The 230,686-nt window shown below is 34.1% G+C and carries 199 protein-coding genes, 8 tRNA genes and 12 pseudogenes (2 of these 219 only partly in view); 130 read left to right on the top strand and 89 right to left on the bottom strand.

Annotation, left to right across the window (positions count from 1 at the left end):
- The 8 genes and pseudogenes from P8625_RS10835 to P8625_RS10800 all read left to right on the top strand — a co-directional run.
- Window positions 1–1,839, top strand: partial view of a hypothetical protein gene (locus P8625_RS10835; protein ID WP_279650475.1) — the 3' portion only. 15 nt of this gene lie to the left of the window's left edge; only the last 1,839 of its 1,854 coding nucleotides appear in the window; the start codon falls outside the window, past its left edge; its stop codon occupies window positions 1,837–1,839.
- Between the two features lie 29 nt (window positions 1,840–1,868).
- Window positions 1,869–2,021, top strand: coding sequence for a hypothetical protein (locus P8625_RS10830; RefSeq protein WP_279650474.1), 153 nt, complete (start codon window positions 1,869–1,871; stop codon window positions 2,019–2,021).
- 95 nt (window positions 2,022–2,116) lie between these two features.
- Window positions 2,117–3,448 carry a hypothetical protein gene (locus P8625_RS10825; RefSeq protein ID WP_279650473.1) on the top strand — a complete coding sequence of 444 codons (1,332 nt, stop codon included), beginning with the start codon at window positions 2,117–2,119 and terminating at the stop codon, window positions 3,446–3,448.
- Between the two features lie 7 nt (window positions 3,449–3,455).
- Window positions 3,456–3,599 carry a hypothetical protein gene (locus tag P8625_RS10820; RefSeq protein WP_279650472.1) on the top strand — a complete coding sequence of 48 codons (144 nt, stop codon included), beginning with the start codon at window positions 3,456–3,458 and terminating at the stop codon, window positions 3,597–3,599.
- 181 nt (window positions 3,600–3,780) lie between these two features.
- Window positions 3,781–4,434 carry a phage tail protein gene (locus P8625_RS10815; protein WP_279650471.1) on the top strand — a complete coding sequence of 218 codons (654 nt, stop codon included), beginning with the start codon at window positions 3,781–3,783 and terminating at the stop codon, window positions 4,432–4,434.
- Between the two features lie 29 nt (window positions 4,435–4,463).
- Window positions 4,464–5,612: a hypothetical protein gene (locus P8625_RS10810; protein WP_279650469.1), complete on the top strand. Its 1,149-nt coding sequence runs from the start codon at window positions 4,464–4,466 to the stop codon at window positions 5,610–5,612.
- Between the two features lie 197 nt (window positions 5,613–5,809).
- Window positions 5,810–6,409 carry a hypothetical protein gene (locus P8625_RS10805; protein WP_279650468.1) on the top strand — a complete coding sequence of 200 codons (600 nt, stop codon included), beginning with the start codon at window positions 5,810–5,812 and terminating at the stop codon, window positions 6,407–6,409.
- 205 nt (window positions 6,410–6,614) lie between these two features.
- Window positions 6,615–6,956 (top strand): annotated as a pseudogene (locus P8625_RS10800) (IS982 family transposase); the annotation flags it as partial.
- 52 nt (window positions 6,957–7,008) lie between these two features.
- Here the strand turns inward: P8625_RS10800 and P8625_RS10795 are convergent.
- Together P8625_RS10795 and brnQ are read right to left on the bottom strand one after the other, a co-directional pair.
- Window positions 7,009–7,902, bottom strand: coding sequence for an IS982 family transposase (locus tag P8625_RS10795; RefSeq protein WP_279650098.1), 894 nt, complete (start codon window positions 7,900–7,902; stop codon window positions 7,009–7,011).
- A gap of 345 nt (window positions 7,903–8,247) precedes the next feature.
- Window positions 8,248–9,549 (bottom strand): branched-chain amino acid transport system II carrier protein, encoded by a 1,302-nt coding sequence (gene brnQ / locus P8625_RS10790; RefSeq protein WP_279650466.1) that lies wholly within the window; start codon window positions 9,547–9,549, stop codon window positions 8,248–8,250.
- Window positions 9,550–9,588: 39 nt separating this feature from the next.
- Between brnQ and P8625_RS10785 the strand changes: the two genes are divergently transcribed.
- On the top strand, window positions 9,589–10,365 hold the full coding sequence (locus tag P8625_RS10785) for an alpha/beta fold hydrolase (RefSeq protein WP_279650465.1): 777 nt from the start codon (window positions 9,589–9,591) through the stop codon (window positions 10,363–10,365).
- 39 nt (window positions 10,366–10,404) lie between these two features.
- Window positions 10,405–11,058, top strand: coding sequence for a uracil phosphoribosyltransferase (gene upp / locus P8625_RS10780; protein WP_279650464.1), 654 nt, complete (start codon window positions 10,405–10,407; stop codon window positions 11,056–11,058).
- Here the strand turns inward: upp and P8625_RS10775 are convergent.
- Window positions 11,040–11,960, bottom strand: a complete 921-nt coding sequence (locus tag P8625_RS10775; protein WP_279650463.1) for a DUF6427 family protein — start codon at window positions 11,958–11,960, stop codon at window positions 11,040–11,042. The two genes, upp and P8625_RS10775, sit on opposite strands and share 19 nt — an antisense overlap.
- A gap of 42 nt (window positions 11,961–12,002) precedes the next feature.
- Here P8625_RS10775 and P8625_RS10770 point away from each other — a divergent pair, with 42 nt between their 5' ends.
- The 22 genes from P8625_RS10770 (at window position 12,003) to P8625_RS10665 (ending at window position 33,451) form a co-directional block, all read left to right on the top strand.
- The gene (locus P8625_RS10770) at window positions 12,003–12,224 is read left to right on the top strand and encodes a DUF6341 family protein (RefSeq protein WP_279650462.1); all 222 of its coding nucleotides are present in this window, start codon (window positions 12,003–12,005) and stop codon (window positions 12,222–12,224) included.
- A gap of 12 nt (window positions 12,225–12,236) precedes the next feature.
- Window positions 12,237–12,908 (top strand): tRNA (guanosine(46)-N7)-methyltransferase TrmB, encoded by a 672-nt coding sequence (gene trmB / locus P8625_RS10765; RefSeq protein ID WP_279650461.1) that lies wholly within the window; start codon window positions 12,237–12,239, stop codon window positions 12,906–12,908.
- 76 nt (window positions 12,909–12,984) lie between these two features.
- The gene (locus P8625_RS10760) at window positions 12,985–13,311 is read left to right on the top strand and encodes an MGMT family protein (protein ID WP_279650460.1); all 327 of its coding nucleotides are present in this window, start codon (window positions 12,985–12,987) and stop codon (window positions 13,309–13,311) included.
- A 236-nt stretch (window positions 13,312–13,547) separates the two neighbouring features.
- A complete protein-coding gene (locus P8625_RS10755) occupies window positions 13,548–14,675 on the top strand; it encodes an Mrp/NBP35 family ATP-binding protein (RefSeq protein WP_279650459.1) in 1,128 nt (375 codons plus the stop codon).
- Window positions 14,676–14,810: 135 nt separating this feature from the next.
- Window positions 14,811–15,047 (top strand): NifU family protein, encoded by a 237-nt coding sequence (locus tag P8625_RS10750; protein WP_279650458.1) that lies wholly within the window; start codon window positions 14,811–14,813, stop codon window positions 15,045–15,047.
- Window positions 15,048–15,238: 191 nt separating this feature from the next.
- The gene (locus P8625_RS10745; RefSeq protein WP_279650457.1) at window positions 15,239–16,294 is read left to right on the top strand and encodes an NAD(P)/FAD-dependent oxidoreductase; all 1,056 of its coding nucleotides are present in this window, start codon (window positions 15,239–15,241) and stop codon (window positions 16,292–16,294) included.
- Entirely contained in the window at window positions 16,294–16,683 is a 390-nt protein-coding gene (locus P8625_RS10740; protein WP_279650456.1) for a VOC family protein, read from the top strand. Before P8625_RS10745 ends, P8625_RS10740 begins: the two co-directional genes overlap by 1 nt.
- Window positions 16,680–17,255 carry a GrpB family protein gene (locus tag P8625_RS10735; RefSeq protein WP_279650455.1) on the top strand — a complete coding sequence of 192 codons (576 nt, stop codon included), beginning with the start codon at window positions 16,680–16,682 and terminating at the stop codon, window positions 17,253–17,255. The genes P8625_RS10740 and P8625_RS10735 overlap by 4 nt, the downstream gene beginning before the upstream one ends.
- Window positions 17,256–17,260: 5 nt before the next feature.
- Window positions 17,261–18,202: a sterol desaturase family protein gene (locus tag P8625_RS10730; protein WP_279650453.1), complete on the top strand. Its 942-nt coding sequence runs from the start codon at window positions 17,261–17,263 to the stop codon at window positions 18,200–18,202.
- A gap of 46 nt (window positions 18,203–18,248) precedes the next feature.
- Window positions 18,249–18,581, top strand: a complete 333-nt coding sequence (locus tag P8625_RS10725) for a 2Fe-2S iron-sulfur cluster-binding family protein (protein WP_279650452.1) — start codon at window positions 18,249–18,251, stop codon at window positions 18,579–18,581.
- Window positions 18,582–18,785: 204 nt separating this feature from the next.
- Window positions 18,786–19,943 carry a homogentisate 1,2-dioxygenase gene (locus P8625_RS10720; RefSeq protein WP_279650451.1) on the top strand — a complete coding sequence of 386 codons (1,158 nt, stop codon included), beginning with the start codon at window positions 18,786–18,788 and terminating at the stop codon, window positions 19,941–19,943.
- A gap of 49 nt (window positions 19,944–19,992) precedes the next feature.
- Window positions 19,993–20,343 (top strand): four helix bundle protein, encoded by a 351-nt coding sequence (locus tag P8625_RS10715; RefSeq protein WP_279652948.1) that lies wholly within the window; start codon window positions 19,993–19,995, stop codon window positions 20,341–20,343.
- A 48-nt stretch (window positions 20,344–20,391) separates the two neighbouring features.
- Window positions 20,392–21,552: a 4-hydroxyphenylpyruvate dioxygenase gene (hppD, locus tag P8625_RS10710; RefSeq protein WP_279650450.1), complete on the top strand. Its 1,161-nt coding sequence runs from the start codon at window positions 20,392–20,394 to the stop codon at window positions 21,550–21,552.
- A 77-nt stretch (window positions 21,553–21,629) separates the two neighbouring features.
- Window positions 21,630–22,547, top strand: a complete 918-nt coding sequence (locus tag P8625_RS10705) for a tryptophan 2,3-dioxygenase family protein (protein ID WP_279650448.1) — start codon at window positions 21,630–21,632, stop codon at window positions 22,545–22,547.
- A 101-nt stretch (window positions 22,548–22,648) separates the two neighbouring features.
- The gene (locus P8625_RS10700; protein WP_279650447.1) at window positions 22,649–23,425 is read left to right on the top strand and encodes a DUF3108 domain-containing protein; all 777 of its coding nucleotides are present in this window, start codon (window positions 22,649–22,651) and stop codon (window positions 23,423–23,425) included.
- A 93-nt stretch (window positions 23,426–23,518) separates the two neighbouring features.
- A complete protein-coding gene (locus P8625_RS10695; protein ID WP_279650446.1) occupies window positions 23,519–24,799 on the top strand; it encodes a peptidoglycan DD-metalloendopeptidase family protein in 1,281 nt (426 codons plus the stop codon).
- A 2-nt stretch (window positions 24,800–24,801) separates the two neighbouring features.
- Window positions 24,802–26,373, top strand: coding sequence for a glucose-6-phosphate isomerase (pgi, locus tag P8625_RS10690; RefSeq protein ID WP_279650445.1), 1,572 nt, complete (start codon window positions 24,802–24,804; stop codon window positions 26,371–26,373).
- Window positions 26,374–26,590: 217 nt separating this feature from the next.
- On the top strand, window positions 26,591–29,368 hold the full coding sequence (locus tag P8625_RS10685) for a TonB-dependent receptor (RefSeq protein WP_279650444.1): 2,778 nt from the start codon (window positions 26,591–26,593) through the stop codon (window positions 29,366–29,368).
- Window positions 29,369–29,470: 102 nt separating this feature from the next.
- Window positions 29,471–29,893, top strand: a complete 423-nt coding sequence (locus tag P8625_RS10680; protein ID WP_279652947.1) for a hypothetical protein — start codon at window positions 29,471–29,473, stop codon at window positions 29,891–29,893.
- Between the two features lie 134 nt (window positions 29,894–30,027).
- On the top strand, window positions 30,028–30,756 hold the full coding sequence (locus P8625_RS10675; protein WP_279650443.1) for a lysophospholipid acyltransferase family protein: 729 nt from the start codon (window positions 30,028–30,030) through the stop codon (window positions 30,754–30,756).
- Between the two features lie 42 nt (window positions 30,757–30,798).
- Window positions 30,799–31,779 (top strand): acyl-ACP desaturase, encoded by a 981-nt coding sequence (locus P8625_RS10670; RefSeq protein WP_279650442.1) that lies wholly within the window; start codon window positions 30,799–30,801, stop codon window positions 31,777–31,779.
- Between the two features lie 91 nt (window positions 31,780–31,870).
- Entirely contained in the window at window positions 31,871–33,451 is a 1,581-nt protein-coding gene (locus P8625_RS10665) for an NADP-dependent glyceraldehyde-3-phosphate dehydrogenase (RefSeq protein WP_279650441.1), read from the top strand.
- 89 nt (window positions 33,452–33,540) lie between these two features.
- Here the strand turns inward: P8625_RS10665 and P8625_RS10660 are convergent.
- Window positions 33,541–34,325 (bottom strand): annotated as a pseudogene (locus tag P8625_RS10660) (amidohydrolase).
- 121 nt (window positions 34,326–34,446) lie between these two features.
- Here P8625_RS10660 and P8625_RS10655 point away from each other — a divergent pair.
- Window positions 34,447–35,544, top strand: a complete 1,098-nt coding sequence (locus tag P8625_RS10655) for a hypothetical protein (protein WP_279650440.1) — start codon at window positions 34,447–34,449, stop codon at window positions 35,542–35,544.
- A 218-nt stretch (window positions 35,545–35,762) separates the two neighbouring features.
- On the top strand, window positions 35,763–37,202 hold the full coding sequence (locus P8625_RS10650; protein ID WP_279650439.1) for a PD-(D/E)XK nuclease family protein: 1,440 nt from the start codon (window positions 35,763–35,765) through the stop codon (window positions 37,200–37,202).
- A gap of 81 nt (window positions 37,203–37,283) precedes the next feature.
- Here P8625_RS10650 and P8625_RS10645 read toward each other — a convergent pair.
- Together P8625_RS10645 and polA are read right to left on the bottom strand one after the other, a co-directional pair.
- Window positions 37,284–37,357 (bottom strand) — tRNA-Ala (locus tag P8625_RS10645).
- A gap of 149 nt (window positions 37,358–37,506) precedes the next feature.
- On the bottom strand, window positions 37,507–40,362 hold the full coding sequence (gene polA, locus P8625_RS10640) for a DNA polymerase I (protein ID WP_279650438.1): 2,856 nt from the start codon (window positions 40,360–40,362) through the stop codon (window positions 37,507–37,509).
- A 212-nt stretch (window positions 40,363–40,574) separates the two neighbouring features.
- On the opposite strand from polA, the gene P8625_RS10635 reads away from it, so the two are divergent.
- Together P8625_RS10635 and P8625_RS10630 are read left to right on the top strand one after the other, a co-directional pair.
- Window positions 40,575–41,798, top strand: coding sequence for a metallophosphoesterase (locus P8625_RS10635; protein ID WP_279650437.1), 1,224 nt, complete (start codon window positions 40,575–40,577; stop codon window positions 41,796–41,798).
- 87 nt (window positions 41,799–41,885) lie between these two features.
- Window positions 41,886–42,179 (top strand): thioredoxin family protein, encoded by a 294-nt coding sequence (locus tag P8625_RS10630; RefSeq protein WP_279650435.1) that lies wholly within the window; start codon window positions 41,886–41,888, stop codon window positions 42,177–42,179.
- Here the strand turns inward: P8625_RS10630 and P8625_RS10625 are convergent.
- The 4 genes from P8625_RS10625 to P8625_RS10610 form a co-directional block, all read right to left on the bottom strand.
- Window positions 42,176–42,823 carry a polysaccharide deacetylase family protein gene (locus tag P8625_RS10625; protein ID WP_279650434.1) on the bottom strand — a complete coding sequence of 216 codons (648 nt, stop codon included), beginning with the start codon at window positions 42,821–42,823 and terminating at the stop codon, window positions 42,176–42,178. The two genes, P8625_RS10630 and P8625_RS10625, sit on opposite strands and share 4 nt — an antisense overlap.
- A 243-nt stretch (window positions 42,824–43,066) precedes the next feature.
- Window positions 43,067–43,537 (bottom strand): hypothetical protein, encoded by a 471-nt coding sequence (locus P8625_RS10620; RefSeq protein ID WP_279650433.1) that lies wholly within the window; start codon window positions 43,535–43,537, stop codon window positions 43,067–43,069.
- Window positions 43,538–43,547: 10 nt separating this feature from the next.
- Window positions 43,548–45,446, bottom strand: a complete 1,899-nt coding sequence (locus P8625_RS10615; RefSeq protein WP_279650432.1) for a hypothetical protein — start codon at window positions 45,444–45,446, stop codon at window positions 43,548–43,550.
- A gap of 491 nt (window positions 45,447–45,937) precedes the next feature.
- Entirely contained in the window at window positions 45,938–49,048 is a 3,111-nt protein-coding gene (locus tag P8625_RS10610; protein ID WP_279650431.1) for a DUF2723 domain-containing protein, read from the bottom strand.
- Between the two features lie 215 nt (window positions 49,049–49,263).
- Between P8625_RS10610 and P8625_RS10605 the strand changes: the two genes are divergently transcribed.
- Both P8625_RS10605 and P8625_RS10600 read left to right on the top strand, forming a co-directional pair.
- Window positions 49,264–49,334 (top strand) — tRNA-Gln (locus tag P8625_RS10605).
- A gap of 96 nt (window positions 49,335–49,430) precedes the next feature.
- A tRNA-Gln gene (locus P8625_RS10600) sits at window positions 49,431–49,501 on the top strand.
- A 564-nt stretch (window positions 49,502–50,065) separates the two neighbouring features.
- Here P8625_RS10600 and P8625_RS10595 read toward each other — a convergent pair.
- From P8625_RS10595 to P8625_RS10580, 3 genes are all read right to left on the bottom strand, one after another.
- The gene (locus tag P8625_RS10595) at window positions 50,066–50,566 is read right to left on the bottom strand and encodes a DUF3575 domain-containing protein (RefSeq protein WP_279650429.1); all 501 of its coding nucleotides are present in this window, start codon (window positions 50,564–50,566) and stop codon (window positions 50,066–50,068) included.
- 217 nt (window positions 50,567–50,783) lie between these two features.
- A complete protein-coding gene (gene feoB, locus P8625_RS10585) occupies window positions 50,784–52,889 on the bottom strand; it encodes a ferrous iron transport protein B (RefSeq protein WP_279650427.1) in 2,106 nt (701 codons plus the stop codon).
- Between the two features lie 3 nt (window positions 52,890–52,892).
- Window positions 52,893–53,117: a FeoA family protein gene (locus P8625_RS10580; protein ID WP_279650426.1), complete on the bottom strand. Its 225-nt coding sequence runs from the start codon at window positions 53,115–53,117 to the stop codon at window positions 52,893–52,895.
- A 120-nt stretch (window positions 53,118–53,237) separates the two neighbouring features.
- Here P8625_RS10580 and P8625_RS10575 point away from each other — a divergent pair, with 120 nt between their 5' ends.
- From P8625_RS10575 to P8625_RS10565, 3 genes are all read left to right on the top strand, one after another.
- On the top strand, window positions 53,238–54,389 hold the full coding sequence (locus P8625_RS10575) for a DNA polymerase III subunit (protein WP_279650425.1): 1,152 nt from the start codon (window positions 53,238–53,240) through the stop codon (window positions 54,387–54,389).
- A 198-nt stretch (window positions 54,390–54,587) separates the two neighbouring features.
- Window positions 54,588–56,000 (top strand): sensor histidine kinase, encoded by a 1,413-nt coding sequence (locus tag P8625_RS10570; protein ID WP_279650424.1) that lies wholly within the window; start codon window positions 54,588–54,590, stop codon window positions 55,998–56,000.
- 7 nt (window positions 56,001–56,007) lie between these two features.
- Window positions 56,008–56,790, top strand: coding sequence for an enoyl-CoA hydratase/isomerase family protein (locus P8625_RS10565; RefSeq protein WP_279650423.1), 783 nt, complete (start codon window positions 56,008–56,010; stop codon window positions 56,788–56,790).
- A gap of 187 nt (window positions 56,791–56,977) precedes the next feature.
- Here P8625_RS10565 and P8625_RS10560 read toward each other — a convergent pair whose 3' ends face one another.
- From P8625_RS10560 to P8625_RS10550, 3 genes are all read right to left on the bottom strand, one after another.
- The gene (locus tag P8625_RS10560; protein ID WP_279650422.1) at window positions 56,978–57,637 is read right to left on the bottom strand and encodes an HD domain-containing protein; all 660 of its coding nucleotides are present in this window, start codon (window positions 57,635–57,637) and stop codon (window positions 56,978–56,980) included.
- Window positions 57,638–57,699: 62 nt separating this feature from the next.
- Window positions 57,700–58,707: an aspartate-semialdehyde dehydrogenase gene (locus P8625_RS10555; protein WP_279650420.1), complete on the bottom strand. Its 1,008-nt coding sequence runs from the start codon at window positions 58,705–58,707 to the stop codon at window positions 57,700–57,702.
- A 115-nt stretch (window positions 58,708–58,822) separates the two neighbouring features.
- Entirely contained in the window at window positions 58,823–60,085 is a 1,263-nt protein-coding gene (locus tag P8625_RS10550) for an L-lactate MFS transporter (protein ID WP_279650419.1), read from the bottom strand.
- 309 nt (window positions 60,086–60,394) lie between these two features.
- Here P8625_RS10550 and trhO point away from each other — a divergent pair, with 309 nt between their 5' ends.
- The 3 genes and pseudogenes from trhO to P8625_RS10535 all read left to right on the top strand — a co-directional run bounded on the left by trhO (window position 60,395) and on the right by P8625_RS10535 (window position 62,907).
- Window positions 60,395–61,441 carry an oxygen-dependent tRNA uridine(34) hydroxylase TrhO gene (gene trhO / locus P8625_RS10545; protein ID WP_279650418.1) on the top strand — a complete coding sequence of 349 codons (1,047 nt, stop codon included), beginning with the start codon at window positions 60,395–60,397 and terminating at the stop codon, window positions 61,439–61,441.
- Window positions 61,429–62,677 (top strand): annotated as a pseudogene (locus P8625_RS10540) (peptidase U32 family protein). Before trhO ends, P8625_RS10540 begins: the two are co-directional and overlap by 13 nt.
- Entirely contained in the window at window positions 62,677–62,907 is a 231-nt protein-coding gene (locus P8625_RS10535; RefSeq protein WP_279650417.1) for a ferredoxin, read from the top strand. The pseudogene P8625_RS10540 and the gene P8625_RS10535 overlap by 1 nt, the downstream one beginning before the upstream one ends.
- Before the next feature lie 113 nt (window positions 62,908–63,020).
- On the opposite strand, the pseudogene P8625_RS10530 reads toward P8625_RS10535, so the two are convergent.
- Window positions 63,021–63,694: pseudogene (locus P8625_RS10530) on the bottom strand (IS982 family transposase); the annotation flags it as partial.
- A 746-nt stretch (window positions 63,695–64,440) separates the two neighbouring features.
- Here P8625_RS10530 and P8625_RS10525 point away from each other — a divergent pair.
- Complete coding sequence (locus P8625_RS10525) at window positions 64,441–64,875, top strand: TerB family tellurite resistance protein (protein ID WP_279650415.1); 435 nt, start codon at window positions 64,441–64,443, stop codon at window positions 64,873–64,875.
- Between the two features lie 53 nt (window positions 64,876–64,928).
- Entirely contained in the window at window positions 64,929–65,525 is a 597-nt protein-coding gene (locus tag P8625_RS10520; protein WP_279650414.1) for a hypothetical protein, read from the top strand.
- A 51-nt stretch (window positions 65,526–65,576) separates the two neighbouring features.
- Here P8625_RS10520 and gltX read toward each other — a convergent pair whose 3' ends face one another.
- The 5 genes from gltX to P8625_RS10495 form a co-directional block, all read right to left on the bottom strand.
- Complete coding sequence (gene gltX / locus P8625_RS10515) at window positions 65,577–67,160, bottom strand: glutamate--tRNA ligase (RefSeq protein WP_279650413.1); 1,584 nt, start codon at window positions 67,158–67,160, stop codon at window positions 65,577–65,579.
- Between the two features lie 350 nt (window positions 67,161–67,510).
- Complete coding sequence (locus tag P8625_RS10510; RefSeq protein WP_279650412.1) at window positions 67,511–68,356, bottom strand: hypothetical protein; 846 nt, start codon at window positions 68,354–68,356, stop codon at window positions 67,511–67,513.
- A 52-nt stretch (window positions 68,357–68,408) separates the two neighbouring features.
- Entirely contained in the window at window positions 68,409–69,677 is a 1,269-nt protein-coding gene (locus tag P8625_RS10505; RefSeq protein ID WP_279650411.1) for an MFS transporter, read from the bottom strand.
- A gap of 3 nt (window positions 69,678–69,680) precedes the next feature.
- The gene (locus P8625_RS10500; RefSeq protein ID WP_279650410.1) at window positions 69,681–70,340 is read right to left on the bottom strand and encodes a hypothetical protein; all 660 of its coding nucleotides are present in this window, start codon (window positions 70,338–70,340) and stop codon (window positions 69,681–69,683) included.
- 226 nt (window positions 70,341–70,566) lie between these two features.
- The gene (locus P8625_RS10495) at window positions 70,567–71,562 is read right to left on the bottom strand and encodes an NAD(P)H-dependent glycerol-3-phosphate dehydrogenase (RefSeq protein WP_279650409.1); all 996 of its coding nucleotides are present in this window, start codon (window positions 71,560–71,562) and stop codon (window positions 70,567–70,569) included.
- Window positions 71,563–71,749: 187 nt separating this feature from the next.
- On the opposite strand from P8625_RS10495, the gene dut reads away from it, so the two are divergent.
- Window positions 71,750–72,181, top strand: coding sequence for a dUTP diphosphatase (gene dut / locus P8625_RS10490; RefSeq protein ID WP_279650408.1), 432 nt, complete (start codon window positions 71,750–71,752; stop codon window positions 72,179–72,181).
- Window positions 72,182–72,648: 467 nt separating this feature from the next.
- On the opposite strand, the gene P8625_RS10485 is transcribed toward dut, so the two are convergent.
- From P8625_RS10485 to P8625_RS10475, 3 genes are all read right to left on the bottom strand, one after another.
- Entirely contained in the window at window positions 72,649–72,846 is a 198-nt protein-coding gene (locus P8625_RS10485) for a hypothetical protein (protein WP_279650406.1), read from the bottom strand.
- A 74-nt stretch (window positions 72,847–72,920) separates the two neighbouring features.
- On the bottom strand, window positions 72,921–73,637 hold the full coding sequence (locus tag P8625_RS10480) for a 3'-5' exonuclease (protein ID WP_279650405.1): 717 nt from the start codon (window positions 73,635–73,637) through the stop codon (window positions 72,921–72,923).
- On the bottom strand, window positions 73,627–75,390 hold the full coding sequence (locus tag P8625_RS10475; protein WP_279650403.1) for a DUF4153 domain-containing protein: 1,764 nt from the start codon (window positions 75,388–75,390) through the stop codon (window positions 73,627–73,629). Before P8625_RS10475 ends, P8625_RS10480 begins: the two co-directional genes overlap by 11 nt.
- 173 nt (window positions 75,391–75,563) lie before the next feature.
- Here P8625_RS10475 and P8625_RS10470 point away from each other — a divergent pair, with 173 nt between their 5' ends.
- Genes P8625_RS10470 through P8625_RS10465 form a run of 3 tightly spaced genes read left to right on the top strand, consistent with a single transcriptional unit; the run spans window position 75,564 to window position 77,363 of the window.
- Window positions 75,564–76,262, top strand: coding sequence for a response regulator transcription factor (locus P8625_RS10470; RefSeq protein ID WP_279650402.1), 699 nt, complete (start codon window positions 75,564–75,566; stop codon window positions 76,260–76,262).
- A gap of 55 nt (window positions 76,263–76,317) precedes the next feature.
- Window positions 76,318–76,605 (top strand): hypothetical protein, encoded by a 288-nt coding sequence (locus P8625_RS16250; protein WP_322790479.1) that lies wholly within the window; start codon window positions 76,318–76,320, stop codon window positions 76,603–76,605.
- Window positions 76,602–77,363, top strand: a complete 762-nt coding sequence (locus P8625_RS10465; RefSeq protein ID WP_322790478.1) for a sensor histidine kinase — start codon at window positions 76,602–76,604, stop codon at window positions 77,361–77,363. Before P8625_RS16250 ends, P8625_RS10465 begins: the two co-directional genes overlap by 4 nt.
- 35 nt (window positions 77,364–77,398) lie before the next feature.
- Here P8625_RS10465 and purD read toward each other — a convergent pair whose 3' ends face one another.
- The 7 genes and pseudogenes from purD to rnpA all read right to left on the bottom strand — a co-directional run bounded on the left by purD (window position 77,399) and on the right by rnpA (window position 87,891).
- On the bottom strand, window positions 77,399–78,673 hold the full coding sequence (gene purD, locus P8625_RS10460; protein ID WP_279650401.1) for a phosphoribosylamine--glycine ligase: 1,275 nt from the start codon (window positions 78,671–78,673) through the stop codon (window positions 77,399–77,401).
- Between the two features lie 237 nt (window positions 78,674–78,910).
- Window positions 78,911–80,338, bottom strand: a complete 1,428-nt coding sequence (gene bamD, locus P8625_RS10455) for an outer membrane protein assembly factor BamD (RefSeq protein WP_279650400.1) — start codon at window positions 80,336–80,338, stop codon at window positions 78,911–78,913.
- A 15-nt stretch (window positions 80,339–80,353) separates the two neighbouring features.
- Window positions 80,354–82,834, bottom strand: a complete 2,481-nt coding sequence (locus tag P8625_RS10450; protein ID WP_279650399.1) for a tetratricopeptide repeat protein — start codon at window positions 82,832–82,834, stop codon at window positions 80,354–80,356.
- Window positions 82,831–83,883: a hypothetical protein gene (locus P8625_RS10445; RefSeq protein WP_279650397.1), complete on the bottom strand. Its 1,053-nt coding sequence runs from the start codon at window positions 83,881–83,883 to the stop codon at window positions 82,831–82,833. The genes P8625_RS10450 and P8625_RS10445 overlap by 4 nt, the downstream gene beginning before the upstream one ends.
- 255 nt (window positions 83,884–84,138) lie before the next feature.
- Window positions 84,139–85,817, bottom strand: a pseudogene (locus tag P8625_RS10440) (DUF6909 family protein).
- A 40-nt stretch (window positions 85,818–85,857) separates the two neighbouring features.
- On the bottom strand, window positions 85,858–87,336 hold the full coding sequence (locus tag P8625_RS10435; RefSeq protein WP_279652946.1) for a S41 family peptidase: 1,479 nt from the start codon (window positions 87,334–87,336) through the stop codon (window positions 85,858–85,860).
- A gap of 135 nt (window positions 87,337–87,471) precedes the next feature.
- Window positions 87,472–87,891 (bottom strand): ribonuclease P protein component, encoded by a 420-nt coding sequence (rnpA, locus tag P8625_RS10430; protein WP_279650396.1) that lies wholly within the window; start codon window positions 87,889–87,891, stop codon window positions 87,472–87,474.
- Window positions 87,892–88,003: 112 nt separating this feature from the next.
- On the opposite strand from rnpA, the gene P8625_RS10425 reads away from it, so the two are divergent.
- The gene (locus P8625_RS10425) at window positions 88,004–89,182 is read left to right on the top strand and encodes an acyl-CoA dehydrogenase family protein (RefSeq protein ID WP_279650394.1); all 1,179 of its coding nucleotides are present in this window, start codon (window positions 88,004–88,006) and stop codon (window positions 89,180–89,182) included.
- Between the two features lie 922 nt (window positions 89,183–90,104).
- On the opposite strand, the gene P8625_RS10420 is transcribed toward P8625_RS10425, so the two are convergent.
- The 7 genes from P8625_RS10420 to P8625_RS10390 all read right to left on the bottom strand — a co-directional run bounded on the left by P8625_RS10420 (window position 90,105) and on the right by P8625_RS10390 (window position 96,972).
- The gene (locus P8625_RS10420) at window positions 90,105–91,139 is read right to left on the bottom strand and encodes an AI-2E family transporter (protein WP_279650393.1); all 1,035 of its coding nucleotides are present in this window, start codon (window positions 91,137–91,139) and stop codon (window positions 90,105–90,107) included.
- Window positions 91,140–91,238: 99 nt separating this feature from the next.
- Window positions 91,239–91,499 carry a M23 family metallopeptidase gene (locus P8625_RS10415; protein WP_279650392.1) on the bottom strand — a complete coding sequence of 87 codons (261 nt, stop codon included), beginning with the start codon at window positions 91,497–91,499 and terminating at the stop codon, window positions 91,239–91,241.
- Window positions 91,500–91,747: 248 nt separating this feature from the next.
- Window positions 91,748–92,458 carry a murein hydrolase activator EnvC family protein gene (locus P8625_RS10410; RefSeq protein ID WP_279650391.1) on the bottom strand — a complete coding sequence of 237 codons (711 nt, stop codon included), beginning with the start codon at window positions 92,456–92,458 and terminating at the stop codon, window positions 91,748–91,750.
- The gene (locus tag P8625_RS10405) at window positions 92,458–93,225 is read right to left on the bottom strand and encodes a DUF4292 domain-containing protein (protein ID WP_279650390.1); all 768 of its coding nucleotides are present in this window, start codon (window positions 93,223–93,225) and stop codon (window positions 92,458–92,460) included. The genes P8625_RS10410 and P8625_RS10405 overlap by 1 nt, the downstream gene beginning before the upstream one ends.
- A 24-nt stretch (window positions 93,226–93,249) precedes the next feature.
- Window positions 93,250–94,167, bottom strand: coding sequence for a tetratricopeptide repeat protein (locus P8625_RS10400; RefSeq protein ID WP_279650389.1), 918 nt, complete (start codon window positions 94,165–94,167; stop codon window positions 93,250–93,252).
- 70 nt (window positions 94,168–94,237) lie between these two features.
- Window positions 94,238–95,254 carry a sugar phosphate nucleotidyltransferase gene (locus tag P8625_RS10395; RefSeq protein ID WP_279650388.1) on the bottom strand — a complete coding sequence of 339 codons (1,017 nt, stop codon included), beginning with the start codon at window positions 95,252–95,254 and terminating at the stop codon, window positions 94,238–94,240.
- A gap of 56 nt (window positions 95,255–95,310) precedes the next feature.
- On the bottom strand, window positions 95,311–96,972 hold the full coding sequence (locus P8625_RS10390; protein WP_279650387.1) for an ABC transporter ATP-binding protein: 1,662 nt from the start codon (window positions 96,970–96,972) through the stop codon (window positions 95,311–95,313).
- A 318-nt stretch (window positions 96,973–97,290) separates the two neighbouring features.
- Between P8625_RS10390 and P8625_RS10385 the strand changes: the two genes are divergently transcribed.
- Together P8625_RS10385 and P8625_RS10380 are read left to right on the top strand one after the other, a co-directional pair.
- Window positions 97,291–99,999 carry a GEVED domain-containing protein gene (locus P8625_RS10385; RefSeq protein WP_279650385.1) on the top strand — a complete coding sequence of 903 codons (2,709 nt, stop codon included), beginning with the start codon at window positions 97,291–97,293 and terminating at the stop codon, window positions 99,997–99,999.
- A gap of 68 nt (window positions 100,000–100,067) precedes the next feature.
- Window positions 100,068–103,553 carry a M4 family metallopeptidase gene (locus P8625_RS10380; RefSeq protein ID WP_279650384.1) on the top strand — a complete coding sequence of 1,162 codons (3,486 nt, stop codon included), beginning with the start codon at window positions 100,068–100,070 and terminating at the stop codon, window positions 103,551–103,553.
- A 426-nt stretch (window positions 103,554–103,979) separates the two neighbouring features.
- Here the strand turns inward: P8625_RS10380 and P8625_RS10375 are convergent, their stop codons facing one another.
- Window positions 103,980–106,448, bottom strand: a complete 2,469-nt coding sequence (locus P8625_RS10375; RefSeq protein ID WP_279650383.1) for a family 16 glycosylhydrolase — start codon at window positions 106,446–106,448, stop codon at window positions 103,980–103,982.
- A 373-nt stretch (window positions 106,449–106,821) separates the two neighbouring features.
- Here P8625_RS10375 and P8625_RS10370 point away from each other — a divergent pair, with 373 nt between their 5' ends.
- Window positions 106,822–107,682: a DMT family transporter gene (locus P8625_RS10370; RefSeq protein ID WP_279650382.1), complete on the top strand. Its 861-nt coding sequence runs from the start codon at window positions 106,822–106,824 to the stop codon at window positions 107,680–107,682.
- On the opposite strand, the gene P8625_RS10365 is transcribed toward P8625_RS10370, so the two are convergent.
- Entirely contained in the window at window positions 107,679–108,767 is a 1,089-nt protein-coding gene (locus P8625_RS10365; RefSeq protein WP_279650380.1) for a hypothetical protein, read from the bottom strand. The two genes, P8625_RS10370 and P8625_RS10365, sit on opposite strands and share 4 nt — an antisense overlap.
- Before the next feature lie 78 nt (window positions 108,768–108,845).
- Between P8625_RS10365 and P8625_RS10360 the strand changes: the two genes are divergently transcribed.
- Entirely contained in the window at window positions 108,846–109,838 is a 993-nt protein-coding gene (locus P8625_RS10360) for an energy transducer TonB (protein WP_279650379.1), read from the top strand.
- Here P8625_RS10360 and dprA read toward each other — a convergent pair.
- On the bottom strand, window positions 109,835–110,932 hold the full coding sequence (dprA, locus tag P8625_RS10355) for a DNA-processing protein DprA (RefSeq protein ID WP_279650378.1): 1,098 nt from the start codon (window positions 110,930–110,932) through the stop codon (window positions 109,835–109,837). The two genes, P8625_RS10360 and dprA, sit on opposite strands and share 4 nt — an antisense overlap.
- Before the next feature lie 94 nt (window positions 110,933–111,026).
- Between dprA and P8625_RS10350 the strand changes: the two genes are divergently transcribed.
- The 4 genes and pseudogenes from P8625_RS10350 (at window position 111,027) to P8625_RS16385 (ending at window position 113,718) form a co-directional block, all read left to right on the top strand.
- Window positions 111,027–111,920 (top strand): HU domain-containing protein, encoded by an 894-nt coding sequence (locus P8625_RS10350; RefSeq protein ID WP_279650377.1) that lies wholly within the window; start codon window positions 111,027–111,029, stop codon window positions 111,918–111,920.
- Between the two features lie 59 nt (window positions 111,921–111,979).
- Window positions 111,980–112,492 (top strand): acyl-CoA thioesterase, encoded by a 513-nt coding sequence (locus tag P8625_RS10345; RefSeq protein ID WP_279650376.1) that lies wholly within the window; start codon window positions 111,980–111,982, stop codon window positions 112,490–112,492.
- A 333-nt stretch (window positions 112,493–112,825) separates the two neighbouring features.
- A pseudogene (locus tag P8625_RS10340) lies at window positions 112,826–113,556 on the top strand (IS982 family transposase); the annotation flags it as partial.
- 6 nt (window positions 113,557–113,562) lie between these two features.
- The gene (locus tag P8625_RS16385; protein WP_407704776.1) at window positions 113,563–113,718 is read left to right on the top strand and encodes a hypothetical protein; all 156 of its coding nucleotides are present in this window, start codon (window positions 113,563–113,565) and stop codon (window positions 113,716–113,718) included.
- A 149-nt stretch (window positions 113,719–113,867) separates the two neighbouring features.
- Here the strand turns inward: P8625_RS16385 and P8625_RS10335 are convergent, their stop codons facing one another.
- On the bottom strand, window positions 113,868–114,419 hold the full coding sequence (locus tag P8625_RS10335) for a hypothetical protein (protein ID WP_279650375.1): 552 nt from the start codon (window positions 114,417–114,419) through the stop codon (window positions 113,868–113,870).
- A gap of 481 nt (window positions 114,420–114,900) precedes the next feature.
- Here P8625_RS10335 and moaA point away from each other — a divergent pair, with 481 nt between their 5' ends.
- The 6 genes from moaA to radA all read left to right on the top strand — a co-directional run bounded on the left by moaA (window position 114,901) and on the right by radA (window position 120,786).
- Window positions 114,901–115,893, top strand: coding sequence for a GTP 3',8-cyclase MoaA (moaA, locus tag P8625_RS10330; protein WP_279650374.1), 993 nt, complete (start codon window positions 114,901–114,903; stop codon window positions 115,891–115,893).
- 131 nt (window positions 115,894–116,024) lie between these two features.
- Window positions 116,025–117,260 (top strand): molybdopterin molybdotransferase MoeA, encoded by a 1,236-nt coding sequence (locus P8625_RS10325; protein WP_279650373.1) that lies wholly within the window; start codon window positions 116,025–116,027, stop codon window positions 117,258–117,260.
- 37 nt (window positions 117,261–117,297) lie between these two features.
- A complete protein-coding gene (locus P8625_RS10320) occupies window positions 117,298–117,654 on the top strand; it encodes a four helix bundle protein (protein WP_279650372.1) in 357 nt (118 codons plus the stop codon).
- A gap of 40 nt (window positions 117,655–117,694) precedes the next feature.
- A complete protein-coding gene (moaC, locus tag P8625_RS10315) occupies window positions 117,695–118,171 on the top strand; it encodes a cyclic pyranopterin monophosphate synthase MoaC (RefSeq protein WP_279650371.1) in 477 nt (158 codons plus the stop codon).
- On the top strand, window positions 118,164–119,282 hold the full coding sequence (locus P8625_RS10310; protein ID WP_279650370.1) for an NTP transferase domain-containing protein: 1,119 nt from the start codon (window positions 118,164–118,166) through the stop codon (window positions 119,280–119,282). Before moaC ends, P8625_RS10310 begins: the two co-directional genes overlap by 8 nt.
- Before the next feature lie 142 nt (window positions 119,283–119,424).
- Window positions 119,425–120,786, top strand: coding sequence for a DNA repair protein RadA (radA, locus tag P8625_RS10305; RefSeq protein ID WP_279650369.1), 1,362 nt, complete (start codon window positions 119,425–119,427; stop codon window positions 120,784–120,786).
- A gap of 79 nt (window positions 120,787–120,865) precedes the next feature.
- On the opposite strand, the gene P8625_RS10300 is transcribed toward radA, so the two are convergent.
- Complete coding sequence (locus P8625_RS10300; RefSeq protein ID WP_279650368.1) at window positions 120,866–121,828, bottom strand: sodium-dependent bicarbonate transport family permease; 963 nt, start codon at window positions 121,826–121,828, stop codon at window positions 120,866–120,868.
- Window positions 121,829–121,967: 139 nt separating this feature from the next.
- Here P8625_RS10300 and P8625_RS10295 point away from each other — a divergent pair, with 139 nt between their 5' ends.
- Complete coding sequence (locus tag P8625_RS10295; RefSeq protein WP_322790477.1) at window positions 121,968–122,810, top strand: LysR family transcriptional regulator; 843 nt, start codon at window positions 121,968–121,970, stop codon at window positions 122,808–122,810.
- Window positions 122,811–122,908: 98 nt separating this feature from the next.
- On the opposite strand, the gene P8625_RS10290 is transcribed toward P8625_RS10295, so the two are convergent.
- Both P8625_RS10290 and P8625_RS10285 read right to left on the bottom strand, forming a co-directional pair.
- Complete coding sequence (locus tag P8625_RS10290; protein WP_279650367.1) at window positions 122,909–125,089, bottom strand: transglycosylase domain-containing protein; 2,181 nt, start codon at window positions 125,087–125,089, stop codon at window positions 122,909–122,911.
- An 86-nt stretch (window positions 125,090–125,175) separates the two neighbouring features.
- Window positions 125,176–125,394 (bottom strand): transposase, encoded by a 219-nt coding sequence (locus tag P8625_RS10285; RefSeq protein WP_279650366.1) that lies wholly within the window; start codon window positions 125,392–125,394, stop codon window positions 125,176–125,178.
- A gap of 404 nt (window positions 125,395–125,798) precedes the next feature.
- Between P8625_RS10285 and P8625_RS10280 the strand changes: the two genes are divergently transcribed.
- A complete protein-coding gene (locus P8625_RS10280; RefSeq protein ID WP_279650365.1) occupies window positions 125,799–126,281 on the top strand; it encodes a DUF4252 domain-containing protein in 483 nt (160 codons plus the stop codon).
- 131 nt (window positions 126,282–126,412) lie between these two features.
- On the opposite strand, the gene P8625_RS10275 is transcribed toward P8625_RS10280, so the two are convergent.
- Window positions 126,413–126,760 (bottom strand): arsenate reductase family protein, encoded by a 348-nt coding sequence (locus P8625_RS10275; protein ID WP_279650364.1) that lies wholly within the window; start codon window positions 126,758–126,760, stop codon window positions 126,413–126,415.
- Between the two features lie 63 nt (window positions 126,761–126,823).
- Here P8625_RS10275 and P8625_RS10270 point away from each other — a divergent pair, with 63 nt between their 5' ends.
- From P8625_RS10270 to P8625_RS16460, 7 genes and pseudogenes are all read left to right on the top strand, one after another.
- Window positions 126,824–127,279, top strand: a complete 456-nt coding sequence (locus tag P8625_RS10270) for a DinB family protein (RefSeq protein ID WP_279650363.1) — start codon at window positions 126,824–126,826, stop codon at window positions 127,277–127,279.
- Between the two features lie 5 nt (window positions 127,280–127,284).
- Complete coding sequence (locus P8625_RS10265; protein ID WP_279652945.1) at window positions 127,285–128,478, top strand: cystathionine gamma-synthase; 1,194 nt, start codon at window positions 127,285–127,287, stop codon at window positions 128,476–128,478.
- Window positions 128,479–128,858: 380 nt separating this feature from the next.
- Window positions 128,859–129,290: an IS200/IS605 family transposase gene (gene tnpA / locus P8625_RS10260; RefSeq protein ID WP_279650362.1), complete on the top strand. Its 432-nt coding sequence runs from the start codon at window positions 128,859–128,861 to the stop codon at window positions 129,288–129,290.
- A gap of 56 nt (window positions 129,291–129,346) precedes the next feature.
- Window positions 129,347–130,216 (top strand): annotated as a pseudogene (locus tag P8625_RS16380) (IS3 family transposase); the annotation flags it as partial.
- Window positions 130,217–131,059: 843 nt separating this feature from the next.
- Window positions 131,060–131,437 (top strand): ISAon1 family transposase N-terminal region protein, encoded by a 378-nt coding sequence (locus P8625_RS10250; protein WP_279650360.1) that lies wholly within the window; start codon window positions 131,060–131,062, stop codon window positions 131,435–131,437.
- Window positions 131,427–132,002: an ISAon1 family transposase gene (locus P8625_RS16465; protein ID WP_456129263.1), complete on the top strand. Its 576-nt coding sequence runs from the start codon at window positions 131,427–131,429 to the stop codon at window positions 132,000–132,002. The genes P8625_RS10250 and P8625_RS16465 overlap by 11 nt, the downstream gene beginning before the upstream one ends.
- Before the next feature lie 66 nt (window positions 132,003–132,068).
- A pseudogene (locus P8625_RS16460) lies at window positions 132,069–132,413 on the top strand (transposase); the annotation flags it as partial.
- A gap of 101 nt (window positions 132,414–132,514) precedes the next feature.
- Here P8625_RS16460 and P8625_RS10240 read toward each other — a convergent pair.
- From P8625_RS10240 to P8625_RS10230, 3 genes are all read right to left on the bottom strand, one after another.
- Window positions 132,515–132,600: transfer RNA gene (locus tag P8625_RS10240), tRNA-Leu, on the bottom strand.
- 60 nt (window positions 132,601–132,660) lie between these two features.
- Window positions 132,661–132,749, bottom strand: a tRNA-Leu gene (locus P8625_RS10235).
- Window positions 132,750–132,769: 20 nt separating this feature from the next.
- Window positions 132,770–132,844, bottom strand: a tRNA-Gly gene (locus P8625_RS10230).
- Between the two features lie 172 nt (window positions 132,845–133,016).
- Between P8625_RS10230 and cyoE the strand changes: the two genes are divergently transcribed.
- From cyoE to P8625_RS10185, 9 genes are all read left to right on the top strand, one after another.
- On the top strand, window positions 133,017–133,919 hold the full coding sequence (gene cyoE / locus P8625_RS10225; RefSeq protein ID WP_279652944.1) for a heme o synthase: 903 nt from the start codon (window positions 133,017–133,019) through the stop codon (window positions 133,917–133,919).
- The gene (locus P8625_RS10220) at window positions 133,919–134,503 is read left to right on the top strand and encodes a cytochrome c oxidase subunit 3 (protein ID WP_279650359.1); all 585 of its coding nucleotides are present in this window, start codon (window positions 133,919–133,921) and stop codon (window positions 134,501–134,503) included. Before cyoE ends, P8625_RS10220 begins: the two co-directional genes overlap by 1 nt.
- 56 nt (window positions 134,504–134,559) lie before the next feature.
- Complete coding sequence (locus P8625_RS10215; RefSeq protein ID WP_279650358.1) at window positions 134,560–135,543, top strand: cytochrome c oxidase subunit 3; 984 nt, start codon at window positions 134,560–134,562, stop codon at window positions 135,541–135,543.
- Between the two features lie 18 nt (window positions 135,544–135,561).
- A complete protein-coding gene (locus P8625_RS10210) occupies window positions 135,562–135,900 on the top strand; it encodes a cytochrome C oxidase subunit IV family protein (protein ID WP_279650357.1) in 339 nt (112 codons plus the stop codon).
- Window positions 135,901–135,963: 63 nt separating this feature from the next.
- Window positions 135,964–136,611 carry a hypothetical protein gene (locus P8625_RS10205; RefSeq protein ID WP_279650356.1) on the top strand — a complete coding sequence of 216 codons (648 nt, stop codon included), beginning with the start codon at window positions 135,964–135,966 and terminating at the stop codon, window positions 136,609–136,611.
- Window positions 136,612–136,624: 13 nt separating this feature from the next.
- On the top strand, window positions 136,625–137,272 hold the full coding sequence (locus tag P8625_RS10200; RefSeq protein WP_279650355.1) for an SCO family protein: 648 nt from the start codon (window positions 136,625–136,627) through the stop codon (window positions 137,270–137,272).
- Between the two features lie 33 nt (window positions 137,273–137,305).
- The gene (locus P8625_RS10195; RefSeq protein WP_279652943.1) at window positions 137,306–137,794 is read left to right on the top strand and encodes a DUF420 domain-containing protein; all 489 of its coding nucleotides are present in this window, start codon (window positions 137,306–137,308) and stop codon (window positions 137,792–137,794) included.
- Entirely contained in the window at window positions 137,787–138,011 is a 225-nt protein-coding gene (locus tag P8625_RS10190) for a hypothetical protein (RefSeq protein ID WP_279650354.1), read from the top strand. The genes P8625_RS10195 and P8625_RS10190 overlap by 8 nt, the downstream gene beginning before the upstream one ends.
- Window positions 138,012–138,182: 171 nt before the next feature.
- Entirely contained in the window at window positions 138,183–139,511 is a 1,329-nt protein-coding gene (locus P8625_RS10185) for a TolC family protein (RefSeq protein WP_279650353.1), read from the top strand.
- 461 nt (window positions 139,512–139,972) lie between these two features.
- On the opposite strand, the gene P8625_RS10180 is transcribed toward P8625_RS10185, so the two are convergent.
- Window positions 139,973–140,851, bottom strand: a complete 879-nt coding sequence (locus P8625_RS10180; protein WP_279650352.1) for a M12 family metallopeptidase — start codon at window positions 140,849–140,851, stop codon at window positions 139,973–139,975.
- Window positions 140,852–140,970: 119 nt separating this feature from the next.
- Here P8625_RS10180 and tsaB point away from each other — a divergent pair, with 119 nt between their 5' ends.
- Entirely contained in the window at window positions 140,971–141,639 is a 669-nt protein-coding gene (gene tsaB / locus P8625_RS10175) for a tRNA (adenosine(37)-N6)-threonylcarbamoyltransferase complex dimerization subunit type 1 TsaB (protein WP_279650351.1), read from the top strand.
- 2 nt (window positions 141,640–141,641) lie between these two features.
- Here tsaB and P8625_RS10170 read toward each other — a convergent pair whose 3' ends face one another.
- From P8625_RS10170 to P8625_RS10160, 3 genes are all read right to left on the bottom strand, one after another.
- Window positions 141,642–142,448 carry a mechanosensitive ion channel family protein gene (locus P8625_RS10170; RefSeq protein ID WP_279650350.1) on the bottom strand — a complete coding sequence of 269 codons (807 nt, stop codon included), beginning with the start codon at window positions 142,446–142,448 and terminating at the stop codon, window positions 141,642–141,644.
- 55 nt (window positions 142,449–142,503) lie between these two features.
- Complete coding sequence (locus tag P8625_RS10165) at window positions 142,504–142,857, bottom strand: DUF1304 domain-containing protein (RefSeq protein WP_279650349.1); 354 nt, start codon at window positions 142,855–142,857, stop codon at window positions 142,504–142,506.
- A 78-nt stretch (window positions 142,858–142,935) separates the two neighbouring features.
- Window positions 142,936–143,136 carry a dodecin family protein gene (locus tag P8625_RS10160; protein ID WP_279650348.1) on the bottom strand — a complete coding sequence of 67 codons (201 nt, stop codon included), beginning with the start codon at window positions 143,134–143,136 and terminating at the stop codon, window positions 142,936–142,938.
- A 175-nt stretch (window positions 143,137–143,311) separates the two neighbouring features.
- Between P8625_RS10160 and P8625_RS10155 the strand changes: the two genes are divergently transcribed.
- Entirely contained in the window at window positions 143,312–143,659 is a 348-nt protein-coding gene (locus P8625_RS10155; RefSeq protein WP_279650347.1) for a toxin-antitoxin system YwqK family antitoxin, read from the top strand.
- Between the two features lie 57 nt (window positions 143,660–143,716).
- On the opposite strand, the gene P8625_RS10150 is transcribed toward P8625_RS10155, so the two are convergent.
- Both P8625_RS10150 and purN read right to left on the bottom strand, forming a co-directional pair.
- On the bottom strand, window positions 143,717–144,355 hold the full coding sequence (locus tag P8625_RS10150; RefSeq protein ID WP_279650346.1) for a ribonuclease H family protein: 639 nt from the start codon (window positions 144,353–144,355) through the stop codon (window positions 143,717–143,719).
- Window positions 144,348–144,917 (bottom strand): phosphoribosylglycinamide formyltransferase, encoded by a 570-nt coding sequence (gene purN, locus P8625_RS10145; RefSeq protein WP_279650345.1) that lies wholly within the window; start codon window positions 144,915–144,917, stop codon window positions 144,348–144,350. Before purN ends, P8625_RS10150 begins: the two co-directional genes overlap by 8 nt.
- Window positions 144,918–145,097: 180 nt before the next feature.
- Here purN and P8625_RS10140 point away from each other — a divergent pair, with 180 nt between their 5' ends.
- From P8625_RS10140 to pyk, 5 genes are all read left to right on the top strand, one after another.
- The gene (locus P8625_RS10140) at window positions 145,098–145,334 is read left to right on the top strand and encodes an acyl carrier protein (protein WP_028891431.1); all 237 of its coding nucleotides are present in this window, start codon (window positions 145,098–145,100) and stop codon (window positions 145,332–145,334) included.
- Between the two features lie 6 nt (window positions 145,335–145,340).
- Complete coding sequence (fabF, locus tag P8625_RS10135; protein WP_279650344.1) at window positions 145,341–146,591, top strand: beta-ketoacyl-ACP synthase II; 1,251 nt, start codon at window positions 145,341–145,343, stop codon at window positions 146,589–146,591.
- A 6-nt stretch (window positions 146,592–146,597) separates the two neighbouring features.
- Window positions 146,598–147,335 (top strand): ribonuclease III, encoded by a 738-nt coding sequence (gene rnc / locus P8625_RS10130; RefSeq protein ID WP_279650343.1) that lies wholly within the window; start codon window positions 146,598–146,600, stop codon window positions 147,333–147,335.
- 81 nt (window positions 147,336–147,416) lie between these two features.
- On the top strand, window positions 147,417–147,887 hold the full coding sequence (locus P8625_RS10125; protein WP_279650342.1) for an IPExxxVDY family protein: 471 nt from the start codon (window positions 147,417–147,419) through the stop codon (window positions 147,885–147,887).
- A gap of 4 nt (window positions 147,888–147,891) precedes the next feature.
- Complete coding sequence (gene pyk, locus P8625_RS10120) at window positions 147,892–149,319, top strand: pyruvate kinase (protein WP_279650341.1); 1,428 nt, start codon at window positions 147,892–147,894, stop codon at window positions 149,317–149,319.
- Window positions 149,320–149,408: 89 nt separating this feature from the next.
- Here pyk and P8625_RS10115 read toward each other — a convergent pair whose 3' ends face one another.
- The 3 genes from P8625_RS10115 to P8625_RS10105 all read right to left on the bottom strand — a co-directional run bounded on the left by P8625_RS10115 (window position 149,409) and on the right by P8625_RS10105 (window position 155,928).
- Window positions 149,409–150,605, bottom strand: a complete 1,197-nt coding sequence (locus tag P8625_RS10115) for a multidrug transporter (RefSeq protein WP_279650340.1) — start codon at window positions 150,603–150,605, stop codon at window positions 149,409–149,411.
- A 41-nt stretch (window positions 150,606–150,646) separates the two neighbouring features.
- Window positions 150,647–153,463 carry a TonB-dependent receptor gene (locus P8625_RS10110; protein WP_279650339.1) on the bottom strand — a complete coding sequence of 939 codons (2,817 nt, stop codon included), beginning with the start codon at window positions 153,461–153,463 and terminating at the stop codon, window positions 150,647–150,649.
- A 134-nt stretch (window positions 153,464–153,597) separates the two neighbouring features.
- Window positions 153,598–155,928: a TonB-dependent receptor gene (locus P8625_RS10105; protein ID WP_279650338.1), complete on the bottom strand. Its 2,331-nt coding sequence runs from the start codon at window positions 155,926–155,928 to the stop codon at window positions 153,598–153,600.
- Window positions 155,929–156,058: 130 nt separating this feature from the next.
- On the opposite strand from P8625_RS10105, the gene P8625_RS10100 reads away from it, so the two are divergent.
- Genes P8625_RS10100 through P8625_RS10090 form a run of 3 tightly spaced genes read left to right on the top strand, consistent with a single transcriptional unit; the run spans window position 156,059 to window position 158,407 of the window.
- Complete coding sequence (locus P8625_RS10100) at window positions 156,059–156,718, top strand: metal-dependent transcriptional regulator (RefSeq protein ID WP_279650337.1); 660 nt, start codon at window positions 156,059–156,061, stop codon at window positions 156,716–156,718.
- A gap of 28 nt (window positions 156,719–156,746) precedes the next feature.
- Window positions 156,747–157,583 carry a ZIP family metal transporter gene (locus P8625_RS10095; RefSeq protein WP_279650336.1) on the top strand — a complete coding sequence of 279 codons (837 nt, stop codon included), beginning with the start codon at window positions 156,747–156,749 and terminating at the stop codon, window positions 157,581–157,583.
- A 38-nt stretch (window positions 157,584–157,621) separates the two neighbouring features.
- Complete coding sequence (locus tag P8625_RS10090; RefSeq protein ID WP_279650335.1) at window positions 157,622–158,407, top strand: class I SAM-dependent methyltransferase; 786 nt, start codon at window positions 157,622–157,624, stop codon at window positions 158,405–158,407.
- A 117-nt stretch (window positions 158,408–158,524) separates the two neighbouring features.
- Here P8625_RS10090 and P8625_RS10085 read toward each other — a convergent pair whose 3' ends face one another.
- Window positions 158,525–159,274, bottom strand: a complete 750-nt coding sequence (locus P8625_RS10085; protein ID WP_279650334.1) for a beta clamp domain-containing protein — start codon at window positions 159,272–159,274, stop codon at window positions 158,525–158,527.
- A 298-nt stretch (window positions 159,275–159,572) separates the two neighbouring features.
- Between P8625_RS10085 and P8625_RS10080 the strand changes: the two genes are divergently transcribed.
- The 8 genes and pseudogenes from P8625_RS10080 (at window position 159,573) to P8625_RS16370 (ending at window position 168,906) form a co-directional block, all read left to right on the top strand.
- Complete coding sequence (locus P8625_RS10080; RefSeq protein WP_279650333.1) at window positions 159,573–162,698, top strand: UvrD-helicase domain-containing protein; 3,126 nt, start codon at window positions 159,573–159,575, stop codon at window positions 162,696–162,698.
- Between the two features lie 46 nt (window positions 162,699–162,744).
- The gene (gene kbl / locus P8625_RS10075) at window positions 162,745–163,938 is read left to right on the top strand and encodes a glycine C-acetyltransferase (RefSeq protein ID WP_279650332.1); all 1,194 of its coding nucleotides are present in this window, start codon (window positions 162,745–162,747) and stop codon (window positions 163,936–163,938) included.
- 119 nt (window positions 163,939–164,057) lie between these two features.
- Window positions 164,058–165,443, top strand: a complete 1,386-nt coding sequence (locus tag P8625_RS10070; RefSeq protein WP_279650331.1) for an OmpA family protein — start codon at window positions 164,058–164,060, stop codon at window positions 165,441–165,443.
- Between the two features lie 186 nt (window positions 165,444–165,629).
- Window positions 165,630–167,141 carry a F0F1 ATP synthase subunit beta gene (gene atpD, locus P8625_RS10065; RefSeq protein WP_279650330.1) on the top strand — a complete coding sequence of 504 codons (1,512 nt, stop codon included), beginning with the start codon at window positions 165,630–165,632 and terminating at the stop codon, window positions 167,139–167,141.
- 45 nt (window positions 167,142–167,186) lie between these two features.
- A complete protein-coding gene (locus P8625_RS10060; RefSeq protein WP_279650329.1) occupies window positions 167,187–167,480 on the top strand; it encodes a F0F1 ATP synthase subunit epsilon in 294 nt (97 codons plus the stop codon).
- Window positions 167,481–167,575: 95 nt separating this feature from the next.
- On the top strand, window positions 167,576–167,857 hold the full coding sequence (locus P8625_RS10055; protein ID WP_279652942.1) for a Sec-independent protein translocase subunit TatA/TatB: 282 nt from the start codon (window positions 167,576–167,578) through the stop codon (window positions 167,855–167,857).
- Between the two features lie 498 nt (window positions 167,858–168,355).
- Window positions 168,356–168,744, top strand: a pseudogene (locus tag P8625_RS16375) (IS982 family transposase); the annotation flags it as partial.
- Between the two features lie 6 nt (window positions 168,745–168,750).
- Entirely contained in the window at window positions 168,751–168,906 is a 156-nt protein-coding gene (locus P8625_RS16370) for a hypothetical protein (protein WP_407704776.1), read from the top strand.
- Window positions 168,907–168,953: 47 nt separating this feature from the next.
- Here the strand turns inward: P8625_RS16370 and P8625_RS10045 are convergent, their stop codons facing one another.
- A complete protein-coding gene (locus P8625_RS10045) occupies window positions 168,954–170,813 on the bottom strand; it encodes an ABC-F family ATP-binding cassette domain-containing protein (protein ID WP_279650328.1) in 1,860 nt (619 codons plus the stop codon).
- Between the two features lie 691 nt (window positions 170,814–171,504).
- Here P8625_RS10045 and P8625_RS10040 point away from each other — a divergent pair.
- The 4 genes from P8625_RS10040 (at window position 171,505) to glpK (ending at window position 176,355) form a co-directional block, all read left to right on the top strand.
- A complete protein-coding gene (locus tag P8625_RS10040) occupies window positions 171,505–171,654 on the top strand; it encodes a hypothetical protein (RefSeq protein WP_279650327.1) in 150 nt (49 codons plus the stop codon).
- Window positions 171,655–171,799: 145 nt separating this feature from the next.
- Window positions 171,800–173,596 (top strand): tetratricopeptide repeat-containing sensor histidine kinase, encoded by a 1,797-nt coding sequence (locus P8625_RS10035; protein ID WP_279650326.1) that lies wholly within the window; start codon window positions 171,800–171,802, stop codon window positions 173,594–173,596.
- Window positions 173,565–174,242: a response regulator gene (locus P8625_RS10030; RefSeq protein WP_279650325.1), complete on the top strand. Its 678-nt coding sequence runs from the start codon at window positions 173,565–173,567 to the stop codon at window positions 174,240–174,242. Before P8625_RS10035 ends, P8625_RS10030 begins: the two co-directional genes overlap by 32 nt.
- A 628-nt stretch (window positions 174,243–174,870) precedes the next feature.
- The gene (gene glpK / locus P8625_RS10025; RefSeq protein WP_279650323.1) at window positions 174,871–176,355 is read left to right on the top strand and encodes a glycerol kinase GlpK; all 1,485 of its coding nucleotides are present in this window, start codon (window positions 174,871–174,873) and stop codon (window positions 176,353–176,355) included.
- A 31-nt stretch (window positions 176,356–176,386) separates the two neighbouring features.
- Here glpK and P8625_RS10020 read toward each other — a convergent pair whose 3' ends face one another.
- The 7 genes from P8625_RS10020 to P8625_RS09990 form a co-directional block, all read right to left on the bottom strand.
- Window positions 176,387–176,863, bottom strand: coding sequence for a biosynthetic peptidoglycan transglycosylase (locus tag P8625_RS10020; RefSeq protein ID WP_279650322.1), 477 nt, complete (start codon window positions 176,861–176,863; stop codon window positions 176,387–176,389).
- A 186-nt stretch (window positions 176,864–177,049) separates the two neighbouring features.
- Entirely contained in the window at window positions 177,050–177,847 is a 798-nt protein-coding gene (locus P8625_RS10015; protein ID WP_279650321.1) for a hypothetical protein, read from the bottom strand.
- Between the two features lie 3 nt (window positions 177,848–177,850).
- Window positions 177,851–178,030 (bottom strand): hypothetical protein, encoded by a 180-nt coding sequence (locus P8625_RS10010; RefSeq protein WP_279650320.1) that lies wholly within the window; start codon window positions 178,028–178,030, stop codon window positions 177,851–177,853.
- 83 nt (window positions 178,031–178,113) lie between these two features.
- Window positions 178,114–179,082: an arsenosugar biosynthesis arsenite methyltransferase ArsM gene (gene arsM / locus P8625_RS10005; protein ID WP_279650319.1), complete on the bottom strand. Its 969-nt coding sequence runs from the start codon at window positions 179,080–179,082 to the stop codon at window positions 178,114–178,116.
- Window positions 179,083–179,276: 194 nt separating this feature from the next.
- Window positions 179,277–180,095 (bottom strand): purine-nucleoside phosphorylase, encoded by an 819-nt coding sequence (locus P8625_RS10000; protein ID WP_279650318.1) that lies wholly within the window; start codon window positions 180,093–180,095, stop codon window positions 179,277–179,279.
- A 127-nt stretch (window positions 180,096–180,222) separates the two neighbouring features.
- On the bottom strand, window positions 180,223–180,843 hold the full coding sequence (locus tag P8625_RS09995; protein ID WP_279650317.1) for a TIGR04282 family arsenosugar biosynthesis glycosyltransferase: 621 nt from the start codon (window positions 180,841–180,843) through the stop codon (window positions 180,223–180,225).
- Window positions 180,836–181,348, bottom strand: a complete 513-nt coding sequence (locus P8625_RS09990) for a rhodanese-like domain-containing protein (RefSeq protein WP_279650316.1) — start codon at window positions 181,346–181,348, stop codon at window positions 180,836–180,838. Before P8625_RS09990 ends, P8625_RS09995 begins: the two co-directional genes overlap by 8 nt.
- 47 nt (window positions 181,349–181,395) lie before the next feature.
- Here P8625_RS09990 and P8625_RS09985 point away from each other — a divergent pair, with 47 nt between their 5' ends.
- The gene (locus tag P8625_RS09985; RefSeq protein WP_279650315.1) at window positions 181,396–181,545 is read left to right on the top strand and encodes a hypothetical protein; all 150 of its coding nucleotides are present in this window, start codon (window positions 181,396–181,398) and stop codon (window positions 181,543–181,545) included.
- Between the two features lie 64 nt (window positions 181,546–181,609).
- Here P8625_RS09985 and arsS read toward each other — a convergent pair whose 3' ends face one another.
- From arsS to P8625_RS09970, 3 genes are all read right to left on the bottom strand, one after another.
- Entirely contained in the window at window positions 181,610–182,665 is a 1,056-nt protein-coding gene (gene arsS / locus P8625_RS09980; RefSeq protein ID WP_279650314.1) for an arsenosugar biosynthesis radical SAM (seleno)protein ArsS, read from the bottom strand.
- A 114-nt stretch (window positions 182,666–182,779) separates the two neighbouring features.
- A complete protein-coding gene (locus P8625_RS09975) occupies window positions 182,780–183,115 on the bottom strand; it encodes an arsenosugar biosynthesis-associated peroxidase-like protein (protein WP_120185760.1) in 336 nt (111 codons plus the stop codon).
- A gap of 70 nt (window positions 183,116–183,185) precedes the next feature.
- Window positions 183,186–183,893: a DUF547 domain-containing protein gene (locus P8625_RS09970; RefSeq protein ID WP_279650313.1), complete on the bottom strand. Its 708-nt coding sequence runs from the start codon at window positions 183,891–183,893 to the stop codon at window positions 183,186–183,188.
- Between the two features lie 150 nt (window positions 183,894–184,043).
- Here P8625_RS09970 and P8625_RS09965 point away from each other — a divergent pair, with 150 nt between their 5' ends.
- Window positions 184,044–184,499, top strand: coding sequence for a hypothetical protein (locus P8625_RS09965; RefSeq protein ID WP_279650312.1), 456 nt, complete (start codon window positions 184,044–184,046; stop codon window positions 184,497–184,499).
- Between the two features lie 655 nt (window positions 184,500–185,154).
- Here the strand turns inward: P8625_RS09965 and P8625_RS09960 are convergent.
- Entirely contained in the window at window positions 185,155–187,827 is a 2,673-nt protein-coding gene (locus P8625_RS09960) for an AsmA-like C-terminal region-containing protein (RefSeq protein WP_279650311.1), read from the bottom strand.
- A gap of 121 nt (window positions 187,828–187,948) precedes the next feature.
- Between P8625_RS09960 and queG the strand changes: the two genes are divergently transcribed.
- Window positions 187,949–188,875 carry a tRNA epoxyqueuosine(34) reductase QueG gene (queG, locus tag P8625_RS09955; protein WP_279650310.1) on the top strand — a complete coding sequence of 309 codons (927 nt, stop codon included), beginning with the start codon at window positions 187,949–187,951 and terminating at the stop codon, window positions 188,873–188,875.
- Window positions 188,876–188,913: 38 nt separating this feature from the next.
- Here queG and P8625_RS09950 read toward each other — a convergent pair whose 3' ends face one another.
- Window positions 188,914–189,531: a PAS domain-containing protein gene (locus P8625_RS09950; protein WP_279650309.1), complete on the bottom strand. Its 618-nt coding sequence runs from the start codon at window positions 189,529–189,531 to the stop codon at window positions 188,914–188,916.
- A 139-nt stretch (window positions 189,532–189,670) separates the two neighbouring features.
- On the opposite strand from P8625_RS09950, the gene P8625_RS09945 reads away from it, so the two are divergent.
- The 9 genes and pseudogenes from P8625_RS09945 to P8625_RS09910 all read left to right on the top strand — a co-directional run bounded on the left by P8625_RS09945 (window position 189,671) and on the right by P8625_RS09910 (window position 203,845).
- A complete protein-coding gene (locus tag P8625_RS09945) occupies window positions 189,671–192,037 on the top strand; it encodes an NADP-dependent malic enzyme (protein WP_279650308.1) in 2,367 nt (788 codons plus the stop codon).
- Window positions 192,034–192,615 carry a Holliday junction branch migration protein RuvA gene (ruvA, locus tag P8625_RS09940; protein WP_279650307.1) on the top strand — a complete coding sequence of 194 codons (582 nt, stop codon included), beginning with the start codon at window positions 192,034–192,036 and terminating at the stop codon, window positions 192,613–192,615. Before P8625_RS09945 ends, ruvA begins: the two co-directional genes overlap by 4 nt.
- A 20-nt stretch (window positions 192,616–192,635) precedes the next feature.
- Window positions 192,636–199,760 (top strand): T9SS outer membrane translocon Sov/SprA, encoded by a 7,125-nt coding sequence (sov, locus tag P8625_RS09935; RefSeq protein ID WP_279650306.1) that lies wholly within the window; start codon window positions 192,636–192,638, stop codon window positions 199,758–199,760.
- Window positions 199,761–199,783: 23 nt separating this feature from the next.
- Window positions 199,784–200,164, top strand: coding sequence for a glycine cleavage system protein GcvH (gene gcvH / locus P8625_RS09930; RefSeq protein ID WP_279650305.1), 381 nt, complete (start codon window positions 199,784–199,786; stop codon window positions 200,162–200,164).
- Window positions 200,151–200,507 carry a VanZ family protein gene (locus P8625_RS09925; protein ID WP_279650304.1) on the top strand — a complete coding sequence of 119 codons (357 nt, stop codon included), beginning with the start codon at window positions 200,151–200,153 and terminating at the stop codon, window positions 200,505–200,507. The genes gcvH and P8625_RS09925 overlap by 14 nt, the downstream gene beginning before the upstream one ends.
- Before the next feature lie 63 nt (window positions 200,508–200,570).
- Window positions 200,571–201,293 (top strand): energy transducer TonB, encoded by a 723-nt coding sequence (locus P8625_RS09920; RefSeq protein WP_279650303.1) that lies wholly within the window; start codon window positions 200,571–200,573, stop codon window positions 201,291–201,293.
- A gap of 263 nt (window positions 201,294–201,556) precedes the next feature.
- Window positions 201,557–201,886 (top strand): annotated as a pseudogene (locus P8625_RS16455) (transposase); the annotation flags it as partial.
- Between the two features lie 2 nt (window positions 201,887–201,888).
- Window positions 201,889–202,692 (top strand): DUF2927 domain-containing protein, encoded by an 804-nt coding sequence (locus tag P8625_RS09915; protein ID WP_279650302.1) that lies wholly within the window; start codon window positions 201,889–201,891, stop codon window positions 202,690–202,692.
- Window positions 202,693–203,140: 448 nt separating this feature from the next.
- Window positions 203,141–203,845, top strand: a complete 705-nt coding sequence (locus P8625_RS09910; protein ID WP_279650301.1) for a DUF6794 domain-containing protein — start codon at window positions 203,141–203,143, stop codon at window positions 203,843–203,845.
- A 164-nt stretch (window positions 203,846–204,009) separates the two neighbouring features.
- Here P8625_RS09910 and odhB read toward each other — a convergent pair whose 3' ends face one another.
- Both odhB and P8625_RS09900 read right to left on the bottom strand, forming a co-directional pair.
- Window positions 204,010–205,221 carry a 2-oxoglutarate dehydrogenase complex dihydrolipoyllysine-residue succinyltransferase gene (gene odhB, locus P8625_RS09905; RefSeq protein ID WP_279650300.1) on the bottom strand — a complete coding sequence of 404 codons (1,212 nt, stop codon included), beginning with the start codon at window positions 205,219–205,221 and terminating at the stop codon, window positions 204,010–204,012.
- Between the two features lie 116 nt (window positions 205,222–205,337).
- Entirely contained in the window at window positions 205,338–208,064 is a 2,727-nt protein-coding gene (locus P8625_RS09900; protein ID WP_279650299.1) for a 2-oxoglutarate dehydrogenase E1 component, read from the bottom strand.
- Window positions 208,065–208,333: 269 nt separating this feature from the next.
- On the opposite strand from P8625_RS09900, the gene P8625_RS09895 reads away from it, so the two are divergent.
- The 7 genes from P8625_RS09895 (at window position 208,334) to bioA (ending at window position 213,101) form a co-directional block, all read left to right on the top strand.
- Window positions 208,334–208,407 (top strand) — tRNA-Asn (locus tag P8625_RS09895).
- A 61-nt stretch (window positions 208,408–208,468) separates the two neighbouring features.
- A tRNA-Asn gene (locus P8625_RS09890) sits at window positions 208,469–208,542 on the top strand.
- 45 nt (window positions 208,543–208,587) lie between these two features.
- The gene (locus P8625_RS09885; RefSeq protein ID WP_279650298.1) at window positions 208,588–209,724 is read left to right on the top strand and encodes an aminotransferase class I/II-fold pyridoxal phosphate-dependent enzyme; all 1,137 of its coding nucleotides are present in this window, start codon (window positions 208,588–208,590) and stop codon (window positions 209,722–209,724) included.
- On the top strand, window positions 209,724–210,104 hold the full coding sequence (locus P8625_RS09880; RefSeq protein ID WP_279650297.1) for a putative signal transducing protein: 381 nt from the start codon (window positions 209,724–209,726) through the stop codon (window positions 210,102–210,104). Before P8625_RS09885 ends, P8625_RS09880 begins: the two co-directional genes overlap by 1 nt.
- The gene (gene bioD, locus P8625_RS09875) at window positions 210,101–210,709 is read left to right on the top strand and encodes a dethiobiotin synthase (protein ID WP_279650296.1); all 609 of its coding nucleotides are present in this window, start codon (window positions 210,101–210,103) and stop codon (window positions 210,707–210,709) included. The genes P8625_RS09880 and bioD overlap by 4 nt, the downstream gene beginning before the upstream one ends.
- Window positions 210,710–211,858: a hypothetical protein gene (locus tag P8625_RS09870; protein WP_279650295.1), complete on the top strand. Its 1,149-nt coding sequence runs from the start codon at window positions 210,710–210,712 to the stop codon at window positions 211,856–211,858.
- Complete coding sequence (bioA, locus tag P8625_RS09865) at window positions 211,836–213,101, top strand: adenosylmethionine--8-amino-7-oxononanoate transaminase (protein WP_279650294.1); 1,266 nt, start codon at window positions 211,836–211,838, stop codon at window positions 213,099–213,101. Before P8625_RS09870 ends, bioA begins: the two co-directional genes overlap by 23 nt.
- Here the strand turns inward: bioA and P8625_RS09860 are convergent.
- Entirely contained in the window at window positions 213,087–213,524 is a 438-nt protein-coding gene (locus P8625_RS09860) for a cytochrome c oxidase assembly factor Coa1 family protein (RefSeq protein WP_279650293.1), read from the bottom strand. The two genes, bioA and P8625_RS09860, sit on opposite strands and share 15 nt — an antisense overlap.
- A gap of 439 nt (window positions 213,525–213,963) precedes the next feature.
- On the opposite strand from P8625_RS09860, the gene P8625_RS09855 reads away from it, so the two are divergent.
- A complete protein-coding gene (locus tag P8625_RS09855) occupies window positions 213,964–215,133 on the top strand; it encodes a beta-ketoacyl synthase N-terminal-like domain-containing protein (protein WP_279650292.1) in 1,170 nt (389 codons plus the stop codon).
- A gap of 99 nt (window positions 215,134–215,232) precedes the next feature.
- On the top strand, window positions 215,233–216,330 hold the full coding sequence (bioB, locus tag P8625_RS09850) for a biotin synthase BioB (RefSeq protein WP_279650291.1): 1,098 nt from the start codon (window positions 215,233–215,235) through the stop codon (window positions 216,328–216,330).
- Between the two features lie 122 nt (window positions 216,331–216,452).
- Here bioB and P8625_RS09845 read toward each other — a convergent pair whose 3' ends face one another.
- A complete protein-coding gene (locus P8625_RS09845) occupies window positions 216,453–217,034 on the bottom strand; it encodes a methyltransferase domain-containing protein (protein WP_322790476.1) in 582 nt (193 codons plus the stop codon).
- An 81-nt stretch (window positions 217,035–217,115) separates the two neighbouring features.
- Between P8625_RS09845 and P8625_RS09840 the strand changes: the two genes are divergently transcribed.
- On the top strand, window positions 217,116–217,991 hold the full coding sequence (locus P8625_RS09840; RefSeq protein ID WP_279650290.1) for a cupin-like domain-containing protein: 876 nt from the start codon (window positions 217,116–217,118) through the stop codon (window positions 217,989–217,991).
- A gap of 164 nt (window positions 217,992–218,155) precedes the next feature.
- On the opposite strand, the pseudogene P8625_RS09835 reads toward P8625_RS09840, so the two are convergent.
- Window positions 218,156–218,860: pseudogene (locus P8625_RS09835) on the bottom strand (IS3 family transposase); the annotation flags it as partial.
- A gap of 52 nt (window positions 218,861–218,912) precedes the next feature.
- Here P8625_RS09835 and P8625_RS16365 point away from each other — a divergent pair.
- Window positions 218,913–219,182, top strand: a complete 270-nt coding sequence (locus P8625_RS16365; protein ID WP_407704775.1) for a transposase — start codon at window positions 218,913–218,915, stop codon at window positions 219,180–219,182.
- Between the two features lie 109 nt (window positions 219,183–219,291).
- A pseudogene (locus P8625_RS09830) lies at window positions 219,292–220,047 on the top strand (IS3 family transposase); the annotation flags it as partial.
- 66 nt (window positions 220,048–220,113) lie between these two features.
- Here the strand turns inward: P8625_RS09830 and P8625_RS09825 are convergent.
- The 11 genes from P8625_RS09825 to P8625_RS09775 all read right to left on the bottom strand — a co-directional run bounded on the left by P8625_RS09825 (window position 220,114) and on the right by P8625_RS09775 (window position 230,299).
- On the bottom strand, window positions 220,114–220,827 hold the full coding sequence (locus P8625_RS09825) for a DUF547 domain-containing protein (protein WP_279650289.1): 714 nt from the start codon (window positions 220,825–220,827) through the stop codon (window positions 220,114–220,116).
- 122 nt (window positions 220,828–220,949) lie between these two features.
- A complete protein-coding gene (locus P8625_RS09820) occupies window positions 220,950–221,153 on the bottom strand; it encodes a hypothetical protein (protein WP_279650288.1) in 204 nt (67 codons plus the stop codon).
- 38 nt (window positions 221,154–221,191) lie between these two features.
- Window positions 221,192–222,505: a Fe-S cluster assembly protein SufD gene (gene sufD, locus P8625_RS09815; protein ID WP_279650287.1), complete on the bottom strand. Its 1,314-nt coding sequence runs from the start codon at window positions 222,503–222,505 to the stop codon at window positions 221,192–221,194.
- A gap of 96 nt (window positions 222,506–222,601) precedes the next feature.
- Window positions 222,602–223,354 (bottom strand): Fe-S cluster assembly ATPase SufC, encoded by a 753-nt coding sequence (gene sufC / locus P8625_RS09810; RefSeq protein ID WP_279650286.1) that lies wholly within the window; start codon window positions 223,352–223,354, stop codon window positions 222,602–222,604.
- Between the two features lie 89 nt (window positions 223,355–223,443).
- A complete protein-coding gene (sufB, locus tag P8625_RS09805; protein ID WP_279650285.1) occupies window positions 223,444–224,889 on the bottom strand; it encodes a Fe-S cluster assembly protein SufB in 1,446 nt (481 codons plus the stop codon).
- A 29-nt stretch (window positions 224,890–224,918) separates the two neighbouring features.
- Window positions 224,919–225,290 (bottom strand): four helix bundle protein, encoded by a 372-nt coding sequence (locus tag P8625_RS09800; RefSeq protein ID WP_279650284.1) that lies wholly within the window; start codon window positions 225,288–225,290, stop codon window positions 224,919–224,921.
- 53 nt (window positions 225,291–225,343) lie between these two features.
- Complete coding sequence (locus P8625_RS09795; protein ID WP_279650283.1) at window positions 225,344–225,673, bottom strand: HesB/IscA family protein; 330 nt, start codon at window positions 225,671–225,673, stop codon at window positions 225,344–225,346.
- Window positions 225,674–225,809: 136 nt separating this feature from the next.
- Window positions 225,810–226,874 (bottom strand): cytochrome-c peroxidase, encoded by a 1,065-nt coding sequence (locus P8625_RS09790; RefSeq protein WP_279650282.1) that lies wholly within the window; start codon window positions 226,872–226,874, stop codon window positions 225,810–225,812.
- Window positions 226,875–226,878: 4 nt separating this feature from the next.
- Entirely contained in the window at window positions 226,879–227,556 is a 678-nt protein-coding gene (locus tag P8625_RS09785; protein ID WP_322790520.1) for an MbnP family protein, read from the bottom strand.
- 76 nt (window positions 227,557–227,632) lie between these two features.
- The gene (locus tag P8625_RS09780; RefSeq protein WP_279650280.1) at window positions 227,633–228,961 is read right to left on the bottom strand and encodes a hypothetical protein; all 1,329 of its coding nucleotides are present in this window, start codon (window positions 228,959–228,961) and stop codon (window positions 227,633–227,635) included.
- Window positions 228,962–230,299 carry a choice-of-anchor B family protein gene (locus P8625_RS09775; protein ID WP_279650279.1) on the bottom strand — a complete coding sequence of 446 codons (1,338 nt, stop codon included), beginning with the start codon at window positions 230,297–230,299 and terminating at the stop codon, window positions 228,962–228,964. It lies immediately after the preceding gene.
- Between the two features lie 146 nt (window positions 230,300–230,445).
- Between P8625_RS09775 and thiL the strand changes: the two genes are divergently transcribed.
- Window positions 230,446–230,686: the 5' end (the start) of a thiamine-phosphate kinase gene (gene thiL, locus P8625_RS09770; protein ID WP_279650278.1), read on the top strand. It continues 809 nt past the right edge of the window; the window shows 241 of its 1,050 coding nt (coding positions 1–241); the start codon lies at window positions 230,446–230,448; the stop codon falls past the right edge of the window.

Raw genomic sequence — 230,686 nt, 5'->3', positions numbered from 1 at the left:
GAAACCTTAAAGCAATTTTTTGAAACAGGCGATAAGCCTACACAACAACAATATGCCGATTTAATCGACAGTTATGTCGATGCGCAACAACCCGCAGGAGAAGCCAATCGCCGATTTGTGATTGACGAGACAGGAACGGTAAATATAGCTTCAGAGCAGCAAGTCCCCGAATATACTTTATCACCCATTTCAGGAACGAATACGGTCGATTTATTAAAAGATGGCGTAAGCGTGTCACAAATTGACTTAACACCCTATTTAGACAATACGAATTTAGCACGATTGGTATCAGGAACAGTTGATGCCAATGGATTGGCGACATTTGTTCGTGAAGATAATTCAACTTTTACAGTAGATTTGAGTAATTTAAAGGATACGGTTCCTCAATACCAAGCGGGAACAAATATAACTATTGATAATACAGATCCTCAAAACCCAATAGTTAAAACATCAGATTCATTTGTGAATCAAGTACAAAGCATAGAAACTACTTTGAATAATAAATTAGATGTTAATGGGGGTGGTGATCAATTAACAAATGTAGATGCTGTAACTTTAAATGGAAAAAGTGATACTGATTTTTTAACAACTACGGGTGTACAAACTGTTTTTGGAAAAAAAACATTTAGTGTAGGTCAAGATTTCAACGGTGGTCTTGAAACTAGAAGAATAACATTTCAGCCGTCAACAACAACATCTATATCTTCTTCAAATGCGGGAATTGAATTAGATGTTAACAACAACTTCTTATTTTATACACCATTTAATATAAGTACAAACTTTGCTTTTAATAACAATAATTTAACTGCAAAAAGAACGTATGATTTACCTGATTCAGATGGAGAAATCTTATTAAAAAATATAGCGGATAATACTTATTTACCTATTGTCGGTAATACAGGAGGAATAGATATTACCGCTGGAGATTTTGTTACTATTAATAGTCAAGATAAAATTACTTTAAATGGGGTAGCAGGAGTTGAATTCACCAGTCCTGCTAATAACATCTTTACAGGCAATGTTATAGGAAATAGTAGTTTTTTTACTAAAAACATGGTTGTAGATCCTTTAGGTTCTAAGACAAATATAGCAGGATCTGTTTTTACTGTAAAAAAGCAAAGTACTGAGACTTCAACTAATGTTGCAGAGTTCATATCTGTAGATAGGCAAGCATCAGCCACACCAGGTAATACTAGTACAAATAGCTATGCTTTAGTAGCTCAAATCAAGAATAACTCTACAGTTGACGATGCCGGATTTACTGCTGCTAATTTAACAGGTAGTAGTTATAGTACTAATAATTATAACTTTTTATATGGGTCTTTGAATACAGCGACAGCTATAGGTACTGGAACTGGTAATTTCGTTGCAAGTACAGTAAATCGAAGTAAAATAACAGGTGCAGCAGTTGTCGACTATTTGAGAGGAAGTAGTTCAACAACTACTGTTGATAATGCTAGTGCTACCGTTAATTACATGCAAGGTTCTCATAATTCGCTAGTTTTTACTAACGGTACGGTAGGAGATGCTACTGTAAGCTATTTAGATATAGATAATGGAGCAGCTACTGTTACAGGAGATTTAGCATACATAAGAGCAGGAAATGATCCTTTACCTACTGTGTCAGGTAACGCTTATTTTATAAAGTCAGAGAGTGTACTTCCGTCAGAATTTTCAGGAAGCTTACAAACAACTCAATACAAGTTGTCTGCTTTAAATACAGCTCCCTCTTCTTCTTCTGATACAGGAACGGAAGGAGAAATTAGATACACCGCAGATTACATTTATGTATGTGTGGCAGCAAACACTTGGAAAAGAACAGCGTTATCTACCTGGTAAAATTTTGTAAAAAAATAAAAAACAAAACAATGGAAAAAATAAAAAAAGAACAAAAAGAAGCGATAACTTTTTTAATTAAATGTACAGAATATGCGCAAAGTAAAGGTGTTTTTAGCCTATTAGAAGCTCAAAACGCATTCAATTCCATAAACACACTACTTCCTTTGCTGGAAGAGAAATAGTGACAAACCAAAAAGTCTAGCCCCTAGCAAAAACAGTTTTTAGTGGCTCTTTTTTATCAAAAAAACAAATTTAATAACGATAAAAAAGAACAAAAATGAAACAAAACAAAGAAACCTTAAAGCAATTTTTTGAAACAGGCGATAAGCCTACACAACAACAATATGCCGATTTAATCGACAGTTATGTAGATGCCCAACAACCCGCAGGAGAAGCCAATCGCCGATTTGTGATTGATGAAACAGGAGCGGTAAGCGTAGCTTCAGAGCAGCAAGTTCCAACTTATCAAGCAGGAACTAATATTACAATTGATGAAACTGATCCAAATAACCCTATTATTAATGCTTCGGCTGCAGAATCTAATGATGTAAGTAATTTAGTGCCTTATGTAGGGGCGGTTAATGATTTAAACCTAGGTAACCATTATGTGAATTTAGGAAAAGAAGTTACTGTTGAGGGGAAAAATAAATCAAAAACCCTTTTAACATCTGATGAAGTTCCTTTTTTCAAATTAGGAACAGAGAGTTGGAATGGAGAGTCTTTTGTTCAAGATTATAACAGAAGTATAGGAATAGGTAGAGAAGCCTTGGATAATTACAAAGGAAGCGCAAACCTAGGTTTTGGAAGAAGAGCAGGGTATAACTTAGATGGTACAGGAAATTATATTTTAGGTATGAACGGAGGGGAAAACCTTAAAGGAAATTATAATCTTGCATTAGGCTATGAAGCCGCTAGAAATTTAAGTGGGCTTTATAACGTTCAGTTTGGAAATCAAACGGGATCAACAACCACAGGAAACCATAACATAGGAATTGGTTGGACTACTGCCTATAGTCTAATGGGAAATTATAATGTTGGTATAGGTAGTTATGCTGCAAATGCTTTATTAGGAGATTATAATACATTAATTGGTAGAGGAGCAATTGGCTATGAGACTCCGAGAGATTTAAGTAAGAAGTATATAGTAGAAGCTTCAGATATAGCTTCAAATGCAGAAATAACAATTTTAGAGCATGGTTTTCCCATAGGAAGTAGAAAAATGTTTTACTATGAAAAAGATTCAACGGATCCTACAAGTGAGACTTTAGTTAATATTGGTTGGAGAAATACTAATGCTTCTATTTGGGAGGTTATTGATGCGAATACACTAAAGTGTTTAACAGAGACCTATGTAGGAGATGCAGTTGGAAGACAGACTTTTACCGAGTTTTTACCTATTAACAATTCAACAGCAATAGGTAATGGAGCTAAATTAACTAAATCAAACCAAATGGTATTAGGTGATGATGATTTAGAAGAAGTAACAACAAAAGCAGAATATAAAAGTGTAGGTGCGGGTAAAGGTGTAGTATTAACAACTCCTGATGGGACAAAACAATATCGTATTAGTATTGATAACTCAGGGATCATTGTAACAACTTTAATTTAGGTATATAATGGATAAAGAACAAAAAGAAGCGATAACTTTTTTAATTAAATGTACAGAATATGCGCAAAGTAAAGGTGTTTTTAGCCTATTAGAAGCTCAAAACGCATTCAATTCCATAAACACACTACTTCCTTTGCTGGAAGAGAAATAGTGACAAACCAAAAAGTCTAGCCCCTAGCAAAAACAGTTTTTAGTGGCTCTTTTTTATCAAAAACAACTTGAAGTTGAATCACTCATATGATGTAGTTCTGAAACGAGTTTAGAACCTCATCAAAATCTATAGTGATTGCAACCAGTAAAAACAAATTTAATAACGATAAAAAAGAACAAAAATGAAACAAAACAAAGAAACCTTAAAAACATATTTTGAAACAGGAGACAAACCAACGGAAAGTCAGTTTATAGACTTAATAGACACCTTAAATACCCCTTTTATAGGGGAAATAAAAGCGGTAAGTTTTAACCTAGTACCAAAAGGTTGGGCAAAATGTGATGGGCAGTTACTTACGATAACAGAACATCAAGAGTTATTTAATTTAATAGGAAATAGCTACGGGGGAGATGGAGTATCAACCTTTGCGTTGCCAGACCTACGAGGAAGAGTGCCTTTGGGAGAAGGAAGTAACTCAGAATTATCAAACTACCCACTAGGTCAAAAAGGAGGAGAAGAAATAAATACCTTAACAGAAGAAGAGTTACCTCCACATAATCATTCAGCCTCTGGAACCATAAAAGCATCCAACACCAATGGTACTACAAATAACCCAGAAGGAAACTCTTTGGCTATTGGAATAGTACCCGTAAGCAGAACCTCTACTGAAGACGCTTATGTTTTTACGAACACTACTCCTAATATAGAAATGGCAACAAATGATGTAAGAATAACTATTAATGAAACAGGAAATGGACAGCCAATTAATAATATGCAACCCTACCTATCGGTAAATTATATTATCGCTTTGGAAGGAAGAATACCAACAATATAAAAACTTTAAAAACTAAATAAATTAAAGATATGAAACAAAACAAAGAAACCTTAAAGCAATTTTTTGAAACAGGCGATAAGCCTACACAACAACAATATGCCGATTTAATCGACAGTTATGTCGATGCGCAACAAGAAGCAGGAGAAGCCAATCGCCGATTTGTGATTGATGAAACAGGAGCGGTAAATGTAGCATCGGAGCAGCAAGCTCCTGAATATATGTTATCTGATGTGGTAAATAGTAAGCTATCTCTATTAAAAGATGGAGTTTCAGTTAAAGACGTAGACTTAATTACCTACACTCCTTCTGAAGTAGCTTTCTACAAATATTCAACAACAGATGATGTTAACAGTATAAATGGTATTCTAGCCACAACAAGTAATGATTTTTGGCAGATAAATCAAGTAACATTTAATAAGATCACACTAAATAATGTTGATACTGCTGATTTACACTCAAATGCTCATGCAGGACTATTGATAAGAATGATAAGTAAGTCAGATAATTTTACAAGCTATTTATTTTATTTAGAAAGCATAGATAGTAATACACCTTCAACAGTAACGTATAATGTTAAGCCTGTAAATCACTCTGGAAATTATACTTTTTCAGATAACACCAACTACGATGTTATTTTTGAAGTTGATTTGTATAAAAATGTAAGACCTGACTGGAATGAAGCAAATCCGAATAGCCCAGCATATATCACTTCAAAGCCGAATATTCCGCAGTATCAAGCAGGAACCAACATTACGATTGATACTACAGACCCTTTACAACCCATAATTAGTGCGAGTGGAGGGAGCATGTCAATAACAGAAGGAAGCTTTACACCCTCTTTTAATGTAAATGGTTCTTCTTTTAGCCCTTTTGATTGGGATGCTAATTATTATTCCGTAGGAGATAGGTTTTTTGTGGATATAAGGCTTTTAGAAGTAACCTCTAATGGCACCGCATCTAACGGGGAAATTGAAATCTCTTTAGATGATATAAACCCAGGAAGAGGAGCCAAATACACTGCGGTAGTCTCTGTATTTAATGGTAATAAACGGGAAAGTTATAATACTTATATGCCTTCAAGAGATAATATAATTTATCTAAAAGATGAAGTATTAGCTTCAGAAAACTTATACATTTCTGTTAATTATAGACAAGATATAAACCCTATTATAGCATAAAAAGTAGCGCTAGGATATCTTAAAAGTCTAACCACTAACATTCGTTTTTAGGGGTTCTTTTTCTATCAATTTTTAATGTTTCATGTCATTTCGACGAGGTAGTATCGAGCGGGTTGAGCGCAGCCGAAACCTAACTCCAAAAAACGCATCTCACCTTTTAACTGACAAACATTTTTCTAAACATTAAAAACAACAATATGAAATTTTTTAAAAATAACACCGATCGGTTGCTATTGGGAGTCGTTGTCGTGCTTTTGTTCATGAATCTTTTCAATAAAAGATACCAAAAAACAAGCCCACAACCCCCAAAAATAACCGTTGTTAAAGACACGGTTTGGCAAACCAAAATAGATACGTTTACCGTACAAACGGTAAAATATCAAAAAGTATATGTACACAAAAACGACCTCACTAAAGTGGTAAAAGACACCATTTTTATAAAAGACACGACCAATTATGTAGCCGCAAAAATATACCGAGATACGTTGAAAAATACCGATATAGAAATTTACAACTACGATTTGGTACAAGGAAAACTGCTAGACAGTCAGTTGTCGTACAAACTAAAAGTACCTCGAGAAATTACGATAACCAAAACCATTGAACACCCCAAAACCTATAGAAGTGGCTTGTATCTCTTTTCAGAAATAGGAGGCAATACACAAGGTTTTGACAACCTTAGTTTCGGATTGCAATACAACCGACAAGGAAGATGGTTTGCCAGTTACCGACTCAATATCAACCAATTCCGTCAGCCTACCCATAATGTGGGTGTTGGCTACCGATTGTTCAATTAAAAAAGAAATATGAAAAATGAAGGCAATCATAAACATAGACGACTTAATTAGCTACTTACAAGTTGGGAATTCAAATGGAAAGACCAACCAAGAAGTTTTAATTAACGTGAGTTCGGGATAAAAAAAGTTTCTTAATTATACGAAAAAAGCGAAAATTTAGTAAATTAAAGTACTGATTTTTAATTTTTTAACTAAATTTTCCGCTATGATTTCTGATTTTAAAATTACTGAATTTTTCTGTTCAATTGATGATTTTTGTACCGAAATTAATCAAGTTATTGATAAAAATGCTTTAGAAACCTGTTCAAAGATAGTTAGACGAAGAAAGTCTAAACTCACCGAAAGTGAAATAATCACAATTATGGTACTTTTCCATTTTAATAGTTTTAGGTGTTTTAAACACTTTTATATCGAATATGTTAGCAAACACTTGTCAAAAGAATTTCCAGATTTAGTTTCCTATAACCGATTTGTAGAATTGAAAAAGCGTTGTTCAGTGCCTATGATACTGTTTCTTCAAATGCACTGTTTAGGTCAATGGATTGGAAGAGGCTGAAAGTGACCTCCATATTTATTTTTTAACGTGAGTTCGGGATAGTTTACCCTATTCTTTGTAGGTTATCGATATTGATATTAGGTTTAGTTGGATAGAACGAATAAGCGATTAACCCTGCGACTAAATTTAAGATAAAATTATCGAAGCTTCTGTGTCTTGTGTGCTCTATTTGACATACGTTTTTCAAAATATCATTCACACTTTCAATAACAGCCCTTTTTCTAAGCATAATTTTATCATAGATATGCATAAGAGTATTTTTCATATTCTTTCTAATTTTTGTAACCAAATGTATTCCATCTACAAAAAGCTGTTCAAACAGTTCTTTACCTACATACCCTCTGTCGGCAAATATTTTTCCAAACACACGATTATGAAAGGCTTTATCTTTAAGTGGTTGTCTGTCATCTATATTACCTTGCGTAATTAAAAAGTCAACGATATCGCCCTTTTCATTGATAATAATATGAAGTTTAAAACCAAAGAACCACCCCATGGTTCCTTTCCCTTTTTTTGCGGTGTTTTTAAAAACTTTGTTCTGCTTTTCTCTTTTATAATGACATACTTTAATAGTGGTAGAATCTAAAAAGGAGATCCCTGTACATTGACCTAAACAGTGCATTTGAAGAAACAGTATCATAGGCACTGAACAACGCTTTTTCAATTCTACAAATCGGTTATAGGAAACTAAATCTGGAAATTCTTTTGACAAGTGTTTGCTAACATATTCGATATAAAAGTGTTTAAAACACCTAAAACCACTAAAATGGAAAAGCACCATAATTGTGATTATTTCACTTTGGGTGAGTTTAGGCTTTCTTCGTCTAACTATCTTTGAACAGGTTTCTAAAGCATTTTTATCAATAACTTGATTAATTTCGGCACAAAAATCATCAATTAAACAGAAAAATTCAGTAATTTTAAAATCAGAAATCATAGTGAAAAAATTAGTTATACAATTAAAAATCAGTACTTTAATTTACTAAATTTTTCGCTTTTTTTCGTGTAATTAAAAAACTTTTTTATCCCGAACTCACGTTACATTAGTAAAGCAGGTAGACTTTAAATAGATTAAAGTGTTGGTTTTTAGCTAAAATTATCTGCGATAAGTTTATGGAAAACCCATTTAAAAGTATGTAATAAGTCTTCTTTTAAATATTTTTGAGTTATTTGTACTTTCATAAGGATTTAAAAAAGAGAATCCATTTTTGAACGATATCACTAATTTTAAGAGCTTGTTTATTGATTTGGTTTACAAGTAATTATCCCATTTCTATAGCATTTAGCTATCGTTCAAGGGTGTAAGCCTGTCTTTTCTCTTTTGAATTACATTAGCTAGTATAAAACTTATAGCTGCAGGTAAAACCCAACCTAAATTTTTATCTGCTAACGGAAGATGAGTTTTTATATCTGTTAAAGAAGTATTATGAATAAAAAAGCCTAAAAAATCAGGAATACTAAATAGAAAAGTAACACCGATTACAATTTTAAAAACCAAAGGCGAGGCATATTTTACAGGAAACACATTCAACAAAATCAAAACAATAGTAATCGGATAAATAAACATCAAAGCAGGCAAAGCAATGTTTATAATGTGCCCTACATTTAATTGTCCCATGGCAACACCGAGTAAGCATCCTATAACAGCGGTAACAATAAATATTTTTTGAGAGTTATTACAAGCCCCTTTAAAATAATCGGCTGTTCCAGTAATAATTCCAACAGCAGTTGTAAAACAAGCCAAAGCGACCAAAACACTTAGAAAAACACTCCCAATATTTCCTAAAGTTTGATAACTCAACGAGTTTAGTATTGCTGTTCTAGTGGCGTTCTCACCAAAAGTAGCACTAAATAAAAAACCAATGTAAATAAGCCCCGTATAAATAATTAACAACCCCAAACCAGCAATAATTCCAGCCTTGATAATCACCTCTTTTTTCTCTTCAAAAGTTGAATTAGAATTAAAATTCATAGAAATAACCAACACACCACCTACAACAATAGAGGCAATCGCATCAAATGTTTGATATCCCTCCAATACACCATCAACAAAAGGATGTTGTAATGTCGTTGAATTTATTACGATTTCAGGAGCCGTAGAAATTCCCACGAAAATAATAGCTAATAGAATAACAATAATAAGAGGAGTTAAAAACTTACCTAGTATGGTTAAGACCTTTGAACGATTGATAACGAAAAGGAAAACAAGTCCGAAATAAATAGTACTGGTCAGCAAAGAACTACTCTGCTGAAAGTAAGGTGCGATTGCCATTTCATGAGTAACCGAAGCCGTTCTAGGCGCGGGCAAAGTAATACAAATAGCATATACTACAAAGCAATATATGAGACTAAAAGCAGGAGACACCTTTTTGCCAAAATCGTACATGGTTCCCTGTAATTTAGCATGTGCTAAAATTCCTATCATAGGAATAAAAACAGCCGTAATAAAAAAGCCAATAGTTACCCAAAACCACAAATCGCCCGCATTTTTACCCAAAAACGGGGGCAATATTAAATTTCCAGCGCCAAAAAACATTGAAAATAAAGCGAACCCGTTTATAAATATCTCCTTAGTTTTGTGCATTGCTTAACCAATTAGTAAGTGACGAATATACATTAAAAAATGATTGCAAAATTTAAGGAAACAACGGTTTTTTATACAGATACAGGCAAAGGAAGTTGTGTTGTGCTATTACATGGTTTTTTAGAAAATAGTAGTATGTGGACATCATTAACTAAAGAGATATCCAAAAGGAATCGTGTTGTTTGCATTGATTTATTGGGACATGGAAAAACAGGCTGTACAGGCTACATTCATACGATGGAAGAAATGGCAGAAGCGGTAAAAGCAGTGCTTAAAAAAGTAAAAATTCGTCGTGCTATTTTTATAGGGCATTCTATGGGAGGGTATGTTTCGCTAGCTTTTGCAAAAAAATATCCAAAAAATGTGAAGGGTATCTGCTTGATGAATTCTACTACTATGGCAGACAGTGAAGAACGAAAAAAGTTACGCAAAAGAGCCAATAACATGGCAAAAGAAAACTATGAGACATTAGTAACCATGTCTATTAGTAATTTGTTTGCTGAACACATGCGAACAAAACTTTCCAAAGAAATAGAAAAAGTACGAAAACAAGCTTTACAAACCCCTGTAAGAGGGTATATAGCAGCCAGTGAAGGAATGTGCTTGCGAAGCAATGAAGAAAAGCCCTTACAAACCATAGAAAAGCGGTTACTAATAACAGGAAAACAAGACCCTATATTAAATTATGATACAGTAGTAAAAGAAGCAAAAAGAACACACACACCTTTGGTCGAATTGCCTAACGGACACATGAGCCACCTAGAAGCCACAATAGAATTACATAAAGCATTAGCTAACTTTATAAAACCCCGATAAATTTCTGTTACTTTTGCAGAACAAAAAAAGAACACATTCATGAAAACGCACCATATAGCCAAACAAAATTCTATTCTTACTAAATTCCTAGCTGAACTCAGAGACGTTACAATTCAAAAAGATTCGATGCGTTTTCGTAGAAATATTGAGCGTATAGGCGAAGTTTTAGCGTATGAACTTAGTAAAGAATTAACCTACACCACTGAAGAAATAACCACACCCCTAGGAACGAAAAAAGCAACCTTGCCAAACAAAGATATTGTACTATGTTCAATTCTAAGAGCAGGATTACCCTTACATAACGGAATGTTAAACTATTTTGACGATGCCGAAAATGCCTTTATTTCAGCATATCGTCATCACCCCAATAACGATGAAGAATTTGAAATAGTAGTTGAATATTTTGCAGCCCCTTCAATTGATGGGAAAACACTATTGTTAGTAGACCCAATGCTGGCAACTGGTCGTTCGATGGTTGCCGTTTACCAAGGCATCAAAAAATACGGAACACCCAAAGAAATAATACTAGTATCTGTTATAGGCTCTGTTGAAGGCGTGGCCTATGTCGAAAAACATTTTCCAGAAAACACAAACTTATGGATTGCCGATATCGACGAAAAGTTAAACGACAGAGGATATATCGTTCCAGGGTTAGGAGATGCGGGTGATTTAGCTTACGGAATAAAATTGTAATATCTAAAACTTACTACAAAAGAAGTTATTAAAAACGCAATAAGTATAAGATTTATAAACCATTTTTTTTGAAAACTCTCAATTCCGTTTGCCAAAACAACAGAAACGGGAAAAAAGACATACATAAACTCAGTACCATTTTTATTTTCCACTAAAATTAAAATGAGTAGCGAAATAATAAGATTGGTAAGAATCAATATCCAGTTTCTTCTAAATTTATTCGATACAGAAAAGGCTTTAGGACTTTTTAAAAAGATAGAAGCAATTGAAAAGAACCCGATAAAAAGTATAGGAAATAAGTATTTATCGTTCGTGTAAAAACGTATATCTGGATAAAAATTCCAATTAAAAAGAGCGTAAAATTTCTCAACTTCATCATACCAAAAATAGTAAGTGAAGTACAAAAAAACAGGTCCAAAAACACCAATTAATGGAATTAATAACGTTTGATAGGTAAAACGTTGATGTAAAAATATTGAGGCGTAAAGCAACACGATTAGCAAAGAAGTATAAGGTTCTATTAAAAACGAGATTCCTAACCATAAACCTCCATCAAATAATTTATGAAGAACATTTTTAGGCGACTGTAAACTGTATACTTTTCTCAAAAAAAGTAAGATCGTTAAATTGGCAAAAAAAGTGTTGTTTGTGGCTATTGTATCCGGAAAAAATCCAAATAATAGCACAAAAAATAAGAAAGCAAACGAACTATCATAGGTCAATAAATTCTTTGTAAGAATAAAATTGTAAATAGAAAAAACAACCAAAAACCAACCCAACTCTTTTAAAAGGCTAAAAGACAATTCCCTAGAAAAAATATGTAAAACAAAATATCCTAAAAAAAGTACAAACAGCACAATAAAATTAATAGGCTTAGATTTACCGAAAAAATTGGCTAACATGGTTTCTTTTTATATTTTTGCAACTGTAAAGATACTTAAGATATGATAGCAGGCAATATTTTTAGATGGATTGGTAGTTTATTTACCGACTTTTTATTCTTACCTTTTGATTGGTTACGTTTAACAGTAGCGAAATCGCCAGGTGGTTGGTGGACTTCTAACACTATAAACTGGTTATTTTTAATAGTTTTATTAGTGTTATTCGCTTACTGGATGTGGCAATCATCTATTTTCTTAAAAGAAGGAACAGAAGATAGAGCCTAATTTCTACTAAATTTGGGAAGTAAAAATAAATTAAAGCGTTTCAAAGAAAATGAAACGTTTGCTAATGTTATTCAGCCTACACGAGAAGAAGTCATCAACAATTTTTCGTATCAAGGAAAATGGTACACCTTTTTTAAAAACGACAACCCCATAGTTTTAGAACTCGGCTGTGGTAAGGGTGAGTACACGATTGCTTTAGCTGAAAAGCACCCTGATAAAAACTTTATTGGAATCGATATTAAAGGAGCTCGTTTTTGGCGAGGAGCCAAAACTGCACTCGAAAACAACCTAAACAATGTTGCTTTTATCAGAACCCAAATTGAGTTGGTAGACCATATTTTTGCTGAAAATGAAGTCTCTGAAATTTGGATAACCTTTCCCGATCCTCAAATAAAATACAAACGCACCAAACATCGCATGACCAATACGGAGTTTTTAAAGAAATACCACCGTATTTTAAACTCAGAAGGAACCGTTAACCTAAAAACCGATAGTGAATTTATGCACGGGTATACCTTAGGCTTGTTACACGGAGAAGGTCACGAAATATTGCACGCCAACCACGATGTATATAAAAACGTATATAGTCCAGAAGAAGTAACAGGCACACAAACCTTCTACGAAAAACAATATTTAGAAATCGGAAAGCCGATTACGTATATAAAATTCAAACTTAATTACTAATCCTGTTTTTAGCAGGATTTTTTTTATGATTTTCTTAGGTCGATAGGTATTCGTTAAATGTCGTTATCTTTACATTATGACAAACAAAAACTTCTTCGAAAAAGTGTATGAAGTAGCACGATTAATTCCTTACGGAAGAGTAACCAGTTACGGAGCCATTGCCACGTATTTAGGAGCAGCACGTTCAGCAAGAATGGTAGGTTGGGCGATGAATAACTCTTCAGAAAAAGAAGTACCCGCACACCGAGTCGTAAATAGAAAAGGCTTGTTAACAGGAAAGCATCACTTTGAAGGAACCAATTTGATGCAACAATTATTAGAAAGCGAAGGAATCAAAGTAATTGATAATCAAATTCAAGATTTTGAAAAGGTATTTTGGAATCCGAGTGAAGAATTGCGCTAATTGTTCTTGCATTTTCAAAAGCCGATAAAAAACATTAAATTTTAGATGTCAGGAGTAATTTTCCGAAAGAAAATCATATCGAGAACTCATCTATAAAACCAACCTATCAGCCTATAAATATTCCCAATTTAAACACTTTATTTTCTGAGGGCTAAAACGTATCTTTGCAGTTAAGATTAAATAAAAATAAGCAAAAGAACATAGCATAGAGCATATTGCTTAAAGCATAGAGCCCAATGATAAAAAAACAAGATATATACAAAGCGTTAGAATCGATAACCGCACCCGGAGAAGGTAAAAGTTTAGTAGAAAACGAAAATATAACCAATGTCGTTACCTTTGGAGATGAGGTAATTGTAGATGTTACCATTGCCAATCCGTCATTACAAGCAAAAAAGAAGGTAGAAGTAGAGATAATGAAAGCCATTCACCAGCACGTTGACCAAAAAATCGATGTAAAAGTGAATGTGAAGGTAGAAGTTCAGCCAAAAGAAAAACCAAATCAAATTAGAGGTAAAGAAATTCCGAATATTCAAAATATTATTGCCATTGCCTCAGGTAAAGGAGGCGTAGGAAAATCTACCATTACCTCAAACATGGCAGTATCTCTAGCAAAAATGGGCTTCAAAGTAGGAGTGCTAGATGCCGATGTATACGGACCCTCGCAACACCTAATGTTTGATGTGGAAAAAGAAAAACCGTTAGCAGTCAACGTTAATGGACGTTCGAAAATGAAGCCGATTGAAAGCTATGGAGTCAAGTTATTGTCATTAGGATTTTTTACAGACCCAAACCAAGCAGTAATTTGGCGTGGACCAATGGCTTCCAAAGCATTAAACCAATTAATATTTGATGCCGATTGGGGCGAGTTAGACTTCTTACTAATCGACCTACCTCCAGGAACAGGAGATGTACACTTATCTATAGTACAAGCAGTACCCATTAACGGAGCAGTCGTCGTAAGTACACCACAAAACATTGCCTTAGCAGATGCTAAAAAAGGAGTAGCCATGTTTCAGCAAGAAAGCATTAACGTGCCCGTATTAGGTATCGTTGAAAATATGGCGTATTTTACACCAGTAGAACTCCCGAACAATAAATATTATATTTTCGGACAAGGAGGTGCTAAAAACTTAGCAGAAGATATTGAAACAAGTTTCTTAGGAGAAATACCCTTAGTACAGAGCATACGTGAAGCAGGAGATGTTGGGCATCCAGTAGCCTTACAAGAAAACACACCATTGGCAGAAGCCTTTACCGAGGTAACCAAAGAAATGGTTTCACAACTATTAAAAAGAAATGCAAACTTACCACCCACAGAAGTAGTACGAATTACTACCATGAGTGGTTGTAGCTCAAAATAAATCCACCTTTAAGGATGGAAAAGTGAGTATATGACATGGTTCATAAAATACCTAATGTGAATAAGAAATTATAAACGAAACTCAGATACCCTGTTTTGAGTTTCTCCTCAGAAGGGAGATTAAGAGGGGCTAGTTATGGCAACAGAAGATATAAGAAATAACGTAGAAAAAGCGTTGGAAGAAATCCGACCTTTTTTAGTAAGTGACGGGGGTAATATTAAGTTATTATCTATAGAAGACAGTACCGTAAAAGTACAATTAGAAGGAGCTTGTAGCGGTTGTTCAGTAAATCAAATGACCTTGAAAAACGGAGTAGAAGCAACCATTAAAAAATACGCACCCGAAATTACAGAAGTAATAAACGTAGCATAAATTAATAAAAATTAGATATTTAGCAAAAAAATATTTTAATTTTGGGCGTTCGGGCGTGCTTTCGTTACTCGCTTTCCAATTAAAAAATTGGAAGAGCTCAAACAAGCCACTCAATCACTAACGCATACATATTCCTGCTTTACTTTAAAAAGGCAGGAATTGTCAGTATAAAAAGACATAGTGTACTAACAATGATACAAACAGACATACTAATTATTGGAGCAGGACCCACAGGACTATTCACCGTTTTTGAAGCAGGATTATTAAAATTACGTTGTCATTTAATTGATGCTTTACCACAACCAGGAGGGCAATGTTCAGAAATTTATCCAAAGAAACCCATTTACGATATCCCTGCCTATCCAGAGATTTTAGCAGGCGATTTAACCGATAAATTACTAGAACAAATCAAACAATTTGAACCAGGTTTTACTTTAGGAGAACGTGCCGATACCATAGAAAAACAAGACGACGGAACCTTTATCGTAACTACCAATAAAGGAACCAAACACCAAGCACCTGTGGTGGCTATTGCAGGAGGTTTAGGAAGTTTTGAACCACGCAAACCACCCATTCCGAATATCGCCGACTTTGAAGATAAAGGGGTAGAATACATGATTAGAGAACCCGAAATGTATCGCGATAAAAATGTGGTCATTGCAGGCGGTGGAGACTCTGCCTTAGACTGGTCTATTTTCTTAACCGATGTAGCAAAATCAGTCACCCTAATTCATCGAAGAAACGAGTTTCGAGGAGCGTTAGACTCTGTTGATAAAGTACAAGAGCTAAAGAATGAAGGAAAACTAACCTTAATTACTCCAGCAGAAGTAACAGGAATTGTAGGCGATAGTAAAGTAGAAGGTGTAATCATTGAACAAAAAGACAAAGAACCATATACCTTACCGTGCGAGCATTTTATTCCGTTATTCGGACTCTCTCCAAAACTAGGACCGATTGCCAATTGGGGATTAGAAATTGAGAAAAATGCCATTAAAGTTAATAATGCCTTAGACTACCAAACCAATATCGAAGGAATTTATGCTATTGGAGATGTAAACACCTATCCAGGAAAATTAAAGTTAATTTTATGCGGATTCCACGAAGCGACGCTGATGTGTCAGAGTGCTTACAAACGCATTCATCCCGATAAAAAATATGTAATGAAGTACACCACGGTAGGCGGGGTTGATGGATTTGATGGAACGCGAAAAGAAGCACCAAAAGCAGTAGTTAAAGCGATTCAATAGTGAATTTAGATAGAACAGGCTTTATACTATACACCATAAAATATCAAGAATGTGTAGATTTTTATAAGAACATTCTTGAGCTACCTGTTTTATTTAAAGCAGAGAACCTAACTTGTTTTTCTTTTGGAAATGCCTATTTAATGATAGAATTAGATAAGGATTATCATGGAGAAAAAGAAAAGAACCAACAAAGGATACAAACGTGTTTAAGGATGAATGTTTCTCAAATAAGAGAATTATCCGATAAACTTATTTCAAAAGGAATTAAAGTAAATTATCAAGAACATTCTTGGGGAACAGTAGCTAAGTTTTTTGACCCAGACGGAAACCTTTGTGCTTTTAAGGATAGTGAAAAATTTGAAAAGCAAATTATTGGTTATAAAAAATGAAAAAAACACTGTACGATTTAACCAGAGAAGACTGGAACACCCTTTTCCCTATTGAATTATCGGAGCATAACCCCAACTGGAAATCTATTTTTGAAGCAGAAAAAGAACAAATTTTAGAGAACGTAGATAACGTATACCTCAATGAAATTGAACATTTTGGAAGTACCTCAATTCCGAATATCAAAGCAAAGAATTATATTGATTTGTTTATCGAGATTCCAAAAGAATTTTTGTTTGATAAAAAATTAATACAACAATTTGAAAAATTAGGCTATACTTTTTTTGAAGTGCCAGCTCGAGAAGATATAGAAGCCTATATGTCTTTTACCAAGGGATATCGTTTAGACGGTAGTAAAGAGCAAATTTTTCACATTCACATGTGCCCGAAAGACAATGAGATGTGTAAACAACTTACGTTTAGAGATTATTTAATTCAACATCCTAGCAGAGCCAAAGAGTACGAAACATTAAAAGTAGCATTGGCTTCAACATATAAAAATGACAGAGGCGCTTATGTTTTAGGGAAAACCAACTTTATAAAAGAAACCTTAGCTTTGTACCATAGTAAATAGAAATAGTGACGCTAACCCAATACATACAGCAGTTATCAGAAGACAAGCTATTGTACTTTGCCTTACCTGTTTTTTTTATTTCTATTTGGATAGAATACCGAATTGCGAAAGAAAAATACAACAGTAAAGATACCCGTGTATCCTTATTAATGATGGTATTTTCGGCAATGGTTGAATTCATTCCCAAAGTACTCGCTTTTATTGCTTTTTTCTATCTGTATGAAGTAAGCCCCTTAAAAGATATTGTACAACGTCAATGGTGGGCATGGATGTTGTTATTCCTCGCCGATGATTTTGCCTATTACTGGTTTCACCGCGCTAACCATGAAGTTCGTCTGTTTTGGGCAGGACATGTACCGCACCATTCTTCAGTATATATGAATTTAGGAACCGCACTGCGTCAAGGAGTAGGAGAACGTATTCATAAATTTTTATTTTGGATGTGGATTCCGTTATTAGGATTCGACCCCTTAATGTTATTTACCATGATGGGCATCAGTTTAATTTATCAGTTTTTTATACATACCGAATTGATTAATAAACTACCAAAACCTATCGAATTCATTTTCAATACACCCTCGCATCACCGAGTGCACCACGCCTCTAATATTCGATACTTAGATTGTAACCATGCAGGAATTCTCATTATTTGGGATCGTTTATTTGGCACCTTTTCCAAAGAATTAAAAGAAATAGAGAAACCTATATACGGGTTAACGGTTAATATTGAAACGTATAACCCTCTTAAGGTGGCTACCCATGAATACGCCGCTATTTGGAAAGACGTAAAAAGAGCCGATAGGTGGAGTGATAAACTCAACTACATATTTAACGCCCCAGGATGGTCGCACGATGGGGAAGATAAAAGAGCAAAAACTTTGAGGAAAAAGTTAAAGAGTAAAGAGTCGAAGGTAGAAAGGCTTAAGTTTTACAATAAAACGACTTAAAAAAACTTCCTAATACCCAACACCAAATACCTAACAACTAAAAAATATGAATCAAGATATTACCATAAAAATTACCGACCGTGACGGAGTAACACACGAAGTACAAGCACCAACAGATATGGCAATGAACTTAATGGAAGTAGTTCGTTCATACGAATTAGCCCCAGAAGGAACTATTGGTATTTGTGGTGGAATGGCTATGTGTGCATCATGCCAATGCTATGTTAAATCAGACCATGAATTACCAGAAAAAGGAGACGATGAAGAAGCAATGCTAGCAGAAGCATTTTATGTAGAAGACAATAGCAGGTTAGGATGTCAAATACAAATGACACCCGATTTAGAAGGCTTGGAGGTAGAATTAGCACCCGAAAGTTAATATAAAACAACACTTTTCTGTATATTTGTAGGGCAACAACTAAAGCGCTAGAAATGTATTGGTTAGATCTTTTATCTCATTTAAAATTTATGATAAAGCGCAACCCTGAGTAAGTGTTTTAATGTAACAGTTTGTCAACATACGCCAATGTATCAAATTACCTATTGTTACATTGTTACATTAATTCATTTAAAAATTAAAAAAATGCCTTTTTATCATAAACTTGGAAATATTCCACATAAACGACATATCCAGTTTCGTAAAGAAGACGGAAGCTTATATTACGAACAATTATTTGGTACCATTGGTTTTGACGGAATGTCTACCAATAGTTACCACGAATACAGGCCCACGATGGTCAAAGAAATTCGCAAGCAATATTCAGTTGCTCCTAAAATAGCCAAAGAAAATAATATTCAATCATACCGATTCAGAGGATTTCAAGTACCGCCAGAAAACGATTACTTAGAAAGTAGAAAGGTAGTACTTACCAATTCAGATTGTAATATCATACTATCTGCCCCAAAAGAATCGACTACAGACTATTTTTACAAAAATTCCGACGCAGATGAGGTGATTTTCATTCATAAAGGAACAGGAAAATTACGTACCATGTTGGGTAATTTAGACTTTAAATATGGAGATTATTTGGTCATACCTCGCGGAATCATTTACAAATTAGACTTCGATACAGAAGATAACCGGTTGTTTATTGTAGAATCGTATAGCCCAGTATACACGCCAAAAAGATATCGCAATTGGTTTGGTCAATTATTAGAACACTCACCGTTTTGTGAACGAGATATTCGCCGACCAGAAGAGCTAGAAACACATAATGAAAAAGGCGATTTTGTTATCAAATTAAAAAAACAAAATGAAATTATTGAAATGGTATATGCAACACATCCTTTCGATGTAGTTGGTTACGATGGGTATAACTATCCGTATGCTTTTTCAATTCACGATTTTGAACCCATAACAGGTCGTATACATCAACCGCCACCAGTACATCAAACATTCGAAACAGACACCTTTGTAATTTGTAGCTTCGTACCTCGTTTGTATGATTATCACCCAGAAGCGATACCAGCACCCTATAATCATAGTAATATTGATTCTGATGAAGTATTGTACTATGTAGACGGAGATTTTATGAGTAGAAACGATATCGACGCAGGGCATATTTCATTGCATCCAGCAGGAATTCCTCACGGACCACATCCAGGAGCTACAGAAAGAAGCATCGGAGAAAAGCTAACGGAAGAACTAGCAGTAATGGTAGATACTTTTAAACCGTTAAAGGTAACCGAAGAAGCGATGAAAATAGCCGATGAAGATTATTATAAATCGTGGCTTGAGTAATTTTAGAATAGAGAAAAAAGAGGAAAGAAAAGAGACTAATTCTCACGTTATGAAAAGACATAACTATAAAAACCTTAAAATATGGAATATTGGTATTGAAATAGTTGAAGATGTTTTTAAATTAATAGATAAATTTCCAAAGGAAGAAAAATTTGGATTAGTTTCTCAAATAAATAGATGTTCAGTTTCAATACCTAGTAATATAGCTGAAGGTTCTTCAAGAACAGATAAATCTTTTTCTCATTTTATTGATATCGCTCTAGGCTCATCATTTGAATTAGAAACGCAAATGATTATAGCATGTAAAAGAAATTATATAACACAACAAGAATTAACATTGATTGAAGAAAAGGTAGCAGAGTTTCAAAAAATGACAATGGGGTTTCAAAATAAACTCTAAATGTCTTGTTTCTCGTTTCTCTTTTCTCGTCTCTAAAAAAGAACAGAAATGTCAAAAGAAATAAAATCAGTAAACTACGGTTTAGAAAAAATATTTGAAGGAGCCCAAGACTTCTTACCACTCTTAGGAACAGATTATGTAGAGTTTTATGTAGGAAATGCCAAACAAGCAGCCCATTTTTATAAAACAGCTTTCGGTTTTCAGTCGTATGCCTATAAAGGACTTGAAACAGGGTCAAAAGATGAGGTAAGCTATGTGTTAAAACAAGATAAAATCAAACTAGTATTAACTACTCCATTAAACAGTACATCACCCATAAACGAGCATATTGTAAAACATGGTGATGGTGTAAAAGTAGTCGCACTTTGGGTAGAAGATGCCCGTGCAGCATGGAAAGAAACCACTGGTAGAGGAGCCAAATCATATATGGAACCTACATTGGAAAAAGATGAGCATGGCGAAGTGGTTCGTGCAGGAATTTATACCTACGGAGAAACCGTACACGTGTTTGTAGAACGCAAAAACTATAACGGAGTGTTCTTACCAGGTTTTCAAGAATGGAAATCAGATTACAACCCACCATCAGCAGGACTAAAATACATCGACCACATGGTAGGTAATGTAGGTTGGGGTCAAATGAACAAATGGGTACAATGGTACGAAGATGTAATGGGATTCGTTAACTTTTTATCGTTTGACGACAAACAAATTCACACAGAATACTCAGCACTAATGAGTAAAGTGATGAGCAACGGTAACGGACGTATCAAATTCCCAATCAACGAACCTGCTAAAGCAGCCAAGCGCTCACAAATTGAAGAATACTTAGATTTTTATGAAGGCGAAGGAGTACAACATATTGCTGTAGCTACCGACGATATCATCAAAACAGTAGCGCAATTAAAAGCAAATGGAGTAGAGTTTTTACCACCACCACCACAATCGTACTACGACATGATTCCTGAACGTTTGGGCGAGCACATGGAAATTATGAAAGAAGATATTTCGAAACTACAAGAACTGTCAATTTTAGTCGATGCAGATGAAGAAGGATACTTACTACAAATATTTACCAAACCAGTAGAAGATCGTCCAACATTATTCTTCGAGATTATTCAGCGAATGGGAGCTCGCGGATTTGGAGCAGGAAACTTCAAAGCATTGTTCGAGTCAATTGAAAGAGAACAACAATTACGAGGAACATTGTAACTAGAATTATAGAAAAAAGAGAAAAGAAAACAGGTGGTTTTGCTGTCTGTTTTCTTTTTTATAAAACAAACAACAACATGAGTAAAGAGGAAATATTAAAAGCAATAGAAGAAAAATACGACAAGCTAGGAGTTCCTGTTGAAGCAATGCTTGAAGGATTGCTTTGGAGCGAGCCCATAACCTATTGGGATTATATACAAACCGATGCGCTTTTAGGACTTCAAATACCCAGAACAACCTTGCCAGACGAAATGGTATTTATTATGTATCATCAAGTAAACGAGTTGTTGTTTAAAATGATATTATGGGAAATTGAGCAAGTAGCCAAACCCTCTGAAATAACAGCAGAAAAATTCTCAAAACACCTCATGCGTATCAGTCGCTATTTCGATATGTTGTGTAGTTCATTTACGGTAATGGGAGACGGAATGGATGTAGAACAATATCTAAAATTTAGAAACACCTTAACACCCGCAAGTGGTTTTCAAAGTGCCCAATATCGAAAAATTGAATTCGCTTCTACCGATTTAATTAACTTAATAGACGCTCGTTACCGAGATACTATCGATAGAAACTCATCGTTTAGAAATGCCTACGACCATTTATATTGGCAAGCAGCAGGGAAAAACTATACCACAGGTCAAAAAACAACACTTTTAAAGTTATTTGAAAAAAAATACATGGGCGATTTTATTGACTTTATGGAAGATTATAATGACTGCAACCTCTCTAAAAAATTCAAACAATTACCTAAAGAAATTCAAGAAAACGAACAACTAATCAAGGCGATGCGCCACTACGATTATACCGTAAACGTAAAATGGGTGATGGCTCATTACAATGCAGCAGGGAAATATTTAGGAGGAAGCGATGGAGATTTAGAAGCCACAGGAGGAAGTAACTGGAGAAAATATTTACATCCAAAATACCAAAGAAGAATTTTCTTTCCGTACTTATGGAGTGAAGAAGAATTAAAAAACTGGGGAACTTTTTAATTCCATAGAACCATAAACTAAAAGCTGTTTAATGAACTGTTAAACAGCTTTTTTAATTTTGGAACGGTAATTGTCAATCAATTTTTATAAGTTTGAATATTATGAGAAGAGAATATTTATTTTTTATATTATTAATCACTGTACAAACTTTTTTTGCACAAACGAATACCACAGCCTACAAAGCTGGAGAATGGTTACGATTTAACATGAGTTACAGTGGGTTTTTAAAAGCAGGAACCGCTGTTTTAGAGCTCAAAGAAAAAAAATTAGGCAATAAAAAAGTATTACATGCAGTAGGAACAGGAAAAACAACAGGAGTTATAAGCTGGTTTTTTAAAGTTGACGATAGGTATGAAAGTTATTTTGGAATAGACAAAGTAGAACCGTATTTGTTTAAGAGAAAAATAGACGAAGGTGGGCATAAGAAAAATCGCCAAATAACTTTCGATCATGAAAAAAATACAGCGTTTGTTCAAGACTTTCTTAAACAAAAAGACACCCTAATTTCGGTAAAATCTCCACAAGATATGATTTCTACATTTTATTTCTTAAGAAGTCATGATACTAAAAACATGAAAAAAGGAGAAGAAATTCAATTAGATATGTTTTTCGATAACAAAAGCTACCCCTTCAAACTACGATTTTTAGGATACGAAATTTTAAAAACAAAGTTTGGAAAAGTAAAAACACAAAAATTCAGACCCTTGGTGCAAGCAGGTAGAGTATTCAAAGCCCAAGAAAGTGTTACGATATGGATTTCAGCAGACGATAATAAAATACCAATTAAAATGAGAGCTTCACTAGCAGTGGGTTCGCTACGAGCCGAACTAGATGGCTACAAAGAGTTGGCAAATCCTTTTGAGGTGATAGTAGACTAAAAGTAAAAGGCTGTTTAAGAATTGTTAAAGTACAAGAAAAAAAACTATTTATTTGTATTTTTGCGAGCAAAATTAAACTTAAAACAGCTTTTTTTGAAAAAATTCATTCTTACATTTATTATTTTATGGTTTTTCTTTTCGTGTAAAGAAGAAAAGAAAGTCGTAGTGCAAGAACCAGTTACAATTGAAGAACCAGAGCCAGTTATAGCATACGGATTTAATTTAGATAACTACAAGGTAATTAACGACACCATTAAGAGTGGAGAAAGTTTTGGAGTTATTATGGATAGGCACCACGTTATGTATCCAAAGATTAACGAAATAGCCACCAAGATAAAAGATACGTTTGATGTAAGAAGAGTTCGCTCGGGTAGAGCATACACCATTTTAGCATCAAAAGACACCTTAGAGCAAGCACAAGTTTTTATATATAAACACAACAAGGTCGAAGCTACAATTATTGATTTTAAAGACTCTATAATTTCTGCATATAAACATAGACAAAAAATAAAGATTGTTGAAAGGGAAATAGCAGGTGAGATTAACGCTAACCTATCTGTAACTATGGATAGTCTTAGGTTACGACCAACACTTACCAATACCGTGGCAGATATTTATGCTTGGACGTTAGATTTTTATCGCTTGCAAAAAGGAGATACTTTTAAGCTGATTTTTGAAGAAAAATATATCAACGACACAACCTTTGTAGGATATGGTAAGATAAAAGCAGCTGTTTTTAACCACAATGGAGAAGATTTATATGCTTATAGATTTGTAGGCGATTCAATAAAAAAAATTCCTGAATATTACGATGAAAAAGGAAACATGCTTCGAAGAGCATTTTTAAAATCACCCATAAAATTTCAATACAGAATATCGTCTCGTTACAACTTAAGAAGGCGTATAAAATTATACGGTAATAGAGTAAGACCACATAAAGGAACCGATTTTGCCGCAAGATATGGCACCGAAATTATGTCTACAGCAAACGGTACCGTAATAGAATCGGCAAGAAAAGGAGGAAACGGAAATTATGTAAAGATAAAGCACAACGCTACTTACACAACGCAATACCTGCATATGAAAAGACGTAAGGTTCGAGTAGGAGATTATGTAAAACAAGGAGATGTTATCGGATGGGTAGGAATGACAGGAAATACTAGCGGACCACATGTTTGTTACCGTTTTTGGAAGTTTGGAAAACAGGTTGATCCATTTCGTGAAAAACTACCTTCAGCAGAACCTTTAGACCCCAAAATAAAACCAACATATTTAGAGTATATACAACCATTAAAAAGACAATTAGACGGCATACAGTTGCCACAACCAGAACCACTCTCATTTAAACAAAAAGAAATCTTAGCCACGAATTAATTATGCCACTTCAAAATATAAATCCAACAGAAACCAAAGCTTGGGAAAAGCTAGTAAAGCATTTCAATGAAGCAAAAGAGTATGAGTTAAAAGAACTGTTCCGTGCAGATAAAGACAGAGCAGATAAATTCTCTATTAACCTAGATGAATTATCTGTTGACTACTCAAAAAACAGAATCACTCAAGAAACGATAGATTTATTACACTCTTTAGCAGAAGAAGTAAATTTAAAAGATGCGATTGAAAAATATTTTTCAGGAGATAAAATCAATGTAACTGAAAATAGAGCCGTATTGCATACAGCCCTGAGAGATAGCTCAGATACCCCTGTTTTTGTAGATGGAAAAGATGTAAAGCCTAAAATTAAAACAGCTTTACGAAAAATGAAAACCTTTAGCAATAAGGTAAATTCTGGAAAGTGGAAAGGCTATACAGGCAAATCGATTACAGATGTTGTGAACATTGGTATCGGCGGTTCAGACCTAGGGCCCAATATGGTGGTAGAAGCACTTCAGTTTTACAAAAATAAACTAAACACCCATTTTGTTTCTAATGTTGATGGAGACCATGTTGCTGAGGTGTTAAAAAAAATAAACCCAGAAACTACCCTATTTGTTATCGTATCTAAAACCTTTACAACACAAGAAACATTGAGCAATGCCAATACGATTCGAGATTGGTTTTTAAAATCTGCTACAGTTTTTGATGTAGCCAAACACTTCGTAGCCGTATCAACAAACCTAAATGCAGTTGACAATTTTGGAATTGACAAAAAAAATGTGTTTCCTATGTGGGATTGGGTAGGTGGTCGATTTTCACTTTGGTCAACAGTCGGACTATCAATATGTTTAGCTTTAGGTTTTGATAATTTTAAAGAATTATTGAAAGGAGCAGAAAAAATGGATACTCATTTTAAAACTGCAGAATTCGACCAAAATATTCCAGTAATACTTGCCTTGATTAGTGTTTGGTACAATAATTTTTTCAAAGCAGAAACAGAAGCCATACTGCCTTACAGTCAGTATTTGGCGAACTTTCCAGCGTATTTACAACAAGCCATTATGGAAAGTAACGGAAAAAATGTAGACAGAAATGGAAATGAGGTTACTTACCAAACAGGAACGATAGTTTGGGGAAGCACTGGTACCAATATGCAACACGCATTCATGCAATTAATACACCATGGCACCAAATTAATTCCTGCAGATTTTATCGGATTTAAAAACTCTTTATACAAGCTAGAAGACCACCACAAAAAATTAATGGCAAATTACAAAGCTCAGATAGAAGCTTTGGCTTTCGGAAAAACAAAAGAAGCAGTACACCTAGATTTAAAAATTAACAATCAATTAGATAAAGTGGCAACTCTATTGCCCTACAAAGTCTTTGAAGGAAATCGTCCTAGCAACGCTATTTTATTCGACAAATTAACGCCTTTTACCTTAGGAATGCTCATTGCCGTTTATGAACACAAAATATTTACGCAAGGAGTTATTTGGAACATCTACTCGTATGATCAGTTTGGGGTAGAATTAGGAAAAGAATTAGCACAAAAAAATCTTGACAACGAATAATTTTTCATTAACGACACCTGTTTTAAATACTTTAACTTTTGGCTAGTTTTTGTTAACAACTATGTTGAAACATAATCTACTGACATTAAGTAGTTAACCATGTTTTTATTAAATTGTTGTGTCTTAATTTTTTGTTAAAACTTAACATTAATTTAATATTAGCCATAGGTAAAAGCAGGATATTTGCACCTGCATTTAATAACAATTAGATTAAAAAATGAAAACATTTAAAAATGTATTACTAGTAGCTTTGTTCTTTGCAGCGGCTACAGTTTTAGGTCAAACAAAACTTACGGGTAAAGTGGTTGACGAAATGGGAGAGCCATTACCAGGAGCGAACGTGGTAGTAAAAGGGACTAGCAACGGTGCGGCGACTGATTTTGATGGTAAATTTATGCTAAACGCCAGTACTGAATCTGGAGTTGTAGTAGTATCTTTTGTAGGATACTCGAACAAACAAGTTTCTTTTTCTGGAGCTTCTGATTTGGGTACTGTTCAATTAGAGCCTTCTAACGTGTTAGGAGAAGTAGTAATAAAAGGTTTAATTGATGTTGCCAAAGACAGACAAACTCCTGTGGCGGTCTCTACCATTAAAGCTGCCGAAATCCAAGAGAAATTAGGCTCACAAGAGTTTCCTGAGTTATTAAACAATACGCCTTCTGTATACGCAACAAAATCTGGAGGTGGATTTGGAGATGCTCGTATCAATATTCGTGGTTTTGATCAGAGAAACACAGCTGTGTTAATTAATGGAGTTCCAGTGAATGACATGGAAAATGGTCAGGTTTATTGGTCAAACTGGGCTGGTTTATCAGACGTTACTACTGCAATGCAAGTACAAAGAGGTTTAGGGTCTTCTAAATTAGCCATTTCTTCAGTAGGTGGTACAATTAATATTATTACAAAATCTACTGATAAGAAAGAAGGTGGATCTGCCTTAGTTTCTTTTGGTAACGATAATTATTTAAAAACTTTAGCAACCTATTCTACAGGGAAAAACGAAAATGGTTTCGCAGCGACATTCCTTTTTAGCAGAACTGCAGGAGATGGTTATGTTAATGGAACAGAGTTTGAGGCATATAATTATTTTGTTGGTCTAGGTTGGGAAATAAATGAAGATCATGATTTACAATTTATGTTAACAGGTGCACCTCAAGTCCACAACCAAAGAACAGGTAGTTTTTTCAATATGGCTACTTTAGGTGATTACTTAAAATATGGAACAAAGTATAATTATAATGATGGAACTCTTAATGGTGAAGAGTTTGGTTGGAGAAGAAATTTTTATCATAAGCCTGTTACTTCATTAAATTGGAATTGGGATATTAATGAAAACTCTACATTAACAACTTCTGCTTATGTCTCTTTCGGACGTGGTGGTGGAACAGGTGATATAGGGCGTTTAGGAGGAAATTTTGCTAGTTCAAGTAGATTTAGAGACCCTGCTAATGGTTTAGTAGAATATGATCAAATCGTAGCAGCTAACTCTGGACAAGGAGGAAACTTTAGTAGTGGTTATTCATACACAAACGTACCTGATTTTCAGACTGGAACATTTATAGTTAATGATGATGGACTATATAGCGGACCACCAAGACCATGGCAAGATCCTGCTGATAGATTAGACGGTGTAGAAAGAAGAAATGGATTTATCAGAAGAGCATCTGTTAACTCTCATAATTGGTACGGTTTATTATCTAATTTTAATACAGAGTTAAATGAAAATTTAACATTAGATTTTGGTATTGACTTACGTTCTTATACTGGGATACACTACAGAAGAATTGATAATTTATTAGGTGCAGATGGTTATCGTGATAATGATAATGTAAACCAACCATTTAACGTATTAACTACAGAGTACTCTTCTGATCTATCAAGCTTATGGAATGTGTTTAAGAGTACTGATGATGAAGAAAAAATAAACTATCACAATGATGGTAAGGTTCGTTGGTTAGGAGCTTTTACCCAATTAGAATATAAGAATGATGCTATTTCTGCATTTATTCAAGGAGCTTTATCAAACCAAGGGTTTAAGAGAATTGATTACTTTAATTATTTAGATTCAGATCCAGAACAAGAGACTGATTGGCAGAATATATTAGGAGGAAATATTAAAGGAGGAATCAACTGGAATATTGACGAAAATCATAATGTTTTTGCTAACGGTGGTTATTATTCTAAACAACCTTTCTTCGATGCTGTATTCTTAAACTTTGTAAATGATGTTAACGAAGATGTTGTAAACGAAAAAGTTGTAGGTGTAGAATTAGGTTACGGATATAGAACGAGTCGTTTCAGTGCTAATGTTAACTTATATAGAACAGAGTGGAGAGATCGTTTTGTAAGAATTGGTTATGAAACTGATTCAGAAGAAGGTACCGCGCAATTAAATGGAATTACTCAATTACACATGGGTGCTGAATTAGATTTTACTTATGATGTTACTGAAGACGTGAGGTTATTAGGTATGTTCTCTTATGGAGATTGGACTTATCAAGATAATATTACAGGTACTGCTTTTGATCAAGATCAAAATCAAATAGGTAATCCTATCGACTTGGATGTAAATAATGTTAGAGTTGGTGATTCACCTCAAACTACAGCTAGATTAGGTTTTGAAATTAAGCCTTGGAAAAATGTAAAGTTTGATCTAAATCAAAGATTTGTTGATAGACTATATTCTGCATTGGTAATTGAAGATGATTTAGATGATTCTGATGTAACAGAATTAAATCCAGCAATTAGATTACCAGGATATAGTTTAACAGATTTAGGTTTCTCTTATAAATTAAATCTTGATAAAGAAAAAGGACAAACTTTAAATTTCAGATTAAATGTTAACAACCTTTGGAATGAAGAGTATATTGCAGAATCAGCAACTAACTATGCTGTTGAGCCTGGAGATGATACTCATAGAGGAATTAATACTGATAATAAAGTTTTCTTTGGTTTCGGAAGAACTTGGAATTTCTCTTTAAGATATAATTTCTAGTATCACAGTTATAAATAAACTCAAAACCACCTCAAACGAGGTGGTTTTTTTATACAGAAAATTCAGTATTTTTACACGAATTAAAAAATGTATAAAATCATGATGAAAACGTTGCACTCTTATTGGGCATATATCGTATTGGCTGTATTAATTTATACTGTAGTAAATGCAATAATAGGATTAACTCAGAAAAAAGAATTTACACACAAAGAATTCCGCTTAGGGTTGTTTACCTTAATTACGGCTCATATTCAGTTATTAATCGGTTTAGGATGGTATTTTATGTCACCTTGGTACAAATCCTTAAAAACAAATGGGAGTGAAGTTATGAGCGAGCCAATGACTCGTTTGTTAGCCTTAGAGCATCCATTAACCATGATTATTGCGATTGTATTAATAACCATAGGATGGTCAAAACATAAAAAACAAGTAAAAAGTGAAGCGAAGTTTAAAACATTTGCCATTTTTTACGGACTAGCATTAGTACTAATTCTGACAAGAATTCCTTGGAGTACTTGGTTTTAAAATAAAATAATAGTCCCGCTTCTGCGGGATTTTCTATTTTTATCCAGTTAAAAAATTTATACCGAAATCCGTATTACGTACACCGATTTCGACGTATTTAAAATACTGAGCAAAAAACAAAACAACTAAATAGAATGAAGGCTTTAAGTTATATACTTTCATCAATCTTTGCATTGGTGTTTTTTTCTTTATTATTAATTTTTCATCCACTACAATGGTTAGGATTACACCTTTTTGGTCAAAAAGGGCATCAAAAAGTAGTCAATATCATGAATTGGTTTCTTATAAAATCATTATTAATTTTAGGAATTCGAGTTCAAGTTGAAAATAAACATCACTTACCAGAAAACACAACACTAATTTTCGTAGCAAACCATCAAAGTACCTTCGATATACCACCCATTATTTGGTATTTTAGAAAACACAACCCCAAGTTTGTATCTAAAAAAGAATTAGGAAAAGGAATTCCAAGCATATCATTCAATTTGAAACACGGCGGCGCAGCTTTAATTGATAGAAAAGATGCGAAACAAGCCCTGTCTGAACTAGCAAAGTTTGCCAAGAGAATCAACAAAAATAAATGGTCAGCAGCTATTTTTCCAGAAGGAACAAGAAGCAGAACAGGAAAACCGAAATCATTTTCTGTAAACGGACTTAAAATGATTGCGAAGTACAATCCTGAAGGATATGTAGTACCTTTGTCAATTAACAACTCTTGGAAAGTATTCAAATACGGAAAATTCCCGTTAGGACTTGGAAGTCCGATAAAAATTACGACTCATCAGCCAATAAAAGTTAATAGTTTACCATTTGATGAGCTAGTCGCTAAAACAGAAGCAGCTGTAAAATCTGCCATATATTAAACAAAAACAAACAAACAACAATAAATTAGAAACCCTTAAATTATGTCAATACAAAACATTAGAAAGGAAGTAATGCAAACGCTGGAAAAAAACATTGACAGTTTTGTAGACAAATTCTTAGTTCCCATCGAAAAAATTTGGCAACCAACCGACTTTTTACCCAACTCCCAACAAGATTCTTTTATAGACGAAGTACAAGAAATTCAAGAACTTTCTAAAGAACTCGATGATGATTTTTGGGTGGTTCTAGTAGGAGATACCATTACAGAAGAAGCACTGCCAACTTACGAATCTTGGTTATTAGATTTGGAGGGAATAAAGCAGAAACCAGACAATGGCTGGGCAAAATGGATTCGCGCTTGGACTGCTGAAGAAAATCGTCACGGAGATGTATTAAATAAATACTTATATCTTTCAGGAAGAGTAAACATGCGTGAGGTAGAAATATCTACCCAACATTTAATTGCTGACGGATTTGATATTGGTACGGCTACCGACCCCTATAAAAACTTTGTATATACCAGTTTTCAAGAGCTAGCAACCTATATTTCGCATTTGAATGTGGCAAAAATAGCGAAGAAAAAAGGACATAAAGCTTTGGCAAAAATGTCTCGTATTATTGCAGGAGACGAAATGCGTCATCACTTAGCATATACCGAGTTTGTAAAAGAAATTTTTAAAATAGATCCTAGTGAAATGATGTTGGCATTTCAATACATGATGAAACACAAAATAATTATGCCTGCCATGCATTTAAGAGAATCATTCGGTACTAAAGGAAGCTTGTTTAACGACTTCTCAACGGTAGCTCAAAGAATAGGGGTATATACAGGCTTTGACTATGTAGATATTTTGAAAAAATTAAATGAAACTTGGGAAATTGATAAGATTACCAATTTAACACCAGAAGCCGAAAAAGCACGTGATTTCTTACTGAAATTACCAGAAAGAATGTACCGAATTACCGAACGAATGGTAATACCCGATACCAAGTTCAATTTTAAATGGATGATTCCTGCGTAAAGGTTTCAGGGAGCGTCATTAAACGAGTACTGAGCGAAGTTGAAGCGACGTAAATGATATACATAAAACAGTAAACAAAATACAAATACTTATGAGTGAGATTCCAAAAAGCGCACAATTAGGTGAGCCAATACATCAAAGAGAATATTTAATTGATGGAATATTAAAAACATGGAAAGGAGCGACTACAGAAGTTATTTCAACCATTTCAAGCACGCCAGAGTATGCGCCTACCGTCTTAGGATCTATTCCAAGCATGGGAGAAAAAGAAGCCCTAGAAGCGATTAACTCTTCTCACAATGCTTTTAACAATGGACAGGGAGTGTGGCCAACCATGAAAGTGCAAGACCGTATTAAATGTATGGAAAACTTTGTACAGCAAATGAAGGAAACCAGAAGCGAAGTGGTAAAACTCTTAATGTGGGAAATTGGAAAAAATAAAGCCGACAGTGAAAAAGAGTTTGACAGAACGGTAGAATATATTTATGATACAATAGAAGAATATAAAGTGCTTAACCATGAAGGAGCACGCTTTACCAAAGTACAAGGCATCAATGCCATGATTAAACGCAGCCCTTTAGGCGTTGTACTATGTTTAGGTCCTTATAACTATCCGTTAAACGAAACGTTTGCCCTGTTAATTCCAGCGTTAATTATGGGAAATACCGTAGTGTTTAAACCTGCAAAGTTTGGTGTTCTGCTACTGTCTCCATTATTAAAAGCCTTTCATGCAGCCTTTCCGAAGGGAGTTATCAATATTTTATACGGAAGAGGAAGAGCTGTAGCAGCACCGATCATGAAATCAGGATTGGTAACCGTACTTTCTTTAATAGGAAACAGTAAATCGGCGATAGCGTTGCAAGATTTACATCCAAGTAAAAATAAACTCCGATTAATATTAGGATTGGAAGCCAAAAATCCGGCTATTATTTTACCAGATGCGAACATAGATTTAGCGGTTTCAGAATGCGTTTTAGGGTCGCTATCATTCAACGGACAGCGATGTACTGCCTTAAAAATTATGTATGTGCACGAATCGATAGCAGAAGAATTCAACAAAAAGTTTAGTGCTAAAGTAGATGCCCTGCCTTTTGGAAACCCATGGGATGAAAATGCCTTTTTAACACCCTTACCAGAACCTGACAAACCAGCGTATATACAAGGACTGATTGATGATGCACAAGCTAAAGGGGCAAACATTATTAATGAAAAAGGAGGAGAAAGAACCGAAAACTATATTTTTCCGGCAGTACTTTTTCCAGTAAATAAAAATATGCGTGTGTACCATGAAGAGCAATTTGGTCCAGTAGTACCTATTATGACGTTTAAAGACATACAAGAACCGTTAGACGATATGGCGGCTTCTGATTACGGGCAACAAGTGAGCCTCTTTGGAAAAGACATTCATACGGTAGCACCACTTATCGATGTATTAGTAAATTTGGTGTGTAGAGTTAATCTAAACAGCTTGTGCCAACGAGGACCAGATGTGTTTCCGTTCACAGGTAGAAAAGACTCTGCAGTAGGAACGTTAAGTATACACGATGCGCTACGCTCATTCTCAATACGAACTTTTGTAGCCGCAAAAGACAACAGCTATAACAACGAAATTTTACAAGAATTGTTAGATAGTAAAAAAAGTAATTTTATCAATACCGACTATATTTTATAGACCAACCGAAGGTTGGTTAGAAGATTAAAAAAAGCATTAAGAAATTAGTCTCTTAATGCTTTTTTTATGATCACTTCACCTATTCAATTCTACACGAACTCAAAACGATCTCTATCTGCTAAAAAGGAAAACTTAGTGCGTAAAGACTGCTGTTGTTCTTTATCTAAGGTAACAATAAGTGTCGCTGTATTACCACTATCACTTTTAGCCAAACAATTTCCTAAAGTGTCGTAACAAACGGTATTACCCGTATATTCATAGTTGTTGGCATCAAACCCCACTCTATTTACGCCTATTGCATAACTCATATTTTCAATAGCACGAGCTTTTAATAAGCTGTCCCAAGCTTCAATACGAGGTTTTGGCCAACTCGCTACGTAGAGTAACACATCGTAATTTTCGGTATTTCTAGCCCATACAGGAAAACGCAAATCATAACAAATAAGCGGACAAATTTTCCAGCCTTTATAATCAACCATAATTCTATCAGTTCCCGAAGAAAACACCTCATGCTCGCCTGCTAGGGTAAACGTATGCTTTTTATCATACGAATTAATTTTTCCTGAAGGATGCACAAACAACAAACGATTGTAAAAGTGATTGTTTTCACGAATGATAATACTTCCAGTAATCGCAGTCCCTTTTTTTGCGCTAGGTTTTGAAGCCATTGTACCGTTTCACCTTCCATGGTTTCAGCAACGGCAGCAGCATTCATGGTGAAACCCGTAGTAAACATTTCGGGCAATACAACTACATCAATATCCTCTGATAAAGCATTGATTTTTTCTTCAAATTGTTTTCTGTTTGCTGTCGGATTCTCCCAAACCAAATCCGATTGTATCAAAGCTACTTTTAAAGTATTGGTAGTGTTCATGAATTATACTGTTTGTAGTATCAAAAATAGGATAAAAATCGTACTTTCGGGTTAGGTTAAAGAACAAAAGATAAAAAGCAAACACCCTTTTACCTAGTACCTAAAACCTATTACTTACAACATGCAATCTTTTATTTCAGAAACGTTAGATACTATTTTACAACATACCAAGTCATTTGAAAATGTGGTGTTTGTATTGCCCTCTCAGAGAGCAGGCGTTTTTGTAAAAGAAACCTTTAAGCATAAAATTTCGTCAGGATTTTTACCAGAGATTGTCAATATTGGTGATTTTGTTGAAGGAATCGCTGAAATGAAAAAGATCGATGCGGTGCAACTCCTTTTCCATTTTTATACTATTTACAAAGAGCAAGAAGAAAATCCAGATACATTCGATGTGTTTTCGTCATGGGCATTTACCCTGTTGCAAGATTTTAATGAAATAGACCAGCATTTAATTAACACAAAAGATATTTTTGTGTATTTACGAGACATCCACCGGTTGCGTAAATGGTCGGTAAAAGGAGAATTCAAAGAAACAGAACTGATGAAAGATCATTTTTCTTTTATGGAAAAATTGAACAATTACTACGATGCCTTTTATCAGTTTTTAGTCGAAAATAATATCGGATATCAAGGAGTTTTATACCGAGAGGCAACCAAAAAAGTAGCAGATTATATTACTAAAAATCAGCAAAAAAACTATTTTTTTATAGGCTTTAATGCCTTAAATGCTGCAGAAGAATTACTGTTTGAAACATTTTTATTAAACGGAAATGCAGCAGCCTATTGGGATATTGACCGAACATTTTATGAAAGTAAACACCAAGCAGGAAGCTTTTTAAGAAAGTATACAACCCGATGGAAATACTACCAACAGCAGCCAATTCAAACAATTAAAGAGTACTTTTCAGAAAAAAAACATATCGAAGTCATAGGCGCTTCTAAAAACATAACACAGCTAAAATATGCAGGAGAAATTTTAGAAAAACTACCTAATTATCAAAATACAGCCTTGGTTTTGGCAGATGAAACCCTGTTGCCTGTTACCCTAAACTCGTTACCTAAAAGTGTAGACGCTATTAATATTACCATGGGATATCCGTTAAGAGATGTTCCCACCACAAGTTTAATCGCTGCTATTTTTCAGTTATTCATCAATCAAGAAAAGCTAGAAAAAAAGAAGACAACTTTTTTTACCATAAAGACGTCGTTCGGCTAGTAAAAGACGCTTCGATATACCGAGTATTACAAGTAGAGGAGCATACGAATCTTGCAGACACACTTTCAGAAGCCATTGCCAAAGAAAACAATACCTTTATCAGTCAGAAAAAAATTGATGTTTACCTCACGGCACTCGATAAAGAGATTAAAGAAAAAATAAGCCCTATTTTCAATCCGTTTGTATCAATTCATGAGTTTGTAAACAGAATTATTGAGTTGATAAACTTGCTTAAAGAGCATGCAAATGCCTTAGAAAAAGAATACCTATTCCGTTTTTATACAGCCTTCACTCAACTGCAAAACCTACACCATGAATTCGGATATGTACAAGATTTAAAAACCTTACATCAGTTTTTTAGGCAATTAATACAGTCGGAAAGTTTGTCTTTTCAAGGAGAACCGTTGCAAGGATTACAATTAATGGGAGTGTTAGAAACGCGGGTATTAGATTTTGAAAACGTCATTATTACTTCGGTAAATGAAGGTATTTTGCCAGGCAATCATCAACAAAACACCTTTATTCCGTTTGATGTAAAAACAGCCTTCGGACTCCCAACATACAGAGAAAAAGATGCGCTATTTTCGTATCACTTTTTTCGATTATTACAACGAGCAAAGAATATTTACATTTTGTACAATACCGAACATGACGTGTTTGGAAGTGGAGAAAAAAGTCGTTTTGTAACACAGTTAGAAATGATGCGAAACGATATTACCGAAACAGTAGTGAGTCCGAAAGTAGTAAGCATGCCCATTTTATTAAAAGAAATTCAAAAAGACCAAAACGTATTAATACGCTTACAAGAGTTGGCTGAAAAAGGAATTTCTCCATCAGCGATTACCAGCTACTTATACAATCCGATGGTGTTTTACAAGCAGAAAATTTTAAAAATTAATGAGTTAGAAGACGTAGAAGAAACCGTTGCAGCAAATACCATGGGAACGGTGGTACACGATACCTTAGAAGAGCTATACAAACCCTTTGAGGGAAAATTTTTGCAGGTAAAAGACATTGAAAAGATGCAGCAAAAAACAACCGAGTTGGTGACGTATTATTTTTCGAAACACTTTAAAAATGGAGATATTACTACAGGGAAAAACCGACTGATTTTTGAAGTTGCCAATCGTTTTGTAGAAAATTTTTTAAGTAAGGAGAAACACTTATTAAAAGATGAAAACAACCAACTAAAAATCATTGCCACAGAGCAAGAGTTGTCTTCAGAAATTAGAGTGGAAGGAATTGATTTTCCTGTAAAAATAAAAGGAATTGTCGACCGAATCGATGAACTCAATGGGGTGACCAGAATTATCGACTATAAAACAGGAAAAGTAGAAAGCACCCATTTAAAAGTACTCGATTTTGAGGCAATACGTGAGTTAAAATACCACAAGGCAATACAGGTGATGTTATACGCCTTTTTGTATACCCAACATACGCAGTTTCATTTTGAAAAACCTTTGGAGGCGGGAATTATTTCATTTAAAAACCTTAAAAGTGGCTTTTTGCAAATGAATTTTTCTTCCAATTATCGAACGCCAGACAACGCAATTACTCAAGAAAAGCTGGAGGATTTTATGACCGAAATCAAAGCAATAATACTAGAATTATACAACCCAGCGATCAATTTTGTAGAAGTAGCCAACTTACCGTATTAACGTGAGTTCGGGATATCATCTTGTTGATTTTAAACAGGTTATAAAAGCAGTTAAATTGTTATGCTATCTGAAAAAGAAAAGTGGAGCATATCGGAGTCGAACCGATGACCTTTTGACTGCCAGTCAAACGCTCTAGCCAACTGAGCTAATGCCCCATTTTTGAAGACTGCCAAGGTACTAAAATTTTATAAAAAAACATGCTTCAAATAAAAGTAAGCGAAATTTTTTATTGATCGTTTTATACCATACAGTTTATCTTAGTTATACCCCTCTATAGTTGCTAGTGGTAAAACGAATTCAAACTTTAATGCGCCTCTAACCAATTAGCACCCGTGTCAATTTCAACATCTAAAGGAACGCTCATTACAAACGCATTTTCCATTTCTTGCTTAATAATCGGTTTAATGATGTCTAATTCCTCTTTATGGGTGTCGAATACCAATTCGTCATGCACCTGTAGTAACATTTTTGATCGGAAGTTTTCTTGCTCAAAACGCTGGTAAATGTTTATCATGGCAAGCTTTATAATATCGGCGGCAGAGCCTTGTATTGGGGCGTTTACCGCATTTCTCTCCGCAGCACCACGCACAATTGCATTTCGAGAATTAATGTCTTTCAAATAACGACGACGGTGCAATACCGTTTCTACATAACCATGTTCACGAGCAAAATCTACCTGTTTAGACATATAATTTCGTAGCTTCGGGTAGGTTGCATAATAAGTATCAATTAACTCTTTGGCTTCTTTACGATTTAAATCCGTTTGATTGCTCAATCCGAAAGCAGAAACCCCATAGATAATTCCAAAGTTTACGGTTTTCGCATTGCTACGTTGCTCACGGGTAACTTCATCAATAGGCACATTGAATACTTTTGCTGCGGTAGAAGCGTGAATATCTTCTCCTTCTTGAAACGCTTTAATCATGGTCTCTTCTTCGCTTAAAGCAGCAATAATTCTCAATTCTATCTGGCTGTAATCGGCTGCTAGTAACACATAATTTTCGTCTCTAGGAATAAAAGCCTTCCGTACTTCTTGTCCACGTTTTGTACGAATTGGAATGTTTTGTAAGTTCGGATTGTTAGAGCTTAAACGTCCTGTAGCTGCCACCGCTTGGGCATATACGGTATGTACTCTTCCTGTTTTTGGGTTGATTTCATTAGGAAGCGCATCTACATAGGTGCTTTGTAACTTTTTATACTGACGGTATTCTAAAATATCGGCAACAATTTGATGGTCTTTCGCCAAATACGAAAGCACATCTTCCGCAGTAGAATATTGTCCAGTTTTCGTCTTTTTAGGCTTGTCAACTAACTTTAGTTTGTCGAATAGAATAGGGCCCAATTGTTTGGGTGAAGCAATATTAAACTCTTCACCAGCTTGTTCGTATATATTTTGTTCTAACTGTAAAATGTCTTTAGATAAGGCTTTTGAAAGGGTTTTTAAAAAGTCGGTATCTAAATTTATCCCCTCAATTTCCATGGCACTCAATACCGACACCAAAGGTGTTTCGACTTCGTTAAAGAGTTTGGTAACATTACCGCTTTCTAGCTCTTTTGAAAAATGTTCTTTTAACTGATACGTAACATCTGCATCTTCTACCGCATATTCGGTTTGTTCTGGCAATGCAACTTGTCGCATTGAAAGTTGATTTTTTCCTTTTTTACCAATGAGTTCTGTAATTGATACAGGTTGATAATTCAAATAGGTTTCAGCCAATACATCCATGTTATGGCGCATATCTGGATTTATTAAATAATGCGCAATCATGGTGTCAAACAATTTTCCTTTTACGGGCATGCCATAGTTAGATAGCACTTTGATGTCGTACTTTAAATTATGACCTATTTTTTCGATGGTTTCATTTTCAAAAAACGGACGAAATTCTTCTAAAATAGCAGTGGTTTCTTCTTGATTTTCAGGAAATGACACATAATAACCTTTACCTGCTTCCCAAGAAAAAGCGACTCCAATCAATTCAACTTCTAAGGCTTTTAATCCTGTAGTTTCTGTATCAAAACACACAGAAGTTTGTTGTAGTAATTTTTCTAACAACAATTTTCTTGATAGAGCGGTGTCTACTAATTGATAAAAATGATTGGTGTTTTCAATGGTTTTAAAGCCGTTGATATGGGTGTCATTAGCAGCAGTTCCGCTACCAGGAGTAGCAAACAAATCAAACTGACCTGAAGCATTTGTGCTTTGGCTACGCTCTGTACTCGCAGTTGATTTGTTTGAGTTGTTGTTTTGGTCGCTGGTAGTCGAAGCGACTTCACTAGTGGCGAATGTTTTTAAGAAATTCTCTGTTAAACGACGAAATTCTAATTCGGTAAAAATTTCTTTGGTGGCTTCGATATTAGGTTGTTCAAAAACCAATTTATCCAATTCTAGCTCTACAGGAACATCTAGCATAATGGTCGCTAGTTTTTTAGAAAGCAATCCTAATTCTTGATTGGCTGCTACCTTTTCTTTCATTTTTCCTTTAAGCTCATCAATATGCTCGAACAAGCCTTCCATACTTCCGTAGGTGGCAATAAATTTTTTCGCAGTTTTTTCACCAACACCGGGCAACCCAGGAATGTTATCAACAGAATCGCCCATCATTCCTAAAAAATCAATTACCTGCAAGGGGTTTTCTACGCCAAACTTCTCTTTTACTTCTTCAACACCCCATTTTTCGTACCCATTTCCCATACGAGGTGGGCGGTACATAAAAATATTATCAGACACCAATTGTGCAAAATCTTTATCAGGAGTTACCATGTAGGTTTGTAAGCCTTGTTTTTCAGCTTTTTTAGCAAGTGTACCAATAATATCATCGGCTTCATACCCTTCTTTTATAATCGCAGGAATATTCATCGCCTTTAATATTTTTTCGATATACGGAACGGCTAAACGAATGGCTTCTGGGGTTTCTTGTCGGTTGGCTTTATAAGCTTCAAACGCTTCTACACGATCTACACTACCCCCTTTATCAAAACACACGGCTAAATAATCGGGTTTTTCACGTTTAATAACATCTAGTAAAGAGTTGGTAAACCCCATAATTGCTGAAGTATCGAGCCCTTTAGAGTTAATGCGTGGGTTTTTAATAAACGCATAATATCCTCTAAAAATTAAAGCGTATGCGTCGAGTAAAAAAAGTCGTTTTTGATGTGCCATGCTATGTTTTAAGTCTGTTGAAAATAATCTATTGAAAGCGATTTTTTTACCAAAAAGCAGGTACGTGTTGCCAACAAATATTCTATCGGTAAAACTACGAAACTTTGCAGGATGTTGAAAATCAATTTTACAAATCGCAAGAAGATTGTTAAACTCTTCTAAAAATCAAATCGTTAAAATTTAAAAGAAGTAAATTTGCTAAAATTTTTAATATGCCACGTAGAGTCATCATTACTTTTGCCGTTATAGGTGTTTTACTAATAATCTCAGAATATTACACGTTTCAAGCGTTGAAGACAGCCACCAAAATTAAAGCGTTAAAATGGGTGGTGCTTTTTATTAGTTTGCTGATTTACGGACACTTTTTTTATACGGTTTCTTCAATGAATAGAGGTGACGGACAAACCGTTACGTTTCAATGGGCATTTGGTTGGTTGCTCATAGCTTTAGTACCTAAAATTGTTGTTATGCTATTGCTTTTTGGAGAAGATGTTGTGAGATGGGTACAACGATGGTTTTCTTTTTTTACTTCGGAAGTAAAGCCATTGACAGGGCGCAGGAAATTTTTATCGCAATTGGCGTTAGGAATAGCTGCCATTCCTTTGGCAAGTTTGTTATACGGAGTATTTAAAGGAAAGTTTAACTACAAGGTTATTAAATATCAATTAAAATTTAAAGATTTACCAGAAGCTTTCGACGGCGTTACGATATCGCATATTACCGATATTCATTCTGGAAGTTTTGATAATAAAGAGAAAATACAATACGGAGTTGATTTAATTAACGAGCAACAGTCGGATATCATCCTATTTACGGGAGATATCGTTAATAACTTTGCGTATGAAATGGACGATTGGATTCCGATGTTTTCTGAGTTAAAAGCGCCCATGGGAAAGTATTCAATACTCGGAAATCACGATTACGGCGATTATTCTGATTGGAAGACTCCCGAAGATAAGAAAGCCAATTTTCAAGGAATAAAAGATATTCATCCAAAAATAGGTTTTGAACTGTTGTTAAACGAGCATACGTATATTGAAAAAGACGGACAAAAAATAGCACTTATCGGAGTAGAAAACTGGGGGAAAGGGTTTAATCAAGCAGGCGATTTGGCACTAGCCTCTAAAGGAGTGCAGCAAGAGGATTTTAAAATTTTACTCAGTCACGACCCAAGTCATTGGGAATACAAGGTTAAAAAAGACGATTTTAATTACCAGCTTACGTTGAGTGGGCATACACATGGCTTGCAGTTTGGTATTGAAATTCCTGGTTGGATAAAGTGGAGCCCTGCAAAATATGTATACAAGCAATGGGCTGGACTTTATGAAGAGTTTGGTAGGTATGTGAATGTAAATAGAGGTTTCGGATACCACGCTTTCCCTGGTAGGGTAGGTATTTGGCCTGAAATTACTGTAATTGAACTAAAAAAAGCTTGATTTTCAGTATTTTTAAGCGTTTGATACTCATTACATAATAAAAAATTAGTAATTTTAGACACTTTACTGATAAAACTCATGCGAAAAATGACAAAGTTTGGTGAAATAATAAGTATTGACAAACCTGTATTGATCGATTTTTATGCAGATTGGAGCGAGGCTGAGCCTAGCCTAGATACGCTTCGTGATGTAGCGGCTGCTTTAGGAGATAAAGCCAAAGTAATTAAAATTGACATTAAAAAGAATGAAGTTCTTGCAGATGCTTTACGTGTGAAAGGGAATCCAACTTTTATGATTTATAAAAATGGTGAAATGAAATGGCGTCAAACGGGTGAGCAAGATGCGAACACGTTAATAGGTTTAGTGCAACAGTTTGTTTAAGTAATTGCTTTAAACTCATATCCTTGTTGCGAAAATTCTTTTAAAACTTTTGGTAGCACATAGTAAAGTTTTTCACTAGCTTTTATACTATCGTGAAAAACGACAATACTTCCGTTTGCTACATTTCTAAGCACGTTTTGCAAGCATTTTTCTTTTGATATATTGGTGTCGAAATCTGCCGATAATACATCCCACATTATAATTTGGTAGCCCTTTGCAAGAAGTTGCTTAGCTTGCTTTTTTTTGATTTTTCCGTAAGGAGGGCGGAATACTTTTTTTCTTGAGTTTGTTGAATTGTGTAATCGTTGTATTGTTTTTTCGGCCAACTCAACATTTTCTAGATAGTCCGTTTCATTGCTTTTCCATCCGTTTAAGTGATGAAATGTGTGGTTACCTACCGAATGCCCTTCATGAATAATTCTAGAGAAAACAGCCGAGTGTTTTTGAATGTTATCACCAATACAAAAAAAAGTAGCTTTTGCATTGAATTGCTGAAGTTGGTCGAGTACAAATTCGGTAACTTCAGGTATCGGGCCATCATCGAAAGTAAGGTATACTTCTTTTTGGGTGGTAAAAAAAGACCACGTATACTTAGCAAACAATTGTTTTAGCATACGTGGTGTTTTTACAAAATATAACCTCATTAAATTAAGGTTTAATGGTGTCGAGTTCTTGTGGCAACTCAGGTTCGTCTTCAGGCATTAAATGACTAAACAGTCGTGCATGAGTTAAATAATCTTCAAAAACTTTTTGCGGTATGTTTCGTCGTTTTTGTACATAAAAAGCACGGTTCTATGTCTGTGCTATTCTTCGCATAACAAAGCAAAGATAGAAGAAAGTAACCACATCTTAGATTCGATTTTCAACTACGATTTAGCAAAAAGTGTTTAGTTACAGTTTTCATTACAAGGTTGAGCATTTTCATAATCTTCTTGCGTTATCTTAAACAAATATTGCTCATTTCCTAAATTTTCATAATTACTATGCTTAAATAGATTTCTGTTAATTGGTTCTGAAAATGTATTGGTCATACTGTTAAAAACATTTGTATATATTTTTTCGTTGTTAAATATTACTTTTACAGAATCTGAGGAAAAAGCCAGCTTTGGATAATCTTCAGAATCATCAAATTCAATTGATAGTTCAACTTTATTAGTTATTTGCCCTCCATTACTTTCCAATGTCTTTGGTGAGTCATAATTTAAGGTTCCATTAGTTCTACTATAGAAGCTAATGTTTACTAAATAACCTGTTTCATTTTTGATTGTATAGTCTCGTCTATTCATATCGACCTCATTATCAGTGCATCCTAATACTGATAAAAAAGTAAGTAATATTCCTGTAGTTAATAATTTCATGAGTTTCATTTTATTCCCAATTATTAAAAAGTTCATCTACGTAGTTTTCAGTTGGATTATTACTTGTCTGAGCTTTTATATTGTCCCTCCAACCATGCCAGCTTGTTGCGCCACGAAGTGCGTTCTCTAGTTGATTAATTGTATACCCGCTTACACGGTCTAAAGGAAATAGTGAGCCATGTACACTTCTTTGGTTTATGTTGTCAATCATATCATAACCTAAAGAGGTGTAAAAGGGTTGTCGATAAGTTTCTAAGTTTTGTCTGTTTTCAAAATAATATTTATAGTTAGCTTGTCCAAACTTGTCTTTATATCGGCTATTCGCAAAAAGTATTTCAACAGTTGTAGCCCAAGTTTCTAAAGTTCTCACATCTCCAGGATGTGCGTTATTGAAAACCTCATCGGAAATGTAACCATCCCAAACAAGATTGTTATATGAGCTTCTGTCCACTGCCCAATGAGCAGCATGGGCGAGTTCGTGAATGGTAGTTCCAAATACCTGTTGGCTTTCTTCTCCCCATTTCTTTATATGTATTTGTGCTAATTGTATCCATCTTCTTTGGTGTACATGAGAAGAAGTTCCATTTTGTTCTCTGGCCGCAATTTTCATTTGTTTTCTCCAAGAGCCATTGGTTGGAGGTGAGGTAAGGCCAAATCGATTACCGTAGTAATACGTATGAGCAGCAGTATGTATAATACCATGATATTCGTCATCACCTCCTTTAATACTATGATTCCAAGAATTATCCGTCTTTGGTCCTCTAGTTTCTGCTTGAAATAAGGAACCGTTACGAATACTATAATGGTAACGCTCCCACTGTATCACATATCGTGCCTTTCCACGAACCGAGCCTGTTCTAAAGTTTCCATTGGCATCGGTAATTCCCTGCCTTATGGTAAACCACTGTCGCATCAGAACTTGAGCTCCCTCTAGAGGTATATATTTACCTTGAACAGTATTTGTGTTGTAGGTATATACTGCTCTTTTGCAGATATTATCATCAATTGGGGCGATTCTTACATACGGGTCTAAAGGGTCTGGATCAGGAGCTGGAGCAGGATCACCAGTATCACAATAGTAATATTCATAGTGACTAAATGTTTTGGTGGTTGTGGTTGAACTTCCTGCATTATCATCCCATATTTTCAGGTTGCCTGAAGGATACCATTTACTTCCAAAAATCCACCAGGTGTTGGTTAAATCACCTTCAGGCATTAACTCTTCCTCATTATCGGTTAAGGTATAGGCTTCCATGAGCAAATGGCGTAATAAATCTTCCCCATTGGCAATTTCCCCTTGCTTGGTATTTTCATCACCCGTAGTTCGAGCATAGCTTAAATTATCAAAAAAAGGATCTTCCTCGGGTATATATAGTTCCTCTAAAATTTCACTAGGAACGCCATCAGGTAAGGTTTGCCCAAGTACTATAGAAGTGTAGTAATCAGGTATGGAATCATTATCGGGTGTTCTGCTGTCTAAGTATTCGTCGGTAAACTCGTAGTCTAGAGGATAATCGAAAGCGTGAATGTTGGGATCTTCCTTTATCAATGCTTCTTGTTCGGCATTTTCAGGCCTTAAAAGCACATAATAATGGGTAGTACTAAGTTCGTAATTTATTACACCTTCCTCTAGTCTTTGAGCATTGTCACCCTTTACTTTGATTTGTTTGTCATACAATTTTTTTTTGATGTTCTCCCATGATTTTTTCATATTCTTTAAAGCATAGGGGTTTTTAAGTTTCTTTGCCCCTTTGGAATTAATTTCTTTTCTAAAAAGAATGCTTTTTGAAGCGGTAGCCTCCAAATTTTCTTCTGTATCTATAAAATCAATGTCTTTTTCACAGGACTGAAATAACATTCCAGTGAATAGTATTAAGGGTAATAGCCAATGGTAGTGTGTTTTTTTCATTGTGGTTGTTTTTAATTATAGAATAATTTTACATTTTTATATTCTCTCTATTTCCTACTTGCTTTTTCTTTTATTGAAACTTTAAATAGTTAATTTAAAGGTAAAATCGTTTTTTTGATTGTACAATACCCAGTTTCCCTATTTGTTTTTTTTTAGATAAGGGAAAACCCTTAGTTTTTTTAACATTTCTTTAACAAAAATATATCTAATCACTCATTAGGTAGCCTTAGAGATGATCTTGTTTGTTTGAAGTTATCATTGTGCGGCATATTATTCCTGTTATGATTTGATTTTGAAAAATGAATTCATTCGCTGTGATATATACTGGTATTATATGATAAAAATGGAAAGTCAAAATCGTATGAATTTAGAAACAGATAAATCATCAAAAGTGAGGTATATTTCTTTTTGAGTGGTAAAAAAAGACCACGTATACTTCAAACAATTGTTTTAGTATAAGTGGTGTTTTTACAAAATATAACCTAATTAAATTAAGGTTTGATAGTATCGAGTTCTTGTGGCAACTCAGGTTCGTCTTCAGGCATTAAATGACTAAACAGTTGCGCATGAGTTATGTAACCTTCAAAAAACTTCTTGCCATATTCTTGATCGGTATCGTATCGAGTAATTTGCTGAACTAAGTTTTCATACATGTACAAATTAGTTTCCAAATTATCGATAATTAAACCAATATCTTCAGGTTTAAAGGTACTGTAATACCTAAGTTTTTGCTGGAAAATATCAGCTAAGGTTTCCGCAGTTTGTCGAGCCTTATCAATATCACCGATACGATAATACAGTTCAGGATAGCCTAATGAAAAATTGTAATGGTCGAAATCTTTGATAGGCATTTTGTGTAACGATAAATCTAACACATCTTTCGCATTTACCGAATCTCCTTCTTGCAAGAACTCTTCAGACAAACGAATTAAATTATTACGTAACGAAATAGCATTGCGCTTACTTTGCTCATCTAAGTATATTTCACCATTATTAATGGTTTTCCAATCCCATTTTTTAACATTGTCATACATTTTTTCAGGGTCTATACGTCCCATGTCAAAAATAGTTCGTCCTTCAATTGGTGTTTTAATGGGAACTAATTTATAAGCCATTCCATCTAATTGCAAGTAATCTTTTAACCAGATGTATTCTTCATCAGCGTTAGCACCACCTGTAAAATAAATTGGACGTTTCCAGTCGAAATTATTTAAAATATCTAGCATTAAAATTCTAGCTTTCGATAACGCTCTATCGTCTACTGTAATGTCTATATAGTCTAGTATTTTATCTGCATCTTTCGGTGCTACCAATCCAGTTTTTAAGGCATTTTCTTTGTTAACAGGAATACGTATTTTATTAGTTGGATAGAACTTTTCTTTTGCACCGTCTCCTGCATCTAAATAGGTTGCGTCATTATCACTTGCTATCCATCGCATAAAATCTTTAATAGAAAGAATGGAATCTTTTAACTGCGGAATCGGATAGTAATATGCCATATCTAGTGTTCCGTATTTGTATTGGTCGTGTGTTAACTGCGACGGAATTGGCTCGGCATCGTACGTTTTCTTTTTCATTTGGTCGATATACCAATCTGTTTGAAAAAGACTGGTGTTTACAATCTTAATATCTCTACGAACACCTTCTACTTGTTGCATGTACCAAAGCGGGAAAGTATCGTTATCGCCAATGGTAAAAATAATGGCATTCGGATCGCAACTTTCTAAATAGGTTTGTGCGTTTAATTGTGCCAAGTAACGGTCTGATCTATCGTGGTCGTCCCAGTTTTGAAAGGCCATTAACGTAGGAACTGCTAGCAATGAAATGACAGAAACAGCAATAGCAACTATCTTTTTACTAGCGTATTTTTTAAAGTAATCATACAGTGCAAGCACTCCGAAACCAATCCAAATAGCAAACACATAAAACGAACCCACTACGGCATAATCACGTTCACGAGGCTCAAAAGGTTTAGGGTTGGTATAAAATATAATGGCGAGCCCTGTAAATAAAAAGAACAAGGTTAGTACATAAAAATTCTTTTTATCTCGATTAAGTTGGTACAATAAACCAATAAGACCCAAAATAAAGGGTAAAAAGAAGTACGTATTACGTCCTTTGTTGTTTTTAACATCATCGGGCAAGTTTTGTTGTGAGCCTAGAAAGAATTCATCAACTAAAGTGATACCACTTAACCAGTTTCCATTTTCATCCAACTGTCCTTGAATATCGTTTTGGCGACCAACAAAATTCCACATAAAATAACGCCCATACATATACCCGAATTGAAAATCAATCATAAACTTCATGTTTTCTAAAAAGGTTGGGCGTCTTTTACTACGTGCAGGAATACCCGCAATACTTTTGTATGCTTGTTCAGAGGCAGGATTTACCATACGAGGAATGAATCCTTTGTGTTTGCTTGAGTAATTAGGAAGTACATTTTTATATCTATTTACAATTACATACTTGCCATCTATTTTTTCGTACTTAGGTTTATCGTCTTTATATGGCTGCTCTGCATCTTGTTCTCGATCATAGGCTACAGAATAGTAATTGTCGTAAAAAATATTGGCATCGCCATATTGCTCACGGTTATAATAAGCTAATAATTCACGGGCACTTGATGGATTATTTTCATTGATAATCGTATCGGCATTGGCACGAATGGGTAGCATTAACCAAGATGAAAATCCAACCATAATAAATAATACAGAAAGCACCAACGTGTTTGCAGTAACCAAGTTCTTTTTACGGGTATATTTGAGTGCGTAAACAAACAATCCTATTAAAACAATGCCTGCAATAATGGTTCCTGAATTATAGGGCAATCCTACTTGATTGATAAAGAATAGCTCCGCAGCACTAAAGAATTTTAAAGTAAAAGGAAATAAAAATTTAAATACAAAAACTAGAACGAGTATTGAAATTAAGGTAGCTATGGCAGTTGTTTTTATTGTGATATTTTTATACGTTTTGAAAAAATACAGCATCACAATAGATGGAATAACCAAAAGTGATAAGATATGCACTCCAAAAGACAAACCAACCACAAAACTGATAAGTACCAACCATTTATCTCCTCTTGGAGTGTTCAATTCACTTTCCCAACGTAAACCTAACCAAAATAGTAAAGCCATTAAGAAAGAAGACATGGCATACACCTCTCCTTCTACCGCACTGAACCAAAAACTATCAGAAAAAGTATAGGCTAGGGCACCTACCAATCCGCTGCCTAGCACAGCGATGGCTTCGTTATTACCTAACTTTCCATTTTTTATAGCCATTTTTCTGGCTAAATTGGTAATGGTCCAAAACATAAAAAGGATGGTAAAAGCACTTGCTAACCCCGACATAAAGTTGACCATTTTTGCCAACTGGCTAGGGTCGCTCGTAAACATCGCAAAAAATGCACCTAGCATTTGAAATAAAGGAGCACCAGGAGGATGCCCGACCTCTAAGTTTACGGCAGTTGCGATGTATTCTCCACAATCCCATGAACTTACCGTAGGCTCAAGTGTTAGGGTATAGGTGATTAAGGCTATTGCAAACGAAACCCATCCTAAAATGATGTTCCACTTTTTATAGTTAAACTCAGTCATAGTTTTTTATCTAGATATAAAGTACGAATGTATTAATTCCTTATGATTTTTTATTGAAAACAAAAATATAATTTTGATATGATTTATAACGAAAGTGCTTTTGTAAAGTTCTGTTAAATGAAATTTTAGGTATTGAAAGCGGAGTGAATGAAAAAATGTATAAAAAATTTGTTGAAATAAAACTTTGTTTTATATTTGCACCCGCAATAAGCAATTGGCCCATGGTGTAATGGTAACACACCGGTTTTTGGTGCCGTTATTCAAGGTTCGAGTCCTTGTGGGCCAACAAAATCCTCACGAATTTCGTGAGGATTTTTTTATAAAAATTGTTTTTTTGATTTCTACATATAAAACTTTGTTTTTATATTTGCAGCATAGTCATTGGCCCATGGTGTAATGGTAACACACCGGTTTTTGGTGCCGTTATTCAAGGTTCGAGTCCTTGTGGGCCAACTAAAAAAGTCTTAACTAAACAGGTTAAGGCTTTTTTTGTGCTTATTATGAATCATTTCAAAAAGTTGTAGTTAGGCAACAATTTGTATTAATCTACATAAGGTAATTTCAAGATACCATAGCGTTAATTTTAAGATTTTACCTCTAAGACCCAATAGAGAATGTCATTTCTCGGACGACAGAGAGAAGTCTCATTCATATAAGTAACTCTTCAGAGTGAGATGTCTCATCACTCATACGTTATGCTATATACATGACACACTATTAATTTTTTAGCTCCTTCAAATTGATGTTTTATATCGAAGTTACGTTACTATAACTACGAAATTGAGTTTAGATGTAAAGAAAAAGTGCAATCACTGGAAAACGATACCTTAAAATCAGTGAAAACTGAGTTTTTGACACAACATATAATTATAAAAAGCAAATCGAAGACCTGTGTTAAACAAATCTTCGATTTTTTATCTTGAAATACATTGAATTAAGTTATTCTCTGAATACGTCTTTATAAATGTATTTTTCAATCTCTCATTTTGTTTGGAAACACCTCTTTTATTTGAGTTATTAAAAACGATATCCTAAATTTACACCGATTCTTGGCACAATTGAACGCGATTCTGAAGTGAACAGATTTCTTCCTAAACCAGCATAAACGTCAATAACAAAGCCTCCAGAAGACACATATTTTGAACCCACTGCTATACCTAAAGCTCCATCAGTATATTTTTTATAGGTATTAGTAGCCCCGTCAAGTTCAACTTCTCTTTCTCCTGTGTTGATTCCCATAAAAACTTCTCCAAAATGATTCCAATTACGATTGTTAGTAAAATAGTGACGAAAAAATGGAGTAAACATTTGTTGTTCGTTATATTTAAAGTCTGCCGTTCTTTTTTCAAAATTAAACAACGCTGAAACACCTATGGATGAACGCTCGGTTGTATAATACTCGTAAGAAAACTCTAAGGTTTTAAACGCTAAAGCGTCTAATAAATCTACTTTAACTTCTTGTTGCGCATGCACAAAAGAGCTGATAAAAACTACAACGACTAAAAGTACTTTTTTCATATAAAATTTTTTACTGATTATTTTTTCTTTATTTACAGAATATAAGACCACAAACATACGATTTTTGCGAAATGACACGAAAAATAGTTGTTGCTTTCTTATGAGGAGCAGTTACAATTAGTATTGCAATTTTTATCGCTCTTAGATTTAAATACAAATTTCTTGAGTAGGAATACTACTGCGAATATAACAACGATATAGGTTAGAATTTCTTGCATTAACTTAAAATTTGATAAGCCATAAAGGCAGATAAATAGGCTAAAACACCCATGCTTACTAATTGAATTAGAGGCCACTTCCAGCTTTTTGTTTCACGTTTTACAATGGCTAACGTTGCCATACATTGCATAGCAAAGGCATAGAATAGTAGCAACGATATTCCTGTTGCGAAATTAAATCGTTTTTCTCCTGTATCTGGATTGATTTCTGATGCCATTTTTTGTTTTATCGTTGAGGTGTTTTCCTCATCTGTTTCAACACTATAAATAGTTGCCAAGGTACCAATAAACACTTCTCTAGCTGCAAATGAACTGATGATTCCTATACCTATTTTCCAATCGTATCCCAAAGGCTTTACAGCGGGTTCTATTGCTTTTCCAGCAATTCCGATGTAGGAATTCTCCAATTTAGCAGAGGCTATTTTTTTGGATAATTCGGCTTCTGATAACTGTTGGTTTGTAGTGTTTTTAAGTACATTTTTCTCTGCGTTATCAAAAGATGACGGACCGTGTGATGCTAAAAACCATAGTATTATTGAAATGGCTAAAATGATTTTTCCTGCTCCAAAAACAAAGGCTTTTGTTTTTTCAATTACATCATACAATACATTTTTTATCGAAGGCAATTTATAGTTAGGCATTTCAACAATAAAAAACGAATTGCTTTTTATTTTGAGTGTTTTATGTAATATATATGCTGCCACAAATGCTGCTGCAAAACCTAATATATATAACGTTAACAGTGTTAGCCCTTGTAAGCTAAAAAAGCCTAACACCTTGGTATTGGGTATGGTTAATGCAATTAAAATTGCATACACAGGTAATCGTGCCGAACAGGTGGTAAATGGCGTTACTAAGATGGTAATTAATCGTTCTTTCCAGCTTGATATGGTTCGTGTAGCCATAATTGCAGGAATGGCACAAGCAGTCCCAGAAATTAAAGGGATAACACTTTTACCACTCATACCGAAACGACGCATAATTTTATCCATTAAAAACACCACCCTACTCATATATCCTGTTTCTTCTAATATGGCGATGAATAGAAATAAAATAGCAATCTGCGGAATAAAAATCACGACTCCTCCAATCCCTGGAATAACACCGTCGGTTAACAGGTCGGTAAACATTCCCGCAGGCAACTTCGCTTTGGTAAAATCGGCTATATTGGCAAAAAAACCGTCAATAACGTCCATTGGCGTAGCTGCCCAATCGAAAATAGATTGAAAAATCAGTAATAACAATCCGAAGAAAATAACATAGCCGAATATTTTATGAGTAAACACACGATCGAGTTTACTGCGTAAATCACTCGCTTTTGAAGCATCGACGTGATACGTCTTCTTTAAAATTGCATTGATTTTCTGATATCGGTATATGGTTTCTTTGTGTTGGTACTTTTTCTGTTTTGCTTCTTCGCCTTCAAAAAACTTCATTCTTTCTTTTTCTTCTGAAGAAAGTAACAGGGTGTGTTTTTTGGTAAGCATCATCCACAAACCATAGGTGGTAAAATCTTCTCCTACTTTAGCTAGTTTATTAAAATATGCGGGGTCTATTTTTTCTACTAACTCGTTAAAATTTGAGTGTACTTTTAAGCTTTTATAATTTGCTATGACACTTTTTAGATCGTCGATTCCCTCATTCGTTCTCGCCGACATTAGTATTACTTTCGTGTGTAGCTCTTTTTCTAAAGCAGGTATGTCTATAGAAATTCCTTTACGTTGTAATTGGTCTGCCATGTTTAAAGCTAACACGGTTGGAATTTCTAAATCTTGAATTTGAGAAAATAATAGTAAGTTTCGTTTTAAGTTTTCTATATCGGCAACGACCACAATTACATCTGGTGTTTCTTCTTTGTGTGCCGCCATTAAAGTTTTTAAAACAATACTTTCATCTAAAGAAGTAGGGTTGATGCTATAGGTGCCCGGTAAATCGGTGATAATAGCTCGTTTATCTTTAGAGAGTTTCGCTATACCCTGTTTTTTATCGACTGTAACCCCTGGGTAATTTCCAACTTTTTGGTTTAAACCTGTTAGTTGATTGAATAATGATGTTTTTCCTGTATTAGGGTTTCCTACCAATGCTACTCGAATACGATGACTCATCAATTATAATTTAAGAATTGAAATTTGACAAGCTGTTTCTTTTCGAATTGCTAAGTGACTGCCATTAACACAAATGTACATCGGGTCTTTTAAAGGAGCTATTTGAAGCAATTCTACCTCAGTTCCTGGTAAACAACCCATTTCTAATAATTTTAACGGAATTTTGTCTAAGCATTCTTCAGATATAATTCCTTTTTCTCCTATATGTAATGATGCAATTGTACTCAAAAACACGTATTTTAGGGTACAAATATACCAAACTAGAATCATTCTAAACAATATATCAATACAAATATCATTTATTTATAAGTAGGTTGTTCTCTTTGTTTCATGTCTTATATTTGTGGTATGACTTTCGACACAATTATTGGCCAAGAGCACATCAAAGAACACTTACAACAATCTGTTGAAAACAACAGAATTCCGCATGCACAATTATTTATTGGTAAAGAAGGTAGTGGAACTTTACCCATGGCAATTGCATATGCTCAATATGTGTTATGTTATTTTTCTAGTAGTCCAGAAGCGTGTGCTATAAAGTGTAATAAACTACAGCACCCAGACTTGCATTTTGCTTTTCCTGTTACCACAAACGATGCTGTAAAAAAGCATCCTGTTAGTGATTTATTTTTAGAAGATTGGCGCTCTTTTATCGAAGAACAGCCTTATGGAAGTTTGTTTAATTGGCTACAACATATTGGTGTTGAAAACAAACAAGGGCAAATAGGAGTTGACGAAGCCGAGGATATTGTAAAAAAACTACAATTAAAATCGTACGAAGGTGGTTTTAAAGTGATGATTATTTGGATGGCAGAAAAAATGAACACCGCTGCAGCCAACAAATTGTTAAAATTAATTGAAGAGCCCCCTAGTAAAACCATTTTTATTCTTGTTACAGAAAATGAAGAACAAATTATAAACACGATCAAATCAAGATGTCAAGCATTACACTTTCCTTCTTTAAGTGAAAGTGATATTGCTAATGCGTTGGTTTCACAAAAAAATAGTTCAGAAAACCAAGCCATTAACATCGCACATCAATCTGAAGGAAATTACAACAAAGCCCTACATCTTTTACATAACAATTCAAAAGACCTCATCTTCGAGCAATGGTTTATTACTTGGATTCGCGCTGCCTTTAAAGCCAAAGGGAATGCTGCTGTGATTCAAGATTTAATTAACTGGGCTGAAGAAATTTCTAAAACGGGACGAGAAACACAAAAACAATTTTTACAATATTGCTTACAGTTTTTCAGACAAGCACTACTGCTTAATTATGGTGCTCGAGACTTAGTGTTTTTAGAAACGAAATCTCAAAATTTTGAATTGGCTAAATTTGCTCCATTTGTGCATAGTGCCAATATCTTAGTCATTGAAAAAGAAGTAAGCGACGCACAATATCATATAGAAAGAAATGGAAATGCTAAAATTATTTTATTAGATTTATCTATCAAACTAACCCGACTTCTTCATACCAAAGAAGAAAAAGTACCTTCATAACTATGAAAATAGCATATATAATTACAGTATTGATTTTCGGAATGTTTTTTGTGGATTCTAAACAAGAAAAAAAGCATCAATAAAACTACTGTTAAAAAAACATTTGGTTGGAAATTGGGAAACAATAAATTTAAAAATTGAATTATAAAATTGCGCATTTTTAACAACATATCACTGCGAATTAGAATTTTCTTGTCAATGATTCTCTTAGTTTTATTGGCGTCTATTTTAATTTTAATCGTTACTATTTATCAATACGATGAACAAACTAAAGACTACAATATTGCTCGTTTTGAACGAAAAGAGTTTTCTACCAAACAAGACATTGAAATAGAATTAAAACGTAGAACTACGTATCCTGTAACTACAGAAAATCTAGCCAATATTTTTCAGGATAGAATTTACGATATTGCGTATGTTCATAAACTAACCATTTCGATATTCGACATGAATGGAAACTTATTAAAATCTTCCATTCCCTATAATTTCGACAAAAAAGAAGATAAAAACCTTAGCAAAGAAACCATAAGAGACTTAGCGAAAAACTCCAATCATAAAATTTTAAAGAGCAGGAGAGAAAATGGTGTTATTTATCAATCTTCATATACTTATTTAAACGATCCTCGTTTTAAACGAATTGGAATTTTAGAATTACAAATTGCTCAAGACAACGAAGAGCAAAAACACGAACTACGAGAGTTTATTTCTCGCCTATTATTGGTGTATTTACTAATGCTCATTGTTGCTATCATCTTAGCTTATTTTTTATCGAGTTATATTACTCGATCTATTAAAACTATTTCGCAAAAAATAAACGAAACACGCTTAAATAAACGAAACGAAAAAATTACACTAAACTCAGCAAGTTCAGAAATCAATTCATTAGTAGCCGCTTATAATAATATGATTGATCAATTAGAAGAAAGTGCTGTAAAATTAGCACAAAGCGAACGTGAGCAAGCTTGGAGAGAAATGGCAAAACAGGTGGCTCATGAAATTAAAAACCCACTAACTCCAATGCGCTTATCGGTACAAAGTTTTGAAAGGAGATTCAATCCAGAAGATCCAAAAATTAAAGAAAAAATGACCGAATATAGCGAAACACTCATTCAGCAAATTGATGTAATGAGTTCTATTGCTTCTGCTTTTTCTGATTTTGCAAAAATGCCAACTCAACGCCGTGAAAAATTAAATGTTATCGATGTGGTAAAGCATTCGTTAGATATTTTTACCGAAGATTACATTCGTTATTTTCCAGAAGAAAAAGAATTGTATGCTTACTTAGACAAAACGCAATTAATACGAATTGTTACTAACTTAGTTAAAAACTCGATTCAAGCAATTAAAGACACCGATAAAAATCCGAAAATTGAAGTTAGAGTTGCTTCCGAAGGAAACAATGTAAAAATTATCGTTTCCGACAATGGGAAAGGGATTAGTGACGAAAATAAAGAACTAATTTTCGAGCCTAAGTTCACTACAAAAACAAGCGGAATGGGCTTAGGACTCTCTATGATAAAAAATATAATTGAAGCGTATGACGGAACCATCTCTTTTACTTCTACAAAAGGATTTGGAACTGTTTTTACTGTAATTTTACCCAAAACATAAACATCGTATGAATTTTGAAAATATTTTAGTTGAACAAACTAACGGATTGGCAACCATTACCATTAACCGACCCAAAAAATTAAATGCTTTAAACAAAGCAACTATCGAAGAGCTTCACAATGCTTTTAAAGCTTTGGAAGAAGACACAACTATCAAGGTAATTATCATTACAGGAAGCGGAGAAAAAGCCTTCGTTGCTGGTGCTGATATTTCTGAATTTGCACATTTCTCTGTTGAAGAAGGAGGGTTGTTGGCCAAAAAAGGACAAGAAATCTTGTTTGATTTTGTTGAAAACTTATCAACCCCCGTTATCGCAGCAGTAAATGGTTTTGCTTTAGGAGGCGGATTAGAATTAGCCATGGCTTGTCATTTTAGAGTTGCTTCAGATAATGCTAAAATGGGCTTGCCTGAGGTTTCTTTAGGAGTTATTCCTGGCTATGGTGGTACTCAACGCTTACCTCAATTAGTGGGTAAAGGAAAAGCCATGGAGTTAATTATGACAGCAGGTATGATTTCTGCTGACGAAGCTAAAGAAGCGGGATTGGTAAACCATGTAACCTCACAAGAAGAATTAATGCCTTTAGCTGAAAAAATAGCTTCAAAAATTATGCGTAATTCTTCTGTAGCCATCAGCGCAGCTATTAAGGCCGTAAATGCTAATTTTAAAGATGGTGTGAATGGTTTTGAAAGTGAAATTACTGAGTTCGGAAATTGTTTTGGTACGGAAGATTTTAAAGAAGGAACGAATGCTTTTCTAGAAAAACGAAAACCTGATTTTCCTGGAAAGTAACAGTCCAGTTTTAGAAATATAATTCGCAAAAAAATAGCATCTAAATGAGAATTTTGGATGCTATCTTTTAAGTAAGGGGATTATATAATAATAAGGGGATTTTTGTCCTAATAACAAATATATATAAAATTAAATAATAACAAAATTTTGATGTTAATTTTTTGTAAAAAAATACACTATAGTTACTTTAATCATTCTTTTTTGCATTCCACTCATTATAAAACTGTTTTAAAAAACCTTCCATATAAGTGTGTCTCTGTTCAGCTATAGATTTTCCTGTTTGAGTATTCATCTTATCTTTTAACAACAACAGTTTCTCGTAAAAATGATTAATTGTTGGTGCTTTCGAATTTTTATACTCCTCTTTCGTCATCTTTAAATTCGGAGGAATCGCTGGATTGTATAGCTCACGATTTTTATAGCCCCCATAATTAAAACAACGAGCGATACCAATAGCTCCAATGGCATCCAATCGGTCTGCATCTTGAATAACTTCCAATTCAGCAGAAGTAAAATTTTGTTTAAAGTTTCCTCCTTTAAAAGAAATATTTGCAATAATGTTTTCTATATGAACAATAATATCTTCATCAACCTGTTGGTTCATTAAAAAAGCTCTTGCTTTTTGGGGTCCAACCGTTTCATCACCATCATAAAATTTACTATCGGCTATATCATGTAACAATGCTCCTAAAGAGACCACAAAAGCATCAACATTTTCATTTTTTGCTATTAACAACGCATTTTTATATACTCTTTCAACATGAAAAAAATCATGCCCTCCTTCTGCGCCTTTCAAGGTTTCTTTTACAAACTCAATCGTATTTTGTAGTATCTGTTTTTTATTCATACCCCAAAAATAAAAATCCTGCACTTACAAGCACAGGATTTTTAAAAGTATTGTTTACATGTTTAGGCAGTAACTGATGATGTAACTAAGTTATTAGCGATGAGGTATTCTGCTATCTGAATGGTATTGGTCGCTGCTCCTTTACGTAGGTTATCAGAAACAATCCACATATTTAACGTATTAGGTTGCGATTCGTCTCTTCTAATTCTACCTACAAAAACCTCATCTTTATTGTTGGCTAAAATAGGCATCGGGTATACATTATTTCGCACATCGTCTTGTACAATAACTCCTTCAGTATTATCTAACAATTCACGCACTTTTTCCAATTCAAAATCGTTTTCAAACTGAACGTTCACAGCTTCAGAGTGCCCTCCGGCTGTTGGAATTCTAACCGCCGTGGCTGTGACACTAAAAGAATCGTCTCCTAAAATCTTTTTAGGCTCTTTTACCAATTTCATTTCTTCTTTAGTGTATCCGTTTTCTAAAAACACATCACAATGCGGTAAGGCATTTCTTCCTATTTTATGCGGATATGCCATTTCTCCCTCGATTCCTGCCTCTTCATTGTCTAATTGACGAACCGCTTTAACACCGGTTCCTGAAACCGATTGGTAGGTTGAAACGACCACACGCTTCATTGTATATTCTTTGTGTAACGGAGCCAATGCCATTACCATTTGAATGGTAGAACAATTTGGGTTTGCTATAATTTTATCTTCACTCGTTAACACATCTCCATTAATTTCTGGAACTACTAACTTCTTTGTTGGATCCATTCTCCAAGCCGATGAATTATCGATTACTGTGGTTCCAACCGCCGCAAACTTCGGTGCCCATTCTAAAGAGGTGTCTCCACCAGCCGAAAACAAGGCAATATCTGGTTGCATCGCCACCGCAGTTTCTAAGCCAACCACCGAATAATTCTTTCCTTGAAATTCTATTTGATTTCCTACGGAACGCTCTGATGCAACAGGAATTAATTCTGTTACTGGAAAATTACGTTCTGCTAAAACTTTTAGCATCACATTGCCTACCATACCGGTAGCGCCTACAACTGCTACTTTCATTTCTTGAGTGTACTATTATTAAATACAAATATGCTAACAAAAATAATGTTAAGCATTATTTTTTTTAATATTTACCAAATTTTTTAGAATGTTTAATTTTTAACAATCTTGTTGATTAATTTGCTGCCGTATTCAAATTTTCCTTCTTTGTTTTTTGCGTTTTTAAAATCGATATTTTCATTAAAATAGCAACTATAAAAGCCAGTACAAATAATCCTGTAAAAATGAGCAGTGTGGTGTCTAGAGAGTTCGTTTCTTTTTTTACTACATCATAAATGGTTGGTCCTACCACTCCTGCAATAGCCCAGGCTGTAAGTACCATTCCATGAATTGCCCCTAGCTGTTTCGTTCCAAACAAATCGCTTAAAAAAGCTGGTAAAATGGCAAAGCCACCGCCATACATGGTTATGACACTAAACAGGAGGATAAGAAAAACGCTTTCGATTCCGGTTTTTGGTAAAAAATAAAATGCCAAAATTTGAAAACTAAAGAAGAAAATATACGTGTTCGCTCTTCCTAAATAATCGGATAATGAAGACCAAATAATTCTACCAAATCCGTTAAAAACACCTATCAATCCAACAATGGCAGCTGCCTGCATTGCCGTGTAGTTTAACTTTTCTTGCATCATTGGGCTGGCTGCTGAAATTACTGCGATACCACAAGCAATGTTAACAAACATCATAAACCATATATAGTAAAAACGTGGTGATGATAACGATTCGTTCGCCGTTACATTAGAAATATCTTCTTTAATTGTTTTACCGTTTGCTGAGTCATATCCTTCTGGCACGTATCCTTCTGGCGGTTTTTCCATATAGCTTGAAGAAGATACTATGAGTACCATGTAAACAATTCCTAACACATAAAAAGTGTTGGCGACACCTACCGTTTCAAAAAGTTTTGCCATTACAGGACCAAAAATAAGGGCAGAAAACCCAAAGCCCATTATTGCCATTCCTGTAGCCAGTCCTCTACGATCAGGAAACCATTTTACCAACGTGCTTACTGGGGTAATGTAACCTAAACCTAACCCAATTCCTCCAATTACACCATAAAATAAATAAAATAGCCACAGTGACTCTAGTTGTACTGCCAACCCAGAACCTAAAATACCAATTCCATAAAAAATACCTGCTGTAGTTCCACTAATTTTTGGTCCAACTTTTTCCACCCATTTTCCTAAAAAAGCAGCAGAAAATCCTAATAATAAAATAGCAATCTTAAAAGCCCACTTAATCACACTTCCATCTACATCGAAAATTTCTTTTACTGGGTTTGTTATTACAGAATATGCATAAACAGAACCTATTGAAATATGAATTCCAACTGCTGATAAGGCAATTAACCATCTATTTTTTAACTTTTGTTCACCCATACGTATGTGTTCTTTTATAAATTTTAATCGTTGCACAAAAATTTAGTGCTTTTTTAAATTTCTACCAAATAATCATCATCGCAATGAAACGGTTATTGGTAATAGCTGCAAAATTACCTTTTGATTTCTTACTATAACATGATAAAAGTTAGGCTTTGTTTTTTTATTAAAACACTCTCGTTACATCAATTGTTTTTTTTGAATTGTTCTTAAAGTTTTTACTCTACCCAGAGGTTGAGCGTCGAGAAACTCTTAAGATTAATTTATATACCTTTGCAAAAATTTTTGTTTAACTTAAAAAAGTATAGCATGCAACTGTACAACAAGTTAAGCGCAGAAGAGCGCGCTAAATTAATAGATGATGCGGGTAAAGACCGTATTACCATTTCATTCTATCAATACCATAAAATAGAAAATCCAACTTTATTTAGAAATAAACTATTTCTTGAATGGAACGAACTCGATGTTTTAGGAAGAACCTACGTTTCATACGAAGGAATTAACGCTCAAATATCTGTTCCTTCAGAAAATTTTTTAGCATTAAAAAAACAACTAGATAGCATTTCTTTTTTAAAGGGAATTCGCCTAAACGTAGCTATTGAACACGATAATAAATCTTTTTTAAAATTAAAAGTAAAGGTTCGTAACAAAATTGTTGCGGACGGATTAAATGACGATACTTTTGATGTGACCAACAAAGGAGTGCACTTAAGCGCAAAAGAGTTTAATGAAATGCTCGCAAATCCTGATACCATTTGTGTTGATATGCGCAACCATTACGAAAGTGAAATTGGGCATTTCGATGGGGCAATTACTCCAGATGTTGATACGTTTAGAGATTCGTTAGATCTTATTGAAGAAGATTTAAAAGACCATAAAGAAGATAAAAACTTATTAATGTATTGTACAGGTGGAATTCGATGCGAAAAAGCTTCTGCCTATTATAAACACAAAGGTTTTAAAAATGTTTTTCAACTTGAAGGAGGAATTATCGAATATACTCGCCAAGTACAATCAGAAGGCTTAGAAAATAAATTTTTAGGAAAAAATTTTGTGTTCGACCATCGAAGAGCTGAAAAGATTTCTGATGATGTGATTGCCAATTGTCATCAATGTGGAAAACCTTGCGATACGCATACCAATTGTGCCAACGAAGGATGTCATTTATTATTCATTCAGTGTGATGACTGTGCTGAAAAAATGGAAAATACTTGCTCTGCCGAATGCCAAGATATCATTCAATTACCTTACGAAAAACAAAAAGAATTGCGCAAAGGAAAGCATGCAAGCAATAAAATATTTAAAAAAGGAAGATCTGAAGTTTTAAAATATAAAAAATCACCATGCAACGAATAGAACTAATGGCTCCTGCTGGTAATTTTGAATCGTTACAAGCAGCTCTAGACAACGGATGTGATTCAGTATATTTTGGGGTAGAGCAATTAAATATGCGCGCTCGAGCATCTATCAATTTTACGTTAGATGATTTAGAGGAAATCTCTCGCAGGTGTGCTGAAAAAAATGTTCGTACGTATTTAACCTTAAATACCATTGTGTACGACCATGATTTATCGATTGTAAAAACCCTAATCAAAAGAGCTAAAGAAGCAAATATTACTGCTGTAATTGCTATGGATCAAGCGGTAATTTCTATGGCAAGAGCAGAGGGTATGGAAGTACATATTTCTACCCAAATTAACATTACCAACATCGAAACGGTTAAGTTCTACGCACTATTTGCCGATACGGTGGTATTGAGTAGAGAACTAAGTTTACGCCAGGTAAAAAAAATAACTGAGCAAATTGAGAAAGAAGAAATCAAAGGTCCTTCTGGTCGTTTGTTAGAAGTTGAAATTTTTGGTCACGGCGCTTTGTGTATGGCAGTTTCTGGAAAATGTTACATGAGTTTACACTCGCACAACTCCTCAGCAAATAGAGGCGCTTGCAAACAAAATTGTCGTAAAAAATATACGGTAATTGACCAAGAATCTGGTTTTGAAATGGAGTTAGACAATGAATACATCATGTCTCCAAAAGATTTATGTACCATCGATTTCTTAGATCAAGTTGCCGATGCAGGTATTAAAGTGTTGAAGATTGAAGGACGTGGGCGTGCTCCTGAATATGTGGCTAAAGTTATCAAATGTTATCGTGATGCTATTGATAGTTTATACAACGGAACATACGATAAAGAAAAAGTAATTAGCTGGATGCAAGAGTTGGAAAAAGTATACAATCGTGGTTTCTGGAATGGCTATTACTTGGGTCAGAAATTAGGAGAATGGAGCAAAGAACCGGGTTCTGCACGCTACTCAAAAGAAAGTATATTTAGGAAAAGGAATGCACTATTTTCCGAAAGCTGAGATTGGTGAATTTAAAATTGAAGCCTACGATTTAGCTGTGGGTGATACTATTTTAATTACAGGACCCACCACAGGTGCGCAAGAAATGGAATTAAAAAGTATGTTTGTAAACGACAAAGAGTCACAAACGGCTACCAAAGGCGATGAAGTTACCATGAAGTTAGACTTTAGAATTCGTCCGTCCGATAAACTATACAAAATTGTAAAAACCGAATTTGCGAAGAACTAATGGTGGTAATTACGCTACAAAGAAACAAATGTATTGGCTGTAATTATTGTGTAGAGCTGGCTCCAGCACAATTTCAAATGTCGAAAAAAGACGGGAAATCAGTTTTACTACATGCTACAGAAAAAAAAGGGTTCTTTACTATAAAATCACACGACGATAGCATTTTTGAAGCTTCTCATGAAGCCAAAAAGGCTTGTCCTGTTAAAATTATTGAAGTAAAACTACGTTAGTGTTCCATAAAGCTATCTTCATTTATGTTTACTCAAGAAACGTGATTTTAGATACAACACCAAATTGAATTTACTAAAAATCAATACAATGTTATGTCTGAGAGGCTTTGTTTTTTCATGTTCTTTCTTACCTTGGTGATGAGTTGAATTTCACCTTGAAAAATTAGTTCAGCTAAGGCTTTGGATGTGTCCACTTTATCACCAAAGAATTTTCCAATGACATTCTTTATTTTGGTTTTTATTATCTCAATGCTTCTACCATCTACATTACCTTTTGTAAGGTTAAAATCTATTTCCCTTTATCATTAATAATCAGATGAAGTTTAAAGCCAAAGAACCACCCCATGGTTCCCTTCCCTTTTTTTGCGGTGTTTTTAAAAACTTTGTTCTGCTTTTCTCTTTTATAATGACATACTTTAATAGTGGTAGAATCTAAAAAGGAGATCCCTGTACATTGACCTAAACAGTGCATTTGAAGAAACAGTATCATAGGCACTGAACAACGCTTTTTCAATTCAACAAATCGGTTATAGGAAACTAAATTTGGAAATTCTTTTGACAAGTGTTTGCTAACATATTCGATATAAAAGTGTTTAAAACACCTAAAACCACTAAAATGGAAAGGCACCATAATTGTGATTATTTCACTTTGGGTGAGTTTAGGCTTTCTTCGTCTAACTATCTTTGAACAGGTTTCTAAAGCATTTTTATCAATAACTTGATTAATTTCGGTACAAAAATCATCAATTAAACAGAAAAATTCAGTAATTTTAAAATCAGAAATCATAGTGAAAAATTTAGTTATACAATTAAAAATCAGTAATTTAATTTACTAAATTTTTCGCTTTTTTTCGTGTAATTAAAAAACTTTTTTATCCCGAACTCACGTTAAATAGGTAACATCATCGTTAGAAAGTATATTTTCAATAGAGCTTGGTTTGGTAAGTTCTTGTGAGTTTTGGTAGAGTTTTTCCCAAGCCTGAGCATTATGGATGTTATTCATTCGTTCGTTTTTATAGTTTTTATACGTAAAAATAAAGTATTATGAAGTTTTTTGTTTAAAAAAACTAAAGGAATTACGAAAGAGTGTTCGTTTATTGAAATTCATTTTTTAAAGCCGCATGCAATCTTTCGTATACTATATGTATTTCTCTTTTTTACCTTAAGTAATTCGATAATAACCTATCTCATAGCCTATATTTTCTCTATAAATTCTTTGATTACAACAAGAATCAATTTGTTGTTTTTTAGTTGTTTGCTTCGATTACCATGTTTGAAGTGCATTTTTGTGATCTGCTACTATTTGAAAACCTTTCCGTTCTCTATTAAACGAAAAAAATTGAATACGATAAAAACAAACTTAAAAGCACTATTTAAAATTACTATTTCTTATACAGCTTACTATAATTATAATAAAAAATAATACTTTATTTTTAACTAGAATTACTACCTTTCGACAGGTTATCATATAACTTTTAAAAAACGTCGTCTCTAAAGGAGTAAAACTTATTTTTTAATTATAAAATAAAAATTATGTCAATATCAGATTTATATTCAAGCGGAAAACACAAACAAGAGATTGGGCACTTTGCTAGTGTAGTAAAAATTGCCAAAATTGATGGAATTATCTCAGAAGGAGAACAAAAATCATTAGATAAAGCTGCTAAAAGATTGAACATTAGTGAAGAGGAATACAAGGAAATTTTAAAAAACCCTGAGAACTATCCTGTAAATCCTCCTATAGATTATGATGATCGCATCGAGCGCTTATATAGCCTAACTAAAATGATTTTTGCTGATGGAGTTGTAGACAAACATGAGGTGGCTATACTTCGTAAAATAGCTGTAGCTTTAAATTTCCCTACAGATAATGCTGAAAAAGTTTGTGATGAAGCTGTACATTTGATTTTAAACGGTAATGAATTAGATGATTTTACAGTAGCAATTAGAAAAGTAAATGCCGTGTAAATTTATACTAAAAACGAATAAAAACAGTTATTCCCCTTAAATACTTTCCCCCTATGAAGTACAATATTTTATTTATTGCGTTATTTACTTGCTTAACAACCTCTATTTTTTCTCAAAATTTGAATGACTCTTGGCAAATAGGAGTAGGCTTTGGAATCACAAAATTTAATCAAAGTGACGCCTCTTATATTGGCGATCAATACTTATTTCAAGTACCTACTTTGAGTTTAACAATGCCCATTGGAGAACGTTTTTCTTTAGATGGTGCCATGTCTTTTAATACTATTGAAGATGTTGGTTTTATTTCAAATTCCGTAAATTATTTTTCTATGGATGCATCTTTTCGTTATAATTTTGATGCGGTATTAAATAAATTAGCTCCGTATGTTTTTGTAGGAGGAAGTTTAGTAGATTCTGAACGAAAAATGACTCCAACTCTAAATATTGGTGGTGGTGGAATTTACTGGGTGAGCAATACTGTAGGAATTAATCCGCAATTGTATTACAAACATTCATTTGAAGGTTACGAAAGCATGCGCTCTCATATTCAAGGTACTTTAGGTATTGTATTTAAACTAAATTGGAACAATAGTGGTACTGGTGGTAATAACCCAAATGCAGCTAAACACTTAGGGGGCTGTATGCTTTAAACTATAGTATATTTAATAAGAAATCCGCTTAAAAAAGCGGATTTCTTATTGCTATGAAAGTTCTTGTATAGCGTTTTGTATTCTTGTTATGGTCGTTTCTTTGCCTATCATGGTCATAATTTCAAATAAATCAGGACCTGCTAATTTACCCACTAAGCTTAAACGAAGTGGTTGCATTACTTTACCAAACCCTATTTCTTTAGAGGCAATCCACCCTTTAATCTCTGTTTGTAGGTTTTCTATTGAAAAGTCTTCAATTTTTGAAATAACTTCGATTAACTCTTGCATTAACGAACCTGTTTCCGGCTTCCACTGCTTTTTAACTGCTTTCGCATCGTATGCTGATGGGTTTTTGAAGAAAAAGCTCGACAACTCCCAAAAATCGGCTACAAACGTTGCGCGTTCTTTAATTAAATCAACCACTTTTTCTACATATACGTCATTAAGAGGAGTGTTCGACGAAGTAATCTTTTTATTTGAAACAGATTGCTTCTCTTCGTTCGCAATGACAATTCCTTTTTCTTCTAAAATTGGTAAAAATAACGCAGTAAGTTCTTTATTTGATTTTTGTTGTAAGTATTGTTGATTGAACCATTTGGTTTTATCGGGACTAAACTTGGCTCCGGATTTACTTACACGAGATAAATCGAACGCTTTTACTAATTCTTCTAAACTAAAGATTTCTTGTTCTGTTCCAGGATTCCATCCTAACAATGCTAACATATTAATGAACGCATCAGCAAAATAACCATCCTCTCGGTATCCACGTGAAACATCGCCTGTTTGCTCGTTGGTATATGCTAATGGAAATACTGGAAATCCTAATTTATCACCATCACGCTTGCTTAATTTTCCTTTTCCTACAGGTTTTAAAATTAAGGGTAAGTGTGCAAACTTTGGTGCTTTCCAATTAAAAGCTCGATATAGTAACACATGGAGTGGAAGAGAGGGCAACCATTCTTCACCACGTATAACGTGTGAAATCTCCATTAAATGATCGTCGACAATATTGGCTAAATGATAGGTTGGCATTCCATCAGACTTAAACAATACTTTATCATCTAGGGTATTTGTCTCTACTTTAATTGTACCACGAATTTCATCTTGTAAAATCAAAGTTTCGTCTTGTGGTGTTTTAAAACGCACCACATATTTTTCGCCAGCTTTTATTTTTGCTGCAACTTCTTCTTTAGATAAAACTAAGGAGTTTACCAACCTTCCTTTTTCACGATTATGCCAGTTATAAATGAAGGTCTTTCCTTGTTCTTCATGATCTTTTCGATGTGCGTCTAGGTCTTCAGCAGTATCAAAAGCATAATATGCCCAGCCGTTTTCAATGAGCTGTTCTGCATATTTTTTATACAAGTCTTTACGTTCTGACTGACGATACGGTCCGAATTTTTCGTTTTTTTCTGGCCCTTCATCAAACGGAATATTACACCATGTTAACGAATCGATGATATATTGTTCAGCATTGGCCACATAACGTGTTTGGTCGGTATCTTCAATACGTAATACAAACGTTCCGTTGTGCTTTTTAGCAAACAAATAATTAAACAAAGCGGTTCTTACACCACCTATGTGTAACGGCCCTGTAGGACTCGGAGCAAAGCGTACTCTTACGTTTTCAGTCATTTTCTATGGATTTGAAAGCGCAAAGATAGGTGTCTATAAAGAGAAAAGAAAAAGGAGTGAAGAGAAAAAGAAAAAAAGCGAGTTTTACTCGCTTTTAAAGTATTTTATGAATTGTCTGGAACACAACCACAAACTCTATAATCATACTTATAACCTATATCGCAAGGTTTTAGAGGCTCACAGCCACTACCTTGGATTACTTTCTGTTCTTGTAGACTCAATATTGTACCTAAATTTGAAATTTTTTGTAACATCTTTAACGTTTTTAAAATTAGTACCAGCAATTTAGTTGAACTTTAAAAATTCATCGTTAATTTTTGCTTACAAAAAGTATGGGAAAACCTTACATTTTAAAATTTATGATACAATCCGAAACTTAAGGCTGGAGCTTTGGCAACATTTCTTCCTGACAATGCACCTCCGAAGCCGAGATTAACACCAAAATTATCCGTAAATTCTCCTATAAATTTGAATCCAAAAGCGGCATAACTCTGATCGTTTACATACAATGCTGTAGCCAAATTCTCTTGCGGTAAAACGACTTCTCCGTTTTTTAAAGAGGCAACACCGTCTAAAAATCCTGCAAGCCATAACCAATCTAATGCTTTGTAACCTACTTCACCTCCTAATTTATAATTAGAGCTATACCCATTGGTTCGAATATCAAAGCCTGTAAATGCTTGTATATACCATGAGTCAAAACCTCTTCCTGTTAAAAATAAGGGTGTGAATGTCCATGCATCGTAACCGCTTCGTATTCCTGAATTGCCTTTATACGTACTCGTGTTTGCTTCTACAGAAAGTTGTCCTGTAAGCAACCATGTATTCTTAGAGAAGTTATGTTTTACCCCTAATTGAATGTTTCCTAATAACGTTTCAGAAGCTTCATCAATGGTAAAAGAAGGAAAGATTGCTGACATATCTTGCGTAAAATCGCCTGTTTTTACCATTTTTAAAGGAATATTGGCAAATAGGGTTGTGTTGTTGGTTACACCGTATTCTGCGTATAGTTGCAATGTGTTGTCGGTTATTTCTCGTTGTGGCTCATAGTCTGGGTTACCAAAAATCTTATCATAGCTTCCAATGGTAGTGAATGATGCTTGAATATATGCTTCGTTTTTGCTTTTTGTCCACGGACTTTGAGAAAAAGCAGTAAGAGTACTTAAAAATAGTGCTGTTAAAACTAAGTGTTTCATGCTAAAAATGTTTTCCTACTTAGTTTGCAAAATCTTGCGTTCCTTACAAATATTATTCTTGTTTTTCGTGTTCTTCTAAATCTTTAGTTAAATCTAAGGTTCTTAATGTTGGATTGATGATTCCTGTGGTTACCACTGTAATTAAGGTCATGGTACCGCCAAAAACAACAGCAGTTACTGTTCCCATTAACTTGGCTGTAATACCACTTTCTAAAGCCCCTAATTCATTCGATGAACCCACAAACATTGAGTTTACCGAAGCTACTCTACCTCGCATATGGTCGGGTGTTTTTAGTTGTAAAATTGTTTGCCGAATAACCATCGATACTCCATCGGTAACACCACTAAAAAATAAAGCCGTTAAGGATACCCAAAATGTAGTAGATAAACCGAAAATAATAATACATATTCCAAAACCAAAAATAGCCGCCAAGAGTTTCATTCCAGCATTTTTACTTATAGGAATGTACGCCGTAACTAACATGGTTAAAAAAGCTCCTACAGCTGGTGCTGCTCTCAATACTCCAAAACCTTTTGCCCCAACTTCTAATATATCTTGAGCAAACACGGGTAATAGAGCGATGGCACCTCCAAATAATACCGAAATCATGTCTAACGTAATAGCTCCTAGAATTGCTTTTGTTTTAAATACAAAAGCAATGCCTTCTTTTAAACTCTTACCTATAGGTTCTCCTTTTTTATGGTTCATTATTGGTTTTTTCTTTATGAAGAAAACAAACAATAACGATACTACAACTAATATGAAAACGATATTTAAAGAAAGTGGAACTCCATAAAAAGCAATTGTAAAACCAGCAAAAGCAGGGCCTAATACGCTTGCTACTTGCCAAGTACTACTACTCCAAGTTGCTGCGTTTGGATATAGTTTTTTAGGGACTATAAGTGCAATTAATGAAAAAATAGTGGGTCCGAAAAACGAACGTAACAATCCTCCAAAAAATACTAAGGCATAAATAGAATATAAAACGACATTAGAACCCCAATCTTCAACAAATTCTGGTGTAGTTAAAAAATACAATCCAAAACTAATTAAAGAAAATAGGGCAATACACAGTGCTAATAGATTTCGTTTTTCTTTTTGATCTACAATATGTCCCGCAAACAGTGCCATAGAAAAAGCGGGCAAAAACTCAAAAGCCCCTATAAGTCCTAAATTCCAAGGATTTTTGGTTATTGAATACACCTCCCATTCAATAATAATGAATTGCATAGACCAAGCAAAAACCAATAAAAAGCGCACCAAAAGAAAAATATTAAACTCTTTGATTCTAAGCGAAGCGTAAGGGTCTTTTTTTGTCATAAATTAATTCAGTTTCAAGTCCATTAAAATGGAAAATGTTTCATTAACCTCCCTTTCTTTTACGACAATGGTCATTTCATGGGTGGTAGAAATTACCTCTTGCACTGCTATATTAGCCCACGCAAACTGCTTTAATATAAAGTAATAAATACCTGATTGATCTTGGTTTCCTTTTGGAAGTTTTATCGTAATAGAAGCCAAGTCGTTTACATTGTTAATCAGTTCTTCTTTCTTAAAAATTTCTTCAACAAAAGGTTGTAGGTTTTTACTGGTAACAATATTGGTTTCAAAAATACCTTGAGAAACCGTTAAAAAGTAATCTTTACTATCGGCCGACTTACTTAAAATTTTAGCTATTTCTTTTAGTAAAGACGTCGTATTTTTAAATGTAAAGTCGCATAAGTCTGATCGAACAATAACATCTCCCAAATTTAGTGCAAGACGCTTAATGTTTTTACGAACTCTCAATTCATTCGCTGGAGACAACCTATTAATAGCCATCATAACTGCCCCTACTTTTACATCTTTTTTTAATAGTTTAGAGACTTCAGGTAAAATTTCTCTAGCTAAAGATGATACGTTTATTAGCTTTTCATTCAAAGCCTCTTCTATAAAAGGAGTTTTTCTGATTGTAATTTCAACAGCTTCTTGAATTGTTTTCATACTTGTTTAATTTTAAACTAAAAAAGTTAAAAATACAACTTAAAGTGAAATTATACTATTTTTAAAAAAGTAATAATAATTTATAAAAAACTTTATTAATCAGATTTTTAGACTAAATTTGTTGCTATATGTTCTTGTAACAAGACCTATACACAACTCAATTTTAGAAGCGATTGATGGGGCTTCTTAATTTATTAAGAAGGATTATTTGTACAAATGCAAACAACTAATCTAATCTATTTGTTAACTTTAAAAACTCATCTTTCGCTTCTTTCTTGTCGTACAAAACGTTATATACAGCGTCGATTATTGGAGTTTTAGCTTTGTTTTTTTGATTGATTTTATACGCACTTTTTGTAGCATAATACCCTTCGGCGACCATACTCATTTCTAACATGGCAGATTTTACAGTATAGCCTTTTCCTATCATGTTTCCGAACATTCTGTTTCTACTAAATGTAGAATATCCAGTAACCAATAAATCACCTAAATAAGCAGAGTTATTGATATTGCGCTTCATTTTGTGCACTTTTTTTATAAAGCGTTTCATTTCTCGAATACCATTGCTCATTAACACTGCCTGAAAATTATCTCCATAGCCTAAACCATGTGCAATTCCCGCTGCAATTGCATAGATGTTTTTTAACATTGCTGCATATTCGGTGCCTACAATATCGTCAGAAATTTTAGTTTTAATATAACGCCCAGCAATAGCATTACTTAACTGCTTTGCTTTTGTCTCATCTTGACAAGCAATGGTTAAATACGATAACCGCTCCATAGCCACTTCTTCTGCATGACAAGGTCCTGATACTACTCCAATATTCTCATACGGAATATTATATTGCTTATGAAAATGCTCTCCCACAATTAATCCTGATTCGGGAACAATTCCTTTAATGGCTGAAAAAACTACTTTCTTTTCTATAGAAACTGTAAGTTTTTCTAATTCTGTGCTTAAAAAGGCAGATGGAATTGCAAAAATTAATACGTCGTAGTTTTCAACAATAGCATTAATATCGTCCGATAAGTCTAGTTGTTCTGGATGTAGTTCAGCAGAGCTTAAATAACTAGGGTTATGTTTGTTGCGTTTAATATGTTCAATAGCATATACACTACGCATATACCAACCAATCGTTTCTAGGTTTTCAGACAACATTTTAACAATGGCAGTAGCCCAACTTCCACCTCCTAAAACAGCTATTTTAATTTGATTGTTCATAAGTAGTATTTGTTTGCTGCAAAATTAATAAATCTATAAACGACTCTCTAAACTTAAAGCTTATTATATTTGAAAACTGAAAAGTCAACCGCCTCACAGTCTATTCAAGAGGTATTGAAATAAAACTATTTGAAAAATTTCGACACCTATGTCGTAGTATTTATAAGATCGCGTATTAAATAAAATTATGAAAGTACAACTAATTAATAAATCGAAACACCAAATACCTACTTATGAAACTGAAGGTTCTGCTGGGATGGATTTACGTGCTAATATTGAGGCTACTATTACCTTAAAACCTTTAGAAAGAGCCATTATAAAAACAGGATTATTTATTGCTCTTCCTGTTGGGTACGAAGCTCAGGTTCGTCCTCGTAGCGGGCTGGCAGCTAAAAAAGGAATTACCGTTTTAAACTCTCCTGGTACTATTGATGCAGATTATAGAGGTGAAATAGGTGTTATTTTAGTCAACTTATCGAACGATGATTTTATAGTTAATAACGGTGAGCGTATTGCCCAACTAGTCATTGCAAAACACGAACGTGTAGATTGGCAAGAAGTGAGTGTTTTGGACGAAACGGAACGTGGAGCTGGTGGATTTGGTAGTACGGGTGTGTAATGATGAACGAACCTAATTTGCAACCTTTACGAATTACTTCTGGGTGGACTGTAGAGTGAAACTTATTTTACGAAGTAAACCCTTCGGAAGAAACAATTGGCTCTTAATTTAACGAAAGTTGAAAACCCTCAAACAAGAAAAGTTATACTATGAGCTTACTTCAAAAAACAGGGTAGAAATCGTTAAAGAAATTGAACGCCTCGTAGTTCAAATACCTCCTTGCAGACCTTAGCAAGGTTTGCTAAAAAAGTGAGAGTTCGGGATATAATATCAAATTGAGTTTACAAAAATCAACATAATGCCATATCGATAGCGAGAAGTATGAATAATGAAACATCTCACTATGGGTCAGATTCCTCCCTATCGTTCGGAATGACGGTTTTTTCCTCTAGTCGAAACAACATTTTTAAATGAACTTTAGAGATAAAAATCGTAAAATCAACACAAATGATATCCCGAACTCAGGTTTAATAGCATATCAGTTCTTCTGGAATGCACACAGACTGTTGACAGCTAAATTCTCGAAAACAACCAGATCCGTCATCTTCTACGGTATAATCATAACAGTCATCAGCTTTTCGACAATTGTTAGGATAGCCACCGTTAATTGATTTTTGTGCTGCCTTACTTAAAACGCTCCAGTTTTTTAAACTACTTTTTTTCATAATTTACGTTTGTTTAGTTAACGAACTAAATATAAGCAATTTAATTCATTTTTAATGGTTTAAAAACCTTCTTTTTAAACTTTTACGATGTTTAATTCCTCAATCAAAGGCTTGTTTAAAAAACGCAGTAATAGTTGAGCTACGGTTACCGTATCGCGTTCACAATACTCAACAATACGAGGAAGGTTTTTTTCTTCATAATAAACTCTAGCAACTTCACTACCATCAATATCTTGTTTGGGTGATGGAATTCCTAAAATAGCGGTCAATAATTTTAAAGAAGTGTAATGTTTATAATCGCCAAACTTCCATAAGTCCATTGTATCTAAATGCGGAACTTCCCAAGGTTTTTTCCCGAATAAATTCAGCTTATTAGGGAGCTCAATTTGATTGATAATCATACGCCTTGCGATATATGGAAAGTCAAACTCTTTCCCATTATGGGCACATAACAAATGGTTGTTTTGGTTAAAATGCGTGTCTAATAATGTTTTAAAATCGGTTAGCAATATAGCTTCGTCATCATCAAAAAAAGAAGTAACACGTAGCTGGTCTTTACCGTCACGCTTTATAAAATACCCCACTGATATACAAATTATTTTTCCAAACTCTGCCCAAATACCTGCTCGGTGGTAAAACTCTTCGGCAGTAAACTCATCTTTACGTTGGTACTGTGTTTTTAGGGCATACAATTCTTGCATTTCCGGAGATAAATTAGCAAACAATGCTACTTCAGGAACCGTTTCGATATCTAAAAACAAGATGTTTTTTAGGTTGATTTTATTGAGCATCTTTTTCTTTAATTAATATATAAGCATTGATGTTAGACAAGTGTTTTTCTGTGTTACTACTAACTTTAGATAGTTCTATATTTTGAAAAACAAATTTTACATTTAGTGTTTCAAAACGATGTTTAATAGTGAGTAAACGAGGTGCGATGTCGTAATTTCTTTCTTGTCTTTTAAGTTTTTGAATCATTTCAGCGCAATTTATCTCTCCCATAAGAGTATCTTCTTTAAATACTTTAATAACGCTTGTTTGGTTACCTAAAGAAAAAGTATACCCATTTATGGTAGCTTTTGTTCGATAGTTATTAAGAACTATCTTTTTTAAAACATCAAAATCTTTAGTATTAATAGTTAAGTTTTCCTCATCAATACTATAGTAATTATCATCAACTTCATTGATATCGTCAGGCTTCTCAATTACTTTAATAGCCAAACTATCCATCAGCCTGTTTTGTAGTTGCCAGTGACTTTCAGTTTTAAACGTTGTTTTTGGGTTGTAGCCTACAATGGTTTCTATGGTATGTAATTCTTCTTTGTTGTTTAAGTACCTAACAATAGAACGTAATTGATTTTTCTTTTCGAAAGAGGTGGTAAAATTGTCGTTTTTAATATCAGTATATACCTTCTCAAACTGCTTTATTTGGCTTTTAGTCGATACAGAGAAAGCACCCCAAAAACCAAAAGAAATAAGTAAGGCAACAATGGTTAAACTCAAAGGAAATACTTTAATTTTCGTATGCTTGCTAAAAAGCATGTACAAACTCATGGCTAAAATCCAACACGCCAAAACGAGAACAAAATAGCGGTTTTCGGTAATGCCGTAATCGTTAATACGCCTGAAAATTGCTACAAAAAGTAAAAAAATTAAGGGTAGTAAAAGATAATAAAACCAAGGATAAAATTTTCGTATCGCACGTGAATCAATCTTTTTTTGAATAGGGTTGATAAGTATCTGAATAATAAAGCCTAGAAAAGACAAGGCAATGACCAAATACGAAACCCATCCTTTAGGCAAATTCCAAAGAATGACTATTTGTAAGCTGTAAGCATATAAAATGATGAGGTATAAAATGACTAACGGAATTAAGATATACTTTACCAATACTTCCAGCGCTTTGGTATAGTTAATAGTAAGTTGACTATAAATATCTTTAGGGAAATCAGAAAGATACACCCATGTATTCACAATTCCAATACAAACAACAAAAACCTGAAAAAAACGCTCTCCTTTAAAATCTACATTAAATAAGTGTTTTATGGCTAATAAGGCTAGTACAATTCCTAAGTATAAAATTAAAGAGAAAAACAAGCTTCTAACAATTGCAGTAAACGCATCTTTTAAATAATTAAAATAAGCATCCTTATTCCATTTAAAAATAAAAGGAGCTACCATTACGAACAAATGACCTGCTATAAAGTAAAGAATAAAACGAATAATAGCGTTTTGATGAATTTCTTCATCGTTAGCACCAATGCTTAAATAAAACAGCGCTAGAAATCCGAAAGTCAGTAAGAATATCCAAGATGTATCTTTTTCAAATTGCCGTACTAAAAAACGTGTAGCTATTAGCCAGCTAACTCCTAACACAAAAATTAGAATAATTTTACCATAAAAAGCATCGTCAAAAATATCTTTTTCAATAGCAAATAATGTAAAAAGTGTACCAACGATAGCCCAAGTAAGTGTTATAGGAAACCGCTTGAAAGTTGCTTTGGTGTTAGAAGTAATTTCTCCAAAAGAAGGTATAAATTTCATAGAAATCAATTTGTATAAAGATATAAAAACTATTAAATAATCAAAGTAATGTATTGAAGTATAACTTGTTTAAGCGAAAGTTTAGTGAATATTAAAAGAATGTTAAGTTAATTGTGTATAGAAAGGGTTTATTATTTTATGATTACTTTTGAATAAAACAATATAAAAAATTAATGAATACTAGCGATATTAAAATTTTACTAGTTGATGATGAACCCGATATCTTAGAAATTGTAGGATACAATTTAAAGTCAGAAGGATATCAGGTATTTACAGCAAATAATGGGGTGGAAGCTGTAAAAACAGCTAAAAAAGTAACTCCGCATTTAATTTTGTTAGACATTATGATGCCAGAAATGGACGGCATCGAAGCTTGTGAAAAAATTAGAAAAATCAAATCTCTAGAAGAGGTGTTGATTTCTTTTTTAACAGCAAGAGGTGAAGACTACTCACAAGTAGCAGGATTTGACGCTGGTGCAGACGATTACATTACCAAACCCATAAAACCAAAAGTATTGGTAAGCAAAGTAAAGTCATTATTACGCCGTTTAAAGACGGAAGAAAAGGCAGATACCACGACAAAAATTGGAGATATTGTAATTAATAGAGATGAATACGTTGTTTTTAAAGGAGAAGAAAAAATTTCTTTACCAAGAAAAGAGTTTGAACTTTTCTCTTTGCTAACCTCAAAACCAGGAAAAGTATTTAAAAGAGAAGTTATTTTAGATAGTGTTTGGGGCAATGAAGTGGTGGTAGGAGGAAGAACCATCGATGTGCACATACGCAAACTCCGTGAAAAAATAGGAGATCATTATTTTAAAACCGTGAAAGGAGTTGGTTATAAGTTTGTGCTAGATGAATCAGAAAAATAATTTTAGAACTCAAAATTAATAGGTAGATTGCTAACGGCAATCTATTTTTTTATCTATGAAAAAAATAAAAAAAACATACCGATACGCACTTTGGTCGGCATTATATTCTACCTTATTGTCTGTAGTGATAGCAGTGCTATCTTATTTACTTCTTTTAAACTCTTTGGGTTTGGGTGCAGTTATTGTATTTGGGGTAGCGATGTTTATAGTCTCGTTTTTAATAATTCAGTATAGGGCAGAACGCTTTATTTATCAACGTGTAAAGAAGATGTATGAAGACATTTCAATTTTAGACGTGAACGATTTAAAAAGAAAAAAGTTACAACCGATATTGAAGCATTGACAAAAAGTGTACAAGATTATGTAGAAGGAAAGAGTGAAGAAATAGCTAATTTAACGCAACGCGATTCGTTTCGTCGTGATTTTTTAGGAAATGTAGCGCACGAATTAAAAACACCGCTGTTTACCGTACAAGGATATATTTTAACGCTTCTTGAAGGAGCCGCCAATGATAAAGAAATTCGAGATAAATACTTAGAAAGAGCGAACAAAGGGGTAGAGCGATTAACCTCGATTGTTAAAGACTTAGATATGATTGGTAGGCTGGAAACAGAGGGTATGAAAATGAATATACAAACCTTTAATATTATAGAGCTTATTCAAAGTGTTTTTGACCTTTTTGAAATGAAGGCTAAAAAAAGAAATATTACTCTACGATTTAATCGTATTTATGAATTTCCTTATTTGGTAAAAGGAGATGTTGAAAGAATTGAACAAGTATTAATTAACCTTATTGTAAACTCTATTAAATACGGTAGGGTAGGCGGAGTAACAACAGTGAGTGTTGAACCGTATAATAAAAATAAGTTTATTGTTAAGATTAATGATAACGGAGAGGGAATTAAACAAGAACACCTTTCTCGTTTGTTTGAGCGTTTTTATCGTGTAGACCAAAGTCGTTCGAGAGAACAAGGAGGCTCTGGATTAGGGCTTTCAATCGTAAAACATATTATTGAAGCACACAACGAAACTATTTTGTTAAAGAGTGTACATGGTGAAGGTTCTGAGTTTTCATTTACGCTAGAAAAGGCAATGAAATAAAAGGAGTTGAAATTTCAACTCCTTTTAGGTAATTATTATATTAAATCGAAACCGATATCTTTTCTATAATTCATTTGATCGAAAGCTATTTTATCGATGTTTTTGTATGATTTTTCAAGAGCTTCTTCAATTGAATTTCCAAAAGAAGTAATCGCCATTACACGTCCGCCGCTCGTAACTACTTTACCTTCTTTTAACGTGGTTCCTGCATGAAAAACAATTGAATCTTCTACAGTATCAAAACCTGTAATTTCTTTTCCTTTTTCGTAAGCTTCAGGATATCCGCCAGAAACCAACATTACGGTTGTAGCTGTTTGCGGAGTAACCTCGTACGATTTATCTCCTAAAGTTTGTGTAGCAACCCCTTCAAACAAATCGACTAAATCAGATTGAATACGAGGTAATACCACTTCTGTTTCAGGGTCTCCCATACGAACGTTGTATTCGACTACGGATGGATTTCCGTTGTCATTCATCAATCCTATAAAAATAAATCCTCTGTAATCAATTCCGTCTTTTTGTAAGCCTTCAATTGTTGGTTTAACAATTAACTCTTCTACTTTTAATAGAAAATCATCGGTGGCAAAAGGAACAGGAGAAATAGCTCCCATACCGCCTGTATTAAGACCTGTGTCGCCTTCTCCAATACGTTTGTAATCTTTAGCTGAAGGTAATATTTTATAATTTTTTCCGTCAGTTAATACGAAAACAGATAGTTCAATTCCTTTTAAAAACTCTTCGATAACTACCGTTGATGAAGCCCTTCCAAATTTTTGATTGGAAAGCATTTCTTCTAATTCCGTTTTGGCTTCTTCTACATCACTCAAAATCAACACTCCTTTTCCAGCTGCCAATCCGTCTGCCTTTAACACATACGGAGGCTCTAATGTTTCTAAGAATTTTTTTCCTTCGGCTAAGGTTTCGACAGTAAAAGATTGATAGCGAGCCGTAGGAATATGGTGTTTTTCCATAAACTGCTTCGAAAAATCTTTACTTCCTTCTAACAAAGCTCCGTCTTTTTTAGGACCAATTACAGGGATGTTTTTTAACGCATCATCTGCTAAGAAAAAGTCATGAACTCCTTCAACCAAAGGTGCTTCAGGACCTACAACGACCATATTAATATCGTGCTGTAAAACGGTTTCTTTTACCTGCTTAAAATCTGTCGGATTCATCGCAATATTGGTTGCTACTGCATTGGTTCCTGCATTACCAGGAGCTACAAAAAGCTTGTTAATTTTACTGCTTTCTGAAAGTTTTTTAGCAAATGCGTGTTCTCTACCGCCCGACCCTAAAATTAGAATATTCATTGTTGTGTGTTGTTGTATTGTGAGTGCAAATATAAAATAAGAAAAAGAGGAGGGCTAAAAAAGATTGAAAATTCGTCATTGTAAGCCTTTCAGCGCTAGCTTATTTTAATTCTCGTCTTACGCAAGAAACCACTAAGAAACCTTATAGTTGTGTGTTAGTAACAATACCAACAAACAAAGGCTTGTAAGTTATTCTTACAAAGCCTTTATTAATTGGTAATTGTTTTAGAATTCTACTTAAAAACCGATTCCTATTTTATATAATAATTCATCACGAACATACACAACTCCTCCAATGAGGGTAGTGCTTCTTCCTAGTCGAATTTTAAGACCTGCCTCAGGGTAAAAAGCCATTTGCTCTTCTCCTGTAACTTTATAAAATAAGGTTTCATTATTTTCTTCTACAAATCGTTCTTGATAGTTTACACCTCCTCCTGCATAAATCCAAACGGGATAGGAAATAGGGTAGGAAAACCCTAAACTTAAACTTGCCACCCCAATTTTTTCATTTTCTGGAACTAATTCTTCTGGTATTTCATTTTCAGGTTCTGTAAACTCAATATCAAATACTTGTGGGGTTACTCTTAAATTAAAGTAAAAGCCTAGCTTATCTTTATTAAGCTTACCAGAGGTAATTCCGAAAGCTCCTTGTGATTCATAGGTAAAACCAAAATAACTCGAAGAACGTTGTTTAGATTTATTGGTTGCCCTTTTAAACCTAGACTTCGCCTTATCGATGTTTTCTCCGTTAGGGAATCGGTTAATATAGTTTTGATAATTACTGGCTGCCTGACTGTAGTACTTGTTATTAAATGATGATTCTGCTTTATCAAACATATAATTTTCAATCGCTTTATTAATTTGTGTAGCGTATTTACCGTTGGGATAATTTCTGATATAGTTTTCAAAATCTGTTAACTTCCCGCTTTTAGTAGCAGCATATGCATCTTCTTCTTTTCTTATAGTTAATTGATTTTTTATTTGTCTTCTATATTGTCCGTTCGGGTAATTTGACAAATAGTAATTTAAGGCACTTTGAGTACCTTCAGAAGAAGCCTTATCATAGGCTACATTGTCCCATCTAATTATTTGTTGCTTCGCCTCATTGGCGTGTATTCCATTAGGATATTTTGCAAGATAGGCTTCATAAGCTCTTGTATTGAAGCCATTTTTAGCCATATCCCACGCATTTTCGTCTTTTTGATTTGATAATAACAAGCGAACTTCTTCTCTATATTTTCCATAAGGAAAGCTATCTAAATACGATTGCATGGTCGTAACCGATTTGTTTCTTTTTGCAGTATTGTACAAATCTTGGTCTTCTTTTACCTTTACATCTACCTGTCTGTCTATCGTTACAATTTCTTGATATTCTACAAGTTTTTGGTCAGGATTTAAACCGTAATAGGTGTCAATTTCAGTATTTGCTCTATGCCAATCCTGAATTTTAGCTAGTGATTTGATAAGCATCGGTTGTATTCTGATATTGGTGCTGCCAAGTAATTCTTTTGTTTTACTTAATAAATTAGCAGCGTCTGCATAATTATTGCTTTGGTACGCTTGCCTAGCTTTTTTAAATTTTTGAAAAGCTTCTTTTTCGTTTTGCTGTGCAAATGAAAAAGAAATAGTTACTAAAAGAAGAATAGTAAATAGATAGTGTTTCATAATTTAAGTTTTAATTTAGTCAAATGGTGCTGATATAATGTATTTATGGTTTTTTGATCCTGAAAAGGGTTTGCTAAACTCTCCGTCGTTAATTATTATTTTAAGTGCTGTTCCTTTACCTTTTTTACGATATAGCCTCAATTCAATATAATTATCTCCTGGTTCGAAAACAGTGTTTATCGTGGTGCTTCTCCCTGGCCTGTTAAAAACATCTCCAACGTATTTATCATTTACATATAATTGATAGTAATCGTCTTGAACGCTATTATGGTCGACAACTGTTATTTTTACATTTTTTGATGTTACCGTACCTTCTCCGTCTAGTTCTGGAACGAAGTTTACACTCATGTCCTTGGTTTTTAAAGCCGTTTTACCTGCCTTATTGGCAACCAACATTAACTGTAGTTTGTTTATGCCTTTCTGTAATTTTATTTCTTTTGAAAACTTACCACTGTTATCTATTTTTGAAAAGAATACTTCTTTACCGTGAATTATTTTAATGGTTAAGTTTTTAAAATACCTTGGTAATTTACCTCTTAGTTGATATCTTGGTGTTAAACTAGATAATTTCGAGCTAATTTTTATAGGTTCTTTTAGGCTTTTATATTTTTTACGTTGTTCAGCTATTACCGGGCTTCGCTTGCTTATTGTAGCTCTATTTTTTAATACTTCTTTTTCCCTCTTAACATCTGAAACGGTCTTTGCATTATCGGGGGTATCCCAAAAGTCTGTACTTTCTGTTTTTTCATCATTTTCTGAAGTATTCCAAAAATCTTCTGCATCCATTTTTTCTTCCTTTGCCCTTTTTTCTAACACTTGAAACTCTTCGATTAATGCCATCATTTTTTCTTCGGGCCAAATGGTTTTTTTAATGCGAATAGAAGTACTGTAATTCTTATACTCTTCACTACCTATCTTAATCCAATTACTTGTTAAATAGGTGTGGCTTCTAAAAAAATTAATGTCGTTACTATACTCAAAAGCGTATTTTGGCCAAGCTACACTTGTTGAGAATTGTTTTGCATACTCGTTAACTTCTTCATACAAACCAAGGTTTCTAAAGTAGCTCCAATTCATACCGTTGGTATAGGTAAAAAGTTCGTCCCATTTAGGGCTTGCGGGTAACGACCATTCTACAACTTGTCCAGATTTACCAATAACCTCTGGTATAATTTTAATTGTTCCTTTATCTGCGATGTATTCATCACCATTTTTAAAGTATAAAATATCGCATTCTAGCTCTATGTAAAGCGGCTTTATAGCATTCCATCGAGCTAATAGGCTTGGGTATTTTTTAAAATCTGCAATATGAATAACTTTGTCTCTAAGTACAGAAACGTATTGTGGGTAACCTGTGTACAAGGCATCGTCCCATTCCCAATAAAATTTATATCTATGCGCTGGTTGACCAGATAGTGTCCAAATATCATAATCGACTTTAAACAATCCTATTAAGTTCGTTTCTTGAAAAGAGCTACCTGACTGACTCATTTTACTAAGAGTTCCTTTTCCCCATATAACTCCTGAGTGTTTTCGGCTATTTGCCGAGGATACTGCCTTTTCTTTCTCTTTTCTTTTGGCATTTTCAACTGCGGCATTTTTTTCTTTCTCTTTACGTTCTTTTTCCTTTTTCTCTGCTTCCTCTTTTAGTTTTTCATTGATCGTATTTAGCATACTTTTAGCTTCACTACTGTTAGGATTCATTTTTAGCGCTTTTTCATATGCTGCCTTTGCTGATTCGTAATCGCCATTGTTGTATAGTTCTTTTGCTTTATTAAGTTGTTTTTTTAATTCGAGCTTTTCTTTTTCTGCCTTTATTTTTTGGTTGATTTCTTTTAGTTTGTTTTTTGCGTGCTCATTGCTATAATCTATCTTCAATGCTGCTTCGTATAAGCTCTTTGCATTTTCGTAATCGCCCGAATTAAAGGCTTTATCTGCTTCGTTAATTTTACTTTTTAAAGATTTTCTTTTTTCTAGTTCTTTGATTTTTCCTTCAAGTTTATAGTCTCTACTAGATACTGTTAAAAAGCGAATATTTTTTAATGATAAGTTGGCAAGTTTTTCTTTGTAATCAGAGTCTTTAAGTCCGATAAGCTTAGTAATATGATATGTTTGTCCAAAACAACCTCCAAGCCAATCTATTACATTGGCTAATTTTGCCTCTCCTAGTCTGTAAGCATTGTTGTATAAATCGACTTTTAAATCGGTAAGTCCGCATTCAGGTCTATTAAAAGCTTCCGCACCTAATTCTGATACTGTATATCTTTTGCCTTTGTAAATATAGGCTTGCGAAGTAATGTTTTTGCTGTTTTTTGTGATGGTTACGTGTACCTCACCATAACAATTAATAAATTTCCATTTAAAAGGTATGTTCAATTCAAAACCATTATCTGCTGGGGTATATTTTAATGTTGCACTCTGAACTTCTTGAGAAAAACCATTGAATATACTGGTGATTAAAAAAGTAACGATGAGGAATAATTTGTAACTTTTCATTCTTTGATAGATAATAAAACTTCTGCGTTGTATTTAAAAGACTCGTGAAATTGAATCATTGCTTTTTTTCTACAATCGTCATTTTTAAGACTTGATTCAATGGTGAAGCCTTCCATTGCACTATTCATTTTTTTTAGTTCTTCTCCTAATTTTTTCTGACTGTATTTGATACTTCTTATGATTTTTTCTTGTTCTTCTGTCGGAACGGTCATTTTTTTTGAGTTTTCTGGAGTATTCCAAAAGTCTTCACTGGCTAATTCTTTGGTGTTATTTTTCTTTGAATCGTTTGTGTTAGAAGAATTGATAATACCTAGGTCGGTAAAGTGTTTTTCTAATACAAATACATGACCTCTTGCATTTTCATAGGCATTTTCATAGGCATTCATAGGAGTACCCATATCATCTGATTCTAGTAGCGAGGTAATTACACCAAAGGCTTTAGATGAAGTGATTTTAAAGAGTTTTGCTGCCGATTTACTGTACTTTGAAATAAATTTAGCGATGTCTTTATCAAAAAATCCTGCGGTAAAACTGGCTGTATCATACGTATCACTGGCAATCTCAGATGCTGTATAAACTCCTAGTTTATCCAGTAGTTCTGCACAGTTTTTGTCTTTCTTACTAACTTTTTCTAGTTCTTTAAGATAGGTTCCTATCCAACCTTTTGAAGCCTTCATTTCTATTTTGGCATTCGAACTTTCGTGCCAAAAATCCCAACTACTCGTTTTCTCCCAATACAAGGTGCTTCCAAACTCAATGTTTCTTTCCAAACCATCAACTGCGATGTCGAAACCTACCCAAACTGGCTTGGTTTGTCCTTTAAGTTTGGTTTTTGATTTGAACCTAAAAAAATAATGGTATCGATTATCCATATATTTTGCAGGTTTATGACTTCGTTCTAAAGACCATATTATGGTAATTGGGTTTCCGTATTTAGAATTGAATGTGTATTCTTCCCAATCTTTAATTACTTTCTTATTCTGACTTATTAAATAGGAAGGAAGCATTAGTGAAAAGAATAAAAGAAGTACTATTTTATTTTTTGTCATTTTTGTTTAAGTTTTTTAGACCAAACTTGTGAAGAGGTGGTTTTTAATAAAAAACAGAAAAGATTTGGGGGGGTATTTTTTTCTTAGATTTCTAAAATTTTAAACATAGTAAAAAAATGAGAAATAAGCAAGATTTTTTCATTACTACTAAGGAAGTGTAGCTAAAATAATCTCTTTGTGGTGAATTCAAAATATAAAAATCGCTTCTCCCGTTCCGAAACTTCGGAATCGGGATTGCAATAAAATACAGTTTCTCTAGAGAATTTGCTCTAGTATTTTTTGTGTAATGGCATAAGTAGGAGTTACTCCGCTCATTCCGAGTCCGCCAGAGGCAAGAGTAGCACCTGTTTCTAACGGATTATCAGAGGCATAATAGGCATAACGTACTTTTACATTTTCTGAAATATTTCCTCTAATTCTTGAGGCAGATTGAATGGCTTTTTGGTAGTGTGCGCCTTCCATTTCTAACCCAATCACATTCCAGGTTGAATCGTAGAAAAATTTTAATAAATCTTTGTTTTGTAAGGAAGTTCCTAACACTGTAATCATGGCACCATCGAAAACTTGAACACCAAAACCTTCTAAATCTTCTTTTGATAGTTCGTTTTTAAACGGATAATTATCAGCAGTACCTTCAAAAATGTGTGAAGAAGGAATCATAACGTCTCCTTTACCTCCTTCTAAAATACCCGCTTTTCCCATAATAGAAATCGACTGAACATCTAAATGAATTTTTTTCCTTTGATTTCGTAAGGCTTTAATAACTCATCCATTGTTTCAAAGGCTTGTTCGCCAAAGGCATAATCCATAACAATAATTACAGGTTCTTCTCCAACAGAATTAACTTTGTTAAACGAGTTTGTTTCAAAGTCAATTTCTTTTGTATCAATTACCTGAACATTGATATTGGTTCCAGAGGTATCTTTAATATATATCAATCCGTTTTCTGAAGCATAGTTTTTAACAGCAGATTGCAAAGTACCACTATTAGTATTACTTAGTACCTCAAAGAGTTGAAAGCCTTTGTGCTTTTTAGCTTCTTTTGGCAAGGCATTTTTTGCATAAATACTATTCATTACACTGTGCATATTTGCACTAATAATATGAATAGGGCGCTCTAGCAATTCGTTATCTAACAACACTTTTTTAATGTTATTAGCCCAAATTTCTCCATAACGGTGTTGTCCGATTTCTTCAATTAGAACAGAACTGAATTTAATAGAGCGTTTTTGGTCGTATAAGGCTTCGTTAATAGCCAATTTACCTAACCAATAAATTAAATGAAAAAAGCGATTTGGGTTTTCTTTTGTTGCAAACGTGTTATAAACATCGTATACCTCGTCGTACGTTCTTCCTAAAATATTACCAAGATGCACCACAATTACATCTTTTTGTTTATCGGTAAGAGTTTTATTATGCAGTACAACATCTTCTAGTTGTAACCACTCACGAATAAATTTTCCTTCATTATTAACAACCACACGGTCTTTAATTTTGTGTGATTCTATAAACAAAAAGGTAAGGTGTGTAAGAATATCGTAAATTTCAGAGCGACCTCTGGTAATTTCAATATTCATTTGGTCTTTGTCAATACGATAACAGTTTCTTCTTCTTTTAGGAGGAATAATTGCTTTGAAATTTGAGTTACGATACCCTTCGTCGGCAGTTAAATAAATGAATTGACATTCTTCAATTCCTTCAGGCAAACGTTCAATAACGTATACCAATCCGTTTAACTCTGTTTTATTTTCGGCAATAGACCCATAAATTTCTGGGCGTAAAGACAACAGTGATTTACGTAAAGTTTCGCCAGAAACTCCCATTGGTTTGTAAAAACCGCGACTAAATAAGTGTCGCATTGAAATGTATAAACGTTCAATAGCGTTGGTAGATTCTTGGGCTCTTGTGCGTTCTTTTAGGATAGGTTTTGACATATGTTTTTAAAGAGCAAATATACAAATTCTGTTAAAGAAGCTATTTTTTTAAAATACGGTTATACTTTTCAGAGTCATGTAACAGTTTAACGGCATTTTTTATGGTAATATCATTTTTAAATAAATGCTTGTACATTCCTTCTTTGTAGGTATAACGTTCTATAATTTCATTTTCAATTTCTTTTGATAAAACATCTTCATTCACAGCAATTTTAGCAACATTAGCTGCTTTTAATTGTTTAATAATTGCAGTGTATTCAGAAGTTATTTTGTGATTATCTTCTACAGCTTCGTAGGCTTTTTGAAAGAGTTTTTCTTCTTTAGATACAAAGGAGGTGTCTTTTTGAAGCAAGTAGTTTTTAAATTGATGAAAATCTTTCGATGTAAAAGTATAATTTTCTGTAGGTAAATTAGGGTTTTGATGCACAAAGTTGGTAACAAAATTAAAAATAGCTTTCGATTTTAGAAGCTCATCGGTTACTTCTGTTTTTTCAGAAAGGTTACTTTTTACATCAGGAGTAATTCCACCTCCGTCATATACCTTTCTTCCGTTTTGCGTCGTGAACTCATTTACAGTACCCTCTGAAAACTTAGGTACATTTCCTGTTTTTGGGTCTCTATTGGCATAATCTAATTCTTGAATACAACGTCCGCTAGGAGTATAGTATTTAGAAATGGTTATTTTCATTTGAGTTCCGTAGTTTAAATCGAAATAACGTTGTACCAATCCTTTTCCAAAAGAGCGTTCTCCCATGATTACTGCTCGGTCGTAATCTTGTAAGGCTCCTGAAACAATTTCTGAAGCAGATGCCGATCGACCATTGATTAGTACTACGATAGGAATTTCAGCATCTAAAGGCTCTCTATTGGTTTTATACGTTCTGCTATTTTTTTGAATTTTTCCACGGGTATCTACGACATTTAATCCTTTAGGAATAAATAAATTGGTAATATTAATGGCATCAAATAAAGAGCCCCCAGGATTATATCTTAAGTCAAACACTAGCTTTTTCATTCCTCTTTCTTTAAGGTCTTCAAAAGCTTTAACCACACCTTCGGTAGCTTTTTGACTTATAAATCGGGTTAAAACAATATACCCTGTTTCGGCATCAATCATATCGTAAAAAGGAACAGGATCTAAAATAACTTTATCAAGTTTTATAGATATGTTTTTTATTTTACCATTGCTTTCTACCTTTAAGGAAAGCTCTTTTCCTGGTACTCCTTTTAACATTTGCGAAAACTGATTTTTATCTAATTCAGCCAGTTTTTGTCCGTTTACATCGATAATAATATCACCTGCTTTTAAACCTGCTTTATCAGCAGAAAAACCTTTGTAAATTTCGGTAACTACAATTCCTTTTTTGGCATAAAACGTAGAGATTCCAATACCTCCGTATTCACCTTCACGACGAATACGCGCATCTTCAACATCTTGCTCGTTAAAAAAATTGGTGTAAGGGTCTAAGTTTTTTAATGTATTTTTAATTGCTTTGTCGGTTAAATCACCTGGGTTAATTTCATCAATATAATTAATGTTTAACTCTTTAAAAAGGTTGTTGTAAATTTCAATTTGTTTTGCAATCTCAAAAAAACGAGACTGAAAAGAAAAGAAAAGACAAATGAGTATGAGAGAGCCAAAAAAAGGAATTTTCTATTTTTCATTTGGAGTAACTTCTGTAATAAACTGTGTTAATAATTGCTGCATTTTATGCTCAATATCGGCATATTTCCATTCATTTCTTGCAAGATAAGAAATCATAAACACATACGGTTTATCTACACTCTTATAAACAGTATGTTTTTCTTTACGGTAGGTTTCGCGAAGTAATCGTTTTATACGGTTTCTATCTACCGCTTTCTTAAAATTACGTTTAGGTACAGATACTCCTACTTGCGCAGGAAATTTAGAGGTGTGTTCGGTTTGTATATACACCATTCTTAGCGGAAAAACTTTTATTACCTTTCCTTCCTCATATAGTCTTCCTATGAGTTTTCTGCTCTTTAAACGCTCTTCTTTTCCTAAAGTAAATCTCATCAGTACAAACATACGTAAACCTACACGAATAACCATTTTTTTAAGTATTTTTGAATACGTTCTTTTAAGAAACCACATAAAACAAATCGCAATTAATTTTACATTTCTCTTATACTATTTCGTAAAATTAATTTTAAAATACATATATATGAAGTCTGATTTATTTCAAGCACCAGATTATTACCAAGTAGATGATTTATTAACCGAAGAGCACAAACTTGTTCGCGATACTGCTCGTGAATGGGTTAAGAAAAATATATCTCCAATAATTGAAGAATATGCACAACGCGCAGAATTTCCGAAGGTATTGATTAGCGGATTGGCAGAGGTAGGAGCTTTTGGATCGTATATTCCTGAAGCGTATGGCGGAGCAGGGTTAGACCAAATTTCTTACGGGCTAATTATGCAAGAGTTAGAACGTGGTGATAGTGGTATTCGGTCGACTGCTTCGGTACAATCTTCATTGGTTATGGGGCCTATTTATCATTACGGAACTGAGGAGCAAAGACAAAAATACTTACCAAAATTGGCTTCAGGAGAATGGATGGGAAGTTTTGGACTCACAGAACCCAATCACGGTAGCAACCCCGGAGGAATGGAAACCAAGTTTAAAGACATGGGAGACCATTATTTGTTGAATGGGGCAAAGATGTGGATTTCGAACGCACCCATTTGCGACGTGGCAGTAGTATGGGCAAAAAATGAAGAAGGACGCATTCACGGTTTGATAGTAGAACGTGGTATGCAAGGTTTTTCTACACCAGAAACGCATAATAAATGGTCGTTAAGGGCATCGATAACGGGTGAGTTAATTTTTGATGATGTAAAAGTTCCAAAAGAAAATTTATTACCCAATAAATCAGGGTTAGGAGCACCTTTGTTATGCCTTGACTCTGCTCGATATGGTATTGCTTGGGGAGCCATAGGTGCTGCCATGGATTGTTACGATACAGCATTACGTTATGCGAAAGAACGTACCCAATTTGGAAAACCAATAGGGCAATTTCAGTTGCAACAAAAAAAGTTGGCTGAAATGATTACCGAAATTACAAAAGCACAGTTGTTAACGTGGCGATTAGGAGTCTTAAAAAATGAAGGTAGAGCAACCTCTGCTCAAATATCTATGGCAAAGCGAAACAATGTAGATATGGCATTGAAAATAGCACGTGAAGCTAGACAGGTATTAGGAGCGATGGGGATTTCTGGAGAGTATTCAATTATGAGACATGCCATGAATTTAGAAAGCGTAATTACTTACGAAGGCACACACGACGTTCATTTGTTAATTACAGGATTAGATATTACAGGTTTAAACGCATTCAAATAAAAGAAGAAGAAGCACTCGAATGTTAAACCACTAACACATTATTTAAAAGAGTGCTTCTTCAATCAACTATTATAACTAAAAACGTATTTACTCTTTTTTCTTGCCACCATTAACAAGAATTAAAAGAGTTACAACTAAACCTATACAAACCAAACCGAAAACAAGCATCATAATGGTTCCATTTGTCCAAGATACCATCGGCATATTTATAAATTGTATCATTTCTTCTTATACTTAACCACCTCAAAAATACAAGCATAGTTTAATGTAAAATATGATTTTTATCAGGCTTTAAAAGTAATAGAGAATTTAACGGATGTGAGTTCGGATTCGGGATTTTATTGTGCTGATTTTAAAGTTTTTACCTATAAAATTCATTTAAAAATATCATTCCGAACGACAGAGAGAAATTTCATCTATATAGGTATCCTTTCACAGTGAGATGTCTCATCAATCATACTTCAGGCTATCGACATGACATTGTGTTGATTTTTGGTAAATTCAATTTGATATTGTATCCTGAAATCAAATCACGTTAACGGGTAAAATAGGTGCTAAATGTTATTATTTTAACGTGAGTTCTAGATATTTTATCTGATTTTTTGTAGGCTTATCAATGTTGATGTTAGGTATGGTTGGATAGAAGGAATAAGCGATTAATCTCAACACAAAAATATCAAGTAAGCATAAATATTCAGCAATTTTTGAAATCAGTAATCAGAATATAAGTTTAAAAATCAGCACTTTAATGTGATTGATTTTATGTTTTTTTAGGTGAAATGGAATTTTCTTATCTTGAATTTACTGTTAACTACACTGTTGATGAACTTTTTTATGCTTTCATTTGATTACAGTTTTTTAGCCATAAACCAATCATTATTAGAGTAAGTTAAAAATTAAATAGTGTTAGCTAAAATTTTAGCTATATATCTTCTATATTGCCGTTTTCAGACAAGAAAATGGCAATGCTTTTTGTTTTTTCAAACTGAGAAAAGATAATAATCATAATTACAGTAATAGGTACTGATAGTATCATGCCTGTAATTCCCCATATTTCTCCCCAAACAGCTAACGATAAAATGGTAACCAGCGGACTCAAATTAAGTGATTTTCCGAAAACTCTTGGCTCTACCACATTTCCTACGATTACTTGAATTGACCCCACACCAATTAAAACCATTAAAAAAGGAGAGAACTCTCCAAACTGAATTAAAGAAAATATAGCTGGAAAAACAGTGGCTACCAATGAGCCAATGGTGGGAATATAGTTTAATAAAAAAATAAGAAATGCCCAAAATGCGGCACCGTCTACCCCAGCAAACAACAACACTAAATAACTTAATAAACCTGTTAATAAACTTACATAGGTTTTTAATCGCAAATAATTAGAGATGGATTTTTCTATTTTTTTTAAAATAGCTTGAACGCCTTGTGGATTCTTCTTAGCGCTCATAAATACCTTTTGCAATTTCTCTTTAAAACTACTTTCCTCTAAAAAGAGAAATAAGGCATAAATTATAATCATAAAAGTATCTCCTAACAAACCACTAATTCCGTTTGCTATATTGCCTAAAAACAACCCATAATCAAAATCTCCCACAATTGATTTCAACGATTTCATTACATCAATGTTGAAATAATCATTAATACGATTGATAATTGCTTCAATATTTGGCTCGTATTTAGAATACGAAGCAGTAAGATCGGAAATACTACTGGTTAAAATTTGAGAAACAAAACTAAACCCGAGCATAATAAGTGTAAAGACTAAAACATTACCCAACCAAGTAGGAATAAAACGTCTAGCTAAGGGTAGCCTGTATATTGTTTTTCGTATTTCTCGTGTTAGAAACCAAAAAATAATAGCAAAAACAAAAGGAATTAAAATACCCTTACCCACAACTAAGGCAGCAATAATAGCTACCGTTACAATGATAAAGTTTGATGCGTTTTTCATAAGTTACTCACTAAATGAGAGTTAAATATATCGACTTCTGTCGAAACTTTTTAAACATTTTTCTTTAAAAGCCTCGTATGATTGCTCAGAGGTAATTTATTATGAACGAATCCACTGCGCAGGATTCAATCGGTTCCTATTTTTATACAACATAAAACTAAGTTGTGTTTTACCCGTTACTTTATCAGTAAATACTTTTCCTAATATTTCGCCTGTTTTTACTACGTCGCCTTTTTTTACATATACTTCTTTAAGTTTGTTGTATGCAGAAATATAATCACCATGTTGTACCAATACCGATTTTCTTCCGTCAGAATGTAACTGAATAACCAGCACTTTCCCGTTAAAAATACTTTTCACACTAGTGTTGGCTTCGGTGGCAATGTATAAGCCGTGGCTATTAATACTAATTCCAGGAAAAGTAGGATGTGGCTGTACACCATACTTTCTAGTAATAATACCTTTAACAGGCCAAGGCAGTTTACCTTTATTTTGTTCAAAGTTAGCTAAAAGAACCTTTTCTTCAGCATTTAAAATAAAACCTGCACTACTTTTTTTACCAGTAGCTGTTTTTTTTCCTTTGTTTGCTTTTGCAATAGCATCGTTAATTAATTTATCAATTTTAGCAGCAATTCTTTTCTCTTCACGTTGTTTTTTCTGTAAATCTTTTTTATATTTTTTTCTTCTTTTTTTATTTTTGAAAGTAATTTCTCTTGGTCTTTCTTATCTCCTTCAATTTCTTTTTTATGATTTTTTTCATCGGAAAGCAAGGTTTCTTTCGATCTTTTTTGAGCAATTAACGAGTCGTTTAGTTTTTTAACAAGCGTTGTTTTAGTCATAATTTCTTCTCCTTGCTTTTTTCTATACTCTTTATACTGCTGCATGTATTTTAATCGCTTGTAGGCTTGATAAAAACTTTCAGAAGAAAGTAAAAACATTGTTTTACTCTGTTGAGATTTACTTTTATATGATTTTACAACCATGTCTCGGTAATCGTCTTTTAATTTTGATAGCTCATCGTTGTATTTTTTTAACTGTCGTTCGTTTGATTTAATTTCTTTTGAGAGCAACCGAGCTTCTAATTCAATGGTTTCGATTAAACGTTCTCGAACATTTATTTTTTGAATTAAATCTTTCAAATCATCTAAAGCACTACTCTTCTTTTTCTTTGTGTTAAACAAAAGAGTGTTTACCTGCTCTATTTCATTTTTAAGTTTCTTTCGTTTGTTTTCTAACTCTTTTCTAGTCTGAGAAAAAGAAGAAACCCCTAAGAAAAGGAGGGATAGGAAAGAAATATAAAAAACAGCATTTTTCATCATTATAGTTTAATTTCTTTATATCCTGTAGGAATGTTAAAATCTACATTTAGTTTGGTGTCAAACTCTACTGCACGAGTGGTTATATCAATATTGGTAAATTTCGTTTTTTCTGTAGCTTTTATCGTAATTTTTTCAGGAAAAAAAGCACCTTCCTTTTTATCATACTTTGGGTAGCTAATACTTAAAAGTTGGTCTTTTAGTGAGTTTACAACCAGTTGTTTGTCGAGTTTAAAATGGGTTGGATTTATATAAAAAAACAAGTCGAACAACTCAGGTTGTTTTTTTGGTGATAGTTGATAGGATGTTTGTTGAATTTGAACTTCTTGACGTTCAGATTTTATATCTACTAAAGCTTCTCCTAGCAACATACTTTGTAATTGATTAAAATTAATATCTGTTCCCAGCAGTTTTTTAAGCATTGAAAAATCACCATCGAAATAATTTTTCTTATACGGAGAGTAAAACTGTACTTTGGTAGGGGTAATTTTCGCTTTAAAAATAGAAATTATTTTAGTGCCTTTTAACCAAATAACCTCGTCTTTTTTTATTTTCATGCGTACAGAAAACCCTAAATTTTCTTTATTATCCTCGTAATTTACCTTTAAACGGGCATCTACCGTTTTCTTGTCAAAATTTGTTGCTACATGTTTTTTGGCTACTTTACGTGCAGAAAGCTCTTTAATATAGGTGCTTCCAGTAACATTTTTAGTAGCTTTACAAGAAACAAATACTAAAAGGAGTAAAATAAGTAAGTGGTTGTATTTCATAAAATTAGTACTAACGAAACGTATTTATTTTAAAAATTTTTCAGCTTTGTTTTTATACATAGTTGCCTTTTTTGTGTCACCTAATCCTTGATAAGCTTTCGACATTTCTAAATAAAATTTTGCTTCAATTTCATGGTCATCAATTACAAAATCAATGCCGTTTTGTAGCGTGTCTAAAGCTTTTTTATAAGCGTTATTATAGTTAAGTGCTTTTCCGTTCATTAGGTATGCGAAAGGTTGGGCAGGGAATAGGGTTATACCGTATTCACTATACTTTAATAAGTCGCTATCGCTTTCTGAAGCTAATTTAATTAATAGTGCTTTTAAGTTGTCAAATGATTTTTCTTTCTCAAAAAGTGATTTAGCGTCAAGGTTTTCAGAAAGTTTTTTGGGCTCTTCTATTGCTGTTTTTCTAGCATTTAATTTTTTTTCAATCGCACGAAGTCTACCATTCAATAGTTTTGCATCTTTTAGTTCTGCCAACACCTTTTGGGCTGCTTGCCTGTCGTTATTTTGAAGGTGTAAAAAAACCAACAATCGCTTTTTCTTAGGGTATACCGAAGCTATTTTTTCTTGTGTAAGAATGGCATCGTTAAAATTAGCCAGCTTTCTTAAAATTAAAACCTTGTGCTCTAGCATCCAAATATTGGTAGGGTCTTCTTCCAATGCTAAATCAATATAGGTTAAAGCCTCAGGGTTTCTACCTAGTTTTTCATAGTTTTTAGAAAGCTCAAATAATACCGATTTATTATTAGAAAATATTCGATTACACTGCTCTAAATGCTCTATCGCTTTTTTGTAGTTAAAAGTGGCTTTATCAGACAGTGCCTTAAAGAAAGATTGTTGAAATTCAATATTCTTGTTTTCAGCAATAGTAACCGCAGCAGGAATACTGTCTTGAGCATATAAGAAGAAAGAATAAAGAATAAAGAAAAAAGACACTAGCGATTTAAGAAAAAATCTCTTTTCTCTTTTCTCTATTCTCTCCTTTGTTTTCTCTTTTCTCGAGTTTTTATGTAAGCTCTGTATAATCACCTATACTCACGGATGTATAATTAGCATTGTATTTTGCATGATTACCAATCATAGCATTGTCTAAATTGGCATTTGAAATATGAACATTTGTTTGTATTAATGAGTTTGTAATGGTTGAATTTTCAACAACACTATTTTCACCAATAGAAACGAAAGGACCTATTGTAGTGTTTTTTAACACGACGTTTTTTCCAATATAACAGGGCTGAATAACTTCAGCATTCTCTAATACAACGTCATCAGACACTAAATTGTTGCCATCGGCTTGCTCAAAACCTAGCACTTGTTTGTTTGTATCTACGGTAGCGTCTTTTTTGCCACAATCCATCCAAGAATTCACTTTACCTGGTATGAATTTTGCTCCTTGTTGTTTCAAAGACTCTAACACATTAGTTAATTGATATTCTCCGTTTTCTTTTAAGTCATTATCAATTAAATATTGAATTTCTTCCTTTAATTTATCTCCGTCTTTGAAATAATAAATACCAATAATGGCTAAATCAGACACAAAGTCTTTAGGCTTTTCTATAAAATCAGTAATAAAACCATCGGTTACATTTACCACGCCAAAAGCACTAGGGTCTTCCACTTGTTTTACCCAAATAGCACCGTCTGCATTGGTGTCTAAAGTAAAATCGGCTTTAAATAATGTATCTGCATAAGCAACTACACAAGGCCCCGAAAGAGAGTCTTTAGCACAGTAAATCGCATGGGCTGTACCTAAGGCTTGTTCTTGAACGTATACAGAACCTTTCGCACCTAATTTTTCTGCAATTATTTTAAGTTTTTCTTCTGTATTAGCGGGAAAACCTTTTGCAAGTGGTCCTATAACAAATGCAATTTCTTCGATAGGTTCGTCAATTACAGAAGCAATATCTTCTACTAAGCGTTGTACGATGGGTTTGCCTCCTATTACAGTTAATGGCTTAGGCGTTGTGAGTGTATGTGGTCTTAAACGAGACCCAATTCCTGCCATTGGTACAATAATCTTCATAAGTTTGTTTTCGTTTTTAACGGTGCAATATACCATTAATAACGCAGTGAAAAAAGTTATAGTCCTTTGGGAATTGCTTCTATTAATGTTTGTGTATATTTTGTCTTTGGGTTTCGGTAAATCTCGTCAGCATCGGCTATTTCTTCTATCCTACCTTTGTTCATTACAACCAACTGATCTGCCATATACTTTACCACAGATAAGTCGTGTGAAATAAAAATATAGGTAAAATTAAACTCTTTTTTTAATTGATTTAATAAGTTTAATACTTGTGCTTGTACCGATACATCAAGTGCTGAAACCGATTCGTCGCAAATAATTAATTTTGGCTGTAATGCAATAGCACGAGCTATTCCTATACGTTGTCTTTGGCCTCCTGAAAATTCATGCGGATAACGGTTAAAGTGAGCCGCTTCTAAACCTACTTTTTCTAATAAATTGCACACATATTCTTTGCGCTCATTAGTAGAACTTAAAACACGGTGAACTTGCATTGGTTCTAAAATAGCATTTCCAACAGTAATTCTCGGGTTTAAAGAAGAAAAGGGGTCTTGAAAAATGATTTGAATTTCTTTTCGAAGCTTTTTAAAATCATTTTTTGAAAGTTTGGTAAGATCTTTTCCGTTGTATAAAATACTTCCAGAACTTGCCTTTTCTAGCTGTAAAATAACTCTACTTAAGGTCGTTTTTCCACAGCCACTCTCTCCTACTAGTCCTAATGTTTCCCCTTCATAAATTTTAAAAGACACATCGTTCACCGCCTTTACAAGCGTAGGTTTTGAAAACCAAGAAGCATTGCTAATAAAATTTTTATGCAAATTAATAATTTCTAACAACGGAGGTTTGCTATATATTTTTTGATGGAAAGCAGCACGTTCTTCATCTGTATACACAGTAGTATCAATTGTTTTGTTTACAAAATCGTGAACAGTAGGTAAAATTTTAAGGCGTTTTTTAGTGTTAGGCTTAGAGTTTATCAACGCTTTCGTGTAGTTTTTCTTCGGAAATAAAAATACATCGCGAGCTTTTCCTTGTTCAATAATTTTACCTTGATGCATTACGACTACAGTATCTGCTATTTCAGAAACCAATGCCAAATCGTGTGAAATAAAAATAATGCCCATTTCAAACTCTTGCTGTAACTCTTTTAATAAAGAAATGATTTCTTTTTGCACCGTTACGTCCAATGCAGTAGTAGGTTCATCGGCAATAAGTAGTTGAGGTTTGCAAGCAATTGCCATCGCTATCATTACCCGTTGTTTTTGTCCGCCACTTATTTGATGTGGGTAGGCATTATAAATAGCTTCAGGTCTAGGAAGTTTTACTTTTGAGAATAGAGAAAGAACCTCCACCTTAATTTCCTGTTCAGAAAGTTGAGTATGTTGTCGTAACATTTCAGCAACCTGAATGCCACAAGACATGGTAGGATTTAAAGAACTCATCGGTTCTTGAAAAATCATCGCTATTTGGTTTCCACGTATTTTTTGAAAATCTTGTTCGTTAAAAAGAAGCAAAGACTGTTTGTTAAAAAGAAGCTCTCCTTTTACTTTCGTATTTTTTGGAAGCAACCCTAAAATAGCCAACGAACTTACCGACTTTCCACTACCACTTTCACCTACAATTCCTAGTATTTGATTTTTCTGTAAACTAAAAGAGATTTGCTGAACAACTGGAGGAGTATTTTTAAACGATATTTCTAAATTTTTAACGTCAAGCATTTATCATAAATTTCAATAAAAATACAACTATTATCCTCATTTTCTTTATTGAAAAGAATACGTTAGTGTAATCGTTTGACAATAAGCACAAAAAAAATAATTTTCTTAACCCTTTATAATCCTAGTGTTTTAGTGGGTTTACGGGTTTCTGTTTTCTCAAAAAAAATAAAAACAGCCGATTACTTATGTAAAACATATAAAATTTTGTGTTTTTTTATATATTTGCCAAAGTTTTAACAAATAGTTAATGATTTTTATTTTTAAAAAATCATACAAGAAGCCCTAGTTTTTAATAAATAGAATTTAAATCCCTTCAGAATGAAAAACAAAATTACTCTAGCACTTTTGTGCTTTTCTTTGGTGTTTGCTGCCCAATCTCAGCAAAAAACTACTCAAGTAAAACGTAACTGTAACGTTACCGAACTTTTCAATGCTAAAGTTGCAAAAAATCCGAGTCTCGCTAAACACATGGAACAAATAGAGTTGTTCACGCAGCGAAAGATTGAGGAAATGTCGAATAAACAAGGTAAAATTTCGGGAGATATTTATCAAATTCCAGTAGTTGTTCATTTATTATATACAAATTCTACAAATAACATCAGTGTAGCACAAATTCAGTCACAAATTGATGTTTTGAATGAGGATTTCAGAAGAACAAATGCTGATGCTACGAACAAGTGGTCGCAAGCAGCAGACACAAAAATTGAGTTTTATTTAGCTCAGATCGACCCTAATGGAAATCCTACTACGGGTATTACAAGAAAGGCAGTAAGCAAATCTACTTGGCAAACCGACGATAGTATGAAAAAATCTTCTCAAGGAGGAGTTAATCCTTGGAATACTGCTGAATACTTAAATATGTGGATTGTAGACAATTTGATAAGTGGGACAAGAACTATTTTAGGATATGCACAATTTCCATGGGATACAGATGCATCTACAGACGGTGTAGTAATGGCAGATCAATACTTTGGTACCATAGGTACCGCTCAAGCTCCTTTTGATGGAGGTAGAACAACTACTCACGAAGTAGGTCACTATTTCGGATTACGCCACATTTGGGGCGATGGAGGTTGTGGTGTAGACGATTTTGTTTCGGATACCCCAGAATCGGATGCGCCAAACTATGGCTGTGCGACAGGACACATTTCTTGTGGGTCAGAAGATATGGTTCAAAACTACATGGATTATTCGGATGATTCTTGTATGAATTTATTTACGCTAGGTCAAAAAAACAGAATGCACACCTATTTAGAAACAGGGGGGGCAAGACGTTCATTAGCCCTGTCAGATAAAACGAGTGGAGCTACTTCATGTACAGCAACCGTACCTACAGGAGTAACTATTTCAGGTGTTACTTCTTCAGGAGCAACGGTATCTTGGACGGCAGTTTCAGGAGCTACTTATGACGTAAGATACCGTCAAACAGGAACCTCGACATGGGCAACTAGTGCGGTTTCTGGAACTTCAACATCTTTAAGTGGATTATCCGCTTCTACTCAATACGAAGTACAAGTACGTAGCAAATGTTCTGACGGAACAACATCGGCATACAGTACCTCTTCAAACTTTACAACACCAGCAGTAACTATTTCGTATTGTTCATCAAAAGGAAATAGTGTGGCAGATGAATATATTGGAAGAGTTCAATTAGGTACTATTAATAATAGTTCAGGTGGAGGAAATGGCTATACCGATTACACCAACATTTCAACAAATTTAGCCAAGTCGACTTCTCATACTATTACCATAACTCCCACATGGACAGGTACAGTATATAATGAAGGATATGGAGTTTGGATAGATTACAATCAAGATGGAGATTTTTCTGATGCAGGCGAAACAGTATGGACAAAATCACCCTCACAAACAACACCAGTAAGCACCTCATTCACCGTTCCATCAGGAGCTTTAGAAGGAGCCACAAGAATGCGAATCGTAATGAAGTACAATGCAACTCCTACAGCTTGTGAAGCTACTTTTTCGTATGGTGAAGTAGAAGATTATACTGTAGTAATTGGAGCTGGCACAGCAGATACTCAAGCACCGAGTGCTCCAACAAACTTAACAGCAGGTAACGTTACACAAACGACTTTAACTTTAAGCTGGTCGGCATCAACCGACAATGTAGGGGTAACAGGTTACGATGTTTATAGAGGAACTACCAAGATTGCAACAGTAACAGGAACCTCTGCTAGTGTAACAGGATTAGCCGCTAGTACCACGTATAGTTTCTCGGTACGAGCTAAAGATGCAGCAGGGAACGTTTCATCATCAAGTAATACAATTAACGTTACAACTTTGTCTAATACGGTATCCTACTGTGGTTCTCAAGGAAACAACTCATCGTATGAGTGGATTGATAATGTAGAGCTAGGAGGTATGACAAATGCAACAGGTGATAACGGTGGATATGCCGATTTTACTTCAAAAACAGCAACCTTATCTCAAGGAAGTTCAAATCAAATGATAGTAAGTGCAGGCTTTAGCAGTTCATCATACACAGAATATTGGGCAGTTTGGATAGACTTTAACCAAAACGGTACTTTCGAGAGTAGTGAAAAAGTAGTATCGGGCTCATCGTCAAGTGCCAATAACTTAACCGCTACAGTAAATGTTCCTTCAGGAGCAAGCTTAGGAACTACTAGAATGCGTGTTTCGATGAAGTATAACAGTGCACAAACTTCTTGTGAAGCCTTTTCGTATGGAGAAGTAGAAGACTATACCGTAAATATTGTTTCTGGTGCAAGAGAATACAATGCTGTTAGTTCAGGAGAACGATTAGGAAATGAAAGTAATTTAGACCTAATGGCATATCCAAATCCAGCAGTAGATTACTTACAAGTAAGACTAGCTTCTAAGACTGATAAGATGACCTATAAAATTGTAAATACGATTGGTAAAGTAGTAAAATATGGACGCTTAAACAACTCAAACATAAATGTTTCAGGTTTACAAACTGGAATGTATATTTTAGAAGTAAATGACGGACAAAAATTATTGACAACCAAAGTGTTTAAAAAATAAACCTTCTTAAAGCCTGAGTTCTTTCTCAGGCTTTTTTTTACTAAAATAATTAGCTAAACCCTTCAAGAATGAAACACAATTACATTAAAAAAGCATTTTTATTTACTTGTTTGTTTACAGGTGTTTATAGTATAAACGCTCAAGAAAACAGAGAGTTAAAACACATTGAGTTTAACGAGTCGTCAAAGGTTTCTTTACAAAAAGCCCCAGATCTTATTAAGAAAAGACTAAAGTTATTCAAAGACGATCGTTTGCATAAACTAACATCCACCAAAGATGATATCGGTTTTACCCATGAAAAATATCAGCAAAAATTCAAGGGAGTAAAAGTTGAATTTGCTACCTATACTGCGCACGCTAAAAATGGTGTTTTAAAAAGTATGAATGGTGAGTTTTATGATGTAGGAAAAGTAAATACAACTCCAAAACTATCAAAAGAGCAAGCATTTAAAAAGGCATTGTCTCATACAGGAGCTGAAAAGTATTTATGGGAATTTCCTGAAGCTGCTAAAGAAATGGATAACTACAAAAAACCAGAAGGAGAATTGCTAATTCTTCCAAAAGAAGTTATTGGAAAAAAAGAACCAAAATTGGCTTATAAATTCGACATTTTTGCTACAAAACCACTAAGCAGAGGATATTTATATATCGATGCCCATACAGGAGAAACTTTGTTTTACAATGCCATAATAAAGCACGCAGATAAATTTGGGCATGTTGGTAATATTACGAAGTATGCAAAGAAAAGTAACAAAGCTGAAGCTGCAACAGCATTTGTAACAGGAACAGCACAAACACGTTATAGTGGTACTAAATCTATTGAAACGGCGTTAAGTGGTGGGAGTTATATTTTGAGTGATGCAGGAAGAAAAGTGTACACTAGAGATGCTAAAAATCAATCACCAGGAGCTACTTACCCATACATATCAAACTACAATCAATTTACCGATAATGATAATAACTGGACAACTGCCGAGCACAGTGCCAATAAAGATAATGCGGCTTTAGATGCTCATTGGGGAGCCATGATGACTTACGACTATTTTTTACAAAAGCACAATCGTAATAGTTATGACGGGAATGGTGCTCAAATCAGAAGCTATGTACATGTAGATGTTAATTACGACAATGCTTTTTGGAATGGTTCTGTAATGTCTTATGGCGATGGTTCTTCTAACGGACAAGAAGGAAATGGATATTTTGACGCCTTAACTTCGATAGATGTAGCTGCACACGAAATAGGACACGCTGTTTGTTCAAATACCGCCAACTTAGCATACCAAAGAGAATCGGGTGCTTTAAATGAAGGATTTTCTGATATTTGGGGAGCTGCCGTAGAACACTTTGCAAAAGGAAACGGAAACGATTTAAACCCAAGCCTTTCTGTATGGTTAATAGGAGACGAAATAGACAGACGTACTGGTTCTGCAGCCTTACGTTCTATGAACGACCCAAAATCATTAGGTCAGCCAGATACCTATGGAGGAACGTACTGGAAGAACCCTAATTGTGGTACTCCAACCCGAACAAACGACTATTGTGGTGTACATACCAACTCTGGTGTTTTAAACAAGTGGTTTTACTTACTAACTGCAGGAGGTTCAGGAAGCAACGATGTTGGAGATAACTACAACGTAACAGGTATCGGAATGGCAAAAGCTGCTAAAATTGCTTACCGAACAGAAGCCAATTATTTATCAGCAAATGCAACATTTTCTGATGCTAGAGCAGGGGCTATTCAAGCAGCTACCGATTTATACGGGGCAAATTCTCAAGAAGTAATTTCAACTACCAATGCTTTTTATGCTGTTAACGTAGGAGAAGAATTTGTGCAAGCTTGTGCTTTAGCAGCACCAGGTAACTTGAGTGCATCTAATATCGGAGATAATGGATTTACAGTGTCTTGGAATGCTGTTTCAGGAGCCGCTTCTTACGACGTAACCGTAGCAGGAAATACGACCAATGTAACCAGCACATCTTTTAATGTTACTGGACTAATAAGTGGTACTCAGTACGCCGTTACTGTTGTAGCAAAATGTGCTACTGGAGGTACAGGTACTTCTGCAACATTAAATGTAACAACCACAGGAAACCCTCCTCTAAACTATTGTTCATCAAAAGGAAATAGTGTGGCAGATGAATATATTGGAAGAGTTCAATTAGGTACTATTAATAATAGTTCAGGTGCAGGAAATGGCTATACCGATTACACCAACATTTCAACAAATTTAGCTAAGTCGACTTCTCATACTATTACCATAACTCCAACATGGACAGGTACAGTATATAATGAAGGATATGGAGTTTGGATAGATTACAATCAAGATGGAGATTTTTCTGATGCAGGCGAAACAGTATGGACAAAATCACCTTCACAAACAACACCAGTAAGCACCTCATTCACCGTTCCGTCGGGTGCTTTAGAAGGAGCCACAAGAATGCGAATCGTAATGAAGTACAATGCAACTCCTACCGCTTGTGAAGCTACTTTTTCGTATGGTGAAGTAGAGGATTATACAGTGGTAATTGGAGCTGGCACAGCAGATACTCAAGCACCGAGTGCTCCAACAAACTTAACAGCAAGTAACGTTACACAAACGACTTTAACTTTAAGCTGGTCGGCATCAACCGACAATGTAGGGGTAACAGGTTACGATGTTTATAGAGGAACTACCAAGATTGCAACAGTAACAGGAACCTCTGCTAGTGTAACAGGATTAGCCGCTAGTACCACGTATAGTTTCTCGGTACGAGCTAAAGATGCAGCAGGGAACGTTTCATCATCAAGTAATACAATTAACGTTACAACTTTATCTAATACGGTATCCTACTGTGGTTCTCAAGGAAACAACTCATCGTATGAGTGGATTGATAATGTAGAGCTAGGAGGTATGACAAATGCAACAGGTGATAACGGTGGATATGCCGATTTTACTTCAAAAACAGCAACCTTATCTCAAGGAAGTTCAAATCAAATGATAGTAAGTGCAGACTTTAGCAGTACATCGTACACAGAATATTGGGCAGTTTGGATAGACTTTAACCAAAACGGTACTTTCGAGAGTAGTGAAAAAGTGGTGTCGGGTTCATCTTCAAGTGCTAATAACTTAACGGCTACAGTAAATGTTCCTTCAGGAGCAAGCTTAGGAACTACTAGAATGCGTGTTTCGATGAAGTACAACAGTGCACAAACTTCTTGTGAAGCCTTTTCGTATGGAGAAGTAGAAGACTATACCGTAAATATTGTTTCAAGTACTTCGGTAGCAGAAGGATTATACGGTTTTTCAGCTGGCACAGGAGGAGAAAGCTTAGGAAATGAAAATAGTATCAGTTTTATGGCGTATCCTAATCCAGTAGTAGATTACTTACAGGTAAAACTAGCATCTAAAGCAGACGATATAACGTATAAAATTATAAATACGATTGGTAGTGTAGTAAAACAAGGACGCTTAAACAACTCAAATATAAATGTTTCAGGTTTACAAACCGGAATGTATATTTTAGAAGTAAATGACGGACAAAAATTATTGACAACCAAAGTGTTTAAAAAATAATCACATGCAATGAATATTTGAAATTCGTTAATTAGAACAGACTGAATTTTAAGTTAAAAAGCAAATAATTCAGAGATAAAGTTAAGGCTCTTCTTAAAGAAGAGCCTTTTTTAGTAATTCAATCTAACATAAGATTGTAAATGAAACCTGATAATTCAGTATAGAAAAAATTCACTAGGAGTATAGCTAAATTTTCTTCTGATAACCTATGTCTTTGGGATTTCTTTTTTAAAATATTTCGCTATACATTACAATTACTTAATTTTTCAGAGTACTAGAGGGGAGCTTTTGAGTTCACAAAACATAAAAACCATTTTAAAAAATTAACATACAAAAACACCTTGTCTTTTATAGTAAATGCAAAGACAAGGCGTTTTAAAAGGATGTAGTTATTTAAGGTTCTCTAAAAATTTAAAATTACAGTACTTATTTTTTCACCATTTTATATTGTTTGAAAAGACCACTGTCTGTATATACATTAAGTATATAAATTCCTTTTTTCAAATACGAAACATTATATTCTTTAGTGCTTGTTACATTCTTCCAAGAAGTTATGATTTTACCACTCAAGCTTACGATTTCAAAAGAAAAAATAGCACGGTTATTCTCGGGTAATTGATAGGTAAAAGAAGTTGCCATAGGGTTAGGATAAGGGACGCTTTCAGTAGCTTGATTTAACAGCACTTCTTCAAGGTCATCTGTGTTACTTCCTGTTCTGGCAGATAAAGAGCAGATAGTTCCATCGTTTAACGGACTAAACGTTAAACCAGTGTATTGAGCATCAGATACACAAAATTGCACCGTTAAAGTTCCTTTGGCTGTTTGACTGGTTTGGAAATAAGCATTTCCGTTTCCATCGGTAGTCGCTTGTACTTGTTCGTTGAAAGTTCCCGAAAACTGTCCTGAAACCGTTGCATTCGATACTACTCCACCCAGATCATCTTTCAGGTTCACTGTAGCTGTTCCTATTTTTTGACCTTTTTGCGCACTTGCTTCACCAGTAACAATAGAAGCCACATAAAAAGTAGTTGCTGTTCCTGTTGTAGTCCCCGTAATGGTTATGGGTGTTGAGGTGGTCGTAAGGTTTTCATTATCGGTTGCTTTGGCGGTAATGGTATGTGTTCCTTGCGAAATATTCCAGCTAATGCTGTAGGGAGCCGTGGTATCTGAACCAATCAGCACATCGTTGTCGAAGAAAGAAACTTCAGCAATGCTTCCATCGATATCGTTTGCGTTAGCAGTTAAATCAATAGTACTTCCACTTGAAAAAGAAGCTCCGTCATTAGGACTCGTCATGCTTACGGTAGGGGCTTGGTTGACAGTGGTTCCTGTGTCGGCATTGTAACTGTCTAAATTGTCATAATAGTATACGTCTGAGGTAAAACTATTAGGATTCAACAGGATAATCATTTTAGTCAATGCTGAACCATCTGCACCAGGGTCGGGCGTGTCTAATAAAGAAAACTCAAGACGTTGCCATGCGTTTTGTTGCGTAATTTGAGCCACATAGCGACTATGCCTACCTACTGGATAATTGGTAGCAATGGCATCATTGGTTTCTAGTTGTATGATGATTTCTGTACCTACTGGGGCTTGGGTATATACATCTACATAAAACTTCTTTTCTTTGTTTAGGTACGGAGTTCCTGTGATTACGTTTGTAATGTCATACGTTATTAAATCGTACTGTTCTGTACTATTTCGTGTATACTTTCCACTCAAACTACTGGTATTAATTCCGTTTTGGGAGGGGTTGTTCGTTTCTAGTAAGTTTCCTGTAGCTGAGGTGAAACTTACTGCGGCCGGAGTATCAAAGTTTTCAAAAGAAAAATCTTTTACATACGGTGGTTCTACTTCTACAAAAATGCCTAACGATGTAGGTTCACATCCGTTATTAAAAGAAGCCGATACAACACCACTTTCTGAACCGAAGTCGATAACAACCGAAGCACTCCCTTGTCCACTTACTACGGTAGCACCCGTAGGAACAGTCCAGTTTACAGAAGTTCCAGGACTTAAATTGTTAAGGGTATAGGTAATTTGTGATGCTTGGTTTGATACCACATCGTTACCTGTTATGTGCGTTTTTACACCATCGTACACGCGTACATAGTCTACTTCCATAGTAGCAGGGAGCATACTATCGTTTACATTTCCTCCAAGGTTACCACCAACGGCAACATTGAGTAGCAAGTAAAAATCTTGATCAAAAGGCCATTGGTAAGGTGCCAGGTCTTCTGGTTTTTTTGTCGAATATAAAATTCCATCTACATACCATCTAATTTCACCAGGTTCCCATTCGATGGCAAACTCATGAAATTGATCTGGAAAAACTCCTTGTTTTAAGTCGAAAATGCTTCCTTGCGATTGATTGTTAGGATACAAATCTCCATAATGAATGTATCCATATACTTCCTTTTGACGAGAAGCAGTAAATTCCATGATATCAACTTCACCACTTTGTGGCCAAGAGCCGTAAACCTCATCAGTAGGAAGCATCCAAAATGCAGGCCATAAACCATCACCCACAGGGAGTTTTATAGAGGCTTCTATACGACCGTACGCAAAAGAAGCTTTTCCTTTGGTGTTAATTCTTCCTGAGGTATATCTTGATCCTCGTGTACGCTCTACTTTCGATGTAATTTTTAAGGTTCCATCACTTACAGTGATATTCGCTTCATTATACGATTGTAGTTCTCCGTTTCCCCAACCACAAATACCTTCGGCACAACCATCTCCGAGTTGCACATTCCATTTTGAGGCATCTAGTTGGGTACTGTTAAATTCGTCTTGCCAAATAATTGTAGGACATTGTGCTTGGGTCAAAGTCGTATTCCATACAAATCCTAAAAGAAAGAGCAGGGCTGTTCTTTTTATATAAAAATAAGTGTTCATAAATGGTTTGATTTATTGATTTGGTTTCAATATTAGCATAATTAACTGAAAGCCAATAATAATACACCTATACAAGACCTATACAACTATAAAAAAACAGCATTATAATAAACTAAAAAGATTGATTTGGGTAAAAGTTCGTACTTTCACGCAGGTTTGTTTCTTTTTTGTAGAACATTAATTTTTTAACAATGGCAACCATGTTTAAGAGTTCTAAGTGCCTCTACGAATTACATTTTTAAAGAATTTTGTGTCAGTGAGTCTTTTTTAGTGGAGGAAGATAAAAAGGAGCGTATAATGATCCCTATTTTGGCATCTTAGCCGCCTATACATATTTGTAACATAGTCTTTTAAAAACATAAGTACAACATAAATGCAAAACAACCATAATAAAAACCTCGCAGGTTTGGTATTGGCTACTTTTTTTATCAGTACCTCGGGAGTATTGGGTAGGTATATTGCTATGCCTTCGGAAGTTATTATATGGTTTCGATCGGTATTTGCGATGGTATTTTTATATGCATTCTGTCGATTTAAAAAAATTGACCTGACCATACAATCGAGAAGGCATTTGTTCCCATTTTTGATAAGTGGAATTTTTATGGGGGTGCATTGGATTACGTATTTCTATGCTTTAAAACTATCAAATGTGGCTATTGGCATGCTTTCTTTGTACACTTTTCCAGTAATGATTGCTTTTTTAGAACCTTTGTTTTTAAAAATAAAATTCAACCCAATTCACCTTGTTTTAGGTTTATTGGTTTTGCTAGGACTCTATATTTTAGCTCCTGACTTCGACGTTACAAGTACGCAGGTTCAGGGTATATTGTTTGGCTTGTTTTCGGCACTGTGTTATTCTATCAGGATTTTAATTTTAAAACAATATGTACAACAGTATAACGGAGTGATGCTCATGTTTTATCAAACAGTAATCATTACAGTGGTATTAGTTCCGGTTTTATTTTTTATGGATGTTTCAGGGTTTCAAGAGCAACTCCCATACCTATTACTTTTAGGGTTGTTAACTACCGCTATAGGGCATAGTTTAATGGTACACTCATTACAGTTTTTTTCAGCATCGACCGCAAGTATTATTAGTAGTATTCAACCAGTTTTCGGAATTATTTTAGCATATATTTTCTTAAAAGAAGTACCGACGTGGAATACTTTTGTTGGTGGAAGCTTGATTTTAGCAACGGTTGTTATTGAAAGTATTCGAAGTAGAAGATATTAATGTAGTTTTTGTTGTTGTTGAATAATGGTTTTCATACTTACGTCTTCGTAATTTCTACGAACAAAATTTAAGGCACTTTCCAAGACCTCTCCCATTCCGTCGCTATCTCTAAAATTAATATCACCCGTAAAATTAAAGATTTCAGCCTTTAGCTGTGCAATGTTTTTCGAAATAGAAATCGTGTCTGATTTCATGGCTTTTATCAAGCGACCTAAGCGAGCACGTGATCCTAAAATTCTCTTAGCCACAATCGAACGTTCTTCTAACTGGTATTGTTCGATAGAACTCGAGGTAAGCTTGTCTGCTACCAATTGCACCATCTTTAGGTTTTCCTTGAAAAACTGCGGATAATATACTTTAAACTTGCCTTCGTAACATTGTTGGTCGAAATCGATAGGACGTATTTTATACACCACATTCTCAAAATCGTGGGTAGGCACTACCACATAGTTATACGAACGCATATCGCCTAACAAACGAATCATACAACGCTCGTTAAATTTTACAAATTCTTTGGCTATCTGTGCCTTCTCTATGTCAATACAACTATCTAAGTATTCATTAATAAACACGTCGCCAGGAATTCCTGAAATATGCTCTTCTATTAGTGTATCTTCATATACCAAAAAGTTCAAATTATAAGGCGACAAAATATCTTCCAGCTCCAAACCATAAATACGAGAAGCATCGGTTTTTTTTACATAAAAATAGGTATAGTTGTCATTTAAAATATTTCGAACTTTTACTCGAAAAGGCTTAGAATTACCAAAAGTACAAAAGTCTACCGCATCGATATTTAGGTGTTGTATGCTAGCATTCGAGCCGTTAGAGTGTAAAATATTATATATCTGTTTAAGACTTAAATCTATTTCCTCTCGCTCAAACTCATTGTAATAAACACGAACCCACAAAGTATCGTTATCGTGTTTATCATACACCGATATAGCTCCTTGAAAACGTAACAAATCGTCATAAAAAATAGGAATTTGTATGGTTCTTTTATGCCTGTTCAAATAATTGGCGAGCTTTTTCTTAACAGGAAAAGCGGGTTTCTTTTGAGAAATGAGTTTGTTTTCTGAAGTCATTGAAAAACCTTTTTTCAAAGATACTTGAATTTATTTCTTTGGAATAATATTTGTTAATTCTAAACAAAACTATTTACTATGAAAAACTATAAACTTACCATTCCAAAACCTTGTCATGAAAATTGGGATGCAATGACGCCTAATGAGAAAGGAAAATTTTGTAGCTCCTGTTCAAAAACAGTAGTCGATTTTACTAAAAAATCAACCAAAGAAATTCAAGAATATTTAATAGCAAATAAAGAACAAAGAGTTTGCGGTCATTTTTACAGAAAGCAGCTTGATAGCATTGTAATTCAGTTACCAGAAACAATGTTTCATCAATCCTTAACTTTTCAAAAACTGTTTATAATATCCTTATTGTTTGCTATGGGAACAACCTTGTTTAGTTGCAAGACAGATTCAGGAAAAATTCAAAAGATAGAAAAGGTTGAAATAATTGACTCTATTGCAAAAACTGAAATAGGAATTGATATTTTAAAAAAGAATCACGATACTCTTATTCAGAAAAACAACTGTAAAGTTCCACCACTTTTAGCAACAACTGAGATAACTGTTATTGAAAATACTGGTAAAGTTTTAAAAAACCCCGTAGAACCTTTTGATATTGAAGAAGTAAATAAACTTCCTAAAAAGAAAGAAATAGAAGAAGCTATCCTATTACAACCAAAAGACAGTGTTCCTGAAGTTGTTATTGTTGGAGTCATTGTTGAAGGAGAAGCCGCCATGGAACCCATTGAACCGTATTCCTTTTTTCAAGTTGACAGTAAACCTAAATTCAAAAAAACTACTTCTGAATTTGAAGAAGAACTCAACAAATTTATTCGAGAGAGGTTTAGTAATGATTTGTTTAAAGATTTAGGAATAAAAAAAGGAAATACAAGAATGTATACACAATTTACAATCGACTCATTAGGGAATGTTTCTGATGTAAAAGTGAGGGCGGCACACCCTAAACTGAAAGAATGTATCAAAGAAATTATACATGAACTCCCTCAATTTATCCCTGCCAAAAAAGAAGGTAAAAATGTGAGTGTCAAATGCACATTACCAATTATTTTTGAAGTTGACTAAACTTCAAACATTTTTCCGGGTAAAGGTTTTATAACTCCTTTGAGTTCCATTTGCACTAAAATAGATGCCAATTGATAGGTAGGAAGATTGCATTTCAAGGCAATAACATCTAGCAATTGTTTACCATTTTGTTGTAAATAATCGTGAATTTTCTGTTCGTTATCATTCAAATCAACAAAAAGCTTGCTTTGAATGGGTATTGAAGCTCTCGGAAGATCCCAGTTGAGCATTGTTACAATATCTTCGGCAGAAGTTAACAAATGTGCCTGATTATTTTTAATGAGATTGTTACATCCTTTGCTATACACATCAGAAGCCCTACCGGGCAACGCAAACACATCGCGATGATACGAATTGGCAATATCGGCAGTAACTAACGAGCCTCCCTTTTTAGCAGATTCAATAATAATCGTAGCTTTTGAAAGTCCTGCCACGATACGATTCCGTTTTAAGAAATTTTCTCTTACAGGGGGTTCATCGTGCCAAAACTCGGTAATAAATCCGCCATTCTCATTGACTTGATGCATGTATTTTTTATGAGTTTTGGGATAAATTTCATCCAATCCGTGAGCCAAAACAGCAATGGTTTGTAGGTTGTTTTTTATAGCAGCTGTATGTGCACAAATATCTACCCCATAAGCAAATCCACTTACAATAATTGGATTGTGTTCTTTTAGGTCTTCAACAAGTTGATTGCAAAAATCACGACCATACGAACTCATGTTTCTAGTACCTACAATTGAAATTATTTTATCGTTGTTTAGTTGAATGTTTCCATCTTTAAAAAGCAAGATAGGCGCATCAATACAATGTTTTAAGTATTGCGGATAATCAGCATCTAAAAAATACGAAAAATCAAGGTTGTTTTGTTGAATATAGTTGAGTTCTTTTTCTGCCCTTTTCAAGTTGTCTTCATCAAAAAGATGTTGAGTAACATGAGTGCCAATTCCGTTAATTTTATGTAGGTTATTTCTCTTCTCTCGAAACACCTGCGTTACACTACCTGTAGCTGTAATTAGCTTTTTTGCTAAAACAGCTCCTATGTTTTTAGTGGCTTGTAGCCGTAACATGGCTAGCAATTTTTCTGAATTCATATAGCAATAATTTGACTATCAATATACAAAAAACGATTTATTAAAATTTACTTGGTTTATTAAATTTTAAATTTTAAAAACTATATTTGTAGTTATGAGATTAGCCGACTACATTAACGATTTATTATATAGATACGATTGCGTAATCGTTCCTAACTTTGGAGGATTTATAACGAATAAAATAGCTGCTAGTGTAAATACGACTACGCACACTTTTTATCCTCCCAAAAAACGACTTACGTTTAATGCGTATTTACAGCATAACGACGGATTATTGGCGAACTATATTGCTGCTACTAAAAACAGCTCTTTTGAAGAAGCAGTTGCTTTTATTACAGAAGAGGTTGCATTATGGAATGAAGAGTTAGCAACGACCACTATTCAAGTTGCTTCGGTAGGAAGTTTATCTTTAAATGAATCGAAAAAGTTAATTTTCGAACCCAATCCATCAAGTAACTTTTTAACGGATTCTTATGGGTTGGCTGAGGTTACCGTACCTGCTGTTGAAAGAGTGGAGCAAGAAAAAGTAGTTCCTATTTCAACAGAACAAGAAACGAAAACAATTCCGTTATACTTAAAAAGAGTTGCTGCTGCTGCAGTTTTTGTAGGTGTTGCTTATGTGGGATGGAACGGTATTCAAAATCAACAACAACAAGACGCATTAGCGAACCAAGAAGAGGCAGTTCAAAAGAAAATTCAATCGGCAACCTTTGTCATTGACAATCCGCTACCTACTATCAATTTAAACGTTCGTAAAGAGACAAAGAACTTTCATATTATTGCCGGGGCTTTTCAAGAAGTAAGTAACGCCAACAGCAAATTAGTAGCACTACAAGAAAAAGGATTTGAAGCTTCTATTGTTGGCAAAAACAACTTGGGATTAACACAGGTGGCTTTTGCAAGTTATACAACAAGAGAAGAAGCAAGAAAGGCGTTAGAAACGATTAAAGCTACAGCAAGCAAAGACGCTTGGTTGTTGGCTAAATAAACTACGATTCGTTTAGATAAATTTTTTTGTTGCCGTATCTTTGCGGCAAAATGTAATTGATGAGAGCAAAAAAGCCTAAAGAATCGTTAACGGTACTTACCGATTTAGTGTTACCTGGAGAAACCAATTATTTAGAAAATCTTTTTGGAGGAGAGCTATTAGCTCGTATGGATAGAGCTTGTAGTATTGCTGCACGCCGACATTCTAGAAGAATTGTGGTTACTGCTTCTGTAAACCATGTCGCTTTTACAAAATCGGTTCCTGTGGGAAGTGTTGTAACCTTAGAAGCGAAAGTATCACGTGCCTTTAAATCATCAATGGAAATTTATGTTGACGTTTGGATAGAAGACCGTCAATCGGGTGAAAAAACAAAAGTTAATGAAGGTATTTATACGTTTGTTGCCGTAGATGAAACAGGAAGACCTGTGCCAATTCCTCCAATTGAACCAGAAACAGAATTAGAAAAACAACGTTACGAAGCAGCCTTACGCAGAAAGCAATTGAGCTTGGTTTTAGCAGGTAAAATGGATCCTAGAGAAGCAATAGAGCTAAAATCTCTTTTTTTGGATTAAAAAAACTTACATTTCCTCTACATTTTTAGATTCTAGTCTTAACACAAGAGAATGGTAATAGTTTTCTTATCTCGATCTCCTTATAAATTCTTATTCTATAAAAAGGGTTAAATTTAAAAGCAGAAAAGGGTACACTATTCTGAGCTCTAAGCTTAAGCCTATAACTTGATGCAATCCTTTTCTGTTTTTATAGAATTTAAATAGAAATTCGGGGTTAAAAGCCTAATATTAACGTGAGTTCGGGATAAAAAAGTTTTTTAATTACACGAAAAAAAGCGAAAAATTTAGTAAATTAAAGTACTGATTTTTAATTGTATAACTAAATTTTCCACTATGATTTCTGATTTTAAAATTACTGAATTTTTCTGTTTAATTGATGATTTTTGTGCCGAAATTAATCAAGTTATTGATAAAAATGCTTTAGAAACCTGTTCAAAGATAGTTAGACGAAGAAAGCCTAAACTCACCCAAAGTGAAATAATCACAATTATGGTGCTTTTCCATTTTAGTGGTTTTAGGTGTTTTAAACACTTTTATATCGAATATGTTAGCAAACACTTGTCAAAAGAATTTCCAGATTTAGTTTCCTATAACCGATTTGTTGAATTGAAAAAGCGTTGTTCAGTGCCTATGATACTGTTTCTTCAAATGCACTGTTTAGGTCAATGTACAGGGATCTCCTTTTTAGATTCTACCACTATTAAAGTATGTCATTATAAAAGAGAAAAGCAGAACAAAGTTTTTAAAAACACCGCAAAAAAAGGGAAAGGAACCATGGGGTGGTTCTTTGGTTTTAAACTTCATATTATTATCAATGAAAAGGGCGATATCGTTGACTTTTTAATTACGCAAGGTAATATAGATGACAGGCAACCACTTAAAGATAAAGCCTTTCATAATCGTGTGTTCGGAAAAATATTTGCCGACAGAGGGTATGTAGGTAAAGAACTGTTTGAACAGCTTTTTGTAGATGGAATACATTTGGTTACAAAAATTAGAAAGAATATGAAAATACTCTTATGCATATCTATGATAAAATTATGCTTAGAAAAAGGGCTGTTATTGAAAGTGTGAATGATATTTTGAAAAACGTATGTCAAATAGAGCACACAAGACACAGAAGCTTCGATAATTTTATCTTAAATTTAGTCGCAGGGTTAATCGCTTATTCGTTTTATCCAACTAAACCTAATATCAATATCGATAACTTACAAAGAATAGGATAAACTATCCCGAACTCACGTTAATATTAAGGAGTTGAGTCCATTTTTAATCTATTTAAATTTTATACTAAAATTCTAGATAAAACCACAATTGGGTTTTAGTTTTTAACAAGACAAGCATTGAGGTTTTACTATTTTTTTTGCTAAAAAATTTAAAACTCGCAGAAATCCAACGTGAAATTTCCATTAATAGAGCTCCCTTTTTGTCCTTCAGCAATGATTTTACCAGTAATTGTATTGTCTTTAATTTCTATGATTTCCAGTGTACCGCAGGTAGCCAATTCTGCATCTGTATAATTGGTGTTCGTGTCTTTATCGTTAATAATTGCATTAAAATTTAAGGTATTTTCTAATGTACCCCCAATTTCAGCTGTATCAGAAAAAGTGATGGTTTGGGGTTTTAATTCCTTCAAACCAAATAGAATTTTAACTTCAATAAGTTCTTCATTAATGGGTTCAAAATCAGGAAAAAAACAAGATCCTCCTATGGGTTCTTGTATAAAAATTGCGCAATTATATTCTCCATTTGATAATTCTGTATACGTACCTCCTTTATTTATGTACTCGAATCCTTGTACATTGCCTTGCGCTTGTTGATTTACTACATCACCACAATTAGCCGAAGTAGTATCTTCATCCGAGCTACATGATAATACACTAGTTACTAAGATAAAACTTGCTATAATTCTCTTTACTGTTTTCATTATTTTTAATTTTTGGTTGATTTATGTATAATTTAATTTTTAATCTTCATTTCAAAATTTTAGCGATATTTCCGCATTGTCAATCTGCAAGTGTCGAGTTTCTTCAAGCAAAAAATTCAATATTTAGAACCCCCGCCCATAACTTCTTTATTTGAATTCAATTAGCATTCAACTATTAACTTCCAGTATATTTAAAATATCCATATAACGTCAAATAGAACTTTCAATGTACTCAAAAATTGATATGTTGAAATATATAATTAAGGAAGAAATCAATAGCAATTCTCTAACAAGCAACTTCCTTTTCTTTTCATGTTGCTAATATAAAACATTTTGTCGTTACTCTATACTAAAAAATAGCATGATCGTTTTTTTCCATGGCACCCCAAAAGACATTTCTTTCTTTCAAAGAATGATTTCCCTCTAAAAAACCATGATAAATGACAGAAAATACTACTGCATTAATCCGTACATTTGCGCTATGAGTAAACTCATTGATGCTTTTGGTAGACAAATTAGCTATGTTCGGTTAGCAGTAACCGACCGTTGTAACTTGCGTTGCCAGTATTGTATGCCCGCACAAGGGATTGACATTGTACCTCGCAAAGAGCTGCTTACCTACAAAGAAATGTACCGTATTGTTCGGGTGTTGACTGAATTAGGAGTCAACAAAGTCCGACTTACAGGTGGCGAACCTTTTGCCCGTAAAGATTTTATGTCGTTTTTAGAAATGCTGTCGTACAACGATTTACTTGACGCCATTAATATTACGACCAACGGAGCACTTGTTTCTAAACACATTAAAACGTTAGAAAAACTCAAAAAGGTAAAAACGATAAATTTAAGCATCGATAGTTTGCATGCCGATAAGTTTGCTAAAATTACCCGTCGTGATGTATTTCCCGAAGTGTACAAAACCTTTGAACTTTTAGAGAAGAGTTCGTTGAATCTAAAATTAAATGTGGTCGTGCAATCAGGTTTTAACACCGATGAAATTGTAGATTTTGTAGCCTTGACCAAAGAGAAAAATATTGCCGTTCGTTTTATTGAAGAAATGCCTTTTAACGGAAAAGGGCAGCGAAATACTGAAGAAGTATGGAATTATCAGAAAATTTTAAACGAAATACAGTCGAATTACACCATTGTACCATTAGCTTCAGAAAAATCTTCCACTTCTCGTAATTTTGCTTTGGAAGGTCATGTGGGAACCGTAGGAATAATTCCTGCTTTTACCCGTACTATATGCAACGATTGCAACCGAATTCGAGTTACCTCAACAGGAACGTTTAAAAACTGTTTGTTCGATGACGGTGTTTTTAATCTACGTGATTTTATTAGAAACGGCGCCAGTAATGAAGAGTTAAAAGCCTTGTTTTTATCACTGATTAAAGAAAAACCCGAAAATGGTTTTGTGGCAGAAGCCAACCGAAAACAAGGAAATGTTTCTGAAAGTATGAGTACCATCGGAGGGTGAGACAATGAGTTAATGAGACAATGATTTAATGAGATAATGAGGCAATGGGTTAATGGGGTTATGAGTTAGTGAGATAATTTAACAATATAACAATCAGACTTTTAAACGATTTAACAGTTACGCTTTAACATATGATTACTGTAAGAGAAGCCAAACAATTAATTTTAGAAAACACACAAGACTTCGGTGTTGAAGAAATTCCGTTTTTAGAATCGGTGGGAAGAATTTTGAAAGAAGATATCGTTGCCGATAGAGATTTTCCTCCCTTTAACCGAGTAGCCATGGATGGTATTGCGATAAACTACCGCTTTTTTGAATATGGTGTACGTGATTTTAAGATTGAAGGAATTCAGCCTGCGGGGGCACCTCAACAAACGCTTGACAATGCTGCCAACTGTTATGAAGTAATGACAGGCGCTGTATTACCTAACAATACCGATACCGTAATTCGCTATGAAGATGTTGCTATTAGTACGCTAGTAGCTACGCTTACTGTTGATGAAATTAAAGAAGGACAAAATATTCACCGTCAAGGTTCAGACAAAACCAAAGGAGAGGTTCTTATTAAAAAAAACACCATTATTTCTCCTGCGGAAATCGGCGTGTTGGCTACTGTTGGCAAAAGTACGGTGAAAGTTGCCAAACAACCCAAGGTAATGATTGTTTCTACAGGGGATGAATTGGTAGCTGTAGATGAAAATCCGTTAGACCATCAAATTAGAAGAAGTAATGTATATACGCTTGTTTCTTTATTGAATAACTTAAAAATTCCTGCAAAAACAGCGCATATCGCTGATGAAAAATCAGTTTTAAAAGATAAAATTGAATCTTACTTAAAAGAATATGACGTATTGCTATTCAGCGGTGCTGTAAGCAAAGGAAAATTCGATTTCTTACCTGAAGTGCTAGAGGAGTTAGGTGTAAAAAAACAGTTTCATAAAGTTGCTCAACGACCCGGAAAACCGTTTTGGTTTGGCATTACAGAAGATTTAAGTAACAATCATTCCGAAGATAAAACCAAAAAAAACGCAGTGGTGTTCGCTTTTCCTGGGAATCCTGTTTCAACCTTTGTAAACTGCTTGGTGTATTTTTATCCGTGGTATTATAACTCGGTAGGGGTACAACAAAAAGCACAAACAGCAGTACTCAAAGAAGAAATCACTTTTAAACCTAATCTAACTTGTTTTTTACAAGTAAAATTAACTTCTGAAAACGGACAATGGTTAGCAACACCCATAAAAGGAAATGGTTCTGGAGATTTGGCTAGTTTAACAGCAACTGATGGATTTATAGAACTCCCTAAAACTGAAGAAGTAGTATTTAAAAAAGGAAGTGTTTTTCCACTATTGATATATAGGAGTTTTTAATTATCAATGTTTAGTTTTAAATTCTTAATTTTAAGTTATGAAAAAGAGCCTTGTACAAGAAAAAAGTTTTCAGTTTTCACTTAAAATAATTACACTTTATAAAAAACTGTCTTCTGAAAACGAATACATAATTTCTAAACAGCTTCTAAGAAGTGGAACTTCAATTGGAGCCAATATAGAAGAGGCTTTAGGAGGGCAAAGTAAAAAAGACTTTATAGCTAAAATGTCTATCTCTTCAAAAGAAGCAAGAGAAACTAACTACTGGCTACGTTTATTAAAAGAAAGTGATTTAACAAATATTGATGTGACGGACATGCTTTCAGATATTCATGAATTGATTAGATTATTAACAGCAATTGTAAAAACCTCACAACAAAACCTAACTAAGAACTAAACACTAAACACTCAACATTAACAACTAAACACTAAACAAAGTGAGCAACTTTTCGCACATCAACGAGCAAAACCAACCTAAAATGGTTAATGTTTCTGATAAAAAAATCACCAAACGTACGGCTATTGCGAAAGCAACCATGTTTTTAGGTTCAGAAATTATCAGTCATTTTACGAACAGTGAGCTTATCACCAAAAAAGGACCTGTTTTTCAAACGGCCATTATTGCGGGGATTCAAGCTGTAAAAAAAACCTCAGATATCATACCGATGTGTCATCCTTTGTTAATCAACGGAGTAGCTATTGATATCAATATTATAGACAATGAGCATGTGGAGGTTTTTTGTGAGGTAACCATCGAAGGCAAAACAGGCGTAGAAATGGAAGCCCTTACAGGAGCATCTGCAACGTGCTTAACCATTTATGATATGTGTAAAGCTATCAGTCAAAAAATGATTATTAAAGAAGTAAAATTAGTAGAAAAAACAGGCGGAAAATCGGATATTAACAATGGATAAAAAACACACCAAACATACCAATCTAGTGAAAAAACACACGGATAATTTTGCTCCGAACGAAGTTGCTATTTTAGGAACAAAATGCGGAGTTATAGCCGACTTAGTGAACGACGTCTCAAAAAAATTATCACAGTATAACTTAGGGTATTTTGATGCTTCACACGCCAAAGATCTTCAGCAAAACACGTTGACTGAATACACCTTTCATCACGAAGGAAATTTACACATTAACACTACTTCTTCTATAAACAAATACGAACAACGTTTGCAGTTTTATAACCATGATTTGGTGTTTATTAACGGAAATCACTACCAAGGAGCTAAGCAAATACTGATTTTAGATGATGAAAAAGAAGCTTCTGTAAAAAAACGACTAGACCAATTGACTAACATTCAATTTGTGGTTAAATTGAGTGAAAACTCAAGATATTTTGATTGCTTGTTAGAACGCTTTCCAAACATAAAAAATAGTACTTCGTATACAATTAATGAAATTGATAAGATATCTAATCATATTCATCATCTTATTAAAGAAAACATTGCTCCAGTTAAAGGTTTGGTATTGATAGGCGGAAAAAGCACTCGAATGGGTACCGATAAATCGGAGTTAGATTATTTTGGAAAACCCCAAAAAGAACATGCGAAAGAATTATTAGAAAGCTGTTCTTTAGAAACGTATTATTCTGTTAGAGATTATTCGATTTCGCTCGAAACGACCCATGAAATTCCAGATACCTTTTTAAATTTAGGACCTTTTGGAGGCATTTGTACTGCTTTTCAAAAAGACCCGAATACCGCTTGGTTAGTCTTGGCGACCGATCTTCCTTTTGTAAATGAAGAACTTATTACATTATTGTTACAAAAAAGAAATCCGAGTAAGATTGCTACAGCCATTAAGGGAAGCAACAAAGATTTTCCCGAGCCTTTAATTGCCTTGTACGAACCTAAAGCCTACGGAAAATTATTGCAATACTTGGCACAAGGCTACTCATGCCCCAGAAAAATGCTCATTAATTCTGATGTTGAAATTGTTGAGGTTGAAGATGATTTGATTAGAAATATCAATACTCCTAAAGATTTTAAAGAAGCAAAAAGAGAACTCAACTCATAAAAAATAAAGGTTCTATACCAAGAAGATTTATTTTTTTGTTAACACAGCCTGCCATTTGGTGGGCTGTTTTTAATTGCTGATACCTAAACAAAACTTTGTAACTTTCCAACTTTTAAACTCTGTATACTTTCAAACTCAAAAAATGGCAAAAACCAAAACAACTTTTTTCTGTCAAAACTGTGGCGCACAACACGCACAGTGGGTAGGACAATGTGGCTCATGTAAACAATGGAATACGATTGTGGAAGAAGTCATTCAAAAAGAAGAAAAAAGGAACTGGAAATCACCATCGAACTCCCCAAAAAGAGTAGCAAAACCACTTAGAGTTGAAGAAATTCAACTGAATCCAGAAGAACGTTTTGGTACTCAAAATCAAGAATTAGATACCGTTTTAGGTGGTGGATTGGTCAAAGGAGCGGTGGTGTTGTTAGGTGGAGAACCAGGTATTGGTAAATCTACATTGTTATTACAAATTGCCTTACAAATTCCGCAGAAAGTATTGTACGTTTCTGGGGAAGAAAGTCAGTCGCAAATAAAAATGCGAGCAGAACGTTTGAATGGAACCAACTCCAACTGCTTAATTTTAACGGAGACCAATACCCAGCAGATTTTCAAAAATATTGAAGAAGTACAACCCGAGGTATTGGTAATTGATTCTATTCAAACCTTGCATACCAACACCATTGAAGCTTCGCCAGGAAGTATTTCACAAATACGAGAAACTTCCGCAGAATTGATAAAATTTGCCAAAGAAACTGCGACTCCTGTATTGTTAATCGGACATATTAATAAGGAAGGACATATTGCAGGTCCCAAGATTTTAGAACATATGGTCGATGTGGTATTGCAATTTGAAGGAGACCGAAATCATACCTATCGAATTCTACGTTCACAAAAAAACCGTTTTGGATCCACTGCCGAATTAGGAATCTACGAAATGTTATCGGACGGATTGCGAGAGGTCTCAAATCCTTCTGAAATATTAATCTCAAAAAAAGATGCCGATTTAAGCGGAACAGCCATTGCATCTACATTAGAAGGTATTCGTCCGTTAATGATTGAGATTCAGGCTTTGGTTTCAACAGCCGTCTACGGAACACCCCAACGAACCACCACAGGCTATAATCTAAAACGCCTACATATGATTTTAGCCGTACTAGAAAAACGAGCGGGATTCAAACTAGGAGCAAAAGATGTGTTTTTAAATGTTACAGGTGGAATTTATGTAGACGACCCTGCAATAGATTTAGCCGTGGTGGCAGCCATTTTATCGTCAAATCAAGATTTGGCAATTAGCCCCGATGTGTGTTTTGCTGCAGAGGTTGGTTTAGCGGGTGAGATTCGTCCTGTATCTAAAATAGACCAACGTATTACAGAAGCTGAAAAACTAGGCTATACAACCTTTGTAACATCAAAATATAATAAAATTACCAGTAAAAATCATTCGATAAAACTAATTTTAGTGAGTAAAATTGAAGAGGCTTTTGCTACACTATTCGCCTAGTTGTTACTGTAAAAAAGTATAACCACAATTATCAATTACGGTTATACAAAGCTTGGTTTAGCAATTTACTAAATTAACACTACAAATTTTGAATTATATACATATACAGTGGCATACCCAAAGTAATGTTAAAGGGAAACGTTATTGCTAAAGCCATGGGTAAATACAAACTAGGGTTTGCCTTGGGAGCTGCTATACGCATCGCTGCGGGTACGGCGATGTAAGATGCACTGGCTGCTAGTATGGCAAGTAAAAATCGATCTCCTACGGTGGTTAGAAAAAGACCCGATATTTTGGCAATCAACACCCCATTAATTATGGGTATTACAATGGCAAACAACAAGGCAAACCATCCTTTGTTGAGTAATGTTTTAATTTTTTTACCACTCGTAATTCCCATATCTAGCAAGAATACAGCTAAAAATCCTTTAAAGATATCGGTAGTAAAAGGCTTTATCCCTTCAGCTTGTGCATCACTAGCAATAAATCCAATTACTAAACTGCCTAAAATAAGGAGTACACTTCCGTTGGTTATGGCATGTTTAACAAGAGCAAACAATTCTTTACTAGAATGGTTACCATTAGAATATATGCGTATTAAAAGTACTCCAATAATAATGGAAGGAGCCTCCATCAAAGCCATGACAGCAACCATATGCCCTCCAAACTCAATTTGTTTCATTTCTAAAAAACTGACTGCAGTTACAAAAGTTACCGCACTAACCGAACCATAAGCGGCAGCTATGGCTCCTGAATTTTCTACATTGAATTTTAGGCGAAGTATGTAAAAAGTATATAAAGGAACTACAAGTGCTAGGACTAAACCAGCGATTACGGCATAGATAATATCTGCACTGTACACACTGTGTGCTAATTCTTGTCCGCCCTTAAAACCAATCGCGAGTAAGAGGTACAGTGAGATAAACTTAGAAGAGTTTTTCGGAATTTCGAGATCACTTTTTAATTGAGATGCCAAGATACCAAGTACAAAAAATAAGAGTGCAGGATTGGTAAGATTGTCAAATAATAAGTTTAAATCCATAAAATTAATTTAGTAAAGAATTATCTATACTTTTCACCATATAAAATATCATGGCTACAATATTTTTGCAGTGCAAATATGCAACGAGTTGTTCATATATTTTTATTTATATTTGTTATGTACAACATAAAAAGTGTTTATGAAATATACACTGCATCAACTTCAAGTATTTGTAGAAATTGTTAATAAAAGGAGTATTACCAGAGCTTCTGAATCTTTATTCCTTACGCAACCAGCGGTATCTATTCAATTAAAAAAATTTCAAGAACAATTTCCTATTCCGTTAACAGAAGTTGTGGGAAGAAAGTTGTACGTAACTGCTTTTGGAGAAGAAATAGCGCAAGCAGCACGAGTTATATTGGATGAGGTTGAGGCAATAGAGTACAAGACGAATCGTTACCAAGGAAAACTTGCAGGGAAACTTTCAATTGCAGTGGTTTCTACAGGAAAGTATGTAATGCCGTATTATCTTTCAGACTTTGTGAATGCACATCCTGGAATTGAGTTTTCAATTGACGTAACCAATAAGCTAAAAGTAGTAGAAGATTTAGAAGAAAATAAGGTAGATTTTGCCTTGGTTTCAGTATTGCCAGATCATCTTTCTTTAGAAAGATTACCGCTTATACAAAATAGTTTGTACTTAGTTGGAGGAACGGAAAGAGAACGAGAACGTAAAGGAGCAAAAGAACTCATATTTAAAGAACAACCGTTGCTTTATAGAGAACGAGGTTCAGCTACACGAAATTCTATGGAAGCTTTTATTCAGGGTAGAAATTTACCTGTGACTAAAAAAATAGAACTCACTTCTAACGAAGCATTAAAACAGGCAGTAATTGCAGGTTTAGGATATTCTATTATGCCCATGATTGGAATTAGAAACGCTGTAGAAAAAGGAGAAATTACAGTTATTCCCTATAAAGGGTTGCCAATAATGACACAATGGAATTTGGTATGGCTGAAAAAAAGAATTTATCTCCAGTAGCCAAAGCTTTTATAGAGAACTTAAAAATGAATAAAGAAAAAATTAAAGAAAAGTATTTTCATTGGGTAGATTAATGAAAATAGTAATTATAAATGATATTATTTCTTCTTCCCAAAAAGTCGATTGAAAAAGCCTTTAATTCCCTTTTCTCTATAAGGAGCGCAGTCGATTTTGGAAGAAATCTCTTCAGGAATGTCGAATGGAGTTAGGTATTGTTCATTTAATTCAGGGTTATTTTCAATCTCTTTAAGAATGTTTGCTACAATAGGTAATGCTAAAGAAGAACCTGAACCCTTTCCGCTCGTAAAATGGACATCGTTTTTGGAAGTTCCAACCCAAGTTCCAAGTACGATATTCGGAGTATATGCCATAAACCAAGCATTGGTATAATTTTGAGCAGTACCCGTTTTGCCTGCTAGCGGACTCTTAATGTTATAGGTGTTTCTGATACTATTTCCTGTTCCTTGTTCCACCGCTTGTTGTAAAATGGTCGTTAGGGTTTGCGTACTTTCTTTGGTAAATATTTGTTCAGCTTTTTGTGGGATTTCTTCATAAATAATGTTTCCTTCCTTATCGGTAATTTTCTGAATCATGTATACATCTTTCATTTCTCCTTTATTTGCAAATGCACCGTAGGCTCTAGTCGCTTCTAACAACGATACATCTAAGGTTCCTAAAGCAATTGAAGGAGCATCGTCTGTGATTTCTGGGAACTGCAATTTTTTACACGTGTCAATCAACCATTCTTTTTCTAGTTTAAAATACAAATTTACACTAGGAATGTTCATCGATTGAATCAAGGCATACCAGAGAGCAACTTTTTTATCGGGAGTGGAGCTGTGGTCGGCATTTTGTGGTTTCCAGTTTTCGTATTTGGGATATGTTTTTTCTTCATTTTCAAAATAATCACAAGGAGAAATGCCATTTTCTAAAGCCGTTGCATACAAAAATGGTTTAAAAGCTGAGGCTATCTGGCGGTGTGATAATACCATATCAAAAGGAAGCGTGTTAAAATTATTACCGCCCACCCAACTGATCACCGCTCCATTTTTCGGATTCGTAATCAAAACAGCGGCATTCAACATTTTATCATAATACCAAAGACTGTCAATTTTGTTACCAGTAATGGTTTTTGTGCTGTCCCAGTCGAACAGTTGCATAGTTCTCTTATGTTTATCGTTTTCTGTAAACTGTTTCTTATGTAACCATTTATTTTTTAACTTGTTCGATGCCAATTCCTTGTCTAATTGTTGTTGCTTGATGATAAGCTGTTTTTTTACAGCTTTTTCTGCAATTTGTTGCATATCGTAATTCAGCGTCGTATAAATTTTTAAACCATCGGTTTCTAAATTGTAATTACTGTTTGAAGTTTCATTAACAGTTTTTATAAGCTCCATGGCTTTTTTCTTTACCTGATAGGTAAAATAACCGGCTGTTGCATTTGAATTTAGGTTGTTGTAGTGAAGAACAATAGGAAGTTTTTGTAGACTGTTTGTATCTTCATTACTTAAATACGTTTCGCTATTCATCAGTTGAAGAACCGTATTGCGACGTTTTTTAGCATTCTCTGGATGCAATCTCGGATTGTAATAGGTATTGGCTTTTAACATTCCGACAAGTACTGCCGATTCTTCGATGTTTAGTTCGTTTACAGATTTGTTAAAAAACCGATTGGCGGCGGATTCTACGCCAAAAACATTTTCTCCAAAAGGCACTGAATTCAAATATAACAACAAGATTTCATCTTTACTGTACACCTTTTCTATGCGACTAGCAATGATGAGTTCTTTAATTTTATTAATAGGCAAACTTAAAAACCCATGATATTGCCTTCCGTAGAGGTTTTTAATCAATTGTTGGGTAATGGTACTTCCACCACCTCCAGATGCATCTTGTAATAACAAACTTCTAAAAAAAACCCGTGCATAGCTCTGGCCATCGTAACCGTTGTGAGAATAAAAACGTTTGTCTTCTGTAGCAATTAGCGCTTCTTTTAAATGAGTAGGAATTTGTGACAGTTTAACATTGGTTCTATTCTCAGCAAATAGTTTCCCAATAATCACCTCATCTGATGAATAGATTAATGAAGCCTCCTCACTGATGATGGATGTCAACTCTTCTTTATTGGGTAGTTTACCAAACACTTCAAAATACACTAAAGAAAATAAAAGTATTACTGAAACAACTCCAAAAAGAAGCAATATTACTATAGATTTCAATAAAAGACGTAAGGTCTTTTTCTCTTTAAGTTGTAATAGTTTTTCTTTTATTGTTTCCATCGTACTACAAAACGAAGGTTGGTCGGTAAAATTGTAAGAAAGGTTATAATGTTGTTAGGGTAGGTTTTTACTATCCAATTGCAAAGTTATTTTGTAAATATTTTGGTGTGATTTTTTAATGTAAATAACTTGATTTCGTCATTGACCGGTTTTGCAAGAACTCTTTTATCAGTACTATAGCATCTGCACCAGATATATTCTACATTTTTCATATTCTTTCTCGCTTTTACTCCTATACCATATTTAAATAGTAGTTCTAATAGTGCTTTAGAGATGTAATCTTTATCTCTAAAGAACCACTTCATAGTAGATTTTTTTCAGCGATACCCTTAAGGCATTATACTGTTTTTCTCGTTTGATTTGGCAAACCCGAAATAAGGCAGTATCTGATATGTTACCTTTTTTATTGCGCCTTTTTTGATATGTTACCTTTTTTATTGCGCCTTTTTTGATATGTTACCTTTTTTATTGCGCCTTTTTATAGATAAATCTTCCAAAATTAGACAATTTTCTATTTCTGCAGTAAACTTTTTGCGAAAATCGTCCAATTCTACAGAGAATTCAAAAACTCTATTTCCAAATGTAATTAGTGTTTAACCAACAGAAAAGTCAATATGAAACAATTTTTTACCCGTTATTCAGTTAATTTTAAGTTTTATGTTTGTAACAAAAAAAAATTGGTGTCGTCTTTATTTAAAACACTAGTATTATGAAACGAATTACAACCATCTTTTGCTTATTTTTTGTGTTAAGTTCTTTTGCTCAAAATGAAAATTTTAAAACATTTTATCAATCGAATAAAGATAAGGCAGAGGTCTCTTTAAATATCCCTAGTTTTTTTGCCAATATGTTTATTTCAGATGAAGATACTGATGAATTTGGGGTTTTCTTGAAGAAATCTAAAAATTATAAAATCATGGTCTTCAATAACAATACGACTTCAGTAGAACAAGACTTTAAAAAATTTGTACGAAGAAATCAATTAAAAACTTTAGTAAAAGTAAAGGATGGTAAAGAAAGAGTTACGGTATATTTTAGACAAACAAAAGACCGTATCAAAGAAATTATTGTCAACGTTCACGACAACAGTGACGAGTTGGTATTGTTAGGAATAAAAACCAACCTTACCATGGATGAATTATCAGCAATTGTAGAAGCATCTACAAAAAACAACAATGTTGCTGCCAATTAACAAATTATTTTATTAATTGAATATGCTATAGCGTAGTCGTGTTCCCTGAGCGTAGTCGAAGGGAAACACAAGAAAAGAAAATAGAATGTATCAAAAACTCCGATATTTTACAGTCGGAGTTGTATTGTTATTTAACTAATAAGTGCCTTTAAATTTTCTACTACTTTTTTACTGTTTCCGATAAAAATTTGGTCGCCAACGATAAAAACAGGGCGTTTTAAAAACGTATATTCATCTAAAATATAGTGTTTGTAATCAGTTTCTGTTAAATTTTGATTCTTTAAATCCATTTCTCGATATAGCTTAGCACGCTTGTTGAATAAGCTTTCGTAGCTATCTGTTAATGTACGCATTTCCTCTAATTGCGCCACGGTAATCGGATGGGTTTTTATTTCTTGCTTTTCAAATCCGTCAAGATTTACCTCTTTTAAAATTCTACGGCAGGTATCACAAGTTTGTAAAAAATAAACTTTCTTCATTGATGGAAATTTTATGGTGTTGGTTAAATAGGTATCTTTGAAGTAGCTAAAATAAGTAGAAAAATGAATACACAGTTTGAGGTTTTAAAAAAATCAAGAGACTTAGTTTTAAAAAGAATAGAAGGCTTATCACTCGAACAATTGCACGTCATTCCAGAAGGATTCAATAATAATATTGCTTGGAATGTTGCGCACTTGGTGGTTACACAACAACTATTACACTATGCCTTATCTGGATTGGATTGCTTAGTACCTGATGACTTAGTAGAAGGATACAGAAAAGGAACTTTTCCAACTAAAAAATTTACCGAAGAGGAATTTGAAGAAGTAAAAGAATTACTCATCGGATTACCCGATACTTTAGAGGAAGATTTTGAAGCAGGAATTTTTAAAGAATATCAAAAATACGAAACCAGTACAGGTTTTGTACTAGACTCTATTGAAAGTGCTATTGCCTTTAACAATTTACACGAAGGAATGCACTTAGGCATTATCATGAGCATGTGTAAATTGGTTTAAGTCTCATAAATGAATGTTGTTTTAAAAAAAGCAACAACAAAATGCAACAGATGAAGTTCAACACGAAAACCATACACGGAGGGCAACAACCAGAAGAAGCTACGGGCGCAGTAATGCCTCCGATATTTCAAACCTCCACCTATGCACAGTCTAGTCCAGGTGTTAACAAAGGATATGCGTATTCACGTGCAGCGAATCCAACACGTACAGCATTAGAAAATGCGTTTGCTGCTCTTGAAAATGGAACACACGGATTTGCCTTTTCATCAGGTTTATCAGCTATCGATTGTGTATTACGTACCTTGAACTCAGGTGACGAGATTATTGCAGGAGATGATATTTATGGAGGAACCTATCGCCTATTTACCCAATTGTTTGAAAAATACGGATTGACATTTCAGTATGTTGATATGAATGAAGTTGCGAAGGTAACTGATGCAGTTTCTGAAAACACCAAACTCATCTGGATAGAAACACCTACCAATCCGCTCATGAAAATTGCAGATATAGAGGAAATCACCAAAGCTGTAAAAAAGGCTAAGCCTGATGTTGTGGTGGCGGTTGATAATACCTTTGCGACACCCTATTTACAACGCCCGTTAGATCTAGGAGTTGATATTGTAATGCATTCGGCAACCAAATATTTAGGCGGGCATTCCGATTTGGTAATGGGAGCTTTGATAACCAAAAATGCGGAGTTAGCACAACAATTACATTTTATTCAGTTTGCTGCGGGTGCGATTGCAGGACCTATGGATTCGTTTTTAGCACTTCGTGGCGTAAAGACCTTGCATTTACGTATGCAGCGACATTGCGAAAACGGAAAAGCAGTTGCTGAATATTTAGTAAAGCATCCAAAAGTAGCAGAGGTGTTTTATCCAGGATTAGAGAGTCATCCAAATCATGAAATCGCCAAAAAGCAAATGGATGCTTTTGGAGGTATGGTTTCTTTTCGATTGAAAGATGAAAGCAAACAAGCGGCGTTGACTTTTTTAGAAAACACCAACATTTTTACCTTGGCTGAATCGCTAGGTGGAGTAGAAAGTTTGGTAAGCCACCCTGTAACGATGACTCACGCATCCATTCCAGAAAAAGAGCGTTTAAAAATAGGAATTACCGACTCATTAATCCGACTGAGTGTTGGCGTAGAAGATATTGAAGATTTATTGGACGATTTAGCGCAGGCTCTTTCAAAGTAGTTCATACCTAAATAATTGTGAGTTCGTGATGCCATAGCGTTGATTTTAATATTTTCATTGCTAAAACCCATTTAAAAGCGCCATTCCGAACGAATAGAGGAATCTCATGTTCGTAGTATTGATATCTCTCATCTCTTATACTTCTCGTTATCGACATGACACGCTATTAATTTTTAGGTAATTCAATTTGATATTTTATCGGGTCAATGACAATTTATGGGGATTGACTATTTTAGGAGTTTAAATAAGTTCAATACATATAGAATTATTAGGAGCTGTCCTCCCCCAAGATTTGATAGTTTATTGGTCTCAAAAATAGTTAAAACTATGCACTTTAGTGGATTTCGCTTTAGCTTCTAAAAATACTTACCTTTGTTTTTATGTCAGAACAAAGGGTAAATGGACACACGGTTTCTCGTTTAACCGTGCACATAGTTTGGAGCACGAAATACCGTTATTCAGTTTTACAAGGAGATATTCAGAAGGATTGTCGAAAAATTCTGATACAGATTTGCGATGCAGAAGGGATTAATATATTGAAAGGTGTTGTTAGCAAAGACCATGTTCATATGCACATAGAGTATTGCCCTTCCCAAAACATCAGCACTATAGTAAAAAAGTTAAAGGGTCGTAGTTCACGAAAGCTTCATGAAAAATTTCCAGAATTGAGGAAGCGTTATTGGGGCAGGCATTTTTGGGCAATAGGTTTTGGATGTTGGAGTACAGGTAATATCACCGATAAAATGGTAAATGAATATTTGGAGTATCATCGAAAATCTACAAATGATAATGACAATTTCATATTAGAGTGATTGCGTACAACCGACTTTAGTCGGGAAGAAACCTATGGCACTTTAGTCCATAGTGGTTTATTTTAGTAAATAAGGCATTATATTCGGTTGAGAAGATGTGTAAATGTGTGAAAGTAAGCAGGAATTCTTATTATAATTGGTTTTCTAATAAAGAGAATCTCAATGAGAAATTGGTGTATTTAAAAGAGCGAATTCAATATCTTTTTCAACAAAGTCGTTGTGCTTATAGTAGCACCCGAGTTCAAAAGAAATTACAATCAGAAGGCTTGGTTTATCGTATTTCCTACATTGGTAGATTAATGCGGCAAATGGGATTAAAAAGTATTTTAAAGCGGAAATTTGTTATAACTATCCAATCAAAACACGATAATCCAGTAGCTAAAAATATACTTAATAGAGATTTTACAAGTACTCAAATAGGTCCAAAATGGGTATTTGACATTACTTATATCCCATTAGGTCAACGTTAGAACTACTTAACAACCATTATCGATTTAGCAGATCATAAAGTAGTGGGTTGGACTTTGAGTGAAGATATGACCACAGAAAACACCGTGTATCCAACTTGGATTAAAGCTCGAAATACACGTGCTATTGAAAACAATCTTATTTTTAATTCCGATAAAGGAGTCCAATACACCTCTAATAAAATAGTTCGACTATTAAATATCAATACAAAAGTAATACAAAGTATGAGTAGAAAAGGTAATTGTTGGTATAATGCATTAGCAGAATCCTTTTTTAAAACTATTAAATATGAATACCTAAATCAATATCAATTTGAAAACCATCTACATCTTTATCAGTGTATCGAAAGATATATATTGTGGTATAATACAGAAAGAATACATTCAGCTTTAGGATATATGACTCCTTTGGAAATGGAAAGAAAATTAACAGAATATAAATATAAACAAGTGGCTTAGAAAAATTGTACCAAATTTAGTAGTCCATTGTGGATACATAAGATAATCTTCACAATGTGGCTTTTGTTTCCAACTATCAAATCCGCTTACTTGTTTCTTGTAATGCCGTTGTAAAGTCCGGGGATAAATACCATAATAACTTGCTATATTACTTATCTTATCTTATCGGGTCTCTACCTGTAGCTTTTAAAAAAAGCAGAAAGTTCTGCCGTTAATTTACAGCTTTCTGCAATGAATGAATAGTCATTTTTAACTTCTATCTTTTTAGTCTTCTTATCTCGCCAAAGTCTTGTCTTTATATGAAGATAAACTGCTTTACCGCATACAGGAAAGTCTTAAATTTGTTTACTGCTAACAAATCCTTTAGATTCATAATCAAGCTTTGAGTAAACTTGGGGTAGAATATTCTTCTCTTCTAAGTAGATGTAAAAAGCATCCCTTTTAACTGAAATATCTTCTAATTTTTCAAAGGATATAATATCAAAATAAACTAGCAAATCTTGGGGGAGGACAGATTCTAATAATTCTATATGTATTGAACTTATTTAAACTCCTAAAATAGTCAATCCTCATAAATTGTCGTTGACCCGAGACTTCGCTCAATGATTCGAAAAGAATCAAATCCTAAAAATGTTTTACGATTACAATCGCTAATTCATATAAAAGAAGGAATTTTCAAAAAATAATCGGATTTAGCAAGTCATCTAGGCTATAGTGTTCGGAGTATTGAGCTATGGTTAAAAGCTTATAAAGAAAAAGGTATTAAGGCTATACTACTTAGTTCAAAGCTTAGAAAAGCTAAAAATGGGTCAATCTCAAAAGTTGTGGGCGAATTGATATTTAATGTTGATTTTTGCAAAAAATAATTTAGATCCCTACATCGACCTACTGAAAGGTTTATTACCAGAAATACTAATTACACACTTTGATATTATAAAGCACCAAACCATTAATGATAGTCTTCATTTGTATTTTGAAGAGAAAAAAGGTATTCCTGAAGAATTTTCTAAGGATATGGTTATTTCTCATGGTTTTTATAAAGAAATTATAGTGGAGGATTTTCCATTGAGAGGCAAAACAGTATTACTTCATATCAAACGAAGAAGATGGCTTAATAAAACCACTCAAAAAGTGATTTATAGAGATTGGAATCTAGTAGCACATGGAACTCGTATGACTATTGAGTTTGCTGCTTTTTTAAAAGCAATTAATCAGTACTAAAGCCAATGGTTATCATACCATAGCTAGCTTTTATGGACTCAATGGCAAAAAGCTACAACGACAGTTTAAAGATTATTTAAGTGATTTTAAAAAATGGAAAGAAAAATCACAAGCTAAAGATTGGTTACTGTTTTCTGAAAATATAGGAAAGCAACTTTCCATTGATGAATTCGCTTTATCGAAAGGAGAGTTATATACCATTGGTACTAATAAGAAAGCAAAAGGTGAAGCAGGGAGTATTGTCGCTATCATTGCTGGAACTAAAACTGAACAAGTTATCGACAAGCTATTTAAAATTCCTAGTTCTAAACGAAATAAGGTAAAAGAAATCACCTTAGATATGGCTAATACAATCAAGCTAATTGTTAAAAAATGCTTTCCTAAAGCAACTCAAGTTACCGATAGGTTTCATGTACAAAAATTAGCCTTAGACGCTTTACAAGATATTCGTATAAAACATCGTTGGGAAGCTATAGATAAAGAAAATAACGATATAAGAGAGGCTAAAAACAAGAACAAAGTATATACCAATGAAACTTTTACTAATGGAGATACTTTAAAGTAATTATTAGCTAGAAGTCGTTATCTATTATACAAATCCAAAGCAGACTGGACTCAAAATCAGAAACAAAGAGCCAAAATATTATTTGAGAATTATCCAGATATTAAAAAAGCATATGGAATATGTCAAAAACTTAGGAATCTTTTTAACAACAAAACTATCTCTAAAGAAATAGCATATACAAAATTAGCCCATTGGTTTAAGGAAGTAGAAGAATCTGGATTTTAAGCTTTTAATATTGTAGCAAACTCGATATCTCTAAATTATCAATCTATACTGAATTATTTTGACAATAGAAATACAAACGCATTTGCAGGATCTTTTAATGCCAAAATAAAAGCCTTTAGAGCACAATTTAGAGGCTTCAGAAATGTAGAGTTCTTTCTTTACAGATTAATACAAATTTTCGCATAAACACAACTTTTAGGAATGATCCATGATCCGGTCTCTACACTATAATGTTTAAGAAAAGTTTAAAACAAAAAAAAACCTTAACAAAAAATGCTAAGGCTTTGTACTGAAGGCGGGACTTGAACCCGCACGGGCATTACGGCCCATTGGATTTTAAGTCCAACGTGTCTACCAATTCCACCACTTCAGCGTATGCTTTTTTAAATGACTATTGTTAAAATGAAACCTCACTCATACAAGTGAGGTTTCTTGGTACTGAAGGCGGGACTTGAACCCGCACGAGCATTACGGCTCATTGGATTTTAAGTCCAACGTGTCTACCAATTCCACCACTTCAGCATACTCTTTTAAAAAAAGGTTGGAGCGAAAGACGGGATTTGAACCCGCGACCCTCACCTTGGCAAGGTGATGCTCTACCCCTGAGCTACTTTCGCGTAGTCATTTTCTATGTTAATGAACGCACATTACTGCGAATGCGGGTGCAAATATAACATCATTTTTTGAATTACAAAGCGGTTTTTAACTTTTTTCGCTCTCAATTCCACTAAAAATATATGGTTGTTCAATAAGAATAAAATATCTTTGCAAAAATTTTTAAATAAAGAAGTGAATTCTGTTTCGTCGGTACATACTGAATCTTCCGTAAAATCAATCTATAAAGACTTTAAACAACTTACTAAAGTAGGGTTGTCAATTAGTGTAGTTTTTACTTCTATTACAGGGTATTTATTAGGAGCAGAAACGATAGACTATACAACCGTATTGCTGTTAGCCTTAGGAGGCTATTTAATGGTTGGAGCTTCCAATGCATTCAATCAAGTGATAGAAAAAGATATTGATGCCGTTATGCAACGAACCAAAAACCGACCGTTGCCATCAGGAAGAATGTCTACTACAACCGCTTTAATAATTGCCACTATTTTTACGATTGCAGGTATTGCTATTTTATATGTAATCAATCCGAAGTGTGCCTTATTTGGAGCGATTTCAATTTTTTTATACACGAGTGCTTACACGCCGTTAAAAGCAGTAACACCACTAGCCGTTTTTGTAGGAGCCATTCCAGGAGCCATTCCTTTTATGTTAGGATGGGTCGCAGCAACGGGAAAATTTGGGATAGAAGCAGGGTTTTTATTCATGATTCAGTTTTTTTGGCAATTCCCACACTTTTGGGCTATCGGGTGGTTACAGTTTGAAGAATACAACAAAGCAGGACTGCACATGCTTCCGATGGATAAAAAAGATAAAGGAGCGGTGGTGCAAATTATCTTTTATACCTGTATTATGATATTAATGTCGATTGCACCAGTACTTAAAGTAACAGGAGATTTATACATCTATCCCTTAACAGCAGTGATTATCTTTTTACTAGGGATGCTTATGTTGTATTATGCCATACAACTATATAAAACAGAAAAAAATACCGATGCTCGTAAATTAATGCTAATGAGTGTTTTTTATATTACAATTGTACCCATACTATATGTGGTAGATAAATTTTTACACTAATGAGTGAACAATCAATACAAAGAGAATTACAAGTAGCAAAACGCAAGTCGGCAAAACCCATGTTATGGGTTTCTATGATTAGTATGGTAATGTTTTTTGCAGGCTTAACCAGTGCTTATGTAGTAAGTATGAATCGTGAAGATTGGGTTACCTTCGATTTACCGCAAGCATTTTATGTGAGTACAGTATTAATCGTATTGAGTAGTGTTACGCTATTTTTATCACAAAAGCTGCTAAAAAAAGATAATATACAAGCGTCTTTTATTTTTTTACTACTAACTTTAGTGTTAGGTTTAGGCTTTGTATGGTATCAATACGTAGGTTTTAATGAGCTAAAAGCTATAGGTCTTTATTTTACAGGACCAGATAGTACCGTGTCAACATCCTTTATCATAGGAATAACATTTATGCACGTTTTACACCTAATTGCAGGGATTATAGTGCTTTTAGTCGTTATTTATAATCATTTTAAAAAGAAGTATTCATCAACCGATATGCTTGGGTTTGAACTCGGTGCAATCTTTTGGCACTTCGTTGATGTACTGTGGATTTATCTATTTTTCTTTTTCTATTTTATTAGATGATGAAAAATGCGTAATTTTGGCGCACTGATTTAACAAAAATTAACAATAAGATATTTATGGAAGCAAATATTGCTGTAAATTCTGACAACAAAGAAACCTGGAGCGGAGGTGGAGTAAGACCATTCGGCGCTAGTTATGGTAAAATGATGATGTGGTTTTTCATCGTATCAGATGCATTAACTTTTTCTGGCTTTTTAGCAGCGTACGGTTTAACGCGTTTTAAGTTTATCGATACTTGGCCAATTGCTGATGAAGTATTTACACACTTTCCGGGATTACATGGTGTTCATGCGCCAATGTATTATGTAGCATTAATGACATTTATTTTAATTGTATCATCGGTAACGATGGTGTTAGCAGTAGATGCAGGTCATAAAATGCAACAAAAAAAGGTAGCATGGTATATGTTTGCAACTATTATCTTCGGTATGATTTTCGTTGGATCACAAGCATGGGAGTGGAAAAACTTTATCAACGGTTCTTATGGGGCTGTTAAAACCACCGATAACCACATTTTACAATTCGTAAAAGACGGTCACCAAATTGCTTTGGCAGATTTTGTTCACAACGAAAGAAAAGACGAAAGAGTACAACATTCTAGAACCAACGGATTGTGGTTTGAAAGTGAACCTACTATTTCTACCTATTCTGTCGCACAGGTGCAAGAAGCGTTTAAAGCAGATCCATCGTTATTGATCAGAACAGAGCAGTTAAATCCAGAAACCAAGCAAAAAATAATTTTATCAAGAGAAGAAAGTTTAGCGCAATTAGCAAAAGCGAACATGGTAGTAGAAGGCGCAAACTTGCACGTAAATGAATACGGTAACCCAATTTTTGCAGATTTCTTTTTCTTTATTACAGGTTTCCACGGATTTCACGTATTTTCAGGAATTATTATCAATATCATTATATTTTTCAATGTAGTATTAGGTACCTATGAGCGTAGAGGACACTATGAAATGGTTGAAAAAGTAGGATTGTATTGGCACTTTGTAGATTTAGTTTGGGTATTTGTATTTACCTTTTTCTACTTGGTATAATTTATTAAAAAAGAAAAAATGGCACACGCACACGAATCAAATACAAAAAGAATCTGGATTGTTTTAGCAATCTTAACAGTAGTAACAACGGTAGAAGTTGCTTTAGGTATTATAAAACCAGCGTTCTTACACTTACACGGATGGGGTACCAGTTGGTTAAACTGGATATTTATTATCTTAACTATTGTAAAAGCCTATTACATTGCTTGGGCTTTCATGCACTTAGAAGGTGAGAAAAAATGGTTTAGACGTGCTATTGTTTGGACAGCAGTATTTCTAATCTGTTATTTGGTAACACTCGTATTAATTGAAGGTGATTACTTACACGATACATTAGCACCATTAGTAAAATGGTAATCAAATAAAACAAAATAAAAAGGTGGTGTTATAACCACCTTTTTTTATATAATTAATCATAAAATGAATAAAACAAAAAAATATATAGTGCTTATCGCACTTTTTATAGTACCACTATTGTTTTACATATTTTTATCTTTAGGAATCAATAACTTTGCGAAGCTACCAGCGCTTACTCAAAATGTGATAGATATAGCATCTGTTAGCAAGAAACATCAATTTGAAAATAAAATATCAATTGTAACGTTTATAGGAAGCAATATAAAAGAGTCAAAAGGAGAGCTATTTAATTTAAACGAAAAAATATACAAACCATTTTATGGGTTTAAAAACTATCAATTAATAGTCATAGCATCTAAAGATATAGAAGAAGACGTTCAAAAACTTGAAAAAGAAATAGGAGCCTATACAAATATGATAAAATGGAATTTTGTGTATGCAAACGATACAGAAATAAAAGTTTTGTACGATAGTTTCAAAACAAATGAACCGTTAGATAGTATGTTGCACTCATCAAAAGCGTTTATCATTGACAAGAAGTTGAACTTACGAGGACGCACCGATGACGAAGATAGCGCCGATGGCAAATTATTTGGGTACAATATGAAATCGGTAGCAGAACTCAAGAATAAGATGAAAGACGATGTGAAAGTAGTATTGGCAGAGTATCGTTTAGCACTAAAAAAGAACAATGCAGATAGAGAAATTTAAGATGTATTGAATTATGAAAAAACAAAACTATTCATATATAGGTATCTCATTCATTGTGTTGCTTTTCGGTATTTATGCAATCCCAAAGATTGTGGCACATTTTAAAACAGCAAATTTGCACAAATTTGAAAAAGTTCCAGCATTTGAATTTATTAATCAAAATGGTGAAACCATTACCAATAAAGATTACGAAGGAAAAGTATATGTGGTAGAATTCTTTTTTGCTACATGCCCAACAATTTGTCCGTTAATGAACGAACAAATGGTTATCCTTCAAAATGAATTTATGGGAAATCCTAACTTCGGAATTGCCTCGTTTTCAATTACTCCAGAAATAGATACACCAGCACAATTAAAAGAATATGCTAAAAAGCATGGTATTAACCATAAAAACTGGCATTTATTAACAGGAAAACCAGAAGATGTTGTATATGACTTATCGAATGAAGGCTTTAAATTATATGCAGGAAAAGGAGAAGTAAGTCATGGTGGATTTGAACATTCAGGCTTATTTGCTTTGGTCGATAAAGACGGATATATTCGCTCTCGTTACGATGAACACGGAAATCCAATAATGTATTATCGCGCTTTAGATGAACATAATTTCGGAAATCAAATCAGTGAGTTAAAAGAAGATATTAAGTTATTATTGAAAGAATAATATGAGTACAAAAGAAAAAAATATAAAAGGTTCATTACTATAGTTTCTATTGTAATACCCGTTGCTGTAGCCGCTTTATTCGGAATTAGAATTCCGAATGTAGAACCCTTATCTTTTTTACCACCCATTTATGCCAGTATAAACGCCTTAACAGCTGTACTATTAGTAGCATCTGTAGTAGCAATTAAAAACGGAAAAAGAAAGGCACACGAACAACTAAACACTACAGCCATTATTTGTTCTGCATTGTTCTTAGTTATGTATGTGGCGTATCACATGACTTCAGATTCTACTCCTTTCGGAGGAGAAGGAGTGTTGAGATATGTGTATTTCTTTATTTTAATAACACATATCTTATTATCAATTGTAATTATTCCATTGGTGTTAATTACGTTTATGAGAGCCCGCTTAGGAAATTTTCCTGAACACAAAAAAATAGCGAAAATAACATTCCCATTGTGGTTGTATGTTGCGGTAACAGGAGTGGTTGTATATATAATGATAGCACCGTATTATGTATAAAAAAAGTATTTTTTTAATCGTTTTGTTTTTTTCTTTAAAAGCATCCTCACAATGTGCGATGTGTAAAGCTGTGGTAGAAGGAGGAAATGAAACCATTGCAGAGGGAGTTAATAATGGAATTACCTATTTAATGGTGTTTCCCTATATATTAGTAGCCCTGCTTTTTTATTTTATTTACCGTCATAGAAAAAGCACAAAAAAGAGCATTGATAATTAACTATCTTTTTTTGTAACATATTTTGCCTAGAACCGTCATATAGTAGCAATCAACATAAACTATCGATGTTTTCGTAGCATTGAAGCTTGGTTGTCAGCTTTTTCTAATGTACAGAAAAATGCATGTATTAAAATATCAACTAACAACGTTTAAATAAAAAATATTGATCTTTTGAAAACTAAAATTGCATTATTTACAGCTATTTTTATGTCTTTGGCTGTATTTTCTCAAAAAAAATGGACACTTAAAGAGTGTGTAAATTACGCATTAAAAAATAATATAACTGTAAAGCAAAATCGCCTCAATATTGAGGTTGCTGAAGCAGATGTTAAGAGTAACAAGGCAAACTTTTTGCCTAGTTTAAGTGGGTCGACTAGTGGAAACCTATCTACAGGTTCAACATTCGATCCTGTATCTCAAAACAGAACTGAAAACACAACCCTGTTTGGAGGAGCAGTAGGGGTAAATGCTGGTTATACAATTTTTAATGGTTTTAGAAACTTGAATCAAAAAAGGCAAGCATTATTGGGAGTAGAAGGGAGTAAGTTAGATTTAGCTAAAGTAGAGAATGATATTTCATTAAATGTAGTTAACGAATACTTAAATGTATTGTTTGCGAAAGAAAACCTAGAAGTTGCTAGAGTACAAGCAGAAATAAGTAAAAAACAAATCAATAGAGCAAAAGCCCAATTTGAAGGAGGTGCCATTCCTAAAGGAGATTTGTTAAATGTAGAATCTACTGCGGCAAGTGATATACAAAATGTAGTGTTACAAGAAAATACATTGAGTATTGCTTTGTTAAGATTAAGTCAATTACTACAAATATCTTCTGAAGGATTTGACGTAGCTGCCATCGAAGTAGGTTCACCTTCGGCGGCATTATTATACGAAAACTCAAATATGGTATATGAAAAAGCCGTGTCTGCATGGCCAGAGATTGAAAAAGCGAAATTAGACATTCAAAATGCCAAACTAGAAGTTGAAATCGCTAAATCAGGATATTATCCCAGTATTGATGCCTCTTTAGGAGCAAACACCAATTATAGGTATTTTATAGATCCTTCTATTCCAACGGGTAAGCTTTTAGAACAGTTAGATGGAAATTTAGGTTTTAGTTTAGGGCTTAGAGTGAATATTCCAATCTTCAGTGGGTTTAGAAATGATGCCAATGTTGAACGATCTATAGTCAACAATTCAATTAGTGAATTGAGATTACAGAATCAAAAACTACAATTACAACAAGAAATCGAAAGAGCCTTTTTAGACGCAAAAGCTGCTGCTAAAACGTATGAGGCTGCACAAATATCTTTAGAAGCACAAAAAGAAGCCTTTAAAAACGCACAAGTTAGTTACGATTACGGGTCAATGACACAGTTCGATTTTGATCAGGTGCGTAATCGATTGGTAAATGCAGAAGGCGCTATGATTAGAGCTAAATACGATTATGTGTTTAAAACAAAAGTATTGAAATTTTACTACGGAGAATCTATCGTAGATTAAATTTGCAAAGAAATTTAATCGCAGGGCGACAGCTACAAGGGCTTAATTCCAGAGGCTTGTCTCTAAATTCTTCAACAATTTTTTTGCACACTTTCAGTTCGAGTGGTTTTTCTAACTTAAAGCAGCAGTTGCGAAACTTTTGGGTATCAAGAAACACGCTATCACTTCTCAATACAAAATTATTTTCATTCAACTAATTTTCTTAGAAGAGACACAATAGACCTAAATGCAAAATAAGAAACCATAAATCGTATAACTCCCTAGAGTGAGATGTCTCATCACTCATACTTCATGTTATCGACATCAAATTGTGTTGATTTTTAGTGAATTCAATTTGATATTGTATCCCGAACTCACGTTAATAAGTTTTTTTAGAGAGTAACTAAAAAGGCTGTCAAAAAAAATCTAACTATGATTTAGATTTTTTTGACAACCTTAATTTTTGTTAAAAAAACAAATGATTAGTTGGATGCAGGATACATTAGATTAATTCCCTGTATATCAGAAGGCGATAAACCATTTCTTTGAGAAGAAAATGTAGATCCATCTAGTTTTGTTATTGTTGGAAGTCCATTCGAAGAGAAGGCATTACTAGGGTACATCATTACTGATCCAAAATCTAATTCGCTTGTATAATCAGAAGCATTATACCCTCTATCTACAGCTCTTTCAAAATTAGATTCTACACCAGAGCTAATGTTTTCATAATGGATTACTATATGATTGTCACGATCTGCTCTACTGTGCTCGTGAAAAACACCCACTGCATGAGCTATTTCATGTATAGCGTTACCCGTACTACAGCCTGAGGCTAAGGTAATAGTTTGTTTACCACCGATCATACCAACGTTTGAAGAACAACCAAAACCTGGCACAAACTCTATATAATTGGTAGGGTTATTACTTCTTTTTCCTTTTTTAGGGTTAAATTCAATAAATGTTATATTGGTGTAAGCTTCCCAATGCGCTATAGCGTCATATACCCTGCGAGTATTTGATAATTTTCTATTAACGGTATAGTAAACGGTGTTGTTAGACCATCTTCTATTATTCAAAGCAACCGTTTTTGCGGCATAATTATCAGGAGAACTTTTAATTTGACTATCAGTTAAAATAATGTCTCCCTGATACACATTGTATCCATTAATTACTTCGTAAGAGATTTCTTGTCCATTTAGAAATCCTGTTTTTACAACTCCTTTAGCATCAGGAAAAGCAATTTCGTGCTTTGAAAGGTCCGCATTTGATGTAGGATTAGTTTCGAAATCGCTTTCGACATTACACGAGCTAACTAAAAATAAAATAGAAGCTGATAAACATAATTTGTTGATTTTTTTCATTGTTGTTTGTTTTGAAGGGTTAAAAAAAATTTGCAGCAAGTTAACATTAATAATAGTATAAAAACATTTTTTTAAAAAAACTTCACATAAAATGTATCTTTGTCAAAAAAAACATTGATTTGGTAGCAATCTTAAATATAGAAACAGCGACTAAAAATTGCTCGGTAAGTATCGCAAGCGATGGTGAAATTTTGGCAATACAAGAGCTAAACGATGGCAATTATTCGCATGCAGAAAAATTGCATCCGTTTATTCAACAAGTAATAAAAGAAGCTAAACTTTCTTTTGATGAAATAGATGCGATTGCGGTGAGTAAAGGTCCAGGTTCTTACACAGGATTGCGTATTGGAGTTTCTGCAGCAAAAGGACTCTGTTTTGCTTTAGGGAAGCCTTTAATTGCGGTAGAAACATTACAGTCTCTGGCATGTAAGGTGCATGTTGATGAAGGACTTATTGTGCCGATGCTCGATGCACGTCGTATGGAAGTATATGCAGCTGTTTATAACGCAAATTACGAACAGGTAAGAGAAATTAAAGCCGAAATTATCAATAATGACTCTTTTAAAGAGTACTTATCGCAAGGAAAAGTATATTTTATTGGAGATGGAACAGCGAAGTGTAAAGAAGTAATTACACATAAAAATGCAGTTTTTATTGATAGAGAGTTTCCTTCAGCAAAAGAAATGGCAAATAGAAGTTTTGATAAATACAAAAAAAACGACATCGAAGATGTCGCTTATTTTGAGCCTTTTTATTTAAAAGATTTTGTGGCTACGCCAGAAAAATAATATTAGCCTTCTTTATGAATCTCAACAGAGTGAGGATATGGAATTTCAATTCCAGCATTATCTAGAGCAATTTTAGTATTTTCAGTCACATCAAAGTAAACCGTCCAGTAATCCTCTGTGTTACACCATGGTCTTACTGCAAAATTTACCGAGCTATCAGCTAACTCAGATACATTAACCGTAGGGGCAGGATCTTGTAGTACCTTAGGGTGCGAAGTTAAAACATTCATTAAAACCTCTTTAGTTTGTTTAATATCAGCATCATAAGAAACGCCAAAAACCAAATCTACTCTACGTGTTCCTTCTGATGAGTAGTTAATAATGTTTCCGTTAGAAACTGCTCCATTAGGAATAATAATCTCCCTATTGGATAAACCAGTAAGTTTGGTAGTAAAAATCTCGATTTCTTTAACAACTCCTAATTCTCCTTGAGCTTCAATTAAATCACCTACCTTAAAAGGCTTAAACAACATAATTAATACACCTCCAGCGAAGTTAGCTAGAGAGCCTTGTAGCGCTAAACCAATTGCCAAACCAGCAGAAGCCAAGATAGCGGCAAAAGAAGTCGTTTCAACCCCTAGTTTTGCTATAACAGTAATAATTAAGAGAATTTTTAATGACCAATTCAATAAATTTAGTAAGAACTTCTGTAGTGTGGTATCGACCTCTCTTTTGGTCATCATTTTTCTAGTAGCTCTAATAATTAGGCTAATAATATAAGAACCTACAATGTAAATTAGAATCGCCATGATTGCTTTTGGAGCATAGGTAACCACTAGTTCTTGAAATTTTTCTAAATACTTGTCCATTTGTTATGGTAAAATTTAATTGTTAATGAATAATTTAGTTTGTAGTAGTTGGTTTTTATAAAACTAAGCTGACTATTCCTAACAAAGCAGGAATAGACTGTATGACAAAAATACGAGGTTTTTTTGTAGAATAGGCACCATAAACTCCAGCAATAAAAACACAAGCTAGAAAAAAAATAGCAACATCAATCTTTTGAGAAATGACAGACCAACAAAGACCCGCAGCAAGAAAACCATTGTATAAACCTTGATTTGCTGCTAGAACTTTTGTTTCTTCTGCAAAACTTTTAGATTTCAGTCCAAAAGTTTGTATTCCTTTAGGGCGAACCCATAAAAACATTTCTAAAATTAAAATATACAAATGAATTAGAGCGACCAATATTACTAGAATGTGTTGTAAGATAGTCATCAATTGAGAGTTTACAGATAAAAATTGCGGTTTTGATTGTTTTCAAAACCGCAAGTAATAGTTAGTATGTACAAAAAATTACTGTACTTCAAAAGTTACTTTTAGGTTTACTCTAAATTCTGTTACCTCATCGTCATTTACAACGACACTTTGTGATCTAACGAATGCAGATTTAATACCTTTTACCGATTTTGAAGCTTGTTTAACGGCTTTTTTTGTAGCATCTTCCCAGCTTTTATCTGAGTTTGCCATAATTTCAATAACTTTCATTACTGCCATAATAATTTTTTTTAAAATTAATAATTGTAAATATAAGGTTTTATAATGTCTTTCAAGAACTTAAATTGTCTTGAAAAAAGCTTTAATGTTAAATTAATGTTACGTAAATGTTTTTTGTGTGTAAAATTTTAATTATATTTGTGTTGGTCGACGTTAACTTTAAAAGATGTAAATTATGAAGAAATTAGTGATAGCTGCTTGTATTTTATCAGTATCGTTTTTACAAGCTCAAGACATGGAACCAAAATTTGAAAAGCAAGGTGACCTAGTGAAGGCTACATACTTTTATGCAGACGGAACTGTTAAAGAACAAGGATTCTTTAAAAACAAAAAGTTAACAGGTACTTGGACTTCTTTTGATAAAAAGGGGAATAAAGTGGCTATAGGTCATTACGAAGCAGGAAAAAAAGTAGGCAAGTGGTTTATGTGGAAAGAGGATGGATTGAAAGAAATAGACTTTGAGAACAGTACTATTGCAAGTGTACAAACTTGGAAAGAAGAAACTAAAATAGCAGTTAAGTAAGTTGACATTTTGTCATATATAGAGTATATAACCGAGTATATTTTTGTACTCGGTTTTTTATTTTCTTCCAAAATCGGCAGGAATTTCTCCCCAAGCCTTGGTTTCCCATTTTAATAAAGGATTTTTAAAAGAATTATTTTGTAACCAATTTTCAGCACGTTTTATCAAATCTAAAACATCTTTGTTAGAACTGTCAAAAGCAATATTTGTTTTGCACTGTTTCTTTTGCACCCAGCTCATGGCTATTTTAGAGTCTGAATAAATAGGGTAGGTGTCCATTTTTTTATTTTTCAACAAAGCTATTCCATGAACTAAGGCTAAAAACTCTCCGATGTTATTGGTGCCATTCTTAAACGGTCCCATTTTAAAGATTTCTTTCTTACTTTTTGTAAGAACACCTCTGTATTCCATCATTCCTGGGTTTCCAGCGCAAGCAGCATCAACAGCGATACTTTCTAGAATAGGGTAACCATATTTTGCTTTTTCTTCCGCAGAGAGATTTGCTTTCTTGGTATCTTTTCCTTTGTAGTGATTATAACTCTTTTGTAATGCTATTTCAGCTTCATTTTTGTCTGCAAATGCTTTGTATTGCGCTCCTGTAAAGCCATCAATTTGTTTTTTACAGGCTTCCCAAGATAAAAACACCCCTGTTCTTTTACCTTTCCAAACTACATAGTATTTCTTTTTTTTACTCATGTTGTAAAATAACTTCTTCAATTACCTTCGGAAAATGCTCGTATTCCAATTCATGAATTTTTTGAGCGATAGTTTCAGGAGTATCTTCAGAAGAAATAGCCGTTTTTGCTTGGAAAATAATAGCCCCTTCATCGTAATTCTCATTCACATAATGTATGGTAATGCCCGTTTCAGCTTCGTTATTAGCTTTCACCGCATTGTGCACATGCATTCCATACATTCCTTTTCCGCCATATTTTGGTAATAAAGCTGGATGAATATTGATGATTTTATTAGGGAAAGCAGCAACAATTTTAGAAGGAATACGCCACAAGAACCCTGCTAAAACTACAAAATCTGCTTCAGTTAGTAAGAAATTTAAAACAGTATCATCTTTTATAAAGCTCTCTTTATCAAAGAGTGATGCATCTACACCAAGCTTTTCGCAGCGGTCAAAAACTTTGGCACGCTGGTTGTTAGAAAGCACATGAGTAACCATCGCAGTTTTAGTCGATTGGAAGTATTTAATAATGTTTTCGGCATTGGTACCAGAACCCGAAGCAAAAATTACGATACGTTTCATGTTAAAACTTAGTTGTTTTGTTACTACAAAAAAAAGAATAATTATTAACAATGGTGGCGTTTAGAGCAAAATATTCAGGTATTTTTTTTATTTTAGACAGCACATTTTTAAGCAAAAGTTAGAATTAATAACTAAGATTTGTATTTTTGCCACGATTTTAAATTTTAAAACAAACAAATTATGTCAGACATTGCATCAAGAGTAAAAGCAATTATCGTAGACAAATTAGGAGTAGACGATAACGAAGTAACTAACGAAGCAAGCTTCACAAACGATTTAGGGGCAGATTCTTTAGATACGGTTGAGTTAATCATGGAATTCGAAAAAGAGTTCGATATTCAAATTCCAGACGATCAAGCAGAAAACATTGGTACTGTTGGTCAAGCGATTAGCTATATTGAAGACGCAAAAAAATAAGATTATATGCAATTAAAACGAGTTGTAGTAACTGGACTTGGCGCATTAACGCCAATAGGGAACAATAAAGAAGAGTATTGGAATGGCTTGGTTAACGGAGTTAGCGGAGCGGCACCCATAACGTATTTTGATGCTGCCAAGTTCAAAACTCGTTTCGCATGTGAGCTTAAGAATTTTAACGCGACCGATTTTATGAATAGAAAAGAGGCGCGTAAGATGGATAGATTTACACAGTACGCAATGGTTGCTTCTGATGAGGCAATTGCTGATGCCAAATTAAATCTAGATAACGTTGATAAGTTAAGAGTTGGCGTTATATGGGGAGCAGGTATTGGAGGTTTAGAAACATTTCAAGATGAGGTATTGAACTATGCCAAAGGAGATGGTACTCCAAAATTTAACCCGTTCTTCATTCCAAAAATGATTGCAGATATTGCGCCTGGGAATATTTCTATAAAAAATGGATTTATGGGGCCAAATTATACTACAGTATCTGCTTGTGCATCATCGGCGAATGCCATGATTGATGCTTTGAATTACATTAGACTTGGTCATTGTGATGTAATTGTAACAGGAGGTAGTGAAGCCGCTGTTACTATCGCTGGTATGGGTGGCTTTAATGCGATGCACGCTTTATCTACCAGAAATGACAGCCCAGAAACAGCTTCGAGACCTTTTGATGCTGAACGTGACGGGTTTGTTTTAGGAGAAGGGGCTGGTGCTATCATATTAGAAGAATATGAGCATGCCAAGGCTCGAGGAGCTAAAATTTATGCAGAAGTTATTGGTGGAGGATTATCTTCAGATGCTCACCACATGACAGCGCCTCACCCTGACGGAATAGGTGTGATAGCAGTAATGAAAAACTGCCTTGAAAATGCTGGAATAAAACCAGAAGATGTAGATCATATCAATACTCACGGTACATCAACACCACTAGGAGATGTTGCTGAACTAAAAGCAATCTCTGAAGTTTTTGGAGAGCATGCTAAAAATATCAATATCAACTCAACAAAGTCTATGACAGGACATTTGTTAGGTGCTGCAGGTGCGATTGAAGCAATTGCTTCACTGTTGGCGATGGAACACGGTATTGTTCCCCCAACTATTAATCATACCAATGTTGATGAAAATATCAATCCAGAGTTAAACTTAACGTTAAACAAAGCTCAAGAAAGAGAGATTAAAGTAGCCATGAGTAATACCTTTGGTTTTGGAGGTCATAATGCTTGTGTTGCTTTTAGAAAATTAGACTAGCCTTTTATGAATTTTCTACGTAGAATTGTTAAACCCCAAAATAAAGAGGATGAAAATTTCTACTACGAACTAAAAGAACTACTTAATTTCAAGCCAATTAAGTTATCTCTATACAAAAAAGCATTTACCCACAGATCTCTGAAATTGGTTGATAGTAAAGGAAATCCTGTAAACTATGAACGTCTAGAATTTCTCGGTGATGCCATACTCAGTACGGTAATAGCTTCGTATTTATATAAGAAAGTACCTGAAGGAGACGAAGGATACTTAACGCAAATGCGTTCTAAGGTTGTGAGCAGAGAGCATCTGAATACTTTAGGTAAAGATCTTGACTTGATTAAGTTTGTTAAGAGTAGTATTTCTAAAGAACATATTAGCAACAATATTCACGGAAATATTTTTGAAGCACTTGTAGGTGCTATTTACTTAGATAGAGGGTATAATTACTGTCATCAATTTATATACGAGCAGGTGATAATGCCTTATGTAGATATTGAGCAATTAGAAGGTAAAATATCAAGTTATAAAAGCTTTGTTATCGAATGGTGTCAGAAGAAAAAGAAGAAATATAAATTCGATTCTTACGAAGATTCAGGTAATCAATTAAAAAAACACTTTACTGTTCGTGTTAGTATTGATGGAAACATTATAGCGAAAGGAAGAGCAACATCAAAGAAAAAAGCAGAAGAGATTGCAGCAAAAAGAACCTACTATGCAATGCAAAAACAAATGCTTGAGCCTTAATTGAGAGAAAACGTTTTCGTAAAATTTACATTGAATTTTCTGTACATTCACTAATTTAGCAAAAACAAATAATTGTTTTTTATGCCAATTTATGAGGTGAATATAAATGAATTTTCTAATGATGATTACAAATTGATAGGAATTCATACTACTTTATATGAGTATAAATTAGCTTATCTATTAAACAAGCATTTACATATTAGGTTTAGTAGAGAAAATAATGATTTAGATTTCGTTCAAAAAAGTAGAAAGTCCTCTTATTCAGTGTATAAATACACAGACACTAAATTGTGTCGAGATTGGTTTTTGATATCAAATACGTTTAAATCTACTTTAGAAGTTGAATCGATAGGGCTGTTTAATCAAAGTGAATCCATTAGATATTTGATACCAGAAAAAAAGAAAGTTGATTTTTTGTTGAAATTAGAGGGAGATTTTGATTATAAATCGACTTTAGAAGCCATAGAATTAATCAACAAGATTCCACAAATAATAACCTCATATAAAATTGAGTTAAACACCTTAAAATCGAAAGATTTTTTAATTTTTTAAATATATGCCACATAACAAGAAAACAAAAATCGTAGCAACATTAGGTCCAGCAACAAGTACTAAAGAGGTTTTAGCAGAAATGGCTACAGCTGGTGTAAATGTTTTTAGAATTAACTTTTCACATGCAGATTATGAAATCGTAAAAGATCAAATACGTCAAATACGTGAAATAAATAAAGAAAAAGGCTACAATTTAGCAATACTAGCAGATTTGCAAGGTCCAAAGCTTAGAGTAGGTGTTATGCAAGAGGGGGTTGAATTAAAGGCTGGAGATACTTTTGTTTTTACAACAGAAAAATGTGAAGGTACCAAAGAAAAAGCTTATATGACTTATCAACGTTTTCCTAAAGACGTAAAAGTAGGCGAAAAGATTTTAGTTGATGATGGTAAGTTGTTGTTTGAAGTAATTTCAACAAATAAAGAGAATGAAGTAGTAACCAAAGTAGTAGTGGGAGGCGCTTTGAAGTCAAAGAAAGGAGTAAATCTTCCAAACACGAAAATTTCATTACCAGCCTTAACAGAAAAGGATAAAAAAGATGTTGTTTTTGCTTTAAAACAAGAAGTAGACTGGATTGCACTTTCATTTGTAAGAACACCAGAAGACCTTCGTATTTTACGAGATATCATCAAACAGAAATCTCGTTATAGAGTTCCGGTAATTGCAAAAATTGAAAAACCAGAAGCTGTTGAAAATATCGATGCATTAATTCCGTTTTGTGATGGACTCATGGTAGCGCGTGGCGATTTAGGTGTTGAGGTACCTATGCAAGATGTGCCTTTAATACAAAAAGGTTTGGTACTTAGGGCAAAGCAGGCAAGAATACCTGTAATCATTGCCACTCAGATGATGGAAACTATGATTACAAATCCTGTGCCTACTAGAGCAGAAGTAAATGATGTAGCCAACTCTATTATGGATGGTGCTGATGCAGTAATGCTTTCTGGAGAAACTTCGGTAGGAAAACACCCTGTTAAAGTGATTCAAAAGATGACAGAAATTATAGGAAGTGTTGAGTTTTCAGATTTAATAAAAGTGCCACACGAACCACCACATATTCGTACGAATAGATTCATTACAAAATCTATATGTCATCATGCAGCGTCAATGGCTGACGATATTAATGCTGCAGCGATAGCTACACTTACAAATAGTGGTTATACGGCTTTTCAAATATCAGCTTGGAGACCTAAATCGCATGTATTAGCTTTTTCGTCTGAGAAAAGAATTTTAGGGAAACTAAATTTATTATGGGGAGTTAGAGCTTATTTTTATGATAGAGAACTAAGTACCGATGATACCATTGAAGATATTAATGAAATAGCGAAAGAAAAAGGATATGTGAAAGCAGGAGATTTTGTCATAAATTTATCTTCAATGCCTGTAAAAGCAAAAGGAATGGTAAATACGCTTCGTGTTTCTCATATTGATTAATTAATACGTAGAAGACATACTCACTAACCTATATACAAATAGAAAAACCGAGCAATTTGCTCGGTTTTTTTGTTTGATAATATGAGTTTTTATTTTCTAGTCCATCCAGCTCCCCAAGTGGCATAGTCTGTACCAGTTGCAGTATCATTTTCAGTAACGAAGTCACTTTCAGCAAAAGCAACACCGGTATCATTTTTTACTTTCACAGTAATGTCGTCAAATTTAACATCGGTAGCTTTTAAGTCACCAGCAACCACACCGTTACCAGTAGGGTTATCTGTAGCATCACCATCAAGGTCAAATCCTTCAGCAAAACCTACTAACAAAACGTTGTTAAAAATACCTTGCGTACCCGCTCTTAAACGAATAGCTTCATTTCCAGTACCAGAGCCTAACCCTTCAATAGTTAAGTTAGTTACTGTTGGCTTAGAGAAAAATTTAGGGCTAGATAAGTTTCCTATATCAGTGTTGTAGCCATCAGCTTCAATTCCTTTGTCGTGGTCGGTACCGTGCATAACGTACGCATCTGTAATCGTACCAGAATACCCTTCGGTCCAGTCAATAGAATCATCTTCAGCATTAACAATAGATACATTACTTACATTTACAGTTCCTCCAAAGAATTCTATGCCGTCATCTTTTCCTTCAAACATTTGAATATACGCTACAGTAGTACCATTTCCAACTCCGTAGAAAGAAAATCCGTTATTTTCTGATTGTCCATCCGCTTTGCCTCCTGAGTATTCCACTCTCACATAACGTAAAACACCTGAATTGTCATCGGCAATGCTACCACCGTAAGGTAAGCTTGCAATTTCAGAAGTAGAAGTAGCATCTCCCCCAGTTACAGAGTTAATAGGCGCTTTACCTAATAAGATCAATCCACCCCAGTCACCTGCATTAGGAGTTGTAGCGTTCGAAGTAAAAATAATAGGTTGGCTAGAAGTTCCTTCTGCAATAATTTTTGCTCCTTGAGAAATAGCTAAATATACATCTGCACCAGTTGCTGCAGCTTTCACAACTGTACCAGCAGGAATTGTTAGTGTAGCTCCATCCTCAAAAATAACAGGTCCTGTAATCACATACGATTTAGAGGCATCTAATGTTACATCAGTAGTATAATTACCTGTTAATTCGACTGTTTGGTCGTTGTTAGTTCCTCCACCATTATTATTGTTGTTGGTTACACTATTATCATTAATAATAATATCAGCAGTATCATCATCTCCACACGAAGTGAATAAAGTAGCGGCTAAAGCTAATCCTAATAAAAAATTATGTTTCATTGTTTTAAGGTTTAATTGTATTTTTTTAGAGTTTATTATTGTTAAAATTTGTATTTAAGTCCTAAGCTAATATTCGTTCCTCTTTTGTATTCAGATAGGGTTACATCTCCAATAGAGGTGTTCTCTCGAACCCTTCTTATTGATGGGTCTAACAAGTTCTTGGCTTTTAAATCGATTTCCCAGTTTTCACCAAACTTATTTTTCCAAACAAAATCAACCGTAGGAACCCCTTTTTCGATAATATTTCCTAATTCACCAGCACCCAAGGCATCAATTCTGTCAGAGAAATACGAAAAGACTAAGGAAGTGATAGGTTTGTAGTTTTTAAACTGCGTAGGGGTATAATTCAAATTTGCATTGATTAAATAAGGTGAAGCTCCTTGTAGTTCATCACTATCTCTATTAAATGCGGTAGCGTACCCAGAAACTCCTTTGATTTCTTTTTTCAAGTCTTGCTCGGTATGCATATAGGTGAAATTAATACCCGCAGACATTACGGTATTATCGTCTTCATCTTTTACGATGTTTTTACGCATTTCAACCTCTACACCAGCAACTGTTGCTTTGTTACCAGTTCTAAAATAACGTTGATTACCCGCAGCACTGTTGGCTATTACTAGGTTTACAGGATCGTTAATTTGCTTACCAAAAGCACCGATAGATAGTAATTCATCTCTAGAAATAAACCATTCGTATTTTAGGTCTAAATTGAAGATTTTAGAGAATGAAGGATTGTCTAATAAATCTGGATTTCCCCCTATTCTCTCTCCAATTCCTTCATAAATAAACGGAGCTACCTCTTTAAATTCAGGCACAGATACCGTTTGACTAAAGTTAAAACGTACGTTTTGGTCTTCGTTTAGGGCATATTTTATATTTAAACTCGGTAAGAAAAATGTTTCTGACGCATTTCTAAAACCAGGGTCTTTAGGGTTGATATTGATAACGTCGTACGTAATTTCTTGATTGAAAGATTCGACTCTAACACCTGGAACAAATACCCATTTTTCGCCTGATTTAATTTCTGCTGAAATATATCCGGCATGTATTCTTAACTCACCACTATAGGTGTTTTCATACAACCCTGGTAAGCTAGCGATGTTACTGTTTTCAAAGCCAGGAAGTTTTCTAAACACATCTAATCTAAAGATTTTACCAGTTTGGTTTTTGAAGATTTGTGCGTTTTCAAGATTAAAAATACTGTTGAAGTTGTGTACATCTGAAACTTCATATTTCGAATCTAAGATATCGTAACCATATCGAATGTTGTTAAAATCTCTTTCTTTAATTCTTCCGTTGTACCCAAAATTGAAGGTTAGGTTGTCTGTAGCTTGGTAGGCCAAATTCACACGGCTGTTTAATTCTTCATCAATTATTTTTTGGAAATAACGTTGGTTATCGAAAGAGTTGTTGGTGAAAAATATGGCATTGGTATTCGGATCATTATCTAACGTGTTGTGAAAATTCTCTAAGCTAATTCTCTTTCTGTCTGGCTCGTGAGCAAACACATTATTATAGCCAATTCCCCAATTTACTTTAAGTCTGTCATCTTCAAATTTATGCTCACCTGTCAACTGATTTACAAATACTAAATCTTGATTGTATTGCACGTTCATTTGATAGAAGCCTTCGTCAGTATTATTTAGCGCATCTCTGTTTCTACCCAATCCTTTAAAACCATAGTAACCCACTTCATCGGCTGAATTGTTTAAAAATAGCGACGTAAACTTTACTCTGTTATTGCTATTAATACTATATAAAGCACTTAACATAGCTGTTGTTGAGGTAGCGTATTCGTATTCTTTAGCGTTGGGAAATTCTTTTTTAAATACATTCGAGTAATCTACCACAGGTCCTTCTCTGTATTCAAAATCTCTACTGAATGATGCGGTACCAAAAAGACTTAATCTGCTTCCATCTTTAAAATTAAAAGACTTACCTGCATTCATACCGATAGCGTTGTTAATTGGACTTCCTGCATTTACAGGGTCTACTCCGTGAGATAAAATGACTGCAAAAGGATTGTGTTCGAAACGATTGTAATAACCGAAATCTCCTGTTCCTTCACTTTTTCTGAAGTCTTCTCCCATGGCTCTAGAATTTACACCCGACCCAATGTTTACTTCTACAAAACCATTTCCTCTGTATTCTTTAGAAGAGATATCAATATTACCAGCGGCAAAGTCTCCGTAGAAATTTGAAGCGTAGGCCTTGCTGATAGATACATTTTCAATAATGTCTGATGGAAATAAATTCAAATCGATGTTTTTCTTAGCAATATCATTTGACGGTAATGAAAGACCGTTCATGGTAGTGTTTAAATATCGATCACCTAAACCACGAACATACACGTTGCTAGAGCCTTCTTGTTTTGAGACGCCTGATATTTTTGAAACCGCGCCTGCAGCATCAGAAATACCTTTAGAAGATAGTTCTTCAGCACCAATACTTTCTTTAATTACCGAAGCCTTCTTTTGTTCTAGTAACAAGGCACTAGCTTTATCTTTACTGGTAGAAGCTTTAATTTCAACTTCGTCTAAGGTAACTCCTTCGTTAGCACCCAATTCTTGATTAATAGTAATCGTTTCACCTGCCTTTATGCTAACTGGTTTTTCAACAGTTTTATAACCCACGAAGCTAAAGACGATGGTTTGGTTTCCGACAGGTATACTAAGTGTATATTTACCGTCCATATCGGTTGTTGCTCCAATTGAAGTTCCTTTAACAAAGACATTCGCAAAAGGTAATGCCTCACCACCCATCTCTTTATCTGTTACAATTCCTGTTACAATACCTTTACTTTGTGAAAATGCAAAATTGCAAAGGCTTAAAAGAGTAATTATTATTATTTTTTTCATTCTAACTAACGTGTTTTCTTAAATACGATGCAAAATTGACACGGTATTGTAAACCTAATGTTAGTTAGAAATTACTATTGTATTATTAGAATGTTTCTTAAACGTTAATCAACAAACGGTATGTTATCTGAATATTAATTACTAGAGAGTTTTATCCCAAATACCACAGTTCTTGGTGTGGCAGGTCCATAAATAAAATTGCTGTCACGCTCTTTGCCGATGTCAAATGTAGCTTGATATGCATCAAAAACATTCTTAATTCCAGCGGTAAGCTCTAGGTTTGTATGTAGTTTTTCTATTTCAAAAACATAACTGCTATTTATTCCCAAATTAAAGAAAGAAGGAGAAGTAACATACGCATCGTTTGCTAAGTTGAGTGGAGAAGCTAAGTGAAGCACTTTCATACTGCCTGTGTATACTAAATTTAGAGCAGTTGTAAATTTTTGGTTTGGAGTATACGTTGCAGTAGCATAGCCATACGTGTTTGGTGTACGTAAAAAATCTCTTTCAAGAGGTAATTCATCCGAATTGTTTATTGCAGAATTGTAGGTGCTCGACTGATAGGTAAAGCCTGCATCTAATTGTAAAACTCCATCATAGTTTAGTCGAGTTTCTAGGGTAATACCTTGCACTACGGCACCATCACTATTTCTTTTTTTAAAAACCTCACCAAAGGCATCTTCGCCAACAGCTTCTAAATAAAAAGCATCTTTTAAGTTGGTGTAAAAACTCTCAAAAGTGAATCCGTATATATAATGCTCGGTAGGTTTATCGTAATTAAAAGATAGTGTATAGCTGTTAGAACGTTCTCTTTTTAGATTATCAGCTAGTACTACACGCGAAATTCCACCACCAGCAAAGGCAATATGTAAATCGGTGTCAAAAGCTTGTGGTGCCCTAAATCCAGTACCCCAAGTTCCTCTAATTTGTGTGTTTTCAAAAGGCTTGAACAATAAAGATATTCTCGGACTAGCCACATTGTTAATAATTGTTTTTTGAGTTTTATCTTGTTTTAAAGCATTTAGTTTATGGTTGTCATAGCGAATACCTGTTAGTAGATTTAATCGTTTGTTAATTTCCCAATCACTTTGAAAAAAGAATCCGAAATTTTGAGTTACTTGGTCTACCTTATATTCATAAGCATCAATAACATCAAAAACATCGTCTTGTACAAATTCACTACCAATGGTTAGTACATTATTTCCTCCTAAAAATGTTTCTAATCGGTGGTTAAATTGCAAACCTCCTTGAAGAGTCGTTGTGGTGGAGTTCCCATACGGAGGACTTGCTAGGTGTTCGGTATCTTCAGGAGTATTTATATCAGGGCGAATTCCTGTATAATGTTCTCGGTCGGTATGTTGTGTAGCGAAATACGAAATGATAGCACTTTTATCATCGTTAAAGTTGATTTGATAATCAATATTTCCTACATACACATCGTGTACGCGTTCTTCCGATTGCATGGCAAAATGAGGCGCATTATCAACCATTTCTCCACCATAACGATATTCGTTCATTTTGCTGAAATTCACTTCTATTTTTTGATTTTCTGTTGGAAGTAAAAACAAATTGGTACCAAAAGAATTGTTTTTTAGCTCAGATACTTCAGAATAATTATCACCATTCGCATCGTATAGTCCTCTTTTTCGGTTGTTGATAAAAAAGGAAGCACCAGCATTGTGATCTTCGTTTACTACGGTAGCATTTCCGGCAATAATATAATCAGAAGTTCCTTTGATATTTTGATAGGTATACCCAATACTATAGTTGCTTTTCTTCGGAATTTTAGTAATTACATTTACCGTACCACCAATAGCACTAGAGCCATACAAGGCAGAACCACCACCACGAACCACTTCTATTCGCTCAATCATATTGGTAGGAACCTGTTCGAGTCCGTACAATCCAGTTAGCGGACTAAAAATTGGGCGACCATTAATTAGAATTTGAGAGTAACCACCCGCTAAACCATTCATACGAAGTTGTGTATAGTTGCACGTTTGGCAATCGGTTTCAACACGTAAACCCGTTTGAAATTTTAATCCTTCCGATAAATTACAGGCCTGAACGTCTGCCAAGGTTTGACTGTTAATCACATTAACAATAACGGGACTGTTAGTGCTGCGTTTATCAGTACGAGTTCCAGTGATGGTAACTTGGTCTAAAATTTCAGCAGTTTCGGTCAGTATAAAATTGACTGTTTTTTCTTCAGAAGAATGCATCGTAACGGTTTTTCTTTCTGACAAAAAACCAATGGTTGAAGCTACTAAAACGAATTTATTTTTGGTAGCTTCTAAGGTATAGTAACCAGATTCATCAGTCGTAGTTCCATTCGCTGTTCCCTTTATAAAAACATTAGCAAACGGAATATGCTCTCCAGAAGAGGACGTAACTTTTCCTTTAATTATTTGTCCGTTTACAATACTCGATACGATTATAATTACAAAAGCAATGCGATGTTTCATGTTAAAATAGTTTGCTGATAAACAGTTTTAAAAAACAAAATTTATGCAAATATAAATTAATTTTTAGTCAAGACTAAAAATATGTTTAATTAAATCAAAATTTATATATTTGTATATCTAAAAAAACAGTATGTTTAGTCAGTCTGAAGAAAATTACATAAAAACAATGTATCACTTAGCTGCCTATTATAAGAAAGGAATCAGCACTAATGCCATAGCAAAAAAAATAGATACAAAGGCATCTTCGGTAACCGATATGGTTAAAAAGCTATCTGAAAAAAATGTAGTTAGCTATAAAAAATACCAAGGAGTAACCTTAACCGATTTTGGAAAAAAAATAGCAGCGAATATTGTTCGCAAACATCGCTTGTGGGAAGTTTTTTTAGTAGAAAAGCTCAACTTTTCTTGGGATGAAGTGCATGAAGTAGCAGAGCAGTTAGAGCATATTAAATCTCCAAAACTCATTAATGAATTGGATGCTTTTTTAGGATACCCGAAAAGAGACCCACACGGAGACCCCATTCCAGATAAAGAAGGAAACTTACAAGTCATAGAAAAAAGCTTATTGTCTACGTTACAAAAAAATGAAACAGGAATATGCGTTGGGGTAGACGATAGTTCTTCAGAATTTTTACGCTTTTTAGATAAGCAGGAAATAGCCTTAGGAAAACAACTAAAAGTGATAGAAAAAGAACCTTTCGATGGTTCTTTAGTCATAGAAATGGACGGTAAAACTCTTTCGGTATCGAGTAAAATTGCAAGCAATTTATATATTCAAAAATCACGATAACTAACGTATACAAAACAATATTTTATAAATGGATTCATTTGATCAATTAGTAAATTTTGGAAAAGAGCACCCAATACAGGCAGCATTATACGCATCGCTATTCACATGGGGCTTAACTGCTTTAGGAGCAAGTTTGGTATTCTTTTTTAAAAAATTAAACCGAGCAGTTTTAGATGGAATGTTGGGTTTTACAGGAGGCGTAATGGTTGCAGCAAGTTTTTGGAGTTTGTTAGCACCTGCCATAGAAAATAGTCCAGGCGAAGGATTTGTAAAAGTACTTCCTGCTGCAATAGGTTTTGCGCTGGGTGCACTAACACTTTTTGGGATGGACAAATCATTACCTCATTTGCATATTAATTTTGGAGAAGAGGAAGTAGAAGGGGTAAAAACAAATTGGCACAAAACAACATTGTTGGTGCTGGCAATTACGCTGCATAATATTCCAGAAGGCTTGGCTGTAGGGGTGTTGTTTGGTGCGGCTTCATCGTTAGTGGGGGCAGAGCAAACAGAAATGATTATCGCCGCTATTTCCTTAGCTATTGGTATTGGAATTCAAAATTTTCCAGAGGGATTTGCTGTCGCGATGCCTTTAAGAAGACAAGGCGTAAGTCGCTTTAAAAGTTTTTGGTACGGGCAAATGTCGGCTATTGTAGAGCCCATAGCGGCAGTTTTAGGAGCGGTAGCAGTATCGTTTTTCACACCTATTTTGCCCTATGCCTTAGCATTTGCAGCAGGGGCGATGATTTTTGTGGTGGTTGAAGAAGTAATTCCAGAAACACAACGTGATAAGTATACCGATATCGCAACGCTAGGTTTTATTGGCGGATTTATAGTAATGATGTCGTTAGATGTAGGATTGGGGTAGCGTATGAAGTATTTTAGAATATAGAATTAGAGAATATAATGGATGAGAGTTACAAAGTTGGGGATTTGATTTATGATGCGAATGTTTATGATGGAATGAACACGAATTTAAACGACTTAGCGTTTTATAAGAAGTGGTTGCCAAAAAACGAAGATGCTCGTATTCTCGAACTTTGCTGTGGAACAGGAAGACTTACAATTCCGATTGCAAAAGAAGGATATAATATTTGTGGAGTTGATTTCACTTCTTCTATGATTGAACGGGCAAAGCATAAGGCACTCGAAGCTGGATTAGAAATTACCTTCATTAAGGAAGACATCAGAAATTTACATTTAAGAGAAAAATACGATGTTATTTTTATTCCATTTAATTCAATTCATCATTTATATAAGAATGAAGATTTATTTAAAGTATTTGAAACGGTAAAAAATCATCTAAAAGATGAAGGTATATTTTTATTTGACTGCTTTAACCCCAATATTCAGTATATAGTTGAAGGAGAGAAAGAACTCAAGAAAATTGCTAATTATATCACTTCTGATGGAAGAGAAGTGCAGGTAAAACAATCTATGCGATATGAAAATAAAACACAAATTAATCGCATAGAATGGCATTATTTCATCAATAATGAGTTCGATTCAATTCAAAATTTGGACATGAGATTGTATTTCCCACAAGAATTAGACTCGTATCTGAAACAACATGGCTTTACAATTATTGATAAGTATGGTAGTTTTAAAGAACAGGAATTTAACGATAGCTCTGAAAAACAAATATTTATTTGTAAAACTGAGTTTAAACTCTCGCAACAAAAGATAAACTAGAATGTAATTTAGGACTATTACACCATAGTAAATTTAGGGTGCTTCTGATATAATTTTTAAAGCTACTTTATCTATACAAACTGGAACTTTAAGCTAGTCAAACTGAACTGATAATTTTTATTTAATAACGGGTTTCTTTTCTAAATCGTAAACCGATAATGAGATGTCAACTTCAAACCATTCTTTAAACATTTTATAATTCCGTCTCTGAGGCCATTCTTTTTTATTCACATGCCAAGACTCTAATTCAAACTCAAATATTTTTTTAAATTTCTTTTTAACCCAGCTTTCTATATCAAAAATATCTTCACTAATTAAGTAGACTCTAGGTTCTTTTATTTCTTCTATATCATCAGGATACAAATCAGAACACCAATCTATAAATGGCTGTAAAGGTTTAACGATTATAGCACTACGGTCGATATAATTGTCTTCAAAATCGCCAGACTCATCATCATTTTCCATGTTCTCGAACATCTTTTTCAAAAAATCTTCTTCACTTTGTGTTATAACCGATAAAATGGGGTCACCTTCTGTTTCTCTAATGTCAAAATCTACAATAAAATTAGTGTATTCTTTAAAATGACTTTTTTTATAGGCCATCATTTTTTTTAATAGATTTAAATCCATAATAGAATTATCAATACCATCTATAAACTCCTTAAAACCATCTTTAGGTAAGAGTAATTCCAAGTTGCTAAAGTTCCAAGCGCTCAAAGCAAACTCAAGCATATCTTCATAATATTCAACTTCCGAAAAATTATCTACAAAAGGTTCTATAAATCGCTCTAGTAATTTTGAGTACTTTACTCCTTTATTTTGTATAATATTGGGTTCGTTAAATAAATTAATTACCTTTTTTTTCATCGTATTGTATTTTGTTATTGTGCTATAAAACTTTCTTGCCTCTTTGTATCATTACTCTTTTTGATAAAAAAGTTGTTTTATGCATTTCATTAGTTTGTGGTTAAACTACAAATATATTCGTTTAAAAGTTAGGTAACTAAGAGTTACAATTTTTCACAAACTTACTTTAACCCGAATTGTGTAATAGATTTTCTAATGCATAATGCGGGTTTAATTAATACCAATTGTTATCTTAAATTATAAATGGTATAATCTCCAATTTATGTAACTTCGTGCAATTAGTATTTAAAAATTAATTGTGCAACAACGAACTACCTTTCAAGTATATAACGCTTCTGCGGGTAGTGGTAAAACCTTTACCTTGGTAAAAGAATACCTAAAAGTTTTACTACTATCTGAAAATATTTTTCGCTTTCAAAAAGTATTGGCAATTACCTTTACCAACAAAGCTGCAGGCGAAATGAAAGAGCGTGTGCTGCATAATTTGCAAGTTTTTTCAGAAGGAGAAACCAATGATTTAATTGAAATTCTTTTGCAAGAAACATCGCTAGACAGAACGGTTATAAAAGAACGAAGTAAAAAAATACTCGATGAAATCCTTCGAAATTATGCTGCGTTTTCAATTACCACCATCGATAGCTTTACCCATAAAATCATTAAAAGTTTTGCATATGATTTAGGCTTACCACTCAATTTTGAAGTAGAAATGGATGCTGTTTCATTATTGAATGAAGCGGTAGATGTACTGATTTCTAAAATAGGAAGCAATGAGGCGTTAACCAAATTATTGATTGATTTTTCACTTGACAAAGCAGACTATGATAAGTCGTGGGATATTTCTCGTGAACTTAATGAGTTCGCTAAGATTTTGTTGAATGAAGAGGATACAAAACATTTTAAAAAATTAGCTGAAAAACAATTAGCTGATTTCACGAATTTAAAAGCCAAGTTATCAAAACATCAAGCGCAAATAAAAAAGCGTTGGAAAGAAATAGGAGCAGAAGGGTTACAAGCAATCGAAAACGTACAATTAAACTCCAAAGATTTTTATCGTTCGATGTTGCCCAATCATTTTGTAGCATTGGCTAAAAATCCAGAAGCAGCAAAATTTTTTGACCAAAGCAAACTGAAAGATCGAATTGAAGAAGGCACATTTTATTCCAAATCCACAGCAGAAAATACCAAATCTGCCATTGAAGGGATTTTACCCGAGTTACTTCAGTTGTATGCGGAGTCTGAACGCTTATATCAGCAATTTACGCTGAATAAACTAGCACTGAAAAGTATTATTCCATTAGCAGTTTTAAACAATATCAATCAAGAATTAACACACTTAAAAGAAGAAAATAATTTACGATTAAATGCGGAGTTCAACCAACTAATTTCTGAGAATATTAAAGACCAGCCCGCTCCATTTATTTATGAACGAATCGGGCAACGTTTTATGCATTACTTTATTGATGAAATGCAAGATACATCGACCTTGCAATGGCAAAATTTAATTCCGTTAATAGACAATGCGCTAGCACAGGAAAACAGTAATTTGCTACTTGTAGGCGATGGGAAACAAGCTATTTATCGTTGGCGTGGCGGAAAATCAGAACAGTTTATCGGGTTAGGGTCGCTATCAGACAATCCTTTTCAAATTCAGAAGGAAATAAAAATTTTAGAAACCAATTTTAGAAGTTATGCAGCGGTCATAGATTTTAACAATCAGTTTTTTCAGCATACCGCCAATTTCTTACAAAACGAATCGTATCAGCAATTATTCATTGAAGGAAATAAACAATTAAAAACTACAAAAGAAGGAGGTTTCGTATCGCTTCACTTTTTAGAAAAGGAAGAAGACAAAGAAGAAGAGCTGATAAAATACCCGAAAAAGGTTTTAGAGCTTGTTAGAAATCTAGAAACTCAGTTTTTATTGAATGAAATTTGTATTCTAGTTCGTAAGAAGAAAGACGGAATTGCAGTAGCAAATTATTTGTCAGAAAATGGAGTAGCCATTATTTCTTCAGAAACCCTGTTGTTAGAAAATAGTTCAAAAGTCAAGTTTATAATCGATATTCTGCAAGTCATCCAACATCCGAACGATAAAGAAACCTGCTTAGAAGTCCTTTATTTTTTGCACGAGCATTTAAAGGTAGTTGAAGATACTCATTCTTTTATTGCTGAATTGATATACAACACTAACGAAATCATTTTTCAACAGTTAAAAAACTACGGAACTTCTTTTGAACTGTCAACGTTTTATCAGTTGCCTTTTTATGAAAAAGTCGAGGAAATTATTCGAGGCTTTCAGTTAATCAGTGCTTCCGATGCCTATGTGCAATTCTTTTTAGATGTAGTATTAGAGCAACAACGAAAAGGCACCAGTATTCAAGAGTTTTTGGATTTCTGGTCAGAAAAAAAAGACAAACTAAGTATTGTAGCTCCCGAAGGCGGAAATGCAGTGCAGGTAATGACCATTCACAAATCGAAAGGATTGGAATTTCCTGTGGTAATTTTTCCGTACGATTTAGATGTATATCGGCAAGTAAATCCGAAAGTTTGGCTAAACGAATTGCCTGATAGTTTTAATGGATTTACAGAATTGTTAGTTCCTTTTACAAGAGAGCTGAATTATGTAAATGACAGCGGTTCGGAAATCTATCAACAACAAAGAGAAGAGTTAGAGTTAGATAATTTTAACCTGTTATATGTTGCCCTTACAAGGGCAGTTGAACAGTTATATATTGTTACAGAAAAGAAGATGTCTTCTAAAGGAGAAGAGAACACGAACTTCTACTCAGGAGTATTTATCAATTATCTAAAAAAAACAGGTAAATGGAGCAATGATGTTTTAGAATTTTCCTTCGGAAATAAACGACGAGTAAGCATTCCCAAAGAACCGATATCAGAAATTCAAATTCAAGAAAAATTCATAGCCACACCTTGGAAAGAACACAATATTTATATGTTAGCAAGTGCCTCAAAGTTATGGGATACCGAGCAAGGAAAAGCGATTGAGTTTGGTAATTTAATTCATGAAATGATGGCGAAGGTGGTTACAGAAGACGATATAGAAAAAGTAGTGTTTGAGTATGAGCAACAAGGAGTATTACCGCAAAAAGAATCATCCGAAGTTATTAAAGACATGCAACGAATTGTAAATCATCCAAAATTACAAGAATACTTTTCAAAAGAAGTAATAGTTTTTAATGAAAGAGAAATTGTAGATGTAGACAATCAAATTGTAATTCCAGACAGGTTGGTTTTTAATGCAGTACGTGAGGCTACTATAATAGATTACAAGACAGGAAAACAATCGAACGTGCACCATCAGCAACTGTTAAGGTATGAACGCGTATTAAAGTCGATGAATATTAAAGTAGTAAAAAAAATACTCGTATATATTGATGAAGAAATTTTGGTTGAAGAAGTTTAACAACTAACTTTGGACTTTTATAGCAAACAACTTTCAAACATTAATTATGTACGGAAAAATTAAAGAACACCTACAACAAGAAATTCAGGATATTAAAGATGCTGGATTATATAAATCAGAGCGAATTATCACGTCGTCTCAAGATGCAGTCATTAAAATTTCTACAGGAGAAGAAGTAATTAATTTCTGTGCCAACAACTACCTAGGGCTGTCAAATCACCCAGAAGTAATTCAAGCAGCTAAAGATACGATGGATACACACGGGTTTGGAATGTCGTCGGTTCGTTTTATCTGCGGAACACAAGATATTCACAAACAATTAGAGAAAAAAATTGCCGATTTTTACACCACAGAAGATACCATATTATATGCGGCAGCTTTTGATGCCAATGGAGGAGTATTTGAACCTTTGTTAACCAAAGAAGATGCAATTATTTCCGACAGTTTAAATCATGCATCAATTATTGATGGTGTACGCTTGTGTAAGGCAGCACGTTATCGTTATAATAATAATGACATGGCATCTTTAGAAGAGCAGTTAATTGAGGCAAATAAACAAGGTCACCGTTTTAAAATTATTGTAACTGATGGAGTTTTCTCTATGGATGGTATCGTAGCAAAATTAGACGAGATTTGTGACTTGGCAGATAAGTACGATGCTATGGTAATGGTAGATGAATGTCATGCTGCTGGATTTATTGGTAAAACAGGCCGCGGAACGGTAGAGTTAAAAAATGTAATGGACCGTGTTGACATTGTTACAGGAACCCTTGGAAAAGCATTGGGTGGAGCCATGGGAGGATATACTACTGGTAAAAAAGAAATCATTGAAATTTTACGTCAGCGTTCTCGTCCGTATTTGTTTTCAAATTCCTTAGCGCCAGCTATCGTAGGAGCATCGCTAAAGGTATTCGATTTATTATCAAACGATACCAGCTTAAGAGATAAACTAGAATGGAACACCAATTATTTCCGTGTAGAAATGGAAAAAGCAGGGTTTGATTTAGTAGGGGCAGACGCAGCTATTGTACCAGTAATGTTATATGATGCAAAATTGTCGCAAGTAATGGCAAATAAGTTGTTAGAAGAAGGCATTTATGTAATCGGTTTTTTCTATCCTGTAGTGCCAAAAGAACAAGCTAGAATTCGTGTGCAATTATCGGCAGCTCATGAAAAAGAACATTTAGACAAAGCTATAAATGCATTTATTAAAGTAGGAAAAGAGCTAAACGTAATATAAATATGTTGCCTAAAAACTTGCTTTTTTTATAAGTTTTTGTAGATTTGTTTTTGTAAATAAGTTTTAACAACTTACATTTGCGTAATATATAAACGAACTTTTAATTTAAATTTTTAATAATGAAACAATTAAAATTAGCTGTGATGGCTTTATTTGCGTTTGCTGCTGTAAACGTTAGCGCACAGGATTCAGACAACCCATGGGCGGTTAGTTTTGGAATCAACACGGTAGATGTTAGAATCCCTACAGAATTTGCAGATTATGCTAAGGATTATATCGGTACTGGAGAGTGGGGTAGTAATACATTACCTTCAATTTCAAGAATTACTGTTGAAAAGTATTTGAATAGCGGTTTTACCTTACAATTTGCAGGATCGTTAAATAAAGTTAAAACGTATGCTGCAATAGATGATATTGATCAACTTTACTGGGCTATCGATGCTAACGTGAAGTACGACTTAAACGGTCTGTTCGGAGATACAGGTTGGTGGGATCCTTTCGTATATTTAGGAGGTGGTTACACTGATTTTGGTAGAATGATAGACGGTGATTTTGTTGAAGGAGGAGAAGGAACTTTAAACGCAGGTGCTGGATTCAACGTTTGGTTTAATGACAACTTAGGGTTATCGTTCCAAACTGGAGGAAAGAAAGAATTTGCTGATAAAATTAGAGATCACTTCCAACACTCACTTGGTTTAGTATTCAAGTTCGGAGGAAAAGATACTGACGGTGACGGAGTATACGATAGAGATGATGCTTGTCCAGAAGTTGCAGGATTAAAAGAATTCAACGGATGTCCTGATACTGACGGTGACGGAATCAAAGATTCTGATGATGCTTGTCCAGAAGTTGCTGGTTTAGCTGCTTTAAACGGATGTCCTGATGCAGATGGTGATGGTATCGCTGATAAAGATGATGCTTGTCCAACTGAAAAAGGAACTCAAGCAAACAACGGTTGTCCAGATGCTGATGGAGATGGTGTTGTAGACGGAAAAGATAAGTGTCCTAACACTGCTGGTCCAGCTGCTAACAACGGATGTCCTTGGCCAGATACTGACGGTGACGGAGTATTAGACAAAGACGATAAGTGTCCTAATGAAGCTGGCGTTGCATCTAACAACGGATGTCCTGAAGTAGTAATCAAAGAAGAAGCTATCAAGAGATTGAACGAGTTCGCAAGAGCTATCTACTTCAACACTGGTAAAGCTACTTTTAGAACTGGTACTACTGGAAAATTAGACTTAATCGCTGAGGTGATGAAAGAATATCCTAAAGCTAACTTTAGTATTCAAGGTCACACAGATAGTTCAGGATCTAACTCATTAAACCAAAGATTATCTGAAAGAAGAGCTAAGGCTGTATTAGACTACTTAGTAGTTAAATCAGGAATTGATTCTTCAAGATTAGTATCTGCTGGATTTGGTGAAGATTACCCAATCGCTGATAACAGCACAAGAGAGGGTAGAGCTCAAAACAGACGTGTTGAAATTAAATTAGTAGACTAGTTCTCTAATTCAAACGAAAATACTTAAAAAGGAAGCCTCACATTTGTGAGGCTTTTTTTATGATATTTTTTATATAAAAATGTTTAGAAAGGTTTTTTAAATTCCTTCAAAAAAATTACCTTTGCACCTTGAAAAAATGAGCTAAAACTCATACAACAAATAAAATAACTTTAATTACATATAGTAATGTCTACAATAACAGGTAAAGTTTCTCAAATTATTGGTCCAGTAATCGATGTTGAGTTTAACACAGAAAATGCTGAATTGCCAAAGATTTATGATTCGTTAGAAATTAAAAAAGCAGATGGTTCAATTTTAGTTTTAGAAGTTCAACAACATATTGGTGAAGATACCGTTCGTACTATTTCTATGGATGCAACAGATGGTTTGCAAAGAGGACAAGAAGTAGTTGCTACAGGTAACCCAATTCAAATGCCAATAGGAAATGATATTTACGGTCGTTTATTTAATGTAACAGGTGATGCAATCGATGGTTTAGGAGATTTGCCTAAAGAAGGTGATGCAGGTTTGCCAATACACCGTCAAGCACCAAAATTTGAAGAATTATCAACTTCTACCGAAGTACTATTTACAGGAATTAAAGTAATCGATTTAATTGAGCCTTATGCTAAAGGAGGTAAAATTGGATTGTTTGGAGGAGCAGGAGTAGGAAAAACGGTATTAATTCAAGAGTTAATTAATAACATTGCAAAAGGACACGGAGGTTTATCTGTATTTGCAGGAGTTGGAGAAAGAACTCGTGAAGGGAACGATTTATTAAGAGAGATGTTAGAATCAGGAATTATCAAATATGGCGATGATTTCATGCATTCTATGGAAGATGGTGGATGGGATTTATCGAAAGTAGATAAAGTTGGAATGAGAGACTCTAAAGCAACTTTCGTATTCGGACAAATGAATGAGCCACCAGGAGCACGTGCTCGTGTAGCCTTATCAGGATTAACAATTGCCGAGTATTTCCGTGACGGAGCTGGTGAAGCACAAGGAAAAGATGTATTATTCTTCGTTGATAATATTTTCCGTTTTACACAAGCTGGTTCTGAGGTATCTGCACTATTAGGTCGTATGCCATCGGCAGTAGGTTACCAACCAACGTTAGCAACTGAAATGGGAGCAATGCAAGAGCGTATTACTTCTACTAAGAAAGGATCAATTACATCGGTACAAGCGGTATATGTACCTGCAGATGATTTAACAGACCCTGCACCAGCAACAACATTTGCTCACTTAGATGCAACTACTGTATTATCTCGTAAAATTGCAGAGTTAGGTATTTATCCTGCGGTAGACCCATTAGACTCTACCTCAAGAATTTTAACTGCTGATATTTTAGGAAATGAACATTACGATTGTGCGCAAAGAGTAAAAGAAATATTACAACGTTATAAAGAATTACAAGATATTATCGCAATTTTAGGTATGGAAGAATTATCTGAAGAAGATAAATTAGTAGTTCATAGAGCGCGTCGTGTACAACGTTTCTTATCGCAACCATTCCACGTAGCAGAGCAGTTTACTGGAATACCAGGTGTTTTAGTAGATATTAAAGATACCATCAAAGGATTTAACATGATTATGGATGGTGAATTAGATAAATATCCTGAAGCAGCATTTAACTTAAAAGGATCAATTCAAGAAGCAATTGATGCTGGAGAGAAAATGTTAGCAGAAGCGTAATTAATTGGCCTAAGCAAGCAGCTTAAAGCCTAAAGCATTAAATTTATGTATTTAGAAATTGTAACACCAGAAGCTATTCTATTTTCATCAGAAGTCGACTCTGTAGTAGTGCCAGGTATCAACGGGGAGTTTCAGATTTTAAACAATCACGCCCCTATAGTATCTGTTTTAAACCAAGGAAAAGTAAAGGTATATCTAAATGGCCAAAATCAGTTAGTTTTTGATGATTTACATACAAGTATCGAAAGATCACCAGAAAATGATAAAGTTTTAACGTTAAAGATAAATTCTGGAACGATAGAAATGAAAGATAATAAAGCGATTATTTTAGCAGATTAATTCGTTTTATACATAAAAAAAGGGCCAAACAATATTGTTTGGCTTTTTTTTATACAATAAACAAAACCCGATTGAATTTAATTATCTTTGCAGTAATGAGCGGAACATTTTTATTTATAGGAGGCCCTGAGATTTTTGTAATTCTTTTAATAGTTGTCATGCTATTTGGGGCAGATAAGATACCTGAAATTGCTAGGGGACTAGGAAAAGGTATGCGTCAAATAAAAGATGCTACAAACGATATTAAAAGAGAAATTAACGATAGTGCAAAAAATCAGGGTATAGACACTGACTTCGTAAGAGACATAAATAAGGAAGTAAACGAAGTAAAAGATAACATCGATGACGTTACAGGACCTATAAAGAGGAATCGTTAATACGACCAGCCATTGGTATCATGCAATAGGGGTATAGTTTAGCTCAATCTTATGGGGCAATAGCTCAAATAACGTGAGTTCGGGATGAAAATGTTTCTTAATTACACGAAAAAAAGCGGAAAATTTATTATACTAAAGTGTTAATTTTTAATTGTATAGCTAAATTATCCACTATTATTTCTGATTTTAAAATTACTTGATTTTTCTGTTTAATTGATGATTTTTGTGCCGAAATTAATCAAGTTATCGATAAAAATGCTTTAGAAACCTGTTCAAAGATAGTTAGACGAAGAAAGCCTAAACTTACCCAAAGTGAAATAATTACAATTATGGTGCTTTTCCATTTTAGTGGTTTTAGGTGTTTTAAACACTTTTATATCGAATATGTTAGCAAACACTTGTCAAAAGAATTTCCAGATTTAGTTTCCTATAACCGATTTGTTGAATTGAAAAAACGTTGTTCAGTGCCTATAATACTGTTTAGGTCAATGTACAGGGATCTCCTTTTTAGATTCTACCACTATTAAAGTATGTCATTATAAAAGAGAAAAGCAGAACAAAGTTTTTAAAAACACCGCAAAAAAAGGGAAAGGAACCATGGGGTGGTTCTTTGGTTTTAAACTTCATATTATTATCAATGAAAAGGGCGATATCGTTGACTTTTTAATTACGCAAGGTAATATAGATGACAGGCAACCACTTAAAGATAAAGCCTTTCATAATCGTGTGTTCGGAAAAATATTTGCCGACAGAGGGTATGTAGGTAAAGAACTGTTTGAACAGCTTTTTGTAGATGGAATACATTTGGTTACAAAAATTAGAAAGAACATGAAAATACTCTTATGCATATCTATGATAAAATTATGCTTAGAAAAAGGGCTGTTATTGAAAGTGTGAATGATATTTTGAAAAACGTATGTCAAATAGAGCATACAAGACACAGAAGCTTCGATAACTTTATCTTAAATTTAGTTGCAGGGTTAATCGCTTATTCGTTCTATCCAACTAAACCTAATATCAATATCGATAACCTACAAAGAATAGGGTAAACTATCCCGAACACAAGTTAAAATATCTAAACCAATACAAGAGAGCTCTAACCCTCTAATTTCATTGAAAGCTCAAACCAACGTTCTTCTTTTTCTTCCAAGCTTTCAATAATTTCTTGTAGTTCTAGTGATTTTTCATTGATATCATCCATCGCAATTTCTCCATTTGTAAATTGCGCTTCTAATGTTACTTTCCTTTTTTGTAACTTTTCAATATCAACTTCTAATTGACCAAATTCTCGTTTTTCATTGTAGCTTAACTTTCCTTTCTGTGGCGCTTTTTCTTGCTTTTCGGCTGCTTTTTTTTCTTCTTTAGGTTCTGGAGGTAAAGAGCTTTCATACGCTCTGTAATCAGAGTAGTTTCCTGGGAAATTCTCTACTTCTCCATTTCCTTTAAATACAAATAAACCATCTACGATTTTATCCATAAAATAACGGTCGTGCGATACCACCATTAAGTTACCAGGATAATCGAGTAAAAAGCTTTCCAAAACGTTTAAGGTTACCACATCTAAATCGTTGGTAGGCTCATCGAGAATTAAAAAGTTCGGGTTCTGAATTAACACCGCACATAAATACAGACGTTTCTGCTCTCCGCCACTTAACTTTTCAACAAAATCGTGTTGTTTTTTTCGGTCGAATAGAAAGCGTTCTAACAACTGAGCTGCAGAAATTCTTCGTCCTTTGGTCAACGGTATTTCTTCTCCAAATTCTTTAATGACTTCGATTACTTTTTGTCCTTCTTTTATTTGGATTCCTTTTTGAGTATAATACCCAAATTTTACGGTTTCACCAACAATTACTTTACCGCCATCGACAGGGATTTTACTCGTTATTATATTTAAGAAAGAGGATTTTCCCGTTCCATTTTTTCCGATGATTCCTATACGTTCTCCTCGTTTGAAAACATAGTCGAATCCGTCTAAAATAACCGTATCGCCAAAGTTCTTCTTAAGTTTATGAAGCTCTACTATTTTACTTCCTAAGCGCTCCATGTTAATTTCTAGCTGAACCTCGTGTTCTTTTCTACGTTGGTGTGCTTTCTGTTTGATTTCGAAAAAGTCGTCAATACGTGATTTTGATTTGGTAGTACGTGCTTTTGGCTGGCGACGCATCCAATCTAATTCTTTTTTAAACAAGCTTTTCGCTTTGCTTAAATTCGTAGCTTCTAAAGCCATTCGTTCTTCTTTATTTTGAAGATAGTACGAATAGTTTCCTTTGTATTTATACAGTTTTCCGTTATCTAATTCGACAATCTCATTACACACGCGTTCTAAAAAATAACGATCGTGTGTAACCATAAACAGCGTAATTTTTTCTTTAGCAAAAAACGCTTCTAACCACTCAATCATTTCTAAATCTAAATGGTTAGTTGGTTCATCGAGTATTAATAAATCGGGCTTGTTAATTAAAATGATAGCTAACGACAATCGCTTTTTTTGTCCACCCGACAGTTTTCCTACTTTTTGTGATACATCTTCGAGTTTTAACTTGAATAAAATTTGCTTGTATTGCGTTTCAAAATCCCATGCATTGTGTTGCTCCATCAATTCAAATGCTTTTTGATACGCTTCTGTATCATCAGGATTTTGCAGTGCTTTTTCGTATTGCTGAATAATTGGGAGAATGGTGTTTTCTGTAGAAAAAATAGTTTCTTCAATCGTTAAGTCAGGATTCAAATCATCGTCTTGCGCTAAATAAGCAATAGCAATTCCTTTTCTACTTATAACTTGTCCTTCGTCTGGGGTGTCTTTTCCAGCAATAATATTTAAAATTGAGGTTTTTCCACTGCCATTTTTGGCTACAAAGGCTATTTTTTGATCTTTATTTATTCCGAAAGAAATATCTTCAAATAAGACCTTTTCACCATACGATTTTGCTATATTCTCTACTGATACGTAATTCATTCTCTATAATTTTATGCAAAAGAAACAAAACAGGCTGAATTCTAAGTTAAAAAGCAAACAATTCAAAGACAAAATTAAGGGTTCTTCATTTAAGAAGAGTCTTTTTTAGTAGTCTAATTTTATAAAAGATTCTTGCTTTTTAATTACAATAAAGCACTCAGTAATTAGTAGGTTTTTGCAGCATTCAAAGCAGAAACTTGTATTTTCTTTCATTTATCTTACGCAGATGCTATGTTTTAAGTTGTTTATCTCATCTTAGTAGTTATTATTACAGTGCTAGTCAAGTAGATGGTTGCTTTTTTAGCTAGAGACATATTTTTGTTTTTCCTCTACTTGAAGGTCTAAATATGTATTTAGAAGGAGCTAATCTAGAACAACTTGCCAATTTTCTATGGTTTATAATTTTTAAATAGCTGAATTTTTTGGTTAATAGCTCCCAAGAGTATTTATAGCCTTTAACGATGAGGTTTAACTCTCCTAAATCTTACTAATTTTCAGTCGTATTCTTCTCTGAAAAGAAACGGTTTTTTTATTTCATACCTAGCACTACGATAAATGGCATGGTTATTGAAATATTATTTACAATAGAATGTTAAAGTTTTGACTTTCTAATAAAAACACATTACTTTAGACTACAAGTTATTCTCCTTATTCCCTAGAATTATGTATTAATTATAAACCCTATATAGATATGGAAAACAAATACTTACAAGAAATCGCAATGAGTTTAAGCCCAGATGAAACCGATGGTGATGGAACCACCACAACGACTACGACAACAACCACGACTACAACTACTGATACAACTGGAGGAGGTGGTGGTGGTCAAGGTGGAGATTAGATATTAAAAAAACACTTCTGTTTAATATAACATTAAAACCATTACTTTTGATTGTAATGGTTTTATCTTACGATTTGTGATGAAAAATTTTCTCTATTTTGTTTTTTTCTGTTCATCTTTTATTTTTTCACAGAAAAAGAGTGATATGATTGACTTAATAAAAGAAGATCTTATTGAATCTGGGAGACAGGCTTATTTTAGTAAAAAACTTCCTTTATTAAAAACATACACCTTACAAGTTGATTCTTTATTCCAAAAAACAAACGACTCTGTTTTACTGGCAAAGTATTATCACTTTAAAGCCTTGCAAAATAAACTCACCTATACCAATGATAGCGCTTTTTATTATTATCATCAATCTAAAGACATTTCAAAAAAAATAAATGATTCTCTAGCTGTGGGTAGACGTCTACTCAGCTTAGCAATATTACAGAGAGACGCAAAAGATTATAGAGGAAGTGAGATAAGCTTAATCGAAGCTCTACAATATTTAGAACCAATACAACCTTCTATTTATCTTGAAAGGGTTTACAATGCTTTAGGTTTAGCTTCCGAAGAATTAAACCAAGTAAAAGATGCCTTAAAATATTATAACAAAGCTATTTTTTATAACAAAAAAAACAAAAACGATATTGGATATATCTATATTATCAATAATCTTGGTTTGTTATATCAAAAACAAAAGCAACACCAAAAAGCCATTCAATATTTTAGAAAAGGGCTGTCTGAAGATAGCATTAAGCAAAAATACCCTACGCAGTATGCTTTGTTACTGGAGAATTTAGCTGCGAGTAATTTTTTATTAGGCAAGAAGAAAAGTGTATTACTGCAATACAATGAGGTTCTTCATATTCGTGAAAAGTTAAAAGACTATAATGAGTTATCTATAACTCACATAAACTTAGCAGAATATTACAAAGACCTCAACCAAACTAAAAAAGCCATATTTCATGCTAATGAAGCTTTAAAATATGCCAAGCAAACGCATAACAACAAAAAGTGGCTAGAAGCGCTCGAAAATCTTTCTGATTTGACCAGAGGAGAGCAATCCAAAAAATATTTACAGGAGTACATTACTTTAAACGACAGTTTATTCCAAAACGAGCGCAGATTAAAAAATCAGTTTGCTAAAATTCGCTATGAAACGGATAAAAAAGAAAAAGAAAATGTGGTATTGAAAACAGAAAATCAACAAAAACAAGCAGAAATACGCTACCACAAACAGCAAAAAACGATAGGCTGGTTGGTGGCAGCAACGGGACTCTTATTATTCGGTTTTAGTATTTTATTTTATACCTATCGAAGAAGAAAACTACTATACCAAACACAATTGCAAAAAGTAGAGGCGCGAGAGCATGAGCGACAACAAATAGCCAAATCGTTACACGATGAAGTAGCAGGAGATTTGCGTTTATTGCATCAAAGGTTGGCAAAATCAAACCTAGTAGACGAGGCACAAAAATTACATGCCGTAAAAGAGAATGTGCGTAATTTATCGCATCAGTTAAGTAGTATTAGTTTTGATAAAGTTTCTTTTAAAGATCAAATAATCAACTTAGCAAGTGATTATTTTGACCTCGACTTTAAAATAAAAATTAACGGATTGCAAAACTACGATTGGTCAACAGTCGATAATTCTATAAAACGTTTACTGTACTTAAGTATTCGCGAAAGCATACAAAACTGTAAAAAATATGCACAAGCAAGTAAAATTAGCATCAATTTTTCTGTACGTAAAAAATACGTACATTTGAACATTATTGATAATGGTGTTGGTTTTGATACTAGTATTAGTAAAGGGGGAATAGGACTACAAAACATGCAAGAACGCGTTGAAGAACTCAACGGAACATTCAAAATTACTAGTGAAGTAGGTAAAGGAACCCAAACCGATATCCAAATACCACTGCATGACTGGACGAACAAAAATACTTTTAGTTGATGACCATCAGTTAATTCTTGAAGGGATTCTCTCGTATTTAAAAGATATAGATGGTTTAGAAATTGAAACAGCAAATTCTTGCGACGAAGCTTTTCATAAAATAAAATCGAGTTTACAAGAAAATCCTTTTCATATCATTTTTACCGATTTAAGTTTTGATAATCAGTATAATAATAGGGTTTTAGATAGTGGAGAGTCGTTAATAAAAGCTATTTGTAAAGAAGAAATTCCGATTAAAGTAGGGGTTATTACGGGTCATTCTGAAACAAACAGGATTTTCAATGTTATTCACAATTTAAACCCTTTAGCATACATTTTAAAAGGAAAATGTAGTACAGACGAACTTACTTTTGCCATTCGAAAAATGTTAAAAGATGAAATATATTACACCCATGAGATTCATGAAAAACTCTTAAAAAGAGCCTTAGTTGAAATTCAAATGGATGATATTGCTATTCAGATTTTAAAAGAACTTCCTAAGCATGCTAAAATAGCGAACCTCGAAGGATTGATTAAAAAAGAAGACGGCTCTTTAGTAAAAGTTCGCTCTATAGAAAGTAAGTTGTCGAAGTTACGGGCTGATTTGCAGGTAAATAACAATACTCACTTGGTGCTTAAAGCAAAAGAATTAGGAATTGTAGATTAATTTCTTTTGCGGAAAGACACGCTTTTTTTTGCGGATATCCCCTTTTTTAACAAAACAGGAATAAATATTTTTGTAGCTCAATGTAATTATTGGGGAGAATCTTGATAAAGATTAAGAGAAATAAAAAAGGTTTTTAGGCTTCTAAAAACTTTTTTTTGCGGAAAAGCACACTTTTTTTTGCGGATATCCCCTTTTTTAAACCCTACATACAAGCTACATTTGTAGTATCTTCTTTTCAAAACTAAACTTGAAAAAAGACATTTAAGGGGAATAATAAACCTTCTAGAGTTATCTAGAAGGTTTTTTTAGTCACTATTTTGCGGAAAAACACATTATTAACTTCGGATATCCCCTTTTATTCACTCTATATCCATCTTATTTTTGTAGTGTCATTATGTAATGACAATTAATTAAAGGGAAATTAATTAAAATTTAAAAACAATGGGGAAATTATTTAATGCTTTAACTTCAATGTTAGCAGAATTCGGTAAAGGGGCCGGATATGCATTAAGACACTAAAAGTTACTAACCAAATTTAAACATGTAAAGCCTTCTAGAGTTATCTAGAAGGTTTTTTTATTACTCTGACTAAAATTGTACCTTAGGCTTTTAATGATTTTACATATACATGACTCGTAAATATATTATTGCCTTAGACCAAGGAACCACTAGCTGCCGTACGGTTATTCTTAATAAAAGAGAAGAAATTATTGCTAAAGTTCAACAAGAGTTTCAACAAATATTTCCTCAACCTGGTTGGGTAGAGCACGATGCTACTGAAATATTACAAACACAGCTCAACACTTTACAGCAAGCTATTCGTCAAGCAGCTATTGCTGCTTCAGAAATTGCAGGAATAGGCATTACCAACCAGCGTGAAACCACAGTTGTTTGGAATAAAAACACAGGGAAACCTATATATAATGCGATAGTTTGGCAAGATAAACGTACCGCCAATATATGTGAGGAGTTGAAAGAAACAGGACTCGAAAACTATATTCGTAAAACGACAGGATTGGTTATTGATAGTTATTTTTCGGCTACCAAAGTTCATTGGATTTTACATCATGTAAAAGGAGCCCTAGAAGAAGCTGAAAAAGGAAACTTGTTATTCGGAACTATTGATACTTGGTTACTGTGGAATTTAACCGAAGGAAAAGTTCACGCTACCGATTATAGCAATGCATCTCGAACCATGTTATACGATATAAAAAACCTGTGTTGGGATACAACTTTAACAAAAGAACTACACATACCAATTTCTATGCTACCTGAGGTAAAACCCTCTTCTTTTCATTTTGGAAATTATGAATTAAACGGGATTCCAATTCCAATTGCTGGGATAGCAGGAGATCAACAAGCAGCCTTATTCGGACAAGCATGCTTTAATAAAGGAGAAGCCAAAAACACCTATGGAACAGGATGTTTTATGCTAATGAATACAGGAGAAAACTTAGAGTATTCTGAAAATGGTTTGATTGCTACCATTGCTTGGGGAATAAACAATAAGGTGTACTACGCTTTAGAAGGAAGTGTTTTTGTAGCGGGTGCAGCGATTCAATGGTTGCGAGACGGACTACAACTCATTAACAATGCAGAAGAAAGTGAACTTTTTGCCGAAAAAATTACAGACGAGAATCCTGTATATGTCGTTCCTGCTTTCGCTGGTTTAGGTGCTCCGTATTGGGATATGTATGCAAGAGGAGCTATTTTTGGTTTAACACGCGATACGGGAAAAAACCACCTAATTAAAGCCACGTTACAATCACTCGCTTATCAAACCAAAGACATTTTAGATGTGATGCAAAAAGATAGCATGCTACAACTTTCATCATTAAAAGTAGATGGTGGTGCTTGTGCCAATAATGTACTCATGCAGTTTCAAGCAGATATTTTAAATGTACCTGTAGAACGTCCAGAAGAAATAGAAACTACGGTAATGGGAGCAGCCTATTTAGCAGGAATTTGTGTCGGTTTATGGAAACAAGAAGGAATTATAAATAGAAGAAAAATAGACAAAACATTTATGCCTTCCTTCCCTCAAGAAAAAAGAGAACGCTTGTATAAAAAGTGGCTTAAAGCTGTTGAACGTACTAAAGATTGGATTGATTAAAAAAAAGCACGTTCTCATAAAGGCAGTGAATTCAAATACACAATAAGATTTCATCTTTACTGTACACCTTTTCTATGCGATTGGCAATGATGAGTTCTTTGATTTTATTAATAGGCAAACTTAAAAATCCGTGATACTGCCTTCCGTAGAGGTTTTTAATCAATTGTTGGGTAAGGGTACTTCCACAACCTCCAGATGCATAGCGTAATAATAAACTTCTAAAAAAAACTCGCGCATAGCTTTGACCATCGTAACCGTTATGGGAATAAAAACGCTTATCCTCTGTAGCTATTAGTGCTTCTTTTACATGAGTAGGAATTTGTACCAGTTTCACATTGGTTCTATTCTCAGCAAAGATTTTCCCAATAGTTACCTCGTCTGAGGAATATATTAACGAAGCTTCTTCGTTGATGACAGCTGTTAATTCTTCTTTGTTGGGCAATGCACCAAACACTTCAACATATACTAATGAGAATAAGAGTACTAATGAAACAACCCCAAACAGCAACAAGTCTAAGGTGTGTTTTAAGAAAAGGTGTAAGGTCTTTTCTCTTTAAGTTGCAATAGTTTTTCTTTGAGTGTTTTCATGGTACTACAAAACGAATGCTAGTTAGTAAAGCTATAAGGGTATGATATTTTTTTGAGTTTGATTGTTTAATTCTACTGACAAGAAGAATAGGACAAATTATGTTCTTTACTCTTCTTCATTAAAGTCAATTAAATTCTTTTTATCTTCTTCCGTTAAGTCATCTATGGTTAATTCTGTTCTATTAAAATACCTAAAGTTTATATTGATGATATCAGAATTAGGAATTACTAAATAACGACTCTCTATTTGATAATAATCTTTTGAATTGCCATTATCTTTTTCCAAATATCTTCTAATAGGATATTTTAAATGGATGGCTTCTAAATCTCCATTATTATCAATGTAGTAATTAAAATACTCTCCTGAATAAAGAATATTTTTTCCGTTTACTCTACATAAAACATTTATAATTTTATCAGTTATTTCTTCAAATTCATCTGGAACATCTGGAAAATCCAAACACTCACCTGTAAAAATATAATGCCATTTATTTGAGAACCTCAAATATCTCACAGACCTATCAAGATTGAAACTTCTAATGGCTTTTCTGAGTCCGTAACCGATAAAAAAGGAAAGCGTAAAGATGAACAAATTATAAAAGAAAATGGGATACATGTAGCTTCTTAATTGGCTGAAATTTTTTTCAACGCTTTTCTCAGAAGTAACTCCTAATATAAGATCTCCTAGTTGATTGAAGTCTACATAATAACTGGTTAGCCATTCAACTAAAGAAATACCCACCATATGAATAGTTAACGAAGGAATTATAGACCAAGTTAACTCGTTAAAAATATTTCGATTTGGATTTTTTACACTTAATTTAGAAGAATTGAATGCTATTCTAGACAGAAAGCCAGGGGCTAATATGATAAAGATAATAATAGATGTAAATGCAATATTCATTTACTATCCAAGCTCTTTCATACGAAAATATTTATCCCCTATTTTTACAACTTGCCCCTTAGAATTACTAGCAGAAAGTTTATGGGCTATACGCACAATAGCACTACCAACCTCAGGAGAATCAACTCTTAAAGTTTTCTTATGCTTATCACTATTTTCTGTTTTCTTATTAAAAAATGTCATTATGCGTCAATCTTGTTTACCAAATATAGCACAAATTTTAAACCAAAGTCAATTTTTTCTAATGTTTTTTATGTTAGTCATTTTTAACAACACCCACCGCCATCATAATGGTAGGTAGATTCTGAGAAAAAGATATCGTCTCTTTCCAAGGCTTTTAGAGCTGCAGCTGTTTTGTCACAAATCGCTAAGGGTTGGTTTTTTAGTAAGGTGTGTCCTGCTCCATCATCAAAATAGTCTTCATCACCAAAGTAAATGGCAGCTTTTCCTGTAAATACACATGGGCCATCAGCAGGCATAGGATCTTTAATCGCTGCGACTTCAATCGATTCGATATAAATCAATTCCTCTGTAGGATAATTTTTAGGGTCTAAGATTCGGTATGGTTTACGAGCTCTGATTTCAATGGTTCCAAAACCAGCATCTGTGAGCATTTTAACATATTCTGCAATCGGCAAGCTTCCGCTTAAACATAAGGCACGCAAACGTTCGTCGTTACGTAAAGTTTCGTTCATCGCTTGTTCACATGTAGGGTCGCTCATTACCAAACGTCCGTGAGGTTTTAAAACACGGTACATTTCAGCAATGGCTTTTTTTAATTCTTCCGCTTTAAAAATATTGAACAAACAGTTTTGAGCAGCTACATCAATCGAATTATCCTCTACAGGTAAGTGTAAAGCATCTCCTTTGCGTAAATCGACAAATTCACGTTGAAACCAAGGATTTTGAGCTTCTGCTTCCACAAAATTCTTTCGAGAAGCTTCCAACATTTCATCTACCACATCAATGCCAATTACGCCATTTTTTTGACGAGAAAAATAGGCAAATTGTAGCAATTCCATGCCGCCGCCCACACCTACATACAAGATTTTAGGATTGTTGGTTAAATCACGCGCATGAACGGTAGAACCACATCCGTAGTTCATTTCTTGCATGATTTTCGGGATTTTTAAGCCTGGCAATTCCCAAATAGGATTGGTGGTGCAGCACAAACCAACATCAGGGGTTAAGGCTGCTTCTTTATATACGTTTTTGGTAGTTTCTAAGTAACTCATTTTTTTGGATTAAAGACCGCTAGGCTGCTAGATACAAGAATAAAGACCTGTATGGTTTGTCTCGATTCTTGAGTCTAAGAGTCTTGCTTATTTTTTGTTTTTGTCATTGCGAGGAATGAAATGACGTGGCAATCTTTAAGTTGTTTGTTTCCAACAAAAAGATTATTTCGGTCGTACCCTCCTTCGTAAGGACGTTATAATTCATTAATCAATTCTTTAAAAAGGGTAATCATTTTCGGTTCAGCTTTTCCAGCAACTTCAATGATTTCAGTAATATCTACGGGTTGTAAATTTTTAGGGTCGCACTCGTCGGTTAATACTGAAACGGCTGCACACGGAATGTCAAGCTGTTTGGCTACGATGACTTCAGGAACAGTACTCATTCCTACCGCATCTACTTCTAAAATTTGTAACATTCTGTACTCAGCTCTGGTTTCTAATTGCGGACCTACAACACTGGCATATACCCCCTCTTTCAGGTCTATGTCGTTCGCTTTTGCAATAGCTTTCAGTTGTGTGTTTAATTTTTTTGAATAGGGTTCCAACATATCAGCAAAAATAGTTCCGAAGGCATTGGCACCTTTAAAGGCTAGGGGAGAACTTCCTTGTAAATTCAAATGATCTTCAAGGAGCATTAAATCGCCTTTTTTATAAGAAAGGTTGATAGCACCTGCTGCATTAGAAACTAACAACGTTTGAATACCTAATGCATGCATGGTTCTAATACCGTAGGTTACTTCCCATAAGCTGTAGCCTTCGTACACATGAAAACGACCCGACATCACCACGACTTTTTTTCCTGATAAGGTTCCGTAAATGAGTTTTCCAGAGTGAAATTCTACCGTTGCTTGTGGAAAATGCGGAATATCGGCATACGGTACTTCTTGTTCAATGGTTATTTCATCAACTAATTTTCCTAATCCTGTTCCTAAAACAATTCCTATTGTTGGATTGATGATTCCTTTTTTTTGAAGAAACTCTTGTGTTTCTTGTAGTTGTTGTTTTTTTTGCATTTTATATTGTGTTTGTCATTGCGAGCCTTTCGACTGTCGCTCAAGACAGGCTAAAGCGAAGCAATCTTTAAGTAATGATTTCGAGATAGACAGATTACTTCGGTCATACACTCCCTCGTAATGACGGTTAGTTTAAAAATTGATTGAATATAGAATTGTTTTTGATATCGTCAAATACATCTACATCGTTTAAGATTTCTAACAAATGTACAGAAACGTTTTGTAAATCGTTCAACGTATCTTTTCGAACAGTTGAGGTTCCCCAATCTTTATGTCGAAAAATGTTCGCATGGAGTTTTTTCATACCCAATAAATAATAACCGCCATCTTCCGCAGGTCCTATAACTACCTCATGGGTATTCAATTTTTCAAAAGCTTCGTTGATATGTTCAGAAGTGATATCGGGTAAATCGCTACCGATGATGATTACTTTTTCATATCCGTTAGAAAACGCTTGCTGAAAGGCGTTGTGCATTCGTTCTCCCAAATCGGTTCCTTTTTGCAGGTGTTTTTGGTATGTTGAAATGTCCCAGATATCGTCTTCACGAATTTTTACAGAATAGTATACAGCTTTATCGCAAGCTAGGTTTTGCGTAACTTGTTTGGTGTGCTTTAGTAAATATTTATAGATGTTTAAAGCAGCTTCCTTTCCGATGGTTTTAGCCAAACGGGTTTTTACTTTTCCGAGTTCGGGGTTACGGGTAAATAGTAAGAGGAGATTTCTCGACTGCTCTTTTTGATTATTCATATATTTTTTCTCCTTTATGTAGCCATTTGCTCCATTCTTTATTGAACGTATGGATTTTTTCGGTAGACTTATTTTCTAGATTAACCACAGTTTTTCCTTGGTTTTTCCATTCAAAAATACCACCATACAAATTGAAAATATTGGTATATCCTGCTTTTTGGAGTTGTTCAGCAATATCTTCTGAACGAATTCCTAAGGAACAATACACGACTATTTTAGTGTTTTTGTCTTTCGGAAGTTTTTGCAGTGTGTTTTCTAAGTTGAAAAAATCATACCCTACACAAACGGCATTTTTAAGATGACTGATTTCAAATTCTTTGGGTTCACGAGCATCTAAAAGAACTATACTGTTACCCTTGTCGGAGTCGAAAGTTTTTTCTTTTTGTAACTCACTCACAGTGATATACGGAACACTTTCGGTGTTGTGTTTTTTTAACAACTGTGGTAAGTTACTTTGAGAAAAACAGTTTACGCTGATTAAAAAAAATAGTAGTATTTTGTTCATGGTATTAAAAATCTCATTACTTTTGAGACTAATATTAAAAATTTATTATGAAAAAAATTATCACACTTTTAGCTTTATTGTTTGTCGGCTTTGTTTTTAACTCATGTACTGAAGAGGAACCTTGTCAAGGAGAGGTTGTTACCTATACCTTACCAGATGGAACTATCAGAGAAATTGAGCAACCATGCTTTGAATAAAATAATATTCGTTTTTAAAAAATAAAAGTTCTCAAATGGAGAGCTTTTTTTAATTAACATATGTTTATAGTACGGTTCCTTGACAACTGCTTCCTGCACCTGCGGTGCAACCGTAACAATGTTGATTGATAATGATGTTTCGGTTTTGCAATAATGCTTCGTTGTATTCAGAAATATGTTTCGCTTTACTAGCTACTTTTAAATTTAACATTTGATTGAAATCACAATCATATAAATACCCATCCCAACTTACCGATAGCGTGTTGGTACACATTACATTTTCAACTGCCATCGGATTATAGGCTTCTACCAAGGCATACATATAATCCTCATAATTTTCAGAAGCAATTAAGTAATCTAAAAATCGACTGATGGGTAAATTGGTAATCGCAAATAAACTGTTAAACGAGATTCCGAAATCTTCGTATAAGGCTTTTTTAAAATCGCTTTCTAATGCTGCCTGGTCACCTGGTAAAAAGGCTCCTGACGGATTATAGACTAAATCTAATTGCAAACCAGTTCCTTCAATTCCGTAACCCACAGCATTGAGCATTTTTAGCGCTTCGATAGATTTATCGAAAACGCCATCACCACGTTGTTTGTCGGTTTTTCCACGTGTCCAATGCGGCATGGAAGAAACTACATGAATGTTGTGTTTTTTAAAGAATTCAGGTAAGTCATGATATTTCTTGTTAGCCACAATAATGGTAAGGTTAGAGCGAACAATAAAATCTTTAATTCCTGCTTTGGATGCTTCTTCTACAAACCAACGAAAATTCGGATTCATTTCCGGAGCTCCCCCCGTTAAATCTAAGGTATGTGCTCCTGTTTTACGAATTACTTCTAAACATTGTTCCATGGTTTCTTTGGTCATGATTTCCTTTCGGTCAGGACCAGCATCTACATGGCAATGGGCACATACTTGGTTACACATATAACCCACGTTGATTTGTAAAATTTCAAGTTTTTTCGGCTGTAACGGAAACTGATGCGTTTCTTTCAGTTTTTGTGTAAACGTCGGTAATTCACCTTCCGCAAAAATTCCGTTAGCTAAAATTTCCAGCTGACGCTGCGTATTGGCTAAATCATTATTTCTAGATTGTAAAGATTTTTTCATCATCTCGTTAAGCTGAACTTGTGTCAGCTTCTCATCATTATTATTAATTAATATCCTTCGACTTCGCTCAGGATAAGCGACCTCTAAAATTTTGCCAGAAGCAAAATAAGAGTCTGCTTACATTTCTAGTTTATTTACCTTATTCATCATTTGAACTCCGTGTACCAAGGTTGCACCGCTTTTAATAGCGGCTCCTACATGAATGGCTTCCATCATTTCTTCTTTGGTAATGCCACGTTGCAATCCGTCTTTTGTGTAGGCATCAATACAATACGGACATTGTTCGGTGTGCGCTACAGCTAGGGCAATCAGACTTTTTTCACGGGCAGTTAAGGCGCCTTCTTCAAATACTTTTCCGTAGTATTCAAAGAATTTGTTTCCCAATTCTTCGCTCCATTCTGTAATCTTGCCAAATTTACGCAAGTCGGCAGGGTCGTAATATGTTTTTGACATGGGTCTTTTTACTTGTTGAATTCATACGTAAAGGTACAAATTGTTTGTACAACTCTCTTGGGTAGTCGTACTACTTTCCGTTTAGATTCCAATTATACGTTAAGTAACTAATTTTTGCTTTTTTGTTGATTTCTGTAGTTGAATATTGATTCAGAAAATCAAATAATGAACCTTTTTTAGTAAAATCTCCAGTAAACCACTCGAATATTTTAGATAATTGTAATTTTTTTTCTGAAATTTTGTTCCTAGCAGCATCATTAATGAATTCCTTCATTAATTCGGTTGTTTTCGCCTCATAATTCGCTGCTGTAAAGGCATAGTTTGCCAATTTCGGACATGATTTTGAGGCGCAATTTACAGCCACGTGAATTTTAGGGTCGTCAAATTGTTTGCGTAAAATATCGTGTTCTATCTGGTTTAGAGTATAGGTTTTACCACCCACCTTAGCAAAAGGAATGCTCCAGGCATCTTTACCTTTCTTTTTAATACCCATAATGCTTTTTAGAGGATAATGATCTAAAATCAGTTGAATGGTATACGCATTATAGGCGTTTACCCAAAAAGCCTTGGTTTTTGCTGCTGACCAAGAGTGTTGCGGTTTGGTAGTTGCCAAATACGCTAAATAAGTCTGAAGTTGCGCTTCGTCTGTCTTAAAACCTTGATAGTTTACATTTCCTTTGGTGTCTACATGTTTTTGTAATAAGGAGTTAAAAGTGGTTGTTTGACTATAGGAATTGATAAAAAAAGTAATACTTACCAGTAAAAATAGTGTTCGCATGATTTCGTTTTTGAAGTTTAGACGTAGGTCTAAAAGTTACATTACAAAGAATGTTCCAAAAAAAGATTATTAATTTGTAATATAATCATAATATAGCCTAGTTAGAAAAGATGAAACTTTGGTATTTAATTTTTTATAGTTTTTATCAGTTTGATAAGAGTTGTTTTGTTAGACAAGGTAAATCCAATTAACCTATTGTATTATATACCCATTCTAAAGAAGAAAAAAGAACAATATAAAAAAGAAGTTGACGAAGCGTTGTTTGATAAAGTAATAGGTGTAAGTATTTTCAGAGCAACGTATTTTATGTGTGGTTTAATATCAATAGTAGCACTAACAATTACAAACTTTATTGTAGCTCTAATAGGGGTTAAGGTTAATCATAGTACAGAGTTAATGATAGGTCTAGTGCTTACGGTGTCATTTTTTGATAACTTTGTTTTGTTGAAACAGGAAAATTACATAAAAGTATTTGATGAATTTGATTCTCTAAGTAGAAAGAAAAGGTATTTAGGGCATTTAATTAGTTTTTTCGTGGTAGTTGTTGCTTTTCTTCTTCTTTTTATTTCTTTTTTTTGGCATGCTAATAAATATTATATAGGCTAAAATATTGGTTGAAACAATTATAAATAAATGGGTTTTTATTAACTATTGTACTCAAAAAGTAGGAATGTGGGATAAGAACGATATGGTAGATGGTGTCTGTCATGTATTTAAAATAGAGATAGCAAACCTATTTGCGCCATTAGTTTTTATACCGTATTTTAGTTTTACTTCGAATATGAAAGGATTCTATGTGCTTTTAATTTTGTATATAGCTTTTATATGGTATTCTCCCTTCGTAAATAAAAAAATAAAAAGTAAGATAAAAGAAAAGGAGTTAAGAAAAAAATACATGTCTATTAGTAAGAAAAAAGAGTACTAAACTTTTTTTTAGGAATTTTAATAGGAGTTTTGTGTATTTTAACTCTAATATTTTCATTTAGCCTTTTAAATTATACTCACCAATTTTATGCATGGTTTTAAAATGCTTAATAAAAAGAATAGTTGGTAAAATCGCTTGAATAGCTTACTATTATTGGTCTAACTGAAAGTTTATTGAAACTGGTAAAACTGGTTTCAATAAACTTTTTTGTTAAATGAAAAAATCAAAAAAAAGCGATGTTGGACTTGTGCAAGTCTTAACACGATTAAGAGGGAAAAACAGTATAGTAAACAATGTTTTAAGTGTAAAAATTATAATATTCTAATTAATTACGATTTAATAGATAAACCACATCTTAAAATTAAAAACATAGTAAATGTTTTTACAGATGAGAGAATTATAAAAAATATACTGCCAGAGTTCTTTAATCAATGGTATCTTTTTGTTGTGTTTTTTCTTTTTTCCAAATAAATCACCGATCACATCGGTTACTTTTTTAGGCGTGTCATCTTCTTTATTAGCAGTGTTGGTACTGTCTTTCTTTTTGTTTCCTAACAAACCACCAATGGTGTTTTCTAGTAAATTGTCTTTTTGCTGCTCAATTATTTGCTGCGTTAATTTACTAACTGAAGAAGAAACATCGGTTGTTACTGACGGACTGCTCATGTTTCCTGTGATATTCGCAGTAATAGGTACGCTTATCTTCTCTTGATCTTGCTCGCTTAATTTAGAGAGCAGTGCTTCTGCTTGAGTTCCCAAATATTTTGCAGGTACATCTAATGTAACATTGTAGTTCATGGTTTTGTCGAAGCCATGACCACCACCAACCGTAATTCCGATATCTTTATATTGAAGATCAAAAGGCTTTACAACCACTTGCCCGTCTTTAAAAGACAGATAGGTTTTTACATCCGATAAATCTAACTTTGAAAGATCAATGAAAGACAATTTATCATTTAGTAATTTTAATACTTTTGTTTTTTCTGGATTTACACTTGTGGTAAGTAATTGAGCGAGGGCTTCACCAGAAACCGAAGCAAGATTGGGTGTAAAATCGTCATTTAAGTTCCCTGATAAATTAATATCAGAATTTAAGGTACCATTCATAGCGCCAGCGATGGGACTGAGCGATTTTAATAAATCTAGATTCGTAAAAGATTGAGCAATATCAAACGATTTAATACCCAATTTCATATCAAAAGAGGGTTGTTTTTGTTGAGTATTTACTTCTCCATTCAAGGCAATTTGTCCGTCGAAAATACTGGCATCAACACCTTGAAAAACAGCTTTTTCATCTTTTAAAAGTAAGGTACCTTTTACGTTTTGTAAAGTTAAATTGTCGTAATATACAGTCTTGGCATTTGCAGCGATAACACAATCTAAAAACGAAGGAATTTTTAAGGCCTCTTTTGGCATGTTTTCTTCTTTGCTTTTAGTAGCTTCAGGTTTTTCTTGCATAAAATCGCTTACGTAAAAAGTAGTTGAAAGCACGTTAAAATTTCCTTGTAATTTTTTGTCAGAAAGTAAGAAACCTAACAAATTTTTAAGTGTTCCTGTAGCCTGTAAATCAGTTTTTCCAGAAGTAGCGTCGAAATTAGTTAAGCGAACGGTACCTGGTGAAAAGTTGACCATCGTATTTTTAATATGAAATGGGTTTACCACATCATCTGAAGAAAAAATAAAGTCGCTTACTTCCATTTTTCCGTTATTTTTAATACGACTTAACGTATTGTTTTCAATAGCTTTCATGTCGAATTCTGTATGCAAATCAGCTTTCAAAATTCCACTCAACTCATTTTCTAAATCAACAGGGTACGCTTTGTTGATGTTAGCTAGGTTTAACACCCCTTTTAAGTTGGCATTTATTGCTGGATTGGTAGTTAGATTGTAAATATTTCCGTTTCCAGAAAAAGTATCTTCATCAATGGTAAAAGAAAGTCCGTTAACACTAATAAAAGTATTTTCGGTCTTGCCCGTGGTGTTTTTTAATTCTGCATCAATATGAATGTTTTGAACACTTTTAGGTAAGTTAGGATACTTAAAAGAAGCGTTGTTTGACTTCATAGAAATGGCCAACTTCGGAATATGGTTGTCGTCCATAATTCCAAATATTTTTCCATCAACGCTAAAGTTTCCTGTGGTATTCACATTCGCAATACTTTTCGTATAGGTTTCAGGAATGAGTTTTAAAAAGTTTTTAAAATCAGAAGAAGGTGTTTTAAAGTTGATGTCAACCTCTTTATTATTTTCATTTATTTGCACAAAACCATCAAAAACCAGTGGAAGATTGTTTAACGTAGCTTCGTTTTTTAGAAAAGAAAACTTGCTGTTTGTAAAATCGATGCCTACGATAGCATCCAATGCTATTTTTTGATTTTCAGCGTATAAATTATCATCCATGCCGAAAGAGAAAAATGTAGAAGTTTGGGTATCTAACTCGGTATTTGACTGTGAAAAATCACCACTTCCAGTATGATTTAATTTCGTTAATTCGAGGTGTAATTTTCCTTGTTTATCGTTGTATTTTATTATTGAATTGTTAATTGCATACGAATTAATAGATACTCCAAAAGTTGAAGGTTCGTCATTCGTTATTTCTTTTTCTGAAGCCTTGGCAACGTTGTAATTGGCATTTCCTTTTTCATCAATTAACACGTTTAGCAGCGCTTCATCAATAGCAAAAGATTGAATTTTTAATTGCTTTGAGGTGTTTTTTAAAAGTTCGGTAGCCTTCAAAGCAAGGTTCACTTCTTTAGCATACATTAAGGTATCACCTTCAAAGGGTGCTTTGTTAATTACGGTAACGTTAGAAAGTTGTACAGAAATATTCGGAAAATTTCTAAGAAGGCTCAGGTTAGAATCACTAAAATCAACCTCTGCATTTATGTTGTTGTTAATGGTGTTTTTTACCAAATTCATCACCTTGTCTTCAAATAATAAGGGAATACTCACTAAAAGGATGAAGAAAAAAACAACAATGCCCAATAGTATTTTATATATCTTTTTCATGGTGAAAGAAGTTTGTTATCACAATCGTTAAACTACAAATTTCAACAATTATTTGTAAATATAAAGTGAATAAAATTATAATTTTTCTTTTGGTAATTTTGTACTGATAAAATTAAGTATTTTGAATCGACAGCAACACTATTCAAATAGTATTAAAAAGCAAGCAGCACGTTTGGGTTTTTTGGATTGTGGTATTGCTAAAGCTGAATTTTTAGAAGCAGAAGCCCCTCGTTTAGAACAATGGTTGCAAAACGACTATCATGGTAAGATGCAGTATATGGAAAATCATTTTGATAAACGTTTAGATCCTAGATTACTGGTAGAGGGAGCAAAATCGGTTATCTCATTGTCGTATAATTATTTTCCATCAGAAGTTCAACAAGAAGGAACTTATAAAATTTCAAAATATGCCTACGGTCAAGATTATCATCATGTTATTAAAGATAAATTGCGTGAATTATTACAATTCATTAATGATGAAATAGGAGAGGTTTCAGGACGTTGCTTTGTAGATTCTGCTCCTGTTTTAGAGCGCGCTTGGGCAGAAAAATCAGGTTTGGGGTGGAACGGAAAACACTCGCTATTAATTCAAAAGCAACAGGGATCGTTTTTCTTTTTAGCAGAATTAGTTATCGACTTAGAATTGGCTTACGACGAGCCTTTTAAAACAAATCATTGTGGCAGTTGTACACGTTGCATTGATGCGTGTCCAACACAAGCTATTTTACCCAATAACACGGTTGATGGAAGTAAGTGCATTTCGTACTTAACGATTGAGTTAAAAGACGCTATTCCCACAACATTTAAAGAGAAAATGGAAGACTGGATGTTTGGCTGCGATGTGTGCCAAGATGTTTGTCCGTGGAACCGCTTTTCTAAACCTCATAACGAACCGTTATTTGCTCCGCAGCAGGAGTTATTAGAAATGACAAAACACGATTGGCAAGAGCTAACTCAAGAAACCTTCAGTAGAGTGTTTAAAAAATCGGCAGTAAAACGTACTAAATTTTCGGGCTTGGTTAGAAATATTAATTTTATAAAATCATAAAACCACCTTCTCGAAGGTGGTTTTATGGTCTTTATGGTTTATTTTGGATTTGTTTCTCCGAAGAAAAACCAATTGAGTCCTTTTTTAAAAGAACTAGTTTCTTTTTTAATTCTCTCGGCTTCTTCTTTAGAAAGCTCTTCATCAAATAAGTCAACCACAAATTCATTGTACGTTTTACCCACTTCTTCTTTTAAATAAGCTTCAAAGTACATTTCACTTGCTTTCTCTCCTTTTAGTTTTTCAATGTCTAAAAGTGTTTTGTATATAGGAGTTATTTTTTTAACAACCCCGTCTGGAACCGCTTTTCTTCTTGCGGTATATCCAATAACAGTACCCTCTTCATCTTTGTCTATGGTAAAATCGGTAATAACCCAATAATATTTTCCAGTTTTAGTAAGGTTCTTAACAATGGCATGAAAGTTTTCTTCTCTTTTAAGCGCATCCCACAGCACTTTAAAAGCTACTTTAGGCATGTCTGGATGACGAATAATACTGTGAGGTTCTCCAATTAACTCAATCGTACTATACTCGCAAGTATTTGAAAAAACATCATTGGCATATAAAATGGTTCCATAAACATCTGTTTTACTTACAATGGTTTTTGTTTTATCCCATTGTACCTCTTCATCAATAATTTCTCTCTGGAAGGCATTCATAATATTTGCTTTTTGGTTTAACATTCGGGCAAAGATTACAAGAAATTTAGAGACAAAATATGACTTTTATCAGGTTGTAAATTCTTTCACGTCAGAACAAAATGTATATTTGTAGGTTCAAACAAACAAGAACGAACCTATGAGAGATTCTAGAAAAAGGCATGAAGCACTAGTGTATCATGCCAAACCGAAGCCAGGAAAAATAGCAGTAGTACCTACCAAAAAATATGCAACGCAGCACGATTTGTCGTTAGCATATTCACCAGGTGTTGCAGAGCCTTGTTTAGAGATAGCGAAAGACAAAAATAACGTTTATAAATACACTTCGAAAGGTAATTTAGTAGCAGTAATATCGAATGGAACAGCTGTTTTAGGTTTAGGTGATATTGGTCCGGAAGCATCTAAACCAGTGATGGAAGGAAAAGGATTGCTGTTTAAAATATTTGCCGATATTGATGTTTTCGATATCGAGGTAGATGCAACAGATGTAGATAAGTTTGTGGAAACTGTAAAGGCAATTGCGCCAACTTTTGGCGGAATAAATTTAGAAGACATAAAAGCACCAGAAGCTTTTGAAATAGAAAGAAGATTAAAAGAGGAATTGGATATTCCTGTAATGCACGACGACCAGCACGGTACCGCAATTATATCGGCAGCAGCTCTAAAAAATGCACTAGAAATTAGCAACAAAAATATTGGAAAGGTTAAAATCGTAGTGAACGGAGCAGGGGCAGCAGCTATTTCATGTACACGTTTGTACTTGGCATTAGGGGCAAAGCGCGAAAACGTAATTATGTGTGATAGTAAAGGGGTAATTCGAAAAGATAGAGAGAGCCTATCATCACAAAAAGCCGAATTTGCGACGAGTCAAGACGTACATACATTAGAAGAAGCCATGTTAAACGCAGATGTGTTTATTGGACTATCAAAAGGAAATGTAGTGAGTCCTGAAATGTTGTTATCTATGGCAAAAAAACCAATCGTTTTTGCCATGGCAAACCCAGAGCCAGAAATAAGTTACGATTTAGCCATTGCTACTAGAGACGATATTATTATGGCAACAGGAAGATCAGATAATCCTAATCAAGTGAACAATGTTTTAGGATTTCCGTTTATTTTTCGAGGAGCATTAGATGTACGTGCTAAGAAAATTAACGAAGAAATGAAGTTAGCCGCTGTACAAGCATTAGCAGACTTAGCAAAGCGTTCGGTTCCAGAGCAAGTAAACATTGTATATGATGAAGTAAGTCTTTCTTTCGGAAAAGAATATATTATTCCTAAGCCATTCGATCCACGATTAATTTATGAAATTCCACCAGCAATAGCAAAGGCTGCGATGGATTCTGGAGTGGCGCAAGAACCTATTGAAGATTGGGAAAAATACCGTGAAGAGTTAATGGATCGTTCGGGAACTGGAAGCAAAGAAATTCGATTATTGCACAATAGAGCCAAGAAGAATCCAAAGACAATTGTGTTTGCAGAAGCAGATCATTTAGATGTTTTAAAGGCAGCACAGCGAGTACATGAAGAAAAAATAGGAAAACCAATTTTATTAGGAAGACGAAAGGTTATTTTAGAGTTGAAAGAAGAACTAGGTTTCGATGCCGATGTACCAATTATTGACCCTAAAACAGATGAAGAAGAGGAAAGAAGAAATCGATATGCAGTCATATTTTGGAAGTCTCGTCAACGTAATGGAGTTACTTTTTTAGAAGCCCAAAAATGGATGCGTGAGCGCAACTATTTTGCGGCTATGATGGTAAATTCTGGCGAGGCAGATGCGTTGATTACAGGGTATTCAAGACCCTATGCTTCGGTAGTAAAGCCGATGTTAGAATTGATTGAAAAAGACCATGGAGTAACGAGAGTAGCAGCGACCAATATAATGCTAACCAAACAAGGACCTATGTTTTTGGCAGATACGACCATCAATATCAATCCAACAGCAAAAGACTTAGCCAAAATTACACAGTTAACATCAGTATTAGCCAAAATGTTTGGAATGAAGCCAAACGTTGCTATGCTAGGGTTTTCAAATTTTGGTTCTTCAAAATCAGAGAGCTCAACAAAGATTAGAGAAGCCGTTTCTTACATTCACCGTCATTATCCTAATGTTGTAGTAGATGGAGAATTGCAAGCAGACTTTGCTTTGAATCCTGAATTACTAGCAAAAGAGTTTCCTTTTTCTAAACTCAACGGAAAAAGAGCAAACGTGTTAATTTTTCCTAATCTAGAGTCGGCAAATATTACCTATAAACTTATGAAAGCAGTTGATGAGGTAGAAACAATTGGCCCGATTTTATTAGGAATGAGTAAGCCCGTACATATTTTACAATTAGGGGCAAGTGTTGATGAAATGGTAAATATGGCAGCCGTTGCCGTTGTAGATGCTCAAAACAAAGAAATGAAAGCTAAAAAAGAAGTAAAGTTTCGCAATGAGGATAGAGCAATTTTTTTAGATGATAATTTTGTCTATTTTAGGCAATTAGAAAAGAAACTCGAATGATTACACAAATAAGGGGAAAACTTGTAGAGAAAAATCCTACCTACGCTGTTGTAGATTGTAACGGGGTAGGATACTTACTGCATATTTCTTTAAATACATATTCATTATTGCCTGATGATGAAAATGTATTGTTATACACGCATTTATCTATTAGAGAAGATGCGCATACACTTTACGGATTTTCAACGAAACTAGAGAGAGAAGTTTTTAAATTGTTAACTTCAGTTTCTGGAGTAGGACCCAGCACAGCAAGAACCATGTTATCTTCTATGACATCTCAAGAAGTTTCACAAGCAATTGCCACTGAAAACGTGAGGCTAATTCAATCAGTTAAAGGAATTGGAGCTAAAACTGCACAACGAGTTATTGTAGACCTAAAAGACAAAGTGCTAAAAGCGTTTGATATTGATGAAGTTTCTGTAGCACAGAACAATACAAATAAAGAAGAAGCGTTATCTGCTTTAGAGGTACTAGGTTTTGCACGGAAGCAAGCTGATAAAGTCATTAATAATTTATTAAAAGAAACACCTGATGCAAGTGTTGAAGTACTTATAAAACAGGCGTTAAAAAACTTATAAAAAGGTTGGAGAGATCAGTTATGAATAAATTATTCACAACACTTGCAATTCTAGTAAGTGTTGTTTCATTTTCACAGAATACTCAAAAAGACAGCACCAATGCTGTCAAGAAAGATACTGTAATTCCACTTAAGTATAATTTTAAGTACCATCAAGACGGAAGTCTTTTCTTAAATAATCCTACAGAGACAATTGTTACATACGATAAGGTTTTAAATAAATTTATGATTGTTGAAAAAATAGGCGACTACTATTTAGGAACACCTATTTTTATGACTCCGAAAGAGTATGATAAGTACCGTTTTAAAAATGATTTAAAAGACTATTTCAAAGAAAAAGTAGACGCAACCAACCCAAAAAAGAAAGGAAACGAAGCTGCACGTAAAAACTTGCTTCCGAAATACTATGTAAACTCTAAATTTTTTGAGTCTATTTTTGGCGGAAATACCGTTGAGGTAAACCCTACAGGGCAAATAAATATTAAGTTAGGTGCAGTATACCAAAACAACGAAAACCCTCAAATATCTGTAGAAAACCAAAGTAGTTTTACCTTTGATTTCGACCAACAAATTAGTGCAAGTATACAAGCAAAAGTAGGTGAACGTTTAAAAGTAACCGCCAACTATGACACACAATCTACGTTTGATTTTCAAAATATTATTAAGCTAGAGTACGCACCAACTGAAGACGATATTATTAGAAATATTGATGCTGGTAATATTAGCATGCCCATTAAAAATACGTTGATTAATGGAGCCCAATCACTATTTGGTGTTAAAACAGAGCTACAGTTTGGTAAAACCTATGTAACAGCGGCTTTTTCACAACAGAACTCACAATCAAAAACAGTAATTGCCGAAGGCGGAGCAACCATTGAACCTTTCGAATTACGAGCTTCTGATTATGACAATGACCGACATTTTTTCTTGTCGCAATATTTTAGAGATAACTATAAAAAAGCACTCGAAAATTACCCCTTAATTAGCAGTCCTATTAATATTACTAGGATAGAAGTGTGGGTTACCAACAGAAATCAAAATGTAACCGATTACCGAAGTATCGTTGCACTTGCCGATTTAGGAGAGTCTGAAGACGTAAATGAGGTAAATCCATCTGAAATTACGACAACACCCGGAGCAGTCTCAGTAAATTCTAAATTTTTACCATACAATGACGTAAACAATTTAAGTTCTTTACTAACAACAACTACAGGAGGAATTAGAGATGTAGCCACCATCGATGCTGCAATTAGTGGAATAGGAGTGCCTCCGCGACAAGGATTTAACTATACCTACCTGCAAAATGCCCGAAAGCTGCAACCCAACGAATTTAGGTTACATCCTCAATTAGGATTTATCTCTTTAAATAGACGACTGAATGATGGGGAAGTATTAGCCGTTGCATTTGAATATACTGTAGTTGGAGCTTCTAGCGGGGAAACTGTTTTTAAAGTTGGAGAATTTTCTAACGATGGAATTATTGCACCTGCAAACATAGTGGTTAAACTATTGCGTAGCGAAATTTTAAACACAGTACGTCCAGAAACAGCTACAGCTACTAGTCTTGGAGAATCATTTCCTACTTGGCGTTTAATGATGAAAAACGTGTATGCCTTAGGAGCGTTTCCACTACAGCGCGATGGTTTCCGTTTTGAATTATTATATCGAGACGATGAAACAGGAACCTTGCAAAACACTCTACAAAATGCACAAACCCCAGGAATAAATGATAGTCCGTTATTACGCATTTTAAATTTAGATAAACTAGACCAAAGTCAGTATGCAGTTCCTAATGGAGACGGTTTCTTCGATTACGTTGAAGGAATTACGGTAAACTCTGAAAGAGGATACGTACTATTCCCAGAACCCGAACCTTTTGGAAACGATTTAAAAGACGAACTTACCAACCCTGCCGACCAAGAGAAGTATATATTCGAAGAACTGTACTTAACTACCAAAATCCAAGCAAAAAACGAATACCAAAACTTAGATAAATTCTTTTTAAAAGGATACTTTAAATCAGAAACCAGTAGGGGTATTTCTTTAGGAGCTTTTAATGTTCCGAGAGGTTCTGTAAGAGTTACCGCAGGCGGAAGACAGTTGGTAGAAGGAGTAGACTATGTGGTAGATTATCAGTTAGGTCGTGTGCAAATTTTAGATCCAGGATTAGAAGCATCAGGAATCCCAATTAATGCCTCTGTAGAAAATAACACCTTTTTTAACCAACAACGAAAAACATTTATTGGAATAGATGTGGAACACCGATTCTCTGAAGATTTTATTGTAGGAGGAACCTTCTTAAATGTAAGCGAAAGACCCATCACGCCAAAAGTAAATTTTGGAGGTGAACCGATAGACAATATCATGTTCGGATTGAATGTAAACTACTCTTCAGAAGTACCCTATTTAACGAAACTAGCCAATAAATTACCGTTTGTAGAAACGGAAGTACCCTCAAATATTTCTGTTCGGTCAGATATGGCATATTTGTTACCAGGGTCTCCAAGTGGAATTAATGTAGACGGCACTGCGACGTCGTATTTAGATGACTTTGAAGCCTCGCAAATACCCATTAACTTGAACTCACCACAACAATGGTTTTTAGCTAGCACACCCGAATCACAAGGCTTTAACGGAGGTTCTTTCGGATTGGAGTACAATTACAAAAGAGGAAAATTAGCGTGGTATAATATCGATCAATTATTCTACGGAAGTGGAAATAGACCCGATAATATTGATGAAAATGAACTATCTAGAGATGAGGTACGCCAAATTCGTTACAACGAATTATTCCCGAATACAGATTTAGACATTACTCAGCAAAATTTAGTTAGAACCCTAGATTTGGCCTACTACCCTGATGAAAGAGGGCCTTACAATTATAATGAAAATGCAAATACGGTAACTGCCGAAGAGCGCTGGGGAGGTATCATGCGTTCGTTAACTACAAATAATTTTGAACAAGCAAACGTAGAGTATATCCAATTTTGGTTAATGGATCCGTACGAAAATTACTCCATAACCAACGAAGAAGGCTTGCCAGTTGGTATCGATCCTAATGACCCAACGAACCAAGTAGGAAAACTGTTTATTAACCTAGGAAATATTTCAGAAGATATATTAAAAGATGGAAGAAAACAGTACGAAAATGGGTTGCCAGAAGATGGACAAAAGAATGATGGCGGCAATGTTCGTTCCTCTATTTGGGGAGATACACCCATCAATCCTTCGATACTATATGCTTTCGATGCGAGTAACGAAGCAAGAACCAATCAAGATATTGGTTTAGACGGATTGAATGATGAGGAAGAAAGAGCCAAATACCCTGCTTTTGCAGGATTAGAGGATCCTGCAGGTGATAACTTCCAATTTTTTAGAGGCGGGGCGATAGAAAATACAAATCCGTCAGTATTATCTCGTTATAAAAACTACAACGGTACCGAAGGTAATTCGCCTACAGCAAGTCAGTCAGACGAGTCGTATCCTACGTCATCTACCACCTATCCAGATACAGAAGATATCAACAAAGACCAAACGATGAACCCAGTAAGCAGTTATTTTGAGTACGAGGTATCTTTAAATAAGGCAGATTTACAATTGGGTCAAAATCACATTATCGACATAAAAACACAAGATGTAACCCTCTTAAACGGGGCAACAAGAACTACGAAATGGTATCAATTTAGAATTCCAATTAGAAACGTAACAGAAGACCAAAAATATAACATAACTGATTTTAATAGTATTCGTTTTATCCGACTGTTTTTAACGCAATTTAAAATGCCTGTAGTATTGCGTTTCGGAGAGTTAGAATTGGTACGAGGAGACTGGCGTCGTTATACAAAAACATTACCTGATTCTGGAACCTCTATTCCCCTAGAAACAGAAGAGTTAAATAAGTTTGAAGTAGGGGTGGTAAGTATTGAACAAAATCAAGACCGCTATAAACTACCTCCTGGAATTCAACGAGAGCGTTTGCAAGGAACCAACCGAGTTCAACGCCAAAACGAACAATCGGTAACTTTAAAAGTAACTGATTTGCCTTCAGAAGAAGTGAGAACTATTTATAAGAATATTAGTATTGATATGCGTAGGTATAAAACACTACGTATGTTTTTACATGCTGAAAATACAGATGGCTTAGATTCCCCAGGGATTCCTGACGATGGTGATATGGTAGCTGTTATTCGTTTAGGTACTGATTTGAATGACAATTATTACCAAATAGAAAAACCGTTAAGTTTATCAACATCAAATGCTACATCTGAAGATGTTTGGTTGCCCAAACAAAACAATTTAGAATTATCTTTAAAAGAATTGGCAAATCTTAAAATTGAAAGACCCAACGGAGCAGCACTTACTGATGTTTTTTCATCCACAAGTTCTAATGGCTTAACCATCTTGGTTAAAGGAAATCCAACTTTAGCACAAGTAAGAACCGTAATGTTAGGAGTAAAAAACAAAGCAAAAGACTCCAAATCAGTTGAGGTTTGGTTTAACGAATTACGTGCCGTAGATTTCGATAACAAAGGGGGGTGGGCTGCCGTGTTAAACGCCGATGCGAATATGGCAGATGTATTAGATGTGTCGTTGGCAGGAAGAATGTCTACCATTGGTTTTGGTAATGTAGAAGACCGTGTACAACAAAGAAGTATCGAAGAGATAAAGCAATACAGTGTGGCTACCAATGTTCAGTTAGGAAAAATGATGCCTAAAAAATGGAACATGCAAGTACCTATGAGCTACACTTACGGAGAAGAGTTTAGAGACCCACAATACGACCCTCAGTTTCAAGATGTAGAATTAAAAGATGCTATTGATAAGAATCCGAATAGTAAAAATGCACAAGACTATACGCGAAGAAAAAGTATTAGCTTCATTAACGTAAAAAAGAACAGGAATCCTGAAAGCAAGAAAAAACCAAAGTTTTACGATGTAGAAAACTTTTCAGCATCGTATTCACATAGTGAAGAGTTTCATAAAGACTATAATATCGAAAAGTATGAGAATAAAAATGTAATGGCAGGTGCGAATTACAACTTTAACTTTGTTCCTTTTACTATCGAACCCTTTAAAAAATCAAAAACTTTTAATAACAGGTATTTACAATTTATAAAAGATTTTAACTTTAGCCCTTTGCCCAAAACACTGGCGGTAAACTCAAGAATTGATAGAAATTATAACAGTCAACAATCAAGAAATTTAATTGTTGACCCTGTAAATCCTTTGCCTCCCCAACCAGAGTTGGTGCAACGAAGGTTTTTGTTTAATTGGGATTATACCATAGGTTTCGATTTAACAAAGTCTTTACAGCTTAACTTTAATGCAACCAACAATTATATTTATGATAGTTTCGGACAAGATGAAAACCTAGAGGTGTACGATCAGTTTTTTAGTATTGGAAGACCCGACAATTACCATCAAAAGTTAAACCTAACCTACAAACTGCCATTAGATAAGTTTCCGTTCTTAAAATTTATTAGTGCAGATTATGGGTATAATGCCGATTTTGATTGGAAAGCAGGATCGCAAAGTTATGTAGAGCAAGTTGGAAACATGATTCAAAATGCCAATACACATAATTTGAATACAAATATAGATTTTGGACGGTTTTATAAGATACTTGGGCTGGATAAATTACTGTTAAAAGGAACTAAAAAAGCACCCTCTCAAAAAGGAACAGCCACACTAGGGAACACTAAGGTGGCAACGAAAGCTAAGCTCAAGAAGAAAGCCTCTTTTGGACAAAAATTAGGAAAAGGGTTTTACGATATACTAACTTCTGTAAAAAGAGGAAAAATTAGCTATACTCAAAATAACGGAACTTTATTAGAAGGGTACAAACCGTCAGTAGGTTTTTTAGGAAGAAATAGTTTCGATGGAAGTCTAGCTCCGACGTTCGGATTTGTATTTGGTAGTCAAACAGACATTTTAAATACTGCTATTGAAAATGGATGGTTAATAACAAGAAATTCTGGAGAAGACTATTACAGTAAAAACTATAATAGAACAAGATATACAAAACTAGATTATACTGTTTCTATCAAACCATTCAAAGATCTAACGATTGATTTGTTAGGTAGCAGAATTCAAACAAGTAATTTAACCCAACAGTTAGATGTAATTTTGCAACCAGGAGGAAACCCAACCAATCCTGATGATTATGAGCAAGACCCCAATATTAAACCTTTTGAAACAGGAAACTACAGCATAAGCCATTTTATGTTAGGAACTATGTTTACCGATAATGAAACCTTGTACCAAAATTTCTTAGACTACAGAGAAACTATTTCAACAAGAATCGCTAAAGAACAAGGAGTAGCTACCAACGAATCGAGTCCAGAAAACAACGACCCAGGATTCAAAACAAACGGTCAACAAGCTATGTTGCCAGCTTTTATTGCCGCCTACTCTGGTAATAGTGCAAACTCTGCAAGTACAAGCATCTTTAAAAACATTCCACTTCCTAACTGGACACTGCGTTACAACGGGTTTATGAAATTCAAATGGTTTAAGAAAAACTTTAGTTCATTTACACTGTCACACGGTTATAAATCATCGTATACCATTGGTAATTACACCAATAATTTGCAATACGATTCAGACACGTCAACTAATACAAATACTTCTGGTAATTATCAACCAGAACTCTTAATTTCGTCGGCAACATTAATTGATGAGTTTTCACCATTAGTAAAAGTAGATTTTAGAATGAAAAATTCCTTTTCATTTAAAGGAGAAGTAAGAAGAGATAGAACATTAACCTTAAACTTTAATAACAACACATTAACAGATGTGAACGGTACAGAATATGTTTTAGGTCTTGGGTATAAGATTAAAGATGTTAAATTTGTTACCAGATTTACAGGAAAGAAAGAAACCTTAAAAGGAGATATAAATTTAAGAGCAGATATTTCATTGAGAGATAATTTAACACTCATAAGAAGTGTAGATGAAGAAAATAGTCAGGTTACAGGAGGTGAGAAGTTATTCGGGTTAAAATTTATTGCAGATTATAACTTAAGTAGTAACTTAACAGCATCTTTTTACTACAACCATCAAACGTTTGAATATGCAGTTTCTACCACCTTTCCAAGACAATCTATTAATGCAGGAATTAATTTAGTATATAACTTAGGAAATTAAAAAATACAATAAAAACAATTAGAATGAACATCCCATCAGAATTAAAATACACTAAAGACCACGAGTGGGTTAGAGTAGAAAATGGTGTAGCAACCATTGGCATTACAGACTTTGCACAAGGAGAATTAGGAGATATCGTATATGTTGATGTAGATACCTTAGATGAAGAATTAGAAGCAGAAGAAGTTTTCGGTTCTGTAGAAGCAGTAAAAACAGTATCAGACCTTTTCATGCCTTTATCTGGCGAAGTAATAGAATTTAACGAAGCGTTAGAAGACGAACCAGAATTGGTAAACTCTGACCCTTATGCAAAAGGCTGGATGATAAAAGTAAAACTATCTGATGACTCACAAGTAACAGACTTGTTAAGTGCTGAAGAATATCAAGAACTTGTTAAAGGATAAGTTAATTATAATAGCAATACTAATAACCATTGGTATTGCTATTATTAGCTTAGTAAAACTAGGAAAATCTCCTATAGAAATCAATCACATAGATAAGTTAGAACACGCTTTTGCCTATTTTGTGTTAACCTTAGTATGGTTACTAGCTTTGAAAAGAACAAAAATTAGCACATACGCTATCGTGTTTTGTTGTTTTTTTTACGGCACAATTATTGAGGTATTACAAGTCACCATAACGTCATACAGATTTGGAGAGTTTCTAGATGTACTGGCGAATTCAGTAGGAGTATTAATAGCTTTCATTATCTACAGTTCTTTTTTTAAGAAAAATAAAGCTATTTAAAGATTAAGCTTGTAAAAGTTGAAATAATTTAATTAAATTAGCGAACTATTAAAAACATTTAGGATGGAAATTAAGAAAAATCCAAAATCAAACTTAGAGAATTACAGCAAACTTTTTATGCAAATAGGTTTGGTTTTAGCTTTATTTGTAACGTATGTTGCTATTGAAAATAAAACATACGATAAAGAGTATGGAGATTTAGGAATCGTTGATATGGCTTCAGAAATTGAAGAAGAAACGATCGAGCTTCAAATTGAACCACCAAAACCAAAGCCAAATACGCCTCCGCCACCAGCTCCTGAAAAGATTGAAGTTGTAGAAGATGAAAAAGAAGTTGAAGAAACAATTATTGAATCTACTGAAACCGACGAGTCAGAAGAAATCATCGTAGAAGACATCGAAGAAGTAGAAGAAGTAGAGGAAGTAGTAGAAGACGTACCTTTTGCTATTATCGAAGAAGTTCCTGTATTTCCTGGATGTACTGGTACAAAAGAACAAAAGAAAGCTTGTTTGAATAAAAATTTACAAAAACACGTTCAACGTAATTTTAATGCTGAACTAGCCAATGAGTTAGGATTAACTCCAGGGAAGAAAAGAATTTATGTGCAGTTTAAAATAGATAAAGATGGTTCTATTACTAGTGTAGCAGCTAGAGCACCCCACCCGAAATTAAAGCAAGAAGCTGAAAGAGTGGCTAAAAAAATACCTAATATGAAACCAGGTAGACAAAGAGGAAGACCTGTAAGAGTAGGATATACTTTGCCGATTACATTTAGTGTAGAATAGCACTTCAAGAAATAAAATAAAAAAAGCAATCTAAGTTAGATTGCTTTTTTTTATGGCATGTTTATTGGGTAGTGTCCTAAACTGGCACTTACTATTTTTACATAAATTTAAGCTTTAAAAATCAACAAGTTAAATAAAATATACTGCTCAAAAAGAGCAGTATATTATGTTCATTGACATCATAAAAATTTGTTAGGGCTTGTAAAATCTAGGTTTTGTATTGCTTAATGTCCTAAATTGGCACCTGAAAAAAACCAAGTGCTATGAAATGCAAAAAGTGTAATTCGTTGAATTACATCAAAAAAGGAATCCGGAATAACTTACAACGGTTTTATTGCAAAGATTGTAGAAAATATTTTCAATTAGATTATAAATATCAGGCTTACAAGCCCAAAACGGATAATTATATCAAAAGTTTACTTAAGAAAAGTTGTAGTATTCGAGGGATTTCGAGAGTCTTAAAAATTTCAAAAGATACTGTATTATCAAGAATGCTAAAGATTAGCAAACAAATTAAGACTCCATACCTTAATAAGTTCGGTTGTAAGTTTGAGATTGATGAATTATTTATAAAAATAACAAATGGTAGTTCGAGATGGTACAAAAAGATAATAAAATGATTAAATCCTCATATTTGATTTTATTTGTTTCAATTATTTGTTTAAGTGTTTTTATCTATAAAATAATAAATCCTTCTGAGAAAGTTTTTCTTTCTGATTATGAAAAGGATTTACTTAATTATTTCAAGGAAGTGACTTTAAATTCAGAGTTTGGAGAAAGTCCCAGAAGTATTATTAAATGGAATAAAAAAATGCTTCTTTATATATCAAGAGATAATGAGTATGAAAAGCAAGTGAAAAGAATCAATGAAGTTATAAAAGAAATTAATTTATTAACTGCTAAAAGTGGGTTTGAAATAAATATTACAAAAGATAAATCTAAATGTAATTCAATAATTTACTTAGGGCAAAGAGATAAAGTAGAAAAAGAAAATCCAGATTTTTTTGAAGGTGTAGATAAGGAATTTACAGGGTTAGTAGATATAGAGTTTGATTTAAATGATTATTTTATAACTAAATCAATTATATTTATCGATGTAAATCAGCCTATTAATATTCAACTTTCTACAATATTGGAAGAGTTATCTCAAAGCATTGGTATACCTGCAGGTTCTGAAATATATCCAAACAGTATTTTTTATGAAAATCAAGTTATTGAGGGTAGATTAAATCAAAATCTTTCTCAAATTGATAAAGATGTTATAAAACTTTTATATCACCCAAAGATGAGAGCAGGATTGAACAACTTTCATATTACTAATGTCTATAAGAGAATTTTAAAATCTGAAGGAAGTAGCTATTTTGGAGGTAATAATGACTTTGTTGAAATAAAGAGTTAAAGCTTTGGGTAGTGTAGTAAAAACTTCTATATAAATAACAATGCTAAACTAAGGGCTCCCGCTAGAATCCTTTCTAGTGGCGGTTATGAGTAAGCAATTAGAAATTAATTTTAAAATAATAAATATAAAGGGTAGTATAGTAAAAAGATGCTTTTTATAAAAAGACAAAAAATTTACATTGATAATCAGTTAATTAAACAAAAAACAAGCTTCTATTTAGAGGCATGCTCACATTCATCGAAATATTAGAAGCTTCTTAAAACCCGTTATTATTGAGTTCGTATCCAGATGACAAAGAAAACATGCGTGTTTCTTAATAATAACCATTCTGTAACAAATAATTCTGCAAATAATACAAAATTATCTTCTGAAGAAAGACAATTAACCATTACTAAAATAAATGACAACAGTTTAATACAAGAAGGTAAATAATTAACAAATTTAAAATATGAGAAAATATGTATATGTATGTACTGTTTTTATTTTTATAAATTGTCAATCTGAAAAAGTATTGGATAATAGTTTTGAAAAAATTAAATACGATTTAGGAAAAGAAAAGCTTAATGATTTTGCAAATAAGAAGGAAAAGAAAGCTGTCTCCAATTTATATATGACTTATGGTATACATTTTAGAAATGAATACTTAATAAATAATACGGATTCACAATTAATAGAGTATTTTAAAGGTAAAGGGATTAATAGTTATGATGTTATTTCATATATAGTTTTTACATCTTTACATCGAAAACTAAATAACAAACCTTTAAATATTAATAATCAAATAGAAATATTCGAGAATTATAAAAAAGATAATTTAGATTGCGATAAAAAGAATAAAGAGAGAGCAAAAAAGTACTACAACTTATATGAAGTTTCAGATACATTAACAGTTCGTATGAAGATAAGAAAAGATAATGCTATTGAAATTTTATGTTTAGAAAGGAATGAGCACAATTGGGAGTTTGATGATTCAAAAGATTTAATCATAAAAGGAATCCTTAAAAGTAAAAGTGATTTATTACCATCATTCCAAATAGAGGTGTTAGAACTTAATAAAGATGGAGTTATGATTCTTATGGAAAAAGTTACTAAAGGAGATTCTCTTGATGTTGATCTAAGATATAATATTATTGAGGATCGTTTAGTAAACTAGGCCATAGATAAAAATAGAACTGTAAATAATTAAAACAGTCACTTATGATTTTTAAATTTTTAAAAATAAACATCCCATAGATACAAGCATCAAGAGATTAAATTCAAACAAAAAATCCCACACAAAAGTGCGGGATTCATATACTTATATGTCAAAATTTTCGACTACATTTCTAAAGCTTTGGTAGGATTGTTATCCATTAATAATTCTACCGGATTTTCTAAGGCTTCTTTTACCGCTACTAAGAATCCAACAGACTCTTTACCATCAATAATTCTGTGGTCGTACGATAAAGCTACATACATAATAGGTTGAATCACCACTTCTCCATTTACAGCCATAGGGCGATTTACAATATTGTGCATTCCTAAAATGGCACTTTGAGGAGGGTTGATAATTGGAGTAGATAGCATAGAACCGAATACCCCACCGTTAGTAATGGTAAACGTACCACCTGTCATTTCATCTACTGTAATTTGTCCTTCACGAGCACGTAACGCTAAGCGCTTTACTTCACTTTCAACGCCTCTAAACGTTAAGTTCTCAGCATTTCTAATTACAGGCACCATTAATCCTTTAGGTCCAGACACAGCAATAGAAATATCTTGGAAATCAAACGACACCATTTCTTTACCATCTATCATTGAATTTACCGCCGGATACATTTGCAACGCACGTACGACTGCTTTCGTAAAGAAAGACATAAACCCTAAACTAACTCCGTGTTTTGCTTTAAAATCCTCTTTATACTCGCTACGCAAATCGAAAATTGGCTGCATGTTTACTTCGTTAAACGTAGTTAACATCGCTGTTTCGTTCTTTACAGATACCAAACGCTCCGCTACTTTACGACGTAACATTGATAATTTTTTACGTTCTGTACCACGAGAGCCCATTCCTGGAGTTCCCATTGAAGGCACTGCTTTTACCGCATCTTCTTTCGTTACACGACCATCTTTACCCGTTCCTTTAACCTCAGAGGCACTCATCCCTTTTTCAGCCAACACTTTTTTGGCTGCTGGAGATGCGGTACCTGTAGCATAGGTTTCCTTTGCAGGTGCTGCTTGTGGCGCTGCTTCTTTTTTCTCTTCAGCTTTAGGAGCTTCGGTTTTAGCTTCCCCTGCTCCTTCTGGTTTTGCCGCACTCATATCAATGTGGCAAACGACTGCTCCTACTGCCACGGCATCACCCTCTTCAGCTTTTAACGTGATTATTCCACTTTCTTCCGCAGGTAATTCTAACGTTGCTTTGTCAGAATCTACTTCGGCAATTGGCTGATCTTTCTCAACATAATCACCATCTTCAACTAACCAAGTTGCGATTTCTACTTCTGTAATTGATTCCCCCGGAGAAGGAACTTTCATTTCTAAAACCATCAGTTCTAAATTTTATATATCTGAATTATTTTATTTCTTTTTGTTGGGCGTTTCCCTATCGGGTCGGGCTTTTCGCGCTACATGGTAGCTTGCTACAATCCCTAACGCATTTATTTTTAATCAAAAACCTTATCAATAATAGCTTGATGACGTCTTTTAAAACGTGCACTTGAACCCGCTGCGGGTGCCGAACGATACTCTTCCGAAGCACATTCTAACCTAGCCAATTCAAAACGTTGTAACATATAACTCCAAGCTCCCATATTTCTAGGCTCTTCTTGTGCCCAAACATAACGTTCTACATTTGGATACTGATTCATTGCCTCTTTAATTTTATCATTGTGTAATGGGAACAATTGCTCTATACGAACCAAAGCTACATCTTCTCTGCCTAACTTTTCGCGTTCTGCTAACAAGTCGTAATAAAATTTACCCGTACAGAACACCATTTTCTTTACTTTTGATGCATCAATAGTATCGTTAATTACTTCTTGGAAGGTTCCGTTAGCCAACTCTTCAATAGTGCTTACCGCCTTTGGCAAACGCAATAAACTTTTGGGAGTGAAAACAATTAATGGCTTTCTAAAATCACGCTTCATCTGACGGCGTAATATGTGATACATATTAGCTGGTGTAGAACAGTTAGCGATGGTCCAGTTATCGGTAGATGACGATTGTAAAAATCGCTCTATTCTACCCGATGAATGTTCAGGCCCTTGTCCTTCATAACCATGAGGTAACAATACTACCAAGCCATTTTGCAACTTCCATTTATCTTCTGCCGAAGAAATATATTGGTCGAACATAATTTGGGCTCCGTTGGCAAAATCACCAAACTGAGCTTCCCAAATAGTTAAGGTATTGGGTGCTGCCATGGCATATCCATAATCAAAACCTAACACTCCATATTCCGATAAATGAGAGTTGTAAATGGTCATCTCTCCTTTATTCTTCGAATTCGTGTTTAACAAGTTAACCCGTTCTAACGTTTCTTCATCACGCATAATGGCATGACGGTGAGAGAACGTTCCTCTTTCTACATCTTCTCCCGAGATACGCACATCATATCCTTCTTCTAACAACGTACCATACGCAAGATTCTCTGCCGTACCCCAATCGAGTAAATTGTCTTCAAAAACCATTTTTTCACGACCTTTTAAGATACGTTCTGCTTTACGCACAAACTTATGCCCTTCTGGCGTTTTTGAAATTACGCTGGCAATACCTTTCAAGTCTTCTACCGGATAAGTTGTATCGACAGGCTGCAGCATATCTTGTAGCTGCTTGCGCACAAAACCTTCCCATACATCTGGCATGAATTCTTGAATTTTAGACGTTTCCTTCTTTTTAGACTCGGCAAACTCGACTTCTAAATGTGCCTTAAATTCTTCTGTGATTTCTTGTAAATAGTCTGCACTAATGCTTCCTTCTGCGATGAGTTTGTTTGCGTAAATCTCTCTAGCATTTTTATGCTTAGAAATTGCTTTGTACAGTTTTGGTTGGGTAAAACGAGGCTCATCCCCTTCGTTGTGCCCGTATTTACGATATCCTAATAAATCAATAAAAATATCTTTATTGAATTTCATACGATATTCAACTGCCATTTCCATGGCATGACATACGGCTTCTGCATGGTCGGCATTCACGTGTAGCACTGGCGACAAAGTTACCTTACCAACATCGGTACAATAGGTACTCGAACGTCCGTCTAAATAGTTGGTGGTAAACCCTACTTGATTGTTTACTACTACATGAATGGTACCCCCTGTTTTATAGCCATTTAATTGTGCCATTTGCACCACTTCGTACACAATACCCTGACCTGCAATTGCAGCATCACCGTGTACTAAAATTGGCAATATTTTATTTTCGTTTCCTTCATAATCCTTATCTATTTTAGCTCGAACAATTCCCTCAGCTACTGCATCAACAGTTTCTAAGTGTGATGGATTCGGAACTAAATTCATTTTCATTTTTTGTCCACCTTGATACTCTTTACTTAGCGTTAAACCTAAGTGGTATTTTACATCACCATCGATATCTTGGTCTTCAAAATCTTTTCCTTCAAATTCGCTAAAGAGATCTCTAACAGGCTTTTTAAAAATATTTACTAGCGTATTTAGGCGTCCGCGGTGTGCCATTCCTAATACACATTCTTCTACATCATATAACTCTGCAGCATCTTTTAGTGCGACACTCAATCCAGAGATTAAGGTTTCTCCTCCTTCTACTGAGAATCGCTTTTGCCCCACGTATTTCGTTTGTAAAAAGCTTTCGAAAGTCGATGCTTGATTTAGTTTTGTAAGAATGTATTTTTTAGCTTCTACATCATAATTAGGATGGTTTGCGTTTTTATTTAAACGCTCGTTCCACCATTTTAATTCATCGGGGTTGCGCACGTACATGTACTCTACTCCGATACTTTCACAGAAAACTGTTTTTAGATATTCTATAATTTCTGCTAAACTTTTAGGTCCTATACCTAAAATTTCTCCTGCACTAAAAACTGTAGATAAATCAGATTGATCTAACCCAAAGTTTTCAATATCTAACGTAGGAGTATAGGTTCTTCTTTCTCGTACTGGATTTGTTTTTGTAAACAGGTGACCACGAGTACGATAACCGTTAATTAAATCGATTACTAAAAACTCTTTACGTACTTCTTCTGGAACCTCAACCGAAACTTCTTCATCTGTTAAAGAATACTTCTCATTAGCCAAATCGTACCCTTGAAAAAAACTTCTCCAACTTGGTTCTATCGCATCAGGATTTTTTTGATATTGTTCATACAAATCACCTATAAAACCTGCATGTGCTGCGTTTAAGAACGAAAACTTGTCCATATATTTTGTTATACTTTTCTATCTATAAGAATAATGGTGACAAAAGTACAACTTTTACGAAAAATACCGTTCCTTTTTAGTCTAATTTTAAACTTCTTAAAGTGTATTTTGTTTTTGTTAAATTCTAATTAAACGCCCCTTTTTTGAAAAATAATTTGTTAAAATTCAGAAATGAAAAATTTTCTACCTACTTTTTGTAAAAATAATTTGCAGATATAAAAAAACACCTTAAATTTGCACTCGCATTTTAAGACAAGTATGTTTTAAATTCCTCCTTAGCTCAGTTGGTTAGAGCATCTGACTGTTAATCAGAGGGTCCTTGGTTCGAGCCCAAGAGGGGGAGCAAAAGGCAACGTAGAAGCCGATAATTTCTACAATACATATATATTGTTCTAAATGAACATTCCTCCTTAGCTCAGTTGGTTAGAGCATCTGACTGTTAATCAGAGGGTCCTTGGTTCGAGCCCAAGAGGGGGAGCAAAAAAGACTTACCAATACGTGAGTCTTTTTTTATTTTTATACCATGCAATTTCCTAAAAAACTACAACAAAAAATTTTACAAAGAGTAGCACAATACTCTTTGAGGGAACTTGGTGAAGAAAATTCCCTTGTTGATTTTTCTTCAAATGATTATTTAGGGTTTGCGAAATCTGACGTTATTTTTAACAACACACAGCAGCTTCTAGTTGACAATAATATAAAAGTGAACGGCGCTACAGGCTCTCGCTTACTTTCTGGAAATCACAAACTATATACAACCGTTGAAAAACAGATAGCCAAGGTTCACCATGCAGAAACGGCTTTAATTTTTAATTCTGGTTACGATGCAAATATTGGCTTTTTTGCTTCGATACCTCAACGGGGTGATGTTATTTTGTATGATGAGCTCATTCATGCATCCATACGAGACGGAATTCAATTATCGAATGCAAAATCTTTTAAGTTTCAACATAATAACATAAAAGACTTAGAAGAAAAAATACTTCGGTTTGTTGAATTTGATAGTTCAGAAGTGTATGTAGTTACCGAAGCTGTTTTTTCTATGGATGGAGACTCTCCTGACTTAGTAGAAATGACTAAAGTAATTAAGAAATATGCGAATGTACATTTCATTGTCGATGAAGCACATGCCTTAGGTGTTTTTAACTACGGGTTGATTCAAGAACTACAGCTTGAAGAGGCTGTTTTTGCTCGAATTATTACCTTCGGAAAAGCCTTAGGATGCCATGGCGCTGCTGTATTAGGAAGCAAACAACTACAACAGTATCTCATTAATTTTTCTCGCAGTTTTATTTACACTACAGGGTTGCCTCCTCATGCGATAGCTACTATAAAAAGTGCATACGATGAATTAGCCATTAGCAATTCTAAAAAACAGCTTCGACAAAACATTCAACATTTTATTGCAGAGTCTAATCGATTGCAATTAAACTTTATCAAGAGTACTTCTGCCATTCATTGCTGTATTATTTCAGGAAATGAGCATGTAAAAAATATGGCTTTGCAATTGCAGCAGCGTGGCTTTGATGTGAAGCCCATTTTATCACCTACTATCCCTAAAGGTGAAGAACGCTTGCGTTTTTGCTTACATACCTACAATTCTAAAAAAGAAATTACCCATGTTTTAGAGAACCTTGCTACTTTTGTTCAAAAAATATAATGCAAGATACGTACACCATTTTAGCGGTATTCGAATATTCTACTGAAGCACAAGTGATAAAGGCTAAGTTAGATTCTGAAAATATCAGAACCATGTTGATGGACGAAAAAACAATTGATTCTGACCCCTTGATTAGTCAAGCCATTGGTGGAGTAAAGTTGCTAGTACATAATAATGATTTAGAAAAAGCGGTTGCTATCTATAACGAAATAAGAGCATACGTAAAAGATGAAAATGGGAGTGCTATTCATTGTCCTAAATGTAATTCAACCAACATATTAGTTGCCGATTTACAGCGTAAAAACATCTTTTTTATGCTTTTTCCTTTTTTTGAAAGCAAGAAATTAATTTGCAACGATTGTAAAACAATTTTTAAATGAATAAGTATTTTATCACAGGAATCTCAACAGAGGTGGGTAAAACCGTCGCTTCAGCCATTGTAACTGAGGCCTTGCAAGCTGATTATTGGAAACCTATCCAATCAGGAGACTTAGATTATTCTGATACTCATAAAGTAAAAAAACTAATTTCTAATTCAAAAACTGTATTTCACCCAAATGCATACGCGCTACAAACCCCTATGAGTCCGCATGCTGCCGCTGAAATTGACGGAATTACTATTGAAATCGACAATATAAAAGAGCCAACCACTGAAAATCATTTGGTTATTGAAGGTGCTGGCGGCTTATTAGTTCCGCTGAATACTAAAAACACTTTATTAGACCTTATAAAACCTAATTATAAGGTTATCGTAGTTTCTCGTCATTATTTAGGAAGTATTAATCACACCTTATTAACCGTTAACCTACTAAAAGAAAAAGGATTTGATGTTTCGCTAATTTTTTCTGGAAACGAACATAAAACCACCGAAGATAGTATCAAAAAAATGACAGGTGCTCCTGTAATTGGACGTATTGAAGAAGAGCCTTATTTCGATAAAAATGTCATTAAAGAATACGCTGAATTATTTAAACCCAACTTATAAATGAAAGCTATTACCGCAAAACATCTTTGGTCTTTCCCGTTGCTTTTTGGTTTTTTAGGAGGTATCATAGGGCTCGTTTTGCGTTATGCTTTTACAGGAAGTATTGCTAACTTTCCTTTTAAGTTTGTATTGCACTCCCATTCTCACATTATGTTATTGGGTTTTGTGTTCAATGCTTTGATTGTACTGCTTTTTACCAGATTTACGAACGGAATCGATACAACTTCTTATCGATTATATCTTGCATTGCAAGTTTGTGTAGCTGTTTTGTTAGTCGGATTTATCATACAAGGATATGCCTTGGTTACGATTACATTTTCTACCCTACACTTATGGATAAGTTATTGTCTTGTTATAAGGTTGTGGAAACGATTAGTAGGTAAAAAATCAGACCTAATCTTAATTAAAACAGGTAGTATCTTTCACTTTATATCTTCTATTGGTCCGTATGCGCTAGGTCCGTTGATGGCTCTTAAAATGCAAGCTTCTCCTTGGTACGAACAAGCTATTTTCTTCTACTTACACTTTCAGTATTTCGGTTCCTTTTTTCTTTGGATGCTTGCCATACTCTTTCAAAAAACAACCATTCGGTTAACAAAAAAACAAATGAGCTTACTTGTGGGTGCTATTACACTTTTGTATGCGCATTCATTACAATACAGTTTCAATCATTTGGCTATTCAAATTGTAGGAAGTATTGGTTCCATAGCGCTGTTCTTGTTTTTCCTAAAACTTAAAAAATCATTTTCAAATCAAAAATTACAATATCAATTGTTTTTTGGAACTCTCTTGTTTATCGGAATCCTAAACTGTTTTGGCAGCATTCCTTACTTTTCGAACTTAGTTATAACGAACAGATTTATGCTCATTGCTTGGTTGCATTTTCTTTTCTTAGGGATGTACCTTCCTTTTATTTGGATGGAATTGGGTACAAAAATTCGTCAAAGTATCTGGGTTGTTTATATCGTTTTCTTACTCACTTCAGAAGCCTTTTTGCTTTTCCCGACATTTTTTTCTGAATTGTTTGCTACCTCGATTATGTGGCTATTGTTTATTGCCTATTTCGGGGTGGTTTTATGTATTTCTGTTGTACATTTGACAGCTCTTTTTCAAAAGAACAAAATAGATGAGCTTACAAGAACGCGATAAAAAACATTTGTGGCATCCGCTAAAACAACACCAAACACATCCCGACAGTTTAGGAATTGTAAAAGCAAAAGGTTGCATACTCACCGATGAAGATGGTAACGAATATATTGATGCTATTTCGTCTTGGTACACCTGTATGTTTGGGCACTGTAATGATTTTATTACCAGTCGTGTTTACCAACAAATGCAAACATTAGATCAAATAATGTTTAGCGATTTTACGCACGAGCCTGCAGTGAGATTATCGGAAGAATTGATAAAAATTCTTCCGAAGAATCAAAACAGAATTTTCTTTAACGATAACGGTTCTACTGCGGTAGAAGCAGGTATTAAAATGGCATTGCAATACTATTTTAACAAAGGTGAAAAGCGTACTACGTTTATTGCTTTTGAAAATGGTTTTCACGGAGATACCTTTGGAGCGATGTCCGTTTCTGGATTATCGGTATATAACGGTCCGTTCGAAGATTTTTTAATGGATATTCAACGTATTCCTGTTCCAAACGGAGAGAATAACGAGATTATTGCTGAGCAATTACATCAGATAATTTCAGAAAATAACGTCGTAGGATTCATTTATGAACCATTAATTCAAGGAGCTGCCGGGATGAAAATACACAAAGCAGCAGATTTGAATACTATTTTAGCGATTTGTAAGAAAAATAACATTTTAACTATTGCTGATGAAGTGATGACTGGTTTTGGAAAAACTGGCAACTATTTTGCTTCTGACGAAGTCGCTACCAAACCAGATATTATATGTTTAAGTAAAGCGTTAACAGCTGGACTGGTTCCTATGTCCATTACTTCGTGTACGGAAGAAATTTATGCTGCTTTTTTAGACAATGACATTGCCAAAGGTTTCTTTCATTGTCATACCTATGCTGCGAACCCAATAGCCTGCAGTGCTGCATTGGCAAGCATTGAGTTATTAAAAACACAAGAAATTCAAGATAATATCGAGTACATTTCAAGTTCTCACAAAGAATTTTCTAAGAAAATCGAAAAGCATTCAAAAGTAAGTTCGGTAAGATATAAAGGCGTTATTTTGGCTATTGATTTAAACACCAATGCAGGTCGTTACGGTACCTTACGAGATCAACTTTTACAATCGTTTATGAACGAAGGTGTTTTCTTACGCCCGTTAGGAAATACCATTTATATTCAACCGCCTTATGTAATTACAGAAGACCAACTTGAGAGAATATATACAACTATTACAAAGATTCTAAACAGTCTCTAAAGCTCTTTCTTTTTCCAATAAATTAATTTCTTCTTGGGTTCTTGTAACAACAACATATAAATCTTTATAAACCCATTCTCCATTCACCCTAATTCCTTTAACAATTAGCGTACCTTCCCCTTTATCTCCTCTTATCGGAATAGAAATATCAACATTTCCTCCATCACTTGTAATCGAAGTATTTCCTGATGGAGTTCCATATTTTTCGATAGACTGTCCTAAATTTTCAATCACTGTTTCGTTTTTAAACGCCTGTTCAATGGCATACTCAAAAGGAGTAGCTTTGCTAATTATTTTTGGTGCACCAAAAAATACCGCTTTAATACGTAAAAAAATTGATATAAAAACCCCCAAACAACCTGTTAATGGAGTGAACCACAACCTTTTTCTTCTAGAAATTTTTTTTTGCTCTCGCTCATTCATAATTTAATAATCCTTGTCGTAAGAAAATGTTTCCATTTTCTTTTAGAATACTTGATTTTACCTTTATTTTTGCTTCTTAAGCATGTCGAGAGATTTCGGGGGATATATCAAAAACTGGGGAAAAATTATGTTTATATAATAATCAATAAGTATCGTGGAACTTTTAGTATTGGTGCCACAATTAATCTAAAAAGCAGCGTATATAAACATTAAACAATACTGGGTTCAATTTAGCAAAAAAAAATTAATCTAAAAAGATGTAATTTATTTTAAAGAATTTCATAAGATCACTCAGGGTATATCTAGGGAAAAGCAACTTAAGCAAGTATAAAAAATGGAAATTAAACCTAATAAGAACCATAAATTCTACTTTCAAAACAGTAGATAATTAATTTTAGGTGACGCTGAAATAAAATTCAGCATGACAAAAATGAAAAAAATGCAACACCTTATCTCAATAACATCTTTTGCATCAGTTTCTGCCTTAGGAAGCACTCCGGAGACAATATGGAAAAACTACCTAAACAATCAACATTTTTTAAGTAGTAAAGAATTTGAAGGTTCTAAAGCTTGGGTAGCACAATTAACCGATGAAGATAAATCTGCTATTGAAAATGTAAGAAATGCTGATTCTAAGTATAAAAATTTAGACCCTTCGGTTGTATATACACTTTTTGTTGCTAGAAAAGCAATGGAACAAACTGACTGGAAGTCTTCAGATAATTTCGGAATTAATATCGGTTCTTCTCGCGGAGCTACCTCGCTATTTGAAAAATACCATAAGGAGTTCTTAAAAACAAGAAAATCATCTACCTTAAGTTCTCCTACTACTACTTTAGGTAATATTTCTTCATGGATTGCACACGATTTACAGAGTAACGGACCAGAAATTTCACATTCTATTACTTGTTCGACGGGATTGCATTCTTTGCTTAATGGAATTGCTTGGTTACAATCGGGAATGTCAGAAAAATTTATGATCGGTGCCAGCGAAGCTTCCTTAACCAATTTCACCATTGCGCAAATGCAAGCGCTAAAAGTGTATACGAAAGAAAATAGTAACTATCCATGTAAATCTTTTGACCTTACTAAAACCAAAAACACGATGGTTTTAGGCGAAGGGGCTTCGGTATTTTGTTTAGAAAGAGGGAATAAAGAAAATGCCATCGCTTTTATTGAAGGGGTTGGGTATGCAACAGAGATATTACAACACAACACCTCGGTAACAACCGACGCTGAATGTTTTCAGAAATCAATGAAAATGGCGTTGGGTACTATTTCACCAAATGAAATTGATGCGATTGTAATGCATGCACCAGGAACTATTAAAGGAGACCAATCAGAAATTAATGCGATTCAAAAAGTGTTTTCTAAAAAAACACCGTTTTTAACCACTAATAAATGGAAACTCGGTCATACATTCGGTGCTTCTGGCTTGTTGAGTTTAGAATTGGCCCTACTCATGTTACAACATCAACAAGTAATTGAAGTTCCTTTTGCTGCACCTCAACAAAAACCAAAAAAACTTCACAAAATATTGGTCAATGCAGTTGGTTTTGGTGGAAATGCCGTTTCTGTTTTAATTACTGCAAAAAACACACAAAAGTAATCGACAAAAGCGATTCTCCTTCCGAAGAAAAATAAGACTCATAAAATTCCGCTTTCGTGGCGGAATTTTTTATTTTTACCGCACAAACAACACCTATTTATGAACGAAATCAGACACGATTGGACGAAAGAAGAAATTCTACAAGTATACAATAAGCCTCTAATGGAGCTTTTGTACGAAGCTTCAACGATACATAGAAAATACCATGACCCGAATACAGTACAAGTAAGTACCTTAATTTCTATAAAAACTGGTGGATGTTCTGAAGACTGTGGATATTGTCCGCAAGCAGCCCGTTACCATACCGATATAGAAGGAAATGATTTGATGACTGTAAACCAAGTTAAGGCGCAAGCTTTACGTGCTAAAGAAGGTGGTTCATCAAGAGTGTGTATGGGTGCTGCTTGGAGAAATGTAAAAGACGGACCAGAGTTTGACCAAGTGTTAGAAATGGTACGTACTATTAATAAACTAGATATGGAAGTTTGCTGTACCTTAGGTATGGTTACCGAAAACCAAGCAAAACGTTTAGCGGAAGCTGGTTTGTATGCTTACAATCATAATATTGATACTTCTGAAGAGTATTACGACGATGTAATTTCTACTCGTGCTTTTAAAGATAGAGTAGATACGATTGAAAATGTACGAAAAACCAATGTAACGGTTTGTTCTGGGGGTATTATTGGTATGGGAGAATCGTTAGAAGACAGAGCTGGAATGTTAGAAACCTTAACTCGTTTCTCTCCACATCCTGAGTCTGTGCCTATCAATGCCTTAGTTGCAGTTGAAGGTACTCCGTTAGAAGAGCAGCCACCTATAAACATTTTTGAAATGGTTCGTATGGTTGCCACTGCTCGTATCGTTTTACCAGATTCTCAAGTACGTTTGTCAGCAGGTAGAACGCAAATGAGTAGAGAAGGTCAGGCAATGTGTTTCTTTGCCGGAGCAAACTCAATTTTTGCAGGAGATAAATTATTAACCACTCCGAACCCCGATATTGACGAGGATATGAAAATGTTTAAAGACTTAGGTTTAAACACGCAAAAGCCTTTCTTTAAGCATGAACAAAGAGCATCTGTTGAAGCAGAAAACTCACAATACCAATCGTTAGGTGAGAAACCAAAATGGACAAGACCTGACCATAAGATTGAGCGTAACGAACAAAAAAAGAAAGAGGCGAAAGAAATAAGAGCTTAATATTTTACAAACGTCATTGCGATTCCGATGTTTCGAAAAAGTAATCTTTTTTGTCGAAAATGAGATTACTTCAGTCGTAAACTCCTTCGCAATGACGATTTTCAATTATTTTTTAAATGTCCTTATTTTTTTATCATGTTAACAAACAACTCCATTCCTTTTCTACCTTCTGATGAGTTGTAGCAAGGTTGCATACTTCCTGTAAAATACGGTGTGAAATATTTTTCATATTCTTCTTTACTTCCTCCAAAAGGTGGATGGTCTTTATTTAATACTGCATCAAACAATAATCCAACTAGTTTTCCTTTATCTCTTAATAATTGGTGTGCTTTTTGGGCATACGTTTGACGTAGTTTTGGGTCGATAGCGCAGAAAAAAGTTTGTTCGATAATCAAATCAAAAGTTCCTTGTAGCTCGAAAAAATTAGCGTGAATCAAATTTTCTTTCGGAAAGTTTGGAACTCTATTCTGAATTCTTTGTAAAGGTGCTGAAGCAATATCGACTACAAAAACATCCTTGAATCCTTTGTTCCATAAATATTCTGCTTCGTACGAGTTTCCGCCTCCTGGTATTAAAATTTTAAGGTTCTTATCTGCTAATTGATTGCTATATTCTTTTAGCGGATTGGAGATTGCTCCCAAATCCCATCCTGTTTTATTGGTTAGATATTTATTATTCCAAAATTCTTCTGACAACTCTATCATTTCTTTAATGCTTTATAGCACGAATTTAAGAATAAAAACGTCGTAACAATTTCTTAACTTTGCCATTTTAAATAGCAAGTCATGGGATTAAATCTTTCTCCAATTGATAGAGTAGAAACCATTACCAAAGAAGACTTTATCAAACATTACTTTAAGCCACAAAAGCCTGTGGTAATTGAACGTTTTATCGAAGATTGGCCAGCATACAACAAATGGTCTTTAGATTATATGAAAGAGGTTGCGGGTGATATAACAGTTCCTTTATACGATGATAGGCCTGTAGATTATAAAGATGGTTTTAACGAACCTCATGCTACTATGAAAATGAGTGAGTATGTAGATTTATTAAAACGTGAGCCTACAAAATTCCGAATTTTCTTGTGGAATATTTTAAAAGAGGTGCCGCAATTGCAAAAAGATTTCACGTTTCCTGATTTTGGCTTGCGTTTAATGAAAGGCTTGCCTATGTTGTTTTTTGGCGGGCGTGATTCGTACACTTTTATGCATTATGATATTGATTTAGCAAACATTTTTCACTTTCATTTTGAAGGGAAGAAGAAGTGTATTTTGTTTGATCAAAAGCAAAACAAGTACTTGTATAAAATTCCGCATTCTTTAATTACTCGTGAAGATATTGATTTTAATAATCCTGATTTTGAGAAGTGGCCTGCGCTTAAAAATGCCAAAGGGTATGTTGCTGAATTAGAGCATGGAAATGTGTTGTATATGCCTGAAGGATACTGGCATTATATGCGTTATATAACACCAGGTTTTTCGATGAGTCTGCGTGCTATTGCTCGTAACCCTAAAAATTTAGGAAAAGCTATTTACAATGTGTTTATTATGCGTACGATTGATAATATGATGCGTCGTATGAAGGGGCAAAAATGGATTGATTGGAAAAACGAACAAGCTATTGTTCGAACGAATAAGGCAAATAATACCATTGCTTCATAAAAAAAGACTGTCTGAAAAGGCAGTCTTTTTTGTTATTGATAGAGTTAGTTATTAACTTTAAGAATGATTAAAAAAGTAGTTTTTAAGACTTATACCCAATATCAGTTGAGCCTATTACCTTATAGTCACGATGTGGACTACCTACTAAGTTTGGTACAATTTTTCTAAGCCACTTGTTTATATTTATATTCTGTTAATTTTCTTTCCATTTCCAAAGGAGTCATATATCCTAAAGCTGAATGTATTCTTTCTGTATTATACCACAATATATATCTTTCGAAACACTGATAAAGATGTAGATGGTTTTCAAATTGATATTGATTTAGGTATTCATATTTAATAGTTTTAAAAAAGGATTCTGCTAATGCATTATACCAACAATTACCTTTTCTACTCATACTTTGTATTACTTTTATATTGATATTTAATAGTCGAACTATTTTATTAGAGGTGTATTGGGCTCCTTTATCGGAATGAAAAATAAGATTGTTTTCAATAGCACGTGTATTTCGAGCTTTAATCCAAGTTGGATACACGGTGTTTTCTGTGGTCATATCTTCACTCAAAGTCCAACCCACTACTTTACGATCTGCTAAATCGATAATGGTTGTTAAGTAGTTCTAACGTTGACCTACTGGGATATAAGTAATGTCAAATACCCATTTTGGACCTATTTGAGTACTTGTAAAATCTCTATTAAGTATATTTTTAGCTACTGGATTATCGTGTTTTGATTGGGTAGTTATAACAAGTTTCTGCTTTAAAATACTTTTTAATCCCATTTGCTGCATTAATCTACCAATGTAGGAAATACGATAAACAAAGCCTTCTGATTGTAATTTCTTTTGAATTCTGGTGTAGGCTTCCCGAAAAACAGGACAGTTATAAATTCGAATTTACTAACTTTAACTTCAAACTGTCATTATTAAAAGCAGCAAATTTAGCGAGAGTCAAATCATTAAGGCTCTCAAGGAGAATGAACAAGGAAGATCTGTAGGAGATTTATCCAGAGAATTAGGTATTGATAAGAGTACATTTTATTATTGGCGCAAGAAATACGGCGGCATGGAAAAGCAGGAACTCAAACGTCTAAAAGACTTAGAAGCTGAGAATCTACGACTCAAACAGATGTATGCGGATATAAGTCTTGATAATAAGATGCTAAAAGACATCTTATCAAAAAAGTTTTAAGACCTTCCGACAAAAGAGCTCGAGTAAACTATTTGGTCAAAGAGTATTTAGTACCTGTAATACGTGCTTGTAAAGTTGTAGGACTTACACGTTCAAGAGTAAAAGGGATGATAGTGAAGTTATTGATAAACTCAGTGAGCTAGCAGAAGCCTATCCTACTCGTGGTTTTGATGAATATTATTACAAGATTCGTCGTGAAGGTCTAAAATGGAACAGAAAACGTGTTTTACGAGTGTATCGTGAAATGAAACTTAGTTTGAGGCGTAAATATAAAAAACGCTTGGTTGCTCGTATAGAACAACACTTAGAAGTACCTAATGTATTAAATGAGTGTTGGAGTATGGATTTCATGAGTGATGCGCTTACTGATGGAAGGAAAGTGCGTATTTTTAACGTGATCGATGACTGTAACAGAGAAGCAATAGCCATTAACGCTGGACTTTCTTATCCAGCAAGAGCGGTTGTAGAAACATTAGAATATTTAAAAGAAGAAATTGGAACACCTAGGTATGTAAGATGTGATAATGGTCCTGAGTTTATCTCAAAAACATTTATGAACTGGTGTAAAAAGAACTTTATAGAAATTAGATACACACAACCAGGTAAACCAATGCAAAATGGATATATAGAACGTTTTAATCGCTTCTTTAGAGAGGATATACTAGATGCTTATTATTTTAATGATAGCTACCAACTTCAAAAGATAAGTAATCAATGGAGAGAAGATTACAACTTTAATCATCTACATCAATCTTTAGGTAACAAATCACCTAAAGAATATATGCCTAGATTTGATGAAGAATTTAAATTCTTCATCAAATCTGACCTAAATAATAATTATTTGTCGAATTTTAAGGTGTCCTAAAAAGGGGAAGCCTACAGTTTCTTCTGTTTAGGGAATATTGATATATGTATTTATTAAAAGGGAATATTATTTGGTATTCAAATTCCAATCGTACTCTAAGTAAATAATTTCAGCATTGTCATTAGCTTTAATATCTGAGTACTTGTTAATATAATCTACCAAAGTATTTTGAACCGTAAAATCTTCTTGATACCACTGAAACACCTTTGAAACTTCCAACTTTGTTAAAGAAATTTTATTTTTGCTTGGGTCGTTGATAAAACTTTTCATCAGCTTTTCTAAACTATCTTCTATATTTTTTTCAGTAAACGCAAAGTTGGGGAAACGAGGACCAGATTTAGAGGCTGCATTTAAGGCTGCATGAATTCTTGGATCGTCATGCCATCTACGAAGTATCTTGTGTTCAATATAATCTAACGAATATAGTTTTTTACCAACCGAAGCAAAAGGAATTTTCCAAGCATTTCTTCCTTTACGTTTTATATCGGTAATCTTTTTTAAGGGATAACTATCTACAATTAATTTAATAGTGTAGGCATTGTAGGCATTAATCCAAAAAGCTTTCGCTTGGTTAGACGACCATTTATTGCTTGGTATGGTATTTTCTAAGTGTTTAATGTAAATATCTAGAACAGCGCGATTTTTTCTTAATCCTTTATAATCTATGTTTCCTTCGGAGTCAACATACGTTTTAAGCAGCGCATTATACACATCGGTTTGTGCTTGGGATTGTATACTTACAAAAAGAAGTAAAAAAGTTAGGATAATTGTTTTTCGCATTTCAAAAAAAATTAGTATACCAACTTTGACGAACGTTTTATCTAATCATTACAAAAAAAAGTTAATTAACAAAAAAACCACTTAAAAAAGTGGCTTTTTTTGTTAATAGAAACATACGCTCTTTATTTCTTTCCAGCTAAAGAACTAATTGCTATAGCAATAATACCAACAGCAATAGTTATGTATGAGTTGGTGTTGTCTTGAGCTTTCACCAAGTCTACATCTCCGATTGAAACTTGAGCTTCTGGCTGGATAAGTGTATAAATTCCATAGATTAGAATTATAATACCAGCAATTAATAATACTGATTTAATAGTTTTGTTCATAATAAATGTTTTTCTATAAAGATAGAAAAAAAATCATATTATAATTCAAAACCTATATTTACACCTAATTTATTGGCAATTAATTTGGTAATTCTTTTGGTTACTTCAGGAATTTTAACACTTTCTAAAACGGTATTTGCAAATGCATACATTAATAAAGCTTTGGCCTCTTTTTTAGGAATACCCCTTTGTTGCATATAAAACAATGCTTGATCGTCTAACTGACCAATGGTACAACCATGAGAGCATTTTACATCATCAGCAAAAATTTCTAATTGAGGTTTTGCATTAATGGTTGCTTTGTCGCTTATTAAAATATTGTTGTTTTGTTGGTATGCATTGGTTTTCTGTGCTTCTTTTTCAACAATAACTTTACCGTTAAATACTCCTGTAGAACGATCGGCATAAATGCCTTTGTAGTCTTGGTGACTTTCACAGTTAGGCTCTATATGATTTACTAGAGTATGATGGTCAACATGTTGTTTTCCTTCAATAATGGTAATTCCTTTTAAGATAGAATTAATGTGTTCTCCTTTTTGGTAGAAGTTTAGGTTGTTTCGGGTAATATTTCCACCAAAAGAAAACGTATGTACAGAACAAGTACTTTCTTTTTGTTGCTCAATATAGGTATTGTCAACCAAAGAAGCTTCATTAGTGTCATTTTGAATCTTATAATAATCTACGGTAGCATGAGTATCAGCGTAAATTTCGGTTACCGAATTTGTTAATACAGCATTATTACTAAGATTTTGGTGACGTTCTATAATTTGAACATGTGCATTTTGTTCTACAACAATTAAGTTACGAGGTTGTAACATGGTGGCATGCTCTTTACCTGTAGTGAAATTAATTATCTGAATAGGTTTTTCAACCTCGATATTTTTAGGGATGTGAATATATGCTCCTTCGGTAGCAAAAGCAGTATTCAGTGAGGTTAAATTATCTTGCTTGGCAATTTTATTAAAATATTTTTCAATAAGAGGCTTGTATTTGTCTTTTGAAAAGGCAGCAGATAGTAAACAAACGTCTTTTCCATCATGCGTAGTTGTTGATAAAAAAGAGCTGTATTTTCCGTCAATAAATACAATTTTATAACTGTCTATTTCGTGAATGAAATACTTCTTTACGTCAGCAAATGCCACAGAAACATCTCTGTCTGGAAAGATGCTGTAATCTTCTTTTAAAACTGAATTTAAAGAAGTGTATTTCCAAGCTTCTAGTTTTTTTGTTGGAAAGCCTAGTTTTTCAAAATTTTGGAAGGCTTTTGCTCTTATGTCATGTAAATCTGAATTGATGTTTACACTGTCTTCAAAAGCTACGTATGATGATAATATTTTTTCTCTCAACTCCATTGTTTTTAGTTGTAAAGTTTATAAAGTATAAAAGTTTGTAAAGTTGAAAAGATGCTTGTTTTGTGGGCATTTTTCACTTTTTACTTTTCAACCTTTCTAACTATTTACCTCTTCTTTTATCCAATCGTACCCTTTTTCTTCTAGCTCTAAAGCAAGAGAAGCATCACCGGTTTTAACGATTTTTCCATCGTGTAAAACGTGTACATAATCAGGAACAATATATTCTAATAAACGTTGGTAGTGGGTAATAACTACCACGGCATTTTCTTTCGTTTTTAACTTATTAACTCCGTTGGCAACAATGCGTAAAGCGTCAATATCTAAACCAGAATCTGTTTCATCTAAAATAGCTAGTTTAGGTTCTAACATAGCCAATTGAAAAATTTCGTTACGTTTTTTTTCTCCACCAGAAAATCCTTCGTTTAGCGAGCGTGATAAGAATTTACGATCAATTTCTAATAATGCTGATTTTTCACGAATTTTCTTAAGCATATCTTTGGCTGGCATTTCTTCTAAGCCTTTTGCTTTTCGAGTTTCGTTAATAGCCGTTTTAATAAAGTTGGTAACTGTAACACCAGGGATTTCTACTGGGTATTGAAACGATAAAAATACTCCTGCATGCGCTCTTTCTTCTGGAGATAATTCGCTAATATCTTCACCGTCTAACTCAATAGAACCAGAAGTCATTTCATAATTTTCGTTACCAGCAATTACAGATGATAAGGTACTTTTACCTGCACCGTTCGGGCCCATAATTGCGTGAACCTCTCCTGCTTTTACTTCTAAGTTAATTCCTTTAAGAATATCTTTATTTTCTATCTGTGCGTGTAAATTTTCTATTTTTAACATTTTCTGGTATGTGTAATCGTTTAATTTCTATTTGTGTAATCGTTTAAACATTGTAATCGTTTAACGACTAAACGGTTCAAATTTTAATTTTAACCTACGCTTCCTTCCAAACTTATTTCTAGTAGTTTTTGAGCTTCTACAGCAAATTCCATGGGTAACTTATTTAATACTTCTTTACTAAATCCGTTTACAATTAGTGCGATGGCTTTTTCGGTATCTATACCACGTTGGTTACAATAAAACAATTGATCTTCACCAATTTTACTTGTAGTCGCTTCGTGCTCGATTTGAGCTGATTTATTTTTGGTTTCTATATAAGGGAACGTATGTGCACCGCACTCATTTCCCATTAATAATGAATCGCATTGTGAGAAATTACGTGCATTTTCTGCTCTAGAATTAACCTGTACTAAACCACGGTAACTATTTTGTGATTTACCAGCAGAAATTCCTTTAGAAATAATAGTTGACTTGGTGTTTTTTCCTAAGTGAATCATCTTAGTACCTGTGTCTGCTTGCTGGTGGTTGTTGGTAACTGCAATTGAATAAAACTCACCAACAGAATTGTTTCCTTTTAAAATGCAACTCGGGTATTTCCATGTAATTGCAGACCCTGTTTCTACTTGTGTCCAAGAAATTTTAGCATTGGTTTCGCACAATCCTCTTTTGGTAACAAAATTAAAAACGCCCCCTTTGCCTTCTGAATCACCAGGGAACCAGTTTTGAACGGTTGAATATTTTATTTCAGCATCGTCTAAAGCAATTAATTCAACCACCGCTGCGTGTAGTTGATTTTCGTCACGTTGTGGGGCAGTACATCCTTCTAAATACGAAACATAACTGCTTTCGTCAGCAACTACCAAAGTACGTTCAAACTGACCTGTACCTCCTTCATTGATACGGAAGTAGGTAGATAATTCCATAGGGCAACGAACGCCTTTTGGAATGTAACAGAAAGATCCGTCTGAGAATACAGCAGAGTTTAAGGCAGCATAAAAATTGTCGGTCGGTGGTACCACCGAACCAATATATTTTTTTACCAATTCTGGGTGCTCTTGAATGGCCTCAGAGATAGGCATAAAAATAATTCCTTTTTCTGCCAGTGTTTCTTTAAAGGTAGTAGCGACTGACACAGAATCCATCACAATATCAACGGCTACATTTGCTAGTCTTTTTTGTTCTTCTAAAGAGATTCCTAACTTTTCAAAAGTTTCTAGTAAATCAGGATCAACCTCATCTAAACTATTTAATTTAGGTTTCTTTTTAGGAGCTGAGTAGTAAGAAATATCTTGAAAACTAGGTTTTTTATAGGTAACGTTCGCCCATTCTGGCTCTTCCATTTTTTCCCAAATTCTAAAAGCTTCTAAACGCCATTCAGTCATCCATTCTGGTTCGTTTTTCTTTTTAGAAATGGCACGAACGACATCTTCGTTTATACCATTAGGAAACTTGTCACTTTCAATATCGGTATAAAAACCATACTCGTACTCTTTGGTTTTTAACTCTTCTCTTAAATCGTCTTCGGTGTACTTCATAATAGTTTATAAAGTTCTTAGTGTAAAAGTTACAAAGTTGACTGTAGGTATTTTAACAATCCACTAATCAATTTTGAAACCTCATTTACTTTTATTTTTAATTGTTCAAATTCGTTTTTAGCTATGTAATTGATATCAAAAGCTACATATAGCTGAGATCGAACTTCTCCTGCTGATGCTTTTGCGATATATAAAAAACGAATAAATTCCTTTGTTGTTTGTCTTTCAAACCCTTCTGCGATATTAGAAGAAATAGATATACTCGCTCTTCTTATTTGATCCCGTAATCCATAATCTTTCAAAAATAAATCGCAAGAATTAGTTATTTTATAAATGTCAACGTTTAATTCTCTTGCTTTTTGCCAAGAAATAATCTCTTCAAAAGAACTAAACTTTCCCATAATTTAACATTTTTCCTTTCTAACTTTTCACTTTCTAACTTTTCACTTTCTAACTAAAGAGAAAAACTCTCTCCGCAACCACAAGTTCTGTTAGCATTCGGGTTGTTAAATACAAATCCTTTTCCGTTTAAACCTCCAGAATACTCTAAAGTTGTTCCGACTAAGTATAAAAAACTTTTTTTGTCAACCACAATTTTCACATCGTTATCTTCAAAAACTTTATCGTTTTCTTGTTGGGTTTTGTCAAAAGTCAATTCGTATGATAATCCTGAACAACCGCCGCTTTTCACGCCAACACGAACAAAGTCGGTTGTAGTATCAAATCCGTCATCGGTCATTAATTCAATGACTTTCTTTTTTGCTGTATCTGAAACTTTTATCATCGTTTAAATAGATTAAATCTAAATGAGTTGCAAAGATAATGACAAAATATGATTTATATCATTTTTTGAAATGAATATAATTATTAAGCGATAAAAATTGTTTATATGTTATTTCTATTTGCTGATTTTTAGAAGATTATTGTTGGAAATTAGGATTGTTTACAAAACTATTGTCGGTAAGACTTAGAAGAAAAGCTTTTAAAGCTGCTTTGTCTTTTTCAGAAAGTTGCACACCTCCTTGATTGACTTTTTTCATTAGCGGGTCGATGGTTGAAGACTTTTTTAATCCTTCAGAATAATGGTTTATTACTTCATCTAAGGTGGCAAATCGGCCATCGTGCATGTATGGAGCAGTGAATTTTAAATTTCGTAAAGAAGGGGTTTTAAATTTTCCGTTGTCGTTAGGGTCGCCAGTAACGGCACCTAAACCCATATCAGTAAAAGTTTCATCTAAACCGTTGTTATGGAATTTATTATTTGTCCATAAAGGATTGTTGTTACTTCCGTGACAGTGAAAACAGTCGCCTCTAGTTTCGTCCATAAAAACATTAAATCCGTTTTGTTCTTCTGGGGTTAATTCAACTTTTCCCAAGAGGTATTGGTCAAATTTTGAGTTTCCTGAAATTAAAGTCCTTTCAAACTGAGCAATGGCTTTGGTAACCAAGGTAGAGTCTATTTTAGAAGTTCCGAAAGCTTGCTGAAAAAGTGTTGGATATTCGGTATGCTCTTGTAGTTTTTTCGCTACATTTTTCCAATCGCTGTGCATTTCAATTGGATTGCGAACAGGGACAAATGCTTGACGCTCGATGCTGAGTTCTCTACCATCCCACATAAATCGCTCGTCAAAATTCCACGCTAAATTAAACAGTGGCATCGAATTTCGTTTTCCGAATTTGCCATTGACGCCTTCACTAAAACGAGCAGTATCGGTAAAAGCATTTTTAGGGTCGTGACAACTAGCGCAAGATTGGGTATTGTCTTTTGATAAAAGTGGGTCGAAAAATAACTTTTTGCCTAAGGCAATGCCTTCTTCTGTTAAAGGATTGGTGGTTGGTATAACAGGAGCTATTATTTTTTGTTGAAATATCTCAGGAATTTCTAAATTCGCTGGAATAGGTGTATAGGCGTTCTCTTCTTCTTTTGAAGAACAGCTGATTAAAAAAGTCAGCATTAAAAAAGTATATAGTTCTTTTTTTATCATGCTTTTATTGGTCGATGGTACCTAAACTGAACACCCCACTTTTTCCGTTTTCAAACATTGTTTTTTGAGCTTCAAAATCTACCATTAAATTAACACTTTTCTCTCTTAAATCCCAGTTATTCGGATTTTTAAACCAGCCAGCTACATTCATTTTAATTTCAATAGTGGCATCGTTTTTTAATTGAAAAGGGCTAGTTTCGATGTTAATAGAAGTGTCTTCAGTTACATTTTTAGCAGTATCATAGGCCCGAATAACGTGAAAAGCATAAGGTTGTTCTTTTCCATTACTATCTTTAAAATTTCCGTCTAGTTGCATAAAATGGTATCCTCCACCTATAATATCGGGCACATTCCAATCAGCAGTGTTTAAGTCAGGGTATATTCCACTTTTATTATCATCATCATTAAAACCAAACGTAAAGGAAAGTTTGTAAAATCCTTCAGGCATTTTTTCAGGAAAAGAAAGCATCGCACTTTCAGGATTACTAATATCTATTAGTTGATAAGTCTCTGATGCTACAATTTCATCTAAGCTATTGGTTAGTGTAATCTTAGAAATTAAATAGCGTAGTCTAATTATGGTAAGGTTCTGATATTTATTTTCGAATTCGGTACTTTCTAAATCAGTGTTATCGATAGCGGAGTTATCCCAGCTTTGACTAAATTGTAGCTTTACTGAAATTTGTTTTATGGGCTCATCGTTATCTGAACTACAAGAAAGTACTAACAGGCTAAGAAAAAAATTGAGAGGTATTTCATTAGGGTTTTAATTTTATAATTAGGAGGTCTGAAAAACCTTTGTTTGTTGTTATGTCTTGATTACTACTACTACTTTCTCCTACTGCTATAATCGTTCCGTTTGCTAACGCTACAGCATCGTAACAGAAATCTATTTCGGTACCTCCTACTGTTTTTTGCCATAAGAGGTTTCCGTTTGAGCTAATCTTTATAATAAACGCATCATTTTGACCTTTATTTTCGAGATTATTATCGGAACTACGTGAACTTCCTGAAATTAAAAAATTACCGTCTAAAGTTTTGCTGATAGAACGACCAACATCAAAACTAGCTCCTCCATAATTTTTCTGCCAAAGCAGTTTTCCTTCTGTGTTTATTTTTATTGCCCATACATCGGCTCCACCATTATTTTTAGACACATCTTTATCAGAACTTCGTGTTTCACCAACAATAATAAAGTTACCATCATTGGTTTTGGCAATGGCTCTAGCTTCATCAATTTCTGTTCCGCCATAAGATTTTTCCCAGAGCATTTGGCCGCTTTTATCAGTTTTAACAACCCAGAAATCATAAGACCCTTGGTTGTTTTTAACGTCTACATCATTACTGTCGGAAGTGCCAACTAACAGGTAGCCATCAGCGGTTTCGGTAACGTCATAACAAATATCGGTGTTGGTTCCACCAAAATAGTTTCTCCATTCGATATCTCCGCTAGCATTGAGTTTAATGCCCCAATAATCTCCACCAGCATGTTTTTTGGTTAGCTTTGAGTTGCCTAGACCTCCAGATGCTGTGACGTCTAAAATGCCGCCTACAAAAAAGCCAGTATCTGAGGTTTGAATGATTGAAAAACCTTGGTCGGCTCCAGAAAAACCGATGGTTTTTTCCCATGCAATAGTACCATCACTGTTTAGTTTTAACACCCAAACATCATCAAAACCTTCGTTAGTTTGAACATCTCCATCGTTGCTTTTTCCATGCCCTACGACAGCAAAGCCAGCATCGTTTGTTTGAATGATTTGAAAGGCCTTGTCATCTTTTGAACCCCCATACGTTTTTTGCCATTGAAGGTTATCGTCTGCATCAAATTTTAAGACCCAAAAATCATTCTGTACTGTTTTTTTAGTAGTGGTAATATCTCCGTCAATACTTTGGGTATAACCAGCAACTAGATAACCATTGTCTAGAGTACTGATAACGCTTCTACCACTTTCATTAACAGTTCCTCCAAATGTTTTTACAAAACTAATTTCGGGAGTGTTTGATGAAGGAGAAAAATAAATGCCTATATCTTTACTACAACAGTAAAAAATTAAAATGAGCAGTATTGATACAGCTTTTTTCAGCATTTACTGTTTTTTTAGTATAAACAAGCCTCTATTAATATCGCTCACCAAAATATTACCACTTTTAAAGTAAGGGTATACGTTCCAAGCACCGTTAAAACTAGTTCCGTCATTTTCAGGATGGGTATCGAAGTATCCTGTTTCGACAATACTTTTACCTTCAATATTAGAAATATTGATAAAACGAGCACCTGCAGTATAATTAGCTAAATAAAGAGTAGTTCCGTTTACATATAAGTTATGGTCGATTGCTTTGGTAGGTCCGTTATAGGTAAAATGTTGTTTAGGGTTGTCTAAATCTGTAAAATCAAAAACAATGGTTCTAGTATTATTGCCAAATTCTTGCTCATCCGATTCATCTCCCAGAATAAAATAGTGTTGATTTTCAGTAAACCAACCCTGATGGGCATATCCTACATTGGCATACGAAATTTTAGAAATAGTTGCAGGATTTGATTTATTGGTAATATCAACAATTACGACTTCGTTTTCATTACTTCCTATTAAAATTTCTTTGCCTGTATAATCGGTATCTGGTCCATTGTAAGTAACCACTTGTGCATCGTGACTGTAATTATCTGTTCCCCATCCGCCTTCATTTACTGGGTTTTTTGGGTCTTTAATATTGATAAATAAAGGACCTCCTTTGTAGGTGTTTGCTCTTTCAGTTCCTACTGGGTATGCATAACCAGATTCTTCGTTAATTACAATGTTATGAGCTTTACCAAAATCGGTAAAATGAGCATCCATCGTAAAGGTGGCAGGAGGGTTCGAAACATTGCGAAGCCTCGTTAAATCGAAAACTTGCATTCCATGACCAGTATCTCCTTTATTATTATCTGCAACAATAAATGCATGATTGCTGTATACCTTTACATCTCTCCAATCACTACTAATGGTAGGAGTAGGAAGTTTTCCTAAATAAATAGGATTATCAGTATCGGTTATATCTACAAAGGCTGTACCGTTGTCTAAACCTACAATCGCATATTCTTTGTTTGTCGTTGGGTCTGTCCATCCCCAACTATCATTTACTTCTACTGCATTAAAAGTACTAACAGGAAGATTTAATAATAAATCGTAACCGTTACAAGGAAAGACGTCTGCCATACCATTTTCGCAAGGAACTTTATTGGTAGGAGTTTGAGTATCACATACATCACCAATACCATCATTGTCGGTATCTTCTTGGTTTGGGTTGGCAATTGCGGGACAATTATCTTTCGAGTCGACTATACCATCGTTGTCTTGATCGCTTACAGGACTGTCACTAGTAGAAGAAGAGCATGAAGCTACAAGTAAAATTCCAACAATAACAAATAGCATTCTAACATTTTTCATAAAGAAGGGATTTAAAACTACTAAATTAAGTAATTACCTAATTATATAACATATAAAAATAGTAAAACCCTATTTTTATTTTTATAAAATGTTATTATTCTTTTTATAGATGTGGTAGTTTCTGTGGTTGTAACTATCTTTGTGATATGTTAGAAGATAAAAATCAAGAGAGAACCTCATTGGCAGAATTGGGAGAGTTTGGACTCATCAACCATTTAACGAAGCATTTTAAAACGTATCACTCTTCAACTGTAAAAGGAGTGGGAGATGACGCAGCTGTTATTTATTCGTCAGAGAAAGAAACCTTAGTTACAACCGATTTGTTGATAGAAGGAGTGCATTTTGATTTGAGCTATATGCCTCTAAAACACTTGGGTTATAAGGCAG

This window comes from Tenacibaculum tangerinum (assembly GCF_029853675.1).
GTDB lineage: Bacteria > Bacteroidota > Bacteroidia > Flavobacteriales > Flavobacteriaceae > Polaribacter > Polaribacter tangerinum_A.
The sequence above is the reverse complement of the archived record's forward strand: the minus strand, read 5'-3'. Positions and strand labels throughout refer to the sequence as shown.

Coding starts and splice junctions, on each gene's coding strand:
- P8625_RS10205 (WP_279650356.1), top strand. CDS start 135,964: ATGAATAAAACAAAAAAATATATAGTGCTTATCGCACTTTTTATAGTA.
- P8625_RS10470 (WP_279650402.1), top strand. CDS start 75,564: ATGAATACTAGCGATATTAAAATTTTACTAGTTGATGATGAACCCGAT.
- P8625_RS10280 (WP_279650365.1), top strand. CDS start 125,799: ATGAAACGAATTACAACCATCTTTTGCTTATTTTTTGTGTTAAGTTCT.
- P8625_RS10665 (WP_279650441.1), top strand. CDS start 31,871: ATGAGTGAGATTCCAAAAAGCGCACAATTAGGTGAGCCAATACATCAA.
- P8625_RS10180 (WP_279650352.1), bottom strand. CDS start 140,851: ATGAAAAAAATCAACAAATTATGTTTATCAGCTTCTATTTTATTTTTA.
- P8625_RS10505 (WP_279650411.1), bottom strand. CDS start 69,677: ATGACAAAAAAAGACCCTTACGCTTCGCTTAGAATCAAAGAGTTTAAT.
- P8625_RS09870 (WP_279650295.1), top strand. CDS start 210,710: ATGAAAGCTATTACCGCAAAACATCTTTGGTCTTTCCCGTTGCTTTTT.
- P8625_RS09860 (WP_279650293.1), bottom strand. CDS start 213,524: ATGAATGAGCGAGAGCAAAAAAAAATTTCTAGAAGAAAAAGGTTGTGG.
- P8625_RS10300 (WP_279650368.1), bottom strand. CDS start 121,828: ATGGATTTAAACTTATTATTTGACAATCTTACCAATCCTGCACTCTTA.
- P8625_RS10100 (WP_279650337.1), top strand. CDS start 156,059: ATGTTTAGTCAGTCTGAAGAAAATTACATAAAAACAATGTATCACTTA.
- P8625_RS10560 (WP_279650422.1), bottom strand. CDS start 57,637: ATGAATAAAAAACAGATACTACAAAATACGATTGAGTTTGTAAAAGAA.
- P8625_RS10725 (WP_279650452.1), top strand. CDS start 18,249: ATGAATCAAGATATTACCATAAAAATTACCGACCGTGACGGAGTAACA.
- P8625_RS10290 (WP_279650367.1), bottom strand. CDS start 125,089: ATGGAAACAATAAAAGAAAAACTATTACAACTTAAAGAGAAAAAGACC.
- gltX (WP_279650413.1), bottom strand. CDS start 67,160: ATGACTGAAAACGTAAGAGTACGCTTTGCTCCGAGTCCTACAGGGCCG.
- P8625_RS10680 (WP_279652947.1), top strand. CDS start 29,471: ATGAAAACGTTGCACTCTTATTGGGCATATATCGTATTGGCTGTATTA.
- pgi (WP_279650445.1), top strand. CDS start 24,802: ATGCCACTTCAAAATATAAATCCAACAGAAACCAAAGCTTGGGAAAAG.
- tnpA (WP_279650362.1), top strand. CDS start 128,859: ATGTCAGAACAAAGGGTAAATGGACACACGGTTTCTCGTTTAACCGTG.
- P8625_RS10410 (WP_279650391.1), bottom strand. CDS start 92,458: ATGATGAAAAATGCTGTTTTTTATATTTCTTTCCTATCCCTCCTTTTC.
- P8625_RS10495 (WP_279650409.1), bottom strand. CDS start 71,562: ATGAACAATCAAATTAAAATAGCTGTTTTAGGAGGTGGAAGTTGGGCT.
- P8625_RS10090 (WP_279650335.1), top strand. CDS start 157,622: ATGGATGAGAGTTACAAAGTTGGGGATTTGATTTATGATGCGAATGTT.
- P8625_RS10570 (WP_279650424.1), top strand. CDS start 54,588: ATGATTCTCTTAGTTTTATTGGCGTCTATTTTAATTTTAATCGTTACT.
- P8625_RS10420 (WP_279650393.1), bottom strand. CDS start 91,139: ATGAAAAACGCATCAAACTTTATCATTGTAACGGTAGCTATTATTGCT.
- P8625_RS09960 (WP_279650311.1), bottom strand. CDS start 187,827: ATGAAAAAGATATATAAAATACTATTGGGCATTGTTGTTTTTTTCTTC.
- P8625_RS10825 (WP_279650473.1), top strand. CDS start 2,117: ATGAAACAAAACAAAGAAACCTTAAAGCAATTTTTTGAAACAGGCGAT.
- P8625_RS10060 (WP_279650329.1), top strand. CDS start 167,187: ATGTATTTAGAAATTGTAACACCAGAAGCTATTCTATTTTCATCAGAA.
- rnc (WP_279650343.1), top strand. CDS start 146,598: ATGAATTTTCTACGTAGAATTGTTAAACCCCAAAATAAAGAGGATGAA.
- P8625_RS10125 (WP_279650342.1), top strand. CDS start 147,417: ATGCCAATTTATGAGGTGAATATAAATGAATTTTCTAATGATGATTAC.
- P8625_RS10335 (WP_279650375.1), bottom strand. CDS start 114,419: ATGAAAACAGTAAAGAGAATTATAGCAAGTTTTATCTTAGTAACTAGT.
- P8625_RS10350 (WP_279650377.1), top strand. CDS start 111,027: ATGAGATTAGCCGACTACATTAACGATTTATTATATAGATACGATTGC.
- P8625_RS10685 (WP_279650444.1), top strand. CDS start 26,591: ATGAAAACATTTAAAAATGTATTACTAGTAGCTTTGTTCTTTGCAGCG.
- P8625_RS10775 (WP_279650463.1), bottom strand. CDS start 11,960: ATGTTAGCCAATTTTTTCGGTAAATCTAAGCCTATTAATTTTATTGTG.
- P8625_RS10055 (WP_279652942.1), top strand. CDS start 167,576: ATGAGCGGAACATTTTTATTTATAGGAGGCCCTGAGATTTTTGTAATT.
- P8625_RS09820 (WP_279650288.1), bottom strand. CDS start 221,153: ATGAACAAAACTATTAAATCAGTATTATTAATTGCTGGTATTATAATT.
- P8625_RS10425 (WP_279650394.1), top strand. CDS start 88,004: ATGAAGTCTGATTTATTTCAAGCACCAGATTATTACCAAGTAGATGAT.
- P8625_RS10700 (WP_279650447.1), top strand. CDS start 22,649: ATGAGAAGAGAATATTTATTTTTTATATTATTAATCACTGTACAAACT.
- P8625_RS10615 (WP_279650432.1), bottom strand. CDS start 45,446: ATGAAAAAAACACACTACCATTGGCTATTACCCTTAATACTATTCACT.
- bioB (WP_279650291.1), top strand. CDS start 215,233: ATGAACGAAATCAGACACGATTGGACGAAAGAAGAAATTCTACAAGTA.
- P8625_RS10485 (WP_279650406.1), bottom strand. CDS start 72,846: ATGAAAAAAAGTAGTTTAAAAAACTGGAGCGTTTTAAGTAAGGCAGCA.
- P8625_RS09855 (WP_279650292.1), top strand. CDS start 213,964: ATGCAACACCTTATCTCAATAACATCTTTTGCATCAGTTTCTGCCTTA.
- fabF (WP_279650344.1), top strand. CDS start 145,341: ATGCAATTAAAACGAGTTGTAGTAACTGGACTTGGCGCATTAACGCCA.
- P8625_RS10555 (WP_279650420.1), bottom strand. CDS start 58,707: ATGAAAGTAGCAGTTGTAGGCGCTACCGGTATGGTAGGCAATGTGATG.
- P8625_RS09885 (WP_279650298.1), top strand. CDS start 208,588: ATGCAATTTCCTAAAAAACTACAACAAAAAATTTTACAAAGAGTAGCA.
- bamD (WP_279650400.1), bottom strand. CDS start 80,338: ATGAAACACTATCTATTTACTATTCTTCTTTTAGTAACTATTTCTTTT.
- P8625_RS10750 (WP_279650458.1), top strand. CDS start 14,811: ATGGCAACAGAAGATATAAGAAATAACGTAGAAAAAGCGTTGGAAGAA.
- P8625_RS10500 (WP_279650410.1), bottom strand. CDS start 70,340: ATGAAAACAATTCAAGAAGCTGTTGAAATTACAATCAGAAAAACTCCT.
- rnpA (WP_279650396.1), bottom strand. CDS start 87,891: ATGGTTATTCGTGTAGGTTTACGTATGTTTGTACTGATGAGATTTACT.
- P8625_RS09790 (WP_279650282.1), bottom strand. CDS start 226,874: ATGATAAAAAAAGAACTATATACTTTTTTAATGCTGACTTTTTTAATC.
- P8625_RS09845 (WP_322790476.1), bottom strand. CDS start 217,034: ATGATAGAGTTGTCAGAAGAATTTTGGAATAATAAATATCTAACCAAT.
- P8625_RS10475 (WP_279650403.1), bottom strand. CDS start 75,390: ATGAAATTTATACCTTCTTTTGGAGAAATTACTTCTAACACCAAAGCA.
- P8625_RS10345 (WP_279650376.1), top strand. CDS start 111,980: ATGAGAGCAAAAAAGCCTAAAGAATCGTTAACGGTACTTACCGATTTA.
- P8625_RS10830 (WP_279650474.1), top strand. CDS start 1,869: ATGGAAAAAATAAAAAAAGAACAAAAAGAAGCGATAACTTTTTTAATT.
- P8625_RS09920 (WP_279650303.1), top strand. CDS start 200,571: ATGGAAATTAAGAAAAATCCAAAATCAAACTTAGAGAATTACAGCAAA.
- P8625_RS10395 (WP_279650388.1), bottom strand. CDS start 95,254: ATGAAGATTATTGTACCAATGGCAGGAATTGGGTCTCGTTTAAGACCA.
- P8625_RS09975 (WP_120185760.1), bottom strand. CDS start 183,115: ATGTCAAAAACATATTACGACCCTGCCGACTTGCGTAAATTTGGCAAG.
- P8625_RS10285 (WP_279650366.1), bottom strand. CDS start 125,394: ATGAAGTGGTTCTTTAGAGATAAAGATTACATCTCTAAAGCACTATTA.
- P8625_RS09775 (WP_279650279.1), bottom strand. CDS start 230,299: ATGAAAAATGTTAGAATGCTATTTGTTATTGTTGGAATTTTACTTGTA.
- P8625_RS10375 (WP_279650383.1), bottom strand. CDS start 106,448: ATGAACACTTATTTTTATATAAAAAGAACAGCCCTGCTCTTTCTTTTA.
- atpD (WP_279650330.1), top strand. CDS start 165,630: ATGTCTACAATAACAGGTAAAGTTTCTCAAATTATTGGTCCAGTAATC.
- sufD (WP_279650287.1), bottom strand. CDS start 222,505: ATGGAGTTGAGAGAAAAAATATTATCATCATACGTAGCTTTTGAAGAC.
- P8625_RS10155 (WP_279650347.1), top strand. CDS start 143,312: ATGAAGAAATTAGTGATAGCTGCTTGTATTTTATCAGTATCGTTTTTA.
- P8625_RS09840 (WP_279650290.1), top strand. CDS start 217,116: ATGGGATTAAATCTTTCTCCAATTGATAGAGTAGAAACCATTACCAAA.
- P8625_RS10805 (WP_279650468.1), top strand. CDS start 5,810: ATGAAATTTTTTAAAAATAACACCGATCGGTTGCTATTGGGAGTCGTT.
- P8625_RS10675 (WP_279650443.1), top strand. CDS start 30,028: ATGAAGGCTTTAAGTTATATACTTTCATCAATCTTTGCATTGGTGTTT.
- feoB (WP_279650427.1), bottom strand. CDS start 52,889: ATGAGTCATCGTATTCGAGTAGCATTGGTAGGAAACCCTAATACAGGA.
- P8625_RS10070 (WP_279650331.1), top strand. CDS start 164,058: ATGAAACAATTAAAATTAGCTGTGATGGCTTTATTTGCGTTTGCTGCT.
- bioA (WP_279650294.1), top strand. CDS start 211,836: ATGAGCTTACAAGAACGCGATAAAAAACATTTGTGGCATCCGCTAAAA.
- P8625_RS10210 (WP_279650357.1), top strand. CDS start 135,562: ATGGCACACGCACACGAATCAAATACAAAAAGAATCTGGATTGTTTTA.
- arsS (WP_279650314.1), bottom strand. CDS start 182,665: ATGATGAAAAAATCTTTACAATCTAGAAATAATGATTTAGCCAATACG.
- P8625_RS09900 (WP_279650299.1), bottom strand. CDS start 208,064: ATGGACAAGTTTTCGTTCTTAAACGCAGCACATGCAGGTTTTATAGGT.
- P8625_RS09915 (WP_279650302.1), top strand. CDS start 201,889: ATGGTACAAAAAGATAATAAAATGATTAAATCCTCATATTTGATTTTA.
- P8625_RS10115 (WP_279650340.1), bottom strand. CDS start 150,605: ATGAAACATAATTTTTTATTAGGATTAGCTTTAGCCGCTACTTTATTC.
- dprA (WP_279650378.1), bottom strand. CDS start 110,932: ATGAATTCAGAAAAATTGCTAGCCATGTTACGGCTACAAGCCACTAAA.
- P8625_RS10815 (WP_279650471.1), top strand. CDS start 3,781: ATGAAACAAAACAAAGAAACCTTAAAAACATATTTTGAAACAGGAGAC.
- P8625_RS10200 (WP_279650355.1), top strand. CDS start 136,625: ATGAAAAAACAAAACTATTCATATATAGGTATCTCATTCATTGTGTTG.
- P8625_RS10390 (WP_279650387.1), bottom strand. CDS start 96,972: ATGCTTGACGTTAAAAATTTAGAAATATCGTTTAAAAATACTCCTCCA.
- P8625_RS10170 (WP_279650350.1), bottom strand. CDS start 142,448: ATGGACAAGTATTTAGAAAAATTTCAAGAACTAGTGGTTACCTATGCT.
- P8625_RS10030 (WP_279650325.1), top strand. CDS start 173,565: ATGACTGGACGAACAAAAATACTTTTAGTTGATGACCATCAGTTAATT.
- P8625_RS09800 (WP_279650284.1), bottom strand. CDS start 225,290: ATGGGAAAGTTTAGTTCTTTTGAAGAGATTATTTCTTGGCAAAAAGCA.
- P8625_RS10550 (WP_279650419.1), bottom strand. CDS start 60,085: ATGGGTGAACAAAAGTTAAAAAATAGATGGTTAATTGCCTTATCAGCA.
- P8625_RS10405 (WP_279650390.1), bottom strand. CDS start 93,225: ATGAAATACAACCACTTACTTATTTTACTCCTTTTAGTATTTGTTTCT.
- P8625_RS10010 (WP_279650320.1), bottom strand. CDS start 178,030: ATGACATTTTTTAATAAGAAAACAGAAAATAGTGATAAGCATAAGAAA.
- P8625_RS10625 (WP_279650434.1), bottom strand. CDS start 42,823: ATGAGGTTATATTTTGTAAAAACACCACGTATGCTAAAACAATTGTTT.
- P8625_RS10035 (WP_279650326.1), top strand. CDS start 171,800: ATGATTGACTTAATAAAAGAAGATCTTATTGAATCTGGGAGACAGGCT.
- P8625_RS10150 (WP_279650346.1), bottom strand. CDS start 144,355: ATGAGTAAAAAAAAGAAATACTATGTAGTTTGGAAAGGTAAAAGAACA.
- P8625_RS10655 (WP_279650440.1), top strand. CDS start 34,447: ATGCAATCTTTTATTTCAGAAACGTTAGATACTATTTTACAACATACC.
- P8625_RS10715 (WP_279652948.1), top strand. CDS start 19,993: ATGAAAAGACATAACTATAAAAACCTTAAAATATGGAATATTGGTATT.
- P8625_RS10190 (WP_279650354.1), top strand. CDS start 137,787: ATGTATAAAAAAAGTATTTTTTTAATCGTTTTGTTTTTTTCTTTAAAA.
- P8625_RS10000 (WP_279650318.1), bottom strand. CDS start 180,095: ATGCAAAAAAAACAACAACTACAAGAAACACAAGAGTTTCTTCAAAAA.
- P8625_RS10015 (WP_279650321.1), bottom strand. CDS start 177,847: ATGAATATTGCATTTACATCTATTATTATCTTTATCATATTAGCCCCT.
- P8625_RS10160 (WP_279650348.1), bottom strand. CDS start 143,136: ATGGCAGTAATGAAAGTTATTGAAATTATGGCAAACTCAGATAAAAGC.
- bioD (WP_279650296.1), top strand. CDS start 210,101: ATGAATAAGTATTTTATCACAGGAATCTCAACAGAGGTGGGTAAAACC.
- P8625_RS10720 (WP_279650451.1), top strand. CDS start 18,786: ATGCCTTTTTATCATAAACTTGGAAATATTCCACATAAACGACATATC.
- P8625_RS10705 (WP_279650448.1), top strand. CDS start 21,630: ATGAGTAAAGAGGAAATATTAAAAGCAATAGAAGAAAAATACGACAAG.
- P8625_RS10565 (WP_279650423.1), top strand. CDS start 56,008: ATGAATTTTGAAAATATTTTAGTTGAACAAACTAACGGATTGGCAACC.
- P8625_RS10105 (WP_279650338.1), bottom strand. CDS start 155,928: ATGAAACATCGCATTGCTTTTGTAATTATAATCGTATCGAGTATTGTA.
- sufB (WP_279650285.1), bottom strand. CDS start 224,889: ATGAAGTACACCGAAGACGATTTAAGAGAAGAGTTAAAAACCAAAGAG.
- P8625_RS10610 (WP_279650431.1), bottom strand. CDS start 49,048: ATGACTGAGTTTAACTATAAAAAGTGGAACATCATTTTAGGATGGGTT.
- upp (WP_279650464.1), top strand. CDS start 10,405: ATGAAAACGCACCATATAGCCAAACAAAATTCTATTCTTACTAAATTC.
- P8625_RS10735 (WP_279650455.1), top strand. CDS start 16,680: ATGAAAAAAACACTGTACGATTTAACCAGAGAAGACTGGAACACCCTT.
- dut (WP_279650408.1), top strand. CDS start 71,750: ATGAAAGTACAACTAATTAATAAATCGAAACACCAAATACCTACTTAT.
- P8625_RS10525 (WP_279650415.1), top strand. CDS start 64,441: ATGTCAATATCAGATTTATATTCAAGCGGAAAACACAAACAAGAGATT.
- P8625_RS10770 (WP_279650462.1), top strand. CDS start 12,003: ATGATAGCAGGCAATATTTTTAGATGGATTGGTAGTTTATTTACCGAC.
- glpK (WP_279650323.1), top strand. CDS start 174,871: ATGACTCGTAAATATATTATTGCCTTAGACCAAGGAACCACTAGCTGC.
- P8625_RS10520 (WP_279650414.1), top strand. CDS start 64,929: ATGAAGTACAATATTTTATTTATTGCGTTATTTACTTGCTTAACAACC.
- P8625_RS10295 (WP_322790477.1), top strand. CDS start 121,968: ATGAAATATACACTGCATCAACTTCAAGTATTTGTAGAAATTGTTAAT.
- P8625_RS10040 (WP_279650327.1), top strand. CDS start 171,505: ATGGAAAACAAATACTTACAAGAAATCGCAATGAGTTTAAGCCCAGAT.
- P8625_RS10220 (WP_279650359.1), top strand. CDS start 133,919: ATGAGTGAACAATCAATACAAAGAGAATTACAAGTAGCAAAACGCAAG.
- radA (WP_279650369.1), top strand. CDS start 119,425: ATGGCAAAAACCAAAACAACTTTTTTCTGTCAAAACTGTGGCGCACAA.
- P8625_RS09825 (WP_279650289.1), bottom strand. CDS start 220,827: ATGCGAAAAACAATTATCCTAACTTTTTTACTTCTTTTTGTAAGTATA.
- polA (WP_279650438.1), bottom strand. CDS start 40,362: ATGGCACATCAAAAACGACTTTTTTTACTCGACGCATACGCTTTAATT.
- P8625_RS10760 (WP_279650460.1), top strand. CDS start 12,985: ATGACAAACAAAAACTTCTTCGAAAAAGTGTATGAAGTAGCACGATTA.
- P8625_RS09990 (WP_279650316.1), bottom strand. CDS start 181,348: ATGAACAAAATACTACTATTTTTTTTAATCAGCGTAAACTGTTTTTCT.
- P8625_RS10510 (WP_279650412.1), bottom strand. CDS start 68,356: ATGAAACACTTAGTTTTAACAGCACTATTTTTAAGTACTCTTACTGCT.
- P8625_RS10450 (WP_279650399.1), bottom strand. CDS start 82,834: ATGAAAAGTTACAAATTATTCCTCATCGTTACTTTTTTAATCACCAGT.
- P8625_RS10670 (WP_279650442.1), top strand. CDS start 30,799: ATGTCAATACAAAACATTAGAAAGGAAGTAATGCAAACGCTGGAAAAA.
- P8625_RS09880 (WP_279650297.1), top strand. CDS start 209,724: ATGCAAGATACGTACACCATTTTAGCGGTATTCGAATATTCTACTGAA.
- P8625_RS10575 (WP_279650425.1), top strand. CDS start 53,238: ATGACTTTCGACACAATTATTGGCCAAGAGCACATCAAAGAACACTTA.
- P8625_RS10370 (WP_279650382.1), top strand. CDS start 106,822: ATGCAAAACAACCATAATAAAAACCTCGCAGGTTTGGTATTGGCTACT.
- sov (WP_279650306.1), top strand. CDS start 192,636: ATGAATAAATTATTCACAACACTTGCAATTCTAGTAAGTGTTGTTTCA.
- P8625_RS16250 (WP_322790479.1), top strand. CDS start 76,318: ATGAAAAAAATAAAAAAAACATACCGATACGCACTTTGGTCGGCATTA.
- P8625_RS10385 (WP_279650385.1), top strand. CDS start 97,291: ATGAAAAACAAAATTACTCTAGCACTTTTGTGCTTTTCTTTGGTGTTT.
- brnQ (WP_279650466.1), bottom strand. CDS start 9,549: ATGCACAAAACTAAGGAGATATTTATAAACGGGTTCGCTTTATTTTCA.
- arsM (WP_279650319.1), bottom strand. CDS start 179,082: ATGAGTTACTTAGAAACTACCAAAAACGTATATAAAGAAGCAGCCTTA.
- sufC (WP_279650286.1), bottom strand. CDS start 223,354: ATGTTAAAAATAGAAAATTTACACGCACAGATAGAAAATAAAGATATT.
- P8625_RS10360 (WP_279650379.1), top strand. CDS start 108,846: ATGAAAAACTATAAACTTACCATTCCAAAACCTTGTCATGAAAATTGG.
- P8625_RS10110 (WP_279650339.1), bottom strand. CDS start 153,463: ATGAAAAAAATAATAATAATTACTCTTTTAAGCCTTTGCAATTTTGCA.
- P8625_RS10445 (WP_279650397.1), bottom strand. CDS start 83,883: ATGACAAAAAATAAAATAGTACTTCTTTTATTCTTTTCACTAATGCTT.
- P8625_RS10165 (WP_279650349.1), bottom strand. CDS start 142,857: ATGACTATCTTACAACACATTCTAGTAATATTGGTCGCTCTAATTCAT.
- P8625_RS10535 (WP_279650417.1), top strand. CDS start 62,677: ATGGTGGTAATTACGCTACAAAGAAACAAATGTATTGGCTGTAATTAT.
- P8625_RS09945 (WP_279650308.1), top strand. CDS start 189,671: ATGAGAGATTCTAGAAAAAGGCATGAAGCACTAGTGTATCATGCCAAA.
- P8625_RS10095 (WP_279650336.1), top strand. CDS start 156,747: ATGGATTCATTTGATCAATTAGTAAATTTTGGAAAAGAGCACCCAATA.
- P8625_RS09995 (WP_279650317.1), bottom strand. CDS start 180,843: ATGAATAATCAAAAAGAGCAGTCGAGAAATCTCCTCTTACTATTTACC.
- P8625_RS10795 (WP_279650098.1), bottom strand. CDS start 7,902: ATGATTTCTGATTTTAAAATTACTGAATTTTTCTGTTTAATTGATGAT.
- P8625_RS10785 (WP_279650465.1), top strand. CDS start 9,589: ATGATTGCAAAATTTAAGGAAACAACGGTTTTTTATACAGATACAGGC.
- P8625_RS10630 (WP_279650435.1), top strand. CDS start 41,886: ATGACAAAGTTTGGTGAAATAATAAGTATTGACAAACCTGTATTGATC.
- P8625_RS09910 (WP_279650301.1), top strand. CDS start 203,141: ATGAGAAAATATGTATATGTATGTACTGTTTTTATTTTTATAAATTGT.
- ruvA (WP_279650307.1), top strand. CDS start 192,034: ATGATTACACAAATAAGGGGAAAACTTGTAGAGAAAAATCCTACCTAC.
- kbl (WP_279650332.1), top strand. CDS start 162,745: ATGTACGGAAAAATTAAAGAACACCTACAACAAGAAATTCAGGATATT.
- P8625_RS09780 (WP_279650280.1), bottom strand. CDS start 228,961: ATGCTGAAAAAAGCTGTATCAATACTGCTCATTTTAATTTTTTACTGT.
- purD (WP_279650401.1), bottom strand. CDS start 78,673: ATGAATATTCTAATTTTAGGGTCGGGCGGTAGAGAACACGCATTTGCT.
- hppD (WP_279650450.1), top strand. CDS start 20,392: ATGTCAAAAGAAATAAAATCAGTAAACTACGGTTTAGAAAAAATATTT.
- P8625_RS10480 (WP_279650405.1), bottom strand. CDS start 73,637: ATGCTCAATAAAATCAACCTAAAAAACATCTTGTTTTTAGATATCGAA.
- odhB (WP_279650300.1), bottom strand. CDS start 205,221: ATGGTTTTAGAAATGAAAGTTCCTTCTCCGGGGGAATCAATTACAGAA.
- P8625_RS10045 (WP_279650328.1), bottom strand. CDS start 170,813: ATGAATTACGTATCAGTAGAGAATATAGCAAAATCGTATGGTGAAAAG.
- P8625_RS10820 (WP_279650472.1), top strand. CDS start 3,456: ATGGATAAAGAACAAAAAGAAGCGATAACTTTTTTAATTAAATGTACA.
- P8625_RS09795 (WP_279650283.1), bottom strand. CDS start 225,673: ATGATAAAAGTTTCAGATACAGCAAAAAAGAAAGTCATTGAATTAATG.
- purN (WP_279650345.1), bottom strand. CDS start 144,917: ATGAAACGTATCGTAATTTTTGCTTCGGGTTCTGGTACCAATGCCGAA.
- P8625_RS10595 (WP_279650429.1), bottom strand. CDS start 50,566: ATGAAAAAAGTACTTTTAGTCGTTGTAGTTTTTATCAGCTCTTTTGTG.
- P8625_RS10635 (WP_279650437.1), top strand. CDS start 40,575: ATGCCACGTAGAGTCATCATTACTTTTGCCGTTATAGGTGTTTTACTA.
- P8625_RS10745 (WP_279650457.1), top strand. CDS start 15,239: ATGATACAAACAGACATACTAATTATTGGAGCAGGACCCACAGGACTA.
- P8625_RS10810 (WP_279650469.1), top strand. CDS start 4,464: ATGAAACAAAACAAAGAAACCTTAAAGCAATTTTTTGAAACAGGCGAT.
- P8625_RS10275 (WP_279650364.1), bottom strand. CDS start 126,760: ATGAAGAAAGTTTATTTTTTACAAACTTGTGATACCTGCCGTAGAATT.
- P8625_RS10620 (WP_279650433.1), bottom strand. CDS start 43,537: ATGAAATTATTAACTACAGGAATATTACTTACTTTTTTATCAGTATTA.
- P8625_RS10215 (WP_279650358.1), top strand. CDS start 134,560: ATGGAAGCAAATATTGCTGTAAATTCTGACAACAAAGAAACCTGGAGC.
- P8625_RS10250 (WP_279650360.1), top strand. CDS start 131,060: ATGTTGATTTTTGCAAAAAATAATTTAGATCCCTACATCGACCTACTG.
- P8625_RS10085 (WP_279650334.1), bottom strand. CDS start 159,274: ATGAAAAAAAAGGTAATTAATTTATTTAACGAACCCAATATTATACAA.
- pyk (WP_279650341.1), top strand. CDS start 147,892: ATGCCACATAACAAGAAAACAAAAATCGTAGCAACATTAGGTCCAGCA.
- P8625_RS10325 (WP_279650373.1), top strand. CDS start 116,025: ATGATTACTGTAAGAGAAGCCAAACAATTAATTTTAGAAAACACACAA.
- P8625_RS10365 (WP_279650380.1), bottom strand. CDS start 108,767: ATGACTTCAGAAAACAAACTCATTTCTCAAAAGAAACCCGCTTTTCCT.
- P8625_RS10310 (WP_279650370.1), top strand. CDS start 118,164: ATGGATAAAAAACACACCAAACATACCAATCTAGTGAAAAAACACACG.
- P8625_RS10380 (WP_279650384.1), top strand. CDS start 100,068: ATGAAACACAATTACATTAAAAAAGCATTTTTATTTACTTGTTTGTTT.
- moaA (WP_279650374.1), top strand. CDS start 114,901: ATGAGTAAACTCATTGATGCTTTTGGTAGACAAATTAGCTATGTTCGG.
- P8625_RS10140 (WP_028891431.1), top strand. CDS start 145,098: ATGTCAGACATTGCATCAAGAGTAAAAGCAATTATCGTAGACAAATTA.
- P8625_RS10270 (WP_279650363.1), top strand. CDS start 126,824: ATGAATACACAGTTTGAGGTTTTAAAAAAATCAAGAGACTTAGTTTTA.
- P8625_RS10755 (WP_279650459.1), top strand. CDS start 13,548: ATGATAAAAAAACAAGATATATACAAAGCGTTAGAATCGATAACCGCA.
- P8625_RS09950 (WP_279650309.1), bottom strand. CDS start 189,531: ATGAATGCCTTCCAGAGAGAAATTATTGATGAAGAGGTACAATGGGAT.
- P8625_RS10320 (WP_279650372.1), top strand. CDS start 117,298: ATGAAAAAGAGCCTTGTACAAGAAAAAAGTTTTCAGTTTTCACTTAAA.
- P8625_RS09985 (WP_279650315.1), top strand. CDS start 181,396: ATGAAAAAAATTATCACACTTTTAGCTTTATTGTTTGTCGGCTTTGTT.
- trhO (WP_279650418.1), top strand. CDS start 60,395: ATGCAACTGTACAACAAGTTAAGCGCAGAAGAGCGCGCTAAATTAATA.
- gcvH (WP_279650305.1), top strand. CDS start 199,784: ATGAACATCCCATCAGAATTAAAATACACTAAAGACCACGAGTGGGTT.
- P8625_RS09970 (WP_279650313.1), bottom strand. CDS start 183,893: ATGCGAACACTATTTTTACTGGTAAGTATTACTTTTTTTATCAATTCC.